Source organism: Variovorax atrisoli, assembly GCF_014195185.1.
Lineage (GTDB): Bacteria > Pseudomonadota > Gammaproteobacteria > Burkholderiales > Burkholderiaceae_C > Variovorax > Variovorax atrisoli.
On record NZ_JACIBG010000005.1, the window covers coordinates 1 to 221106 of the forward strand.

216 protein-coding genes and 1 tRNA gene (1 of these 217 only partly in view) are annotated in these 221106 nt (G+C 68.7%); 127 read left to right on the top strand and 90 right to left on the bottom strand.

The annotated features are described in order from the left end of the window. Window positions 1–237: 237 nt before the first annotated feature. Window positions 238–780 (bottom strand): hypothetical protein, encoded by a 543-nt coding sequence (locus tag FHY06_RS17770; RefSeq protein WP_184605923.1) that lies wholly within the window; start codon window positions 778–780, stop codon window positions 238–240. 121 nt (window positions 781–901) lie between these two features. Between FHY06_RS17770 and FHY06_RS17775 the strand changes: the two genes are divergently transcribed. Continuing rightward, on the top strand, window positions 902–1882 hold the full coding sequence (locus tag FHY06_RS17775) for a LysR family transcriptional regulator (RefSeq protein ID WP_019653465.1): 981 nt from the start codon (window positions 902–904) through the stop codon (window positions 1880–1882). A 21-nt stretch (window positions 1883–1903) separates the two neighbouring features. Here the strand turns inward: FHY06_RS17775 and FHY06_RS17780 are convergent, their stop codons facing one another. Continuing rightward, on the bottom strand, window positions 1904–2077 hold the full coding sequence (locus tag FHY06_RS17780; RefSeq protein WP_019653466.1) for a hypothetical protein: 174 nt from the start codon (window positions 2075–2077) through the stop codon (window positions 1904–1906). 125 nt (window positions 2078–2202) lie between these two features. Between FHY06_RS17780 and FHY06_RS17785 the strand changes: the two genes are divergently transcribed. Both FHY06_RS17785 and FHY06_RS17790 read left to right on the top strand, forming a co-directional pair. Beyond that, entirely contained in the window at window positions 2203–3030 is an 828-nt protein-coding gene (locus FHY06_RS17785; protein WP_184605924.1) for a metallophosphoesterase, read from the top strand. Between the two features lie 73 nt (window positions 3031–3103). Then, window positions 3104–4612, top strand: a complete 1509-nt coding sequence (locus tag FHY06_RS17790; RefSeq protein WP_260310503.1) for an amidase — start codon at window positions 3104–3106, stop codon at window positions 4610–4612. 36 nt (window positions 4613–4648) lie between these two features. Here the strand turns inward: FHY06_RS17790 and FHY06_RS17795 are convergent, their stop codons facing one another. Beyond that, the gene (locus FHY06_RS17795) at window positions 4649–5386 is read right to left on the bottom strand and encodes a GntR family transcriptional regulator (RefSeq protein ID WP_019653469.1); all 738 of its coding nucleotides are present in this window, start codon (window positions 5384–5386) and stop codon (window positions 4649–4651) included. 262 nt (window positions 5387–5648) lie between these two features. Between FHY06_RS17795 and FHY06_RS17800 the strand changes: the two genes are divergently transcribed. From FHY06_RS17800 to FHY06_RS17835, 8 genes are all read left to right on the top strand, one after another. Beyond that, window positions 5649–6986 (top strand): aromatic ring-hydroxylating dioxygenase subunit alpha, encoded by a 1338-nt coding sequence (locus FHY06_RS17800; protein ID WP_184605925.1) that lies wholly within the window; start codon window positions 5649–5651, stop codon window positions 6984–6986. 25 nt (window positions 6987–7011) lie between these two features. Continuing rightward, window positions 7012–8460 (top strand): glutamine synthetase family protein, encoded by a 1449-nt coding sequence (locus FHY06_RS17805; RefSeq protein ID WP_184605926.1) that lies wholly within the window; start codon window positions 7012–7014, stop codon window positions 8458–8460. Window positions 8461–8577: 117 nt separating this feature from the next. Beyond that, window positions 8578–8901 carry a 2Fe-2S iron-sulfur cluster-binding protein gene (locus FHY06_RS17810; RefSeq protein ID WP_019653472.1) on the top strand — a complete coding sequence of 108 codons (324 nt, stop codon included), beginning with the start codon at window positions 8578–8580 and terminating at the stop codon, window positions 8899–8901. Window positions 8902–8999: 98 nt separating this feature from the next. Continuing rightward, window positions 9000–10199, top strand: coding sequence for an ABC transporter substrate-binding protein (locus tag FHY06_RS17815; protein ID WP_184605927.1), 1200 nt, complete (start codon window positions 9000–9002; stop codon window positions 10197–10199). A gap of 58 nt (window positions 10200–10257) precedes the next feature. Then, window positions 10258–11118, top strand: a complete 861-nt coding sequence (locus tag FHY06_RS17820) for a branched-chain amino acid ABC transporter permease (RefSeq protein ID WP_126183464.1) — start codon at window positions 10258–10260, stop codon at window positions 11116–11118. Next, window positions 11115–12077 carry a branched-chain amino acid ABC transporter permease gene (locus tag FHY06_RS17825; protein WP_132801800.1) on the top strand — a complete coding sequence of 321 codons (963 nt, stop codon included), beginning with the start codon at window positions 11115–11117 and terminating at the stop codon, window positions 12075–12077. Before FHY06_RS17820 ends, FHY06_RS17825 begins: the two co-directional genes overlap by 4 nt. Then, window positions 12074–12856 (top strand): ABC transporter ATP-binding protein, encoded by a 783-nt coding sequence (locus tag FHY06_RS17830; protein ID WP_184605928.1) that lies wholly within the window; start codon window positions 12074–12076, stop codon window positions 12854–12856. Before FHY06_RS17825 ends, FHY06_RS17830 begins: the two co-directional genes overlap by 4 nt. Beyond that, entirely contained in the window at window positions 12849–13553 is a 705-nt protein-coding gene (locus FHY06_RS17835; RefSeq protein WP_184605929.1) for an ABC transporter ATP-binding protein, read from the top strand. Before FHY06_RS17830 ends, FHY06_RS17835 begins: the two co-directional genes overlap by 8 nt. Window positions 13554–13658: 105 nt before the next feature. Here FHY06_RS17835 and FHY06_RS17840 read toward each other — a convergent pair whose 3' ends face one another. From FHY06_RS17840 to FHY06_RS17855, 4 genes are all read right to left on the bottom strand, one after another. Continuing rightward, window positions 13659–14819: an ABC transporter substrate-binding protein gene (locus FHY06_RS17840; RefSeq protein ID WP_184605930.1), complete on the bottom strand. Its 1161-nt coding sequence runs from the start codon at window positions 14817–14819 to the stop codon at window positions 13659–13661. Window positions 14820–14915: 96 nt separating this feature from the next. Beyond that, entirely contained in the window at window positions 14916–16229 is a 1314-nt protein-coding gene (locus tag FHY06_RS17845) for a cytochrome-c peroxidase (protein ID WP_184606174.1), read from the bottom strand. A gap of 2 nt (window positions 16230–16231) precedes the next feature. Beyond that, entirely contained in the window at window positions 16232–17809 is a 1578-nt protein-coding gene (locus FHY06_RS17850; protein ID WP_019653480.1) for a metallophosphoesterase, read from the bottom strand. A gap of 122 nt (window positions 17810–17931) precedes the next feature. After that, on the bottom strand, window positions 17932–19509 hold the full coding sequence (locus FHY06_RS17855; RefSeq protein ID WP_126183469.1) for a phospholipase D family protein: 1578 nt from the start codon (window positions 19507–19509) through the stop codon (window positions 17932–17934). 72 nt (window positions 19510–19581) lie between these two features. On the opposite strand from FHY06_RS17855, the gene FHY06_RS17860 reads away from it, so the two are divergent. Next, complete coding sequence (locus FHY06_RS17860) at window positions 19582–20811, top strand: spore maturation protein (protein WP_184605931.1); 1230 nt, start codon at window positions 19582–19584, stop codon at window positions 20809–20811. On the opposite strand, the gene FHY06_RS17865 is transcribed toward FHY06_RS17860, so the two are convergent. Then, the gene (locus tag FHY06_RS17865) at window positions 20793–22802 is read right to left on the bottom strand and encodes an alkyl/aryl-sulfatase (protein WP_184605932.1); all 2010 of its coding nucleotides are present in this window, start codon (window positions 22800–22802) and stop codon (window positions 20793–20795) included. The genes FHY06_RS17860 and FHY06_RS17865 overlap by 19 nt on opposite strands. 73 nt (window positions 22803–22875) lie before the next feature. Here FHY06_RS17865 and FHY06_RS17870 point away from each other — a divergent pair, with 73 nt between their 5' ends. From FHY06_RS17870 to FHY06_RS17880, 3 genes are read left to right on the top strand one after another with little or no spacing between them, the layout of a single operon-like run. After that, window positions 22876–23805 carry a LysR family transcriptional regulator gene (locus FHY06_RS17870; RefSeq protein ID WP_184605933.1) on the top strand — a complete coding sequence of 310 codons (930 nt, stop codon included), beginning with the start codon at window positions 22876–22878 and terminating at the stop codon, window positions 23803–23805. Window positions 23806–23811: 6 nt separating this feature from the next. Next, on the top strand, window positions 23812–24357 hold the full coding sequence (locus FHY06_RS17875) for a flavin reductase family protein (protein ID WP_184605934.1): 546 nt from the start codon (window positions 23812–23814) through the stop codon (window positions 24355–24357). Further along, window positions 24354–24857, top strand: a complete 504-nt coding sequence (locus FHY06_RS17880) for a BON domain-containing protein (protein WP_132801775.1) — start codon at window positions 24354–24356, stop codon at window positions 24855–24857. The genes FHY06_RS17875 and FHY06_RS17880 overlap by 4 nt, the downstream gene beginning before the upstream one ends. Window positions 24858–24882: 25 nt before the next feature. On the opposite strand, the gene FHY06_RS17885 is transcribed toward FHY06_RS17880, so the two are convergent. Genes FHY06_RS17885 through FHY06_RS17900 form a run of 4 tightly spaced genes read right to left on the bottom strand, consistent with a single transcriptional unit; the run spans window position 24883 to window position 28565 of the window. Next, window positions 24883–25698, bottom strand: coding sequence for an ABC transporter permease (locus FHY06_RS17885; RefSeq protein WP_126183475.1), 816 nt, complete (start codon window positions 25696–25698; stop codon window positions 24883–24885). Window positions 25699–25708: 10 nt separating this feature from the next. Next, complete coding sequence (locus FHY06_RS17890) at window positions 25709–26476, bottom strand: ABC transporter ATP-binding protein (RefSeq protein ID WP_019653488.1); 768 nt, start codon at window positions 26474–26476, stop codon at window positions 25709–25711. Further along, on the bottom strand, window positions 26473–27444 hold the full coding sequence (locus FHY06_RS17895; RefSeq protein ID WP_184605935.1) for an ABC transporter substrate-binding protein: 972 nt from the start codon (window positions 27442–27444) through the stop codon (window positions 26473–26475). Before FHY06_RS17895 ends, FHY06_RS17890 begins: the two co-directional genes overlap by 4 nt. Then, window positions 27441–28565, bottom strand: a complete 1125-nt coding sequence (locus FHY06_RS17900; RefSeq protein ID WP_019653490.1) for an aryl-sulfate sulfotransferase — start codon at window positions 28563–28565, stop codon at window positions 27441–27443. Before FHY06_RS17900 ends, FHY06_RS17895 begins: the two co-directional genes overlap by 4 nt. A gap of 112 nt (window positions 28566–28677) precedes the next feature. Here FHY06_RS17900 and FHY06_RS17905 point away from each other — a divergent pair, with 112 nt between their 5' ends. From FHY06_RS17905 to FHY06_RS17915, 3 genes are all read left to right on the top strand, one after another. Further along, a complete protein-coding gene (locus tag FHY06_RS17905; RefSeq protein ID WP_126183476.1) occupies window positions 28678–29631 on the top strand; it encodes a LysR family transcriptional regulator in 954 nt (317 codons plus the stop codon). An 87-nt stretch (window positions 29632–29718) separates the two neighbouring features. Continuing rightward, entirely contained in the window at window positions 29719–30627 is a 909-nt protein-coding gene (locus FHY06_RS17910; RefSeq protein WP_132756000.1) for a DMT family transporter, read from the top strand. Then, window positions 30624–31574 (top strand): glutaminase, encoded by a 951-nt coding sequence (locus FHY06_RS17915; RefSeq protein ID WP_184605936.1) that lies wholly within the window; start codon window positions 30624–30626, stop codon window positions 31572–31574. Before FHY06_RS17910 ends, FHY06_RS17915 begins: the two co-directional genes overlap by 4 nt. Before the next feature lie 17 nt (window positions 31575–31591). Here the strand turns inward: FHY06_RS17915 and FHY06_RS17920 are convergent, their stop codons facing one another. Further along, window positions 31592–32575, bottom strand: coding sequence for an NAD-dependent epimerase/dehydratase family protein (locus FHY06_RS17920; protein WP_184605937.1), 984 nt, complete (start codon window positions 32573–32575; stop codon window positions 31592–31594). A 96-nt stretch (window positions 32576–32671) separates the two neighbouring features. Between FHY06_RS17920 and FHY06_RS17925 the strand changes: the two genes are divergently transcribed. From FHY06_RS17925 to FHY06_RS17985, 13 genes are all read left to right on the top strand, one after another. Continuing rightward, window positions 32672–33610, top strand: a complete 939-nt coding sequence (locus FHY06_RS17925) for a LysR family transcriptional regulator (protein ID WP_132756006.1) — start codon at window positions 32672–32674, stop codon at window positions 33608–33610. After that, complete coding sequence (locus tag FHY06_RS17930) at window positions 33607–34101, top strand: hypothetical protein (RefSeq protein ID WP_126183481.1); 495 nt, start codon at window positions 33607–33609, stop codon at window positions 34099–34101. Before FHY06_RS17925 ends, FHY06_RS17930 begins: the two co-directional genes overlap by 4 nt. A gap of 379 nt (window positions 34102–34480) precedes the next feature. Further along, window positions 34481–35674, top strand: a complete 1194-nt coding sequence (gene urtA / locus FHY06_RS17935) for an urea ABC transporter substrate-binding protein (RefSeq protein ID WP_145759395.1) — start codon at window positions 34481–34483, stop codon at window positions 35672–35674. A 5-nt stretch (window positions 35675–35679) separates the two neighbouring features. Next, window positions 35680–36582, top strand: a complete 903-nt coding sequence (gene urtB, locus FHY06_RS17940) for an urea ABC transporter permease subunit UrtB (protein WP_126183483.1) — start codon at window positions 35680–35682, stop codon at window positions 36580–36582. 2 nt (window positions 36583–36584) lie between these two features. After that, complete coding sequence (urtC, locus tag FHY06_RS17945) at window positions 36585–37640, top strand: urea ABC transporter permease subunit UrtC (protein ID WP_184605938.1); 1056 nt, start codon at window positions 36585–36587, stop codon at window positions 37638–37640. Between the two features lie 14 nt (window positions 37641–37654). Then, complete coding sequence (gene urtD, locus FHY06_RS17950) at window positions 37655–38437, top strand: urea ABC transporter ATP-binding protein UrtD (RefSeq protein WP_260310543.1); 783 nt, start codon at window positions 37655–37657, stop codon at window positions 38435–38437. 17 nt (window positions 38438–38454) lie between these two features. Further along, window positions 38455–39144, top strand: a complete 690-nt coding sequence (gene urtE / locus FHY06_RS17955) for an urea ABC transporter ATP-binding subunit UrtE (protein ID WP_184605940.1) — start codon at window positions 38455–38457, stop codon at window positions 39142–39144. Between the two features lie 78 nt (window positions 39145–39222). Then, a complete protein-coding gene (locus FHY06_RS17960; protein WP_126183487.1) occupies window positions 39223–40260 on the top strand; it encodes an aliphatic amidase in 1038 nt (345 codons plus the stop codon). An 11-nt stretch (window positions 40261–40271) separates the two neighbouring features. Then, window positions 40272–41282, top strand: coding sequence for an alpha/beta fold hydrolase (locus tag FHY06_RS17965; protein WP_184605941.1), 1011 nt, complete (start codon window positions 40272–40274; stop codon window positions 41280–41282). Then, entirely contained in the window at window positions 41279–42097 is an 819-nt protein-coding gene (locus FHY06_RS17970; protein ID WP_184605942.1) for a CbbQ/NirQ/NorQ/GpvN family protein, read from the top strand. The genes FHY06_RS17965 and FHY06_RS17970 overlap by 4 nt, the downstream gene beginning before the upstream one ends. After that, complete coding sequence (locus tag FHY06_RS17975) at window positions 42094–43734, top strand: nitric oxide reductase activation protein NorD (RefSeq protein ID WP_221404305.1); 1641 nt, start codon at window positions 42094–42096, stop codon at window positions 43732–43734. Before FHY06_RS17970 ends, FHY06_RS17975 begins: the two co-directional genes overlap by 4 nt. Window positions 43735–43794: 60 nt before the next feature. Further along, window positions 43795–44949 (top strand): transporter substrate-binding domain-containing protein, encoded by a 1155-nt coding sequence (locus FHY06_RS17980; protein ID WP_184605943.1) that lies wholly within the window; start codon window positions 43795–43797, stop codon window positions 44947–44949. 141 nt (window positions 44950–45090) lie between these two features. Beyond that, window positions 45091–45738 (top strand): ANTAR domain-containing response regulator, encoded by a 648-nt coding sequence (locus FHY06_RS17985; RefSeq protein WP_126183492.1) that lies wholly within the window; start codon window positions 45091–45093, stop codon window positions 45736–45738. 18 nt (window positions 45739–45756) lie between these two features. Here the strand turns inward: FHY06_RS17985 and FHY06_RS17990 are convergent, their stop codons facing one another. Next, window positions 45757–46650: a LysR family transcriptional regulator gene (locus FHY06_RS17990; protein WP_019653500.1), complete on the bottom strand. Its 894-nt coding sequence runs from the start codon at window positions 46648–46650 to the stop codon at window positions 45757–45759. A 106-nt stretch (window positions 46651–46756) separates the two neighbouring features. Here FHY06_RS17990 and FHY06_RS17995 point away from each other — a divergent pair, with 106 nt between their 5' ends. The 3 genes from FHY06_RS17995 to FHY06_RS18005 all read left to right on the top strand — a co-directional run bounded on the left by FHY06_RS17995 (window position 46757) and on the right by FHY06_RS18005 (window position 49063). Continuing rightward, on the top strand, window positions 46757–46951 hold the full coding sequence (locus tag FHY06_RS17995) for a YjiS-like domain-containing protein (protein ID WP_026346273.1): 195 nt from the start codon (window positions 46757–46759) through the stop codon (window positions 46949–46951). A gap of 62 nt (window positions 46952–47013) precedes the next feature. Continuing rightward, window positions 47014–48705 (top strand): hypothetical protein, encoded by a 1692-nt coding sequence (locus FHY06_RS18000; RefSeq protein ID WP_184605944.1) that lies wholly within the window; start codon window positions 47014–47016, stop codon window positions 48703–48705. Between the two features lie 25 nt (window positions 48706–48730). Then, on the top strand, window positions 48731–49063 hold the full coding sequence (locus tag FHY06_RS18005; protein WP_126183494.1) for a hypothetical protein: 333 nt from the start codon (window positions 48731–48733) through the stop codon (window positions 49061–49063). Between the two features lie 13 nt (window positions 49064–49076). On the opposite strand, the gene FHY06_RS18010 is transcribed toward FHY06_RS18005, so the two are convergent. Then, the gene (locus FHY06_RS18010) at window positions 49077–50117 is read right to left on the bottom strand and encodes a LacI family DNA-binding transcriptional regulator (protein WP_184605945.1); all 1041 of its coding nucleotides are present in this window, start codon (window positions 50115–50117) and stop codon (window positions 49077–49079) included. Between the two features lie 130 nt (window positions 50118–50247). Here FHY06_RS18010 and FHY06_RS18015 point away from each other — a divergent pair, with 130 nt between their 5' ends. The 7 genes from FHY06_RS18015 (at window position 50248) to FHY06_RS18045 (ending at window position 57038) form a co-directional block, all read left to right on the top strand. After that, window positions 50248–51114 carry a dioxygenase family protein gene (locus FHY06_RS18015; RefSeq protein WP_184605946.1) on the top strand — a complete coding sequence of 289 codons (867 nt, stop codon included), beginning with the start codon at window positions 50248–50250 and terminating at the stop codon, window positions 51112–51114. Window positions 51115–51250: 136 nt separating this feature from the next. Continuing rightward, window positions 51251–52015, top strand: a complete 765-nt coding sequence (locus tag FHY06_RS18020; protein ID WP_184605947.1) for an SDR family NAD(P)-dependent oxidoreductase — start codon at window positions 51251–51253, stop codon at window positions 52013–52015. Then, the gene (locus tag FHY06_RS18025) at window positions 52012–52902 is read left to right on the top strand and encodes a beta-keto acid cleavage family enzyme (protein ID WP_184605948.1); all 891 of its coding nucleotides are present in this window, start codon (window positions 52012–52014) and stop codon (window positions 52900–52902) included. Before FHY06_RS18020 ends, FHY06_RS18025 begins: the two co-directional genes overlap by 4 nt. A gap of 3 nt (window positions 52903–52905) precedes the next feature. Further along, a complete protein-coding gene (locus FHY06_RS18030) occupies window positions 52906–53913 on the top strand; it encodes a quinone oxidoreductase family protein (protein WP_260310505.1) in 1008 nt (335 codons plus the stop codon). A gap of 29 nt (window positions 53914–53942) precedes the next feature. After that, window positions 53943–54299: a cupin domain-containing protein gene (locus FHY06_RS18035; protein ID WP_019653509.1), complete on the top strand. Its 357-nt coding sequence runs from the start codon at window positions 53943–53945 to the stop codon at window positions 54297–54299. Between the two features lie 65 nt (window positions 54300–54364). Further along, the gene (locus FHY06_RS18040; RefSeq protein WP_019653510.1) at window positions 54365–55354 is read left to right on the top strand and encodes a tripartite tricarboxylate transporter substrate binding protein; all 990 of its coding nucleotides are present in this window, start codon (window positions 54365–54367) and stop codon (window positions 55352–55354) included. Window position 55355: 1 nt separating this feature from the next. After that, entirely contained in the window at window positions 55356–57038 is a 1683-nt protein-coding gene (locus FHY06_RS18045) for an amidohydrolase (protein ID WP_184605949.1), read from the top strand. A 13-nt stretch (window positions 57039–57051) separates the two neighbouring features. Here the strand turns inward: FHY06_RS18045 and FHY06_RS18050 are convergent, their stop codons facing one another. From FHY06_RS18050 to FHY06_RS18060, 3 genes are read right to left on the bottom strand one after another with little or no spacing between them, the layout of a single operon-like run. Then, window positions 57052–57675, bottom strand: a complete 624-nt coding sequence (locus FHY06_RS18050; protein ID WP_051127556.1) for a uracil-DNA glycosylase family protein — start codon at window positions 57673–57675, stop codon at window positions 57052–57054. Then, a complete protein-coding gene (locus FHY06_RS18055; RefSeq protein WP_184605950.1) occupies window positions 57647–58474 on the bottom strand; it encodes an isocitrate lyase/PEP mutase family protein in 828 nt (275 codons plus the stop codon). The genes FHY06_RS18050 and FHY06_RS18055 overlap by 29 nt, the downstream gene beginning before the upstream one ends. 56 nt (window positions 58475–58530) lie before the next feature. Beyond that, the gene (locus FHY06_RS18060) at window positions 58531–59448 is read right to left on the bottom strand and encodes a LysR substrate-binding domain-containing protein (protein ID WP_184605951.1); all 918 of its coding nucleotides are present in this window, start codon (window positions 59446–59448) and stop codon (window positions 58531–58533) included. 137 nt (window positions 59449–59585) lie between these two features. Between FHY06_RS18060 and FHY06_RS18065 the strand changes: the two genes are divergently transcribed. Both FHY06_RS18065 and FHY06_RS18070 read left to right on the top strand, forming a co-directional pair. Beyond that, on the top strand, window positions 59586–60458 hold the full coding sequence (locus tag FHY06_RS18065; RefSeq protein WP_184605952.1) for a fumarylacetoacetate hydrolase family protein: 873 nt from the start codon (window positions 59586–59588) through the stop codon (window positions 60456–60458). Between the two features lie 35 nt (window positions 60459–60493). Further along, window positions 60494–61108, top strand: a complete 615-nt coding sequence (locus tag FHY06_RS18070; RefSeq protein WP_184605953.1) for a VOC family protein — start codon at window positions 60494–60496, stop codon at window positions 61106–61108. Window positions 61109–61120: 12 nt separating this feature from the next. On the opposite strand, the gene FHY06_RS18075 is transcribed toward FHY06_RS18070, so the two are convergent. From FHY06_RS18075 to FHY06_RS18085, 3 genes are read right to left on the bottom strand one after another with little or no spacing between them, the layout of a single operon-like run. Continuing rightward, a complete protein-coding gene (locus FHY06_RS18075) occupies window positions 61121–62506 on the bottom strand; it encodes an L-serine ammonia-lyase (protein WP_184606177.1) in 1386 nt (461 codons plus the stop codon). Next, window positions 62503–63693, bottom strand: coding sequence for a M20 aminoacylase family protein (locus FHY06_RS18080; protein ID WP_184605954.1), 1191 nt, complete (start codon window positions 63691–63693; stop codon window positions 62503–62505). The genes FHY06_RS18075 and FHY06_RS18080 overlap by 4 nt, the downstream gene beginning before the upstream one ends. A 25-nt stretch (window positions 63694–63718) precedes the next feature. Further along, on the bottom strand, window positions 63719–65065 hold the full coding sequence (locus FHY06_RS18085) for a DUF3100 domain-containing protein (protein WP_184605955.1): 1347 nt from the start codon (window positions 65063–65065) through the stop codon (window positions 63719–63721). 131 nt (window positions 65066–65196) lie between these two features. Here FHY06_RS18085 and FHY06_RS18090 point away from each other — a divergent pair, with 131 nt between their 5' ends. Then, a complete protein-coding gene (locus FHY06_RS18090) occupies window positions 65197–66126 on the top strand; it encodes a LysR family transcriptional regulator (protein ID WP_019653520.1) in 930 nt (309 codons plus the stop codon). Between the two features lie 2 nt (window positions 66127–66128). Further along, window positions 66129–66644 (top strand): CopD family protein, encoded by a 516-nt coding sequence (locus tag FHY06_RS18095; RefSeq protein ID WP_260310506.1) that lies wholly within the window; start codon window positions 66129–66131, stop codon window positions 66642–66644. A 60-nt stretch (window positions 66645–66704) separates the two neighbouring features. Here the strand turns inward: FHY06_RS18095 and FHY06_RS18100 are convergent, their stop codons facing one another. The 4 genes from FHY06_RS18100 to FHY06_RS18115 form a co-directional block, all read right to left on the bottom strand. Further along, window positions 66705–67118 carry an organic hydroperoxide resistance protein gene (locus FHY06_RS18100; protein WP_184605956.1) on the bottom strand — a complete coding sequence of 138 codons (414 nt, stop codon included), beginning with the start codon at window positions 67116–67118 and terminating at the stop codon, window positions 66705–66707. A gap of 222 nt (window positions 67119–67340) precedes the next feature. After that, window positions 67341–67772 (bottom strand): VOC family protein, encoded by a 432-nt coding sequence (locus FHY06_RS18105; RefSeq protein WP_020722997.1) that lies wholly within the window; start codon window positions 67770–67772, stop codon window positions 67341–67343. A 28-nt stretch (window positions 67773–67800) separates the two neighbouring features. After that, complete coding sequence (locus FHY06_RS18110; protein ID WP_132756042.1) at window positions 67801–69036, bottom strand: CaiB/BaiF CoA transferase family protein; 1236 nt, start codon at window positions 69034–69036, stop codon at window positions 67801–67803. 5 nt (window positions 69037–69041) lie between these two features. Continuing rightward, window positions 69042–70241, bottom strand: coding sequence for an acyl-CoA dehydrogenase (locus tag FHY06_RS18115; protein ID WP_145759413.1), 1200 nt, complete (start codon window positions 70239–70241; stop codon window positions 69042–69044). A gap of 186 nt (window positions 70242–70427) precedes the next feature. Between FHY06_RS18115 and FHY06_RS18120 the strand changes: the two genes are divergently transcribed. Beyond that, the gene (locus FHY06_RS18120; RefSeq protein WP_145759414.1) at window positions 70428–71369 is read left to right on the top strand and encodes a LysR substrate-binding domain-containing protein; all 942 of its coding nucleotides are present in this window, start codon (window positions 70428–70430) and stop codon (window positions 71367–71369) included. Here FHY06_RS18120 and FHY06_RS18125 read toward each other — a convergent pair. Together FHY06_RS18125 and FHY06_RS18130 are read right to left on the bottom strand one after the other, a co-directional pair. Then, on the bottom strand, window positions 71293–72111 hold the full coding sequence (locus FHY06_RS18125) for a zeta toxin family protein (protein WP_019653528.1): 819 nt from the start codon (window positions 72109–72111) through the stop codon (window positions 71293–71295). The two genes, FHY06_RS18120 and FHY06_RS18125, sit on opposite strands and share 77 nt — an antisense overlap. Then, complete coding sequence (locus FHY06_RS18130; protein WP_019653529.1) at window positions 72108–72455, bottom strand: hypothetical protein; 348 nt, start codon at window positions 72453–72455, stop codon at window positions 72108–72110. Before FHY06_RS18130 ends, FHY06_RS18125 begins: the two co-directional genes overlap by 4 nt. A 129-nt stretch (window positions 72456–72584) precedes the next feature. On the opposite strand from FHY06_RS18130, the gene FHY06_RS18135 reads away from it, so the two are divergent. Continuing rightward, entirely contained in the window at window positions 72585–73301 is a 717-nt protein-coding gene (locus FHY06_RS18135; RefSeq protein ID WP_184605957.1) for a 2OG-Fe(II) oxygenase, read from the top strand. 228 nt (window positions 73302–73529) lie between these two features. Next, window positions 73530–75485 carry an adenylate/guanylate cyclase domain-containing protein gene (locus FHY06_RS18140; protein ID WP_019653531.1) on the top strand — a complete coding sequence of 652 codons (1956 nt, stop codon included), beginning with the start codon at window positions 73530–73532 and terminating at the stop codon, window positions 75483–75485. A gap of 5 nt (window positions 75486–75490) precedes the next feature. Here FHY06_RS18140 and FHY06_RS18145 read toward each other — a convergent pair whose 3' ends face one another. Next, on the bottom strand, window positions 75491–75934 hold the full coding sequence (locus tag FHY06_RS18145; protein WP_019653532.1) for a YbaY family lipoprotein: 444 nt from the start codon (window positions 75932–75934) through the stop codon (window positions 75491–75493). Between the two features lie 8 nt (window positions 75935–75942). Continuing rightward, a complete protein-coding gene (locus FHY06_RS18150; RefSeq protein WP_184605958.1) occupies window positions 75943–77937 on the bottom strand; it encodes an acetoacetate--CoA ligase in 1995 nt (664 codons plus the stop codon). A 101-nt stretch (window positions 77938–78038) separates the two neighbouring features. Here FHY06_RS18150 and FHY06_RS18155 point away from each other — a divergent pair, with 101 nt between their 5' ends. From FHY06_RS18155 to FHY06_RS18195, 9 genes are all read left to right on the top strand, one after another. Then, window positions 78039–78791 carry a TetR/AcrR family transcriptional regulator gene (locus FHY06_RS18155; protein ID WP_184605959.1) on the top strand — a complete coding sequence of 251 codons (753 nt, stop codon included), beginning with the start codon at window positions 78039–78041 and terminating at the stop codon, window positions 78789–78791. Beyond that, window positions 78788–79732: an ABC transporter substrate-binding protein gene (locus tag FHY06_RS18160; protein WP_019653535.1), complete on the top strand. Its 945-nt coding sequence runs from the start codon at window positions 78788–78790 to the stop codon at window positions 79730–79732. Before FHY06_RS18155 ends, FHY06_RS18160 begins: the two co-directional genes overlap by 4 nt. Beyond that, window positions 79729–80586, top strand: a complete 858-nt coding sequence (locus FHY06_RS18165; protein WP_311733707.1) for an ABC transporter ATP-binding protein — start codon at window positions 79729–79731, stop codon at window positions 80584–80586. Before FHY06_RS18160 ends, FHY06_RS18165 begins: the two co-directional genes overlap by 4 nt. Further along, window positions 80579–81349 (top strand): ABC transporter permease, encoded by a 771-nt coding sequence (locus FHY06_RS18170; protein ID WP_019653537.1) that lies wholly within the window; start codon window positions 80579–80581, stop codon window positions 81347–81349. Before FHY06_RS18165 ends, FHY06_RS18170 begins: the two co-directional genes overlap by 8 nt. Then, complete coding sequence (locus tag FHY06_RS18175; protein WP_019653538.1) at window positions 81346–82131, top strand: ABC transporter permease; 786 nt, start codon at window positions 81346–81348, stop codon at window positions 82129–82131. The genes FHY06_RS18170 and FHY06_RS18175 overlap by 4 nt, the downstream gene beginning before the upstream one ends. Before the next feature lie 153 nt (window positions 82132–82284). Further along, window positions 82285–83091 (top strand): cyclase family protein, encoded by an 807-nt coding sequence (locus tag FHY06_RS18180; protein ID WP_019653539.1) that lies wholly within the window; start codon window positions 82285–82287, stop codon window positions 83089–83091. Between the two features lie 10 nt (window positions 83092–83101). Then, entirely contained in the window at window positions 83102–84427 is a 1326-nt protein-coding gene (gene fahA / locus FHY06_RS18185) for a fumarylacetoacetase (RefSeq protein WP_184605960.1), read from the top strand. Between the two features lie 101 nt (window positions 84428–84528). After that, the gene (locus FHY06_RS18190) at window positions 84529–84672 is read left to right on the top strand and encodes a hypothetical protein (RefSeq protein WP_165940920.1); all 144 of its coding nucleotides are present in this window, start codon (window positions 84529–84531) and stop codon (window positions 84670–84672) included. Window positions 84673–84776: 104 nt separating this feature from the next. Then, window positions 84777–85817, top strand: coding sequence for an RNA ligase (ATP) (locus FHY06_RS18195; protein ID WP_019653542.1), 1041 nt, complete (start codon window positions 84777–84779; stop codon window positions 85815–85817). 52 nt (window positions 85818–85869) lie between these two features. On the opposite strand, the gene FHY06_RS18200 is transcribed toward FHY06_RS18195, so the two are convergent. The 3 genes from FHY06_RS18200 to FHY06_RS18210 form a co-directional block, all read right to left on the bottom strand. Beyond that, window positions 85870–85945 (bottom strand) — tRNA-Gly (locus FHY06_RS18200). A 105-nt stretch (window positions 85946–86050) separates the two neighbouring features. Next, window positions 86051–86956, bottom strand: a complete 906-nt coding sequence (locus tag FHY06_RS18205) for an NAD(P)/FAD-dependent oxidoreductase (RefSeq protein WP_019653543.1) — start codon at window positions 86954–86956, stop codon at window positions 86051–86053. After that, on the bottom strand, window positions 86946–87407 hold the full coding sequence (locus FHY06_RS18210) for an RrF2 family transcriptional regulator (protein WP_019653544.1): 462 nt from the start codon (window positions 87405–87407) through the stop codon (window positions 86946–86948). The genes FHY06_RS18205 and FHY06_RS18210 overlap by 11 nt, the downstream gene beginning before the upstream one ends. Before the next feature lie 104 nt (window positions 87408–87511). Between FHY06_RS18210 and FHY06_RS18215 the strand changes: the two genes are divergently transcribed. The 3 genes from FHY06_RS18215 (at window position 87512) to FHY06_RS18225 (ending at window position 90427) form a co-directional block, all read left to right on the top strand. Continuing rightward, window positions 87512–88657: an AraC family transcriptional regulator gene (locus FHY06_RS18215; protein ID WP_184605961.1), complete on the top strand. Its 1146-nt coding sequence runs from the start codon at window positions 87512–87514 to the stop codon at window positions 88655–88657. A gap of 93 nt (window positions 88658–88750) precedes the next feature. Beyond that, window positions 88751–89785 carry an alpha/beta hydrolase family protein gene (locus FHY06_RS18220; RefSeq protein WP_184605962.1) on the top strand — a complete coding sequence of 345 codons (1035 nt, stop codon included), beginning with the start codon at window positions 88751–88753 and terminating at the stop codon, window positions 89783–89785. A 186-nt stretch (window positions 89786–89971) separates the two neighbouring features. After that, window positions 89972–90427 carry an adhesin gene (locus tag FHY06_RS18225; protein ID WP_126183520.1) on the top strand — a complete coding sequence of 152 codons (456 nt, stop codon included), beginning with the start codon at window positions 89972–89974 and terminating at the stop codon, window positions 90425–90427. Between the two features lie 70 nt (window positions 90428–90497). On the opposite strand, the gene FHY06_RS18230 is transcribed toward FHY06_RS18225, so the two are convergent. The 5 genes from FHY06_RS18230 to FHY06_RS18250 all read right to left on the bottom strand — a co-directional run bounded on the left by FHY06_RS18230 (window position 90498) and on the right by FHY06_RS18250 (window position 96706). Beyond that, a complete protein-coding gene (locus tag FHY06_RS18230) occupies window positions 90498–90941 on the bottom strand; it encodes a MaoC family dehydratase (RefSeq protein WP_184605963.1) in 444 nt (147 codons plus the stop codon). Window positions 90942–90951: 10 nt separating this feature from the next. Continuing rightward, window positions 90952–92232, bottom strand: a complete 1281-nt coding sequence (gene boxA / locus FHY06_RS18235; RefSeq protein WP_184605964.1) for a benzoyl-CoA 2,3-epoxidase subunit BoxA — start codon at window positions 92230–92232, stop codon at window positions 90952–90954. A 129-nt stretch (window positions 92233–92361) separates the two neighbouring features. Continuing rightward, window positions 92362–93789, bottom strand: coding sequence for a benzoyl-CoA 2,3-epoxidase subunit BoxB (gene boxB / locus FHY06_RS18240; RefSeq protein ID WP_019653550.1), 1428 nt, complete (start codon window positions 93787–93789; stop codon window positions 92362–92364). A 133-nt stretch (window positions 93790–93922) separates the two neighbouring features. Beyond that, complete coding sequence (gene boxC, locus FHY06_RS18245) at window positions 93923–95599, bottom strand: 2,3-epoxybenzoyl-CoA dihydrolase (protein WP_019653551.1); 1677 nt, start codon at window positions 95597–95599, stop codon at window positions 93923–93925. A gap of 162 nt (window positions 95600–95761) precedes the next feature. Then, window positions 95762–96706, bottom strand: a complete 945-nt coding sequence (locus tag FHY06_RS18250) for a helix-turn-helix transcriptional regulator (protein ID WP_145759423.1) — start codon at window positions 96704–96706, stop codon at window positions 95762–95764. 163 nt (window positions 96707–96869) lie between these two features. On the opposite strand from FHY06_RS18250, the gene FHY06_RS18255 reads away from it, so the two are divergent. The 10 genes from FHY06_RS18255 to FHY06_RS18300 all read left to right on the top strand — a co-directional run bounded on the left by FHY06_RS18255 (window position 96870) and on the right by FHY06_RS18300 (window position 108387). Next, window positions 96870–97364, top strand: coding sequence for a 4-hydroxylaminobenzoate lyase (locus FHY06_RS18255; RefSeq protein WP_184605965.1), 495 nt, complete (start codon window positions 96870–96872; stop codon window positions 97362–97364). Continuing rightward, on the top strand, window positions 97361–98911 hold the full coding sequence (locus FHY06_RS18260; protein ID WP_184605966.1) for a 3,4-dehydroadipyl-CoA semialdehyde dehydrogenase: 1551 nt from the start codon (window positions 97361–97363) through the stop codon (window positions 98909–98911). The genes FHY06_RS18255 and FHY06_RS18260 overlap by 4 nt, the downstream gene beginning before the upstream one ends. Before the next feature lie 45 nt (window positions 98912–98956). Then, on the top strand, window positions 98957–100504 hold the full coding sequence (locus FHY06_RS18265; protein ID WP_019653555.1) for a benzoate-CoA ligase family protein: 1548 nt from the start codon (window positions 98957–98959) through the stop codon (window positions 100502–100504). Between the two features lie 154 nt (window positions 100505–100658). Then, window positions 100659–101462, top strand: coding sequence for an alpha/beta fold hydrolase (locus FHY06_RS18270; protein ID WP_184605967.1), 804 nt, complete (start codon window positions 100659–100661; stop codon window positions 101460–101462). After that, a complete protein-coding gene (locus FHY06_RS18275) occupies window positions 101459–102631 on the top strand; it encodes an ABC transporter substrate-binding protein (protein WP_126183530.1) in 1173 nt (390 codons plus the stop codon). The genes FHY06_RS18270 and FHY06_RS18275 overlap by 4 nt, the downstream gene beginning before the upstream one ends. A gap of 149 nt (window positions 102632–102780) precedes the next feature. Then, window positions 102781–103653, top strand: a complete 873-nt coding sequence (locus FHY06_RS18280; RefSeq protein ID WP_019653558.1) for a branched-chain amino acid ABC transporter permease — start codon at window positions 102781–102783, stop codon at window positions 103651–103653. Continuing rightward, window positions 103650–104609 (top strand): branched-chain amino acid ABC transporter permease, encoded by a 960-nt coding sequence (locus FHY06_RS18285; protein WP_020723002.1) that lies wholly within the window; start codon window positions 103650–103652, stop codon window positions 104607–104609. Before FHY06_RS18280 ends, FHY06_RS18285 begins: the two co-directional genes overlap by 4 nt. A 124-nt stretch (window positions 104610–104733) precedes the next feature. Then, window positions 104734–105480: an ABC transporter ATP-binding protein gene (locus tag FHY06_RS18290; protein ID WP_019653560.1), complete on the top strand. Its 747-nt coding sequence runs from the start codon at window positions 104734–104736 to the stop codon at window positions 105478–105480. 87 nt (window positions 105481–105567) lie between these two features. Continuing rightward, window positions 105568–106269: an ABC transporter ATP-binding protein gene (locus tag FHY06_RS18295; protein ID WP_184605968.1), complete on the top strand. Its 702-nt coding sequence runs from the start codon at window positions 105568–105570 to the stop codon at window positions 106267–106269. Window positions 106270–106434: 165 nt separating this feature from the next. Continuing rightward, entirely contained in the window at window positions 106435–108387 is a 1953-nt protein-coding gene (locus tag FHY06_RS18300) for a sigma-54-dependent Fis family transcriptional regulator (RefSeq protein WP_184605969.1), read from the top strand. A 118-nt stretch (window positions 108388–108505) separates the two neighbouring features. On the opposite strand, the gene FHY06_RS34845 is transcribed toward FHY06_RS18300, so the two are convergent. Then, a complete protein-coding gene (locus FHY06_RS34845; RefSeq protein WP_260310511.1) occupies window positions 108506–109894 on the bottom strand; it encodes a hypothetical protein in 1389 nt (462 codons plus the stop codon). Between the two features lie 370 nt (window positions 109895–110264). On the opposite strand from FHY06_RS34845, the gene FHY06_RS18310 reads away from it, so the two are divergent. Next, the gene (locus FHY06_RS18310; RefSeq protein WP_184605970.1) at window positions 110265–112067 is read left to right on the top strand and encodes an NAD(P)/FAD-dependent oxidoreductase; all 1803 of its coding nucleotides are present in this window, start codon (window positions 110265–110267) and stop codon (window positions 112065–112067) included. 5 nt (window positions 112068–112072) lie between these two features. Here FHY06_RS18310 and FHY06_RS18315 read toward each other — a convergent pair whose 3' ends face one another. Together FHY06_RS18315 and FHY06_RS18320 are read right to left on the bottom strand one after the other, a co-directional pair. Further along, complete coding sequence (locus FHY06_RS18315) at window positions 112073–112969, bottom strand: alpha/beta hydrolase fold domain-containing protein (RefSeq protein WP_184605971.1); 897 nt, start codon at window positions 112967–112969, stop codon at window positions 112073–112075. Window positions 112970–112994: 25 nt separating this feature from the next. After that, window positions 112995–113702: a Crp/Fnr family transcriptional regulator gene (locus tag FHY06_RS18320; RefSeq protein ID WP_019653567.1), complete on the bottom strand. Its 708-nt coding sequence runs from the start codon at window positions 113700–113702 to the stop codon at window positions 112995–112997. Between the two features lie 145 nt (window positions 113703–113847). Here FHY06_RS18320 and FHY06_RS18325 point away from each other — a divergent pair, with 145 nt between their 5' ends. The 4 genes from FHY06_RS18325 to FHY06_RS18340 all read left to right on the top strand — a co-directional run bounded on the left by FHY06_RS18325 (window position 113848) and on the right by FHY06_RS18340 (window position 119095). Then, on the top strand, window positions 113848–114768 hold the full coding sequence (locus FHY06_RS18325; protein WP_019653568.1) for a beta-keto acid cleavage family enzyme: 921 nt from the start codon (window positions 113848–113850) through the stop codon (window positions 114766–114768). Window positions 114769–114806: 38 nt separating this feature from the next. Continuing rightward, window positions 114807–116021 carry an ABC transporter substrate-binding protein gene (locus FHY06_RS18330; RefSeq protein WP_184605972.1) on the top strand — a complete coding sequence of 405 codons (1215 nt, stop codon included), beginning with the start codon at window positions 114807–114809 and terminating at the stop codon, window positions 116019–116021. Beyond that, window positions 116018–116965, top strand: coding sequence for a 3-hydroxyacyl-CoA dehydrogenase NAD-binding domain-containing protein (locus FHY06_RS18335; RefSeq protein WP_165924662.1), 948 nt, complete (start codon window positions 116018–116020; stop codon window positions 116963–116965). Before FHY06_RS18330 ends, FHY06_RS18335 begins: the two co-directional genes overlap by 4 nt. 318 nt (window positions 116966–117283) lie before the next feature. After that, window positions 117284–119095, top strand: a complete 1812-nt coding sequence (locus tag FHY06_RS18340; RefSeq protein WP_184605973.1) for a feruloyl-CoA synthase — start codon at window positions 117284–117286, stop codon at window positions 119093–119095. A 13-nt stretch (window positions 119096–119108) separates the two neighbouring features. Here the strand turns inward: FHY06_RS18340 and FHY06_RS18345 are convergent, their stop codons facing one another. Beyond that, window positions 119109–119915: a PaaX family transcriptional regulator gene (locus tag FHY06_RS18345; protein WP_165924639.1), complete on the bottom strand. Its 807-nt coding sequence runs from the start codon at window positions 119913–119915 to the stop codon at window positions 119109–119111. Between the two features lie 78 nt (window positions 119916–119993). On the opposite strand from FHY06_RS18345, the gene FHY06_RS18350 reads away from it, so the two are divergent. Further along, entirely contained in the window at window positions 119994–120779 is a 786-nt protein-coding gene (locus tag FHY06_RS18350) for a crotonase/enoyl-CoA hydratase family protein (protein WP_260310512.1), read from the top strand. Window positions 120780–120797: 18 nt separating this feature from the next. On the opposite strand, the gene FHY06_RS18355 is transcribed toward FHY06_RS18350, so the two are convergent. Beyond that, window positions 120798–122168 (bottom strand): hypothetical protein, encoded by a 1371-nt coding sequence (locus FHY06_RS18355; RefSeq protein ID WP_184605974.1) that lies wholly within the window; start codon window positions 122166–122168, stop codon window positions 120798–120800. Between the two features lie 97 nt (window positions 122169–122265). Here FHY06_RS18355 and FHY06_RS18360 point away from each other — a divergent pair, with 97 nt between their 5' ends. The 5 genes from FHY06_RS18360 (at window position 122266) to minE (ending at window position 126291) form a co-directional block, all read left to right on the top strand. After that, window positions 122266–122688, top strand: coding sequence for a hotdog fold thioesterase (locus FHY06_RS18360; RefSeq protein ID WP_019653575.1), 423 nt, complete (start codon window positions 122266–122268; stop codon window positions 122686–122688). A gap of 162 nt (window positions 122689–122850) precedes the next feature. Further along, window positions 122851–124134, top strand: coding sequence for a solute carrier family 23 protein (locus FHY06_RS18365; RefSeq protein WP_184605975.1), 1284 nt, complete (start codon window positions 122851–122853; stop codon window positions 124132–124134). Window positions 124135–124362: 228 nt separating this feature from the next. Then, window positions 124363–125121, top strand: coding sequence for a septum site-determining protein MinC (gene minC, locus FHY06_RS18370; RefSeq protein WP_019653577.1), 759 nt, complete (start codon window positions 124363–124365; stop codon window positions 125119–125121). Between the two features lie 72 nt (window positions 125122–125193). Beyond that, window positions 125194–126009, top strand: coding sequence for a septum site-determining protein MinD (gene minD, locus FHY06_RS18375; RefSeq protein WP_020723003.1), 816 nt, complete (start codon window positions 125194–125196; stop codon window positions 126007–126009). A gap of 3 nt (window positions 126010–126012) precedes the next feature. Then, window positions 126013–126291, top strand: a complete 279-nt coding sequence (minE, locus tag FHY06_RS18380; protein WP_019653579.1) for a cell division topological specificity factor MinE — start codon at window positions 126013–126015, stop codon at window positions 126289–126291. Here minE and FHY06_RS18385 read toward each other — a convergent pair. Further along, window positions 126248–127915, bottom strand: a complete 1668-nt coding sequence (locus tag FHY06_RS18385; RefSeq protein ID WP_145759433.1) for a rhodanese-like domain-containing protein — start codon at window positions 127913–127915, stop codon at window positions 126248–126250. The genes minE and FHY06_RS18385 overlap by 44 nt on opposite strands. Before the next feature lie 28 nt (window positions 127916–127943). After that, window positions 127944–128924 (bottom strand): Bug family tripartite tricarboxylate transporter substrate binding protein, encoded by a 981-nt coding sequence (locus FHY06_RS18390; RefSeq protein WP_145759434.1) that lies wholly within the window; start codon window positions 128922–128924, stop codon window positions 127944–127946. A gap of 183 nt (window positions 128925–129107) precedes the next feature. On the opposite strand from FHY06_RS18390, the gene FHY06_RS18395 reads away from it, so the two are divergent. Beyond that, window positions 129108–129974, top strand: a complete 867-nt coding sequence (locus FHY06_RS18395; protein WP_184605976.1) for a fatty acid desaturase — start codon at window positions 129108–129110, stop codon at window positions 129972–129974. Window positions 129975–129994: 20 nt separating this feature from the next. On the opposite strand, the gene FHY06_RS18400 is transcribed toward FHY06_RS18395, so the two are convergent. Together FHY06_RS18400 and FHY06_RS18405 are read right to left on the bottom strand one after the other, a co-directional pair. Further along, entirely contained in the window at window positions 129995–130909 is a 915-nt protein-coding gene (locus FHY06_RS18400) for an alpha/beta fold hydrolase (protein ID WP_184605977.1), read from the bottom strand. A 224-nt stretch (window positions 130910–131133) separates the two neighbouring features. Continuing rightward, window positions 131134–131736, bottom strand: a complete 603-nt coding sequence (locus FHY06_RS18405; protein ID WP_019653585.1) for a TetR/AcrR family transcriptional regulator — start codon at window positions 131734–131736, stop codon at window positions 131134–131136. A 180-nt stretch (window positions 131737–131916) separates the two neighbouring features. Here FHY06_RS18405 and FHY06_RS18410 point away from each other — a divergent pair, with 180 nt between their 5' ends. Together FHY06_RS18410 and FHY06_RS18415 are read left to right on the top strand one after the other, a co-directional pair. After that, window positions 131917–132861 carry a CysB family HTH-type transcriptional regulator gene (locus FHY06_RS18410; protein WP_019653586.1) on the top strand — a complete coding sequence of 315 codons (945 nt, stop codon included), beginning with the start codon at window positions 131917–131919 and terminating at the stop codon, window positions 132859–132861. Window positions 132862–132988: 127 nt separating this feature from the next. Beyond that, entirely contained in the window at window positions 132989–133258 is a 270-nt protein-coding gene (locus FHY06_RS18415; protein ID WP_132755713.1) for a hypothetical protein, read from the top strand. Between the two features lie 73 nt (window positions 133259–133331). On the opposite strand, the gene FHY06_RS18420 is transcribed toward FHY06_RS18415, so the two are convergent. Continuing rightward, window positions 133332–133757, bottom strand: a complete 426-nt coding sequence (locus FHY06_RS18420; protein WP_019653588.1) for an RcnB family protein — start codon at window positions 133755–133757, stop codon at window positions 133332–133334. A 123-nt stretch (window positions 133758–133880) separates the two neighbouring features. Further along, the gene (locus tag FHY06_RS18425; RefSeq protein WP_184605978.1) at window positions 133881–134477 is read right to left on the bottom strand and encodes a dihydrofolate reductase family protein; all 597 of its coding nucleotides are present in this window, start codon (window positions 134475–134477) and stop codon (window positions 133881–133883) included. A 142-nt stretch (window positions 134478–134619) separates the two neighbouring features. On the opposite strand from FHY06_RS18425, the gene FHY06_RS18430 reads away from it, so the two are divergent. Continuing rightward, a complete protein-coding gene (locus FHY06_RS18430) occupies window positions 134620–135042 on the top strand; it encodes a winged helix-turn-helix transcriptional regulator (RefSeq protein ID WP_184605979.1) in 423 nt (140 codons plus the stop codon). 58 nt (window positions 135043–135100) lie between these two features. Here the strand turns inward: FHY06_RS18430 and FHY06_RS18435 are convergent, their stop codons facing one another. The 6 genes from FHY06_RS18435 to FHY06_RS18460 form a co-directional block, all read right to left on the bottom strand. After that, a complete protein-coding gene (locus tag FHY06_RS18435; RefSeq protein WP_080647828.1) occupies window positions 135101–135982 on the bottom strand; it encodes a VOC family protein in 882 nt (293 codons plus the stop codon). Between the two features lie 28 nt (window positions 135983–136010). After that, window positions 136011–136874, bottom strand: coding sequence for an ABC transporter ATP-binding protein (locus FHY06_RS18440; protein WP_260310513.1), 864 nt, complete (start codon window positions 136872–136874; stop codon window positions 136011–136013). Beyond that, the gene (locus FHY06_RS18445) at window positions 136871–137734 is read right to left on the bottom strand and encodes an ABC transporter ATP-binding protein (protein WP_184605980.1); all 864 of its coding nucleotides are present in this window, start codon (window positions 137732–137734) and stop codon (window positions 136871–136873) included. The genes FHY06_RS18440 and FHY06_RS18445 overlap by 4 nt, the downstream gene beginning before the upstream one ends. Next, a complete protein-coding gene (locus FHY06_RS18450) occupies window positions 137718–138296 on the bottom strand; it encodes an OsmC family protein (protein WP_184605981.1) in 579 nt (192 codons plus the stop codon). Before FHY06_RS18450 ends, FHY06_RS18445 begins: the two co-directional genes overlap by 17 nt. A 157-nt stretch (window positions 138297–138453) precedes the next feature. After that, on the bottom strand, window positions 138454–140283 hold the full coding sequence (locus FHY06_RS18455) for an ABC transporter permease (protein WP_126183549.1): 1830 nt from the start codon (window positions 140281–140283) through the stop codon (window positions 138454–138456). A 151-nt stretch (window positions 140284–140434) separates the two neighbouring features. After that, on the bottom strand, window positions 140435–141619 hold the full coding sequence (locus tag FHY06_RS18460) for an ABC transporter substrate-binding protein (protein WP_019653596.1): 1185 nt from the start codon (window positions 141617–141619) through the stop codon (window positions 140435–140437). A 164-nt stretch (window positions 141620–141783) separates the two neighbouring features. Here FHY06_RS18460 and FHY06_RS18465 point away from each other — a divergent pair, with 164 nt between their 5' ends. Then, complete coding sequence (locus tag FHY06_RS18465; protein ID WP_184605982.1) at window positions 141784–142422, top strand: GDSL-type esterase/lipase family protein; 639 nt, start codon at window positions 141784–141786, stop codon at window positions 142420–142422. Here FHY06_RS18465 and FHY06_RS18470 read toward each other — a convergent pair. From FHY06_RS18470 to FHY06_RS18485, 4 genes are all read right to left on the bottom strand, one after another. Continuing rightward, window positions 142400–142927: a class IV adenylate cyclase gene (locus FHY06_RS18470; protein WP_184605983.1), complete on the bottom strand. Its 528-nt coding sequence runs from the start codon at window positions 142925–142927 to the stop codon at window positions 142400–142402. The two genes, FHY06_RS18465 and FHY06_RS18470, sit on opposite strands and share 23 nt — an antisense overlap. Window positions 142928–143140: 213 nt before the next feature. Beyond that, a complete protein-coding gene (locus FHY06_RS18475; RefSeq protein ID WP_221404307.1) occupies window positions 143141–143500 on the bottom strand; it encodes a hypothetical protein in 360 nt (119 codons plus the stop codon). Continuing rightward, window positions 143497–144096 (bottom strand): cob(I)yrinic acid a,c-diamide adenosyltransferase, encoded by a 600-nt coding sequence (locus FHY06_RS18480; RefSeq protein WP_184605984.1) that lies wholly within the window; start codon window positions 144094–144096, stop codon window positions 143497–143499. The genes FHY06_RS18475 and FHY06_RS18480 overlap by 4 nt, the downstream gene beginning before the upstream one ends. Window positions 144097–144114: 18 nt before the next feature. Further along, on the bottom strand, window positions 144115–144615 hold the full coding sequence (locus FHY06_RS18485; protein ID WP_126183553.1) for a DinB family protein: 501 nt from the start codon (window positions 144613–144615) through the stop codon (window positions 144115–144117). A 72-nt stretch (window positions 144616–144687) separates the two neighbouring features. On the opposite strand from FHY06_RS18485, the gene FHY06_RS18490 reads away from it, so the two are divergent. After that, window positions 144688–146112, top strand: coding sequence for an FAD-binding oxidoreductase (locus tag FHY06_RS18490; RefSeq protein ID WP_019653602.1), 1425 nt, complete (start codon window positions 144688–144690; stop codon window positions 146110–146112). 76 nt (window positions 146113–146188) lie between these two features. On the opposite strand, the gene FHY06_RS18495 is transcribed toward FHY06_RS18490, so the two are convergent. From FHY06_RS18495 to FHY06_RS18535, 9 genes are all read right to left on the bottom strand, one after another. Continuing rightward, the gene (locus tag FHY06_RS18495) at window positions 146189–147088 is read right to left on the bottom strand and encodes a CsgG/HfaB family protein (RefSeq protein ID WP_184605985.1); all 900 of its coding nucleotides are present in this window, start codon (window positions 147086–147088) and stop codon (window positions 146189–146191) included. A gap of 117 nt (window positions 147089–147205) precedes the next feature. Then, window positions 147206–148180, bottom strand: coding sequence for a ParB/RepB/Spo0J family partition protein (locus FHY06_RS18500; RefSeq protein ID WP_184605986.1), 975 nt, complete (start codon window positions 148178–148180; stop codon window positions 147206–147208). Next, window positions 148180–148725 (bottom strand): RBBP9/YdeN family alpha/beta hydrolase, encoded by a 546-nt coding sequence (locus FHY06_RS18505; RefSeq protein ID WP_184605987.1) that lies wholly within the window; start codon window positions 148723–148725, stop codon window positions 148180–148182. Before FHY06_RS18505 ends, FHY06_RS18500 begins: the two co-directional genes overlap by 1 nt. A 45-nt stretch (window positions 148726–148770) precedes the next feature. Then, window positions 148771–149691, bottom strand: coding sequence for a ParA family protein (locus FHY06_RS18510; protein ID WP_019653606.1), 921 nt, complete (start codon window positions 149689–149691; stop codon window positions 148771–148773). Window positions 149692–149713: 22 nt separating this feature from the next. After that, window positions 149714–150328 carry a LysE family transporter gene (locus tag FHY06_RS18515; protein ID WP_126183556.1) on the bottom strand — a complete coding sequence of 205 codons (615 nt, stop codon included), beginning with the start codon at window positions 150326–150328 and terminating at the stop codon, window positions 149714–149716. A gap of 137 nt (window positions 150329–150465) precedes the next feature. Then, window positions 150466–151107 (bottom strand): 16S rRNA (guanine(527)-N(7))-methyltransferase RsmG, encoded by a 642-nt coding sequence (rsmG, locus tag FHY06_RS18520; protein WP_184605988.1) that lies wholly within the window; start codon window positions 151105–151107, stop codon window positions 150466–150468. Next, on the bottom strand, window positions 151104–153059 hold the full coding sequence (gene mnmG, locus FHY06_RS18525; RefSeq protein ID WP_184605989.1) for a tRNA uridine-5-carboxymethylaminomethyl(34) synthesis enzyme MnmG: 1956 nt from the start codon (window positions 153057–153059) through the stop codon (window positions 151104–151106). The genes rsmG and mnmG overlap by 4 nt, the downstream gene beginning before the upstream one ends. A 172-nt stretch (window positions 153060–153231) precedes the next feature. Further along, window positions 153232–154119, bottom strand: coding sequence for a transglutaminase-like domain-containing protein (locus FHY06_RS18530; RefSeq protein WP_184605990.1), 888 nt, complete (start codon window positions 154117–154119; stop codon window positions 153232–153234). Beyond that, the gene (locus FHY06_RS18535) at window positions 154119–154304 is read right to left on the bottom strand and encodes a DUF1328 family protein (protein WP_019653611.1); all 186 of its coding nucleotides are present in this window, start codon (window positions 154302–154304) and stop codon (window positions 154119–154121) included. The genes FHY06_RS18530 and FHY06_RS18535 overlap by 1 nt, the downstream gene beginning before the upstream one ends. Before the next feature lie 185 nt (window positions 154305–154489). On the opposite strand from FHY06_RS18535, the gene gstA reads away from it, so the two are divergent. The 7 genes from gstA (at window position 154490) to gloA2 (ending at window position 161137) form a co-directional block, all read left to right on the top strand. After that, entirely contained in the window at window positions 154490–155098 is a 609-nt protein-coding gene (gene gstA, locus FHY06_RS18540; RefSeq protein ID WP_019653612.1) for a glutathione transferase GstA, read from the top strand. 166 nt (window positions 155099–155264) lie between these two features. Then, complete coding sequence (locus FHY06_RS18545; RefSeq protein WP_145759449.1) at window positions 155265–156047, top strand: enoyl-CoA hydratase/isomerase family protein; 783 nt, start codon at window positions 155265–155267, stop codon at window positions 156045–156047. Beyond that, complete coding sequence (locus FHY06_RS18550; RefSeq protein WP_184605991.1) at window positions 156044–157900, top strand: acyclic terpene utilization AtuA family protein; 1857 nt, start codon at window positions 156044–156046, stop codon at window positions 157898–157900. Before FHY06_RS18545 ends, FHY06_RS18550 begins: the two co-directional genes overlap by 4 nt. A 352-nt stretch (window positions 157901–158252) precedes the next feature. Continuing rightward, window positions 158253–159356 carry an alkene reductase gene (locus FHY06_RS18555; RefSeq protein WP_126183561.1) on the top strand — a complete coding sequence of 368 codons (1104 nt, stop codon included), beginning with the start codon at window positions 158253–158255 and terminating at the stop codon, window positions 159354–159356. Window positions 159357–159429: 73 nt separating this feature from the next. Next, entirely contained in the window at window positions 159430–159915 is a 486-nt protein-coding gene (locus FHY06_RS18560; protein WP_126183562.1) for a RidA family protein, read from the top strand. Next, window positions 159912–160379 carry a GNAT family N-acetyltransferase gene (locus FHY06_RS18565; protein WP_184605992.1) on the top strand — a complete coding sequence of 156 codons (468 nt, stop codon included), beginning with the start codon at window positions 159912–159914 and terminating at the stop codon, window positions 160377–160379. The genes FHY06_RS18560 and FHY06_RS18565 overlap by 4 nt, the downstream gene beginning before the upstream one ends. Beyond that, on the top strand, window positions 160376–161137 hold the full coding sequence (gene gloA2 / locus FHY06_RS18570; protein ID WP_260310514.1) for an SMU1112c/YaeR family gloxylase I-like metalloprotein: 762 nt from the start codon (window positions 160376–160378) through the stop codon (window positions 161135–161137). Before FHY06_RS18565 ends, gloA2 begins: the two co-directional genes overlap by 4 nt. 10 nt (window positions 161138–161147) lie before the next feature. Here gloA2 and FHY06_RS18575 read toward each other — a convergent pair whose 3' ends face one another. Next, complete coding sequence (locus FHY06_RS18575) at window positions 161148–162575, bottom strand: sensor histidine kinase (RefSeq protein ID WP_311733708.1); 1428 nt, start codon at window positions 162573–162575, stop codon at window positions 161148–161150. Then, window positions 162572–163261: a response regulator transcription factor gene (locus FHY06_RS18580; RefSeq protein WP_019653620.1), complete on the bottom strand. Its 690-nt coding sequence runs from the start codon at window positions 163259–163261 to the stop codon at window positions 162572–162574. The genes FHY06_RS18575 and FHY06_RS18580 overlap by 4 nt, the downstream gene beginning before the upstream one ends. Window positions 163262–163398: 137 nt before the next feature. Here FHY06_RS18580 and FHY06_RS18585 point away from each other — a divergent pair, with 137 nt between their 5' ends. The 5 genes from FHY06_RS18585 to FHY06_RS18605 are packed head-to-tail and all read left to right on the top strand — an operon-like array spanning window position 163399 to window position 167576. Continuing rightward, on the top strand, window positions 163399–164259 hold the full coding sequence (locus FHY06_RS18585; protein WP_126183564.1) for an alpha/beta hydrolase: 861 nt from the start codon (window positions 163399–163401) through the stop codon (window positions 164257–164259). A 34-nt stretch (window positions 164260–164293) separates the two neighbouring features. Continuing rightward, window positions 164294–164590: an acyl carrier protein gene (locus tag FHY06_RS18590; RefSeq protein ID WP_019653622.1), complete on the top strand. Its 297-nt coding sequence runs from the start codon at window positions 164294–164296 to the stop codon at window positions 164588–164590. After that, complete coding sequence (locus FHY06_RS18595) at window positions 164587–165870, top strand: beta-ketoacyl-[acyl-carrier-protein] synthase family protein (protein WP_184605993.1); 1284 nt, start codon at window positions 164587–164589, stop codon at window positions 165868–165870. The genes FHY06_RS18590 and FHY06_RS18595 overlap by 4 nt, the downstream gene beginning before the upstream one ends. A 33-nt stretch (window positions 165871–165903) precedes the next feature. Next, complete coding sequence (locus FHY06_RS18600; protein WP_184605994.1) at window positions 165904–167034, top strand: sterol desaturase family protein; 1131 nt, start codon at window positions 165904–165906, stop codon at window positions 167032–167034. A gap of 23 nt (window positions 167035–167057) precedes the next feature. After that, entirely contained in the window at window positions 167058–167576 is a 519-nt protein-coding gene (locus tag FHY06_RS18605; protein WP_240649977.1) for a GNAT family N-acetyltransferase, read from the top strand. 24 nt (window positions 167577–167600) lie between these two features. On the opposite strand, the gene FHY06_RS18610 is transcribed toward FHY06_RS18605, so the two are convergent. Further along, window positions 167601–169853 carry a heavy metal translocating P-type ATPase gene (locus FHY06_RS18610; protein WP_184605995.1) on the bottom strand — a complete coding sequence of 751 codons (2253 nt, stop codon included), beginning with the start codon at window positions 169851–169853 and terminating at the stop codon, window positions 167601–167603. 174 nt (window positions 169854–170027) lie between these two features. On the opposite strand from FHY06_RS18610, the gene FHY06_RS18615 reads away from it, so the two are divergent. Both FHY06_RS18615 and cueR read left to right on the top strand, forming a co-directional pair. Further along, window positions 170028–170222, top strand: a complete 195-nt coding sequence (locus FHY06_RS18615; protein WP_019653627.1) for a heavy-metal-associated domain-containing protein — start codon at window positions 170028–170030, stop codon at window positions 170220–170222. Continuing rightward, entirely contained in the window at window positions 170219–170620 is a 402-nt protein-coding gene (gene cueR / locus FHY06_RS18620; protein ID WP_019653628.1) for a Cu(I)-responsive transcriptional regulator, read from the top strand. Before FHY06_RS18615 ends, cueR begins: the two co-directional genes overlap by 4 nt. A gap of 300 nt (window positions 170621–170920) precedes the next feature. Here cueR and FHY06_RS18625 read toward each other — a convergent pair whose 3' ends face one another. Continuing rightward, window positions 170921–171880, bottom strand: a complete 960-nt coding sequence (locus FHY06_RS18625; protein WP_126183568.1) for a YcjF family protein — start codon at window positions 171878–171880, stop codon at window positions 170921–170923. A gap of 566 nt (window positions 171881–172446) precedes the next feature. Between FHY06_RS18625 and creB the strand changes: the two genes are divergently transcribed. Further along, window positions 172447–173238, top strand: a complete 792-nt coding sequence (gene creB, locus FHY06_RS18630; RefSeq protein WP_126183569.1) for a two-component system response regulator CreB — start codon at window positions 172447–172449, stop codon at window positions 173236–173238. A gap of 112 nt (window positions 173239–173350) precedes the next feature. After that, window positions 173351–174790: a two-component system sensor histidine kinase CreC gene (gene creC, locus FHY06_RS18635; RefSeq protein ID WP_019653631.1), complete on the top strand. Its 1440-nt coding sequence runs from the start codon at window positions 173351–173353 to the stop codon at window positions 174788–174790. Here the strand turns inward: creC and FHY06_RS34850 are convergent. From FHY06_RS34850 to creD, 6 genes are all read right to left on the bottom strand, one after another. Beyond that, window positions 174784–175089 (bottom strand): hypothetical protein, encoded by a 306-nt coding sequence (locus tag FHY06_RS34850; RefSeq protein WP_409327461.1) that lies wholly within the window; start codon window positions 175087–175089, stop codon window positions 174784–174786. The genes creC and FHY06_RS34850 overlap by 7 nt on opposite strands. Then, on the bottom strand, window positions 174971–175741 hold the full coding sequence (locus FHY06_RS18640; RefSeq protein WP_260310517.1) for a fatty acid desaturase family protein: 771 nt from the start codon (window positions 175739–175741) through the stop codon (window positions 174971–174973). The genes FHY06_RS34850 and FHY06_RS18640 overlap by 119 nt, the downstream gene beginning before the upstream one ends. Further along, window positions 175710–176315, bottom strand: coding sequence for a hypothetical protein (locus FHY06_RS18645; RefSeq protein WP_184605996.1), 606 nt, complete (start codon window positions 176313–176315; stop codon window positions 175710–175712). Before FHY06_RS18645 ends, FHY06_RS18640 begins: the two co-directional genes overlap by 32 nt. A gap of 97 nt (window positions 176316–176412) precedes the next feature. Beyond that, complete coding sequence (locus FHY06_RS18650; protein WP_184605997.1) at window positions 176413–178818, bottom strand: penicillin-binding protein 1A; 2406 nt, start codon at window positions 178816–178818, stop codon at window positions 176413–176415. A 17-nt stretch (window positions 178819–178835) separates the two neighbouring features. Then, on the bottom strand, window positions 178836–180128 hold the full coding sequence (locus FHY06_RS18655; protein WP_184605998.1) for a glycoside hydrolase family 3 N-terminal domain-containing protein: 1293 nt from the start codon (window positions 180126–180128) through the stop codon (window positions 178836–178838). Further along, on the bottom strand, window positions 180125–181624 hold the full coding sequence (creD, locus tag FHY06_RS18660) for a cell envelope integrity protein CreD (RefSeq protein ID WP_184605999.1): 1500 nt from the start codon (window positions 181622–181624) through the stop codon (window positions 180125–180127). Before creD ends, FHY06_RS18655 begins: the two co-directional genes overlap by 4 nt. A 205-nt stretch (window positions 181625–181829) precedes the next feature. Between creD and FHY06_RS18665 the strand changes: the two genes are divergently transcribed. From FHY06_RS18665 to FHY06_RS18700, 8 genes are all read left to right on the top strand, one after another. After that, the gene (locus FHY06_RS18665) at window positions 181830–183890 is read left to right on the top strand and encodes a VIT and vWA domain-containing protein (RefSeq protein ID WP_184606000.1); all 2061 of its coding nucleotides are present in this window, start codon (window positions 181830–181832) and stop codon (window positions 183888–183890) included. Window positions 183891–183912: 22 nt separating this feature from the next. Beyond that, a complete protein-coding gene (xrtQ, locus tag FHY06_RS18670) occupies window positions 183913–184842 on the top strand; it encodes an exosortase Q (protein WP_184606001.1) in 930 nt (309 codons plus the stop codon). Beyond that, window positions 184823–185395, top strand: coding sequence for an exosortase Q subunit 2 (locus FHY06_RS18675; RefSeq protein ID WP_184606002.1), 573 nt, complete (start codon window positions 184823–184825; stop codon window positions 185393–185395). Before xrtQ ends, FHY06_RS18675 begins: the two co-directional genes overlap by 20 nt. A gap of 11 nt (window positions 185396–185406) precedes the next feature. Then, window positions 185407–186675 carry a biosynthetic peptidoglycan transglycosylase gene (locus FHY06_RS18680; protein WP_184606003.1) on the top strand — a complete coding sequence of 423 codons (1269 nt, stop codon included), beginning with the start codon at window positions 185407–185409 and terminating at the stop codon, window positions 186673–186675. Then, window positions 186672–187442: a GNAT family N-acetyltransferase gene (locus FHY06_RS18685; RefSeq protein WP_184606004.1), complete on the top strand. Its 771-nt coding sequence runs from the start codon at window positions 186672–186674 to the stop codon at window positions 187440–187442. Before FHY06_RS18680 ends, FHY06_RS18685 begins: the two co-directional genes overlap by 4 nt. Before the next feature lie 75 nt (window positions 187443–187517). Next, on the top strand, window positions 187518–188414 hold the full coding sequence (locus FHY06_RS18690; protein ID WP_019653642.1) for a pirin family protein: 897 nt from the start codon (window positions 187518–187520) through the stop codon (window positions 188412–188414). 96 nt (window positions 188415–188510) lie between these two features. Next, window positions 188511–189584 (top strand): flavodoxin family protein, encoded by a 1074-nt coding sequence (locus FHY06_RS18695; RefSeq protein ID WP_126183579.1) that lies wholly within the window; start codon window positions 188511–188513, stop codon window positions 189582–189584. A gap of 165 nt (window positions 189585–189749) precedes the next feature. Further along, on the top strand, window positions 189750–190316 hold the full coding sequence (locus tag FHY06_RS18700) for a Spy/CpxP family protein refolding chaperone (protein WP_019653644.1): 567 nt from the start codon (window positions 189750–189752) through the stop codon (window positions 190314–190316). Window positions 190317–190417: 101 nt separating this feature from the next. On the opposite strand, the gene FHY06_RS18705 is transcribed toward FHY06_RS18700, so the two are convergent. After that, window positions 190418–190852: a hypothetical protein gene (locus FHY06_RS18705; protein ID WP_019653645.1), complete on the bottom strand. Its 435-nt coding sequence runs from the start codon at window positions 190850–190852 to the stop codon at window positions 190418–190420. Window positions 190853–191110: 258 nt separating this feature from the next. Here FHY06_RS18705 and FHY06_RS18710 point away from each other — a divergent pair, with 258 nt between their 5' ends. From FHY06_RS18710 to FHY06_RS18720, 3 genes are read left to right on the top strand one after another with little or no spacing between them, the layout of a single operon-like run. Next, window positions 191111–191941: an endonuclease/exonuclease/phosphatase family protein gene (locus tag FHY06_RS18710; RefSeq protein ID WP_019653646.1), complete on the top strand. Its 831-nt coding sequence runs from the start codon at window positions 191111–191113 to the stop codon at window positions 191939–191941. Between the two features lie 11 nt (window positions 191942–191952). Next, window positions 191953–193236 carry a cardiolipin synthase ClsB gene (clsB, locus tag FHY06_RS18715; protein ID WP_019653647.1) on the top strand — a complete coding sequence of 428 codons (1284 nt, stop codon included), beginning with the start codon at window positions 191953–191955 and terminating at the stop codon, window positions 193234–193236. Between the two features lie 23 nt (window positions 193237–193259). Then, the gene (locus FHY06_RS18720) at window positions 193260–194213 is read left to right on the top strand and encodes a lysylphosphatidylglycerol synthase domain-containing protein (RefSeq protein ID WP_145759469.1); all 954 of its coding nucleotides are present in this window, start codon (window positions 193260–193262) and stop codon (window positions 194211–194213) included. A gap of 6 nt (window positions 194214–194219) precedes the next feature. On the opposite strand, the gene FHY06_RS18725 is transcribed toward FHY06_RS18720, so the two are convergent. Further along, window positions 194220–194798, bottom strand: coding sequence for an acyloxyacyl hydrolase (locus FHY06_RS18725; protein ID WP_184606005.1), 579 nt, complete (start codon window positions 194796–194798; stop codon window positions 194220–194222). A 135-nt stretch (window positions 194799–194933) separates the two neighbouring features. On the opposite strand from FHY06_RS18725, the gene FHY06_RS18730 reads away from it, so the two are divergent. Further along, window positions 194934–195512 (top strand): polyhydroxyalkanoate granule-associated phasin, encoded by a 579-nt coding sequence (locus FHY06_RS18730; RefSeq protein ID WP_240649978.1) that lies wholly within the window; start codon window positions 194934–194936, stop codon window positions 195510–195512. A gap of 6 nt (window positions 195513–195518) precedes the next feature. Here FHY06_RS18730 and FHY06_RS18735 read toward each other — a convergent pair whose 3' ends face one another. The 3 genes from FHY06_RS18735 to FHY06_RS18745 form a co-directional block, all read right to left on the bottom strand. Continuing rightward, entirely contained in the window at window positions 195519–196769 is a 1251-nt protein-coding gene (locus FHY06_RS18735; RefSeq protein WP_184606006.1) for a metallophosphoesterase, read from the bottom strand. Window positions 196770–196903: 134 nt separating this feature from the next. Continuing rightward, the gene (locus tag FHY06_RS18740; RefSeq protein WP_184606007.1) at window positions 196904–197398 is read right to left on the bottom strand and encodes a peptidase associated/transthyretin-like domain-containing protein; all 495 of its coding nucleotides are present in this window, start codon (window positions 197396–197398) and stop codon (window positions 196904–196906) included. Between the two features lie 118 nt (window positions 197399–197516). Then, entirely contained in the window at window positions 197517–198038 is a 522-nt protein-coding gene (locus tag FHY06_RS18745; RefSeq protein ID WP_126183583.1) for a hypothetical protein, read from the bottom strand. Between the two features lie 304 nt (window positions 198039–198342). On the opposite strand from FHY06_RS18745, the gene FHY06_RS18750 reads away from it, so the two are divergent. Together FHY06_RS18750 and FHY06_RS18755 are read left to right on the top strand one after the other, a co-directional pair. After that, the gene (locus FHY06_RS18750) at window positions 198343–198648 is read left to right on the top strand and encodes a hypothetical protein (RefSeq protein WP_184606008.1); all 306 of its coding nucleotides are present in this window, start codon (window positions 198343–198345) and stop codon (window positions 198646–198648) included. Window positions 198649–198839: 191 nt separating this feature from the next. Beyond that, on the top strand, window positions 198840–199733 hold the full coding sequence (locus FHY06_RS18755) for a DMT family transporter (RefSeq protein WP_019653655.1): 894 nt from the start codon (window positions 198840–198842) through the stop codon (window positions 199731–199733). A gap of 4 nt (window positions 199734–199737) precedes the next feature. Here the strand turns inward: FHY06_RS18755 and FHY06_RS18760 are convergent, their stop codons facing one another. The 5 genes from FHY06_RS18760 to FHY06_RS18780 form a co-directional block, all read right to left on the bottom strand. Next, window positions 199738–200424 carry a GntR family transcriptional regulator gene (locus tag FHY06_RS18760; RefSeq protein ID WP_019653656.1) on the bottom strand — a complete coding sequence of 229 codons (687 nt, stop codon included), beginning with the start codon at window positions 200422–200424 and terminating at the stop codon, window positions 199738–199740. Window positions 200425–200496: 72 nt separating this feature from the next. Then, window positions 200497–201951 (bottom strand): dihydropyrimidinase, encoded by a 1455-nt coding sequence (gene hydA / locus FHY06_RS18765; protein ID WP_184606009.1) that lies wholly within the window; start codon window positions 201949–201951, stop codon window positions 200497–200499. A gap of 36 nt (window positions 201952–201987) precedes the next feature. Next, on the bottom strand, window positions 201988–202710 hold the full coding sequence (locus tag FHY06_RS18770; RefSeq protein ID WP_126183586.1) for an amino acid ABC transporter permease: 723 nt from the start codon (window positions 202708–202710) through the stop codon (window positions 201988–201990). Between the two features lie 52 nt (window positions 202711–202762). Beyond that, a complete protein-coding gene (locus tag FHY06_RS18775) occupies window positions 202763–203596 on the bottom strand; it encodes an ABC transporter substrate-binding protein (RefSeq protein WP_019653659.1) in 834 nt (277 codons plus the stop codon). Between the two features lie 76 nt (window positions 203597–203672). After that, on the bottom strand, window positions 203673–204569 hold the full coding sequence (locus tag FHY06_RS18780) for a dihydrodipicolinate synthase family protein (protein WP_019653660.1): 897 nt from the start codon (window positions 204567–204569) through the stop codon (window positions 203673–203675). Between the two features lie 108 nt (window positions 204570–204677). Here FHY06_RS18780 and FHY06_RS18785 point away from each other — a divergent pair, with 108 nt between their 5' ends. Genes FHY06_RS18785 through FHY06_RS18795 form a run of 3 tightly spaced genes read left to right on the top strand, consistent with a single transcriptional unit; the run spans window position 204678 to window position 209637 of the window. After that, window positions 204678–207626 carry an FAD-dependent oxidoreductase gene (locus FHY06_RS18785; protein ID WP_184606010.1) on the top strand — a complete coding sequence of 983 codons (2949 nt, stop codon included), beginning with the start codon at window positions 204678–204680 and terminating at the stop codon, window positions 207624–207626. Window positions 207627–207631: 5 nt separating this feature from the next. Next, window positions 207632–208879 (top strand): M20/M25/M40 family metallo-hydrolase, encoded by a 1248-nt coding sequence (locus tag FHY06_RS18790; protein WP_184606011.1) that lies wholly within the window; start codon window positions 207632–207634, stop codon window positions 208877–208879. Window positions 208880–208902: 23 nt separating this feature from the next. Further along, entirely contained in the window at window positions 208903–209637 is a 735-nt protein-coding gene (locus tag FHY06_RS18795) for an amino acid ABC transporter ATP-binding protein (protein WP_184606012.1), read from the top strand. A gap of 45 nt (window positions 209638–209682) precedes the next feature. Here FHY06_RS18795 and gyrB read toward each other — a convergent pair whose 3' ends face one another. The 3 genes from gyrB to dnaA all read right to left on the bottom strand — a co-directional run bounded on the left by gyrB (window position 209683) and on the right by dnaA (window position 215006). Continuing rightward, window positions 209683–212289 carry a DNA topoisomerase (ATP-hydrolyzing) subunit B gene (gyrB, locus tag FHY06_RS18800; protein WP_019653664.1) on the bottom strand — a complete coding sequence of 869 codons (2607 nt, stop codon included), beginning with the start codon at window positions 212287–212289 and terminating at the stop codon, window positions 209683–209685. Window positions 212290–212423: 134 nt separating this feature from the next. Continuing rightward, on the bottom strand, window positions 212424–213530 hold the full coding sequence (gene dnaN, locus FHY06_RS18805; protein ID WP_184606013.1) for a DNA polymerase III subunit beta: 1107 nt from the start codon (window positions 213528–213530) through the stop codon (window positions 212424–212426). Window positions 213531–213626: 96 nt separating this feature from the next. Next, window positions 213627–215006, bottom strand: coding sequence for a chromosomal replication initiator protein DnaA (gene dnaA / locus FHY06_RS18810; RefSeq protein WP_019653666.1), 1380 nt, complete (start codon window positions 215004–215006; stop codon window positions 213627–213629). Window positions 215007–215323: 317 nt separating this feature from the next. Between dnaA and rpmH the strand changes: the two genes are divergently transcribed. The 7 genes from rpmH to FHY06_RS18845 form a co-directional block, all read left to right on the top strand. Next, entirely contained in the window at window positions 215324–215458 is a 135-nt protein-coding gene (gene rpmH / locus FHY06_RS18815) for a 50S ribosomal protein L34 (protein WP_007834827.1), read from the top strand. A gap of 101 nt (window positions 215459–215559) precedes the next feature. Then, window positions 215560–215988, top strand: a complete 429-nt coding sequence (locus FHY06_RS18820) for a ribonuclease P protein component (protein ID WP_184606183.1) — start codon at window positions 215560–215562, stop codon at window positions 215986–215988. Further along, window positions 215985–216272 carry a membrane protein insertion efficiency factor YidD gene (gene yidD, locus FHY06_RS18825; RefSeq protein ID WP_019653669.1) on the top strand — a complete coding sequence of 96 codons (288 nt, stop codon included), beginning with the start codon at window positions 215985–215987 and terminating at the stop codon, window positions 216270–216272. Before FHY06_RS18820 ends, yidD begins: the two co-directional genes overlap by 4 nt. After that, window positions 216269–217966, top strand: coding sequence for a membrane protein insertase YidC (yidC, locus tag FHY06_RS18830; RefSeq protein ID WP_184606014.1), 1698 nt, complete (start codon window positions 216269–216271; stop codon window positions 217964–217966). The genes yidD and yidC overlap by 4 nt, the downstream gene beginning before the upstream one ends. Before the next feature lie 84 nt (window positions 217967–218050). Next, entirely contained in the window at window positions 218051–219457 is a 1407-nt protein-coding gene (gene mnmE / locus FHY06_RS18835; protein ID WP_132801604.1) for a tRNA uridine-5-carboxymethylaminomethyl(34) synthesis GTPase MnmE, read from the top strand. 101 nt (window positions 219458–219558) lie between these two features. Beyond that, on the top strand, window positions 219559–220020 hold the full coding sequence (locus FHY06_RS18840) for a Crp/Fnr family transcriptional regulator (RefSeq protein WP_019653672.1): 462 nt from the start codon (window positions 219559–219561) through the stop codon (window positions 220018–220020). 106 nt (window positions 220021–220126) lie between these two features. Beyond that, window positions 220127–221106 carry the 5' portion of a zinc ribbon domain-containing protein gene (locus FHY06_RS18845; RefSeq protein WP_184606015.1) on the top strand. The gene runs 4 nt beyond the window's last position, so only the first 980 of its 984 coding nucleotides appear in the window; the start codon lies at window positions 220127–220129; the stop codon falls past the right edge of the window.

The following is a 221106-nucleotide window of genomic DNA, read 5'->3' on the forward strand; positions in this document are numbered from 1 at the left end:
GAAGACTTTCTTCACCACATACAACCAGCATCCCAGGACACCAGCCGCTTCAACAACACAAGGCCGTCAGTAGCGAAGCCCTCGAGTATATGACAGATTTTCTCGGCCCGTCAACTTCCGCACGATTCTTTTTGATCAGCCCTCACGCCAGACCAAGACAAGCCTTAGAAGTAGGCCAAAAAAGGAAAGCCGCCCCTAGGGCGGCTTTCTTCATCCAGCGCTTCGCTTCTCTACTTATTAGTAGTAGCGCGAGCTGTTCATACGGCGCATCGCTTCGTACAGCGTGGGCATGCGCACTTCCTGCGAACGGACATTCATGCGGGCCAGCGCATCGATCTTTGCTGCCTCGGTTGCCGACACGGTGCCTTCCGACTGCTGGCGCCACATGGCGGCCTGCAGCTCCTGCATCACGCGCGGGTCGCTCTGCGCAGTGGCGAGGAAGCGGGCATCCGCATGCGCGGCGGCACGGCGTCGAGCAGCGGCGCGCCATGCCGAGGCAAGGCGGCCCTGGCGGATCGAGCCTGCGAACAGTGCGAACAAGGCAATGGCTGCAATGCAGAACACCGCCCAGGCAGCGAGCAGGCCGCCTTCGTTCCAGTTGGAAACGAGCGACTCGGTCACCACCAGCACCGCCGCCGCGATGGCGACGATCAGCAGTGCGATGAGCGGGCGGGCGCCGTTGGCACCGGCGCGGGCGGCCTGAATCTGGCCGAACAGGACTTCGGCGCGACGCACGCCGGGGTGGACAGTAGGTTGGTCAACGTGAACGAAGCTGGTCATGATGCATCCCTCCTGGGACATTGGTAATCAGTGGTGGCGAACAAGGCCGATGGGGTGATATTAGGGATTACCCCAGTGTTTATCCACTTTATCTTTCTGATGTTTATCATTCACACTGCTGATGGACGTCAACTTTCGCACGCTTGACCTCAACCTCCTCCGCGTCTTCGACGAGGTGATGGCAGAGCGCAACCTCACGCGCGCGGCCCGGAACCTGTCCATCACCCAGCCGGCGGTGAGCAACGCGCTCCGGCGCCTGCGGGAAGTGCTGGGGGACGAGCTGGTGCGCCGCTCCGGCGCAGGCGTCGAACCCACCCCTCGTGCGCTCGCCCTGTGGCCGACCGTGCGCGATGCCCTGCGCCAACTGCAGCACACGCTCGCGCCCGGGGAGTTCGACGCGGGCACGGCCGACACCACCTTCCTGCTGGCCATGGCGGACGCAACCGCGGCCGAGCTCATACCAGGCCTGGTGCAGATTGCGGAAAAGGAAGCCCCGGCCATTTCGCTGCGCGTGCTGCCGCTGACCACGCGCGACCCGCGCCGCATGCTCGAGCAGGAAGAAGTGGACATGGCCGTCGGCTACTTCCCGGCGGTGATCGCCAGCCTCGCCGCGCGCGGCCAGTCGGGCGTGGGAGTCCCGTTCGAGACACAGCGGCTCTACCTGGGCCAATATGTATGTGTGATGCGGCGCGGCCATCCGCTGGCGAAAGCGCCGCTGACGCTCGATGACTACTGCGCGGCGCGGCATCTGCTGGTGAGTTTTTCCGGCCGTCCCTACGGCTTCATCGACCAGACGCTGGGCGCGATGGGGCGTGAGCGGCGCATCGTGGTGACGGTGAACCAGTTCTTCACCGCGGGCCGGGTGGTGGCCAATTCCGATCTGCTGACCGTGCTGCCCCGTCACTTCGTGACCGTGACCGGCATCGACGACCAGCTTGTGCTGCGCGACCTGCCCTTCGACCAGCCGCCGGTGCACGTGGACGCCATCTGGCACCGGCGCGCCCAGCACGGGCACTCTCACGAGTGGCTGCGTAATGCGCTGCTGCGCTCTGCAGCCGCGGCTTTCGCCGGGTCGGTCCTCGGACAGAAGGTGCCCGACTGACCTTGCTCGTCAGTCAGTGGATCAGCGGACGACGCTGAGCCAGGCGCTGGCGGCGGCGCGCAGTTCCTGGGCATGACGGGCGCCACGGCCGGCGCGGATGTCGGCGCTTTCCATCAGGGCGGCGGCGTGGCTGGCCGGCGCATTGGCGCTTGAAGAACGGAAGAAACGGGCCACTTGGGCGAGAAGGCTGAACATGATGGTGCGCGGCTTGTGGCTGCGCTGGAGTGGTTGATGTTTCAAGAATAAGGGTTAACCCTATAAATTCAACCCAAACCTTATGCGTGTCATGCATGGGGCAATTCACCTAGACTGGCCCGACGATGAAGCTGCAACTGCTTTCCGACCTGCACCTGGAGTCCCACCCGCACTTCCGGGCCGAGCCGCTTCCCGGTGCCGACATGCTGGTCCTGGCGGGCGACATCGGCTCTTACCAGCAGGGCTCCCGCCTGATCGACCCCGATTTCGGCCTGGGCCGCTTCTCGCCCCGCAACGGATGGCCGGTGCCGGTGATCTACGTGCCGGGCAACCACGAATACGACAACGTCGACTTCGACGAGACCCACGAGCGCCTGCGCACGCTCTGCGACGAGCTCGATATCATCTGGCTGGAGCGCGAATCCCGCGTGATCGAAGGCGTCCGCTTCGTCGGCACCACGCTCTGGGCCGATTTCGACGCGCTCGCCGAGCCGACCGACAGCCTTGCCGAAGCACTCAAGAAGCGCGGCAAGGCGATGCGCGCGGCCGATTTCTATCTTGAAAAAGCGGCCACCATGCGTAACGGCGAACTCTTCCTCGCCGCGCAGCTGCGGGAGCAGGCGCTCGCCTGCCAGGACTGGCTCACGCAGGCGCTGGCCGAGCCTTTCGATGGCACCACGGTGGTCGTCACGCACTTCGCGCCCAGCCTGGAGAGCGGAGACCCGCGCTACGGCCTGACACCGGGCACCGCGGGTTTCTGCAACGCGCTCGACGCGCTGCTGCCCCGCGCGCAGCTCTGGCTGCACGGCCATCTGCACTGTCCGTCCGACTATGTGAAGAACGGCTGCCGCGTGGTCGCCAACCCGCTGGGCTACGCGCGCAACGGCGAGCAGGAAGGCTACAGGCCGCAACTGGTGATCGAGGTGCCCGACACCCGGCAACCGCAGCGGTAACGGCCGGCAACGCCTCCGCAGCCTCGGCTGTGTAGACTGGCCCGATTCCATCCGAACGATGGGGGAGCGCGCCATGACGCAGCAGCAGAAACAACAAGGACGTCGCCACTTCCTGCAGCAGGCCGCCGGCGCCGCCGCGACCACCGGCGTGCTCTCGTTCTGGCCGCAAGCCTTCGCCCAGAAAGCGCCTGAGGCGACCACCGGCCGAGCCCTGGGACAGCTCTCGATGGCGGAGATGTCGCGCCGCCTCGCCGCCGGAAGCCTCAGCAGCAGCCAGCTGGTGGAAGAAGCGCTGGCCGCCATCCAGAACCCCGCCGGCGAGGGCGCCCGCACCTTCATCCGCGTGCATGCCGATTCGGCCCGTGCCACCGCCGCGCGGCTCGACGCCGAGCGCAAGAGCGGCCGACCTGCCGCGTCGCCCATCGCGGGCATCCCGATCTCGCTGAAGGACCTGTTCGACGAAGCCGGCGTCACCACGCTGGGGGGCTCCACGGTGCTGGCCGGCCAGCCGCCGGCCGCGCGCGATGCCATCGTGGTCGAACGGCTGCGGCGTGCCGGCGCGATCATCATCGGGCGCTCCAACACGGTCGAGTTCGCCTACACCGGCCTGGGCATCAACCCGCACTACGGCACGCCGAAGAACGCCTACGACCGCGCGACGGGCCGCATCCCCGGAGGCTCGACTTCGGGCGGCGCGATCTCGCTGACCGACGGCATGGCGGCCGGCGCGATCGGCACCGACACCGGCGGATCGCTGCGCATCCCGGCGGCCCTCAACGGACTGGTGGGCTTCAAGCCGACGCAGCGGCGCGTTCCGCTCGACGGCGTGCTGCCGCTGTCGACCTCCTTCGACTCCGCCGGGCCCATAGCCTGGACGGTGGAAGACTGCGCCCTGCTCGATGCCGTGCTCGCCGCCGAGCTGCCGCGTCCGCTGCGGGTGCTGCCGATGCGCGGCCTGCGCTTCGCGGTGCCCGGGACCTTCTTCCTCGACGAGCTCTCGCCGCCGGTGGCCGCGGCCTTCGCGTCGGCACTGGCCAAGCTCTCTGCCGCGGGCGCGACGGTCACCGAGCTGCCGATGGCCGAGTTCGCGAAGGCGCCGAACATCAACCCGCGCGGCATGATCACCGCCGCCGAGGCCTTCACCTGGCACCGCGAGTTCATCAAGACCGGCGCCGCCAGGTACGACCCTCGCGTGCTGGCCCGGATCAGGACCGGCGAGACGATCACCGCGCCCGACTACCTGCAGCTCCAGGCGCTGCGCCGTCAGTTCATCCGCTCGATCAACACCGCGGCCGCAAGCTACGACGCGATGCTGATGCCCACCACGCCCGACATCGCGCCGCCCATCGCCGAGGTGCTGAAGGACGACGACACCTACTACCGGATCAACGGCCGCATGCTGCGCAACCCCTCGGTGGTGAACCTGTTCGACGGCTGTGCGCTCTCGGTGCCCTGCCATGACGCGGGCACCGCGCCGGTGGGGCTGATGGTGGCCGGCATCGGCAACACCGATCACCGGCTGCTGGCGGTCGGCGCGGCGGTGGAAGCGGTGGTGACGCCGCGGCGCGCTCTCAGCAGCTGAGCGCCGTACCGCCAGGCGGCCGCCGGCGCCCGGAATTCAGGCGCCGCCGCGGCCCTTCGCCACCAGCTTGATGCCCGGCATGAGCTCGGCCGCGAGTTCGGGCCGCTCCAGCGCGTAGTCGAGGTTCATGCGCGCGATCTCGACGTGCTCCTCGCCCAGCGCCTGCGCGCGCGAGCCCTGCCCGCGCTCGATGGCCTGCACCATCGCATGGTGGGTGCGGTGCGCCTGGCGCATCCACTGCTGGCCCTCTTCCATCGACGACTGCATCGGCAGCATCGCGCTCGGGGCGGCGAAGGGCTGGCCGCCGAGCATGTCCATCACCCGCTTGAGCGCGAGGTTGCCGCAGCCTTCGATGATCAGCTTGTGGAAGCGGTCGTTCATCTCGACGTAGGCGGCGTAATCGTCGAGCTCCATGCTGGGCTTGTTCACGGCGCGGTCGCCGTCTTCCAGGCAGTCCTTCAGGTCGCGCAGCAGCTGGCGCGAGGCGCCGTCCTCGGCCAGCAGGCGCGCGGCGAAGCCTTCGATCACGCCGCGCACGCGGATGGCGTCGGCCACCTCCTGCGAGGTGAAGCGGCGCATCTGGTAGCCGCCGCTGGGCGACTGCTCGATCAGCCCTTCGTGCTCCAGGCTGGCCAGCGCCAGCCGCACCGGGGTGCGCGAAGCCTCGAGCTTCTCGGCCAGCGGGATCTCGGCCAGCCGCTCTCCGGGCACGAATTCGCCCTTGAGGATCATGTCGCGCAGTTGCACGAGCACGCGGGATTGTTGGGAGTCCATGGACGAATTCTAGGAGACGGGCCCCGCATTGCACGCAGCGTATTTACTCTGGCTCGGTTGTTGCATACATTGCTTCACAAGCAGTGTCAAAAACCGACGATACCCTCAGCGTTTACCCTGATTTTGGCCTTTGAAAGCCCCAGATTGGGGCAATTCTGCAGATGAAAGTTTGACCGGGATCGAGGATCACCAAGACAATGCATACAGTTGCATGCAATGGCTGCAAGCCTCTTTCCACAGTCCCCACGATGGAGCCCGCACGATGATCAGCGCAGAGCAGAACGATTTCATCACCCGCGTCGGACCCGGCGCCCCCGCCGGCAAGCTGCTGCGCCGGTACTGGCAGCCGGTGGCCCTGGCCGACGAACTGGCGGGTCCGCGCCCGGTCAAGCCGGTGAAGCTCATGGGGCAGGACTTCGTCCTGTTCCGCGACGAGAACGGCCAGCTCGGCATGCTCGACCGCGACTGCCCGCACCGCGGCGCCGACCTCGCCTTCGGCCGGCTCGAGAACGGCGGCCTGCGCTGCGCCTTCCACGGCTGGCTGTTCGACGCCAAGGGCAACTGCCTCGAGACCCCGGCCGAGCCCGCCACCAGCAAGCTGTGCACCCGCATCAAGCAGTCGGCCTATCCGGTGGTCGAGAAGAGCGGCGTGGTCTTCGCCTACATCGGCGAGGGCGAGCCCCCGGCCTTCCCCGAGTTCGACTGCTTCGTCGCGCCCGACAGCCACACCTTCGCGTTCAAGGGCCTGTTCGAGTGCAACTGGCTGCAGGCGCTCGAGGTGGGCATCGACCCGGCACATGCCTCGTACCTGCACCGCTTCTTCGAGGACGAGGACACCTCCGAGAGCTACGGCAAGCAGTTCCGCGGCGCCTCGGCCGACTCCGACATGCCGATCACCAAGGTGCTGCGCGAGTACGACAGGCCCGACATCAGCGTCGAGCCCACCGACTACGGCTTCCGCCTGAAGGCGCTGCGCAAGCTGTCGGAAGACACCACCCATGTGCGCGTGACCAACCTCGTGTTCCCGCAGGCCTTCGTGATCCCGATGAGCTCCGAGATGACCATCTCGCAGTGGCACGTGCCGGTGGACGACACGCACTGCTACTGGTACGCCATCTTCACCAGCTTCACCGGCCCGGTCGACAAGCAGCAGATGCGCGAGCAGCGCCTGAAGCTCTACGAACTGCCCGACTACACCTCGCGCAAGAACAAGCGCAACAACTACGGCTACAGCGTCAAGGAACAGCTCACCGAGACCTACACCGGCATGGGCGACGACATCAACGTGCACGACCAGTGGGCGGTGGAGTCGCAGGGCCCGATTCAAGACCGCACGCGCGAGCACCTGGGCAGCACCGACAAGGGGATCATTGCCTACCGCCGCGTGCTGGTGAAGGCGATCGAGGCCACGCTCGCTGGCGAAGGCGCACCGATGGTCATCGACGCCGCGCAGGCCAGCGCCATGACCGGGCCGCCCTCCATCGACGGCATCGGCCGCAACGTCGCCGACGAGGCCGCCACCGAGGCCTACTGGCAGGACGCCGACCGCGCCCGGCGACTGAAGTCGGACTGGGCCTCCGCACGCCTGGCCGCCGCCTGAGCCCCGCTCACAGGACACAAGCGCCATGAGCAGCCACACATTCGTCGACCGCTTCGGCCTCTGGAGCGAAGACCAGCACGCGCAGGCCAGGGAACTGGTGCGCCGCATCGACGGCGGCGAGGTCGACCTCGTCCGCTTCGCCTGGCCGGACCAGCACGGCATCCTGCGCGGCAAGACGCTGGTCGCGGCCGAGGCGCGCTCGGCCCTCTGGGAGGGCGTCAACCTCACCTCGACCCTGCTGGCCAAGGACACGTCGCACAAGACCGTGTTCCCGGTATTCACCCAGGGCGGCGGCTTCGCGGTCGAGGGTCTGCAGGGCGGTGCCGACTTCACCATCGTGGCCGACCCCGCCACCTTCAAGGTCCTGCCGTGGTCGCCGCGCACCGGCTGGGTGATGTGCGACGCCTACATGGCCGACGGCAAGCCCTGCCCCTTCGCCACGCGGCAGATCCTGCAGCGCGCGGTGCGCCAGCTCGACGAGCTGGGGCTGGACTTCATCGCCGGCCTCGAGATGGAGTTCCATGTCTTCAAGCTCGACGACGCGCGCATGGGGCTGGCCGACTCGGGCCAGCCCGGCGAGCCGCCGCGCGTGTCGCTGCTCTCGCACGGCCACCAGTACCTCACCGAGCTGCGCTACGACCGCGTCGACGGGCTGATGGAGCTGCTGCGCTCGCAGCTCATGGCGCTGGGCCTTCCGCTGCGCTCGCTCGAGATCGAATTCGGCCCCAGCCAGTTCGAGCTGACCTTCGGTCCCACGGCCGGCGTCATGCCCGCCGACACCATGGTGCTGCTGCGCAGCGCCATCAAGCAGGTCTGCCAGCGAAACGGACTGCATGCCACCTTCATGTGCCGGCCGAAGATCCCGAACGTGATGTCCAGCGGCTGGCACCTGCACCAGTCGCTGCGCCGCAAAGGCGACGGGGTCAATGCCTTCATGCCGGAAGCCGCGGGCGGGCAGCCGCTGAGCGAGACCGGCATGCACTACCTCGGCGGCCTCAAGGCGCACGCCTGCGGCGCCGCGGCGCTGGCGAGCCCCACCATCAACGGCTACCGGCGCTACCGCCCCTTCTCGCTCGCGCCCGACCGCGCGATCTGGGCCAAGGACAACCGCGGCGCGATGCTGCGCGTGCTCGGCGGCCCGGGCCAGTCGGCCACCCGCATCGAGAACCGCGTGGGCGAGCCGACGGCCAACCCGTACCTGTATCTGGCGTCGCAGCTGTTCTCGGGCCTCGACGGCATCCGCAACCGGATCGACCCCGGCCCCTCCGCCGACGCGCCCTACGAGACGCCGGCCGAGCAGCTGCCCCGTTCACTGGGCGACGCCCTCGCCTGCCTGCGCCGCGACGAGATGCTCAACGCGCAGATGGGCAAGACCTTCGTCGACTACCTCTGCCACATCAAGGAAGCGGAGATCGCCCGCTTCAACCTCGAAGTCAGCGAGTGGGAACACCGCGAGTACTTCGACATGTTCTAAGCATGACGCACACCCCCAGGCTTGCCCACTCCGTGTGGCCTCCCATCCCCTTGCAGGGGGCAACACCGGCGGCCCGGCAAAGCAGGTTCCGCTGCGCCCCCCATTGAAGAAACCTCCATGCCCACGATCCACTACATCCTCAAGGACGGCACCACGCGCGAGGTCGACGCCAAGGTCGGCGCCAGCGTGATGGAGACCGCCATCCGCGGCAACGTGCGCGGCATCGATGCCGAGTGCGGCGGCTGCTGCTCCTGCGCCACCTGCCACGTCTACGTGGACGACGCCTTCATCGACCTGCTGCCGCCGCCCGACGACATGGAGAGCGCGCTGCTCGACGTCGTGGCGTCGGAGCGCCGGCCCGGTTCGCGGCTGAGCTGCCAGCTCAGCATCACCGCGGCCTTCGATGGCCTCACTGTGCGCGTGCCCGATACGCAGGTCTGACGCCTGGCTCGGGCATCATCGCGCGCTTCGCTTGCACCCGGTTACACGAAAGCAGCGCCCCGTCGGGCGCATCCACTCCACCTGAAAGGTCCTTTTCCATGACGATGACCAAGAGAACCCTCCTCTCGACCCTGCTTCTGGCCGGCCTCGGCCTCGCGGGCGCCACGGCGCATGCGGCCGACGAGCCGCTGCGCATCGGCCTCATCGCCACCTACTCGGGCCCGTATGCCGACTACGGCCGCCAGTTCGACGCCGGCATCGCGCTCTACCTGAAGGAGCACGGCGGCAAGGTGGGCGGCCGCACCGTCGAGATCATCAAGAAGGACACTGCCGGCCCCGCGCCCGACGCCGCCAAGCGCATCGCGCAGGAGCTCATCGTGCGCGACAAGGTGAACGTGCTCACCGGCCTGGACTTCAGCCCCAACGCCTACGCCGTGGGCGCCATCGCCACGCAGGCGAAGATCCCGACCATCGTGATGAACGCGGCCTCGTCGGCCATCACCACCAGCTCGCCCTACGTGGCGCGCCTGTCGTTCACCGTGCAGCAGGTCACCGACCCGATGGCGCGCTACATGCTCAAGGAAGGCATCAAGGACGCCTACACCGTGGTCGCCGACTACGCCTCGGGCGTCGACGCGGAAACCGCCTTCAAGAAGACCTTCACCGCCGGCGGCGGCAAGGTCTCGGGCGAGGTGCGCACGCCGATGAACAACCCCGACTTCTCGGCCTACGTGCAGCGCATCAAGGACGCCAAGCCCCAGGCCGTGTTCTTCTTCTTCCCCTCGGGCGTGATGCCGCCGGCCTTCCTGAAGGTCTGGAAGGAGCGCGGCATGGAGCAGGCCGGCATCAAGCTCTTCGCGACCGGCGAAGCCACCGACGACAGCTACCTCGACGCCACCGGCGACGTGGCGCTGGGCCTGGTCACCAGCCACCACTACTCCTTCGCGCACCCGTCGCCGAAGAACCAGAAGTTCGTGAAGGACTTCGCCGCCGACAACGGCACCAAGCTGCGCCCGAGCTACTTCGCCGTAACCGCCTACGACGCCATGGCCGCCATCGACCTCGCGCTGGCCAAGACCAAGGGCGACACCGCCGGCGACAAGTTCATGGACGCGCTCAAGGGACTGAGCTTCGAGAGCCCGCGCGGCCCGGTGGAGATCGACCCGGTCACGCGCGACATCGTGCAGACCGTCTACATCCGCAAGACCGAGCGCGTGAACGGCCAGCTGGTGAACGTGGAGTTCGACAAGTTCGAGCGCGTGAAGGACCCGGCGAAGGAAGGCGCGGCCGCCAAGTAGGCGCGCTGCAGACCGATCGTTCAGTCAATCAGCCAGCGAGTCAGCCAGCGGGAAATTCATGGGCATCGTGATCTTCGACGGAGTGGCCTACGGCATGCTCCTCTTCCTCATCGGCGTGGGCCTGTCCATCACGATGGGGCTCATGAATTTCGTCAACCTCGCGCACGGCAGCTTCGCGATGGTGGGCGGCTATGCCGCAAGCGTGCTGATGAGCCGGTTCGGCGTGGGCTTCGGCCTCTCGCTCGCCGCCGCCTTCGTGGCGGCGGCCGTGCTGGGCGCGGTGCTGGAGTTCGTGTTCTACCGGCGCCTGTACCGCGCGCATCCGCTGGATCAGGTGCTGCTGTCGATCGGCGTGGTGTTCGTGTCGATCGCGGCCTTCACCTACTTCTTCGGCCCGACGATGCAGCCCTTCGCGCTGCCGCCGGCGCTCGACGGGCAGGTGTCGCTGGCGGGCCTGGAAGTGGGCCGCTACCGGCTCTTCCTGATCGTCTGCGGCGTGCTCGTGCTGGCCGCGCTGCTGCTGGGCCTGGGCAAGACGCGCTACGGCGCGATGGTGCGCGCGGCGGTCGACAACCAGCGCGTGGCCGGCGGCACCGGCATCCACGTGCAGCGGCTCTTCTTCCTGACCTTCTCGCTGGGCTGCGGCCTCGCGGGCCTGGGCGGCGCGCTGAGCCTGGGGATGCTGGGGCTGGAGCCCTCGTTTCCGCTCAAGTACCTCGTCTACTTCCTGATGGTGGTCTGCGTCGGCGGCGCGGGCACCGTCACGGGGCCCTTCATCGCGGCGCTGCTGGTCGGCATCGTCGACGTGGCGGGCAAGTACTACCTGCCGGAGACCGGCGCATTCCTCATCTACGTCTTCATGATCGTCATGCTGCTGGTGCGGCCGAACGGCATCGTCGCGAAGAAGGGGCTCGCATGAAAGCCCTGAACCTTTCCCCCGCGCAGCTGCGCATCGCCGAAGCGGCCTTCTGGCTCGCGCTGGCGTCGAGTTTCTTCCTGCTGCCCGACAAGCTCACGCTGATGAGCCAGGTGCTGATCTTCGGCCTGTTCGCGGTGTCGCTCGACATGGCGCTGGGCTACGCGGGCATCCTCACCGTGGGCCATGCGGCCTTCTTCGGCGCCGGCGCCTATGCGGCCGGCCTGCTGGCCAGGTACGGCTGGAGCGAGCCCTTCAGCGGACTCGTGTTCGCGCTCGCTGTGTGCGGCGCGCTGGGCTATGCGCTGAGCTACCTGGTGGTGCGCGGCGCCGATCTCACGCGGCTGATGATCACCATCGGCGTGTGCGTGCTGCTCTACGAACTGGCCAACCGGCTCTCGGGCATCACCGGCGGCACCGACGGGCTGCAGGGCGTGGTCATCGCGCCGGTGCTCGGCTTCTTCGAATTCGACCTCTACGGCAAGACGGCGTTCGGCTACGCCTTCGGCGTGGTGCTCGCGATGTTCCTGCTGGTGCGGCTGGTGCTGCGCTCGCCCTTCGGGCTGGCGCTGCGCGGCATCCACGACAGCCGCAAGCGCATGACGGCCATCGGCTCGCCGGTGGAGGCGCGGCTGCGCATGGCCTACGCCTTCTCGGCGGCGGTGGCGGGCGTGGCGGGCGCGCTGCTGGCGCAGACCACGCAGTTCGTCGGCATCGAATCGATTGGCTTCAACCGCTCGGCCGAAGTGCTCATCATCCTGGTGCTCGGCGGCACGGGGCGGCTCTATGGCGGGATGATCGGCGCCATCGTCTACATGCTGGTGCACGACTGGTTCGCCGACATGAACCCGCAGTACTGGATGTTCTGGCTCGGCATCTTCCTGATCGCCGCCGTCATGCTGGGACGCGGCGGCATCATGGGCGCGCTCTCACGCCTCGTTCGCACGGGTAAGGCGCGATGACGAACACCACGCACACCCTGCGCACGCAGGACCTCGGCGTGCGCTTCGGCGCCTTCCAGGCCGTGGCCGAGGTGAACCTCTCGCTCGAACCCGGCGCGCGGCAGGCGCTGATCGGCCCCAACGGCGCCGGCAAAACCACGCTCATCAACCTGCTGACCGGCGTGCTCAGGCCCACCAGCGGCAGCATCCACATGGGCGCGGCGGACATCACGCGACTCTCCGGCGACAAACGTGCGCGAATGGGTCTGGCGCGCACCTTCCAGATCAACACGCTCTTTCCCAGCCTCACGCCGCTGTTGTCGGTGGTGCTGGCGATCAGCGAGCGCGAAGGGCTGGGCGCCACCTGGTGGCGGCCGCTGAAGGGCTGCACCGCGGTGTTCGACGAAGCCCATGCGCTGCTTCGCACGCTGAAGCTCGACGGTCTCGCCGACGTGCCCGTGGCCGAGCTGGCCTACGGCAAGCAGCGGCTGCTCGAGATCGCGCTCGCGCTGGCGGCGAAGCCCCGCATCCTGCTGCTCGACGAGCCGGCCGCCGGCGTGCCGGAGGACGACAGCGGCGAGCTGTTCGAGGCCATCGCGGCGCTGCCCGCGGACATCAGCGTTCTCTTCATAGAGCACGACATGAAGCTGGTCTTCCGCTTCGCTCGCCGCATCTCGGTGCTGGTGGGCGGACGCATCCTCACCGAGGGCACGCCTTCGGAAATCGGCGCCGACCCGCGCGTGCGCGAGGTCTACCTGGGCAGCTCGCACCTCCACCACCACCCACACCCACATGCCTGAAGCACTCGCCTTCGACAACGTCACCGCCGGCTATGGCAACGCCGTGGTGCTCGACCGGCTCGACTTCTCCCTGCAGAAGGGCGAGAGCCTCGCCATCCTCGGGCGCAACGGCGTGGGCAAGACCACGCTGCTCGAGACGCTGATGGGCAACACCCGCGTGATGCAGGGCGCGATCCGCTGGCAGGGCACGGACATCGTGCGCTGGCCCTCGCACCAGCGCGTGCGCGCGGGGCTGGGCTGGGTGCCGCAGGAACGCGAGGTGTTCCCCTCGCTCACCGTCGAGGAGAACCTCACCGTGATCTCGCGCCTGGGCGGCTGGAACCTCAAGCGCGTCTACGACTTCTTCCCGCGCCTGCGCGAGCGGCGCAGCAACTACGGCAACCAGCTCTCGGGCGGCGAGCAGCAGATGCTCGCCATCGGCCGCGCCCTCATGACCAACCCGAAGCTGCTGCTGCTCGACGAGCCCATGGAAGGCCTCGCGCCGATCATCGTGGAGGAACTGGCGGCGGCGATCCGCCGGCTGTGCGAATCGGAGGGGCTCGCGTCGATCGTGGTGGAGCAGCACCCGGTGCTGGCGCTGGAGATGACGCACAAGGCCATCGTGCTGGAGCGCGGCACGGTGGTGCATGCGGGGCCCAGCGCGGAACTGGCGGCCGACCAGGAGCTGCTGGAGGGCTTGCTGGGCGTCGGGGTTTGATTGCAGGCCCCCGCGGAACCGGCTTTGCCGGGCCGCAGGCGTCGCCCCCGGTAAGGAGGCTGGCGAAGCTATACGAAGCGCGCGAAGCCTGGGGCAGTACTTGGCCTAGCTCAGCATCTGTCCGCGGCTGCCGATGACGGCCACGTCCACGAACTGGCCGCCTTCGCGGTTGGTGCGTCCGTAGTTGATCTTCACGCCGCCGAGGTCGAAGTTCTCGATGCTGGCGAGGCCCGACATCACCGAGGCGCGCGTGAGCGTGCCACCCGCGCGGCGCATGCCTTCGGCGAGCACGGCCGCGTTCAGGTAGCCCTCCAGGCTGGTGAGCGAGAAATCCTTGACGCCGTTGGCCACCATGTCGGCCTGGTAGCGGCGCACGACCTCGAATCTGGTCGCGTACGGCGAGGGCACGACGATCACGAAGCCCAGGCCCTTGGCCAGGTCGCCCATGGCCGACAGCGCGCTGGCCGTGATGGACAGGCCGTAGGCCGAGCTGCTGTTGCCCGCCTCGCGCAGCGCCTTCAGGAACACCGGCGCCGTGCCGGCCAGCCCGACAACCACCACCTGCGGCTTGGCCTTGGCGATGGCTGCTGCGGCGGGGCCCACTTCCATGCTGGTGGTGTTGGGCGTGGTCGCGATGACCGCGGGCTCCAGCTTGGCCTTGGCCAGCGCGCTCTTGAAGGCCGCCAGCACCGACTGACCCAGCGGGTCTTCCGAATGCACGAGGCCGATGCGGCTCTGGCCCAGCACGGCGGCGGTGCTCACGAGCTTCTCGACCTCCTGGTCGTAGTTGGCGCGCACCCAGAAGGTGTTGGGCGCATTCTTCTTGCGCAGCGAGATCGTGCCGGTGATGGGCCCCACCACGGCCATGCCGGGCACCGCATCCATCACCTCGGCCGTCTGGCGCGTGCCCAGGGGGTGCACCAGCGCGAGCACCGAACTGTCCTTCTCGAAGGCCAGGGCGTTGGCCTTGGCCACGTCGGGCTTGAAGGTGTCGTCGGCCATCACGAGCTCGACCTTGGTGCCGTTGATGCCGCCGGCCTTGTTCAGCGCGTTGAAGAAGGCGCTGGAGCCCTGGTAGAGGCCCTGGCCGTTGGCCTTCTCGACGCTGCTGTTGTCGAAGGTCGTTCCCACGCGCACCGGCCGGTTCTGCGCGAGCGCCGGAAAGCCGAGGCCGGCGGCGGCAGTGGCGGCGGCCAGGCCGGTCAGCGCACGCCGACGGCTGGTGGAAAGCGGCGCAATCGACTCGCGCGGCATGGGAACGGTCATGGTCGAAGTCTCCGGAAGTGAATGCGTCTGTGACAAAAGTTCACACTCTTTCGAGGAATGTAACGCACCTTCCCGCCCGGAAGATGACCTTGGCGGCTACTTCTTGGCCGGCTTCGGCATGGCCGCCACATAAGGGGCATCGGTCAGCGTGCCGAGGAAGGCGCTGATCTCGTCGATCTCCTCCTCGGTCAGCGCGGGTGTTGTGCCGGGGCGACGGTTCATCGGGGTGGAGTTGACGTTGATGTTGCCCCGGTAGGCGGCGGGCACGTCGTCGAAGGTCGGCTTGCCGTGGTACCACTTGGCGGGATCGGTGGAACGCGTGGCGTAGAACGCGACCGCCTCGCGCAGGGTGGTGAACACGCCGTTGTGCATGAAGCTCTGGCGCACCGCCACGTTGCGCAGTCCCGGCGTGCGGAAGTAGCCGCACCACTGGTTCGGCTCCGGCCAGCGCAGCCGGGCCGCCGTGCGGCACAGGCCGTTGTCGAAGCGGCGCGCATCGCGGTTGGCCGGCAGCGCGAGGTTGCGCGGCACGGCGATGGCGTCGTAGCCGAAGTCGGTGAAGAGCGAGCGCTCCGGCCGGCTCGCCGTGTCCGACAGCGTGTGGCACGACATGCAGTTGCCCTTGTCGGGGTTCTTGAACAGCGCGAGGCCGCGCATCTCCTGCGGGCTCAGCGGCGCTCGCTTGCGCAGGTAGTCGTCGAAGCGGGAGCTGAAGGGCGCCATCTCGTCGCTCTGCAGGTATGCCTGCAGCGCCTGGCCGATGCCCTTCACCGCCTGTTCGGGGTCGCGCAGCACGCGCGGCCCGAAGGCCAGCGACATCGCGGGAGCCAGGTCGGTGCCGCGCAGCTTGCGCAGCAGGCTCTGCGGCGAGGCGTTGTTCATCTCGTCGGGGTCGAACAGCGGGCCGCGCGCCTGCTCGGCGAGCGTGTCGGCACGGCCGTCGGCGAAGAGGCCGCCGAAGGGCGAGGCGAAGGGCGCGTCGTCGTCCTGGTAGAAGTGCCGCCGCGGCACGTAGCGCACGTACAGCAGCGACGGCGCCGTGCGCGCGCTGAAACGGCCCGGCCGGCTGCCCTGCGGCGTGCGCGGGCCCGACAGCGAGGCCGCGTTGAGCGTCGAGGTGAAGGCGCGCAGCGGATCGTGGCAGCTCGCGCACGAGGTGCCCTGCGGCTGCGAGAGGCGCGTGTCGAAGAAGATGCGCCTGCCCAGCGCGGCGAGCGCCGGGTCGGGCCTGAACGTGGCCTCGGTGGGATCGATGCGCGCGGAGACCTTGGGCGTGGCGCCGATGCGTTCGACGACCACGCTCGGCGGGCCGCCCGGGTTGATCTCCACGGTAGTGGTCGCGGCAAGGGCGACGGCGGCAGCGCCCGCCCAGGCTACGCAGGCAGCCGCCATCGCCGGCCCGGCGCGCATCGTCACGGCGTCAGGAAGCCGGTCTTGTCGCAGGCCAGCGTGCGGCCGGTCTGCTGGCAGGTGGCGAGCAGCTTGCCCGCCACCGTGTAGGCCTTGAAAGTCCAGCCCACGGCGGGCGACGCCTTGCGCTCCATCAGCATGAAGCCGAAGCTGCTGTGGTGCGTGATGCGGTCGACCGTCACGTCGGGCGCGGGCGCCGTGCCGGCGGGCAGCGGATCGGGCAGCGCCACGTCGAGGTTGTCCCCGCCGTTGCCGGACACCACCGTAGCGGGATGGTCGGTGGCGAAGTTCAGCGCCTGGAAGTCGTGCACGTGGCCGTGCAGCGCGATGTGCACGCCGCTCGGGTAGTAGGCCTTGGGGTTGAGGTTGCCCATCACAGACTGCAGCGCGAGGTTGCCCGAGGCCGGGGTCTGGCCCGCGACCGGCGCGAAGGCCAGGATGGGATGGTGGTTGGTGAACATCGTGGTCGTGATGCCGGGCTTGGCGGCCAGCGTCGCGACGGTCTGGAACTGCTTCTGGTAGGCGATGAACTGCGGATCGTTGGTCGCCAGCGCCGCCTTGCCGGCCTTGGCCGAGTCGAACACGATGACCTGCGACCCCGTGCCCAGCTGCACCGCGTAGGGCTCGGAGTAGTTGCCGGTGCTGTCGTTGGCCGGGTCGTTGCACGAGCGCTTGTCGGCATACGGGCGCGGATCGAGGAAGCGCATCCAGCCCTGGCCGCCGCGTGCGCATTCCTCGTGGTTGCCGCGCACCACGATCCACGGTGCCTTGGCCAACAGCGGTGCAGCCGGCTTGAAGAAGTCGGCCTGCCAGGTGTCCCAGCCGTAGCCCCAGGGGCTGTCCTTGCAGCCGGCGATGTCGTCGGGGCAGACGTTCTCGCGGTAGTGGTAGTCGCCGATGTGCAGCACCAGGTCGGGGTTGAATCCGGCGCCGGTGGCTGCGATCGGCGCGAAGGGCCATACCGTGCTGTCGTTGCAGGGCTGGTAGGCCTTGTCGGCCTTCTTCAGGCGGCAGCCGGTGTCGGCGAGCACCAGCACGCGCTGCGGCTCGGCCTTGGGCAGTGGCAGGGTGCGGGTGCCGATGGCGGCCTGCTTCGCGTCGGCCGGCAGCGTGGTCTCGCAGGCCGACACGGGAAAGGCGGAGGGCTTGGAATCGGCCGGGTCGCTGGCGGTGGTGCGCAGCGCCATCGTGCCGGCGGCCACGCGCAGGGTCATGCGCGTCGTCTTGCCGTCCACCGTGATCTGCGGGCACACGGCATTGGCGTCGGCCGTGGTGGCCGAGGCCGGCGCGGTGTAGCTGGTGATGGCGCGCGCGATGGCGGCGTTGTTGTCGCCGATCTCCACCCACGTGGCCTGCAGGTTGGCGTCGGCCGAAGCGGCGTCGGACTGCGGGGCGGGCGCGGGAGCCGGCGCAGGCGCCGGAGCGGGTGCTGGGGCCGCCGGCGGCCCCAGGACGATCGACTGGCCGTTGTCGCCGCCGTTGCAGCCCTGCAGCAGGATGGCGGTGCAGGCCAGGCCGGCAAGCCAGCGCAGGTCGGGCATGGCGCGCGGCGCGGGGGCCGCGGTGGGGGTGGTGCGCATCGGGGAATCCCTCTGGTTGTTGTGTCGTGGGACGCCGCAATCTAGAGGGCCAGTGTGCAATCCGTATTACACGGCCACGGTGCGCCAGGGTGGCGCGGAGAGCGCAGGAGGCAAAAGAACGGCTACAGCAGCTCTTCGCCCACGATGGGCAGAAGCAGCCAGTTCTTGAAGCGCAGCCAGAGGAACTCGCCCGGTTCGTCCTCGTGGACGATGTCGCCGCCGGCGTCGTCGTACTCCAGCCACTGGACGCGCCGGCCGTCGGGGCCCAGGCGCAGGCGGTAGCCGAGGTTCACGCGCTCGCCGCTCATGAGCCGGTCGTAGTCCTTCACCAGTTCGGGGCTGTCGATGACCAGCCCGATCTCGGTGTTGACCGCGGCCGAGCGGTGGTCGAGGTTCATCGAGCCGATGAAGAAGCGCTCGTCGTCGACGATCGCCAGCTTGGCGTGCAGCCGGCTGATCGACTTGCCGAAGTCGCCGAAGCGCCCCGAGCGCCCGGTGAGCGTGGGCGCGATCTCGTAGATGGTGACGCCGATCTTCAGCATGTCGGCGCGGTAGCGCTCGTAGCCCGCATAGGCCAGCGGCTCGTCGGTGGCGCCCAGCGAGTTCGTCACCACCGTGATGCGGCCGCCGCGGTCGATGGCCTTCTTCATCATCGCCATGCCGCGCGCGCCCGGAATGAAGTACGGCGAGCCGATCTTCACCTCGCGCTCGGCCGAATTGATGACGCTGAGCGCGCCCTCCGTCACGCTGCCGGCGTAGGCGGCGTCGGCCTTGCGCGTGATCTTCTCGGGGTCGTCCACGAACAGCGTCGACGGCGCCCAGTAGCGCTCCACGTTGCCGGCGATGAGCTGCTGCCCCACGGGCGACTTGTCGAGCACGTCGCGCTGGTGCATGGCCACGTCGGGCACCGCGGTGCGCGCGATCTCGTCGAAGCGCTTCTGCGCCTGCTCCACGGGCATGCGCAGCGGCGCGATCTGTTCGATGGGGCGCACGTGCTCGCTGTTCCAGTAGCGGTCGAAGCCCTCGGACATCTGGCGCACCACCGGGCCGCTGGAGAGCACGTCCATGTCGATGAAGTTCGCCGCCGTGCTGCGCATGAAGTATTCGTTGGCGATGTTGCGCCCGCCCGAGACTGCGAAGCTGTTGTCGGCCACCAGCAGCTTGTTGTGCATGCGGTGGTTGATGCGGCCGAAGTCGCTCAGCGAGAACAGCAGCCGCGTCGCCAGCGAATCGGCGCGCGAGGGCAGCGGGTTGAACAGCCGCACCTCGATGTTCGGGAAGGCCGACAGCGTGCTGAACACCTCGTCCTCGCCGCCGGTGTAGAGGTCGTCCACCAGCAGCCGCACGCGCACGCCGCGCGCTGCGGCCTCGCGCAGCTCCTTGAGGAACAGCAGGCCGACGTCGTCCTTCTGGATCAGGTAGTACTGCACGTCGAGCGACTTCTCTGCGTGCCGCGCGAGCGAGATGCGCGCGTCGAACGCGAAGGCTGCCTCCGGCAGCAGCCTGAAGCCCGAGAGCGAGGTCGACCCGCCGGGCGTCCCCTTGGCGGCGAGCTGTCCGAGCTCGGTCTGCGCCACGTCGGTGAAGGCCGTGACCACCGGGCGCGGCTGCGGCGGCGGCAGGCTCGCGCAGCCCGCCAGCCAGAGGGCGGCGGCGCCCAGGGCGAAGGCGGCGAATCGGCGGACGGTGGAGGCGCGCATGGGCCGAACTGTAGCTCGCGGCGGCCCCCGATGGCGGGCCTATCATCGAAGCGAAACAAAAGGAAAAGAAGCGTGCTCAACGGCTTGTGGCTGGGTTTCTTCGGGGTGGCGACACTGGCGGCGCTGGGCCGGTGGCTCGTGGGCGGCGACCCGACGGTGTTCGCGGCGCTGGTCGAGGCGCTGTTCGCGATGGCGCGCCTGGCGGTCGAGGTGATGGTGCTGCTGTTCGGCACGCTGACGCTGTGGCTGGGCTTCCTGCGCATCGCCGAGGCGGCAGGGCTGGTCGGCTGGCTCGCGCGGCTGCTGGGGCCGCTGTTCCGGAGGCTCATGCCGGGCGTGCCGGCGGGGCACCCGGCGCTGGGGCTCATCACCATGAACTTCGCGGCCAACGCGCTCGGGCTGGACAACGCGGCCACGCCCATCGGCCTGAAGGCGATGCGCGAGCTGCAGCGGCTGAACCCCGACCCTGTGACGGCCACCAACGCGCAGATCCTCTTTCTCGTGCTCAATGCCTCGTCGCTGACGCTGCTGCCGGTCACCATCTTCATGTACCGGGCCCAGCAGGGCGCGGGCGACCCGACGCTGGTGTTTCTGCCGATCCTGCTGGCCACCAGCGCCTCCACGCTGGTCGGGCTGCTGTCGGTGGCGGTGGCGCAGCGGCTGCGGCTGTGGGACCCGGTGGTGCTGGCCTACCTGTTGCCGGGCGCGCTGCTGCTGGGCGGCTTCATGGCCCTGCTGGGCACGCTCTCGGCGGCGGCCATCGCCTCGCTGTCGTCGCTGCTGGGCAACCTCACGCTGTTCGGCGTGATCGTCGTGTTCCTGCTGGCGGGCGCCATCCGGCGCATCAAGGTATACGAATGCTTCATCGAGGGCGCGAAGGAAGGCTTCGACATCGCGAAGAACCTGCTGCCCTACCTGGTGGCGATGCTGTGCGCCATCGGCGTGCTGCGCGCCTCGGGCGCGCTCGACTTCGCGCTCGGCGGCCTGCGCTGGCTGGTGACGGCGGCGGGGCTCGACGCACGCTTCGTCGACGCCATGCCCACCGCGCTGGTCAAGCCCTTCTCGGGCAGCGCGGCGCGCGCGATGCTGATCGAGACCATGAAGAGCCACGGCGTCGACAGCTTCCCTGCCCTGGTGGCCGCCACCATCCAGGGCAGCACCGAGACCACCTTCTACGTGCTGGCGGTGTACTTCGGTGCGGTCGGCATCCAGCGCACGCGGCACGCGGTGTCGTGCGCGCTGATGGCCGAGCTGGCGGGCGTGGTGGCTGCCGTCGCGGTCTGCTACTGGTTCTTCGGCTGAGCCTTCGGCTCGACGATCGGGAACATCGGCTCGAAGGTATCGAGCATCGACATCAGCTCCGCCAGCTTCGCGCGGTCGCCGTCGATCTTCACCTTGCCCGCGAGCACCGCCGCCGGGAAGCTCGTTTCCTTCAGCGTGATCGCGTCGAGCGTGGCGCGGTTCAGCGTCACCGTGGCGTCGGCGTCGGGCTGGCGGCCGGCGATGTGCGTGAGCGCGGAGTTCTCCAGCGTCAGCACGAACTGCTCGTTGGAATCGGTGAAGTTCCAGTTGATGGCCATCTTCTTTCCCTCGGCCTTGGCGGCGTTCAGCCGCACGCCCAGGAAGTCGAAGAACAGGGCGTTGCTCACGGCCTTGAGCGAATCGGCATTGGCGCTGTTGCCGCCCGCGATCTTCGGCACGCCGTTGCGCAGCTCCATCGCGCCCACCAGGTAGGCGCTGCGCCAGGTACCGGCTTCCGACTGGTAGCCCATCTGCTCGAGCGCATCGGCGCCCAGCTCGCGGGCCGCGCGGTTGGTCGGGTCGGCGTACACGACCTGGCTCATCGCGCTGGCCACCCAGCGGAACTCGCCCTTGCCGAAGTCTTCACGGGCGCGCGCCAGCACCGCATCGGCGCCGCCCATGTACTCGACGGTCTTCTTCGCATAGGCCACCGGCGGCAGCGGGTTCAGGTTGGCGGGGTTGGCGTCGTACCAGCCCAGGTACTTCTGGTAGACGGCCCTGGCGTTGTGCCGCAGCGTGCCGTAGTAGCCGCGCGCGGACCACTCCTGCTCCAGGCTCGCTGGCATGCGCAGCGTCTCGGCGATGTCGGCAGCGGTGTAGCCCTGGTTGAGCAGGCGCAGCGACTGGTCGTTGATGAACTTGTACATGTCGCGCTGCTTCTTCAGCAGGTCGACGATCCGGTCCTGCCCGAAGGTCGGCCAGTGGTGCTGGGCGATCAGCACTTCGGCCTTGCCGCCGAAGGCCACGCGGGCCTCGTCGATGTACTTCGACCACAGGTTGCCGTCGCGCACCTCCGCGCCGCGGATGGTGTAGAGGTTGTGCATGTTGTGCGTCACGTCCTCCGCCATGTTGAGCACGCGGAACTGCGGCAGGTACATGAGCATTTCCGACGGCGCCTCGGAGCCCGGCACCAGCCTGAAGACGAACTGCACGCCGTCGATGGTGCGCTCCTCCGTCGGCTTGTCGATGGTGGAGGTGGGCGCGATCAGCGACATGGTGCCGCGCGCCAGCGCCTTGCCCAGGCCGGTGTCGACCTGCCCGCGCGGACCCGGCGGCAGCAGTGTGCCGAACTGGTACTGCGAGCGCCGGCTCATCGCGTTGCCCGCGAGGATGTTCTCGGCCACGGCCGTTTCCATGAAGCCCGAGGGCGCGAGCACCTGCACCTTGCCTGCCTTCACGTCGGCCTCGTCGACGACGCCCTTCACGCCGCCGAAGTGGTCGGCGTGGCCGTGCGTGTAGATCACCGTGCCCACGGGCTTGCGCGGGCGGTGCTGGTAGTAGAGCTCGAGCGCGGCGCGCGCGGTCTCGGCGGCCAGCAGCGGATCGATGACGATCAGCGAGCTGTCGCCTTCCACGATGGTCATGTTGGCGATGTCGAAGCCGCGCACCTGGTAGACGCGCTCGGTCACCTTGAACAGGCCGTGGATCGCGTTGAGCTGCGCCTGCCGCCACAGGCTGGGGTTGACGGTGTCGGCCGGCGCGTCCGCCTTGAGGAAGTCGTAGGGCTTCATGCTCCAGACGGGGCGCACGCCGGCGCCCGGCACCAGCGCGTCGGGCACGGTGCCGACGAAGCCGTGCATCGCGTCCTCGAAGTCCTGCCGGTTGGCGAACGGCAGCGTCTTCGCCATCTCGGCATTGGCCTTGAGCGTGGAGGGCTCGGGCGCCTTGGGCGCGGCCTGCGCGAAGGTGGCGGACGGTGCGGCCAGCGCGCATGCAAGGGCAATGAGCGCGGCGGAGAAGGACGAAGGAGAAGCTGGCAAGGAAGAAGTCATCCGGCGATTCTGCGAAGCGACCGAATCACTGGCAAATGCAAAATATGCGCGTTCTTTTTAACTCAAACGCAAAATGCAGCTACGCCAGCTCCAGCATCTCGTCGCCCTCGCCGACCAGGGCAGCTTCGGCCGCGCGGCCCAGGCGGTGCATCTTTCGCAGCCCGCCCTCTCGCGCAGCATCGAGAACCTGGAAGAGAACCTGCAGGCCCGCCTGGTCGACCGCGCCTACGGCAGCGTGCGCTTCACCCAGGCCGGCGAGCTGGTGCTGGCACGCGCGCGCGAGCTGCTGGCCGACGCGCAGCAGATCGCGCGCGACGTGCTGCAGCTCGAAGGGTTGGCCATCGGCAGCCTCGCGGTCGGCTTCGGCCCCTTTGCCGCCGGCACGCTGGGCCGCGCCGCGCTGTCGCTCATGACGCAGCGCCATCCACAGCTGCAGATGCGCATGGAGGTGGCCGACACCGCCACGCTGTGCGAGCGCCTGCACCGCCGCGAACTCGACCTGTTCGTGGCCGACACACGCGACCTGACGAAGCAGCAGCCCGGCCTGAAGCTCGCGCGGCTGCCCAACCTGCCGGTGTCCTTCTTCGTGCGGCCGAAGCACCCGCTGCTCAAGCTCAGGCCGCAGCCCGTGCGCCTCGAAAAGCTCATGGACCATCCCGTCGCCGGCCCGCGCCTGCCGGCCGAGGTGGCGCTGCAGTTCGACCGGCTCGCCCCGCGCGGCGACCGCGGCGTTTTCAACGTGACCTGCGACGACACCGGCACGCTGCGGCACCTGGCACTCACCGCCGGCGCGGTGATTCTCGCGCCGGTCGCGCCTGTCCACAGCCATCCGGGCCACGACACCGACACGCTGGTTCCCCTGCCGGTGGCGGGCCTGGAGCGCATGCAGACGCACTACAGCCTCGTCACGTTGGCGGCACGCACGCCCTCCCCGGCCGCAGCCGCCTATACCCGGCTGGTGACCGAGTTGATGAGCCCCGGCGGGCAGGCCGGCGGGCGCTGAGCCAAAATGGGCCTCCCGCATCCGGCCTTTGTTTCTTTTTCCGTGACCACTCCCCGCCGGGCCCAGCCGCCCTCCTTTTCGTCCGACGAGTTCCGTGAAGCCCTCGGCATGTTCGCCACCGGCGTCACCGTCGTGACCGCGCGCGCGGCGAACGGCACGCTGGTCGGCCTCACTGCCAACTCCTTCAATTCGGTCTCGCTGACCCCGCCGCTGGTGCTGTGGAGCCTGTCTCGCGCGGCCGGCTCGATGCCCGCGCTGAGCGCCGGCTCGCACTACACGGTGAACATCCTCGCGGCCAACCAGAAGGCGCTGGCCGAGCGCTTCGCCGCGAAGAACATCGACCGCTGGGCCGACGTGGCCTACACCGAAGGCCTGGGCGGCGCGCCGGTGCTCGTGGGCGCTGCAGCCAGCTTCGAGTGCTTCAACCGCAGCCGCTACGACGAAGGCGACCACGTGATCTTCGTGGGCGAGGTGGAGCGCTGCTCGCACGATGCAGGCGCCTCGCCGCTGCTCTTCCACGGCGGGCGCTTCTACACGGAGCATCCCTTGTGACGCTTCGCCCTGCGCTCCTGCTTGTCCTGCTGCTCGCCGCGCAGGCCGGTACGGCGCAGGAAGCGAACGGACCTGTCAAGCAGAACTGGTTCGACGACCCGTTCTTCCAGATCTCCTCGGGCCTGCCGGCCTGCGCCGTGCCCGAGGGCCCGTTCTATACGACCGAGGAGCGCCGCCTGCAGACCCACTCGCGGCTGGAGCGCGGCACCACCTGCTGGCTGGCCGGCAAGTGCGCCGACAGCAACGCCTACCGCTACGACAAGCCGCTCGCGCCCAAGGTGCGCGCCGCGCTGCTGGCCGTACCGGGGGTGAGGAAGGGCAGCGTCTGGGTGGTCATCCAGCGCCGCTGGGTGTACCTGCAGGGCTGCGTGCCGGACGCGGCGCTCGCCAGGAAGCTGGAACGCGCCGCGCGCGCGGTGCCCGACGTGGAGACGGTGGTGCCCGACCTGATGACGGGCACGCGGGGCAAGCCGCCCTATCCGGTGGCATCCGCCAGATAGAGACAGAGAAAGGCGGCGAGGCTGGCTAGCTCCCCAGCGCCGATTCGTGCCAGTGCCGCAGCAGCAGCCGGCCGATCGCGCTCACCACCAGGAAGAAGAGAAAGCCCAGCAGCGTCGCCGCGATCACCTCGGCGAACAGCAGCGCGGTGTACATGCGCCCCTGCGCGAACACGATCTGCACGCCGAGCCCGCCTTCGGCATTGCCCGAGCCGATGATGAATTCGCCCACGATGGCGCCGATCACCGACAGCCCCGCCGAGATGCGCAGCCCCGCGAAGATGTGCGGCAGCGCGCCCGGCAGCCGCAGCTTCCAGAACGACACCAGCCCGCCCGCGCGGTGCAGCGCGAACAGCTCCGCGAGATTGCGCGAGGTGGAGCGCAGGCCCAGCATCGTGTTGTTGATGATCGGGAAGAGCGACATGATGAAGCTCACGATCACCACCGACAGCTCGTTGTAGCCGAACCAGAGCACGATGAGCGGCGCGATCGCCACCACCGGCACGGTCTGCAGCAGCACCGCGTACGGATACAGGCTGCGCTCCAGCAGCCGCGACTGCGCCAGCACCGCAGCGCCCGCGATGCCGACGACGATGGCCAGCGCGTAGCCCAGCAGCGCCTCCTTCAGCGTGGAGAGCGTCGCACCTGCGAGCGTTGCGGCGTTCTCCACGGTGGCGGCCGCGACCTCCTGCGGCGATGGCAGCAGGTAGCCCTTGCCCTGGTAGACGGTGGCGCTCAGCAGCCACCAGAAGCCGATGGCGAGCAGCGCGACCACCAGCACGGGGGCGGCGTTGCGTGCGAAGGCCAGGGCAGGCGAGGAAGAAGATGAGGAAGAACGCGTCATCGTCGTTTCCTCAGGCGACCGCCTGCGCATGATGCTGCGCGCGCAGCACCGCCGTCACCTGTCCGGTGAGCGCCGCGAAGTCCGCGCTGGCGCGCAGCTCGGGCGCACGCGGGAATGCGAAGGGCACGTCGATCACGTCGAGGATGCGTCCCGGCCGCGGCGACATCACCACCACCCGGTTCGAGAGATACACCGCCTCGTGCACGTTGTGCGTCACCAGCACGCCGGTGAAGCCGGCCTGCCGCCAGAGTGACGAGAGCTCCTCCTGCAGCACGTCGCGCGTGAGTTCGTCGACGGCCGCCAGAGGCTCGTCGAGCAGCAGCAGCCCGGGGCGCAGCGCGAGTGCGCGTGCCAGCGACAGCCGCATGCGCATGCCGCCCGAGAGCTGGTGCGGATACGACTTCTCGAAGCCCGCGAGCCCCACCAGCTTCAGTGCCTCGGCCGCGCGCGGGCGGTAGCTTTGGGGCGGGTGGCCTTCGAGCTCCATCAGCAGCTGCGCGTTGCGCTCCACGTTGCGCCAAGGCAGCAGCGCGGCCTCCTGGAACACGAAGGCGGTCTCGATGCCGTCGGGCCGCGTGCAGCGCCCGGTACTCGGCGCGACCAGCCCCGCCATGATGCGCAGCAGGGTCGACTTGCCGCAGCCCGAGGGCCCGACGATGGAGACGAACTCTCCCGGGCGCAGCGCGAAGTCGACCGTGTCGAGCGCCAGCAGCCCGCCATCCTTGCGCGTGTCGAAGCGCTTCGACACGCCCTCCAGCCCGACGGCCGCGCCGCTCATGGGTTGCAGCCCGGCACCAGCGTGCGGTCGTAGCCCTGCTTCGCGTCGAAGCCAGCGGGCAGGAAGCCGACGCTGCGCAACTGGCCCGCGAGTTCGCTCCAGCGCGCATCCGTCATGCAGCCGATGCGGCCGAGGTCGTGCGAGATCAGCGTCTCGATCATTTCCTTGTTGGCCGCGTCGTAGACCTCGGGCGTCATCTGCTTGTTCATGCCGGTGATGAGGGGCTTGAGCCCCTGCGGGTTGCGCACGTAGTTGGCCCAGCCCTTCTGCACCGCGGCGATGGTGGCCTTCACCAGCGCGGGGTTCTTGCGGATCATGTCGTCGGTGGTGAAGAGCACGTCGTAGGGCCGGTAGCCCAGCGAGGCCAGCGTGATCTGCTGCACCTGCACGCCGGCCGCGGCCATGCGCGCGGGCAGGAAGAGCGAGTAGCCCTGCTGCACCATCTTCGGATCGTTGCGGAACAGGCCGAGGTCGCCGCTCACCGGGATCTCGCGCGTGCCCGCAAGCTTGTACTGCTTCTTCGTCCACTCCCAGTAGGCATTGCCGATGTTCACCGCGAAGGTGCGGCCCTGCAGGTCGGCGATGGACTTCACGGCCGGGTCGGCGTGGTAGACCAGCGTGTAGGGCACGTAGTCGAGGTGTGCGAACACCGCGCGCACCGGCGCGCCGCGCAGGCGGGCCAGCAGCACGTCGTCGGCGTTGCCGATGCCGAACTCGGCCTGGCCCGAGGCCACCTGCGGGATGGTCTGGATCTTCGGGCCGCCCTGCAGCACGCTGATCTCGATGCCGGCTTCGCGGCCGAGCTTGTCCTGCTGGGCCTGCCAGTAGCCGGCCTGGTCGGGCTGGGCGAACCAGTTGCTGAGGATGCGCACCGGCTTGGGCGCGTCGGCGGCCTGCGCCGCGAAGGGCAGCACCGCGGCCAGCGCGAGCAGGAGGCGGCGAAGCGAGAAGGAAGAAAACGTCGTCATGCGGAAACCTTGAGCCAGGGAAGTTGCGCCGCGGTGTAGCGGAAGGTCTGGAACACGCTGTTCTGGCGGCCGGGCACGTACTTGCGCGCGGCCTCGTCAGGGTATTCGGCGAACCAGGGGATCACGTACTCCCACACCACCTCGCCGGCCGGCGTGACCTCGAACAGGCGCCCCGTGGCCGACTCGGTGACGTGCGTGTTGCCGTTGGGCAGGCGCTGCGCGCTGCCCATGTAGGCGGTGTAGAAGGCGTTGACCAGCTCGTCCGCGTACTGCCACACGACCTCGTTGGAGGCCGGGTCGATTTCGAGAACGCGCGAGAACGCCACATGCTTGCCGGTGCGGAAGTTGCCGTTGTCGAAAGCAAGAATGTTGCCGTTGTCCAGCGCGACGGGCGCATGCTGGTGCGACAGCACCGACGGCGGGATGTGCAGCTTCACGCCGCCGGTGGCGCGGTCGATGCCGACGATGCCCGAGGTCGTGCGCAGGCTCATGAGCACCAGCCCCTCGGCCGTCACGTCGAGCCCGTTCACCAGCGGCCAGTGGGTGCGGCCGAAGCCGGGGTGGATGGGGAAGTCTTCCGGCGCAAGATGCTCCCAGGCCTTCCATTCCCACACGAGCCTGCCGTCGCGGTCGACTTCGCGGATCACGTCGCCGTACATGGTTTCGTCCGGGCCGTGGGCGGTGCCGCCGGGCACCCGCTCGGCGAAGCCGGCCGGCACGGGCGCGCAGCCGGCGTACAGCAGGTGGCCGTTGGCCAGCCAGCGGGCGTCGTGGTGATGGGTCGGGTCCTGGAAGCGCCAGACGATCTCGCCCTCGGGCGTGGCCTCGTAGAAATCGCCGCCGTGCCACAGCGACCAGGCCGGGTAGATCTCGGGCGAATCGGCGTGGTTGCCGTTGTAGCCGAGGTTGCCGTTGGGAAGGATCACGGCCGCGCGGCCCGGGCGCACCGGCATCTTCCACTGGTGGACGACACGGCCTTCGATGTCGACCAGGTAGACGTTGCCGTCGTCGGTCTGCGGCGCGATCAGGGTGTAGCCGCCGGCGCTCAGCGCCGGGTCGTGGGCGATCAGGCCGGTGCCGCGGCGGCGCTGGGTGATCTGGTCGACGGTGGTGGTGGTCACGGGAACGAACCTCGGAATATTGGATGACGGTGCGAATCTAGGCCGCATCGCCCGTCAGGAAAATCTGTTTGTTTCGTACGGCGCGTATAGAAAATCCATACACTCCGCCACCATGCGCGCCATCTCCCAGACCTTCCGCTGTTTCGACGAAGTGGCCCGCCGCGGCTCGGTGCGCAAGGCGGCAGAAGCGCTGCACCTCACGGCCGCCGCGGTCCACCAGCAGGTGCTCAACCTCGAGGAGCAGGTGGGCACGCCCCTTTTCGACCGGCTGCCGCGCGGCATGCAGCTGACCACGGCCGGCGAGATCATGGTGGCCGCCGTGCGGCGCGGGCAGCGCGACTTCGACAACGCGCTGGCGCAGGTGGAAGACCTGCGCTCGCTGCGGCGCGGCCACATCAACCTGGCGGTGCCGCATTCCTCGGCCGAGCAGCTGGTGCCCGAGGTCATCGAGACGGCCATGAAGAACTACCCCGGCGTGACCTACGGCGTGCGCTCGGGCAGCGGCGAGAACATCCTGAAGTGGGTGGCCAACGGCGAATCGGACATCGGCTTCTGCCTGCGCCGCAAGCCGCCGCCGGGCGTGGAGGAGATCCGCAGCTTTCCGCAGCACCTGGGGCTGGTCACGCCGCCGGGCCACCCGCTGGCGGCGCTGGGGAAGCTGCCGCGGCTGCGCGACTGCCTGGACCACCCGCTGATCCTCATGACGCCCGACACCGAGCTGCGCGCCATGGTCGACCAGATCGACCACCGCGAGCACCGCAAGGTGCGCCCGCTGGTGGAAACCAGCTCGGTCGCGATGGTGCGGCGCCTCGTGGCGGGAGGCACCGGCATCGGCTTCCTCATTCCCGAGAACGTGGCCGAGGACGTGGAGCGCGGCACGCTGGTGTGGACCGGCCTGGCCGACGCGGGCGCGCGCTCGTTCAGCTGCCTCTACCAGCGCTCGGGCCAGACGACCTCGGTGGCCATGGGCATGTTCCTGCAGTTCCTGGAGGCCGCGCTGCAGGCCATCGGCCAGCGCTTCGAGCGGCAGGCGCCGCTGCCCGCGCTGGATGCATTTGCCCAGTGAGCCCACGCGGGTTGCCCGGACACGATACGATCATCGGATGAATTCGGCGGCCAACCGCCGCCACCCCGTTTCGAGCGACCGCCCCGAATGATCCAGCGCAAGACCCATCTCGACGGCCTCGCCGTCGGCCTTCTCATCGCCTGCTGCGCCTTCTGGGGCCTGCAGCAGATCCTCATCAAGACCACCGTGACCGAGGTACCGCCGATGTGGCAGGCTTCCATCCGCATGGTCGGCGCGACGGCGCTCCTGTGGCTGTGGTGCGTGTGGCGGCGCGTGCCGCTCTTCGAGCGCGACGGCACGCTGTGGCCGGGGCTTCTGGCCGGGCTGCTGTTCTCTGGCGAATTCGCTGGCATCTACCTGGGGCTGCAGCACACCAGCGCCTCGCGGCTCACGGTGTTCCTCTACACGGCGCCCTTCTGGGTCTCGCTGCTGCTGCCGCGCTGGGTGCCGGCCGAGCGGCTGCGCGGCTTCCAGTGGCTGGGGCTCTTCATCGCCTTCTCGGGCGTGGTGCTGGCCTTCAGCGAGGGCTTCGCCCACATGAGTTCGTCGCAGCTCATCGGCGACGGCATGGCGCTGGCGGCCGGCATGCTCTGGGGCCTGACCACGCTCACGCTGCGCACCACGCGCCTGGCCACGGCCAGCGCGGAGAAGACGCTGTTCTATCAGGTCGCCGTCACGGCGGCGGCGTGCCCGGTGCTCTCGCTGGTGCTGGGCGAGCACTGGGGCTTCTCGTATTCCGCCTGGGCCTGGACCTCCATCGGGCTGCAGACGGTGGTGGGCGCCTTCGCGAGTTATCTCGCGTGGATGTGGCTGCTGCGGCACTACCCGGCCACGCAGATGTCGTCCTTCACCTTCCTCACGCCGCTGTTCGCGCTGGTGTTCGGCGTGGCGCTGCTGAAGGAGCCGCTCACGGCGCAGCTGATCGTGGCGCTGGTCGGCGTGGCGCTGGGCATCGTGCTGGTCAACCGGCGGCCTGCGGTACAACGCAGCGCATGAGCAGCAGCAACACCGCCACCTGGTTCCAGCCCGTCCTCGACGAGATCGTCGCCACCCTGCGCCCACAGCTCGGCCAGGGCGGCAAGGTCGCCAGCTACATTCCGGCGCTCGCGCGCGTCGATGCGCGGCAGTTCGGCATCGCGCTGCGCACCTGCGAGGGCGAGGAAGCCGGCGCGGGCGACTTCGAGACGCCCTTCTCCATCCAGAGCGTATCGAAGCTCTTCACGCTCACGCTCGCCATGCAGCGCATGGGCGACGCGCTGTGGGAGCGCATCGGCCGCGAGCCCTCGGGCAACCCGTTCAACTCGCTGGTGCAACTGGAGAACGAACAGGGCAAGCCGCGCAACCCATTCATCAATGCAGGCGCCATCGCGGTCGCCGACCGGCTGGTGAGCCAGGCCAGGGCCGCGGGCGGCAGCGCCAAGGCCGACATCCTCGCGCTCATGTCGAGCCTGTGCGGCGAACCCGTCGCCTTCGACGACGAGGTGGCGCAGTCGGAGGCCGATACCGGCTTTCGCAACATCGCGCTGGCCAACTTCATGAAGAGCTTCGGCAAGATCGACAACGACGTCGAGACCGTGCTGGACGCCTACTTCCACCAGTGCGCGCTGCGCATGAGCTGCCGCCAGCTCGCGCGCGCCGCCGCCTTCCTGTGCCGCGACGGGGCGCATCCCCTCGACGGAGAGCCCGAGGTCACGGGCGAGCGGCAGACGCGCCGCATCAATGCGCTGATGCTCACCTGCGGCACCTACGACGCGGCGGGCGACGTGGCCTTCTCCATCGGCCTGCCCTGCAAGAGCGGCGTGGGCGGCGGCATCGTCGCGGTGGTGCCCGACAGGCTCACGCTGTGCGTGTGGTCGCCCGCGCTCGACGCCACCGGCAATTCGCTGCTGGGAATGAAGGCGCTCGAACTCTTCGTGGCGCGCACGGGGCTCTCGGTCTTCTGAGCCGTTGCCCCAGGCGATCAGGCGGCCGCTGCCACCGGTGCTGCAGCCAGGCAGCCCATGCCGTCGAGCGCCGTTTCCACGGCTTCCTCCAGCGGCGTGTGCGGCTCGCGGCCGAGGAAGGCCACCAGCTTCGCGTTGTCCATCGCCACCGGTGTGCGCCACAGGTAGCGCATCTCGCGCATTTCCCGGAAGGTGACGACGAAGGGCGAAGCCAGCGTCAGCAGCCACCACGGGAAGGCCGACACGCCGACCCTGGCACCGGTACGACGCGTCACCACCTTGCGGATGGCATCGCTCATGCGCGTGCCGTCCGCGTCCCAGTGGCCGGCCATGTGGAAGCGGGCGAAGGGCTCCAGCCGGTCGCGCCGCGCGAGCAGCTCGACCATGGTGCGCGCCACGTCGGGCAGGTACGACCAGTGGTGGCCGACGCCGGCGCTGCCGGGATAGCTCACGGCCCGCACGGGCTGCCCCGCCTTCACCAGCCCCTGCGAGAACCAGTTGTTGCCCGCCTTCGGGCCGAAGAAGTCGCCGGCACGCACGATCAGCACGCGCGCGCCCTGGCGGCTGGCCTCTTCCAGGCGCCGCTCCATCTCGACGCGGATCGCGCCCTTGCGGGTGAGCGGGCGCTGCGGCGAGTCCTCGGCCAGCAGCGGGAAGGCGTCGGGACCGAAGTTGTAGACCGTGCCCGGCAGCACGATGGTCGCGCCTTCGGCCTTGGCGGCGGCGATGGTGTTGTCGAGCATCGGCAGCACCAGCTGCGACCAGTTGCGGTAGCCCGGCGGGTTGACCGCATGCACGATGACCGAACAGCCACGGGCGGCGCGGCCTACCGCCTGTTCGTCCATGGCATCGCCGGCCAGCCAGGTGATGCCTTCGCGCTTTCCTTCCTGCGCGTCGCGCTTCAGCGCGCGCACCTGCCAGCCTGCATCGCGCAGCTGGCGGGCCACTTCGCCGCCGATGCCGCCCGTTGCGCCGAGAACCAGGACCGTGTCGTTTGCCATGGAATGCTCCAGAAGTTGTTGCCGATGGAAGAATTCTGGAACCGCGCCGGCTCCATTGGAATTGCCGAACATGAGGTATCGGCCATACATTTATGTATGACTTCGAACATCGGCTGGGAGCTCTACCGCACTTTCCTGAGCGTGCTGCGCGAGGGCTCGCTCTCGGGCGCGGCACGCGCCCTCGGCATCACCCAGCCCACGGTCGGGCGCCACGTGGCGGCGCTCGAGGAGGCGCTGGGCACCGTGCTCTTCACGCGTTCGCAGACGGGGCTGCTGCCCACCGAGGTGGCGCTGGCGCTGCGCACGCATGCGGAGGCCATGGAAAGCACGGCCGCCTCGCTGGAGCGCGCCGCCAGCAGCCAGGGCGAAGGCGTGCGCGGCGTGGTGCGCGTGTCGGCGAGCGAGGTCGTCTGCGCGGAAGTGCTGCCGACCATCGTCGCGAGGCTGCGCGAGACGCACCCTGCGCTGAAGGTCGAGCTGGTGTCGACCAACCGCGTGCAGGACCTGCTGCGGCGCGAGGCCGACATCGCCGTGCGCATGGTGCGCCCCAGGCAGGAGCAGCTGGTGGCGCGCCGCATCGGCAACATCGAGCTGGGCTTCCACGCGCATCGCGACTATCTCGCGCGCCATGGCACGCCGCGCAAGCTCGAAGAGCTGGCCGCCCACTCGCTGATCGGGTACGACCAGCCCACGGCCTTCGTGCGCAACGCGGGCAAGTCGCTCAAGGGCTTCACGCGCGACACCTTCTCTGTGCGCACCGACAGCGACCTCACGCAACTGGCGCTGATACGCGCCGGTGCCGGCATCGGCATCTGCCAGGTGGCGCTGGCCAGCCGAGAACCCGGGCTGGTCCGCCTGATGCCGCGCGCCTTCTCGCTGCAGCTCGACACCTGGGTCACGATGCACGAGGACCTGCGCGGCAGCCCGCGCTGCCGCGTCGCCTTCGATGCGCTGGCCGAAGGCCTCGCGCGCCACATCGGAGGCCCCGCTGCCGAGGCGAAAATGCCCCGCGCCAGAACGACAGCAACCGAATGACCGAACCGACCACAGACTCCGACACCCTCCCCCTGCAGGAAGACCGCCTCTGGCGCGACGACCGCTGGACCGCCCGCATCATCAAGAACGAGGAAGACGACGGCTGGGCCGTAGAGATGACCCGCCACGGCGACCCCGAGCCCGCCCTCGTCGGCCCCTGGACCATGGGCCGCGACAAGAAGAATCCCAAGCCGCTCGACGGCCCCGCCTTCTCCACGCTGGTGAAGACCGCCGCGGAAGTGATCCGCCGCCACGAGCAGCAGTTGCACGCCACGCTCAACAAGAGCGTGACCGTCACCGCGCGCGACGACCGGCGCGTGCGCGTGGCGCTTGCCATCGTTCCCGACGAGGACAACCCCACGGCCACGCTCACGGCCTACGACGACGCCGACGACAGCGAGCTCGCCAGCGTGAGCGTGTCGCCCGCCTTCAGGCTCACCGCCACCAGCGCCGGCGCGTGGATCGAGTCCGGCTACGCGCGCCCGCGCTGAGCGCGAATAACACATGCGCCGCGTTTTCGCCAATTAGCGAAACAGCGTATGTTCGCGCCGGGGTGAATTGAGAAGAATCCGCCCCAACGAGCAATCGTTACCAGTCATACGACACCCGCTGCCAATGCTGCCAGCGAGGCGTCGGGCAATAAAGCCCGAATCGGTTTAACCACCGGTTCGGGCTTTTTTGCTTTCTCGGCCGCAAGAGTGCTTTTTCGAAACGGATGCGCTGCATCCGGTGGCGGAGCCTTGCCCGGAGAAAAGCGCACTGGAAACGCAGCGTTCGTTTGCAGGGCCGCGCCGCGGGAGGAGACACCCGATGCGCGGTTCCGAAGGTCGGATCTTCCTGATGACTCGCACAACCACAAAGGAATTTGACATGACGAAGCTTTTCAACCGCCGCCAGATCGTGAAGACCGGCGGCTCGATGATGGTGCTGGGTGCCGCCGGCAGCGCGGCCGGCCTCGCCTCGGCACAGGACGGCGGCCCCGTGAAGCTGGGGCTGCTGCATTCGCTCTCGGGCACCATCGCCATCGCGGAGGCTTCGCTGGTCGATGCCGAGAAGCTCGCCATCGAGGAGATCAACGCGGCCGGCGGCGTGATGGGCCGGAAGATCGAGGCCGTGGTGGAAGACGGCGCCAGCGAGAACCCGGTGTTCGCCGAGAAGGCCCGCAAGCTGCTGGAGCGCGACAAGGTCGCGGCCATCATCGGCTGCTACACCTCGGCCTCGCGCAAGGCGCTGCTGCCGGTGCTCAACCAGGCCAAGGGCCTGCTGTTCTACCCGACCTACTACGAAGGCCAGGAACAGGACAAGCGCGTGTTCTATCCATCGCAGGAGGCCACGCAGTCGGTGATCGCGGCGGTCGAGTGGATGGCGCGCGAGAAGGGCAAGAGCTTCTTCCTCGTGGGCTCCGACTACATCTACCCGCGCACCTGCAACAAGATCGCCAAGCCGGCCATCACCAAGGCCGGCGGCAAGGTGCTCGGCGAAGAGTACGCGCCGCTGGGCCATACCGAGTTCTCGTCGATCATCAACAAGATCAAGGCCGCCAAGCCCGACTGCATCTACAGCACCGTGGTGGGCGGCTCGAACGTGGCCTTCTACAAGCAGCTGCGCGCGGCGGGCCTCGACGGCGCGAAGCAGGTGCTGCTGTCCACCGTGGTGTCGGAGAACGAGATCGACGGCATCGGCAAGGACAACGCTGCGGGCTACTACGCCTGCATGGGCTACTTCCAGAGCATCAAGTCGCCGGCCAACGAGAAGTTCGTGAAGGCCTTCAAGGCCAGGTACGGCCAGGACCGCGTGATCGGCGACCCGATGGAGGTGGCCTACAACAGCGTGTACCTCTGGAAGCTGGCGGTGGAGAAGGCGAAGTCCTTCGACGTCGACAAGGTCACGGCGGCCGCGGCCGGCGTGGAGATCGAGGCGCCCGAAGGCACGGTGCGCATCCACGCCACCAACCACCACGTATGGAAGAAGGTGCGCGTGGGCCGGGCACGGCCCGACGGCCAATTCGACATCGTGTGGGAATCGCCCCAGCTCGTCGAGCCCAACCCCTTCCCGAAGGTCTGAACGCGATGAACTTCGACATCGCGGTGATGCAGGTGTTCAACGGCGTGAGCCTGTTCACCATCCTGCTGCTGATGGCGATCGGGCTGGCCATCGTGTTCGGCCTGATGGGCGTCATCAACATGGCGCACGGCGAGCTGATGGCCCTGGGCGCCTACATGACCTACCTGGCCGCGCGCTTCTTCGAGCACTTCGCGCCGGGCTTGATGGACCTGTACCTGTTCGCCGCGATTCCGTTCGCGTTCGCCGTGACCTTCGCGTTCGGCTACGTGCTGGAGCGCGGCTTCATCCGCTTCTTCTACGACCGGCCGCTGGACACCCTGCTCGCCACCTGGGGCCTGAGCCTGATGCTGCAGCAGGCCTACCGCTCGATCTTCGGCGCGCAGGAGGTGAGCGTGCCGCTGGCCTCGTGGCTCGCGGGAGCGTGGGAGCCGACGGCGGGAATCCAGCTGCCGCTGAACCGCATCTTCATCGTCGGGCTCACGGCGCTGGTGGCGACCGGCGTCTACCTGCTGTTGTACCGCACGCCGTGGGGACTCAAGGTGCGCGCGGTGACGCAGAACCGTGCGATTGCCGGCGCGGTGGGCATCGACACGCACCGCGTCGACGCCATGACCTTCGCGCTGGGCTCCGGCCTCGCGGGCATCGCGGGCGCGGTGTTCACCATGATCGGCTCCACCAACCCGGGCACGGGGCAGCTCTACATCGTCGATTCGTTCATCGTGGTGGTGTTCGGCGGCGTGCAGAGCCTGGTGGGCACCGCTCTCTCGGGCTTCTCGATCGCGCAGTCGCAGACCTGGCTCGAGTACCTGATGAGCGGCTCGATGGCCAAGGCGACGATCCTGCTGCTGGTGATCGTGGTGCTGTACTTCCGGCCCAACGGGCTGTTCGCGATCCGTTCGAGGAGCTGAGCATGCTGTCGAAGCTCTCTTCTCGACGCAGGCGCGACATCGGCTCGACGGCCGCCGTGCTGGTGCTCCTGGCCCTCGTGCTGCCGCTCGCGCTCGACGCCTTCCGCCTGAACCTCGTGGGCAAGTACCTGGCCTTCGCATTCGTCGCGATCGGCGTGGTGCTGACCTGGGGCTACGGCGGCGTGCTGAGCCTGGGCCAGGGCATGTTCTTCGGCCTGGGGGGCTACATGATGGCCATGTTCCTCAAGCTCGAAGCCTCCGCGCCCGAGCTGCCGGACTTCATGGTGTGGAGCAGCGTGGAGCAGCTGCCCACGTGGTGGCAGCCCTTCCACTCGCTGGGCTGGACGGTGGCCGGCATCCTCGTGGTTCCGGCGGTGCTGGCGTACGTGTTCTCGTACGCGATCTTCAAGCGGCGCGTGAGCGGCGTGTACTTCGCGATCGTCACGCTGTCGCTGGCGCTCACGCTCACCGTGGTGGTCATCGGCCAGCAGGGCGACACCGGCGGCGCCAACGGCATCACCGACTTCCGCACGCTGCTGGGCCTTGACATCGCGAGCGACGACGCGAAGCGCACGATCTACTTCGCCGAGGTGCTGGCCATCGCGCTCGTGATGGCGCTGTCGCTCGTCATCGTGCGCAGCCGCTTCGGCAAGATCCTCATCGCCATCCGCGACCGCGAGGACCGCGTGCGCTTCAGCGGCTACAACACCGCGCACATGAAAGCCTTCGTGTTCGCGGTGGCCGCGGTGCTGTCGTCCATCGGCGGGGCCTTCTACAGCCTGCAGGTCGGGCTGATCGCGCCGGGCGTGATCGGCGTCGTGGCATCGGTGGAGATGGTGATCTACGCGGCGGTCGGCGGACGGCTGTCGATTCCGGGCGCGGTGATCGGCGCGCTGCTGATCGGCTTTCTCAAGTCGTACCTGTCGGAAACCTTTCCCGAGGGCTGGCTGTACTTCCTGGGTGCCGTGTTCATCCTCGTGGTCTGGGCCATGCCCGACGGCCTTGCCGGCCTGGGCGGGAAACTGCTGCGCGGGCGCGCTGCGGAGGCTGCGCCATGAACGCGGCGATGACGATGCCCAGCGGCAGCCTGCCGCAGGCCGCTTCGGCGGCGCCGCCTTCCCGCGAGCAGATCCTGCGCGTGGAAGACCTCACCGTGTCCTTCGACGGCTTCAAGGCGGTGGACGGCCTGAGCCTCTCGGTCGAGCGCAACGAGCTGCGCGTGATCATCGGCCCGAATGGCGCGGGCAAGACCACGCTGCTCGACATGGTGTGCGGCAAGACCAGGCCCAGCTCCGGCCGCGTGCTGTTCAACGGCGCCGACCTCGCCCGCATGAACGAGCACGAGATCGTGCGCGTCGGCGTGGGCCGCAAGTTCCAGACGCCCTCGGTCTACGAAGACCTCACGGTGCTGGAGAACTTCGAGATCTCGCTGCCGCGCATGCACGGCCTGCTTCAGTCGCTGACCTTCCGCCGCACGGCGGCGCTGCGCGAGCGCATCGACGCGATGGCGGCCGAGGTGTTCCTGCTCGACCAGCTCGAGCGCCGCGCGGGCCAGCTCAGCCACGGCCAGAAGCAATGGCTGGAGATCGGGATGCTGCTGATGCAGGAGCCCGAGCTGCTTCTGCTCGACGAGCCCGTGGCCGGCATGAGTCCGCGCGAGCGCGAGCAGACCGGCGACCTGCTGCGACGCATCGCGTCAGGCAAGTCGCTGGTGGTGATCGAGCACGACATGGACTTCGTCAAGCGCATCGCGCACCGCGTGACGGTGCTGCACCAGGGTCGTCTCCTGAGCGAGGGAACGGCCGCCGAGGTGCAGGCGGACCCGCGCGTGATCGACGTCTACCTCGGCCACTGAACACGGGAGGAAAGCGAATGCTCGAAGTTTCCGGACTGAACGTGGCCTACGGCGAGTCGCAGGTGATCCGCGACGTGTCGCTGCATGTGGCGCCCGGCGAAGCGGTCGCCGTCATGGGCCGCAACGGCATGGGCAAGACCACCCTGCTGAAGTCGCTCATCGGCCTGCTGCCCGCGCGCGGCGGGCACATCCGCCTGGGCGGCGCCGACATCACCGCGCTGCCCAGCTACCGGCGCGTGGCGCAGGGCCTGGCCTTCGTTCCGCAGGGGCGCATGGTGTTCCCCTTCCTCACGGTGGAGCAGAACATCCTCTCGGGCGCCGCGAACTCGGGCCACCGCACGGTGCCCGACTACCTCTACCGGTTCTTCCCGGTGCTCAGGGACATGAGGCAGCGCAAGGCCGGCAACCTCTCGGGCGGCCAGCAGCAGATGCTGGCGATCGCCCGCGCACTGATCTCCGAGCCGAAGCTGCTGATCCTCGACGAGCCGACCGAGGGCATCCAGCCTTCGATCATCAAAGAGATCGCGCAGACGCTGAACGTGCTGCGCGCGGAGCGCGGCTTCGCCATCGTGGTGTCGGAGCAGGTGCTGAGCTTCGCGCTCGACCTGGCCGACCGCTTTCTCGTCATCGACCGCGGGCGCCTCGTGCACGACGAAGCGCGCGCGACGCTCGACCAGGACAAGGTCCGGTCGTTCCTGACCGTCTGAAGGTACGAATGAACCTGCTGCGCACCTTCACGGCCCCATCACTCCCATTCCCTTCAACTACCTTTCAGGAGCAGTCCCATGAGACACGGTGATATTTCGAGCAGCAACGATTGCGTGGGCGTCGCGGTCGTCAACTACAAGATGCCCCGCCTGCACACCAAGGCCGAGGTGCTGGACAACGCGCGCAAGATCGGCGAGATGCTGGTCGGCATGAAGAAGGGCCTGCCGGGCATGGACCTGGTGGTGTTCCCCGAGTACTCCACGCACGGGATCATGTACGACGCCAAGGAGATGTACGACACGGCCGCCACCGTGCCCGGCGAGGAGACGGCCATCTTCGCCGACGCCTGCCGCCGCGCCAACGTGTGGGGCGTGTTCTCGCTGACCGGCGAGCGCCACGAGGAGCACCCGAACAAGGCGCCCTACAACACGCTGATCCTCATGAACAACAAGGGCGAGATCGTCCAGAAGTACCGCAAGATCATGCCGTGGGTGCCCATCGAGGGCTGGTATCCGGGCGACTGCACCTACGTGAGCGAAGGCCCCAAGGGCATGAAGATCAGCCTGATCATCTGCGACGACGGCAACTACCCCGAGATCTGGCGCGACTGCGCGATGCGCGGCGCCGAGCTCATCATCCGCTGCCAGGGCTACATGTACCCCGCCAAGGAGCAGCAGATCATGGTGTCGAAGGCCATGGCATTCATGAACAACACCTACGTGGCGGTGGCCAACGCGGCGGGCTTCGACGGCGTCTACTCGTACTTCGGCCACTCGGCGCTCATCGGCTTCGACGGCCGCACGCTGGGCGAATGCGGCGAGGAGGAGATGGGCATCAACTACGCCGAACTCTCCATGGGCCTGATCCGCGACGCGCGCAAGAACGGCCAGTCGCAGAACCACCTTTTCAAGCTGGTGCACCGCGGCTACACCGGCACCATCAACTCGGGCGACGGCGACAAGGGTGTGGCGGCCTGCCCGTACAACTTCTACACGAAGTGGATCAACGACCCCGAGGGCACGCGCGAGATGGTGGAGTCGTTCACGCGAAGCACGGTCGGCACGCCCGAATGTCCGATCGAGGGCATTCCGAACGAGCCGGCAAAGCACCGCTGAGCCGCCGCCCCATGGACTACGAGATCTTCGAACTCGGCGACGTCGTGCTGCAGCGGGGCGCCACCCTGCGCGGCGCGAAGCTCGCCTACAAGACCTACGGCACGCTCAATGCCGACAAGAGCAACGTCATCGTCTACCCCACCTGGTATTCGGGGCAGCACTACGACAACGAGTGGCTCATCGGCCCGGGCATGGCGCTGGACCCGACGAAGTACTTCATCATCGTGCCCAACATGCTGGGCAACGGGCTGTCGTCCTCGCCGAGCAACACGCCGGAGCCCTACAACCTCTCGCGTTTTCCGAACGTCACGCTCTACGACAACGTGACACTGCAGCACCGGCTGGTGACCGAGAAGTTCGGCATCGAACACATCGCCCTGGTGGTGGGCTGGTCGATGGGCGCCCAGCAGACCAACCAGTGGGGCTGCCTGTATCCCGACATGGTCCGGCGCATCGCGCCCTTCTGCGGCTCGGCGAAGACGGCGCCGCACAACATCGTGTTCCTCGAGGGCGTGAAGGCGGCGCTCACGGCCGATGCCGCGTGGAACGGCGGCTGGTACACCACGCCGCCGTCGAAGGGCCTGCGCGCGGTGGGCCGCGTGTACGCCGGCTGGGGCCTGTCGCAGCCCTTCTACATGCAGCAGCTGTGGCGCGAGCTGGGCTTCAGTTCGCTCGAGGACTTCCTGGTCGGCTACTGGGAAGGCTTCTTCCTGAAGAAGGACGCGAACAACCTGCTGGCGATGCTGTGGTCGTGGCAGCACGGCGACATCAGCGACAACCCGGTGTTCAAGGGCGACTTCAAGAAAGCGCTCGGCGCGATCAAGGCGCGCGCCATCGTGATGCCGGCCGAGCGCGACCTGTACTTTCCGGTGGCCGACAACGAGTGGGAGGTGTCGCACATGCCGAAAGCCGAGTGCCGTCCGATCCCGGGCGTGTGGGGCCACTTCGCGGGCGGCGGCAGCAGCCCCGCCGACACCCGCTTCATCGACGACGCGCTGAAGGAACTGCTCGCCACGCCATGAACGCACCCGTGCACGATCCGCTCGCGGCCTACCGCATCGAATCCGAGCCCTTCTATCGGCCTGCGGGCAACGAGGTGGCGCTGTACCGGCAGGCCTATCGCCACCGCATGCCGCTGATCCTCAAGGGCCCGACCGGCTGCGGAAAGACGCGCTTCGTCGAGCACATGGCGTGGTCCCTCGGCAGGCCGCTGGTGACGCTCGCCTGCAACGAGGACATGACCGCGTCCGACCTCGTGGGGCGCTACCTGCTCGACGCCAACGGCACCGCCTGGCACGACGGGCCGCTGACGCTGGCGGTGCGGCACGGCGGCATCTGCTACCTCGACGAGGTGGTGGAGGCGCGGCAGGACACGACCGTGGTGATCCATCCGCTGACCGACGCGCGCCGCATCCTCCCGCTCGACAAGAAGGGCGAGCTGGTGCACGCGCATCCCGACTTCCAGCTGGTGGTGTCGTACAACCCGGGCTACCAGAGCAGCGCGAAGGACATGAAGCCCTCGACGCGCCAGCGCTTCGCGGCGCTGGAGTTCGACTACCCCGAAAGCACGCTCGAGGCGGAGATCGTCGCGCACGAGGCCGGGGTCAGCCTCGATCTCGCGGCCAGGCTGGTGGCCATCGCGCGCTGCTCGCGCGAGCTGAAGCATCGCGGACTGGACGAGGGTGTCTCGACGCGCATGCTGATCTACGCGGGCGTGCTGATCCGCGACGGCGTGACGCCGCGCGAGAGCTGCGAGATGACGATGACGCGCGCACTGACCGACGACCCCGACATGGCGAGCGCGCTGCAGGGCTTCGTCGAGGCGCAGTTCGGATGAACGAAGGGCACGGCGGCCTGGGTGCGCTGGCGCTGCTGGCGCGCGGCCTGGCCGGCATCGACGTGGAGGTGCAGACCCTGCCCGGCGCGCGCCCCGTGCTCGCAGGCCGCAGGCTGCTGCTGCCGGCAAGCGCCAGCGCGCCGGGCCTGCGCCGCGCCATGGTCGTCCATGCGGTCGCGCACCTGCGCCACTCGCAGCCCGCGCGTCCGGCACACGCGCTCAGGCCCATGGGCATCGCCATCGTCTCGGCCATCGAGGACGCGCGCGTCGAACGCCTGCTGTGCCGCGACTTCCCCGGCCTTCACGGCTGGTTCGCCGCGTCGCTGCCGCCGGTGCCCGATGCGCTCGACCTGGGCTTCGCCGCGCTCGTCTCGCGCATGGACCGGCTGCTGCTGCTGCCCGCCTCGCAGGACGACAACCACTGGGTGAACAAGGCGCGCCGCCTCTTCGAGGAGACCGCCGCCCGCGTCGGCCTGGAGGACTACGACGCCTTCCGCGCCATCGCCTCGATCCTCGCCAACGACCTGGGCCAGATGCGCGTGCGCTTCGAGCCCCAGGACTACGTCGTGCCCGCGCCCTGGCGCGACGACAACAGCTACCTGTGGGATTTCGCCGAGACGCAGACCGCGCCCGACGAAGCCATCGCGCTCCAGCAGTCGGGCGCCCGGCCGGCACCGCCGCCTCCCGATGCGCAGGACGAAGGCGGCGCCCTGCCGCCGGATGCCGCGGGCGACATCGAGCTCGGCCGCTACACGTACCCCGAATGGGACCGCAAGCTCGAACGCCTGCGCCCCGACTGGTGCACGGTGATCGAGAAGCTGCCGGCATGGCAGGGCCTGCTGCCCGCGCGTGAGCAGGCCGCGCCCGGCAACGAGCGTGTTGCGCCGCTCGCCCTGCCCCGCGCGCGCCACCTCGACCGCACGCACCGCCTGCGCCGGCAATGGGAAGGCGACGACATCGACCTGAACGCCGCCATCGAGGTGCTGGTCGACCGCCGCCTGAGGCTGCGGCCCGATGCGCGCCTGTTCATGCGGCCGGGCAAGGGCCCGCGCCCGTCGAGCGTTCTGGTGCTGCTGGACCTGTCGGCCTCCGCCAACGACCCGGGGCCGCATGCGGCTTCGCTGCTCGACATCGAGAAACAGGCCGCGCTGATGCTGGCCGCGTCGAACGCGCGCGGCATCGACCGGCTTGCGATCCACGGCTTCTCGTCGAACACGCGCGCCGAGGTGTACTACTACCGCCTGCTCGAGCCAGGCTTGCCGCTGGACGAGCCCGCGCGCACCATGATCGGCGCGCTGCGCGGGCGCTACTCGACCCGCATGGGCGCCGCGCTGCGCCACGCCACCTCGCTGATGCGCGCCGAGCCGCCGGGCCAGCGCGCGGTACTGCTGGTGACCGACGGCGCGCCCGCCGACATTGACGTGCACGATCCGCGCTACCTGATCGAGGATGCCCGACAGGCCGTCGCCGAGGCCCGCGAGGCCGGCGTGCGCGCCGCCTGCATCGCCGTGGACGGCGCGGCCGACGCCTACGTGCGGCGCATCTTCGGCTGGCGCGACTATTGCATCGCCGACGACGCGCGCAGCCTGCCCGCCCGGCTCGCACGCATGAGTGCACGGCTCGCCGCCGCCCGCTGATGCGCCGACCGACACGCCGCTCGAAGACTATGATGATTCGACACCCCAGGAGACTTCAGCGTGGCTGACAAGGACCCCATACGCGTCGGCATCCTCTACTCGGAAACCGGCGTCACATCGACCATCGGACTCTCGCAGCTGCAGGGCGCGCTGCTCGGCATCGAGGAGATCAACGCGGCCGGCGGCGTGGACGGCCGCGAGATCGTCGCCGTGCGCTACGACCCGCAATCCAACCCCGCGCGCTACGCACAGCTCGCCGAGAAGCTGATCGTGCAGGACCGGGTCAACGTGATCTTCGGCTGCTACATGTCGAGCAGCCGCAAGGCCGTGATCCCGGTCATCGAGAAGTGGAACAAGCTGCTCTTCTACCCGACGCTCTACGAGGGCTTCGAGTACTCGGGCAACGTGATCTACACCGGCGCCGCGCCCAACCAGAACAGCGTGCAGCTGGCCGAGTTCATGACCACGAACTTCGGCGCGCGGGTGTACCTGATCGGCTCCGACTACATCTACCCCTACGAGTCGAACCGCATCATGGGCGAGCTGGTGATGCAGCGCCCCGGCAGCGAGAAGCTGGGCGAGCGCTACGTGGCGCTGGACGCGAACGAACGCGACTACCGGGCCATCATGGACGACATCCGCGACAAGCGGCCCGACTTCATCTTCTCGACCGTGGTGGGCGACTCCACCGCGAGCCTGTACCGCGCCTACGCCGAGGCTGGCTTCGACCCGAAGACCATGCCCATCGCCAGCCTCACGACCTCGGAGGCCGAGATATCCCAGATGGGCCACGGCGTGGCGACCGGGCACTTCACGGCGGCGCCGTATTTCCAGTCGATCGACTCGGCCGCCAACCGGCGCTGCCTGGCGATGCTGCGCGCGCGCTTCGGCGACGGCTGCGTGCCCAACCTGTGCTGGGAGGCGTCCTACTTCCAGATGCACATCTTCGCCAACGCCTACCGGCAGGCGGGCAGCGATGGCATTGCGGAGATCCTTCCGCACATCCTGGGCAGCGAGTTCGACGCGCCGCAGGGTCTGGTGAAGATCGACCCGACCAACCACCACACCTGCCTGTACCCGCGCATCGGCCGGGTCGACGCGCACGGCCAGTTCACCATCGTGCGGCAGGCCACGCGGGCGGTGTACCCCGACCCCTATCTCGTCACCCACTCGCTGGGCGACTGGACGGCCAAGCTCGACACCCTGGAGGTCTAGCATGGGCTCTCGCGCTTCTGTTCTCATGCGCAGCTGTTCGGGGCACGATCACGCCGACGGGGGACATTCGCGGAGGGGAGTACCCGGTGGCCTGTGCACGCACCCCGGACAAAGGCACCCCAAACAAGAGAAGGCCTGAAAGTGGACGGCACAGCCCCCAAACGGCACACCCTGCGCGTCACGCCCCCGCAGCTGAAGGAGCTGCGGCTGCTGAAGATCGCGGTGATCCACCCCGACGACAGCGACGGCCGCCAGCTGACGCAGCAGCTGCAGCGCATCGGCTGCCAGGTGCAGGCCTTCTGGCCGCCGGTGCAGGTACTGCCCGAGGGCATCGACGTGGCCTTCATGGCGGTACAGCCCGACTTCATCAACATGCGCTTCGAGTGGACGAAGAGCGAGGACGCGCCGGCCATCATCGCGGTGGTGACCTACGAGAACCCGACGATCATCGAGGCCGTGCTGGAGATCGGCGCCAAGGCGGTGTTGCCGTCGCCGGTGCGCTCGTTCGGGCTGTTCTCGGCCCTGGTGGTGGCGCGCGAGGCGCACAAGGAGGCGCGCTCGCTGGCCAAGCGGCTGCGCAAGGTCGAGGCCAAGCTGCTGGGCCAGCGCCGCATCGCCGAGGCCAAGGCGATCCTGATGAAGACGCACGACGTGTCGGAAGGCCAGGCCTACGACCTGATCCGCGACCAGGCCATGAGCAAGCGCACGACCACGGAAGAGATCGCCACGGCCATCGTCAACGCCAACGAGATCCTCTCGCTGGGCATGCGCAAGCCCGACGGCGCCTGACCCGCGGCAGGCCGCCAGTCAGGCCTGGCTGAAGCTCTTGAGCACCTCGAGCACGCTCAGCGTGGCACCGTCGAGCAGCGCATGCTGGCGGTGCGCGATGCCCACGCGGCGCGTGAGCTTGGGGCTCACGGGCAGGATCTGCATGCGGTCGTTGCCGGGCACGAGGTCGGTCGACTGCTGCAGCGGCAGCAGCGCCGCGCCGTAGCCGGCTGACACCAGGCTGCGCATGGCGGCGTCGTAGTTGAGCTCGATGCGCGCACGCGGCGCGAAGCCGGCGGCGGCGAACCACTCCATCGTGAGGCGGTACATGTGCGTGGTCGCCTCGTTGAAGATCAGTGGCTGCGCCGCGAGCCACGCGGGCGTCACGCGCTTCGGCGCCTTCCAGCGGCGCGGCACGAAGGCCATCATCGGCTGCTCGCACCAGGGCGTGACGACGATGCCGCGCAGCGGCGGCTGCGGAATGGCGACCAGGCCGATGTCGAGCGTGCCCGCGGCCAGCCGCTCCATGGCCTCGAAGGAGCCGCGGATGCTCACCTCCACGTCGATGCCCGAGTGCTCCGCGCCCAGCGCCTCCAGCACCTGCGGCAGCAGGTCGACCAGCACGCCGGTGGAAGTGCCCAGCCGCACGCGGCCCACCCGCCCCTCGGCCTGCCGCTTGACCGCCTCCACCGCGTCGTCGGTGTCGCGCAGCAGCTTGCGCCCGCGCTCCACCAGCGCGGCGCCCGCCGCCGTCGGCGTGATGCGCCGGTTGCCCCGCAGCACCAGCGGTGCGCCCAGGCGCGCTTCGAGCTCGCTGATGTGCAGGCTCACCGTGGGCTGTGCGAGGTGCAGCGCCTTGGCGGCGGCCGAGAAGGTACCGAGGTCGACGATCGCGATGAGGGTGCGCAGTTGGTCGAGGTTGAGCTGTCGCATCGGGAAATGACTGCTATCAGGAAAACTGATTGAGAGTCTCAGGATTCTCAACTTCCACAATAGCATGCCCGGCGGGAAGATGGGCCCACCAACCAAGGAGCCCATCGTGACCGCGCCGAAGCCAACGTCCTTTCACCAACGCCTGATCCATGCCCTGCGCGGCTGGCGCCGCCGCGTGGTGAATCGCCGCCGCGCGCGCCTCGATTCGCGGCAGCTCGCCGGCATGAGCGAGCACGAGCTTCGCGACCTGGGCATCGGGCGCAGCGAGGTGCCGCGGCTGCTGGACGAGCACAGGTACTGAGGCCACGCGCCGCACGGCATCTTCTTCCGTGGCGCCCCTGTTTTGAGGTTCAAATCGGGGGCGTGCCCAAGTCAGCTCCACACGCCAACCAGGTCTTCATCGAACTCACCTCGCCGCAGTCGGTGAACGGCCGCCGCGCGGCCTTCCAGTCGCTGTGGCTGCTGGTGCGCATGCAGCATGCCCACGAGGCCGGAGCCGGCGTGGTTCGGCTGGCCGACCTGCGCGGCGAGGTGTCCGACGCCAGCACCCTGCGTATGGTGGTGAGCCGTGCATTCCGCGACTTCAAGGCCTGGGGCATCGATGCCGGCTGGGGCGAGGACACGCAGCGCGAGCCCCGCTTCCTGAACGCCGAGCGGCGCAGCCAGGGCCCCTTCTGGCTGCCTGCCGCGGAGGCGAAGCGCGTGCGCGTGCTGGTGGAAGGCCGCGGGGCCACCGCTGCCGAGATCGCCTCGTTCCTCGGACTGCGCTCCCGCAGCCATCGGCAGGCCGCCGGTTCGCCGCCGCCCGACGCGGTGCACCTGCAGGACGCCGCCTTCTGGAAGCAGCTCGTCGCCTCGCAGCAGGCGGCGCGGCAGGGGCGGCTGATGGCACCCGTGGCGGGCGAGAAGGCCGGCGAGAACGCGGGCGGCAGCGCGCTCGAATCGATCCGCCTGGCCGGCACACTCGCCGCCACCGACTTCCAGCGCGCGCTGGTCACGCTCAACGAGGCGATGCTGTGGCGCCGCCTCGGCGACAACGAGCAGGCGCGGCGCCGGCTGCAGGCGCTCAAGAAGCAGCGGCTCGCGCACCACGTGGCGGGCAACGACTACCTGGGTGCGATGGAGTGCATCGTCTCCGCGTGGTGCGCCTACACCGCGCGCGACCTGCCGCTGGCGCAGTCGCTGTTGAGCGGCATGGCCGAGGACGCGGTGCGCGCCCTGGTTCTGCGCCACCACCCCGACGTGCGATTCGAGTGGTGCAACCTGTGGGCGCTGGCCTGCCGCTCGCGTGCGCTGGCGCTCGCGGCCGACGACAAGCCCGCCGCCGCCGCGCTGGCGGAGGAGTCGCTGCAGCGCTTCGGCGAGGCGCTGGCGGCGGCGTTCGAGTCGCACTCCTTCGACGCGGCGCAGCACGTGGCGGCCAACATGGGCATGGCCGCGTGGCTCTTCGACCGCGTGGGCCTCGCCGACCTTCCCGCACTGGCGCACGACGGCAACACCGACACCACCCGCCGCGCGGTGCAGTGGATCGCCTTCAGCGAATGGCTCTGCGGCCACACCGACGGCCAGGGCCGCTCGGCATGGAACGCGATCTACCTGATGCGTATCGCGCGCGGCCACTGCCGGCCGGAGCGGCAGCCCACGCTCGCGCAGTTCCGCGCGCAGAAGCCGCTGGACCCGACCGCCATCTCGAAGCTCGCCGGCCCGCTGGCCGATGCCTTCGATTCCACCCACTGGCCCGCGCGCTGGGTGCAGGTGGCGCAGGCGCGGCTGGCCGACCACCAGGCCGGGCGCCGACGCTACCCGGGCCTGCAGCACTGCAGCCTGCTGTTCGAGCACGCCTGGTACGCGGCGCATGCGGGCGAGCTGAAGGCCGCCGAGCAATCGCTGGCGCTGCTGCGCGAGGCGCTGCCGCAGCTGGTGCCCAGCGACCGCGCCTACTTCACCGAGTCGTGGAACGACCAGCTGCCGGCCGAGCTGGTGCTGGAAGCAAAGCCGCCGCGCCGTCCCGCCGCCCGCAGGAAACCCACGCAGCGCGCGGCTGTGGCACGCTAGCCGGATACGTCGTTCTCATCCGAGCATGTCCGACAAGCCCAACGACCCCATCGACCTCGCCGCGCACCGCGAACGCCGCGCGCGGCTGCAGCAGCAGCGCCTGCGGGACGGGCGGCGCGACGCCGACCCGCCGCCGCCGGAGCCCGGTCCCGACGAGGTGCCCTGCGCACGGTGCGGGGAGCTCATCTACGGCAAGGTGCGGCAATGCCCGCACTGCGGCGTGCACTTTCTCGGCGGCGCCGCAGTCTTCGCGCCGAAGCCGAAGATGTCGCTGCGCACCAAGTGCATCGTCGTGCTGGTCACGCTGCTGCTGCTCTACATGGGCCTGAGCGACGACATCGCTCGCTGGTGGTGGTAGCGGCAGCGGGGGCTCAGCGCGTGCCTGCCGGCGCGGCGGTCGACTGGCGCACCACCAGCTCGGGGCGCAGCACCACGGTCGATGCCGACATCGAATGGCCGTCGATCTCCTCGAACAGCATCTCGGCCGCGCGCCAGCCCAGCTCGCGGTGCGGCAGGCGGATGGTGGTGAGCGGCGGGGCGACCATGTCGACCAGCGGCATGTCGTTGTGGCCGGTGACCGAGATGTCCTGCGGCACGCGCAGGCCTGCCTCGCGCAGCGCGTCGTAGGCGCCCAGCGCGACCAAGTCGTTGCAGCACACCACGGCCTGGGGCGCGGCGCCGGCCGCGAGCATCTGCTTCATCGCCTCGGCGCCGGCCTCGCGGCTGTAGCTCGCGCACTCCACCACGCGGAAAGGCTTCATGCGGTGGTCACGCAGCGCCTGCTCCACGCCCAGGCGCCGGCCCACGCCGGTGGGAATGGTCTGCGGGCCCGCGAGGTGCGCGATGCGCTTGTGGCCCAGGCCCACGAGGTGGTCGACCGCGAGCTTCATCGCGAGCCGGTCGTCGCTGACGACCGCCGGCAGGCGGCCGGTCTCGTCGGCGCGGTTGACCAGCACGGCCGTCATGCCGGCCCTGGTGACGAAGTCGACCAGCGGATCGTCGCGCGTGGCGGTGGCCATGACCACGCCGTCGACGCGCTGCGCCAGCATGCGCTCCAGCACCGGCCGCGCGAGTGAGTGGTCGACCACGTTGGTGACGAACACGAAGTAGCCGCGCGCGGCGGCGCTGGCCTCGATGCCCTGCAGGATCGGCGGGAACACCGCGTTGGTGATGTCGGGCACCAGCACGCCGATGGTGTGGGTGCGCCCCGTGCGCAGCGCCGAGGCCGCGCGGTTGGGCCGATAGCCCAGGCGCTGCGCCGCCTCCTCGACCACGCGCAGCACCTCCTCGCTGATCAGCGAGCGCTTCTCGGGGCTCAGCGCGCGCGAGACGGTGGACACGTGCACGCCGGCGGCGCGGGCGACGTCGCGGATGGTGACGGGCGAAGACGAGGCGGATGGGTTGGCGGCCATTAGTGCAAACGATTGTCGCAGGGGGCATCGGCTCAGGTCGGCTTTCTGCCATTTGAAGACCCCGGATCACCTCCATTTTACTTTTTGGCGATTTGGACTAATATCGTGCAAACGATTGCAAAGACTTGCCATGAACATCGCCACCTCCCCCCGCTCGGTGCTGGGCCATGTGCTCGACGCCATGAGACACACGCCCGACCCCAGGCTGCGCACCGTGATGGAAGCGGTCACCCGCCACCTGCACGCGCTGGTGCAGGAAGTGAAGCTGACGGAAGAGGAGTTCGAGCAGGCGCTCGAATTCATCGTCGCCATCGGCCAGGCCACCGGCGAGACCAAGAACGAGGTGGTGCTGGCAGCGGACATCCTGGGCGTGTCGACCGTGGTCGCGCTGCAGAACAACCAGGACCCGCAGGGCGAGTCGCCGGCCGCGCTGCTCGGCCCCTTCTGGCGCGCGAACGCGCCGGCCTGCGTCCAGGGCGAGAACATCGCCCGCTCGGGCACGCCGGGCACCCCGCTGGAGGTGACGGGCACGGTGCGCGACCGCGAGGGCCGGCCGGTGGAAGACGCCACGGTCGATGTGTGGCAAGCCTCGCCCGTCGGCCTTTACGAGAACCAGGACCCGTCGCAGGAGAACATGAACCTGCGCGGGCGCTTTGCTACCGATGCCGAGGGCCGCTTCCACTTCCGCAGCGTGCGCCCGGCCGGCTACCCGGTGCCGACCGACGGCCCCTGCGGCGTGCTGCTGCGCGCGCAGAAGCGCCACCCCAACCGGCCCGCGCACCTGCACTTCATGGTGAGCAAGCCGGGCCACAAGGTGCTGATCACGCAGGTGTTCGCCGACGACGACGAGAACCTCGAGAGCGACCCGACCTTCGGCGTGACGCGCCGGCTGATCGGCCGCTTCGCGCTCGCACCCGACGGAAAGAGCGCCTCGCTGCATCACGACTTCGAGCTCGAACCCGGCGAGATGAAGTTCCCCCGTCCACCGATACCTTGACCACCCCCAGGCTCCGCGCACTTCGTGTCGCTTCGCCAACCCCCTTCGAGGGGGCAACACCGGCGGCCCGGCAAAGCCGGTTCCGCGGTGTTCCGCGAAACGGCATCGCCCCCATCAACCCACTCTTCCCAAATCCATGAGCTTCGACCCAGTCTCCAGACTCGACGGCAAGGTTGCCGTCATCACCGGCGGCCTCGGCGCCATCGGCTATGCCACCGCCAGGCGCCTTGCCGCGCTGGGCGCCACCTGCGTGCTGCTGCACCGCAAGGGCGACGATGCCGCGGCCCGCGCGGCCGCCCTGCCCTCCGCCAATGGCCAGCGCCACGCGGCGATCCGCGCCGACATCGTCGACACGCCGAGCCTCGTCGCCGCCGCGGCCGAGGTGAAGGCCACGCTCGGACGCTGCGACATCCTCGTCAACAGCGCGGGCCACACGAAGCCGGTGCCGGCCGCCGACCTCGACGCGCTGACCGACGAGCTCATCGACGACATCGTGCGCTCCAACTTCCGCGGCGTGTTCGCCACCATCCGCGCCTTCGCGCCGCTGCTGAAGGCGAGCGGCGACGGCCTCGTGGCCAACATCTCGTCGATCGCGGGCTTCACGGGCGTGGGCAGCAACCTCGCCTACGTGGCGGCCAAGGCCGGGCTCGACGTGGTGGGCGATGCGCTGGCCAAGGCGCTGGCACCCGTCGTGCGCGTGGTGTCGGTCTCGCCGGGCGCGGTGGAATCGGGCTTCGTGCCGGGGCGCGGCGCGGAGTTCGCCAGCAAGATGGCAAGCACCACGCCGCTGGGCCGCATCGGCCAGCCCGAGGACGTGGCCGCCACGGTCGAGGCGCTGGCCACCACCATGCGCTTCGTGACCGGCACGCGCATCGTGGTCGACGGAGGGCGCCACCTGTGAGCACCACCAAGACACTCATCACCTGCGCCGTCACGGGCAACCTCGTGAAGCCGGAGCAGACGCCGCACCTGCCGATCACGCCGGTGCAGATCGCCGACGAATGCCTGGCCGCCGCCGAGGCCGGCGCGAGCCAGGTGCACATCCACGTGCGCAACCCGGAGACCGGCAAGCCGTCGATGGAAGTCGAGCTGTACCGCGAGGTGGTGGACCGCATCCGCCGCGGCAACCGCGAGCTGATCGTCAATCTCACGACCGGCCCCGGCGGGCGCTTCATTCCCAGCGAGGACGACCCGAAGGTCGCCGCGCCCGGTACCACGCTGCTGCCGCCCGAGAAGCGCGTGGAGCACATCGCGCTCATCAGGCCCGACGTGTGCTCGCTCGACCTGAACACCATGAACTCCGGGCCCGACGTGGTCATCAACACGCCGCGCAACGTGCGGCGCATGGCCAAGGTGATGCGCGAGGCGGGCGTGAAGCCCGAGCTGGAGATCTTCGACTCGGGCGACATCAACCTCGCGCTCGACCTCATCGCCGACGGCACGCTCGAGGGGCCCGCCATGTGGACCTTCGTGCTCGGCGTGAAGTACGGCTTCGCGCCCACGCCCGAGACGCTGCTCTACGCACGCAACATGCTGCCGCGCGGCGCCTTCTGGAGCGCCTTCGGCATCGGCCGCATGGAGTTCCCGATGGTCGCGCAGGCCTGGCTGCTGGGCGGCCACGTGCGCGTGGGGATGGAAGACAACATCTACCTGGAGAAGGGCGTGCTCGCCGAGAGCAACGCGCAGCTGGTGGCGAAGGCGCGCGACATCCTCGTGAGCCTGGGCGGTGAAGTCGCCAACCCGCGCGAGGCCCGCGCGATGCTGGGCCTGCCCGATGCGAGGAGCTGAACGATGAGCGCAGCAGCCATGCACACCGCCCACAGCCCGCGCGCACTGCGCGTGAACGGGAAAGCCGCCGACCTCGACGCATTGCGGCTCGAAGCGGCACCGCAGGCCGAGCCGGTGCCGCCGCCCGGCCATGCCGTGGTGCGCATCGCCGCCGCGGCGGTGAACCCCAGCGACGTGAAGGCCACGTTGGGCCTCATGCCGCAGGCCGTGTGGCCGCGCACCCCGGGCCGCGACTTCGCGGGCACCGTGGTGAGCGGGCCTTCTGAGTGGATCGGCCGCGAGGTCTATGGCTCCGGCGGCGACGTCGGCATCACGCGCGACGGCTCCCATGCGCGCTACCTGGTGCTGCCCGAGCAGGCGCTGCGCGCCAAGCCGCGCGGCATCTCGATGGACGAGGCCGGCGCGGTGGGCGTGCCCTTCGTCACCGCCTACGAAGGCTTCCGCCGCAGCGGCATGCCGCAGGCCGGCCAGACGGTGCTGGTGCTGGGCGCCAACGGCAAGGTCGGGCAGGCTGCGGTGCAGCTCGCCTCGCAGGCCGGCGCGCGCGTGATCGCGGTGCAGCGCCGCGCCGGGCCGTTCGAGGGCTTCGCGAGCGGCCCGGTGGACACGATCGACGCGCGCCACCATGCCGACGTGGGCGCGCGGGTGCGCGAACTCACCGACGGACGCGGCGCGAACATCGTCTACAACACCGTGGGCAGCGCCTACTTCGAGGCGGCCAACAAGGCGATGGCCAAGGGCGCGACGCAGATCTTCATCGCCACGCACGACCGCGCGGTGCCCTTCGACATCTTCGCGTTCTACCGCGGCATGCACACCTACGTGGGCATCGACTCGCTGGCGATGGACTGCGTCGCCAGCACCGCCCAGCTCGACGCGATGCGCGAGGGCTTCGAGCGCGGCACGCTCAAGCCCTTCCCGGTGGCGCGCCACTTCACGCTCGACGAGGCGCACGAGGCCTACCGGCTGGTGCTCTCGGGCAGCACCGACCGCGTCGTGCTGCGGCCCTGAAGGCCCCGAACACTTTCCGGAGCACACCCATGCACGTCACCCGCTTCGCCGAGGCGCCGCACTACGAGGCGCCCAACCATTTCGACATGCGCTGCCTGCGCCTGCAGGGCAAGGAAGCCGGCCCGTCCACGCAGATGTGGATGGGCATGAGCCAGATCCTGCCCGGCGGCCGCACCGGCCTGGACGGCTCGCCGATGGAAAAGCTCTACCTCGTGCTCGAAGGACAGCTGCACATGGTCGGCGAGATCGACGGCACCCGCCAGGAAGAAGTGCTGGGCCCCTACGACAGCTGCCGCTTCGCGCCCGGCGAGAAACGCCAGCTGGAGAACCGCGGCAACCGCCCCGTGCTGGTGGCGCTCGTGATGCCGAACGCGCCGCCGGCATAGCGCCCCTTCCCTCTCTTTCCCGGTCATTCATCGCTCAACCAAATAGATCAACGGAGACAAGACGCATGAAGAAGACTTTCAACTGGAGCCGGCGGCAGACGCTTGCCGCGGCGGCGGCCCTCGCGGCCTGCGCGCTCACCGGCGCCCACGCGCAGGGGCCGTGGCCCGGCACGCAGGCGGTGAGGCTGGTCGTGCCCTTCACCGCCGGCAGCGGCACCGACATCGTCGCGCGCCTGGTGGCCGAGAAGCTAGGGCCCGCGCTGGGCACCAGCGTGATCGTGGACAACAAGCCCGGTGCTGGCGGCACGCTGGGCGCAGCCATCGTGGCCAAGGCGCCGGCCGACGGCTACACGCTGCTGGTGCACTCCGCCGGCCACCTCGTGAACCCGTGGATCTACAAGGGCCTGTCGTACGACACCATCAAGGACTTCACAGGCATCACGCCGATGGCCAGCCTGCCGAACGTGCTGGTGACCGCGCCCTCGCACTTCGCCGACGTGAAGGACCTCGTCGCCAAGGCGAAGGCCAAGCCCGGCGGCTTCAACTACGGCTCCGCCGGCAACGGCTCGGCCACGCACATGAACGCCGAGGTGTTCCGCCTCGCGGCCGGCGTCGATGCGCAGCACGTGCCCTTCCGCGGCACGCCCGAGGCCATGACCGAGGTGATGGCCGGGCGCGTCGACTGGTTCTTCGCGCCCATGGTGTCGGCTCTGCCGCTGATCCAGACCGGCAGGCTGCAGGCGCTGGCCGTGGGCACCGGCAAGCGCTCGTCGGCGCTGCCCAGTGCGCCCACCACGGTGGAAGCCGGTGTGCCGGGCTCGGAGTACCTGTTCTGGGTCGGCCTGTTCGCGCCGGCGAAGACGCCTCAGCCGGTGGTCGACCGCCTGCAGGCCGAGGTCGCGAAGATCATGACGTCGCCCGAGCTGAAGGAGCGCCTGGAGAAGCTGGGCGCCGAACCGTTCACGATGCCTTCGGCGCAGTTCAACAAGTTCATCGTCGATGAGACGGCGAAGGCACAACAGGTCGTGAAGGCCGCCAGCATCAAGGTCGACTGACATGGCACCACGCACACTCCTGTCGGCGGCGGCCATCGCCGCCAGCCTGCTGCTGCCCGTCGCCGCGCAGGCGCAACCGGCCGACCTCGTCGTCACGAACGCGAAGATCGCCACGCTCGATACCGCCGGCACCATGGCGCAGGCGATCGCGGTGCGCGACGGCCGCATCGTGGCCGTCGGCAGCGCCGCGCAGATGGGCGCCTTCACGAGCCCCGCGACGCGCACCGTCGATGCGGGCGGCCGCACGGTCGTTCCGGGCCTGATCGACTCGCACATGCATGCGGTGCGCGCGGCGCTGAGCTACTCCACCGAGGTGAACTGGATCGGCGCCGGCACCATCGCCGAAGCGATGGCGCGCATCCGCACCGCGGCCGCCAATGCGCGCCCCGGCGGCTGGCTGATCGTGGCCGGCGGCTGGACCGAGCAGCAGTTCGCCGAGCGCCGCCGCCCCACGCTGGCCGAGCTGCAGGAAGCGGCGCCGAACAACCCGGTGTACGTGCAGCTCTTCTACGAAGCGGTGGTGATGACGCCCAAGGCGCTGGAGGCGCTGGGCGTCGCGCCCGGCACGCTGCCCGCCGGCATGAAGCCGACGCCCGACGGCGCGCCGGGGTGGATGAGCGGCGACATCGTCGGCATCTCCGCGCTCTTCGACAAGCTGCCCAAGCCCACCTACGACGACAACGTCGCCGGTACGCGCGCCTTCTTCACCGAGCTCAACCGCCTGGGCATCACCGGCCTGGTGGACCCGGGCGGCTTCAGCATCGCGCCTTCGCAGTACGCCGCGCTCTTCCAGCTGTGGCGCGAGAAGGCGCTGACGCTGCGCGTGGCCTACAGCGTGTTCGCGCAGAAGCCCGGCGCGGAGCTGCAGGAGTTCCGCGACCTCACGCAGATGCTGCCGATGGGCTTCGGCGACGACATGCTCAAGTTCAACGGCCTGGGCGAACGCGTGACGCTCGCGATGTACAACAACAACTTCCCCGACGAGGCCGCGAAGGCGAAGTTCTACGAGCTCGTGAAGTGGGCCGCCATGAAGAAGATGGGCGTCACCATCCACTGGCAGGAGAACGGCTCGGTCGACCATCTGCTGGGGCTGTACGAGAAGCTGAACGCCGAGGTGCCGATCAGGGACCTGCGCTGGTCCATCGCCCACCTCGACGACGCCTCGCCCGAGACGCTCGCGCGCATGAAGGCGCTGGGCATCGGCTGGACCATGCAGGACGCGATGTACTTCCAGGGCGACCGCGCGCTGGCCGTGCGCGGCGAGGCGGCGCGGCGCATGCCGCCCATCGGCACCGCGCTGCGCGCAGGCGTGAACATCGGCGCCGGCACCGACGCGCACCGCGTGGCCTCGTACAACCCCTTCGTCGCGCTGCAGTGGATGCTCGACGGCAAGACGGTGAGCGGCAAGGCCATGCGCGGCGCCGACGAGACGCCCACGCGCGAGCAGGCGCTGCGCCTGTACACGCAGGGCAGCGCGTGGTTCAGCTTCGACGAAGGCAGGCGCGGCACGCTCGAAGTGGGCAAGCTCGCCGACTTCGCCGTGCTCGACCAGGACTTCTTCAGCGTGCCGCTGGAACGCATCGGCAAGACCACGTCGCTGATGACGGTGGTGGGCGGGCGCGTGGTGTATGCGGCGCGGCCCTTCGCTGCTGCGGCAGGCGCCTCGGTGGCCACGGCGCCCTGAGCTCCGCCTTCGCTCAGGTCCCGAGCGCGTGCCGCACCCGCTCGCGCAGCACGGGCAGCACGTCGCTCTCGAACCACGGATGGTGCTTGAGCCAGCCCGTATTGCGCGGCGACGGATGCGGCAGCGGGACGAAGCGCGGCGCGTAGTCGGCGAAGGCCTGCACGGTCTCGGTGACGCCCGCGTGCGCCTTCCTGCCGAGGAAGTGGCGCTGCGCGTACTGGCCGATGAGCAGCGTCAGCTCGACCTGCTTCATCTGCGCGAACAGCTTCTCGTGCCACAGCTGCGCGCATTCCCTGCGTGGCGGCAGGTCGCCGCTCCTGCCGCGGCCGGGATAGCAGTAGCCCATCGGCACGATCGCCACGCGCGAGGCGTCGTAGAACACCTCGCGCCCGATGCCGAGCCAGCGGCGCAGCTGGTCGCCGCTGCGGTCGTTCCACGGCACGCCCGTCTGGTGCACCGTGAGGCTGGGCGCCTGCCCGACGATCAGCAGCCTGGCGCCCGCGCCGGCCTGCACCACGGGCCGCGGGCCCAGCGGCAGGTGCAGCGCGCACGCGCGGCAGGCACGCACCTCGGCGAGCAGCGCGTCCAGGGCATCGGCGCGAAAGATCTCAATCGGCAAAGGGCTTGAAGAAGGCATTGAGCTCTGCGCCCGCCGCGGCGTCGGCGAAACCGTCGAAGCGGCCCTCGGCCAGCGTGCGCGCGGCGCGGATGAAGCCGCCCCAGGCCGCCCGCGCCAGCCCGCCGCCCACGCTGACGCGGCGCACGCCGAGCCCGGCGATGTCCTTCATCGTGAGTTCGCTCGGCGCGCCCACCAGCAGGTTGACCGGCTTGCCTCCGGCGGCGGCCACCACGGCGGCGATCTGCTCGCGCGTCTTGATGCCCGGCGCGTAGAGGCAGTCGGCCCCTGCGTTCGCGTAGGCCTTGAGCCGTGCGATGGCATCGTCGAGGTCGGGGCGGCCGGCGAAGAAGTTCTCGGCGCGGCCGACCAGCAGCACGTCGGCGCCCGATGCGTCGATGGCCTTGCGCGCGGCACGCAGGCGCTCCACCGCCACGTCGAGCGGAAAGAGCGGATCGGCGGCGTTGCCCGTCGAATCCTCGATGGACAGGCCCGCCACGCCCATCTCGATGGCGAGGCTCACGCTCTCGGCCACGCCCTCCGCATCGGCGGCGAAGCCGTTCTCGAAGTCGGCGTTCACCGGCAGGTCGGTGGCTTCGACGAGCTCGCGCAGGTGCGCGAGGATGTGCTCGCGCGACATCGCGCCGTCGGCGCGTCCCTGCGACCAGGCGAAGCCCGAACTGGTGGTGGCCAGCGCCTTGAAACCCAGGCCTTCGAGAAAGCGCGCGCTGCCCGTGTCCCAGGGGTTCGGAATGACGAAGCAGCCTTGTTCATGGAGGGCACGGAAGTCGGCGCGTTTCTGGTCGATGGTGCGGGTCATGGCGTGGGTCGGCTTTCTTTCTGTTGTTGCGCGGGGGGTGGATGCAGGAAGGGCGGTCAGGATACGCCGGCCTTCGCATCCGCAGCACCCGGCGGGTTTTGCAGCAGGTGGTCGATGAAGGCGCGCACCGCCGGCAGCATGCCGCGGCGCGATGCGAAGGCTGCCTGGATCTCGCTGGCCGCGCAGGCCCATTCGCCGCACAGGCGCACCAGGCGGCCGTCGGCAAGGGCGTCGCGGCACATGATCTCGGGCAGCAGCGCGAGCCCCATGCCCTGCTCGGCCAGGTGCCTCAGCGCGAACATGTCGTCGGTCACGACGTGCGGCGTGAAGGCGAAATCGTGCGACTCGCTGCCGCGCTCCAGAGCCCAGCGGTAGCGCTCGTTGTCCGCGGGCAGCGACAGCACCGGCCATGCGGCCAGGTCGCCGAGCGAGCGCGGCATGCCCAGCCGCTCCACCAGCGCGGGGCTCGCAAGCAGCACGTCGACTGTGCTGCCCAGCGGGCGCGCGACCAGGCTCGAATCCTCGAAGGGCGGGCGGCGCACGCGCAGCACCACGTCGATGTTCTCCTGCAGCGGATCAACGCGGCGGTTGCTCACCTCCAGCTGCAGCCGCACACCCGGATAGGCGCGCATGAAAGACGGGATCAGCGGCGTGAGCCAGAACTGCGCGAGCGTGAACGGGCAGCTCACGCGCAACAGGCCCTGCGGCTGCGCGGTGGCCTGGCGCGCCACGTCGAAGGCCTCTTCGCCCGCCGCCACTGTCGCCTGGCAGCGCTCGTAGAACTGCCGGCCCACGCTGGTGAGCAGCAGCCGCCGCGAACTGCGCTGCAGCAGGCGCACGCCGATGCGCTCCTCCAGCTGCGAGACGCGCCGGCTCAGGCGCGACTTCGGGATGCCGAGGTGCCGGCTCGCGGCGCTGAAGCCCTGCTGCTCCACCACGTGGGCGAAGAGGGCGAGGTCGTTGAAGTCTTCCATGTTGTCTCGTCGGGTCTTTCTCGTTCTTCTGGCGGAACGATCCGTTCTTTTCAGGCCGATTGCTCGGTGTTCGTTCCATCAGCATCATCGATCGCTCTCCGCCGGTCAACCGCCAACTTCACACCCGCACGCACGCCATGAAACTTGCCAGCTTCCACCATCGCGACAGGCTTCGCTTCGGCGTGGTCCGAAGCGACGATGCAGTCGCGGACCTGAGCGGGCAGCCCGGCGCGCCAGCGGGGCTGCTCGAACTGATCGCGCGTGGTGACGAGGGCATGGCCTGGCTGCAGGCGGTGCTGGCCGATGCGCCGCGCCTGGCCTTGTCGGACGTGCGGCTGGCGGCGCCGATTCCCGCGCCGCGCAAGTTCCTCGGGCTCGGTGGCAACTACGCCTCGCACCTCGAGGAAGCCGCGAAGCTCGGCCTGGTGCGGCCGCCGGGGCAGGTGTGGTTCAACAAGCAGGTGTCGTGCGTGGCCGGCCCTTTCGATGCGGTGCACAAGCCCCGCGTGTCCGACCAGTTCGACTACGAGGGCGAGCTGGGCCTGGTGATCGGCCGGCGCTGCCGCCACGTCCGCGCGGAGGACGCGATGGCGATGGTGGCCGGCTACGTGGTGGTCAACGACATGAGCGTGCGCGACTGGCAGATGCGCGCGCCGACGCACACGCTGGGCAAGTCCTTCGACACGCACGGCCCCTTCGGGCCCTGGCTGGTGACGCGCGACGAGATCGCCGATCCGCATGCGCTGCGGCTGCGCACCTGGGTCAACGGCGAGCTGCGGCAGGACGGCAACACGGCGCAGATGATCCACCGCATCGAGGCGATGCTGGTGGAACTGAGCACCGCCTTCACGCTGGAGCCCGGCGACGTGCTGAGCACCGGCAGCCCCGCCGGCGTCGGCGGCCTGATGGACCCGCCGCGCTACCTGATGCCGGGCGACGTGGTGCGGGTGGAGATCGAGGGCATCGGCCACATCGAGAACCGCGTGGTGGCCGAGCCCGGCGCCACCTGAGCGCACCGCCCTTCGAAGAAGAAAAGGAGACAGCCATGAACGACGAACCCGCCCTGCCCGCACGCCGCCCCCTGCCCGACTTCGCGCACACCGCACTGCGCCCGGTCAAGCTCGCGCACGTCGTGCTGCGCGTGGGCGATCTCGCCCGCTCGCGCGGCTGGTACATCGAAGTGCTGCAGGCACGCGTGGCCTTCGAGAACGACATGCTGTGCTTCCTGAGCTACGACGACGAGCACCACCGCATCGGCCTGGTCGCGCCGCCCGGGCTGAAGCACGAGGCCGACGCGAGCACGGGGCTGGAGCACATCGCCTTCACCTACGGTTCGCTCGGCGAGCTGCTGGCCAACCACCGGCGGCTGGCGGCGCGCGGCATCCGGCCCTACTGGTGCATCAACCACGGGCCGACGATCTCGATGTACTACCGCGACCCAGACGGCCACCGGCTGGAGCTGCAGCACGACGTGTTCGAGACGGCCGCGGAGGTCGACGCCTTCTTCGCCGGCGGCGCCTATGCCGAGAACTTCATGGGCGTGGTGTTCGACCCCAACGCGCTGGCCGCACGCTACGAGGCCGGCGAGCCGCTGGCTTCGCTCACCGCGCGGCCCCGGCTGCCGCAGGGCAAGGGGCCGTGGGACATGTTCGTGCCCTGAATTACAGGGCGCTCAGCACTCCACCACGTTCACCGCGAGGCCGCCGAGCGAGGTCTCCTTGTAGGTCGCCTTCATGTCCTCGCCGGTCTGCTTCATGGTGCGGATCACCGCGTCGAGCGACACGTAGTGGCTGCCGTCGCCGCGCAGCGCCATGCGCGCCGCGTTGATGGCCTTCACCGCGCCCATCGCGTTGCGCTCCACGCAGGGAATCTGCACCATGCCGCCGACCGGGTCGCAGGTGAGTCCGAGGTTGTGCTCCATGCCGATCTCGGCCGCGTTCTCGACCTGCGCCGGCGTGGCGCCGAGCACCGCTGCCAGCGCACCGGCCGCCATCGAGCAGGCCACGCCCACCTCGCCCTGGCAGCCGACCTCGGCGCCCGAGATCGAGGCATTGGTCTTGTAGAGCATGCCGATGGCCGCGGCGGTGAGCAGGAAGTCGACGATGCCCTCGTCGTTCGCCTGCGGCACGAAGCGCTGGTAGTAGTGCATCACGGCGGGCACCACGCCGGCCGCGCCGTTGGTGGGCGCGGTGACCACGCGGCCGCCGGCGGCGTTCTCCTCGTTCACCGCCATCGCGAAGGCGTTGACCCAGTCCATCGCCGCGAGCGGATCGGCGGCTCCGGCCTGCGCGAGCAGTTCGCGGTGCAGCTCCGGCGCGCGGCGGCGCATGCGCAGCGGGCCGGGCAGCGATTGCGCGGCCAGCGGGTTGTCGATGCCGAAGCCGCGCTGCACGCACTGCTGCATCACCTGCCAGACGCGCAGCAGCCCCGCGCGCACTTCGGCTTCGGGACGCCACGTGCATTCGTTGCGCATGACGAGCGCGGCCACGGAGAGGCCGTTCTCGCGGCACTGCGCCATCAGCTCGTCCCCGGTGGCGAAGGGATGCGGCACGGCGGCCGCCGCAGCCACAGTCTGCGCCACGGCCTGCCCGCCCTCGACCACGAAACCGCCGCCGACCGAGAAGTACGTGCCCTCGGCCAGCGTGGCGCCATCGGCCGCGAAGGCGGTGAAGCGCATCGCGTTGGGATGTTCGGGCAGCGACTCCTCGCCCTTGAAGGCGATGTCTCTCACGCGGTCGAAGTCGATGGACGTGGAGCCCAGCAGCTCGAGACGACCGGTGCGGCGCAGCGCCTCCAGCCGGGGCTGCACGGTCTCGGGCCGCACGGTGTCGGGCGCGTCGCCGAAGAGGCCGAGGATCACCCCCTGGTCGGTCGCGTGCCCGTGGCCGGTGGCGCCGAGCGAGCCGAACAGGTCGACCTGCAGCCGCGCCACCTGCGCGAGCAGGCCGCGCCGCTCGAGCGACTGCGCGAACATCAGCGCCGCGCGCATCGGCCCCACGGTGTGCGAGCTGGAGGGGCCGATGCCGATCTTGAAGATGTCGAAGGCGGAGAGCATCAGCGCATCATGCCCTCATCTGCCGATGCGGGAAGCTGCTGCCTGACCAGTGCCACCCAGTAGGCGGCGCCCAGCGGCAGGATGTTGTCGTTGAAGTCGTAGTACGGGTTGTGCACGTTCGGATCGTTCGGGCCCTCGCCCGCGCCGATGCCGATGTAGGCGCCGGGGCGCTTCTGCAGCATGAAGGCGAAGTCTTCCGAGCCCATGGCGGGCGGGATGTCGGTGTGCACCTGGGCAAGCTCCACCAGGCTGGCAGCCGCGGCGATGGCGGCGTCGGTCTCGGCGGGCGTGTTGACCACGCCGGGGTAGCCGCGGCGGTAGTCGAGCGCCACCTTCGCACCGTGCGTGGCGGCCACGCCGTCGCAGATCTGCTGCATGGCGGCCTGGGTCTTGTCCTGGATCTCCGGATCGAGCGTGCGCACGGTGCCGCGCAGCACCACGGTCTCGGGGATCACGTTCCAAGTGTCGCCGCCATGGATCTGCGTGACGCTCACCACGGCCGAGTCGGTCGCGCCGGTGCGGCGGCTCACGATGGTCTGCAATGCGTTGACGAGCTGCGCCGAGACCACCACCGAGTCGATGCCGGTCTCGGGCATGGCGCCGTGGCTGCCCTTGCCGGTGACGACGATCTCGAAGGTGTCGAGAAACGCCGTCATCGTGCCCTTGCGGATCGCGAACTGGCCGCGCGGCAGGCCGGGGAAGTTGTGCATGCCGTAGACGGCATCGGCCGGGAACTGCTCGAACAGGCCCTCGTCCACCATCACGCGGCCGCCGCCTTCGTTCTCCTCGGCGGGCTGGAACACGAAGTGCACCGTGCCCTTGAAGGGCTTGTGGCGCGAGAGATGCTCGGCCGCGCCCAGCAGCATCGCGGTGTGGCCGTCGTGGCCGCAGGCGTGCATCTTGCCGGCGCACTTGGAGGCGTGCGGCTGCGTGCCGAGCTCCTGCATGTTGAGCGCGTCGAGGTCGGCGCGCAGCGCGATGCTCGGGCCCTCGCCGTTCTTCAGCGTGCCGACCACGCCGGTGCCGGCCAGGCCGCGGTGCACGGGCAGGCCCATCAGCATCAGCGCGTTGGCGACGACGTTGGCGGTGCGGTGCTCCTCGAAGGCGGTCTCGGGATTGGCGTGGATGTCGCGGCGCCAGGCCAGCATGCGGGCACGGGTGTCTTCGGCGATTTCGGGGTCGCGGTACATGGTGTTGATCTCTCGTGGGACGGGGTCAATGGAAGAATTCGGCAATCACGGTGGCGCCGAGGAAGGTGCCGGCCGTGGCGGTGAGCGACACCACCACGATGCGCCAGCCCAGCTGGCGGAACACCGGCATGTCCTTCGCAACCGAGAAGCCGGCCAGCGCGAGCACCGGCGTGGTGAAGGCCAGGAAGTTGAGCTTGGCGGTGATCGCGATCAGCGCGTCGGAGAACGGGAACAGCCCCGGGATGCCGGCCACCGTGGCCACCACCGACAGCACCAGCACCATCGGCAGGCGCGGCACCAGGCGCTTGATGCCCTCGACGATCAGCGCGATCAACGCGACAGCCGCCAGGCCTTCGAGCGACACCAGCACCGGCACCTTGTAGGTCAGCGAGTTGCCGATGAGCACGCCGCCGCTGACCACCGCCCAGGCGATGAGCGTGTCGCGCAGCGGCAGCGCCCCGCCGTGGCCGACGCTGACCTGCGACACGGCGCCCGTGCCGGCGTCCTGCGCGCCGCGCTTCGAGAAGCGGCCCAGAACCGGCTCCAGCTTGCCGTAGAGCCACGAGCACAGCGGCAGCGACAGGAACAGCGTGAAATAGAAGCCCACCACCGTCGTCAGCAGGTTCGACGCGGCGGCGATGGCGGTGAGCTGCGGCAGCATCTCGGCCGGCTGCTGCGCCGCGATGGCGCCCAGCGCCGCCGCCATCAGGCTGCCGGAGCCCACGCCGGCGCCCATGGCCAGCGAGCGCGGATCGAAGATGTGCAGGCTGGCGACGAAGCCCGCCAGCACCGCGATGAAGAGCGCGCCCAGCACGGTGCCGGTGATGTATTCGGCCAGCACGCCGCGGCCCTCGGGCGAGGCCATGCCGTACTTCTCGCCGATGATCACGAGGTTGCCCTCGCGGCCCACAGAGAAGGTGGCGCCCACCGCCTCGCGCTTGATGCCCAGCAGCAGCGCCAGCGGCAGGCCCAGCGCCAGGGTGCCGAGCGCATGGCCGAACTCCTGGAACAGCAGCGCCCAGCCGGCCTCCTTCACCTGCGGCAGCGCGGCGCCGACCGTGAGGCCCAGCTTCACCACGAACAGCAGCAGGCCCGCGTTCAGCAGGCCGCCCGCGAAGGACTGCTCGGCCGTCGCCACCCGCACCACGCCCGGCACGCGGCGATGCGCGATGCCCCACGCGGCCGCGATCAGCAGCGCCCACAGCATCGGCAGCAGCGCCACCTTGCCCGGGCCGACGCTGAACTGCACCGGGCCGATGAGCTCGGCCGCCGCCACGACGGCCAGGGTGACGAGCGCGAGCCGGAGTTTTCCGGAAGCCGACGACGAAGCGCCGGGAGCGAGCGAAGTGGGGGTGGAAGCAGCGGATGTCATCGGTTGGGGCATCGTGTGGCGCAGCGGCGGCTGCGGGCTGCCGGGAAGTTTCGGATCGCCTGCCTCTTGCATCAATGGCCGCGAATCGGGATATTCGTTGCATTGAATGCAACACTCAGGAGACGAAGGCCATGGACGACAGGCTCGACACGCGCCGCGTGCGCTACTTCATGCAGGTGCTGGAGAGCGGCTCCGTGCGCGGCGCCGCCGAGGTGCTCGACATGGACCCCTCGGCCGTGAGCCGCGCCATCGGCATCCTCGAACAGGAGTGCGGCCTGCCGCTGCTGGAGCGCCACGGTCGCGGCGTGGTGCCCACGGACGCGGGCCAGATGCTGGCCGGCTACGTGCGCCGCCAGAACAGCCAGAAGCAGCACCTGATGGCGCAGCTCGACAGCATCCGCAAGATCGAGCGCGGCCACATCGACATCGTGGCCGGCGAGGGCTACGTGGACTGGCTCATGCGCCACAGCCTGCGCGACTTCATGACCTCGCACCCGAAGATCACCATCGACCTCGACGTGGCCAGCACCGACGAGATCGTGCAGCGGGTGGTGGAGGAGCGCGCCCACGTCGGCCTGCTGTTCCAGCCGCCCAAGGACGATCGGCTGACCTCGCACCAGTCGCACCCGCAGCCGATCCAGGCCATGGTGCTGCGCTCGCACCCGCTGGCGCAGCTCGACCGGCCGCTGACGCTCGCCGACCTGCAGCCCCACCCGGGCGCCACGCTGCACCGCAACTTCGGCGTGCGCCAGCACATCGAGGCCGCCGAGATCAGCGAGGGCGTGCGCCTGCCCTCGCTGCTGACCACCACCTCGTTCAGCGCGCTGGGGCATTTCGTCTCGGCGGGCCTGGGCTATGCGCTGGGCACGCGCATCTCGCTCACGCCGAACGCGAGCAACCCCGATCTGGTGGAACTGCCGATGAAGAACCCGCTGCTGTCGCAGGGCCGCTCGCACATCGTGTCGCGCCACGGACGCATGCTCTCGCCCGCCGCGTCGGAGCTGCTGCGGCAGGTGGTGGCGGACATGCGGCGCTTCGCGGAGACCAAGCCTTCCGAATGACGATGAAGGGCTTCGTTTGCGCGCCGGGGCCCTTCGGTGTTCTGATCGGGCCCAACATGCTCTACGTCACCGCCCTCTTCGTCCACCTGCTGTGCGCCGCCTTCTGGGTCGGCGGCATGGCGACCATGCACTTCGCCGTGCGCCCCTCGGCCGTCGCCACGCTCGAACAGCCGCCGCAGCGCCTGCGCATGATGGCCGCGACGCTCAGGCGCTTCTTCGTCGGCGTGGATGCTTCCGTCACGCTGCTCTTCGCGACCGGCGTGGCGATGATCCTTGCCGGCGGCGGCTTCCGCGGCCTGCACTGGCGCATCGAGGCCATGATGAGCATCGCGATCGTGATGGCCGCCATCTACACCTACATCCGCGCCTCGGTGTTCAGGGCGATGCGCCGCGCGGTGGATGAAAGCGCCTGGCCGGTGGCTGCCGCGCGGCTGAACACGGTGCGCAAGCTGGTGACGGTGAACCTTGCGCTGGGCGTCGTGGTCTTCGGCGTGGCGACCATCGGGCGCGCGGGCTGAACGGGCCCGGGGCTGTCGAGCAGCCGCGAGCCCGCGTCGTCGATACGGCCGGCGGCCCGCTCAGACCAGGTTGAGCTCCACGTCGATGTTGCCGCGCGTGAGCTTCGAGTAGGGGCAGGTCTGGTGCGCGGTGTCGACCACGGCGCGCGCGGTCTCGCGGTCCAGGCCGGGCAGGCTCACGTTCAGGCGTGCCTGCAGGAAGTACTGGCTCTCTTCGAGCACGAGGTCGACCTCGGCATCCACCGACAGGTCGGCCGGCAGCTTGACCTTCAGCGTGCCCGCGGCCTTGCCCATCGCGCCGATGAAGCACGCCGACCAGCCCGCTGCGAACAGCTGCTCGGGGTTGGTGCCGGTGCCGTTGCCGCCGGGGGGCGAGAGCTGGATGTCCAGGTGGCCGTCGCTGCTGCGCGATGCGCCGAGGCGGCCGCCGGTGGTGTGGGTCTTGCCGGTGTAGAGGACTTGCTTGTCGGTCATGGTGGTTCCTTGGATGGAAGGTGATTCGGAATGAGGCCCGGTTGTCGAAGGCCCCGTCGCTTCGTGCGATGTGCGTCGGAAGCGATGCAGGAATTACATCGACGGGCTGTATCCACGATGTGTCGAACCACCTGCCGATTTGCATGCCCGTGTGTCCGCAGCGCCATGCAGACACAGTGGCGTACAAATCTCCGGACGGAGGGAATCAGGAAGAAGGAAGGCTCAGGCCGCCGGGCCCTTGAGCTCGACGGTGTTGCCGTCGGGGTCGGCGACGTAGATCGAGGGCCCGTTGCCCTCCGCGCCGAAGTTGTTCTGCACCTCGCCGTTCACCGCGACGCCATGCTCGGCCATCAGCGTGCGGATGACGGCTTCGTCGAAGGGCTCGATGCGCAGGCAGACGTGATCGACGTTGCGGCCTTCCGCACCGGCGAGCGCCCCGCCCTGCCGGCCCAGCGGGCCGTCGTGCGTGACGAGGTCGATCAGGCTGGTGCCCGCGCGCAGGTGCACGAGCCCCAGGTCGTCGCGGCGCTTCTCGACGGCGCAGCCCAGCACGCCGCGATAGAAGGCGATGGAACGCTCGGCATCCTTCACGCGCAGCACGACGTGGTCGATGCGCAGTACCGAGAAAGCGGGCATGGGCATCGGGCTGACCATGGCCTCTTCCTTCTTTTCTCTTTCGTCTTCAGACCACGCCGGCCGACCGCAAGGCCTCGAAGCGGGCCGTGTCGATGCCCATCTCCGCCAGCACCTCCTGCGTGTGCTGGCCCAGCGCCGGCGGTGCATGGCGCAGCACGGGCGGCGTGGCCGAGAGGCGCAGCGGGCTCGCCACGCCGGTGATGCTGGCGATGCCGTCGCCCGCATCGCGCGGCAGCGTGACCGCGAGGCCCCGCGCCTTGACCTGCGCGTCGTCGAAGGCCTGCGCGATGTCGTTGATCGGGCCGCAGGGCACGGCCTTGTCCTCGAGCAGCGTGACCCACGCGGCGGTGGTGCGGGTGCGCGTGAGCTCTTCCATCATCGGGATCAGCACGCCGCGGTGCTTCACGCGCAGCGTGTTGGTGGCGAAGCGCGCGTCGGTCGCCCACTCGGGGTGGCCGCCGGCCTCGCAGAAGCGCGCGAACTGGCCGTTGTTGCCGATGGCCAGCAGCATCGCGCCGTCTTGCGTCGGGAAGTCCTGATAGGGCGCCAGGCTCGGGTGCGTGTTGCCCTGGCGCCCGGGCGCCTTGCCGGTGTTGAGGAAGGCGCTCGCCTGGTTGGCGAGGATGGCCATGCCCACGTCGAGCAGCGCCATGTCGATGTGCTGGCCCTCGCCGGTGCGCTCGCGCACCTGCAGCGCGGCCAGGATGGCGGTGCTGGCGTAGACGCCGGTGAACAGGTCGGTCAGCGCCACGCCCACGCGCAGCGGGCCGCCGCCGGGCACGTCGTCAGGGCGGCCGGTGATGCTCATCATGCCGGTCATGGCCTGGATCATCAGGTCGTAGCCCGCGCGCTCGGCGTACGGGCCGTCGTGGCCGAAGCCGGTCACGCTGCAGTAGATGAGGCGCGGGTTGGCCGCGCGCAGGCTTTCATGGTCGAGGCCGTACTGCCTGAGGCCGCCGGTCTTGAAGTTCTCCACCACGATGTCGGCCTGCGCCGCCATCTGCTTCAGAAGCGCCTGCCCGTCGGGCGTGGCCATGTCGACCGTGACCGAGCGCTTGTTGCGGTTGCAGGCGGTGAAGTAGCTGGCCTGGTCGGTGTCGTTGCCGTTCGCGTCCTTGACGAAGGGCGGGCCCCAGGTGCGCGTGTCGTCCCCGACGCCGGGGCGCTCGATCTTGACGACGTCGGCGCCCAGGTCCGCAAGGATCTGCGTGCACCACGGGCCCGCGAGCACGCGGGACAGATCGAGGACCTTGATGCCGTCGAGTGCTGCGGGCTTGGTCATGCGGCTCAGTTGGCGAAAGCTGCGATGCCGGTGATGGCACGGCCCAGGATGAGCGCGTGGATGTCGTGCGTGCCTTCGTAGGTATTGACCACTTCGAGGTTCACCAGGTGGCGGGCCACGCCGAACTCGTCGCTGATGCCGTTGCCGCCCATCATGTCGCGCGCCATGCGGGCGATGTCGAGCGCCTTGCCGCAGTTGTTGCGCTTCATGATCGAGGTGATCTCGACCGCGGCGATGCCTTCGTCCTTCATGCGGCCCAGGCGCAGGCTGCCCTGCAGGCCCAGCGTGATCTCGGTCTGCATGTCGGCCAGCTTCTTCTGGATGAGCTGGTTGGCGGCCAGCGGGCGGCCGAACTGCTTGCGGTCCAGCGTGTACTGGCGGGCGCGGTGCCAGCAGTCTTCGGCGGCGCCGAGCGCGCCCCACGAGATGCCGTAGCGGGCGCTGTTGAGGCAGGTGAAGGGACCCTTCAGGCCCTGCACTTCGGGGAAGGCGTTCTCCTCGGGGCAGAACACGCCGTCCATCACGATCTCGCCGGTGATGCTGGCGCGCAGGCCGACCTTGCCGTGGATGGCGGGGGCGCTCAGGCCCTTCATGCCCTTCTCGAGCACGAAGCCGCGGATCGGGCCGACGGCGCCGCTCTCGCTGACTTCCTTGGCCCACACCACGAACACGTCGGCGATGGGCGAGTTGCTGATCCACATCTTGGAGCCGGTGAGCGAGTAGCCGCCGGGAACCTTCTTGGCGCGCGTGGCCATGCTGCCGGGGTCGGAGCCGTGGTCGGGCTCGGTCAGGCCGAAGCAGCCGATCCATTCGCCGGTGGCGAGCTTGGGCAGGAACTTCTGCTTCTGCGCCTCGGAGCCGAATTCGAAGATCGGCACCATCACCAGCGAGCTCTGCACGCTGGCCATCGAGCGGTAGCCCGAGTCGACGCGCTCGACTTCGCGGGCGATCAGGCCGTAGGCCACGTAGTTGAGGCCGGGGCCGCCGTACTGCTCGGGGATGGTCGGGCCCAGCAGGCCGAGGGCGCCCATCTCGCGGAAGATGGCCGGATCGGTCTCGCCGGTGCGGAAGCCTTCGAGCACGCGGGGAGCCAGGCGCTCCTGGCAGTAGGCATTGGCCGCGTCGCGGATCATGCGTTCTTCATCGGTCAGCTGCTGGTCGAGAAGAAGGGGGTCGTCCCAGTGGAATTGCGCTTTGGCGGCCATGTGGCTGTCTCCGGAAAAGGGGGAGGAAAAGGAAAAGAGGGGAATCAGGCGATGCTAGCCACGCACCGGCCATGACGCAAACGAGGATTCCGCACCCAGATATGCGTTCGTAGAATGTCTTGCAAGATGTTCGGGCGACTCCTCCATTGACGAGCCGTCGAGTCCATACATACAGCCGAGGCATACATGCGCCGCAAGATCCCTCCCCTGCAGACCCTGGTGTGCTTCGACGCCGCCGCGCGCCACGAGAGCTACACGCGCGCCGCGCAGGAACTCGCCCTCACACAGAGCGCGGTGTCGCGCCAGATCGGCACGCTCGAAGGCTTCCTGGGCGTGGCGCTCTTTCGCCGCACGCGGCACGGCGTGGCGCTCACGGCCAGCGGCGCGGCCTATGCGCGGCAGATCAGCAAGCGGCTCGAAGCGATGGAGCGCGACACGCTCGACGCCATGGCGCACCAGGGCGAAGGCGGCTCGCTCTCGCTGGCGGCCGTGCCCACCTTCGCCACCCGCTGGCTGATGCCGCGCCTGAAAGGCTTCGCGGCGCTGCAGCCCGACGTGGTGGTGCACATCGAGACGCGCACCCGCCCCTTTCTCTTCGCCGACGCGGAGTTCGACGCCGCGCTCTATGCCGGCACGCCCGCGCAGGTCGAGAACTGGGCCGGCACGCGCGCGCTGCTGCTGATGCACGAGGACGTGGTGCCGGTGTGCAGCCCCGCGCTGCTGCCGCGCGGCAAGGCCGTGACGCCTGCCGCCATCGCCAAGATGCCGCTGCTGCAGCAGAGCACGCGCCCCGACGGCTGGCGCCAGTGGTTCGATGCGCAGCGCGTGGACGCACCCAACGCGCGCGGAGGCCCGCGCTACGAGCTCTTCTCCATCCTGGCCGCGGCAGCCTCGCACGGGCTCGGCGTGGCGCTGATGCCGACGATGCTGGTGGCCGACGAACTCGCGCGCGGCGAGCTGGTGGTGGCCTGCGCGCGGCCGCTCTCGGGCGAGCGCAACTACTACCTCGTGACGCCCGAGCGTGCCGACCAGCGGCCGCTCTTGAAGTTCTTCAGCGACTGGCTGCTGGAGCAGGCGCGGCAGCCGGGGGCGACGCCTTCTTCGGCTGCGAGACGCGCTGCGGCCTGAACGGCCCTGCGACCTTCTCCAGCCATGGGTCGCAGACGGCACGCAGTTCCGGATCGACGTCGAACTGCGGATCGCGCGCGTCGAACAGCACCGACTTCTTCGCCTGCGCGCGCACCAGCGAGAAGGCGTCCTTCTGCGATCGGCTGTTGTCGAACATCAGCGTCATGTTGGCGATCTGCGCAGCGTGGCCGACTGCCGCCTGCGTGCGGGGAAAACGCTCGATGAGCTTCCTGCGGTCCACGTCGTGACCGCCCTGCTGCTTGCGCGTGCTCACGCGGAAGACCGACATGTCCACCGACACCAGCCCCACGAAGAGCAGCACGACGAAGTAGCCCGCCTCCTGCATCGCGCGGATGTCGTCGGCCTTCGACTCGTGGCCGCCGCCGGGCAGCGGCTTCCAGTGCGAGAACACGGTCTCGAAGGCGAAGGGCATGCGCTGGTCCATCACCAGGCTCTTGAAGGCGCGCACGCCCTTCTGCGAGAGGATCTGCCAGCGCTCGTCGTCGTCGCGCAGGCGCTGGGCCCACGGCGGGATGTGTCCGGTGGAAGGGTCGGCGTCGGGCAGGATGGACATCATCATCCGGTCGGCGTTGACCAGCGGCAGGCGCAGCGAGGGCGCCAGGCGCGAATACCAGAGCGTCGATTTGCCGGAGCCGTTGTGGCCGGCCAGCACGAAGGCCACCGGACGCGGGCCCTGGGTCTGCTCCAGCAGCTTCTCGAGCTTCGGCGGCCGGCTGCTCACGCCTTGCTCGCGCGGAACCTGCCGTCGACCATGCGGCCGATCACCTTGGTGCCGTCGGCCGCCTCGCGCACGATCTTGCTCGGGTCGGGCGGATAGGCCGAGTACGCATACACCTTGGCCGCGTTGGGCCCGCGGAAGACCACCGACCTGTCGATGCCCGGCTTGCCCAGCGCACGGGCCGCCTTCTTCATGAGCACGGTGGTGTTGTCCTCGGGCCGCACCTGCGGACGCGGTGTCTTGCCGACCTTGACCAGCGCCATGCCGCGCCCGAGCACGGCCACCGGTCGGCCCTGCACCAGTTGCTCCGGAGAGCTGTCGCGCGCAGCGGTTTTTTGTCTTGCCATGGGGGGATGATCGCTCAAAACCGGCGCCTGCCGGCGCCCTGCCCTGCAAAGCCCGCGATGCCAGCCGGTGCGAAAAGCCGCGTCCGGAAACGGCGAGCCGTGATGCGCGGAAGCGGCAACACTGCAGGCATGACAGCAACTCCCGCCTCCCTGGTCGAACAGCTCGACTGGCCCCGCATCGAAGCCGACATCGCCGCGCGCGGCTGCGCCGCCACCGGCACCGCGCTCTTCACCCCGACCGAATGCGCGGCACTCGTGGCCATGTACGACCGGCCCCGCCATTTCCGCAGCCGCGTGGTGATGCAGCGCCACGGCTTCGGCCAGGGCGAGTACCAGTACTTCGCCTATCCGCTGCCGCCGAAGCTGGCAGCCTGGCGCAGCGCGCTTTACGAGCGCCTCGCACCGCTGGCCAACGCCTGGGCGGCGGCGATGGGCCAGCCTGCCGACTATCCGGCGCAGCACGATGCCTACCTCGCGCGCTGCCATGCGGCAGGCCAGGAGCGCCCCACCCCGCTGCTGCTGCGCTACGGCGAAGGCGACTACAACTGCCTGCACCAGGACCTGTACGGCGACCTGCAGTTCCCGCTGCAGCTCACGGTGCTGCTGAGCGAGCCGGGGCGCGACTTCGCCGGCGGCGAGTTCGTGCTGACCGAGCAGCGCCCGCGCATGCAGTCGCGCGCGGAGGTGGTGTCGCTCACGCAGGGCGAGGCGGTGATCTTCGCGGTCAACCAGAGGCCCATGGCCGGCACGCGCGGCAGCTATCGCGTGACGATGCGCCACGGTGTGAGCCGCGTGCGGTCGGGACGCCGGCACACGCTGGGCATCATCTTCCACGACGCGCGCTGACGCGCCCTCCTCCTGCAGCTTTCCCGGCAGTTCTCCTGCACCGGTCTATACAGGGCCGTGCCATCCTGGGACTGGGCAGTCCCGCGCGGCAGGCCGAAGTGGAGCGAAAATCACGGCCGTTTCCGCGCAGCCACGGACTCCGGCACCACGATCGGGGCCATGGGCCTGGCGGAAGCCGGCCCGCAGCCTCGGTGCTGCGGGTGCGTCGAGTGGTCGCCAGGGAGCTGTATGAACAAGAACTCGTCCGGGAATCCGGAAGCGACGGGAAAGCCGTCGATCGAATCCGCCAGGGGCGCGTCGCCGCCCGCGGCCGCGCTCGTCACACCCGCGGGGCGCTCGCGGCGCTTCAGGGTCGACGTGGGCACCATCGTGAGCGCAGTGGCGCTGGCGCAGTCGCTGCTGCTGGTGTCGCTGGGCTACTGGGGCTCGCAGAGGCTGGTCTCGCGCATCGGCGTGTCGGCGCACAAGTCCAACCACGACCGTACCGAAGACAAGGTGCTGGCCTTCCTGCACAAGGCGGAGTCGGTCATCAACGCGGTGGGCACCGCCCCCAGCCTGCAGCCGGCGGGCGAGCAATCGGAACGAACGGCGGAGCTGCTCTGGACGCTGCTGCAGCAGTCGCCCGAGCTCGACAGCATCTACGTGAGCAACGAGAAGGGCCGGATGCTGATGGCCCTGCGCTACCCGGTGCCGGCCATGCGCCACATCGAGCTCGGCGACGGCTTCACCACCGAGACCTGGCAATACAAGCTGCCGCTGGACGCCGAGGCCGACGCCCAGCAGCGCTACGCCACGCAGCACATCGCCTCCCGGCGCACCGACTACAACCCGACGCAGCGCGGCTGGTTCCTGCAAGCACGCAAGGCGGGCGGGCCGGTCTGGACGCAGCCCTACGTGTTCGCCGCGGCGCAGGAGCTCGGCGTGACCTACGCGCTGCCGAGCCAGCGCCGTTATCCGGACAACAGCCCGCAGGCGCTGGTGGTCGCGGGCGACGTGTCGCTCGGGCGGCTCTCGGAGTTCGTGCGCCAGTTCAGCAGCGACGGCTACGGCGACAGCGCACTGCTGAGCGCCGACTTCAACGTGCTCGCGCGCAGCGACCTGCCCGGCGTGCTGCACAAGCTGGAGCCGCCCAGCGGCGTGCTCGGCGCACTGCATGCGCACATGGTGACGGCCGGCACCGCGGGCGGCGGCAACGACACCGCGTTCTCCTTCACCTACGAAGGCCGCCGCTACCTCGTGCAGACATCGCGCATTCCGAGCACCGGCTGGCAGCTCGTGAGCTGGGTGCCCGAGGACATGCTGCTCGGCGACCTGCATCGCGCGGTGCTGTGGAGCCTGGGGCTGGCGGTGGCCTTTCTCGCGGTCGCGCTGTTCATGTCGCTGAAGCTCTCGAAGCTGGTGACCGCGCCGGTGGAGAACCTCTCGCACATCGCACGGCGAATCGGCCTGCTGGAGCTCGACAACCTGCCGCGCGAGCCGAGCCGCGTGCTCGAGATCCAGCACCTCGACCAGGCACTCGACGACTCGGCGCGCAGCCTCAAGGCCTTCAGCAAGTTCGTGCCGGTGGACATCATCAACCAGTTGATCGACGAAGGCCACGCGCTCGGTCCTTCAGGTTCGCCGCGGCGCGTGACGGTGATGTTCACCGACGTGGAGGGCTTCACCTCGATCTCGGAATCGCTGGACGCCGACGTGCTGGTGGGCATGCTTACCGAATACTTCAACCTCGCGACCGGCGTGTTCGCGCGGCACGGCGGCGTGGTCGACAAGTTCATCGGCGACGGCATCATGGTGCTGTGGGGCGCCCCTTCGGACCTGAAGGACGCGGAATACAAGGCCTGCCTGGCCGCGCTCGAACTGCACGTGGAGATGGACGAGCTCAACCGCAGGTGGGCCGAACGCGGCCTGCCCGAGTTCCGCACCCGCATGGGCATCCACACGGGCACGGTGATCGCCGGGGTGCTGGGCTCGAACGACCGGCTCTCATACACCGCGTTCGGCGATGCGATCAACGTGGCGAGCCGCATCGAGGGCATCAACAAGCAGCTGGGCACGCTGGCGCTGATGTCCGAGACCACCTACGCCGGCCTCGAAGGCCGGCTGCATACGCGGCGCATCGAGGAGCAGATCGAGCTGCGCGGCCGGCAGACGCGCATGGTGCTCTACGAGCTGGTGATGTCCTGAGGCGCCTAGCGCGGCGCCTGGGCGATGCGCACCAGCACGAGGTCGGCGCTGGTGGCGCCGCCCTGCGTGAGCACCGGGTACTGCGTGTCGTTGATGAAGAGGAGCTGCTCGCCGCGCGTGATGCGCGCCGACACCGCATAGCGCATGCGCGGATCGATGCGCGCGGCGTCCACCTTCAGCTCGTAGGCGAAGGGCACCTGTTTGCCATTCGCCTTGATGCGCTGCTCGGCGAGCACCTTCGAAGGCGCATCCATGAGCGATACGTCGAGCAGCTGCACCACGATGTCGGCTGCAGGGTCGAGCGCGATGCGTTCGCGGTAGGTGACCGTGCCGGTCACGCGCAGCTGCGCGGTGCCGCCGGCTGCCGGCGACGAGGGCACTGCGCAGGCGCTCAGCAGCGAGGCGCCCGCGATGGCGGAGAACATGAGGAGGCTGGTGCGTCTTTTCATCCGACGCATTATGCGGAGGCACGCTGCGCGGCGAAGGCCACGTACCAATCGAGACTCCCGGGGTTCGCCATTGCTTCACGGTTGACAACCTTTTCGATCGGCTGGCCCAGCAGCAGCTTCTTGATCGGCAGCTCCTGCTTCTTGCCCGAGAGCGTGCGCGGTATCTCGGCCACCTGGAAGATATCGTTGGGCACGAAGCGCGGCGACAGCGATGTCTTGATGGCGCTGTCGATCTTCGCGCGCATGGCATCGTCGAGCGCCACGCCGGGGCGCAGCACCACGAACAGCGGCATGTAGCTGTCGCGGCCCAGGTATTCGAGGTCGACCACCATCGAGTCGAGCACCTCGGGCAGGCCCTCGACGGCGCTGTAGATCTCGCTGGTGCCCATGCGCAGGCCCTGGCGGTTGATGGTGGCGTCGCTGCGGCCGTAGATGATGCAGCCGCCGTCCTCGCCGATCCTGATCCAGTCGCCGTGGCGCCAGACCCCGGGGTAGGTGTCGAAGTAGCTCGACACGTAGCGCGCGTTGCCCTCGTCACCCCAGAAATACAGCGGCATCGACGGAATGGCCTTGGTGCAGACCAACTCGCCGACCTCGCCGATCACAGGCTGCCCCTGCTCGTTCCAGGCCTCGACCGAATGGCCAAGCTCGCGGCACTGCATTTGTCCGGGCACCTCGGGCAGGTCGCGGTTGCCGCCGACGAAGGCGCCGCAGAAATCGGTGCCGCCGGAGATGTTGCACCACCACACCTCCTTCGAGCCCGCATCGAGGATCTGCCTCGAGCCCCAGCGCTGCACTTCCTCGGGCAGCGGCGAGCCGGTGCTGCCCAGGGCACGCACGCGCGAGAGATCGCCGCACTCCTTCGCGACGAGCCCGGCCTTCATGCAGTTGGTGAAATAGGCCGCGCCCGCGCCGAAGAAGGTGACCTTGTGGCGCGCCACGAAGCGCCACAGCACGCCCCAGTCGGGCTTCTCCTTGCTGCCCGCCGGATTGCCGTCGTAGATGCAGATGGTGGCGCCGAAGGCCATGCCCGACAGCTGCGAGTTCCACATGACCCAGCCGGTGGAGCTGAACCAGTGGTAGCGCTCGCCGAAGTTGTTGGCGCCGTAGCTCGCCCCCACGTCGTTGTGCAGCCCGCAGGCGTGCATCGTGAGGATGATGCCGCCCTGCCCGTGCACGATGGGCTTGGGCAGGCCGGTGGTACCGCTCGAATAGACGATCCAGATCGGGTGGTCGAACGGCAGCCACTCGGGCTCGAAGGCGGCGACCTCGGCGTCGTCGCGCGCGATGGCCTGCGTCCATTCGACATCGTGCAGCACAGCATCGGCTGCATAGGGCGACTTCACGAGCAGCAGCTTCTGCACGCTGGGCAGCTGGCCGCGCAGCTCCCGAAGCACCGCGCTGCGGTCCAGCGGCTTGCCGCCGTAGTGCACGCCGTCGACGGCGATCAGCACCTTCGGCTCGATCTGCCTGAAGCGGTCGGCCACGGCGGCCGTGCCCATGTCGGGCGCACACACGCTCCAGATCGCGCCGATGCTGGAGCATGCGAGAAAGGCCACCATGGTCTCGGGCACGTTGGGCATGTAGGCCGCGACGCGGTCGCCGCGCTTCACGCCCAGCGACTTCAGCGTGAGCGCCACCGAAGCCACCTGCCGGCGCATCTCGGGCCAGGACATCTCGCGCACCTGTCCCAGTTCGTTGTCGCTCACGATGGCGGGCATGCCTGCCGCATGGGCCGCATCGACGTGGCGCAGCACCTCGCGTGCGTAGTTGACCTGTGCGCCGGGGAACCAGCGTGCACCGGGCATGCGCGATTCGGCGAGCACCGCGGTGTGCGGCGTGGGCGATTCGATGCGGGCGTAGTCCCAGATGCTCTGCCAGAAGGCGTCGAGCTCGGTGACGGACCAGCGCCAGAGGGCGTCGTAGCTGTCGAATGCGAGGCCGCGCGTCTCGCGCAGCCAGTCCTGGTAGAGGCGGATCTGGGGGATGTTGGGAGCGGGCATTGCACGAGCGTAGCGCCGCGAACGACCGTGCTCAATGAGGGTTGACCTCAGGGTTTGTACGCGTGTTCAATGTTTTTGTACAAGCGTTCAATACGCCCCCGATGAGCACCCGCACACCCACCGCAAAGCGCCAGGTCTCGCGCGCACCGGCACAGGCCGCCGCCGCAGTCGCCATCGAGACTGCACGGCCCGACCGCAAGCAGGCGATCCTGCTGGCGGCCGAGAAGCTCTTTTCGCAGCACGGCTACCACGTGGTGACGATCCGCCAGATCGCCGAGGAGGCCGGCGTGCCGCTGGCGCTGGTGGGCTACTACTACGGCCAGAAGCACGAACTCTTCCACGCGATCTTCGAGCACTGGGGACACTCCATCGAGGCCCGGCTGGCGGGCCTGGCCGAGGTGGACATCGACCCCGACGACGCGCGCACGCTGCCGCGCATCATCGACGCCTTCACCGCGCCCGTGCTGGCGCTGCGCGCGAGCGCCGAGGGCGAGTACTACGCGCTGCTGGTGGCGCGCGAGCTCTACCACGCCACCGAGGAAGCCGACCGCGTGCTGCGCGCCTACTTCGACCCGCTGGCCGAGGCCTACATCGACGCGCTGCACCTCGCGATGCCGCACGCCACGCGCAGCCAGGCCGCCTGGGGCTACCAGTTCGCGCTGGGTTCGCTGCTGCACCACCTGAACGACAGCCGCATCGAACGGCTCTCGCGCGGCGAGAACACGCGCGCCGACCCGGCGGTGGCCCCGATGCTGGTGAACTTCATCGTCGGCGGACTGCGTGCGGCGCTGCCGCGTCCGAAGGCCGCCAAGCCGTCGCAGAGGAAAACCATACCCAGGAGACAGAAGACATGATGAAACGACGCACCCTGCTGTCGGCGCTCGCCGCGGCGTCGGCTGCCGCAGCGCTGCCTTCGCGCGCACAGTCCACCACGAAGATCGTGTTCGGCTACACGGCCGTGACCGACTTCGCATCGGTGTTCGTGGCCGCCGAGGAGGGCTACTTCAAGAAGCGAAGCCTCGACGTGGAGCTGAAGTTCATTCCGCTGAACTCGACCATCCCGGCGGCGCTGCAGTCCGATTCGCTGCAGATCGGCGGGCCCACGCCCTCGGTGTTCCTGCAGGCGGTGGACGGCGGCCTCGACCTGGTGCTCGTGGCCGGCGGCGGCCTCACCTCGAAGACCATCACCGGCTTCGGCCTGGTGGCGCGCGCGGGCTCGGGCATCAAGAGCGCGCAGGACTGCGTGGGCAAGAAGATCGGCGTGCCCGGCCTGGGCGCCTTCCTGCACGTGACCTTCCGCGCATGGCTGAAGGACAGCGGCGTGGATTACCGCAAGGTCAACTTCGTCGAAGCCGCGTTCCCGCAGCATGCCGACCTGCTGCGCGGCGGTTCGGTCGACGCGGTGGTGTCGGCCGATCCGTTCATGAGCCGCATCACGGAGAGTGGCGCCGGCTACGTGGCCTCGTATTACTCGACCTTCCTGCCCGAGAACAACCAGACGATCGTGCACGCTGCCAAGCGCGAGTGGGTGGCGAAGAACCCGGCGGCGGCGCGCGCCTTCCGCGAGGCGCTGGTGGAAGCCGCCGCGTTCATGCAGCAGCCGAAGAACGACGCCAAGGTGCGCGCATCCATCGGCAAGTACATCAAGCTGCCGCCCGACGTGCTCGCCAAGGTGCAGGTCTCGCCGCCCGGCCCCGTGGTGACCGACAAGCAGCTTTCCTACTGGACCGGGCTGATGAAGGAGCAGGAGATGCTCAAGACGAACATCGACGTCGCGAAGCTGGTGGCGAAGTGATCGCAACGCCTGCCCCGCTCACCGCGCGCGCTGCGTTGCAGCCGGGCGCCTTCCACGCGCCGGCCGGCACCGCGGCGCAGGCCGTGCCCTTCCTGCGCTTCGACGGCGTGACCATCCGCCTCGGCGGGCGCGAGATCCTTTCGCCGACATCCTTCGACGTGGCGCGCGGCGAGTTCGTCTGCATCGTCGGCCCCAGCGGCTGCGGCAAGACCACGCTGCTGCGCGCGGCCAGCGGACTGGTCACGGCCAGCGCGGGCGAGGTGCGGCGCAACGGCGTGAAGATGACTGAGCCCTCGCGCGAAGTGGCCTTCGTGTTCCAGGACTACGGCCGCGCCCTGCTGCCCTGGCGCACGGTGGAAGGCAACGTGAGCCTTGCGCTGGAAGCGGCCGGCGTGCCTGCCGCGCAGCGCGCACCGCGCATCGCCGACGTGCTCGGCAAGGTCGGTCTCGCGAAGCACGCGCACAAGTTCCCGGTGCAGCTGTCGGGCGGCATGCAGCAGCGCGCGCAGATCGCCCGCTGCCTCGCGCAGAGGCCCGAACTGATGATGATGGACGAGCCCTTCGGCGCGCTCGACGCGCTCACGCGCCAGAGCCTGCAGGACGAGCTCGCGCGGCTGGTGCGCGAGGACGGGCTCACCGTGCTCTTCGTCACGCACGACCTGGAGGAAGCCATCTACCTCGGCGACCGCGTGATCGCGCTGCAGGCCAACCCGGGGCCGGGCCGGCCCAGCCTCGCGCGGATGATCGACGTGAAGATTCCGCGCCCGCGCGACCAGCTCTCGACCAAGGAGCATCCGGAATACCTGCACCTGCGCCGCGAGCTCTTCGCTTTCATCGAGCAGGGCCATGACTGAGAGCCGCCTCTTGCGCTGGCTGCGGCCGTGGGTGTTTCCCGTGGTGCTCGTCGGCGCCTTCGAGTGGTATGCGCGGCGCGCGGCGGCTCTCGGCAGCGACGCGCTCGCGCCGCCCACCGCCGCGGCGAAGGCTTTCGCCGGCGCCGCCATGGACGGCTCGCTCTGGACGGCCACCGGCTTCACGCTCGGCACCGCCGCGCTCGGCCTGCTGCTGGGCGCAATGCTCGGCATCGCGCTGGGCGTGGTGCTCGGGCTCTCGCGCCGCGCGGCGCAGCTCGGCTCGGTCTCCATCGAAGTGCTTCGGCCCGTGCCTTCGGTCGCGCTGATTCCGCTGGCAATGCTGGGCTTCGGATTCGGCGTGCGCATGGAGCTGGCCATCGTCGCGTTCGCCACCTTCTGGCCGCTGCTGGTGCTGGTGCAGGCGGCGGTGCAGCAGGTGGAGCCGCGCCTGCTCGAGGTCAGCCGCGTGCTGGGGCTTTCGGCGCGCGAGCGTGCCTTCAAGATCGTGCTGCCGGCCATCGTGCCGCGCCTGTTCGTCGCGCTGCGCCTGGGCGTGGCGGTCGCGCTGGTGGTGGCGGTGACGGTGGAGATCGCGGCCAACCCCAACGGCATGGGCTACGCGATGATGATCGCGCAGCAGAGCTTCGACCCGGCGCTGATGCTGGCCTGGCTGGGCTGGATCGGCATCGTGGGCTTCGTGGTCAACGCCAGCATGCTGATGCTGCAGCGCGCGGTGTCGCGGCGCATGGGGGTGCTGTCATGAGCGACAGCCGCATCGGCCTCTACAGGGTCGGCTCGCTGGGCGTGCTGCTCGTGCTCGTCGCGCTGTGGTGGATCGCGAGCAACGCCGGCTGGGTGAGCCGCGTGTTCCTGCCGACCCCGCAGGCCACCTTCGCGAGCCTGCTCGAAGGGCTGAATCTCTCGGGAAGCGGCAATGGCAGCGGCGAGCTGCTCGGCTTCACGCGGGCCACGGTGGGCCGGATGATCGAAGGCTGGCTGCTGGCTTCGCTCTTCGGCGTGCTGCTCGGCGCGGCCATCGGCGTGTCGCCGTCGGTGCGCGCATGGGTGCAGCCCACGCTCGAGTTCATCCGCCCCCTGCCCGCCTCCGCGCTGCTGCCGCTGGCCATCTCCATCTTCGGGCTGAACCCGGGCATGGTGCTTTTCGTGGTCGCCTTCGGTGCGATGTGGCCGGTGCTGCTGGCCACGGTGCACGGCTTCGCAGCGGTGGAGCCACGCCTTTCGGAAGTGGCGCGCTGCCTGCAGATGTCGCGCGCGGCGTACATCTGGAAGATGGGCCTGCCCAACGCGATGCCAGACATCCTCGCGGGCATGCGGCTCGCGCTGACCATCGCGCTGATCGTCGCGGTGGTGGGCGAAATGATCGCCTCGCAAAGCGGCCTGGGCCAGGCCATCCTGCTGGCCGCGCGCGCCTTCCGTGCGAGCGACCTGTTCGCCGGCATCGTGCTGCTGGGGCTGATCGGCTTCGCCAGCAATGCGCTGCTGGCCTTTGCAGAACGGCGGTTGCTGCGGTGGCAGCGGCCTTAGGAGCGGGAACTCCGAGCTTCCGGACGCGGAGGGCGCGAAAGGAAGACCGGGATTCCCTTTGAATTTTTCTTTTGGATTTTTTGCGCTCTTCGCGAAGCCTTCGCGCCCCCTGCGTCCTGCCCCGGCATTCACACACCCACAAAAGGAGCCCCCATGCCACGCAAATTCGTCGACCTCTCGATCTTTCTCGAAAACGACGTGCTTTCGGACCCGCCCGCCTTCGCGCCGAAGATCCAGTACTTCACGCACGAGCAGACCTACGAGCAGATCGAGCCCTTCTTTCCCGGCCTGAAGAAGGAAGACCTGCCCGACGGCGAGGGCTGGGCGGTGGAACTGGTGCAGCTGTCGACGCACAACGGCACCCACCTCGACGCGCCCTATCACTTCCACTCGACCATGGACAAGGCGCTGGGCGAGAAGAAGCCCGCCATCGCCATCCACGACGTGCCGCTCGAGTGGTGCTTCCAGCCCGGGGTGAAGCTCGACTTCCGCCACTTCGCCGATGGCTACGTGGTGACCGCCGCGGACGTCGAGGCCGAACTCAAGCGCATCGGCCACACGCTGAGCCCGCTGGAGATCGTGGTGGTCAACACCCGCGCCGGCTCCCGCTACGGCAACCCCGACTACGTATCGGCCGGCGCGGGCATGGGCTACGAGGCGACGATGTACCTGCTGGAGCGCGGCGTGCGCCTCACGGGCACCGACGCATGGAGCTGGGACGCACCCTTCGTGCACACCGCGAAGAAGTACGGCGAGACGCATGACGCCTCGCTGATCTGGGAAGGCCACAAGGCCGGCCGCGACATCGGCTACTGCCACATCGAGAAGCTGCACAACCTGGAGTCCCTGCCGCCCACGGGCTTCTACATCAGCTGCTTCCCGCACAAGATCCGCGGCGCGTCGGCCGGCTGGACGCGCGCGGTCGCGATCTTCGACGACGCGCTGATGGCCTCGGCGTGAGGGCGGCTTCATGAGCATCGCACTCAACCACACGCACGACACTCACGCGCGCAGCTGGGTCGAATCGGCCAATGCGCCGGACAGCAACTTCCCGATCCAGAACCTGCCCCATGCGGTGTTCCGCCGCGCCGGGAGCGCCGAGGCATTCCGCGGCGGTGTCGCGATCGGCGACCGGGTTCTGGACCTGGCCGCGCTGGTCACGAAGCAGCAGCTCGACGGCCTCGCGCTCGACGCCGCGAACGCAGCCGCGCTGCCGGCGCTCAACGACCTCTTCGCACTCGGCCACGGCGCATGGCAGGCGCTGCGCCACGCGCTCTTCGACCTGCTGAAGAACGACTCGCCCGTCGCGGCGGTGCAGGCCGTGCGCGAATGCCTCGTGCCGCAGGCCGACGTCGAGTACACCGTGCCCGCACGCATCGGCGACTACACCGACTTCTACACCTCGATCGACCACGCGCTGAACATCAGCCGCCTGATGAATCCCGATGGCGACGTGACGCCCAACTTCCGCTGGATTCCGATCGCGTACCACGGGCGCGTGTCGACCATCGGCGTGAGCGGCCAGCGCTTCCACCGCCCGATGGGACAGGCCATGACCCCGGGCGCGAAGGCGCCCACCTACCAGGCCTGCGCGCGGCTCGACTACGAGCTGGAGCTCGGCGTGTGGATCGGCAAGGGCAACGCGCAGGGCGATGCGATCCCGCTCGAACGCGCGGAGGAACACATCTTCGGCATCTGCCTGCTCAACGACTGGTCGGCGCGCGACATCCAGTTCTGGGAGATGGCGCCGCTCGGGCCTTTCCTCGCAAAGAACTTCGCCACCACCATCTCGCCGTGGATCGTGACCATGGAAGCGCTCGCACCCTACCGGCAGGCATGGACACGCCCATCGGACGAGCCCCAGCCGCTGGCCTACCTGGAGCATGCGGCCAACCGCGACAGCGGCGCGATCGACATCCGGCTGGAGGTGTGGCTCGAAAGCGAGAAGGCCCGCAAGGAAAAGACCGGACCGTCACGGCTTTCATCGACCAGCTTCAGGCACCAGTACTGGACCGTCGCGCAGATGGTGACGCACCACACCATGGGCGGGTGCAGCCTGAACCCCGGCGACCTGTTCGGCAGCGGCACGATCTCCGGCCCAGGCGAGGGCGAGGCCGGCGCGATCATCGAGCTGACGCGCGCTGGTCAAAGCCCGGTGACCCTGGCCAACGGCGAGCAGCGCGGCTTCCTGGAAGACGGCGACGCGGTGCTGCTGCGCGGCTGGTGCGAGAAGCCGGGCCATGCGCGCATCGGATTCGGGGAGAGTCGGGGGACGGTGCTGGCGGCAAGGGGTTGACGTTCCAGTAAACACTATTTACAGTCCGACTCCTTTTGCGGATGAGCCGCAAAGATTCTCGACAACACGACGAGCACTCCACTCTCACACCGAGTCATTTCGTGAACACCACGCCGGTCATTGCCAAGAACGTCTGCGACAACGCGAGTCCGACATCGGTGCGCGCGTTCGAACACGGCATGGCCCATGAGATGGGCCAGCCGCAAACGCCCAACGAGGCTTCACCGGGCGAAGCCGGCGCATAGCGCGCACCTCTTCAGCACTCTTTTCAAGGAGGCCCGGACACCGAATGGTTCCGGGCCTCTTTTCTTTTTGCGTCACCATCATCAACCACAGGGAGAAAACAACCATGCGCAAACTGGTCACCGTCCGCACTGTCGATGCGATCCGCCCCATCCCGGGAGCGGATGCCATCGAATGCGCCATCGTCGAAGGCTGGACCGTCGTGATCAAGAAGGGCGAGTTCGCCGTCGGCGACCGCTGCGTCTTCTTCGAGATCGATTCATTCCTGCCGCTTGACGATCCGCGCTTTACCTTCCTGGAGAAGGCCGCGATCACCTGGAACGAACAGCGCGGCGTGCGGCTTCGCACGATGAAGCTGCGCGGCCAGATTTCGCAGGGGCTGATCCTGCCACTGTTGCAGTTCTCGGAAATCGACGCGCTCGCGCTGGCTGATCCGGCGCTGCGCCAGCGTGACTGGGCGCAGCTGCTCGGCATCGACAAGTGGGAGCCGGTGGTTCCGGCCTGCCTGTCGGGCGAGGTGGAGGGTGCATTCCCTTCGTTCATTGCCAAGACCGACCAGGAGCGCATCCAGAACCTCCCGGAGGTTCTGGCGGGGAACGACGGACACGCGTTCGAAGTCACGGTCAAACTCGACGGATCGAGCATGACCGCCTTCCACAACGCGGGAGCCGTCGGCGTCTGCGGGCGCAACTGGCAGCTGCGTGAAAGCCCGGGCAACAGCCTTTGGCGCGTGGCCCGGGAAGATCGCCTGCTGGAAGCTCTCGCGGCACTGGGCCGCAACGTGGCGCTCCAGGGGGAAATCATCGGCGAAGGCATCCAGGGCAACCCGGAGAAGCTGCGCGGCCAGCAATTCCACGTCTTCGATGTGTTCGACATCGATCGCGGCGGCTATTGCGGAATGGAGGAGCGCGGCGCCGTCGTCGACTCGCTGCGCGCGCTGGGAGCCACCGTGCGCACCGTGCCTTTGCTCGAAGTGACCGCGCTCGACCGCTTCGGCGGATCGATCGCCGAGGTGCTGGCGTATGCCGAGGGGCCGTCGCTGAATCGGGAGACTTCTCGCGAAGGACTCGTGTTCAAGCGGCTGGACGGCAGGCTGTCGTTCAAGGCAATCTCGAACAGCTACCTGCTGAAGCACTCGGACCGCTGAGTTGGAGCACAAATGAAAAAGGCCACCGATGAGGTGGCCTTTTTCTGCGATTTGGAGCGGGAAAAGAGTCTCGAACTCTCGACCTCAACCTTGGCAAGGTTGCGCTCTACCAACTGAGCTATTCCCGCGTTAGCCTCAGATTATAGGGTGGAATCGGGCGGATTTTTCCGAATCCCTGAAAAAAGTTCATTTTTCTTCCTGGCGAGGGCGCGGAGAGCCGGGGCAAGAGGTCATCAGGCGTCGAACACCATCGAGCGGTGCATCGACACGCCGGCCATCAGCCCGTCCGCGGACGCCAGCGTGGCGTTGGAGAACATCATCGCGAGATCGCCCGCGCCATAGACGCCGGGCACGGTCGTCATCTTCATCGCATCGACGCGCAGAACCTTGCCCAGCGGGCCGTCGTCGAAGGCGCAGCCCAGCCGTTCGGCCAGAGGGCTGGCGGGACGTGTGCGCGGCGTCACGTAGAGCGCGTCGATGGGCACCAGCCTGCCGTCGTCGATGCGCACCCCGGCGAGGTCGGCCGCATCGCCTTCCAGGCCGGCGACGCGGCCGGGCTCGATGGCGACGCCGCGCGCCTGCAGCCTCGCGCGCGCCTCGGCATCCGGCCCTTCGCCGCCGTTGAGGAAGAGCGTGGTCGGGCCCCATTCGGCGATCAGGAGCGCATGGTCCTGCGGCTGCACGCCGTGGTGATAGAGCACGCCCAGCCGGCGCCCGCCGAACTCGTAGCCGTGGCAATAAGGACAGTGCAGCACGCTCGCACCCCAGCGTTCGCCCAGGCCCGGAATCTCCGGCAGGCCGTCCTGCACGCCGTGGGACAGCAGCAGCCTGTCGGCCGAACGGTGCTCGCCGCTGCTCAGCGACACAGTGAAACCACCTGCCTCGTCAGCGCCCGCATCGACGACCGCGGCCTCGACGAATTCGACTGTCGGGTACGCGAGCAGCTTCTCGCGCGCGTCCCCGATCATCTTCAACGGCGGCACGCCGTCCTGTCCGAAGAAGCCGTGCGACGCGGCGGCGAAGCGGTTGCGCGGCGCTCCGGTGTCGACGACGCAGACCTTGCGTCTCGCCCGGGCAAGCTGCATGGCAGCGGAAAGGCCGGCAAAGCTGCCGCCCACGATCAGAGCGTCATGGCGCATGTTCGATGTCCTTCGATGTGAAGCCGCCGCCTGTCATGCGGCGATGAAAGTCCCTGGAGAGATCGGCCAGCGTGATGCTGTTGAAGCGCCTGAGCAGCAGCGCCTCAGCCTCGTCGCACACGCCGTCGAGCGCCGCGTTCACCGCCTGCTCGACGATGCAGCCGGGGCTCTCGGTGCGGTTGCCCAAGGCCAGCAGCGCGGGCGCGCCCACCGCGTTGTGGATGTCGCCCAGCGTCACTGCCGACAAGGTGCAAGACAGCACCCAGCCGCCGCCATGCCCCTTGGCCGAACTCACGAACCCCGCCTGCCGGAGGCCGGCCATGAGTCGGCGCACGACCACCGGATTGGTCTGCATCGCCACCGCGAGCGACTCGGAGGTGACGGGCGCCTTCATCTCGGCCATGTGCAGCAGCACGTGGAGGACGGCGGAAAGCTTGCTGTCGCGTTTCATGCAACATTATGAGTTGCATGTGTTCGACATGGCACGGTGCAGGGTCTTGTGCAATCGCTCGCCCATCGGCGGCCGCGGAGCCGGGGTGAGAATCGGGCCCGACCATGACACCCGCCCCGACCACCCTGCTCGACGCCGCGCTGCGCGGCATGCTGCTTGCCCTGTTGCTCGTGCTCGTGCTGGTCCTCGGCCGCGACCGTCCTCGCCTGCCGGCGGCGCGGGCGGGTCTGCTGCTCGCCCTCGGCCTGTGCATCCAGGTGATCGGCTCCACGCCGCTGTTCGAAGCGACGGTGCCTCGGGCGTGGCAATCGCCCTTCGTCGCGATCTCGGTCGGCAACGCGGTGCTGTTCTGGGTGTTCGTGCGAGCACTCTTCGACGACGACTTCGCGCTGCGGCCGCTTCACATCGCTTCATGGCTGGCAGTGGCGGTACTGGCGGCGTTCAACTGCGCGATGGTCGCGGGCAGCGCCTCGGTGGTCGCGCCGATCACCGTGGGTATCCAGCGCGCCGTGCCGCTGGTGTTCGCGGTGCTTGCGGCGATGGCCGCGGCTTCGCAGTGGCGGGCCGATCTGGTGGAAGGCCGGCGCCGGCTGCGCGTGTTCATCGTGGTGACAGGCGTCGGCTACAGCATCGGGATGCTGGTGGTGCGGCTGGCCTCCCCGCGCGGACAGCTGTCGGGCCCTTCCGCCACGGCCGACGCAGCGATGCTGCTGCTGATCGTGGCGGTGGTGACATGGCAGATGGTGCGGCTGGCAAGGTCGGAGTTCTTCCCGGCGGCACAGGCACCGGCCGTGATTCCGCCGGTGATGCCGGGCGCGCCGGCCCAGTCCGCCGAAGAGTCCGCCGATCCCCGACCCGCCGAGCCGGGGCCCGCTACCGAGCCAGCCTCCGACCCCGCCGAAGACCGCCTCGCCGCATCCCTGCAGCACGCCATGGCGGTCGAGCACGCCTACCGCAGCGAAGACCTCAGCATCGCCACCCTCGCCGCCCGACTTTCGGTGCCCGAGTACCGCCTGCGGCGCCTCATCAACCAGCGGCTGGGCCACCGCAATTTCAACGCCTTCGTCAACGGCTTCCGGCTGGCCGAGGCCACGGCGGCGCTGGCCGATTCCTCCAAACGCGAGTTGCCGGTGCTGACTATTGCACTGACTGCGGGCTTCCAGTCGATCGGTCCCTTCAACCGCGCCTTCAAGGCCGCCACGGGCCTGACTCCCACCGAGTTCCGCAGGAAGAAGCTGGCCGAATCCTGAAATCTCTGGCCGAAAACCGGCGCTTGCGGCTTTCGGCAAGACCGGGCGGCAGCACCCCGGCATCGTGCGGGCTCCAAAGGCAAGGAACCAACGATGCGACGCTCTTCTTCTTTCTTCTTCCTGTTTCTCGCGTTTTTCTGCAGCTGGGCACAGGCCTCGATGGGTCTGGCGGAGCTTCCCGCCGCCCCCGGGGACGGCCCGGTCACGGTGTTCTACCCATCGTCCGATGCTGCCCAGCCGACCCGCCGCGCCCGGTTCACGCTCGAAGTGGCGGCTGAGGGCACACCAGTGCCCGGCAACGGCCGGCTGGTGGTCATCTCGCACGGCTCGGGCGGCGCGCCGTGGGTGCACGCCGACATCGCGCGCAGCCTGGTCGAGGCTGGCTTCGTCGTCGCCATGCCGGAACACAAGGCCGACAACTACAAGGACGACAGCGATCCCGGGCCCGACAGCTGGACCATGCGGCCGGCCGAGGTGTCGCGTGCCATCGACGCGGTGGTTCGCGACCCGCGCTTCGCGCCGCTGCTGCGGCTGGACAAGGTCGGCATGTACGGCATGTCGGCGGGCGGGCACACCGCACTGAGCCTCGCGGGCGGGCGCTGGTCTCCGGCCGCGTTCGCCCGGCACTGCGAGGCAAACCTGGTGGACGACTTCCAGTCCTGCGTCGGCCTCGTCACGCGGCTGACCGGCAGCCCGCTGGACGACATCAAGAAATGGGCAGCGCTTTTCGTGATCCGCCGCCGCTTCGGCGACGACGCCGTGGCGCGCGAGCACACCGACCCGCGCATCGCGGCCATCGTGGCAGGTGTGCCCTCGTCGGCCGATTTCGACATGGGCTCGCTGGCCGATCCGCGCGTGCCGCTGGGCCTCATCACCGCCCGGCAAGACCGCTGGCTGATTCCGCGCTTCCACAGCGACCGCGTGCTCGCGGCCTGTCTGCCACGCTGTGAGCTGATCGCCGAAATGCCTACCGGCGGCCACGGTGCTCTGCTGTCGCCGCCCCCGCCAGGGCTGTCAGGCCTCATCGGCGACATGCTCGATGACCCGCCGGGCTTTGACCGCCCGAATGTGTTGCAAGACGTGAACAAGAAGACAACGGCCTTCTTCCGCACTCATCTTCTGCCTTGATGGACGGAACGTTGGCCTGGCGCCCTAACGCACGACCCCCCATTTCCGCCGACGGCCGGTTCCCACGCGCGCAGGCGAACCTCGCGCACATGGCGACAGATCCCGGCGCGGCGATGGTTGCACCCGGATCGATCGAACCCGGTCGGTCCGTGAAACGTGACCATGCAACGAAAGGAACAGTCACCCATGAAGCAACAGCATCAACACAAGCGCATCGTCCTCGGCACCCTGCTCGCAGGCCTGCTGGCCGTCGGCGGCGTCGCCCAGGCGCAAGGCGTCGGGGTCGGCGTCGGGGTCAATGCCGACGTGAATGCCTCGGGCTCCACCGCAGGCACACGCGGCGGTGCGGGTGCGGCAACCGGCGCCAATGCCGGGGCCAGCGCGAACACGAATGCCGGCGGCGCGGCGAGCGGCGCCACAGGTGCCGTCGGAAATACGGTCGGCGGCGTGCTGGGCGGCGCCACCGGTGCCGTCGGCGGAGCGACGAATGCCGTGGGCGGCGTGACCAACACGGTGGGCGGCACGCTCCAGGGCGCGACCGGTGCGGTCGGATCGGCCGGCGGCGCGGTGAAGGCGCCTGCCGTGGGCGCCAAGGCCCAGGGCCGGGCACAGGGCTCGGGCGCGGTCGACATCAAGAAGTAACCGCGACTTCAGCCCGATGAGAAAGGCCCGCGGTGCCGGAGCGCCGCGGGCCTTTTTCACGTCGCCTCGATCAGCAGGCAGGCTGGAGCTTGAACAGGCTCGTGACCTCGGCGTCGAGCACCATCAGTTCGCGCTGGTTGAAGAGCCGCCAGCGCCAGCGCAGGATGCCGAGCGTCGGCCGCTTCTCGGAGCGGCGCACCTCGATCACGTCGGCCACCAGCCGCAATGCGTCGCCGGGGCGTACCGGGTTGGGCCAGCGCACATGCTCCAGGCCCGGCGACGCGAAGGATTCCGAACCGGCGAGCGCAGCCTCCACCACCAGCTTCATGGCGATGGAGCAGGTATGCCACCCGCTCGCGATGAGCCCGCCGAAGGGGCTTTCCGCGGCGGCTTGCGCATCGACATGGAACCACTGCGGATCGTAGGCCTGCGCGAACTGCAGGAGTTCGGCCTCGGAGAGCACATAGGGCCCGGCCTCGATGACCTGGCCCGCGTGGAAGTCGGCGAACTCCATTCGCCGCGGCTCAGTAGGTCTCGAGGTGCAGGCGGCCTTCGCGCTTCAGCGCGGCGCCCACCGTGTCCCAGTCGAGCCCGGCGTCCTTCGCCACGTCGCGCAGTGCGAGCACCACGCCTTCTTCCATGCTCTTGAGGCCGCACACGTAGAAGTGGGTGGCGCCGTCCTTCAGCAGCGCGGCCAGGTCGGCGGCGCGCTCGCGCATCAGGTCCTGCACGTAGCGCTTGGGTTGCCCGGGCGTGCGCGAGAACGCGAGGTTGATGTCGATGAAGTCCTTGGGCAGCGACTGCAGCGGACCGAAGTACGGCAGCTCCTGCTGCGTGCGCGCGCCGAAGAACAGCAGCAGCTTGCCGCCCTCGAACTTGCCGCTCTTGCGCAGCCGGCGCCGCCACTCGGTCATGGCGCGCATGGGCGCGCTGCCGGTACCGGTGCAGATCATCACGATGTGCGACTTGGGATGGTTCGGCATCAGGAACGAGGAGCCGAAGGGCCCCACCACCTGCACCGTGTCGCCCACCTTCAGGTCGCACACGTAGTTCGAGCACACGCCGCGCACGGGCGTGCCGTCGTGGTCTTCGGTGACGCGCTTCACGGTGAGCGAGACGTTGTTGTAGCCGGGCCGCTCGCCGTTGCGCGGGCTGGCCACCGAGTACTGGCGTGCATGGTGGCGCTTGCCCGTGGCGTCGGTGCCTGGCGGCACGATGCCGATCGACTGGCCCTCGAGCACCGGGAAAGGCACCACGCCGAAGTCGAGCACGATGTGGTGCGTCTCGCTGTCGAAGCCGGCCTCGGTGCAGTTGAAGTTGCCCACCACGGTGGCGGTGGTCGGCGTCTTCGGCGGAAAGAGGTTGGTGTAGGCATGCGCGGCCGACCAGGGCGGCACGGTGGCGCCGTACTGCGCGGAATTGAAGGCCGGCTCTATCGTTTCGACCGCGGCCTGGGCCTGCGCCTGCGTCTGGGCGGGCACGGCAGCTTCGGCACCCGCCGCGACGCCGGCCGCTTCGAGCTCCTCCGGCGAGAGCTCTGCGGGCAGCGATTCCCACGTGAACTGCTCCTCGATGGAATACGCGCGTACCAGCGGCATGGTGCGCCAGTTGTCGATCGAGCCCGTGGGGCACGGCGAGATGCAGGCCATGCAGCCGTTGCAGACGTCGGCACGCACGACGTAGTTGTTGTCGTCGTGCGTGATCGCGTTGACGGGGCAGGTGGCCTCGCAGGTGTTGCAGCGGATGCAGATCTCGGGGTCGATCAGGTGCTGCTTGATGACTCCGGCTTCGACGGCCATGTCCATGTTGTTCTCCTAGAGCCCTCCCCCTCCGGGGGAGAGTTGGGTGGGGGCACGCGGCGCTTGTCGTGGTCGCGCTGCTTGCCCCCATCCCCGCCTTCCCCCACAGGAGGAAGGAGCGATACCAGATACCAATCAGCCGAAGCGGACGTACTCGAAATCCACCGGCTGGCGGTTGATGCCCATCACCGGCGGCGAGATCCAGCCGGCGAACTTGCCCGGTTCCACCACGCGGCCCATCAACGATGCCACGAAAGCGAAGTCTTCGGCACTGGGCAACCACTCGTCGCGCTTGGCGGCCCATTCCATGTCGTTCACCACGCGGCCTTCCGGCGACATCTTGATGCCGGCGAGCGCGCCGATCTGGCGGTTGAACGCCTTGTGCGGCACCACCAGGCGCGTCGGGATGCCAGCCTTCTCCAGCACCTTGTTCCAGCGGCCCACGCCGGCCACCGAGTCCTTGATGAAGTCGTCGCGCAGCACTTCGTTGAGCGCGTTGAGCATCGGCACGTCCTTCTCGACGAGCTGGCCGTTCTGCACCTCGAGCACCTTGTAGGTCTGGCCCTTGAGCACGTGGTCGTCGGTGCGCTTGCCCTCTTCGTAGCGGCCCTTCAGGCCCGAACTGTAGAAGGTGGCGGCGTTGCTCGACTGGTCGGCGCCGAACAGGTCGATGGTCACGCTGTAGTGGAAGTTCAGGTAGCGCTGGATGGTCCCCAGGTCGATGGCGCCGGCGGCACGCACCTTCTGCGGGTCGTCGGTCTTGAGCTCGTTCATGACCTGCGCGGTGCGCGCGATGACGCGCGACACGCCGCTCTCGCCCACGAACATGTGATGCGCTTCCTCGGTCAGCATGAACTTCGTGGTGCGCGCCAGCGGGTCGAAGGCGCTCTCGGCCAGCGCCGACAGCTGGAACTTGCCGTCGCGGTCGGTGAAGTACGTGAACATGAAGAACGCGAGCCAGTCGGGCGTGCGCTCGTTGAAGGCGCCCAGGATGCGCGGGTTGTTCTCGTCGCCCGAGGTGCGCTGCAGCAGGGCCTCGGCCTCTTCGCGGCCGTCGCGGCCGAAGTGCTTGTGCAGCAGGTAGACCATGGCCCACAAGTGGCGGCCCTCTTCCACGTTGATCTGGAACAGGTTGCGCAGGTCGTACATGCTGGGCGCGGTCAGGCCCAGGTGGCGCTGCTGCTCCACCGACGCGGGCTCGGTGTCGCCCTGCGTGACGATGATGCGGCGCAGGTTGGCGCGGTGCTCGCCGGGCACATCCTGCCACGCCTTCTCGCCCTTGTGGTCGCCGAAGTGGATCTCGCGGTTGGAGTCGCCGGGGTTCAGGAAGATGCCCCAGCGGTAGTCGCGCATCTTCACGTGGCCGAACTGGGCCCAGCCCTGCGGATCGACGCTCACGGCCGTGCGCAGGTAGACCTCGTGGTTGGTGGAGCCCTCGGGGCCCACGTCGTCCCACCAGTTGATGAAGTTCGGCTGCCAGCCTTCGAGCGCGCGCTGCAGCGTGCGGTCTTCGCCGAGGTTGACGTTGTTGGGGATCTTCTCGCTGTAGTTGATCGTGCTCATGGCGAAACCTTTATCGAGTGGTTGCTGGAGAGATGTCTGTTCAAGAAACGCTGCGGAACCGGCTTTGCCGGGCCGCTAGCGTTGCCCCCTGGAAGGGTTGGCGAAGCGACACGGAGTGCGCGAAGCCTGGGGGTCATACCCGATTCAGGTCGAAGCCGGCCTTCTGCCCGGTGCCGTAGACCTTCAGCGCACCCTTCTCGCCGACGGCGTTGGGGCGGTTGAAGATCCAGTTCTGCCAGGCCGAGAGGCGGCCGAAGATACGGGTGACCATGTTCTCCTTGCTCGCGAAGCGCAGGTTGGCTTCAAGGCCGGTGAGCGAGTCGGGCGACATCGCGGCGCGTTCCTCGATGGCGATGCGGATCTCGTCGTCCCAGTCGATGTCGTCGGGGGCGGCGGTCACAAGGCCCAGCTTCAGGGCCTCGTCGGCGTCGAGCGGCTTGCCCGCGGCGGCACGCGCTGCTTCCAGCGGCGCGGCTTCCTCATAGAAGCGGCGCTGCAGGCGGCTCTGGTCGTTCACCATCGGGAAGAAGCCGAAGTTGAATTCGTCGAGCGTGAGCTTCGGCGCGCGTTCGGCATCGTCGGGCAGCGCGAGCATGTAGGCGCGGTCGGCCGCGAAGGCCAGCTCGGCCAGCGTGCCGGCGAAGCACGAACCGGCTTCGATCAGCGCGAACAGGCTGCGCGAGGAAACATCCAGGCGGCCCAGCGTGCGGCGCAGCGCGCCGATGGTCTCGCGCACCAGCCAGTGGTCCTTGTTGGCGAGCATCACCGCGTCCGACGCGAGCACGGCGGCGGCATCGCCTTCCGTCTTGAGCAGCCAGGTGCCGATGTCGAGCTCGTTGGTGCGCAGGTTCAGGATGGCGTCGTCGAGCTCACGGCACATCGCGAGCGGCCACCACGCGGCGCCGGCCGCCTCGATGGCGGCGATGTCCGAGGGCTGCGCGCCGGTGGGCGCCTTCACGGTGATGGTGGCGGTGCGCTTGCTGCGATCGATCTGCACATTGACGTTCGCGTACGAGATGCCGTCGGCGCTGTCGGTGCGCTCGATGCGCGTGAGCGCCACGCCCTTGGCATTCGCGGGGCGGTCGCTGCCGGCGGCCAGCTGCGAGGCGCGTTCCTGCACGGCGGCGGCGAACTGCGCAGGCTTGGCGACCGCGTCGACCAGGCGCCACTCGACCGCGCGCTGGCCGCGCACGCCTTCGACGCTGGTGCAGAAGATGTCGGCGAGGTCATGGCGCACGTGGCGCTTGTCGGTCACGCGGGTCAGGCCGCCGGTGCCGGGCAGCACGCCCAGGAGCGGCACTTCGGGCAGCGACACGGCGGAAGAGCGGTCGTCCACCAGCAGGATCTCGTCGCAGGCCAGCGCCAGCTCGTAGCCGCCGCCCGCGCAGGCGCCGTTGACGGCCGCGAGGAACTTCAGGCCCGAGTGCTTCGAGGAGTCTTCGATGCCGTTGCGCGTCTCGTTGGTGAACTTGCAGAAGTTCACCTTCCATGCGTGGCTGGAGACGCCGAGCATGAAGATGTTGGCGCCCGAGCAGAAGATGCGGTCCTTGCCGCTGGTGACGATCACGCTGCGCACCTCGGGGTGCTCGAAGCGCACGCGGTTGAGCGCGTCGTTGAGTTCCACGTCCACGCCCAGGTCGTAGCTGTTGAGCTTGAGCTTGTAGCCGGGGCGGATGCCGCCGTCTTCCGCGATGTCGAGCACGAGGCGCGCGATGGCGCCGTCGAAGCTCAGCGACCAGTGGCGGTACTGGCTCGGATCGGTGCGGTAGTCGACGCGCTGGGGCGCCTGGGGCGTGGTGGTGTCGGTCATGCGGAAGTCTCCTGTGGGGGCAGCTGTGGGGCAGTATTCGGAAACCGGGAACAGGAAAAATAATGCACTTTCTTGTTCCGATGACATGCATCATGCTGCATGCGCACAGGCAAGTCAATGCCTGCTGCACTTTTTTTCAGATTTTGGAAGCCCCGAGGGCGACTAGACCAGTCCCATGGACTGACGCACGGCCGCGCGCAGGGCCTGGAAGCTCTGCGGCAGCGTCTTGCCGCTGGTGTCCACCGACAGGTCGGCCTTCGAATAGAAGGCGGCGCGGCCATTGAGGATGCGGCGCAGGTCCTCCATCGCTTCCTTGCTGGCGGCCATCGGGCGGGTGTCGCCCTGCGCGGCCACGCGGCCCATGTGCTCCTCGGGCGCGGCCTGGAGCCACACGGTGGTGCAGTGCGCGAGCAGCTCGTTGAAGGTGGCCGGGTCGGAGACGATGCCACCGGGCGTGGCGATCACCACCTCGCTGTAGATCTGCACCGCCTCTTCCAGCGCCCGGCGCTCGTAGCGGCGGTAGGCGTTGGTGCCGTACAGGTCATGGATCTCGCGCACGCTGCAGCCGGCGAGCTTCTCGATCTCGCGGCTGAGCTCGATGAAGGGAATCTCCAGGTCTTCCGCCAGCATCTGGCCCAGCGTGGACTTGCCCGCCCCGCGCAGGCCCACGAGCGCGATGCGGCGGTGCCGCGCCGGATCGACCGAGGCGGTGCCCAGCAGCTCGCCGATCGCCACGCGCACGCGGCGCAGGTCGGCCTCGCTGCGGTTCTCGAGCAGCTCGCGGATCAGCAGCCACTCGGGCGAACTGGTCGTGACGTCGCCCACCAGTTCGGCCAGCGAGCAGTGCAGCGCGCCGGCCACCTGCTGCAGCACCAGGATCGACGCGTTGCCGATGCCGTATTCGAGATTGGCCAAGTGGCGCTCAGACACGTCGGCCGCGATGGCCACCGCCTTGCGGGTGAGGCCGCGCTGCGCGCGCAGGTTGCGCACGCGGTCGCCCAGCGCCGACAGCAGCGGATTCTTCGCCTCCCCGGCGACGGCCTGGCCCGGCGCGCTGTCGCCGCCTTCAGCCGCGGCGGCCAGCGCCGCGTCTACGTGCTCGTTCATGCAATTCCTCGTTCTTCGCCGGGATTGTGCTCGCTCAGGGTAAACACCATAGATGCACTATATTGCTTGACACCCTTTGTCTCGCTGCTTATCGTTCGGCCACACGCAAGATACTGCACGCGCAGTGATCCTGCAAGGTAGTTCCAAAGTTCGAGGCCCCACGATGTCCGACACCAGCAGCACTCCCGCCATCGGCAAGGAAGCATTCCACCAGCTGATCGCCGGCCTGACCGCCCAGATCGCCGGCAAGCCGCTCGACGGCGAGCTCGACCGGTGGCTCAACGCCCACCACGGCGCCGGCAGCGCCAGCTTCGAGCAGCTGCGCCAGGCCTGCATCGGCGGCGTCGCCGAAGGCTGGCTCTGCGAGCGCGAGGGCGGCGGCATCAGGTACGGCCGAGTCTTCAAGGCCGAAGACGCCCTGCACCGCTTCTCGGTCGACGTGGTCGACATGCAGGACATCGCCGGTCCTCACCACACGCATCCCAACGGCGAGATCGACCTGATCATGCCGCTCGACGACCACCCGGCCACCTTCGACGGACGGCCCGCGGGCTGGTGCGTCTACGGGCCCGGCACCGCGCACCGCCCGACCGTGGCCAGCGGCCGCGCGCTCGTCCTTTATCTACTGCCCGAGGGGCAGATCAAGTTCACCCAATGACGGAGCTTCTTTCCAACTACGTCGCCGGCCGCTGGCAAAGCGGATCGGGCGCCGGCACGCCGCTGTTCGACCCGGTGCTGGGCACCAAGCTCGCGCGCGTCGATGCCACCGGCCTCGACCTGCCCGCCGCATTCGCCTTTGCACGCGAGCAGGGCGGCAATGCGTTGCGCGCCCTCACCTACCGCCAGCGGGCCGCATTGCTCGCGGCCATCGTGAAGGTGCTGCAGGCCAACCGCGAGGCCTACTACGAGATCGCCACCGCCAACTCGGGCACGGTGAAGAACGACTCGGCCGTGGACATCGACGGCGCGATCTTCACGCTGGGCCAGTACGCGAAGTGGGGCGATGCGCTCGGCGACGTGCGCGCGCTGCGCGACGGCGATGCGGTCAAGCTCGGCAAGGAGCCGGTGTTCCAGTCGCAGCACCTGCAGGTGCCGACGCAGGGTGTGGCGCTCTTCATCAACGCCTTCAACTTCCCCTCGTGGGGCCTGTGGGAGAAGGCCGCGCCCGCGCTGCTGTCGGGCGTGCCGGTGATCGTGAAGCCGGCCACCGCCACCGCCTGGCTCACGCAGCGCATGGTGAAGGACGTGGTCGATGCGGGCGTGCTGCCAGCCGGCGCGCTTTCCATCGTCTGCGGCAGCTCGGCCGGTTTGATGGATGCGCTGCAGCCCTTCGACGTGGCTTCCTTCACCGGCTCGGCCGAGACCGCCGCGGTGATCCGCTCGCACCCGGCGGTGGCGCAGCGCTCGGTGCGCGTGAACATCGAGGCCGACAGCCTCAACAGCGCCCTGCTGCTGCCCGGGGCCGCTGCCGGCAGCGACGCCTTCAACCTGCTCGTGCGCGAAGTGGTGCGCGAGATGACGGTGAAGTCGGGCCAGAAGTGCACAGCCATCCGCCGCATCCTGGTGCCGGCGGAGTCGTACGACGCAGTGGCCGAGGCCATCGGCGCAAAGCTCGCGGGCACCACGGTCGGCAATCCGCGCAACGAGAGCGTGCGGATGGGCTCGCTCGTGAGCCGCGCCCAGCTGGACGCGGTGCGCGAAGGCCTCGACACACTGGCCACGCAGACCACCGTGCTGCACGACGGCCGCAACAAGCCTCTGGTCGACGCCGACCCGGCCGTCGCCGCCTGCATCGGCCCCGTGCTGCTGGGCGCACGCGATGCCGACGCGGCGCAGCTGGTGCACGACGTGGAAGTGTTCGGACCCGTCGCCACGCTGCTGCCCTACCGCGACCTCGCGCACGGCATCGCGCTCGCGCATCGCGGCCAGGGCTCGCTCGTCACCTCCATCTATGGCAGCGACGATGCGGCGCTGGCGCAGGCCGCGCTGGCCGTCGCGCCGAGCCACGGCCGCGTGCACGTCATCACGCCCGAGGTGGCGCAGGCCCACACCGGCCACGGCAACGTGATGCCGATCTCGCTGCACGGCGGCCCCGGCCGCGCAGGCGGCGGCGCCGAGCTGGGCGGGCTGCGTGCGCTCGATTTCTACCACCGCCGCGCGGCGGTACAGGCAAGCCCCGGCGTCCTCGCCGCACTCGGCCTCTAGAAGAAGAAAAAAACAAGAACACGCAAGGCTGAAGGAGACAAGACCATGACCCTGCCCCCACGATTCAACTTCGCCGGACACCTGTTCGAGCTCAACCGCGAACGCGCCGCGCGCACCGCCTACATCGACGACCGCGGCACCATGAGCTACGGCCAGCTCGAGGAGCGTTCGCGCCGCCTGGCCGCCGCGCTGCGGGCCGCCGGCATCCGGCGCGAGGAGCGGGTGCTGCTGCTGATGCTCGACGGCAACGACTGGCCCGTGAGTTTCCTCGGCAGCCTATATGCCGGCGTGGTGCCGGTGGCAGTGAACACGCTGCTCACGCCCGACGACTACGCCTACATGCTCGACCACAGCCGCGCTCAGGCGGTGCTGGTCTCGGGCGCGCTGCTGCCGACGCTGCAGGAGGCGATGTCGCGCGGCGGGCACGAGGTGCGCGCTCTCTTCGTCTCGCAACCCACCGGCGCCCTGCCCGAAGGCGCGCAGGAATTCGACGCCGCGCTCGCCGCCGTCGAACCGCTGGCATCGCCCGTGACCACCGCATCGGACGACCCGGGCTTCTGGCTGTATTCCTCCGGCTCCACCGGCAAGCCCAAGGGCACGGTCCACACGCACGCCAACCTGTGGTGGACGGCCGAGCTCTATGGCAAGCCGGTGCTCGGCCTCACCGAAGACGACGTCTGCTTCTCCGCCGCCAAGATGTACTTCGCGTACGGGCTGGGCAATGCGCTGACCTTCCCGCTCTCGGTGGGCGCCACCGTGGTGCTGATGGCCGAGCGCCCCACGCCCGATGCCACCTTCCGCCGCTGGACGGAGCACAGACCGACCGTGTTCTTCGGCGCGCCAACGGGCTTTGCCGGCATGCTCGCGTCGCCGAAGCTGCCCGCGCGCGAAGCGGTGGCGCTGCGCATGTGTTCATCGGCCGGCGAGGCGCTGCCCGGCGAGATCGCGCAACGCTTCAAGACGCACTTCGGCTGCGAGATCATCGACGGCATCGGCTCGACTGAGATGCTGCACATCTTCATCTCCAACCGCCCCGGCGACGTGCGCTACGGCACCACCGGCCGGCCGGTGGAAGGCTACGAGGTCGAGCTGCGCGGCGAGGACGGCCGCCCCGTGCCCGACGGCGAGGTGGGCGACCTCTACATCCGCGGCCCCAGCTCGGCGCTGATGTACTGGGCCAACCGCGAGAAGTCGCGCGAGACCTTCCAGGGCGGCTGGACCAAGAGCGGCGACAAGTACACCCGCGACGCCGACGGTTACTACACCTACGCCGGGCGCAGCGACGACATGCTCAAGGTCAGCGGCATCTACGTCTCGCCCTTCGAGGTCGAGGCCACGCTGATGCAGCACCCGGCCGTGCTCGAGGCGGCTGTGATCGGCAAGGAAGACGCCGACGGCCTGACCAAGACCAAGGCCTTCGTCGTGCTGAAGGACGGCGGCGCGGCCACCGAGGACGAGCTCAAGGCCTTCGTCAAGGAGCGGCTGGCACCCTACAAGTACCCGCGCTTCCTGGAGTTCGTGGCCGAGCTGCCGAAGACGGCGACCGGGAAGATCCAGCGGTTCAGGTTGCGTGAGAAGGAAAGGCAATCGTGATGCGCGCGCCGTCTCCGTCTTTCCCCCTCCCCCGCTGGGGGAGGGCCGGGGTGAGGCCATCGGCCTCCACGCAGACACGGCCCCTGCGAGCGCCGCTTGCCCCCATCCCGGCCTTCCCCCAGAGGGGGAAGGAGCAACAGCCGGCAGCGACCTCATGAGCACGGAGTTCGCAGACATCATCTGGCGCAACCGCGAGGTGCGCATCGAATGCCAGTGGATCGCCCCCGAGCGCACCGACGCCCCGCTCGTCGTCTTCCTGCACGAAGGCCTGGGCTCCGTCGCGATGTGGAAGGACTTCCCCGCGCGGCTGTGCGAAGCCGCCGGCGTGAGCGGCCTCGTGTTCTCGCGCCCCGGCTACGGCCGTTCGACGCCGCGCGCGAACGACGAGATCTGGGACGTCGACTTCATGCACCGCCAGGCGCACGAGGTGCTGCCCGCGCTCTTCGCCGCGCTCGGCCTCGGCGACCGCAAGCCCTGGCTCTTCGGCCACAGCGACGGCGGTTCGATCTCGCTGCTGTACGCCTCGCGCTTTCCGGACAAGGTGGCGGGCCTCGTGGTGCTGGCGCCGCACATCTTCGTGGAGGACGTGACGGTGGCGAACATCGAGAACGCGCGCACCGCCTACCTCGACACCGACCTGCCGCAGAAGCTGGGCCGCTACCACGACAGCGCCGACTCGGCCTTCTGGGGCTGGAACCGCATCTGGCTGCATCCGCCATTTCGCGACTGGAATATCGAGCGCGAACTCGACACCATCCGCTGCCCCGTGCTCGCCGTGCAGGGCATCGACGACGAGTACGGCACCCTCGCGCAGATCCGCGGCATCGCCGCGCGCGTCGGTGGTTGCGAGCTGCTCGAAATCCCTGAATGCGGGCATTCCCCGCATCGCGATCAGCCGGATCGTGTCATCGTCGCGGCCACTTCCTTCATCACCAAAAACAGGAGACAGACACCATGACAATCCGCACCGCCCGCCTGGCCCTCACGGCCATCGCCTTCGCCGCGCTCGCGTCGGCTGCAGGCGCCCAAGGCACAGGCAAGCTCAAGGTCGGCCTGATGCTGCCCTACAGCGGCACCTACACCGCACTGGGCGTGGCCATCGAGAACGGCTTCAAGCTCTACGTCGACGAGCAGGGCGGCAAGCTCGCCGGCCGCGAGATCGAGTACTTCAAGGTCGACGACGAATCCGATCCGGCCAAGGCCACCGACAACGTCAACAAGCTCATCAAGCGCGACAACGTCGACGTGATCGTCGGCACGGTGCATTCGGGCGTAGCGATGGCCATGGCCAAGGCCGCCAAGGAAAGCGGCACCGTGCTGATCGTGCCCAACGCCGGCGCCGACGCCGTCACCGGCCCGATGTGCGCGCCCAACATCTTCCGCAGCTCGTTCAGCAACTGGCAGCCGGCCTACGCCATGGGCGAGGTGGCGGCCAAGCAGCAGGGCAAGAAGAAGGCGATGACCATCACCTGGAAGTACGCGGCGGGCGACGAGTCGGTCAACGGCTTCAAGGAAGGCTTCGAGAAGAACGGCGGCAAGGTCGAGAAGCAGCTCACCCTGCCCTTCCCCAACGTGGAGTTCCAGGCGCTGCTGACCGAGATCGCGGCGGCCAAGCCCGATGCGGTGTACGCCTTCTTCGCCGGCGGCGGCGCGGTGAAGTTCGTCAAGGACTACCAGGCCGCGGGCCTGAACAAGACCATTCCGCTGTACGGCCCCGGCTTCCTGACCGACGGCACGCTCGACGCGCAGGGCGAATCGGCCCAGGGCATGCTCACCACGCTGCACTACGCCGACGGCCTGAACACCGCACGCGACAACGCCTTCCGCGTGGCGTACGCCAAGTCGTTCAAGCTGCAGCCCGACGTGTACGCGGTGCAGGGCTACGACGCGGCGCAGATGCTGGGCGTGGGCCTGAACGCGACCAAGGGCGACATCTCGAAGAAGGCCGAATTCGCGGCCGCCGTCGAGAAGGCGAAGATCGACAGCCCGCGCGGCACCTTCACCGTGAGCAAGGCCCACAACCCGGTGCAGGACATCTATCTGCGCAAGGTGGAGGGCAAGGAGAACAAGCTGGTGAGCACCGCGATCAAGGGCCTGGCCGACCCCGCTCGCGGCTGCAGGATGTAGATAGGTACACCCCCAGGCTTCGCTCACTTCGTGTGCTGCGCCAACCCCCTTGCAGGGGGCGACACCTGCGGCCCGGCGAAGCCGGTTCCGCGGTGTCCCGCGCAGTGCACTCCCATTGAACAACGATCCCGCCCAGAGAGAACCTCCTCGTGGATTTCGGAACCTTCCTGGTCCAGTGCCTGAACTCGGTTCAGTACGGACTGCTTCTCTTCCTCGTGGCCTCGGGGCTGACGCTGATCTTCGGGATCATGGGCGTCATCAACCTTGCCCACGGGAGCTTCTACATGATCGGCGCGTACATGGCGTTCTCGCTCGCGCCGCTGTTCGGCGACCAGTTCTTGCTGATGCTGGTGGCCGGCGTGGTGCTGGCGGCCGTGTTCGGCTACCTGCTCGAATGGGCCTTCTTCAGCTACCTCTACCAGCGCGACCACCTGCAGCAGGTGCTGATGACCTACGGGCTGATCCTGGTGTTCGAGGAGCTGCGCTCCATCCTGGTGGGCAACGACGTGCACGGCGTGAAGGTGCCCGCGTGGCTCGACGGCAGCTTCGCGCTGGGCAGCGTGATGAGCTATCCGTGGTACCGCCTCTTCGCATCGGCCGCCTGCATCGTGCTGGCCGTGGGCCTGTACTGGGTGGTGAACCGCACGCGACTGGGCATGATGATCCGCGCCGGCGCGAGCAACCGCGACATGGTGCGCGGGCTGGGCATCGACGTGAAGCGGCTCTACCGCATCGTGTTCGCCGCCGGCGTGGCGCTCGCGGCGCTGGCCGGCATGATCGCCGCGCCGATGTCTTCCGTGTATCCCAACATGGGCGCGAGCGTGCTCATCATCTGCTTCGTGCTGGTGGTGATCGGCGGCATCGGCTCGATCACCGGTGCGCTGGTGGCCTCGCTGCTGGTGGGCTTCGTCGACACCTTCGGCAAGGTGTTCTTCGCCGACCTCGCCGGCATCGGCATCTACCTGCTGATGGCCATCGTGCTGATCTGGAAGCCCGAGGGGCTGATGGGGAGGCGGCCATGACAGCCATGAAGCGCGGCGCATTCCTGCTGCCCGTGGCCTGCGCGGTCGCCATCGGCGTCGCCGGCCCGTTCATGGGCAACTACGCATCGGACTTCATCGTGAAGGTGATGATCCTCTCGATCTTCGCGCTGAGCCTGGAGTTGCTGGTGGGCATGACCGGCCTCGTGAGCCTGGGCCACGCGGCGTTCTACGGCATCGGCGCATACGTCACCGTGCTGGCCTCGGGCAACGAGGGCGGCAACTTCGCGCTGCTGCTGCCGCTGTCCATGGGCGCGGCCGCGCTCTACGCGCTCTTCGTCGGCGCGTTGAGCCTGCGCACGCGCGGCGTCTACTTCATCATGGTGACGCTGGCCTTCGCGCAGATGGCCTTCTTCGTCTTCCACGACACCAAGGTCGGCGGCGGCAGCGACGGCATCTACATGTACGTGCGGCCCGCCATCGGCGCGCTCGACATGGAGAACCGCACGGTGCTGTTCTACGTGGTGCTGGCGTCGCTGGTGTTCACCTACGCGCTGCTGGCGCTCATCCGGCGCTCGCGCTTCGGCGCGGCGCTCGCGGGCATCCGCGTGAACGAGCAGCGCATGCGCGCCGCCGGCTTCGCGGTGTACGGCTACAAGCTCGCGGCCTTCGTGCTGGCCGGCGCATTGGCCGGGCTCGCGGGCTTCCTGCTGGCCTCGCGCGACGGCGTGGTCAATCCGGAGCTGATGGCCTGGCACAACTCGGGCGAGGTGCTGCTGATGGTGATCCTGGGCGGCCTGGGACACCTGCGCGGCGCGGTGATTGGCGCGGTGGCGTTCACGCTGCTCAAGGAGATCTTCTCCACGCACGCGGTGATGGGCCCGCTGGCCGACCACTGGCAGCTGACGCTGGGGCTCACGATCATCGTGTTCGTGGCGCTGCTGCCCAAGGGTCTGATCGGTCTCGTCCAACGCCTGTCGCCGAAGGGGGCTGCATGACTTGCACGCCGACTTCCTCCCTCCCCCGCTGGGGGAGGGCCGGGGTGGGGGCACGCGGAGCCTCCATCGAGCGCCCTGCCTGCCCCCATCCCCACCTTCCCCCAAAGTGGGAAGGAGCAAGACCATGACCGCACTGCTCTCCGTCGACAAGCTCACCCGTCGCTTCGGCGGCCTCACCGCAGTCAACGCCGTCACGCTCGACCTGCACGTGGGCGAGGTGCACGCCGTGATCGGCACCAACGGCGCCGGCAAGTCGACGCTGATCAACATGCTCTCGGGCGAGATCGAGGCGAGCGAAGGCCGCATCGCGCTCGACGGCGTGGACATCACCGGCCGCGCGCAATGGAAGCGCGCGCGCGACGGCGTGGGCCGCAGCTACCAGCGCACGACCATCTTCCCGGAGTTCAGCGTGCATGAGAACTGCCGGCTGGCCGCACAGGCCGCGACGCCCAGGCCCTGGGCCTTCTGGCAGTCGTCGCGCGGCTGCGCCACCAGCAGCGCATCGGCTGACGCGGCGCTCGAAGCCGCCGGCCTCGCGCACGAGGCACAGCGCATCGCCGGCACCATGAGCCACGGCGCGCAGCGCCAGCTCGAGGTGGCGATGTGCCTGGCCACCAATCCGCGCGTGCTGCTGCTGGACGAGCCCCTCGCCGGCATGGGTGCCGAGGAAACCGACCGCATGCTCACGCTGCTCGCGCGGCTGAAGGCAACGCACGCGATCCTGCTGGTGGAGCACGACATGGACGCGGTCTTCCGCATCGCCGATCGCATCACGGTGATGGTGAACGGCACCGTCATCGCGACCGGCAACCCGGCGGAGATCCGCGAGAACCCCGAAGTCCGCACCGCCTACCTCGGAGAAGACCACTGATGCCCCCACGCTCATCACTTCGTGTATTCGCTGCCCTCCGAGGGGGCGCCGGCCTCCCTTGGGGCGGACCGGCGGGAGGCCACTGACATGCTCATCGTCCGAGACCTCAACACCTACTACGGCAACAGCCACATCCTGCGCGGCGTGCATGCGGGCGTTCCGGCGGCCACCTCGGTCGGCCTGCTCGGGCGCAACGGCATGGGCAAGACCACGCTGATCCGCACCATGATGGGCTACGTGCGCCCCGCGTCGGGCGAAGTGCAGGTCGACGGCCGCACCGTCACCGGCCTGCCGCCCGAGAAGATGGCGCGCCTGGGCATCGGCTACGTGCCCGAAGGGCGCGGCATCTTCCCGAACCTGTCGGTGCGCGAGAACCTCGTGATGAGCGAGCGAGCCGGCATCGACGGCCGCCGCGAATGGACCTTCGACCGCGTCATGGCGACCTTCCCGCGCCTGTCGGAGCGGCTGTCGCACGGCGGCCAGCAGCTGTCGGGCGGCGAGCAGCAGATGCTCTCGATCGGCCGCGCGCTCATGACCAACCCGCGCCTGCTGATCCTCGACGAGGCCACCGAAGGCCTCGCACCGCTGATCGTGGCCGAGATCTGGCGCGTGATCGGCGAGATCCGCGCGACGGGCATCGCCACGCTGATCGTCGACCGCGACTACCGCAAGGTGCTCGCGAACACCGATCTCGCGGTAGTGATGGAGAAGGGCCAGATCGTGCGGCACGGTGCCTCGGCGGACCTGCTCGCCGAGCCCCATGCGCTGGAGGAGTTGCTGGGCGTCTGAGCGACCCAAAGGCAGGCGCGTACCGCCGCTGTGAGCGGGAGTAACACGTCCGTTCCACCGGGTTTCACCTCTGTCCTGCGACAGCGCGACAGCCGAATGATGGACGGCTGCACGGCCCCGGCCTGGCCGTGCGCACCCCATTCCCCTCCACTCGCGAGGCTGCGCATGACGTCCCTGCAATCGCGCCACATCGACAACGTCTACTCCATCGCCACCGGTACCGCGCTGGTGGCCGATCCGGCGCAGAGCCTGGTCCACAAGTCGTGGGCGCGCTGCGTGCGCGACCATGGGCTCGATCCGTCGAAGCCGACGCCGGCGCGCATCCTGCCGGCGCAGGAGGTGCGCGCGCACCAGCAGCAGCTGGAGCACTTCCTGCGCGCCGCGCGCGCGGGCATGGAAGACATCTACCGCCGCGTGGCCGACCTGGGCTACATGGTGCTGCTGACGGACGCCGAAGGCATCACCGTCGACTACATCGGCAACCCCGCGTGGGACGACCAGCTGCGCAAGGCCGGCCTCTACCTGGGCGCGGACTGGAACGAGGCGCATGCGGGCACCTGCGGCGTGGGCACCTGCCTGGTGGAGCGCCAGCCGATGACCTGCCACCAGACCGAGCACTTCGACGCCACGCACATCGCGCTGACCTGCACCACCGCGCCGCTGTTCGACCACAGCGGCAAGCTCACGGCGATCCTCGACGTGTCGGCGCTGCGCTCGCCGGAGGCCAGGGAGAGCCAGCATCTCGTGCGGCACCTGGTGGCCATCTACGCACGGATGATCGAGGACGCCGACTTCCTGCGCAGCTTCCGCGGCCACTGGATCCTGCGGCTGGGCAGCGCCTTCGGCCTCGTCGATGTGGCGGGCGAGGTGATGCTGGCCTTCGACGAGGGCGGCACCGTGGTGGGCGCGAACGGCGGCGCGCGGCAGGCCTTTGCCGGACGCGCGCTGGGCAGCGCGATATCTGAATGGCTGCACATGCCGATGGATGCCATCTGGCGCATCGGCAACGGCGGCGCATCGGCCATGCCCTTCGCGCACACGGTGCTGCTGCCGGGCGGCGGCGAGTACCACGCGTCGCTGCTGGCGCCGCGGGTGCGCAGGCCGGCGGCGACGGCCGCAGCGGCTGTCGCGCCGGCATCGCCGTCGGCACGTCCGGGCGATCGGCTGCCGCCGCTGGAACGCATCGCGGGCGACGATCCGCAGATGCAGAAGCTCCTCGCGCAGGCACGCCGGCTGGTGGACCGCGGCATCCACGTGCTGGTCGAGGGCGAGACCGGCAGCGGCAAAGAGGTACTGGCCCGCGCGCTGCACGGCGCGAGCAGCCGCGCGGCGATGCCCTTCGTGGCGGTGAACTGCGCGGCCATCCCCGATTCGCTCATCGAGAGCGAGCTGTTCGGCTACACGCCCGGCAGCTTCACCGGCGGCCGCGCCAAGGGCATGAAGGGCCTGATCGCGCAGGCCGACCGGGGCACGCTGTTCCTCGACGAGATCGGCGACATGCCGATGGCGCTGCAGACGCGGCTGCTGCGCGTGCTGTCCGAAGGCGAGGTGCTGCCGCTGGGCGCAGAGTCGCCGCAGCGGGTCGACATTGCGGTGGTGGCAGCCACGCACCGGCACCTGCCCGGGCTGGTGGCCTCGGGGCGTTTTCGCGAGGACCTCTACTACCGCCTGTGCGGCGCGGTGCTGAAGCTGCCGCCGCTGCGCGAGCGCGGCGACATGCGCTACCTGATCGAGGGCATGTTCAACGAGGAGGCCGCGGCGATGTCTTCGCCGGCGCGGCTGTCGGAAGAGGCGATGCGGAGACTGCTGGCGCATGACTGGCCGGGGAATCTGCGAGAGCTGCGCAATGTGTTGCGGCTGGCGTTGGCGCTGTGCAGCGGGGCGAGCGTGAGCGCGCAGGATCTGCAGCTGCAGCCTCGCGCGGAAATCGCGGCCAACGACAAGATGCGCATCGAAGAGGCCGGCGAAGATGCCGCCGCCGAGGCCGACCGCCTGCTCGACATGCTGAAGCGCCACCGCTGGCATGTCGCGCGCGCGGCCGACGAACTCGGCGTGAGCCGCGCGACCGCCTATCGGCACATGAAGCGGCTGGGCATCGTGGCGCCGCGCCGCGGGTAGCGGACGGAAGTCTCGATCCGCAACGATACGAAGCTTGACGCAACGCCTCACATGCGTCGAAGCACCGAGGCGAGAAGCCCGTACGCCCGCGACAGCGTACGGGTCTTCAATCGACCGATCAGTTTTCTCTATAGACGAAACCCATATGCAAGAAGCCAGCCTTCGGCGAAGGACTGCGCCCGCCGATCAGCAACTCGAGTCGCTTCGAGCGCATGGCGAAGTAGAGATCCGCGCCGGACTGTGCTGCTCGCATGCCAAGTGGAGACGAAGAACCAAGGCTGCTCAGCGTGAGAGTGGAGATCGGGTTGGCTAGCTGATAGCCCGCTGGGGAAACGATCACCATATCCAAGGTACCGCTCGTGGACCATGCTTGGCTGCTGAAAGCATTGAAGTCGGCAGCCGCGGGCACGCCGATGGCAAGAACCTGGTTGCCATTGGCAGGCGACGTGCCCGCGCTGAGGTAGATCTTGTCGCCTTCTACATTGGCGATTGCAAATTTTCCAAGCAATGTTCCGTCAGTCGGGTCTTTCAGTCGCCACATGCCCGCCTCCGTGTCTGCTTCGACCTTGCTGGTGACCAGCTTGGCTGTGGGGCAAAGCTCGATCCGATAAATGATCTGGTCGACGCACTGCTTCATCACAGTTCCGCCGCCTGAAATCTGGATCTGGGCAATGGCCGATTCGCCGCCGGAGGCCGAGACTTCGATGCGAGCCCGGTCGTAGGTGCCGTCCAATTTGCTTTGTGTCAGGACCAGCGCCCGCGTCGCGAAAAAGGCGGATTCGGCATATGACACCGGCGCCGAGAACGGTTTTGCGAAGGGAAAGCCGCCAACGATGCTGTCGCCCGATATCCATAAAGAGGACGCATTGGTGACGGTCATTCGACTGCTCTGAATCTGCCAGTTGGCGTCGGGCGGCGTCGTGAGTGGCGTCATCGTTCCCGACGTCGTGTCGCCCGCTGCGTCAGTCAGGCTATAGGTTGCATTGTCGAGATCGAGGCTGAGTTTCTGGCGTGAGCCGTTGCCCGCGAAGACCATGTATTCACCGTTGCCATACGTGCCAGTCTTGACAGTGAAGTTCAGTTCCTTCGAGCGGTTCTCCGACGCATTGGCCACGAGCTTGTAGCTGCCGGCCGCCGACTTGCTCGAATTGGCAAAGCGTGAAGCCCATTGCGTCGTGGTGGTGTCGACATCGGTACGGGTCGTGCCGGTGCTTTGAGAACTGCCGAGCCATGCCGCGCTGTCGCTCGCCTTGACCACCACCAACTGCCCCGGCACGACGACGTAGTTGCCCGAACCGTCCGGGCTGGCCGCGCTGCCGCCGATCTCGACGGTGAGCTTCAACTCCGGCGCGGCCGGAGTTTGCGGTGCAGGTGCCGGCGCTGGCGCCGGCGCAACCGCGATCGGCAGCAGCGGAACGCCGCCTCCTCCTCCGCCCCCACCACCGCCGCAACCGGCAAGACCAACCACCATGGCCGCGGTGAACGCGGTGCCAATGCTTCTCCTCATCTCTCTGTCCCTCTGGATTTGTATTGATCGATGCACTCCGGCGACGCCGGGGCACTTCGAATGTAGCGACAACCTTTGTTTACGAAGATAAAAGGCCTACGGAAAGTCGGATCGACGCCACATTTGTTCGGCCAGGTTCAAGTCACCCTGCTCAAAATTAGTTCCAAAGTCTTCTTTGCCTGAATGACGCGTCTCGACGTGTCGCAGGACAGTCGCACTGCGACCGAGACGGGATGCACGCACTGAGACAAAACCCCGCGCAAGTCATTGATCCATCGTCGCCCCGCGCGCGGCACGAAAGCTGCGCAACGCATGCCGCGCCGCCCCCAAAGGCGCCGCGCATCCATCAACGACGCAACGGAGACACGCAATGACAGACCCCACCACCGCCCCCACCCGGGCCGCGGCCCAATGGCTCGCCGACTTCGCCGCCGCGCTTGCACGCAACGACATCGACGCGGCCGTCTCGCTGTTCGAGGCCGACAGCTTCTGGCGCGACCTCGTCGCCTTCACCTGGAACATCCGCACGCAGGAAGGCCCCGATGCCATCCGCGCGATGCTGCAGGCGCGGCTGGCCGACGTGCAGCCCACGGCCTTCGCGGTGGAAGGCGAGGCGACCGAGGCCGACGGCGTGGTCGACGCGTGGTTCACCTTCGAGACGCGCGTGGCGCGCGGCCGGGGCCATCTGCGGCTGCGCAACGGCAAGGCCTGGACGCTGCTCACCACCATGACCGAGCTGAAGGGCTTCGAGGAGAAGACGGGCGAGAACCGCATCAAGGGCGCGGAGCACGGCGTGCACAAGGGCCGCAAGACCTGGCTGGAGAGGCGCCGCGATGAGGAGTCCACGCTGGGCTACACCGAGCAGCCCGAGGTGGTGATCATCGGCGGCGGCCAGGGCGGCATCGCGCTGGGTGCGCGGCTGCGGCGGCTGGGCGTGCCGGCGATCATCGTGGAGCGCAATGCGAAGGCCGGGGACTCCTGGCGCAGGCGCTACAAGTCGCTGTGCCTGCACGACCCGGTCTGGTACGACCACCTGCCCTACATGCCCTTCCCCGACGACTGGCCGGTGTTCGCGCCCAAGGACAAGATCGGCGACTGGCTGGAGATGTACACGAAGATCATGGAGCTCAACTACTGGAGCTCCACCACCGCGAAGAAGGCGCGCTTCGACGAGGCCTCGCAGCGCTGGGAGGTGACGGTGGAGCGCGAGGGCAAGCCGGTGGTGCTGCGGCCGAGGCAGCTGGTGTTCGCGCTGGGCGTGTCGGGCTATCCGAACGTGCCGAAGATCGCGGGCGCGGAGAACTTCAAGGGCGAGCAGCACCACTCCAGCCAGCACCCCGGGCCGGAGGCCTATGCCGGCAAGAAGTGCGTGGTGCTGGGCTCCAACAACTCGGCGCACGACATCTGCGCCGCCCTGTGGGAGCACGGCGCCGACGTGACGATGATCCAGCGCTCGTCAACGCACATCGCGCCCTCGCAGTCGCTGATGGAACTGGCGCTGGGCGGGCTCTACTCCGAGCAGGCGGTGAAGAACGGCATCGACCACCACAAGGCCGACCTGATCTTCGCGTCGGTGCCCTACAAGATCATGCACACCTTCCACATCCCGGTGTACGAGGAGATGAAGAAGCGCGACGCCGACCTGTACGCGCGGCTGGAGAAGGCGGGCTTCATGCTCGACTTCGGCGCCGACGGCTCGGGCCTCTTCATGAAGTACCTGCGGCGCGGCTCGGGCTACTACATCGACGTGGGCGCCTCCGAGCTGGTGGCCAACGGCAGCATCCACCTGAAGAGCGGCGTGAACATCGAGCGGGTGAACGAGCGCTCGGTCACGCTGACCGACGGCACCGAGCTGCCCGCCGACCTGCTGGTCTATGCCACCGGCTACGGCTCGATGAACGGCTGGCTCGCCGACCTGATCTCGCCGGAGATCGCCGACAAGGTCGGCAAGTGCTGGGGGCTGGGCTCCGAGACACCGAAGGACCCGGGGCCCTGGGAAGGCGAGCTGCGCAACATGTGGAAGCCGACGCAGGTCGACAACCTCTGGTTCCACGGCGGCAACCTGCACCAGTCGCGGCACTACTCGCAGTTTCTCGCGCTGCAGCTGAAGGCGCGCATGGAAGGCATCGACACGCCGGTGTACGAGCGGGCGCCGTCGCACCACGTGCGCTGACCGGGTCAGTCCCGGCCCCGCACGATCCCCGCGATAGCGGCGCGCGCCGCCATCGCCTGCCTCACCGGCAGCAGCGGCCAGACATGGACCATGCCGGGAGCCTCGTGCATCTCGACATGCACGCCCTGCGCCGCGGCCCGATCGCGCAGCGCCCGGCAATCCGCCAGCAGCAGGTCGCGCGTTCCGATGAACACGGTGAGCCTGCCCAGCCCCTGCAGCGGACCGTGCACGGGGCTCAGGTGCGGCAGGCCCGGATCTTCGCCGCCGGCCCACCACCGCCCCGCTTCCTCCAGTCCGGGGCGGGCCAGCCACGGATCGTCGGCTTCGAGTGCCGGAATCGCGGGGTTCGACACCGTGAGGTCGAGCCAGGGCGAAATCAGCACGATGTCGCGCGGCTGCGGCAGGCCCAGCGCGGCAAAGCCTTGGGCCAGCGCGAGCGCGAGGCCGCCGCCCGCCGAATCGCCCATCAGCACCAGCTGCCGGGGGTCATGCGCGGCAGCCAGCCCACGGTAGATCTCGTTCACCATCGCGTAGGCAAGCCGGTAGGTGTGCTCGGGCGCGAGCGGAAAGATCGGCACGTGCGCGACACAGCCCGTGGTCTCGGCGAATTCCGCCAGCAGGCGCCAGTGGAACGGCGAGATCTCGGCCACGTGCGCACCGCCGTGCAGGTAAAGGAGCTGCACCGGTCCCGCGCCGGCAAGCGGCGCGAGGGTGTAGCAATAATGGCCGCCCACCTGGCGCCTGCCGATCGCGCAGCGCTTGCGCACCGACGCCGGCGGCTCGGCGCTCGCGGTCTTGCGGTCGCGCTCCACGGCCGCGCGCAGCCCTTCGATGCTCTCGAAGCGGCGACGGCGGCCCAGGAGCTTCAGCAGCAGGAGAAACAGGGGCCAAGGCATGGTCATGAAAGCTCCTCCTGCATTTCGCTCCTTACTCGATGAACCGCCGCAGCCCTTCGAGGTCGATCACGGTGATTCCCCCGTACTCGATCCGAAGAAAGCCCGCTTCCTTCAGCCGGTTCAGCGCCGCATTGCAGCGCTGGCGCGAGACGCCCGAGAGGTTCGCGATCTCTTCCTGCGAGGTCTGCAGGTGCGGCTCGCTGCCCGGGTGCAGCCACGGGTGGAACAGCCCCGCGAGCGCGCGGGCGACCTGGCTGTCGGCGTCGAGCAGGCGATGCGCCGCGTAGTTGCCCATGAACCAGTGCAGCCGCTCGTTGATCTGCTGCAGCAGGAAGTGGTCGAAGCCGCGCTGCGTGCGGTGCAGCCATTCGAAGGTTTCCAGCGGCAGCGCCGCCACCCGGCTGGGCCGCAGCGCGATGATGTCGGCCGAGCGCGGCAGCGCGCGCAGCAGCGTGCCTTCGCCGAACCAGCTGCCGACCGAAAGGCCGCCGAAGGTCACGGAGCGACCGTCGCTCGACGTGATCGACCACTTGAGCAGGCCCTCGAGCGTGCCGTACCAGTGCAGAGGCGTGTCGCCGCGCCGGCACAGCGCGGCACCGGGCGCCACCTCGACCTCGCGCATCTCGTCGAGCACGCGTTCGCCCGCGCTCACGTCGAGCAGGGGGAACCAGGCCGAGCTCTGCAGCAGCTGGGCAATCGTGAGCGAGGCCGCCTTGGGGGCCGGCTTGTTCGTGGGCATGGGACGGAAGGCAGATGGCGCTGGGGCGACTTTAGCCGGTGGCGCAGCGTAAACCCTGAGCCCGAATGTCGTCGCGATGACTGAGTGGGGACGCTGCTCAAAAAAATAATTGCGCGCCCATGACAGACACCAGGAGCCCCCGAGCATGTCGAAGCGCAAAGTGATCGTGACCATCGCCCCCACCGGCGGCATGGCGCACAAGTCGCAGAACCCCCACCTCCCCACCCAGCCCGCAGAGATCGCGGCCGACGTGCTGCGCTGCTGGAACGCCGGCGCCAGCGTGGTCGCCATCCACGCACGCCGGCCCGACGACGGCGCCACCTGCGACGCCGAGGTGTACCGCGACATCAACAGCCGCATCCGCGCGGGCGGCAGCGACATCGTCATCAACAACTCCACCGGCGGCGGCGTGCACGGCGACATGGTGAAGCCGCTGGCCGGCGACCGCTGGGAGATCGCGTGGGAGGAGCGCATCAAGGGCATGGACGCCGGCGCCGAGATGTGCACGCTCGACGCGACCACGCTCAACCTGAGCTTCGAGGGCAAGCAGATCCTGATGGACACGCCCATCACGCGCGGGCGCGAGCTGGCCGCCGGCATGAAGGCGCGCGGCATCAAGCCCGAGTGGGAGGTGTTCAGCCCCACGCACATCCTGCAGGACACGACCACGCTGATCGGCGAGGGCCACGACGACGAGCCCTACTTCATCAACCTGGTGATGAATGTGCACCGCAACTTCCAGAACGCGATGCCGTATTCGCCGCGCTTCCTGCAGATGATGGTCGACACGCTGCCCAGGGGCAGCATCTTCTGCGTGAGCGGCATCGGCCCCTCGCAGCTGGAGGCCAACGTGGCGGCGCTGCTGCTGGGCGGCCATGCGCGCGTGGGCCTGGAAGACAACCTCTACTTCCGCCACGGCGAGCTGGCCACCAACGTGCAGCTCACCGAGCGCATCGTGCGCGTGATCCGCGAGCTCGACATGGAAGTGGCCACGCCCGCCGAGGCGCGGCAGATGATGGGCCTGCCGCGGGTGGGCACGCCGAGGCCCGAGTTCGCACTGGGCTGAAGGCGGGCGACAAACAGAAGAGAGACGGAGACGGATACATGAGCAAGCTTTCCCGCAGCGCCCTCGCAGCGGCGCTCGGTGCGGCCTTCACGGCGACGGGCGCCTCGGCGCAGGTGTCGGACGACGTGATCCGCATCGGCTTCATCAGCGACATGTCGGGCATCTACCGCGACTACGACGGCCCGGCCGGCGCGGAGGCGATCCGCATGGCCATCGCCGACATGGGCGGCGCCATCGACGGCAGGAAGATCGAGCTGGTCACGGCCGATCACCAGAACAAGCCCAACATCGCCGCTGCCAAGGCACGCGAGTGGTTCGACGTGCAGAAGGTCGACATGCTGATCGGCGGCGTCAACTCGGGTGCGGCCATCGCCATGGCGGGCGTGGCGGCCGACAAGAAGAAGCCCTACTTCGTGGTGGGCTCGGGCGCCTCGGGCCTCACCAACGAATACTGCTCGCCCTACACGGTGCACTACGCCTACGATACGGTGGCCATGGCGCGCGGCACCGCGAGCGCGGTGGCCAAGGCCGGCGGCAAGAGCTGGTACTTCGTGACGGCCGACTACGCCTTCGGCGCGGCGCTGCAGGCAGACGCCACGAAGACGGTGCAGGCTGCCGGCGGCACGGTGGCGGGCTCGGTGAAGCACCCGCTGGGCGCGAGCGATTTCTCGTCGTTCATGCTGCAGGCGCAGGGCTCGAAGGCCCAGGTGCTGGCGCTGGCCAACGCGGGCGGCGACACGGTCAACGCGATCAAGTCGGCGGCGGAGTTCGGCATCGGCAGGAACATGAAGCTGGCCGGCATGATCATCACCATCAACGACGTTCACGCGCTGGGCCTGAAGGCGTCGCAGGGCATGTACCTCACCGACAGCTGGTACTGGAACCAGAGCCCCGAGTCGCGCGAATGGGCACGCCGCTTCTTCGACAGGCACAAGCGCATGCCCTCCTCCTTCCATGCCGGCGACTACTCGGCCGCGCTGCAGTACCTGCAGGCGGTGAAGGCCGCAGGCAGCGACGACGCCGACAAGGTGATGGCCCAGCTGCGCAAGACGAAGTTCAACGACATGTTCGTCAAGGGCGGCTGGCTGCGCGAAGACGGGCTGATGGTGCACGACATGCAACTGATGCAGGTGAAGACGCCGGCCGAGTCGAAGGAGCCCTGGGACTACTACAAGGTGGTCGAGCCGATCCGCGGCGAGGCCGCATGGACGACGAAGGCTGAGAGCCGCTGCGCGCGGTGGAAATCGACATGAGCACATCCACGGACATCCAGCGCGTGGCGGTGGTCGGCACCGGCGTGATCGGCGCGAGCTGGGTCGCGCACTTCCTCGCGCACGGTCTCGACGTGAACGCGACCGACCCCTCGCCCGGTGCGGAAGAACGGCTGCGCGAAGCCGTGGCGCGGCACTGGCCCACGCTGGAGCGCTTCGGCCTCGCAGCGGGTGCCTCCATCGAGCGCCTGCGCTTCCACGACAGCCTGGAAGACGCCGTCTCGGTGGCCGACTTCGTCCAGGAGAACGGCCCCGAGCGCATGGACTTCAAGATCGACCTGTTCCGCCGCATGGACGCGGCCGCGCCGCCGGAGACGATCCTCGCATCGAGCTCCTCCGGCCTCGCGATCAGCGGTGTGCAATCGGGCTGCGCGCATCCGCAGCGCGTGGTGCTGGGGCATCCGTTCAACCCGCCGCACCTGATCCCGCTGGTGGAGGTGATCGGCGGCGAGCAGACCTCGGCCGAGGCCATCGAGCGCACCATGGCCTTCTATGCGGCCATCGGCAAGCGGCCGATCCACGTGAAGCGCGAGGTGAAGGGCCACATCGCGAACCGGCTGCAGGCGGCGCTGTGGCGCGAGGCCTTCCACCTCGTCGACCAGGGCGTGGCCAGCGTGGCCGACATCGACACAGCCATCGCGCACGGGCCCGGCCTCCGCTGGGCGGTGATGGGGCCGTTCATGAATCTGCACCTGTCGGGTGGCGCGGGCGGCATCGAGCATGTGCTGGCGCACCTGGGCGGGCCGATCGAGGACTGGTGGAAAGACCTGGGGGCGCCGTCGATGACGGCGGAGCTGAAGCAGAAGGTGAAGGAAGGTGTGGACGAGGAGCTGGGGCAACGCCGCACGGCGGACCTTGAAGTTGTGCGCGACACCCTGCTGTTAAACCTGATCCGCTCGAAGGCTGATAGCGGCAAGCTTGAATAGGTCGAGGCCTTGCTTGGCTCTTGTCGTGCAGTGAGCGGTTTGTTCGGGGCTCGCTCACGCCGACGGGGTACCTTGCTCCGCGAATGTCCCCCGGGCTTCGCCCTCCTCCTTTATTTCGCTGCGCAAGGCACCCCATCGTCGTGATCGTTGTACAGAGCAGTCGTTGATCGGCCAGCACGAGAACCGCGCTCGTTGTGCACAGGGCACCGGGTGCTCCCCGCAGCGAAATAAAGGAGGAGGCCGCAGGCCGGGGGACATTCGCGGAGGGGAGTACCCGGTGGCCTGTGCACTTCCCAAGAACAAACCCGGAAAACACAAATGACCGACTTCCTCCACGACGAAACCCTGATCGCCCCACCCCGCACGGTGCGCATCGACTTCGACGACGGCTCCTTCGCACTGCGTTCGCCGATGACGTTGAAGCCGTATGCGCGCTGCATCGGCGAATGGATCGAACGCTGGGCGAGCGAAACGCCCGATGCTCTGGCGTTCGCGGAGCGCGACGAGAACGGCGATGGCTGGCGAAGGCTCGACTACCGTGCGCTGCGCCAGGCTGTGGGCTCTGTGGCGCAGGCACTGCTCGACCTGGACCTGCCGCCCGACCAGCCGGTGGTGATCCTCTCGGACAACGCCATAGACCACGCGGTGCTGATGCTCGCGGCCATGCACGTCGGTCGCACCGCGTGCTCGCTCTCCAGCGCCTACTCGCGCATGGCGAAGGACCCGTCGCGGCTGCACGGCATGCTGCAGGCGCTGAAGCCCGCGCTGATCTATGCGTCCGACGCCCGGGTCTACGGCGGCTCGCTCGCAGACTGCGGCGTCGAGGCGGTCACGGTGTTCAGCCGCAACGCCGATGCGCATCCGGGCGCGCTGGCCTTCGACAGCCTGCTCGCGGCGAAGGAGACGCCCGCCGTCATGCAGGCCTTCGCCAACGTGCTGCCCGACACGCACGCCAAGTACCTGCTGACCTCCGGCTCCACCGGCAAGCCCAAGGTCGTCATCAACACGCACCGCATGCTGTGCGCCAACCAGCAGATGATGGCGCAGACCTGGCGCTTCCTTTCGCAGGAGAAGCCGGTGCTGGTCGACTGGCTGCCCTGGAGCCACACCTTCGGCGCCAACCACAACCTGCACATGGTGCTGTGCCATGGCGGCGCCCTCTACATCGACGAGGGCCGGCCCGCGCCCGGGCTGATCGAGAAGACGGTGCGCAACCTGCGCGAGGTGAAGCCCACGCTGCTGTTCAACGTGCCGCGCGGCTTCGACATGCTGCTGCCGTTCCTGGAGGCCGACGATGCGCTGGCGGCCGAGGTGTTCTCGCGGCTGCGCCTCGCCTTCTATGCGGCGGCGGCGCTCGCGCCCTCCACCTGGCAGAGGCTCGAGGCGGTGGCCCGGCGCGTGCGCCCCGAACGGCCTCTGTGGCTGACCACCTCGTGGGGCGCGACAGAGACATCGCCCGCCATCACCTCCGCGCACTGGAAGCTCGACGGCGCCGGCTGCATCGGCGCACCGCTGCCGGGCCTGGAGCTGAAGTTCGTGCCCAACGGCGAGAAGCTGGAGATGCGCGTCAAGGGCGTGTCCGTGTTTCCCGGCTACCGCGACGCACCGCGCGAAACGGCGCAGGCCTTCGACGAAGAAGGCTACTACCGCATCGGCGACGCCGGCTTCCTGACCGAGCCTTCGCAGCCCGCGCAGGGCGTGATCTTCAACGGGCGCGTGGCGGAAGACTTCAAGCTCTCCACCGGCACCTGGGTGTCGGTGGGCACGCTGCGCGTGAAGCTGGTGTCGATGCTCGCGCCACACGTGCAGGACATCGTGCTCACCGGCCACGACCGCGACGAGATCGGCATGCTGGTCTTCGCGAGCCCCCAGGGCGCCGCGCTTGCACCGCAGGCACTGGGCGAGCGCATCGCCGCCGTGATGCGATCGCTGCGCGACGAGGGCGCGGGCTCTTCGCAGTGCCCCGCCTGCGCGCTGGTGCTGTCGGAGCCGCCGAGCCTCGACGCCGGCGAGATCACCGACAAGGGCTACATCAACCAGCGCGCCGTGCTCGCGCGGCGCGCGGCAGAGGTCGAGCGGCTGCACGCGCGCTCGCCGGGCGACGTAGAGGTGGTGCGGCCGAAAAACTGAAGCCCGCGCGCAGCTACGGCTGCGCCAGCCACTTGCGCCACAGCACCAGCGCCTTGTCCTGGTAGCGCCGGGTGGCGGCGAGCAGCGCGGCGCGCGGCTTGGGCGACATGAGCTCGGCCGGCAGCAGCGGGTCGCGGATGAGGTGGCCGATCACGGCGCGGCCCAGCAGCAGCGACTCGCGCGTCGCGGTCTCCAGCTTCTGGGTGGCGAGCCGCTTTCCGCTGCGCTCCACGCCGGCCTGCAGGCGACGGTAGTCGGCCTCCATGGCGCGCACGTTCCAGAGCTTGCGCGCCGCTGCCTGCGCCGCGCCGTCGAGGTCGGCGATGCGGAACACCAGCGCGTCGGAAGACAGGCCGAGCGCCGCCAGCTGCTTGCGCTCGGCCGCGAGACCGCCCGAGAGGTTGTCGGGCCGCACGTGCAGGCCCGGGTGCAGCGCGGCGAACCCTCGCAGCGACAGCGCGAGCGCATGGTGGCGCCACGCGGTCTTGTCGGCACGCGGCACGCCGGCGTCGTGCACCGCGAGCCAGTCGCCCTTCCATGCCACGGTCTGCGCCTGCCGGCTGTGCCAGGCGTCGACGGTGCGAGACAGCGCCGCGCCCTTGCGGTCGAGCATGTAGCTGCCGCGCTCGCCGCGCGCGATCTTGCCCTCGGCCGTGAGCCGGGTCAGGCCCACGCGCAGCGTCGATTCGCCGATGCCCATGAGTGCGCCCGCGCGGCACAGCGCCTGGGCGCTCAGCGTGCCGCCGTCGGCCACCAGCAGGTCGAGGATCAGGTCGGGCGCGCTGGGTACGGCGACCGGCACATTACATACTTTGTCCATGTTTGCGGGCGAGAGAAATATTTCCTACGATCATCGTGGGCGATCGAACATGTAATTTTGCCCCGGAAGGATGCGCGCATGGCCATGCAGTACGTGAGCTACGACACAGATGGCGCCGTCTGCACCATCACCCTGAACCGGCCCGACAAGCGCAATGCGGTCGACGGCCTGGTGGCGGCCGAACTTCGGGAGGCCTTCGGCCGCTTCGAGGCCGAAGATGCGTTGCGCGTCGCGGTGCTGACCGGCGCCGGCGGCCACTTCTGCGCGGGCGCCGACCTCTCCGCCGTGGGCGACCCGGCCCGCCGCAACGAGCTCGACCCCGAGGGCGGCGGCAGTGGTCCGATGGGGCCGACGCGCATGGCGCTGTCGAAGCCGCTGATCGCGGCGGTGAACGGCTTCGCGGTGGCCGGCGGCCTCGAGCTCGCGCTGCTGGCCGACCTGCGCGTGGCCGACGAGGACGCCGTCTTCGGCGTGTTCTGCCGCCGCTGGGGCGTGCCGCTGATCGACGGCGGCACGGTGCGGCTGCCGCGCATAGTGGGCATGGGGCGCGCGCTCGACATGATCCTCACGGGCCGCGCGGTGGGCGCGTCCGAGGCGCTGGCGATGGGCCTGGTCAACCGCGTGACGCCGCCTGGCGGCGCACTGGCCGCCGCACAGCAATTGGCACGCGAACTCGCTGCCTTCCCGCAGCGATGCATGCTGGCCGATCGCCGCTCCGCCTACGCGCAGTGGGACATGCCGCTGGCCGAGGCCCTGCGCCGCGAGGGCTCGCTGGGCGTGCCGGTGGTCTTCGCCGAGGGCCAGGCCGGCGCGGCGCGCTTTGCCGGCGGCGCGGGGCGCCACGGCGAGTTCGGCAGGCCCTGAAGAGGAGTGCCGCCTTCGTCAATGCCGCGGCGCGACCTGCTTCGGTCCGGCGGCGGGCTCAGTCGGCTTCATGGGCTTTGTGGGTTTCGCTTTCGGCTTGTCGGTACCGAACAGCTTTTCCACCTGCTGGCCCACGCGCGCGCCGATGGCCGTGCCGACACCCGGCAGCACCGCGCTGCCGATGGCCGCGCCGGTGAGCGCAGCGCCGGTCAGCGAGAGCTCGGGGTCGCTCATGGTGCCGCCCAGCTTCAGCGGCACGCCGACCACGCCGTCGACGAGGTCGACCGCGATCTCGCCGTCGAGCCTGCGGTTGAACACGTTGAGGTTGCCGCTGGCCGTGAGCACGCCCGAGCGGGCCTTGAGGTTGCTGTACTGCATGACCACGCCGTCCTCGGTGCCCTGGGTATCGAGGGTGCCGGTGAGCTCGTCCAGCCTGGTGGTGCCGCCGCGGCTGATGCCGGCGGTGGTGACGGCCTTGGCCACGTCCAGCTTCGTGAGCGTGGCGGGCTGCACCGAGAAGGTGGTGCGGGTGTGCAGGCTGCGGACCAGCGCGCCCAGTTCCTCGGCGCTTGCGGCCTCCGCCGAGAGCGTGGTCGTGCCCGAGAACCTGCCGGCCACCGAGGTGCGACGGCCGAAGGCCTGCACCAGGCTCTCGATGTCGATCTGGCGCGGCTCCAGGTCGGCCGAGAGCTGCAGCTTGCCGTCGGGCAGCGTCTCCAGGCGGGAGACGCCGTTCCAGGTGCCGCCGCCCACGTCGATGCGGGTGCGCCAGCGGTCCTGCCCGGCCTGGCGGTCCAGCCGCAGGCGCACGGGCGAAGGGGTGCCGGCGCGCTCGATGCGGGCCTGGCGCGGGCGCCAGCCGGGGTCGAAGCGGATGTCGCCGTCGTAGGCCAGCGCGATGTCACGCCGGTCGATCCAGCTCACGTCGCGCCAGCGCACCTGTTCCACGGGAACGGGCGCGAGCGTCCACGGCGCCGGCAGCGCGATGACGCCCGCCCCGCCCTCCTGCGGCCTGGGCCCCTTGCCCCTGAACGCCCGTACCGAGGCGCGCGGAAGCACCAGGCCGTCGACCTCGATCTCGTCCACGGCGATCACGCGCCGCAGCAAGGGCGCGAGCTGCAGCTGCGCGCTGACGCGGCGCAGGGTGATGGGCTTGGGCTGGTCGGTGGCGATGTCGGTCAGCACCAGCATGGGCACCGGGAACAGTTCCCAGTGGGCGCCGCCCACCTTCAGGGCCACGCCGAAGCGCTTCTCGAAGGTGTCGGCGATCCTCGCGGCCACCTCGTCGTCGGTGGGCAGGCGCGTGCTCACCACCCACACCAGCGCACCCGCGCCCAGCAGCAATGCGGCAGTGATGCCGAGGAGCCAGCGGCGCAGGGGGAGCTTCATCGGCGCAAGGTAGCACGCAAAGGCGACTCGGTTTGTCAGCCGCCATCGCTATAGTTTTGGCCACTGTTACAGGCCGGAAGAAAGAAAGAGGCATCGAATGCGTATCTGGAAGAAGGAGGTCTCCGTCGAGACCCTGACGAGCAACCACGTGGGCACCGTCGTGTCGGCGCTGGGCATCGAGTTCCTGGAGGTGGGCGACGACTTCATCCGCGCCCGCTGCCCGGTGGACGAGCGCACCCGCCAGCCCTACGGCATCCTGCACGGCGGCGTGTCGGTGGTGCTGGCCGAGACGCTGGGTTCCTGCGGCGCCCACTACTCCGCCCCCGAAGGCGACCGCGCCGTGGGCCTGGACATCAACGCCAACCACATCCGCTCCGTCACCAGCGGCTGGGTCATCGGCACCGCGCGGCCGGTGCACCGGGGCCGCACCACGCAGGTCTGGCAGATCGATCTGACCAACGAGGCTGGCGAGCTGACCTGCGTGTCGCGCATCACGATGGCGGTGCTGCAGCCGCGCTGAGCGCGGCGGCTCTGCCGCCCTCGCACCCTTTCCTTCTTTCTCCGGCACAGGGTGCGTGCCGGTGTTCAGTGCGGTTTTCATCGCCCACAATCACGCCCCGGGAAAAGCCGGAGCGTTCCGGGCCCCCGCGCACAACACACCCCAACAAGAGGAGATAGAAGAATGTTCAACTGGACTGAACGGCCCGCGTCCGCGCTGGCCAACGGCGCGGTCATCGCGCCCGACGAACGGCTGCCCTGGCTGCAGACCGGCGCCATGGGCGTACAGCACGTCATCGCGATGTTCGGCGCCACGGTGCTGGCGCCGATCCTGATGGGCTTCAACCCCAACATCGCGATCCTGATGAGCGGCATCGGCACGCTGATCTTCTATTTCGTCACCGGCGGCAAGGTGCCCAGCTACCTGGGCTCGAGTTTCGCCTTCATCGGCGTGGTGATCGCGGCCAGCGGCTATGCGGGCAAGGGCCCCAACGCCAACATCGCGGTGGCGCTGGGCGGCATCGTGGCCTGCGGGGTGGTCTACATCCTTATCGGGGCCATCGTGCAGGCGGTCGGCACGGGCTGGATCGAGCGCTTCATGCCGCCGGTGGTCACCGGCGCGGTGGTGGCGGTGATCGGGCTCAACCTGGCGAGCGTGCCGGTCAAGAACATGGCGGCCGGCAACTTCGACGCCTGGATGCAGGCCGTGACCTTCCTCTGCGTGGGCCTGGTGGCGGTGTTCACGCGCGGCATGCTGCAGCGCCTGCTGATCCTGGTGGGTCTGATCCTGGCCACGCTGGTCTACGCGGCGCTGACCAACGGGCTGGGCATGGGCAAGCCGGTGGACTTGAGCGGCATCGCCAACGCGGCCTGGTTCGGCCTGCCGACCTTCACCACGCCGGTGTTCACGGCCAACGCGATGCTGCTGATCGCACCGGTGGCGATCATCCTGGTGGCGGAGAACCTCGGCCACCTGAAGGCGGTGACGGCCATGACCGGCCGCAACCTCGACCCGTACATGGGCCGCGCCTTCATCGGCGACGGCATCGCCACGGTGGTGAGCGGCGCCGCGGGCGGCACGGGCGTGACCACCTACGCCGAGAACATCGGCGTGATGGCGGCCACGCGCATCTATTCCACCGCCGTGTTCGTGGTGGCTGCCGTCATCGCGCTGGTGCTGGGCTTCAGCCCGAAGTTCGGCGCGCTGATCCAGGCCATTCCGCTGCCGGTGATGGGCGGCGTGAGCATCGTGGTGTTCGGCCTGATCGCCATTGCCGGCGCCAAGATCTGGGTCGACAACAAGGTCGACTTCTCGCAGAACAGGAACCTGATCGTCGCGGCCATCACGCTGATCGTCGGCACGGGCGACTTCACGCTGAAGTTCGGCGACTTCGCCCTCGGCGGCATCGGCTGCGCGACCTTCGGGGCCATCATTCTCTACGCGCTGCTGGGCCGCTCGAAGAACTGAGCCGAAGGCGAACCTCCCAGGGATACCGTGGAACCGGCTTTGCCGGGCCACCGGTATCGCCCCCTGCGAGGGGGTTGGCGAAGCGGTGCGAAGTACCGCCAAGCCTGGGGGTTGGCTTGGTAACCTCATGAAAGAAGTGTTCTCCGGAGGGCCTGAAGCCGGGGGCCTTCACCGGCCTTTGGCCCGCGCCCGTTAGACTCCAACGCTTTTCGCACCGACGTTTTCCCAATGGCCGATGTCTCCGCCGCACGCACCAAGGCGGTTTTCGAATTCAAGAGCGCCACGCTGCCGCTGATCGCAGTGATCCTCAAGACGTCCGACCTGGACGTGCTGGCCGAGGCACTCGACGCCCAGCTTGCGGATTCGCCCGACTTCTTCGAGCAGGAGCCGGTGGTGATCGACCTCTCGCTGCTGCAGGAGGCGCAGGACGACGGCGACATCGACTTCGCCGCCCTGCGCGGCCTGCTGGCGCGCCACCAGACGCAGCCCATCGCGGTGCGCGGCGGCAACGACGCCCAGCACGCCGCCGCGCGCGCGGCCGGCCTCTCGGTGGCGGCCATGCCAGCGGCCCCGGCGCCCCGCGCCCCGGCCCCGCCGGCCGAGCCCCCCGCCTCCGAAGCCCCGCAGATCGTGCGCGAGGTGCCGGTGCCGGCCAACGGCACGCTGCTGATCGACAAGCCGCTGCGTTCTGGCCAGCAGGTGTACGCACGCGGCGGCGACGTGGTGGTGACGGCCGTGGTGAGCTTCGGCGCCGAGGTCATCGCCGACGGCAACGTGCACGTGTACGCACCGCTGCGCGGCAAGGCGATCGCCGGGGCGCGCGGCAACACCGAGGCGCGGATCTTCTCGACCTGCATGGAAGCGCAGCTGGTGGCCGTGGCCGGCATCTACCGGACCAACGAGGTGCCGCTGCCCGACACGGTGCTGGGCAAGCCGGCCCAGGTGCGCCTGGACGGCAAGAAAATCTCGATCGATCCCATTCCCTGACCGGACGAACCCGATCACGGAATGCGGCGACCCTGACAAGCAACAACTGAATCGAAACAAGAAGGAATGGCCATGGCCAAAATTGTGGTGGTGACTTCGGGCAAGGGCGGCGTCGGCAAGACGACGACGAGCGCCAGCTTCGCGTCGGGCCTCGCGCTCGCGGGCAAGAAGACGGCTGTGATCGACTTCGACGTGGGCCTGCGCAACCTCGACCTGATCATGGGCTGCGAACGCCGCGTGGTGTACGACCTGATCAACGTCATCCAGGGCGAGGCCAACCTGAGCCAGGCGCTCATCAAGGACAAGCAGTGCGACAACCTGTTCGTGCTGGCCGCCTCGCAGACGCGCGACAAGGAAGCGCTCACGCAGGAAGGCGTCGAGAAGGTGCTGGCCGACCTCGCCGCGATGGACTTCGAATACATCGTCTGCGACTCGCCCGCGGGCATCGAGACCGGCGCGATGATGGCCATGCACTTCGCCGACGAGGCGCTGGTGGTGACCAACCCCGAGGTCTCCTCGGTGCGCGACTCCGACCGCATCCTGGGCATGCTCAGCAGCAAGACCAAGCGCGCCAAGGAAGGCGGCGAGCCGATCAAGGAGCACCTGCTGATCACCCGCTACAACCCGAACCGGGTGGCGGGCGGCCAGATGCTGTCGCTGGAGGACATCCAGGACATCCTGCGCATCAAGCTGATCGGCGTGATCCCCGAGTCGGAGAGCGTGCTGCACGCCTCCAACCAGGGCGTGCCGGCGATCCACGACAAGGAGACCGACGTGGCGCAGGCCTACACCGACGTGGTGGCCCGCTTCCTCGGCGAGGAACGGCCGATGCGCTTCGTCGAGGCGGAGAAGCCGGGCTTCTTCAAGCGAATCTTCGGGAGCAAGTAGCCCATGTCCTTCCTCTCGTTCCTGCTGGGCGAAAAGAAGAAGACTGCCAGCGTCGCGAAAGAGCGGCTGCAGATCATCCTCGCCCACGAGCGCTCGAGCCTCAGCGGCAAGAAGCGGCCCGACTACCTGCCCGAACTCCAGCGCGAGCTGGTGGCGGTGATTTCCAAGTACGTGTCGATCAACGCGGACGACATCAAGGTCAACCTGGAGACCCAGGACAACCTCGAAGTGCTCGACATCAAGATCGAGTTGCCCGACCCGGCTCCGACGCCGGCGCGCTGAGCGCGAAGAACCTGAAGCGCACGGACGGGTCCTGCAGGACCCGTTGCGACAGTGCGCGCTCCCAAGCGAGGTAGTCGGCCCAGGCCGCATCGCGGCGCGGACCGAAGACGCGCATCACCGAGCCCCAGTCGTCGTCGAAGGGGGTAAGCAGCTGGGCCGGCGCGTGAGCCGCGGTCAGCGGCCTGCCCGAAGCCCTCCAGCCCTGCGTTCCGCCCCGGAGCCAGCTGAACTCCGCACCCGAATCCGGCCACCGCCTCCGCGCATCGCGCGCCACGCGGGCGGCCGCCGTGCCGTCGGGCGAGGTGAAGACCAGCTTGCCGCCGGCCACGGCGTGCGGAGCCAGCGGCGCGAGCGAGGCCGGCAGCATGTAGAGCGCGCCCTGCAGGTGGCCGCGCTCGTAGTCGAGGCTGGGGCCCACGTCGATCACGGTGACGGCGCCGTCGCTGTGCAATTGCGCGAGAGTTTCGGCATCCAGCGGCGGCGGTGCGCCGTCGATGGCGGCCGAGGGGTCCGGCGGGGCCTGCTGCGGGGTGAACTCGCCGTCGTACACGTAGACCTCGGCCTGGCCCAGCTGCGTGAGCCAGAAGGCGGTGATGGCCGCACGCAGGCGATGGGCCGGATCGTCGACCAGCACGATGCGTGCGCCTCGCGTGCCCACGAGGTTCTCGAAGTGCATCAGGAGCTGGCCGCCCGGCACCTGGCGCAGGCCGGTGCCCGCGAAGGCCGGATCGGGTTCGGGCCGCACGTCGAAGAGGTAGAGGGTGCGCCCGCGATCGTCGCGCCAGGCGGCGAGCCGGGTCGCGTCGGCCACGGGCAGCGCGAAGCGCGCGAGCAGCTCGTCGGCGAGGCCGCGCAGCACCTGCGGGGATTCGGGCGGCAGCTCGTCGTCGGGCGCCGCGTTCTGCACGGTGGGCGCGCCGTGCAGGCCCCAGTCCATGACGCCGTCCTCGACGAACACCGCTTCGCTCGCGCGGCCCAGCAGCCGCAGCGTGGTCGCGCCGACGATGCCGCGCGTGCGGCTGAAGCAGTTGATGGCCCACAGGTGGTCCGGTCCGCCGGCCTCGGGCGGCTCGAAGCGGCGCAGCGCCAGCTCGGTGCCCGGATGGTTGCGTGCGCCGGGCAGCGAGAGGAATTCGAACTCCGCGCAGGGCCGCGCATCGACCAGCGTGGTCGGGCGGCCCTCACGCAGGCGGGCGCGCAGCGCCTCCACGGGCAGGCCCGGCGTGCCGTAGTGCAGCCGTGCGCGGTCGCCGAAGGCCTTCACCAGCGTGCCGTAGCCATCGATGGCGGGCAGGCCCTCGCTCACCCAGCGCAGCAAGCCGCCGTCGAGCGTTCGCACATCGCCGTAGCCCAGGCGCGCGAGCACGGCCGATGCCGCCTGCGCGGCGCCGCCGGGCGCGTCATCGTCGTCGTAGAGCACCACCGGCGTGGAACGGCGCGGCACCAGCGCGCCGACCTGCAGCTCGAGCCCGCTGATGGGCGCGTTGCGCGCGAGGTTCAGGTGTCGCTGCACGAACCAGCGCGTCTCGCGCACGTCGAGCAGGGCCAGCTCGGCCGCGGGCTCCGCCAGCAGCAGGGCCCACAGTTCGGCCGGCGCGACGGTGTTCTTCGGGGGCGTGCTCATGCGCGCATTCTCCGGGGCCCGTCGCTCATCAATTGGGCTGGATGCCGGCCTGCTTCACCACCGCGGTCCACTTGACGGTCTCCGACTGGATGAAGCGCGCGAAGTCTTCGGGCGAGCTGCCCACGGTGAAGGCGCCGATGTCGTCGTAGCGCTTCCTGAACTCGGCCGTCTGCACGATGTCGCGCAGCTCGCGCGACAGGCGCTGCACCAGCGGCGCGGGCGTGCCGCTGCGCACCACCACGCCGTACCACGAGGTGACCTCGAAATCGGGCAGGCCGGCTTCTGCAGTGGTGGGCACATCGGGCAGCCAGGGTGCGCGCGTGCGGTAGGCCACGGCCAGCGGCTTGAGCGTGCCGGCCTTCACGAAGGGGATGGCGGTGACCACCTCGTTGAAGATGAACTGCGTCTGCCCCGCAAGCAGGTCGTTGAGGGCCGGGGCGCTGCCCTGGTAGGGAATGGCGGTGAAGTCGGCGCCGGTCTGCGTCTTCAGCAGCTCGCCCGCGAGGTGGGAGTACGCGCCCACGCTGATGCCGTAGTTGACCTTGCCGGGGTTCTTCTTCGAATAGTCGATCAGCTCGCGCGGGCTGGCCACCGGCAGCTTCGGATTCACCAGCAGCACCTGCGGCGTCTGCACGAGCAGCGACACGGGCGTGAAGTCGCGCGAGAGGTCGTAGCTCAGTTGCCTGAACAGCGCGGGCTGCACCGTGAGGTTGGACGCCGGCGCGAGCAGCAGCGTGTAGCCGTCGGCCGGCTGCCGCGCGACGTACTCGAAGCCGATGTTGCCTGCGGCGCCGCTGCGGTTCTCGACCGCCACCGCCTGCCTGAGCCGCTGCTGGAGCTGCTCGGCGACCTCTCGGGCGATCTTGTCGGCGATGCCGCCGGCCGGATAGGGCACGACGAGGCGGATGGTCCTGGCCGGATAGTCGTCCAGCGTGGCGGCCTGGATCTGCACGTCGACGGACAGCGCGGCGAGCAGCGCCAGCGCGATGCGGGTGAGGAGTTTCTTCATGGGGCGAAGCGAAAGGGCCGGCACGCGGCTGCCGTAAAGGCGCACCCTGCGGGCGCGCAGCAAAGCCGTGGAGCGTAGCCCTCGCCCCGCGCCTGCCGAACTAAGTTTCGCGCCGATGCTTATGCGAAAAGCGCGCATGCAAGCGTCCGCTTGCTACCTAGCATCGCAGTCCGGTCCATCGCCATGACATCGACTGCCCTGCCCCTCCACCGCAATGCACCTGCGCGCCGCCACTGGTGGTGGCACTACGAGGTGCCCACGCTTCTGCTGGCCGCCCTGCTCTACGCCGCATGGGGTGCGCTGGTGTGGTGGCACGCGCTGCTTCCCGGCTGGGCGCTGTTCATCGTGGGCGGCTTTCTCGCTCAGCTGCATTTCTCGCTGCAGCACGAGAGCATCCATGCGATGCGCCACCTGCCGAAGTGGCTGCGCCACGCGGTGGTGTGGCCGCCGCTGAACCTCTGGCTGCCGTACCCCTTCTACAACCGCGGCCACAGCTCGCACCACGTCAATTTCCATCTCACGCATCCGGAGCGCGACAACGAGAGCGCCTACCACTCCGCGCCGGCATGGCAGAGCTATGGGCTCGTGTGGCGATGGATCTACATGGCCAACCAGACGATCGCGTTCCGCGTGGTGCTGGGGCCGTTCCTGCGGCTGTGGAAGCTGGTGCGCTTCGAGGCCGGGCGCGTGCTCGCGGGCGACTTCTCGCGGCTGCCGACGTGGTTCTGGCACGCGTTGAGCGTGGCGCCGGTGCTGTACTACGTGGTCGAGGTCTGCGGCATGGGCTTCGGCGAGTACCTTCTGTACTTCGTCTATCCCGGAATGATGCTGGGCTCACTGCGCACCTTCACCGAGCACCGCTGGGCCGACACGCCGCACGAGCGCGTGGCCATCGTGGAATCGAACCTCGTGTTCGGGCTGCTGTACCTCTTCAACAACCTGCACCACGTGCATCACCGTGCGCCGACCATGCCGTGGTACGAGATCCCGGTGTACTTCCGCAGGCACCTGTTCAAGCCGGTGTTCACCCCGGTCCATCCCAACTGGTAGAGACTTGATCGCGGACGGCGTCAGTCCGCCGTCACGAAGCGCGCCACCTGCTCCAGCACCTCGGCTTCCTTGAGGATGCGGCGATGCCCCCAGCCCTGCGTGGCGACGAGGCGTGCTCCGGCGATCGCGTCGCGGTAGGCCTCCGCGTCTGCGAAGCGGTTCACGCGGTCGTCGCGGTCATGCACGATCAGCGTCGGCTGCGCGATGCGCGGCCCCACCGCCGCCGGCTCGAGCTGCTGCATCAGCACGCCTTCGCGCGATTCGAACAGCCGCTGCATCGCCAGCCGCGTGGCTTCGCTGAGGCCGAAGGTGTGCGCGAAATAGCGCGTGTAGTCGCGCGGCGAAGCCGGCGGCGCGAGCAGCACGATGCGTTCGGCCGGCAGACCGCGCGCAGCGGCCAGCGCAAGCCCGTTGGCACCCAGCGAGTGTGCGACAGCGGCGCGCAGCGCATGGCCGTCCGCCGCGAGCCGCGCCGCAACATACGCGATGGCGCGTGCGAACTGCGGCGAGTTGCTCATCACCCCGGCGCTGCGGCCATGCGCCGGCAGTTCGAGCAGCACCGGCCGCAGACCCGCGGCCGCCACCGCCTGCGCGAGCGGTAGCATCTGGCCCGCATGCCCGCCCCAGCCGTGCACCAGCAGCACCACAGGCGCCGATTCGGCACCCGAGTCCTGCGCGGCGAGGTGGTAGATGCCCACGCCCGCGTCCTCGAAGGCCCAGCTCTCGCGCCCCCACTCGGCACCGGGGCCCTGGCCGCGATAGAGCCACTTGGGCGGCAGCGGCGTGCCGAAGACGCGGTAGGCGGCTCGCACCGCCAGCGCGGGCCACAGGCGCTGCGAGGCTGTGAGCCCGAAGCGCAGTGCGCGCATGGTGCGGCTGGGACGGTAGTAGTTCGACTGCGCGGCGTGGCCGGCGGAGGAAGAAGTGCTGGTCATGGACAGGTGTTCCTTGCGGGTGTTCAGTACCAGACCCAGTCGTTGTTGCTCGCGGGCAGGCTGCGCAGGGTGTCGCGGAGGCCCCTGAGGCCGAGGACGGCCGCGTACGCGGCGAGGAAGAGAGCGATGATCAGCATGGTGCTTCTCCTTTTTATCGCACGACTGTGCGAAATCTTGGCAAATCGATGCGCGGGAAATCCGCCTGCTTCGTGAAGGGGGCTCGCTCAGGCGAGGTAGCTGGACAGGAGCCGCTGCCAGGTCTGCGTGGCGCGGTCGGCGGCCTGCGGGTCGCGCAGGAAGCGCGCGTCGTGCAGCTGGGTCATGGTCAGGCCGTTGATCTCGCTCACGAGCTGGGCCGGGTCGGTGTCGGCCCTGAGCTCGCCGGTCTCGATGGCCTGCAGCACGGTGCGGCGCAGCGCGGCGCGCCAGCGGGTGATCTCGCCCAGCAGCATCTCGCGCAGCTCGCCTTCGCGGTCGTCGAACTCGAAGGCACCGGCGGTGTAGAGGCAGCCGGTGTGCATCTCGACGTCGCGCATGCGGGCGATCCACCGCGCCACGATCTCGTTGAGCCGGGCCAGACCCTTGGGCTTCTGCATGGCGGGCACGAACACGTCGGCCAGGAAGCCGCGGCCGTACTCCTCGATGACGGCCTTCTGCAGCGCCTCGCGCGAGCCCACGCGCGAGAACACGCCGCTCTTGGACAGGCCCAGCCTGCTGGCCACGGCCTGCAGCGTGATGGCCTCCAGGCCTTCGGCCAGCGCGAGGTTCATCGCCGCGCCGACGATGGCGGCGCGGGTGAGTTCGCTTTTCTGGGTCTTGGCGTCCATGCGGCGAACTTTAGCACGTTCGTGCGAAATTGCAAGCGACGGGGTCACGGACTCCGCAGGAGCGGCTCAAAGATGTTTTGCTCATGTGAAACCAACAAACGCATCGTTCCCCGAATAAGCGCTTCTGCCGAGAATCGCCGGTCGGCCCCATCCGGGGCTTCGATGACTCCTCCGCGCCAGATGAACTTCCAACAACTGCGCTCGGTACGCGAGGCCGTTCGTTGCGGCTTCAACCTGACCGAGGTCGCCCATACGCTTCACACCTCCCAGCCCGGCGTGAGCCGGCAGATCCGCGAGCTCGAGGAAGAGCTCGGCATCGAACTCTTCGTGCGTGCCGGCAAGCGCCTCACGGGGCTCACCGAGCCCGGCGGGCACGTGCTGCCGATCATCGAGCGCATGCTGATGGAAAGCAGCAACCTCAAGCACGCGGGCCAGGAGTTCGTCGCGCAGCAAAGCGGCCTGCTCTCGGTGGCGGCCACGCACTCGCAGGCGCGCTACGCGATGCCCGTGGCGGTGCAGGAATTCCGGGCGCAGTTCCCGAACGTGAAGCTGCACCTGCACCAGGGCTCGCCCAAGCAGATCGCGCAGATGCTGCTCGACGGCGAGGCCGACGTGGGCATCGCGACCGAGGCGCTGGGCGACTATCCGCAGCTGGTGGCCCTGCCCTGCTACCGCTGGACGCACTCGGTGATCGTGCCGCCGGAGCACCCGCTGCTCGACGCGCCGCTCACGCTGGAGGCGCTCGCGCGCTACCCGCTGATCACCTACGACACGGGCTTCACCGGCCGCTCGCGCATCGACGAGGCCTTCGAGCAGCGCGGGGTGCAGCCCAACATCGTGCTCGCCGCGATGGATGCCGACGTGATCAAGACCTACGTGCAGCTGGGCCTGGGCATCGGCATCGTGGCCGGCGTGGCCTACGAGGCCGAGCGCGACACGCAGCTGCGTGCGATCGACGCGGGGCGGCTGTTCGGCATCAACCTCACCAAGCTGGCCGTGCGCAGGGGCACCTACCTGCGCAAATACGTCTATGCCTTCATCGAATCCTTCGCCCCCACGCTGACGCGCGCTGTCGTCGAAGGGGCTCTGGGAGACCAGGAAAAGGCCTCCCACTACGAAATCTAGGCTTTGTCCAGAAGCTGCAAGGGGGTGTGTACCGGGGACGACAGAGTGGTTAAAAAAGAAGTCTGAAGCTTCACACAGGCGGCGTACATTCGGGTTAATTCCTTGGCTTCCTGGAAATGGATCAGCAATGGCATCGTCGACCTCGCAGCAGCAGCAGCAACAGCAAACAAGGGCCTCCCAGAGGGCGGCCGATGCAGCGGAGCGGCGAGAACGCCTGAGACGGAGCCTCCCCGCCACGGTGGAGCTGCTGCAGAACCGGCAGGCCGATCGCATCGACGATGCCGACATCGACGCCTACGTGAGCCTCAACTGGCTCGAGTGGCACGGCGGCGGCCTGCGCCTGACCATCACGGGCCGCAACGTCTGCGCCCAGTCGATACCCACTGCCCTGGCCTGAGGGTCATCGTTGCCCCGAATGAAAAAGCCGCCGCAGTGTCCTGCGGCGGCTTGGTGGCGCTTGCCGGTTGCCTTTACTGGCCGGCGATGATGTTCGCGATCACGCCCGTGGCGATGGCCGCGAGCACGAAGTCGCCGCCCACGCCCACCCACTGATAGCCGCGGGGCGGCTGCTGCAGCCTGTAGGCGCGCCAGTCCTGCACCACATAGTTGCGGCCGCGGTATTCCGGCGGCACGCGGCCGCCGCGACGCCAGTCGGCATGCGGCTGCGGGAAGCCGCGGCGGTCGAACTGGCGGCCATCGCGGAAGTCCTGGTTGCCGCGGTAGTGGTCGCCGTGCGGGCCGCGGCGATCGAAATTGCGGTCGCGCTGCTCGTAGCGGCCGTCGCCGGGGCGGCCATGGTTGTCGAAGCGGCGGTCCTGCGCAAAGGCGCTTCCCGCGGCCATGCACATCGCGAGTGCCGCGGCTCCCACGGCCATGATCTTCGAGTTGGTTTTCATCGGAACTCCTTCATGCGTTGATGACGAGTTCATTGTGTGCCGCGCATGTGTCCGCTTCGGACCGTTCAGGTCGCGGTCAGGTGAAATCAGGTAAGCGCTGGTATCAGCGCGGCGCCTTGTCCTTCATGCCGCCGGGGCATAGCGGTTGACCACCATGCCGCTCTCGTAGGCCGTCGAGCCCAGCAGCCTCAGCCTGTGGCCCTTGTGCGTGTCGTGGAACACAGAGCGCCCCGCGCCCACGGCCGTGGGGTTCACGAAGAACTGGAACTCGTCGACCAGGCCGGCCGCCACCAGCGCCGACGCGAAGCCCACGCCACCGATGGTGATGATGTCCTTGCCCGTCTCGCGCTTCAGCGCGTTCACCTCGTCCGTCATGCCGCCCCGCGCGATGACGGTGCGCTCCCATCGCGAAGACTCGAGCTTGTCGGTGAGCACGACCTTGCGCGCGTCGACGATCTTCTGCGCGAAGGCGTAGTGCGGATTCGCGGGAAATCTCTTGGCGGCACGTCCCCAGTGGTCGAGGTAGCCCTCCTGTGCGACGAGCCGGCTCAGCAGGATGGTGTCGATGCCTTCGAAGACGGCATTGAAGTCGCGCTTCAGCTTGTCGTCCCAGCCCCAGCGATCGCCCCAGCCCCATAGCTGCCAGTCGAGGTTGCCATCGGCCGGCGACACGTAGCCGTCGACCGACATCTGCATTTGGAGAATGAGCTTTCTGGTCATGCGCACTCCTTTGGTTTCGTTGCCGGCAAGCTGGCGCTGCTCTCGGCGAGATACGAAATACTGCTTGCCAAATGCAAGCGGTTGCAGTGTTGATCAACCGATATCAAAATGCAAGCAGTTTTTGAAAGAGATCGGAAGAACCATGGCCTCCAGCGAAAAGTCGGCGTGCCCTATCAACCTCGCGCTCGAAGTCTTCGGCGACCGGTGGAGCCTGCTGATCGTTCGCGACATGATGTTCGCGGACAAGCGCCACTTCCGCGAGTTCCTGCAGTCGGAGGAAGGCATCTCCTCCAACATCCTCGCGGAGCGGCTGAACAAGCTGGTCGAGTACGGCGTGCTCTCGAAGGCCGATGACCCCAGCCACAAGCAGAAGGCCGTCTACAGCCTCACGCCGACGGGCATCGACCTGCTGCCGGTGGTCACGCAGATCGGCATCTGGGGCCGCAAGTACCGGCCTGTGACCAAGGAGAGCGCAGCGCCTTCGGTGGCCCTCGAAAAAGGCGGCGCCGCCCTGCAGAAGAAGATGCGGGCCGAGTTGCGCAAGGCCCATCTCGCCTCGCACTAGAAAGCGAGACGCGGCGGCCGAGGGGCCGGCATGCGGCCCTGGCTGGCGGAGCGAGGACTCAGCCGCCGACCGTGTTGTGGGCCTGGTGCACGCGCGAGCCGCTGCCGTTCCTCGGATCGCGGTCCACCGGCGGCAGGTCGAGCTCGATCAATGCCCCGTGCGCCTTTGCCAGGTCGAAGCTGCCGGTGGACTGCGGCCTGTCGGTGTGCAGCACGAGCGCATAGGGGCCTTCGCCGCGCGCCGCGAGGCGCTGGCCGAGCCTTCCGCCACCGTTCTCTCTGGGCGAGGAGAGCACGAGCACGCTGCGTCCCAGTGCGATGACGGCCATGCGCACGTTGCTGCCGGGCACCGCCACGGGCTCGCCGACGTGGGTGTCGGCATCGTCGGCGATGCTGCTGCCGAGCAGGGCGCGGTAGCGCGCCAGCGTCGCGTCGAGGTCGGCGACAGCCACCGCCAGGCTCGCGACGCCCAGCACGCCGTTGGCATGCACGCGCACGTCGCCTTCGGGCACGCGCAAGGCGCGCGGCGTGAGGTCGCCGCACAGGAAGGGCAGGTCTGCAGAAAGCGGGCGTGCCGTCTGCCAGCGCAGGCGTTCGCCATCCGGCCGCACGCGGCCACCGTCGAGCGGGCCTTCGAGCACGAGCCCCCGCGCCTTCGCGTCGTCCACGGTGGCGGCGGTGTCGCGCGGCAGCAATGCGAAGTCGACGATGCCCTCTCCATGCTTGTGCAGCAGCTGCCACCAGCGCTCGCCGGGCGAGGGCTCGCGCCATGCGATCAGTTCGAGGTAGCTGCCGTCGGCGAACACCACCAGCGCGTTGTGCGTGGCGCGGCCCGGATGGTCGCCGCCGCGCAGCACATGGAATCCGAGCGCGCCGTAGTCGGCGATGGTGCGTTCGAGGTCGTGGACCGCGATGACGATGTGGTCGAGCCTGAGTGCCATGAATGCGTTCTCCGTGAATGTTCCGAGTTCAGGATGCAGTGCGCGCCGCGCCATCGCCGCCAAGATAGGCGTCGCGGATGCGCGCATCGGCCAGCAGCTCGCGCGCCGGGCCCGACAGCACGATGCGCCCCGTCTGCAGCACGTAGCCGTGGTGCGCGATCTGCAGCGCGAGGCTCGCGTTCTGCTCGACCATGAACACCGACACGCCCTGCGCGTTGATGCGCGCGATGAGCTCCAGTACCTTGTCGACGTAAAGCGGCGACAGGCCCATGGTCGGCTCGTCCATGCAGATGAGCTGCGGCCGGCCCATGAGCGCGCGCGCCATCGCCACCATCTGCTGCTCGCCGCCCGAGAGCGTGCCGGCCTGGAACTCGATGCGCTCGGCCACGCGCGGAAACAGCTCCAGCATGCGCTCGAGGTCTTCGGCCACGGCCTTGCGGTCGCTGCGCGCATAGGCGCCCATCAGCAGGTTCTCGCGCACCGTCATCGCGGGAAACAGGCGGCGCGCCTCGGGCACCGAGCCGATGCCCCTGCGCACGATCTGCGGCGTGCTCAGCCCGAGCGTCGATTCGCCGTTGAAGAGCACCTCGCCCGAACGCGGCTTGAGCAGCCCGAGCACGATCTTCATCGTGGTCGACTTGCCGCTGGCGTTGCCGCCGAGCAGGCTGACGATCTGGCCCCTGCGCACCTCGATGTCGAGATCGAAGTGCGCCTGCACGGGACCGTAGAAGCTGTTGATCTTGCGCAGCTGCAGCAGCGGCTGCTGCTGCTGTTGTGGCTGCCGTTCATCGGAGGCAGGCGCAGTGCTGCGCTCGGGCAGCCCCCCCTCTTCCCTGTCCTCTCCCCAGAGGGGCGCGGGAGCGAGGCCGGTGCGGGCGACGGTGGCGATCATGCGGGCACCGCCTCTTTCTCTTCGCGCGGCACATCCGCCGAACCCACCTGGCGATGGCCGAGATACGCCTCGATCACCGCCGGGTCGTGGCGCACCTCGCCGGGCAGCCCTTCGGCGATCTTGCGGCCGTCGTCGAGCACGGCCACGCGGTCCGACAGCTGCATCACCAGGTCGAGCTTGTGCTCGATCAGCAGGATCGCCTGGCCGCGCGCCTTCAGGCCGCGAATGATCTCCAGCATCTCGGCCGTCTCGCTCTCGTTCATGCCGGCAGTGGGCTCGTCCAGCAGCAGCAGGCGCGGCTTCAGCGCGAGCGCGCGGGCGATCTCCACGCGGCGGCGGTTGGCGTACGAGAGGCTGTAGGCCGGGTGGTCGATGCGCGGCGCGAGGCGCTGGCCGAAGAGCGCGATGATCTCTCGGGCCTCCTCGCGCAGCGCCTCTTCCTCGCGGCGCACCGCGCCGGGCTGCACCAGCGCGAGCGCCAGCTCGGCGATGGCGCCCAGCCCGGGCACGCCGCCCAGGCGGGGTTTCACGGCGCGCAGCCGTGTGTGGGCGCCGACCAGCACGTTGTCGAGCACCGAGAGATTGGCGAACACGCGCCCATGCTGGAAGGTGCGCGCAAGCCCGCGCTGCGCTAACTGCTGCGCAGGCAGACCGGTGATGTCGCTCCCGTCGAACAGCACCTGCCCTTCGTCGGGCCGGTCGAGGCCGGTGACGAGGTTGAACAGCGTGGTCTTGCCCGCACCGTTCGGCCCGATCACGCTCAGCAGCTCGCCCTCGCCCACATGCAGGTCGACCGCGTTGACGGCCGTGAGCCCGCCGAAGCGGCGCACGAGGCCGCGTATCTCAAGCAGAGACGGCATCGTCCTCTTTCCGCGACGCGTTGGCAGCCTCGGCCTTCGAGTCGACCAGCTTCACCTCCGCGCGGATGGTCTGCGGATTGCGCAGCAGGTTGAGGATGGGGCAGTTGCGCTCCACCGCCTCGAACAGCGCGTCGATCTCCTCGCGGCTCGCGGGCGAGTCGATGTGCACCGTGTAGCCGATCTCGTGCGGCCAGATGGGCGTCTTCTCATGCCCCGGCTTGCCGCCGCGCGGATCGATGATGCCCGTGACCTCCACCTCGAGGCTCTCTAGCGGAACCTGCCGCTCGGCCGCCTGGATCAGGAAGATGTGCGTGACGCAGGTGCCCAGCACGCCCAGCTGCAGCTCGGGGGAACTGGGCCCGAGGTCGTAGCCCGCGAAATCCGGCGGGCTGTCGCTGATGACCTGGTGCTCGCGGATGCGCAGCCTGCGCACGCCGCTGCGGCCTTCGGCGCGCACGTTGGCCTTCAGCTGCACGGGCTTCGCAGCGCCCGCTTCGACGGCGGCGTTGCGCGCCAGCACCGCGGCGCGCTTCTCGGCGAGGTATTCGTTGAGGTGGCTCATGGTCTTCTATCTCTCGGTGATGGATGCACAACGGACATCGGGTTCGGGATCGATCCTTCGGGGGACACCGCGGAGCAGGCTCGGCCGAGCCGCAGGTGTCGCCCCCGGACGGGGGTTGGCGAAGCGACAAGGAGTGCGCGAAGCCTGGGGGTGAAACTCATACCGTGCCCAACAACCCCTGCGGCCGGAACCGGATCAACAGCAGCAGCGCCACCCCGTAGATCAGCATCCGGTACTCCGCCGTCACGCGGAACAGCTCCGGCAGGCTCACGAGTGCGACGGCGCCCAGCAGCGCGCCGCTGATGTTCCCGAGCCCGCCGAGGATCACCATCGTCAGCGCGAGGATCGAGATCTGCGAGCCGAAGGTCTCATGGTTGATGTACGAGTACATGTGCGCGGTGAAGGCGCCGCTCACGCCGGCCGCGAAGCCGCCGAAGCCGAAGGCCAGCGCCTTGTAGCGGTCGGGGCTCACGCCGTAGGCGCGCGCGGCCACCTCGTCCTCGCGCACCGCGCGGAAGGTGCGGCCCAGGTGCGAGCGCAGAAGGCGCCACTGCAGCAGCGATAGCAGCACCATCGCGCCGAACGAAGCCCAGTAGAGCGCCTCGTTCGAGGACGCGTCGCGCCCGAACAGCGACAGCGGCGGAATGCCCGACACGCCGATGGGCCCGTGCGTGAGGCTTTCCCAGTTGAGGATGGTGAGCGCCACGATCTCGCCGATGCCCAGCGTGGCGATCGACACGTAGTGGCCGCGCAGCCTGAAGGCCGGGAAGATCAGCGCGGTGCCGATCAGCGACGTGAGAAGCCCCGCGAGCACGATGCCCGTGCCCACCGGCAGGCGAAGATCGAGCACCAGCAGCGACGACGCATAGGCCCCGATGGCCAGCAGCCCCGCGTGGCCCAGCGAGATCTGCCCGATGGTGCCCGCCACCAGCGTGAGGCTCAGCGCGAGCGCGCCGTAGAGCCATGCGTTGGTGAGCGTCTGCAGCAGGTAAGGCGAGGGGTCGAACAGAGGCAGCGCCACCGCCGCTGCGAACAGCGCGAGCAGCAGGCTGCGCGGCACGTGCCACGGCTTGCTCGGCGCGATGAAGGTGCCAGTGAGCGGCTCGGGCGGCAATGCGCGCTTGCGCCCGAACAGCCCGTTGGGCTTCCACAGCAGGATCACGAGCAGCAGCGCGAAGGCGAAGAGGTTGCGGTACGGCGTGCCGAGGATCGCCACGCCATAGCTCTCGATCAGCCCCAGCAGCAGGCTGCCGGCGATGGCGCCCGGCACGTTGCCCACGCCGCCGACCACGGTGGCCACTACTCCCTTGAGCGTGGCCTGGAAGCTCATCGCGGGACTGATGTTGTTGTAGTACATGCCCACCAGCAGGCCCGAGAGACCGCCCAGTGCGGCGGCGATGGCGAACACGGTCTGGTTCACGCGATCGACGTCCACGCCCATCTGCTGCGCGGCATCGCGGTCCTGTGCGGTGGCGCGCACGGCCCAGCCCAGCTTCGTGAAACGCAGGAAGCCGAAGAGCACGGCCGCGCTCGCGAGGCCGATGCCGGCGATGAGGATGTCGAGCGCGCCGATGGTGCCGGTGCCGATCTGCAGCCGCCAGTCGGGCAGCTGCGTGGGCAGCGAGCGCGGGTCGGGGCTGAACACCAGCTGCACCAGGATGTCGAGCACGAAGCTGATGCCGATGGTGGCCAGCAGCGGCGCGATGCGCGCGGAGCCCTGCAGCGGCCGCAGGCCCACGCGCTCGATCAGCATGCCCAGCGCACCCGAGCCGATCACCACCAGCGCGATGGTCACGGGCAGAGGCGTGTGCAGCCAGGTGATCGACGCCCAGCCGATGTACGCGCCCACCGTGTACACCGATCCATGCGCGAAGTTGATGAGATGCGAGACGCCGAAGATCAGCGCGAGCCCCACCGCCAGCAGCGCATAGATGTTGCCGATGATCAGGCCGTTGACGGTGTAGTCGAAGAAGGAAGTGAAGCTCATGGCATGCCGGCTTTGCTCCCTCTCCCGCGTGCGGGAGAGGGTTGGGCTGAGGGTGCAGCGGCCGATGCGAGGGACTGCTGATTTGCGAAGGCCCCTGCCCTCACCCTGGACCTCTCCCGCAGGCGGGAGAGGGAACAACGCGGAAGACGGCTCACTTGGAAGCGGCCACCGCCGCCTTCTCGTCCAGCTGCGCCCACTTGCCGTCCTTGACGACGAGGTTGACGCTCTTCACGCCGATGATCCGCCGCGTCTGCGGATCGAAGCTGGCCTTGCCGAAGATCACGCTGGGCACGTCCTTGATCTTGTAGAACGCATCGCGCACCGCCTTGCGGTCGGCGCTGGGGCCGGCCTGGCGCAACGCGGCGGCTGCGTACACCACCGCGTCGTAGGCGTAGGCGTTGAAGGCGTCGGGCTCCTTGCCGTACTTCGCGCGGAAGCTCTTCACGAAGTCCTGCACCTCGGCGCGCGGCTCGTCGGGATAGAAGGCGGTGTTGGTGTAGATGCCGTTCACCGCCGCGCCCCCGAGCTCGATGAACTTCGGCGAATACACCGAGCCCACCGCGGCGATGGGCTGCTTCAGCCCCACGCTGCGCACCTGGCCTGCGATGAGCGCGCCGTCGGGGTAGTAGGAGATGAGCACCAGCCCGTCGGGGTTGGCATCGCGCACGCGCACCAGGGTCGAGCGGAAGTCCTTCTCGTCGGGCTGGTAGCCCTCGGCGATGGCGACCTGCGCGCCGCGCTCCTGGGCGGCCTTCACGAGCACGTCCTTGCTGGTGCGGCCCCAGTCGGTGTTGAGATACAGCACGGCGAGGCGCTTGAAGCCCAGCGTCTTCACCGCGAGCTCGGCCAGCAGGGGCTGCGCGTCGGCCTGGCTGATGGAAGGGCTCCAGATGTAGTCGCCGCCCTTGGTGAAGTCGGGGTGCGAGTTGGTGAAGCCCAGCTGCACGAGGCCCGCACGCTGGTAGATCGGCGATGCGGCCATCGAGGCCGGGCTGGAGAAGTCGCCGAGCTCGATGAGCACGCGCTTGTCGTTCACCAGCTTCTGCGCGATGGCCACCGACTGGCGCGGGTCGCTCTGGCTGTCCTCGAAGTTGTAGGCCAGCGGACGGCCGTGGATGCCGCCCTGCGCGTTGATGTGCTCCAGCGCGAGGTCGAAGCCGGCCTTCCACTGCGCGCCGTACTGCGCGTTCTGCCCGGTGACGGGCCCGCTCACGCCGAACCACACCGGCTCGCCGGTGGCAGGCGCTGCCAGCGCGGCGAAAGGCGCAGCCAGCAGGGCCACGGAGAGTGCGGCCACATGACGCAGGAAACGGTGGCGGTTCAAGAGCAGCGGCATGGTGTCGTTCCGGTCCGGTGATGGAGTGAGAGGTGCAGGGAGCCAGTCATTCTTCGCCCGCGCTCCACGCCGTGGAACGAACAAAAACGGAGAGGCTTATGCGCTTTCCGAGCAAAGGGACAAGCCCTCGCCGGCCATCGCGCTGCGATTAAGCTGCGCGCCACATGAAGCGACGACACCTCCTCCATCTGCTGGCGGGCCTGCCTGCCGCGGGCCTCTTGGCAGCCTGCGGCAGGCGCAAGCCATCGGCCGCGGCACTGAAGCCCGGTGCGCACGTGCTGGCCCTGGGCGACAGCCTCACCTTCGGCTACGGCGCGCCGCCCGAGGCCTCATGGCCCATGAAGCTGGGCGAGCTCACGGGCTGGCAGGTGGAGAACGCAGGCGTCAACGGCGACACCTCCGCAGGCGCGCTGCAGCGCCTGCCCGGGCTGCTGAGCGGCGCGAGCTACGACGCGATCCTGATCGGCATCGGCGGCAACGACATGCTGCGCAGCGTGTCGGCCGCGTCCACGCGCGACAACCTCGTGGAACTCGTCACCCAGGCGCGCGCGCACACGCCCTACGTGGCCGTGCTGGCGACACCCGCGCCCGACGCGATGCGCGCAGCGGTGGGCTCGCTCAGCGATGCGCCGTTCTACGAGGAGGTGGCGAAGTCGCAGCAGGCGCTGCTTGTCGCGAACGTGTACTCGAGCGTGCTCTCCGACTCGTCGCTGCGGTCCGACCGCATCCATGCGAACGCGCGGGGCTACGAGAAGGTCGCGCAGCTCCTGGCGGAGCAGTTCAGGTCCGCCGGCTGGCGTTGAGCAGGTCGACGTAGGCGCCCTGCACCAGCTGGTCGGCACCCACGCCGAGCCGCGCCATGAGCGCATGCGCCTCGGCGATGCCGGCTTCGGCCGGCTCGCCCTCCGCCAGCACCACTTCGAGCTCGAGGAACTCGCCGAGCCCTTCCACGCGATCGAGGTGGATGCGCGTGCGGCCCGCGAGGAACAGCCGGCGCTGCTTGCGCACGCGGCCCGCCTGCCCCCACGCGAGCGTGAGCGATTCGCGCAGCACGTCGGGCGTGGCGCAGGGCGTGATCAGGTAGAACGATTCCTTCGGGCCGGTGCTGTCCGCGCGGCGGTAGAAGATCAGCTCCGCGCGGTCGGGTGCGAAGGTTCGCAGCTTGAGGCGATCCGAGCTGTCGGTGCAGCGGAAGAAGGTGTCGTCCTGCGCGATCTCGACAGGGCCCTTGTCGGCCAGTGTCGCGGCGATGGCTGCGACACGTTCGATGCTGTCGATGCGGGCCTTGATCTCTACATTTCGTGCCATGTGATCCTTGGAGAGATGTTCCGGGATGCGTGCGAATGACATCGGGTACTCCCCTCCGCGAATGTCCCCCGCCTTCGGCTACTCCTTTATTTCGCTGCGGGGAGTACCCGGTGCCATTCGCACACAAGCGCTCTGCTTATGCCGGCCGCACGAGCGCTGCGTACATCGATCACACCGTCGGCGTGATCGCGCCCCGAACAGCGGCGTTCGATATCAGGGCGCGCTGCCTTGCGGGCCCACGGACGGCGGTGCAGCACGTCCGCTCGATCCCGGCGAGAGCTTGCGCCCGAAGGCTTCGCCCACCCTGCGCACGGGCCGGCTGGCCTTTTCCGACACGTTGTTGACGCCGCGTCGCGTGGCAGAGTCGGCGCGGTCGATGCTGCGGCCAGCGGCATTGGTGCCGCGCTGCACGCTGCCCACCACCTTGCCACCGCGCGAGGGCGACTTGAGCGTGTGTGCGCGCTGCGCCTTCGGCGGGTTGTCGGCGCTCTGGGCCTGCGCGAGACCAGGCAGGCACAGCATGGCGAACATCGCCACAGCAAGCGACGCGTGGAGAGGGACGGAAAGTTTCATGGAGCCTCCTTGGTGTCTGTTTCTTCCGCTGCCACAGCGGCAGCGCGGGCCATGCGCTCGCTCTTCCAGTAGACGTCATCGCCGCCGTCCACGCGGTTGAGCACGCGCGCGAGCACGAAGAGCAGGTCGCTGAGCCGGTTGAGGTATTGCCGCAGCGCGTCGTTGAGCTGCTCGGCGGCGCCCAGCGCCACCACGGCGCGCTCGGCCCTGCGCGCAACGGTGCGGCACACATGCGCGAGCGAGGCCGCGCGCGTGCCTGCGGGCAGGATGAATTCGGCCAGGCGCGGCAGCGCGGCGTTGTGCTCGGCCAGTGCGTTGTCCAGCTGCAGCAGGGCCTCGGGCTTCAGCAGCGTGAAGCCCGGCATCGACAGCTCTCCACCGAGGTTGAAGAGCTGGTGCTGCACGTCGACCAGCAGCTCGCGGACGAGCTCCGGCATGGGCTCGCACAGCAACACGCCGATGTGCGAATTGAGTTCGTCCACGTCGCCCATCGCGTGCACGCGCAGGTTGTCCTTCGACACGCGCGTGTTGTCGCCGAGGCCGGTGGTGCCGTCGTCGCCGGTGCGGGTGGCGATCTGGGAAAGTCGGTTGCCCATGGGCGCTCCTGCTTCTACTTATTGCGCGACGGTCGATGCGTCGATCTTGCCCGCCAGCCATTGCAGCCCGGCGAGGTGCTGCTGGTCGTGGCTGCAGAGGTAGTGGATGAGACTGCGCATCGTGAGCGGGCCGTAGCCCTCGAACACGGCGGTGCGCGCGAGCTGCGCATCGTTCAGGCCGGAGATGATCTCCATCGTCTGCGCGCGCGCCATGCGGAAATCGGCCAGCACCTGGGCCGCATCGGCCGCGCCGTAGTTGCGCTCGATGGCCAGCGGTTCGCTGTCGATGGAGGCGAGCGTCGGGTGGGCTTCGGTCAGCGTGCGGCGCAAGCGCACGTGGTAGCCCTCGATCTCGATGTCGCGCACGTGGCAGAGCTGCTCGATGGCGGTGAAGGCCTCGCTGGGCACGCCTTCCCACGACGGCGGCGCCCAGTGCCTGAAGGCGAAGGGAATGGCCGCGTAGTGGGCCTCCAGCTGCGAGGGAAAGGCCGCAAGGGCGTTGAGTGTGGTGGGGTTCATGTTTTTCCGAAGCGCATTATGGTGCTCGCTCCGTAGAATGGCCGATCCCCCTCACCCGCCAGGAGACGCCCGATGAATGCCCCGACCCAAACCTCGCACCTGCTGCCGGAGCTTCATCTGCGCGAAGTGCCCGAGAGCCTGATCGAGGCGCTGAAGGCGCGCTTCGGCGCCAACTGCTCCACGGCGATGGCGGTGCGCACGCAGCACGGCCGCGACGAGTCTTCCTTTGACGCGCCGCCGCCCTCCGCGGTGGTGTTCGCCGAGAGCACGCAGGATGTTGCAGACGCGGTGAAGCTCGCGAGCGAGCACAGCGTGCCGGTCATCCCCTTCGGCGTGGGCTCCTCGCTCGAAGGCCACCTGCTGGCGGTGCAGGGCGGCATCAGCATCGACGTGTCGCGCATGAACAAGGTGCTGTCCGTCAATGCCGACGACCTGACGGTGACGGTGCAGCCCGGCGTCACGCGCAAGCAGCTCAACGAAGAGATCAAGAGCACGGGTCTGTTCTTCCCCATCGACCCGGGCGCCGACGCCTCCATCGGCGGCATGACGGCCACGCGCGCGAGCGGCACGAACGCGGTGCGCTACGGGACGATGCGCGAGAACGTGCTGGCGCTCGAGGTGGTGACGGCGGCGGGCGACATCATCCGCACCGGCACGCGCGCGAAGAAGTCGTCGGCCGGCTACGACCTCACGCGCCTCATGGTGGGCAGCGAGGGCACGCTGGGCGTGGTCACCGAGATCACGCTGCGCATCTACCCGCTGCCCGAGGCGGTGTCCGCCGCGATCTGTTCCTTCCCGAGCATCGAGGCCGCGGTGCGCACCACCATCGAGACCATCCAGCTCGGCGTGCCGATCGCACGCGTGGAGCTGATCGACGTGAACACGGTGCGCATGGTGAACGCCTACGCCAAGCTGAACCTGCGCGAGGAACCGATGCTGCTGATGGAGTTCCACGGCTCGCCGGCCGGCGTGAAGGAGCAGGCCGAGACGGTGCAGGAAATCGCGAGCGGCCACGGCGGCAATGCCTTCGAGTGGGCCAGCACGCCGGAAGAACGCACGCGCCTGTGGACGGCGCGGCACAACAGCTACTTCGCGGCGGTGCAGTCGCGTCCCGGCTGCCGCGTGATCTCCACCGACACCTGCGTGCCTATCTCGCGCCTGGCCGACTGCCTGCTCGACTCGGTGGCCGAGGCCGATGCCAGCGGCATCCCCTACTTCCTCGTCGGCCACGTGGGCGACGGCAACTTCCACTTCGGCTACCTGCTCGACCCGAACCTCCCCGAGGAGCGCGTGAAGGCCGAGGAGCTGAACCATGCGCTGGTGAGCCGCGCACTGGCGCTCGAAGGCACCTGCACCGGCGAGCACGGCGTGGGGCTGCACAAGATGGAGTTCCTGGTGAACGAGGCAGGCGCGGGCGCGATCGACATGATGCGCACGATCAAGCGGGCGCTCGATCCGAAGAACATCATGAATCCGGGGAAGATCTTCAGCCTCTGATCCGAAGGCGTCCAACGAACAAAAGCCCGGCGGCTCGCGAGAGCCCCGGGCTTTTTGCCGTGCGGTGACCGGCAGATCAGTTGGTGCGGCGGCGCGTCGGGGGAGCCTTCTCCGCCGGCACGTAGGTCTGCGATGGTGCGGCGCCGCCATCCACGCCCAGCCGGCCGCCGCCGCCGAGGCCCTGGCCGCGCACGGTCTGCGCCTTGTAGTTGCGCAGCGAGCGGACCATCTGGTTGAAGGCGTCCATGAAGGCCGCGGCAATGACCTTGCCCTGCGCCGTGTTGGTGTAGCCGCCGAGGCCGCCGCCCGCGCTGCGGCCGGCCAGCGCACCGAAGGCGCCGAAGTCGGTCTTGGAGGCGCTGCCTTCGGAGGCCGCGACCTGCACGCCCGAGCGGTTGTCGATCAGCGTCAGCAGCGCGCTGGCTTCCTTGGTCTGCATGTTGCCGCCGATGGCTGCGAGCGCACGGCCACGGCCGCCGCCCACCAGCCCGCCGAGCGCGCCGCCGATGCCGCCGGCATCGCTGTTGCTGAACACGATCTCGGGCGACAGGCCGTAATCGGAGGCGACCATCTGGCCGCGGCCGAAGTTGCTGCCGCCGCGCATCTCGCCCGACTGCTGCAGCGCGCGTTCGCGCGTCATCGCGTTCATGCCGGCGGCGCCGCGCTCGACCACGATGAAGCAGTTCGATTGCTGCACCAGCAGGCGCAGCAGGTTGGCGGTGGGAGGCAGGCGGTATTCGCCGGTGAGGATGGTGTACCAGCCCGCGCTCTGGTTCTCGATCAGCGAGACGGTGCCGAGCGGCGACTCGCAGCGTTCGAGCTGGCTGCTGGCGTTGTCGGTGGCACTGCCTGCGGCACTGCCGGTGGCCATGGTCTTGGCCGACTGGCTGCCCATCTGCATGTCGGTCGCGGCGCAACCGGTGAGAAGAATTGCGCCAGCGGCGATGGCCGCCAGCGGGAACCTGGTGAGTTGCATGGTGGACTACTCCCTCTGTTGTTCAGAGAACTGGGGTTGGAAAAACCAGCGGTCGAGGATACGCGCAAAGGATTGCAGGAATCAATCAAACGAATGCCGGAGCCCCGATTCGCAACACTAGGCCGTTCGGCGGATGCGTTCGATCAATCCGTTGAGCGCCTCGATGGAGCCGAAGTGGATCGCAAGTTCGCCGCTTTCCTCGACACGGCCGCCGCGCTTGATGCGCTTCTTGATGCGGACCTCGACCTCGGCGGTGAGCAGGTCGGCCAGTTCTTCTTCCACGCGCAGCAGGTCGCGCGACTTCTCGCCGTCGTTGCTGCGGCGCGAAGGCGTGAGCGTGAACTCGGCCGCGAGCTTCTTCACCAGCGACTCGGCCTCGCGCACCGACATCTTCTTGGCCGCGATCTGGTTGGCGGCCGTGATCTGCGTGCCGCGGTCCAGCGACAGCAGCGCACGGGCGTGGCCCATGTCGATGTCTCCGGCCATGAGCATCTGCTGCGCGGGCTCGGCCAGGTTCAGCAGGCGCAGCAGGTTGCTGGCCGCGCTGCGCGAGCGGCCCACGGCCTGGGCCGCCTGCTCGTGAGTGAGCCCAAACTCGGTCACCAGGCGTTGCAGGCCCTGGGCCTCTTCGAGCGGGTTGAGGTCCTCGCGCTGGATGTTCTCGATGAGCGACATCGCGGCGGCCGCCTCGTTCGGCACGTCGCGCACCAGCACCGGCACGCTGTCGAGGCCGGCGAGCTTCGCGGCACGGAAGCGCCGTTCGCCCGCGATGATTTCGTACTCGGCGTTCTTGGCCGCGGCCGATTCGGGATCGAGCCGCCGCACCAGGATCGGCTGCATGATGCCCTGCACCTTGATGCTCTCGGCCAGCTCGTAGAGCGCACCCTCGTCCATGCGCGTGCGCGGCTGGTAGACGCCGGCGACCATCTGGTCGAGCATCAGCGTGCTCGGGTTGCGCTGGGCGCCGCCCTCCTCCGAGCCGGCCGCGCCGCCATGGCCGCCGCTGTTGCCGCTGTCGGCGGAAGGAGCAGCCGCCGGTCCCAGCAGCGCCTCGAGGCCGCGGCCCAGTCCCTTGGGTTTCTTGGTCGCCATCAGTTCTTTTCTTTCGAGATTTCGTTCAGGAGTTTCCGGCCCTCGGGCCAGTCGCCCAGGCCCGATTCGGCATTCAGGTGGCCGCGCGCGCCCGCGTCGACGAAGCGCGCACCCCAGTCGGCGGCGAGCTGTCGCGAGCGCGAGGCTTCGCAGTACGGGTCGTCATTGGCTGCGATCAGCACCGCCTTGAACGGCAGGGGCTTGCGCACGATGGGCGCCCAGCCCGGGATGAGCTGGCGCAGGCTGTCGCTCTCGACGTCGCCCGGCGCCACCAGCAGCGCGCCGCGGACCTTGTGCGTGTTGCGCGAATGCGCGGCCCAGGCGGCGACCAGGATGCAGCCGAGGCTGTGCGCCGCAAAGACCACCTGGCCGGGCGAGGCCAGTACTTCTTCCTCGAGCCGCGCGGACCAGTCGCCGCGCAGCGGACGCATCCACTCATGCTGCTCGACGCGATGGTCGCCATGGAGAGATTCCCAGCGTGTCTGCCAATGGCCGGGACCGCTGTTCTGCCAGCCGGGCAGCAGCAGGATGCGTGGCTCTGTCATTTGCTACGAATTTAATAGCAGCTCACTCGCGGGTCGCAAGAAGCCTCAGGCGTTGTTCTCACTGGTCGAGTCGGCGGCCGGCGAAGCGGCGGGTGCCAACACGTCCTCGGGGATGGGCAGGTCGGGCGTGATGCGCGAGACCGGCGCGATGGGCGGGGCAACCGCACCGGAGGCGAAGGCGCTCGCAGGCGGCATCTTCTCGACCAGCTCCTGCGCGAAGGCGATGAAGGCCTGACTGCCGCGGGCGGCCGGATCGAACACGACGCCCGGCAGCCCGTAGCTCGGCGCCTCGGCCAGGCGCACGTTGCGCGGGATCACGGTATCGAACACCTTGTCGCCGAAGTGGGACTTGAGCTGCTCGCTCACCTGCTGCTGCAGCGTGATGCGCGGATCGAACATCACGCGCAGCAGGCCGATGATCTGCAGGTTCTTGTTGAGGTTGGCGTGAACCTGCTTGATGGTGTTGACCAGGTCGGTCAGGCCTTCGAGCGCGAAGTACTCACACTGCATGGGCACGATCACGCCGTGGGCGGCGCACAGGCCGTTCAGCGTCAGCAGGCTCAGGCTGGGCGGGCAGTCGATCAGGATGAAGTCGTACTCGGCACCGACGGCCGCGAGCGCAGTGCGTAGGCGCTTCTCGCGGCGGTCGAGCGCGACCATCTCGACTTCGGCGCCCGCCAGTTCGCGGTTGGCACCCAGCACGTCGTAGCCGCAGCCGCCCTCCACCAGCTTGTCGGCCTTGACCCGGGCCTCGGCCACCGAGGCCGATTCGAGCAGCACGTCGTACACCGTCAGCTCCAGCTCGCGCTTGTCGATGCCCGAGCCCATGGTGGCGTTGCCCTGAGGGTCGAGGTCGATCATCAGCACGCGCTGGCCGACCTTCGCCAGGCCGGCGGCGAGATTGACGGTGGTGGTGGTCTTGCCGACGCCGCCCTTCTGGTTTGCGATGCAGAAAATCTTGGCCATGTGAGTACCGGGGAGCGATCGATCAGCGCGAAATTGCAAGCTTGACGCCGAAGGCGACCAGGAAGGTGCCTGCGAGCTTTTCGAGCGTGGTGGAAATACGGGGATTCGCGCGGATGCGCTCGGCCAGGAAATGCGTGAGCAGCGTCGAGGTCAGGCCGTACAGGAAGGTCAGTGCGGCGATGGTCACGGCCATTGCGCCGAAGGTGATCAGGCCCTGATGCCGGGCCGGGTCCACGAACAGCGGGAAGAAGGCCATGTAGAAAACGATCGCCTTCGGGTTCAGCAGCGTGATGGTGAAGGCCTGGCGCATGAAGTGGCTGGGCTTGATATTGAGGATGGGCGCCGAGCCCGGCTTCGCCATCAGCATCTTGATGCCCATCCAGCCGAGGTAGGCGGCGCCCAGCCACTGCACGGCCTTGAACGCCGCCGGGTAGGCCGCCATGACGGCCGACACGCCGGCCACCGCTGCCCAGAGAAGGAACTGGTCGCCGACGATCACCCCCGCCGTCGCGGCGAGGCCCCCACGGATGCCGCCCTTGCTGGTCGAGGTGATCAGCGCCAGATTGCCCGGACCGGGAATCAGGAGAAAGAGGACGATGGCGGCGACGAATGCGCCGTAGTCAGCAATGCCGAACATGGGGTTGCCTCGAAAAAGCGAGCCGGGGAAGAGACCAGAGGGAGGCATCGAGTCTAAGCGAGCACACCGCCGCGAAGATCGTTCGGACACCGGCTTTTACCGGTGTCGCGCCCTCTTTTTGTGAATCAGGTGCCGATCTAAGCGGCGATCTTGCGAGCCCAGACGATGCAGCGCTCCGCATCCAGGCCGGGAACCGTCAGTTGTTCCACGTGAAACACAGACACGCCCTTGGGCACGGCCGCCAGTTCGTCGGTCGGCACCTTGCCCTTCATCGCGAGCCACACACCGCCCGGAGCAAGCAGGTTCATCGAGCCGCTGAAGAAATCCGGCAGGGATGCAAAGGCGCGCGAGCTGATGACTTCGTAACTTCCCGCCAGCGATTCGACTCGAGCGTGCAGCCCGCGAAGATTCGGCAGCTCCAGTTCGGCTGCAACCTGTTGAACGAATGCCGCCTTCTTGGCAACCGCATCAAGGCAGCTCACTTCCAGATCAGGCCGCATGATCGCGATCACCACGCCGGGCAGTCCACCGCCGGACCCGACGTCCAGCAGCTTGCCCTTCCCTGCCCACTCGCGCTGCAGCGGTGCAACAGCCGCCAGGCTGTCGAGCAGGTGGTGCGTGAGCACGCTGGCGGGATCACGCAGCGCCGTGAGGTTGTAGACCTTGTTCCACTTGAGCATCAGCGTGCCGTAGGCCAGCAGCTGTTCCCCCTGGGCATCGGACAGCGCCACGCCCATGGTGGCTGCGCCAGCGCGCAGCGTATCAATCGGCGCCGTCATTCGGCGGCGGCTTCCGTGGCGGCAGCTTCGGTAGCCCCCGGGGCGAATGCCTTGTGACCGCCCTTGCGCAGATGGATCATCAGCAAGGAAATGGCTGCCGGCGTCACGCCCGAGATGCGCGAGGCCAGTCCCAGCGTCTCGGGACGGTGCTTGTTCAGCTTCTGCCGGACCTCGAAGCTCAGTGCCTTGACCTGGCTGTAGTCGAAATCGGCAGGCAGCTTCAGGTTCTCGAAATGCGCCGCCCGCTCCACTTCGTCGTGCTGGCGCTCGATGTAGCCGGAGTACTTGGCCGAGATCTCGATCTGCTCGATCTCGGTTTCGCTCAGCGGAGCCTGGGCGCTGTACTTGCCGCCATCGAGCGTCATCAGCGTCTCGTAGCTCACATCGGGCCGGCGCAGTAGATCAGCCAAGTTGTATTCGTGGTCGATGGCCTTGCCCAGTACCCGCTCCGATTCCGATGCCGGCAGATTGCGCGGGTTCACCCAGATCGACTTGAGCCGCTCTGTTTCACGTGAAACAGCATCGCGCTTGCGGCTGAAGGCATCCCAGCGTTCGTCGTCCACCAGGCCCAGCTTTCGCCCGATCTCGGTAAGGCGCATGTCGGCGTTGTCCTCGCGCAGCTGCAACCGGAACTCGGCGCGGCTGGTGAACATGCGGTACGGCTCGGTCACACCCTTGGTGATCAGGTCATCGACCAGCACGCCCAGGTAGGCCTCGTCACGGCGCGGCAGCCAGGCATCTTCCCCGCGACATTGCAGTGCGGCGTTGATGCCGGCGAACAGCCCCTGGGCGGCCGCCTCTTCGTACCCGGTCGTGCCGTTGATCTGCCCGGCGAAGAACAGGCCCTTGATCGAGCGCGTCTCGAAGCTGCTCTTGAGTTCGCGCGGATCGAAGTAGTCGTATTCGATGGCGTAGCCGGGGCGCAGGATGTGCGCGTTCTCCAGGCCCGGCATCGAGCGCACCAACTGGTACTGGACGTCGAAGGGCAGGCTGGTCGAGATCCCGTTCGGGTAGTACTCGTTGGTCGTCAGGCCTTCGGGTTCCAGGAAGATCTGGTGGCTTTCCTTGTCGGCGAAGCGGTTGATCTTGTCTTCCACGCTCGGGCAGTAGCGCGGGCCCACGCCGTCGATCTTGCCGGTGAACATCGGGCTGCGGTCGAAGCCCGAGCGGATGATCTCGTGCGTACGCGCGTTGGTGTGCGTGATCCAGCAGGGCATCTGCTGAGGGTGCATGTCGGCGCGACCCATGAAGCTGAACACCGGCATCGGCCCTGCCCCGCCGGGCATGCCGTCGCCCGGCTGCTCGGTGCACTTCGAGAAATCGATGCTGCGACCGTCGAGCCGCGGCGGCGTACCGGTCTTGAGCCGGCCCTGCGGCAGCTTCAGTTCCTTGAGCCGCGCAGACAGGCTGACCGCCGGCGGATCACCCGCGCGCCCGGCCTGGTAGTTGTCGAGTCCGACGTGGATGCGGCCATCGAGGAAAGTGCCCGCCGTCAGAACCACGGTCCGCGCACTAAAAGCGATGCCCACCTGCGTGACGGCGCCGACCACGCGATCGCCCTCCACCATCAGGTCGTCGACCGCCTGCTGGAACAGGCTCAGGTTCGGCTGGTTCTCCAGGCGGCGGCGGATGGCGGCCTTGTACAGGACGCGGTCCGCCTGGGCGCGGGTCGCGCGCACGGCCGGGCCCTTGCTCGAGTTGAGGATGCGGAACTGGATGCCGGCCTCGTCGGTCGCGATGGCCATCGCACCGCCGAGCGCGTCGACCTCCTTCACCAGGTGGCCCTTGCCGATGCCGCCGATCGACGGATTGCAGCTCATCTGCCCCAGCGTCTCGATGTTGTGGGAGAGCAGCAGCGTCTTGGCGCCCATGCGCGCGGCGGCGAGCGCAGCCTCGGTGCCGGCATGGCCACCGCCGACGACGATCACGTCGAATTCTTCGGGGTACAGCATTTGGAGTGGGAGCGCACAACTGACGCGTGCGCGGCGCAAAAGGGGCACCGATTTTAATCGGCCGCACCCTCTTGCGTCCCCTGTGTGGATAAGCTTGGAGAGCGACGCCTAAGGGCTGCCTCCATGACTGCCGCTGAATAGTTTGCTATTATTTTTATAGCAAACAAGCCAGTCAGGCCGCCGCTTCGTCCACCTGCCCCAGGGGCACGGGCTTTTCGATGCCCATCACCTCGCCGGTGGGCGAAGGCGGCATCGAGGGCTGCAGGCTCTCGTCCTGCAGTTCGCGCACGACGAGCTTCTTCCCCGTCATGCGCACGTCGCCGAAGATCGTGCAGAAGGCCACGTCCTTCGCATCGCGTCCGGTGCCCACGCGCACCAGCCGGTCGACCGGCGCCATGCGGGTCGGATCGAACAGCACCCACCGACCGCCGAGCCACGCCTCGAACACGGCATGGAAATCCTGCGGCGGCTCGTCGAACCACACGTAGCCGACCACCAGCCGCGCCGGAATGTTCAGCGCGCGGCAGAAGGTGATGCCCAGGTGCGCGAAGTCGCGGCATACGCCCGCGCGTTCCACGAACACCTCGCGTGCGGTCGTCGTCGAATCGCTGCTGCCCGGCTCGTAGGTGATGCTGTCATGAATCCAGTCGACGATCGCCTGCACCCTGCCGATGCCGGGCGGCAGATCGCCGAAGAGCTGCTGGGCACAGCGCGACATCAGGTCCGACTCGCAATAGCGCGTCGGCATCATGTAGTGCAGCACCTCGTCTGGCACCTCGGTCACCGGCATCTCGGCCAGGTCGGTCGGCACCACCACGTGGGCGCGCCGCACGCTGGCCTTGTAGACGATCTTCAGCAGCCCCGGTTTCGCATCGAAACGGACGAAGCGGTTGCCGCTTCCCTCGTCGCAGAAAAGCCGCAAAGGCGTCGGCGGCTCCACGACCAGTTCCTCCCCGATCACGCTCTGCATGCCCGAACGCGCTGCCTCGATGTTCAGCAGCATGTGCGCAGGGGCGGCAACTTCGTAGTCGAGCTGCGCCTCGATGTGCGAGAGGTGCATCAGTCGATCGCTTTTTTAACCGCGCCCACGCCCAGCACGGCCAGCACCACGAACAGCAGAGCCAGCACCAGGAACAGGCCGAACAGCAGCTTGGCGATGCCGGCTGCACCCGCGGCGATACCGCCGAAGCCGAGCAGCGCGGCCACGAGCGAGATGACTGCAAAAATGATGGCGTACTTCAACATTCGTTTCTCCTTGCAGCAGGCCCTGCCTGCCGTGGAACGGAGCTTAGGAAACGCCGTCTTCAGGCCCGATAGTCGCCCTGCGCGTGAGGCCGTAGGACAAAAACGCGACGCCCCCAAACCCGCTAGCATCCGCTGCGGTTTACCCAAAAAATCCAACCAACCTCGACATTCACTGGAGTTCTCGAATGAAGCTGTACTACTCGCCCGGCGCCTGCTCGCTCTCCCCCCACATCGCGCTGCATGAAGCGGGCATCGCCGCCGAACCCGTGCTGGCCAGCACCAAGAGCCACAAGCTCCAGGACGGCACCGACTACTACGGCATCAACCCGCTGGGCTACGTCCCGATGCTCGAACTCGACGACGGCACCCGCCTGCGCGAAGGCCCCGCCATCCTCCAGTACATCGCCGACCTCGCTCCCACCAAGAACCTGGCGCCGGCCGCCGGCACCATGCAGCGCTACCGCCTGCAGGAATGGCTGACCTTCATCGGCACCGAAGTGCACAAGGGCTTCAGCCCGCTGTTCAACCCGAACATGCCCGAGGAAGCCAAGGCCATCTTCAAGGACAAGCTCAAGTCGCGCTTCCAGTGGCTCGACGGTGAACTCGCCAGCAAGGAATACCTGATGGGCGAACACTTCAGCGTGGCCGACGGCTACCTGTTCACCGTGACCAACTGGACCAAGCCGACCGGCGTGGACATCTCCGGCTTCCCCAACCTGCAGGCCTGGCATGCCCGCGTCGGCGCCCGCCCCGCCGTGCAGGAAGCGATGAAGGCCGAAGGTCTTCTGAAGTAAGCCGAAGCACGCAAAAGCGTGCAGAAGCCACAAGCGGATCGGATCTTCTTCAGGGAAAACCCGAACCGCTTCAGCCACAAGCCGCACGATGCGGCTTTTTTTTCGGGCCACGCTACGGGCAGGAGAGAAACAAATCTCCGGACACCGAAGCACAAGGACCCGCGCCATGCCCGAAACACCCCCGTCCACCGAACTGCGCGAAGAGATGCGCGGGCCCGTCATGTGGCTCACCATCGACCGCGAGGAGCGCCGCAACGCCATCAGCCCTGCCGTGCTCGCGGGCCTGGGCGACGCGATCGCGCGTGCCAACAGCGACAACGCGGTGCGCGCCGTGGTCATCACCGGCGCCGGCACGCGCGCCTTCTGCGCGGGCGCCGACCTGCACAGCGGCTCCTCGTTCAAGTTCGACTACGCAGCGCCCTACCAGGGCTTCGCCAACCTCTTCCGCCAGGCCCGGCAATCGACCGTGCCGCTGATCGCGCGCGTCAACGGCGCCTGCATGGCCGGCGGCATGGGGCTCATGGCGATGTGCGACATGGCCGTGGCCGGCAGCCAGGCGGTGTTCGGGCTGCCCGAGGTGAAGGTCGGCCTCTTTCCCGCGCAGGTGCTCAGCGTGCTCGGCGGCCTGCTCCCGCGCCGCGTGCTGGCCGAGATGTGCATCACCGGCGAGCCCATCGACGCGGCGCAGGCGCTTGAACTGAATCTCGTCAACCGCGTGAGCGACGACGTCGACGAGAGCGTCGACTGGCTGCTCGGGCGCATGCTCGACAAGTCGCCCGCCGCCATCCGTCGCGGCCTCTACACCATGAAGAAGATCGAGGCCATGGCCTTCGAGGAATCGATGGCCTTCACCGAAAGCCAGATCGGCCTGTTCGCGCTCACCGAGGACGCGGCCGAAGGACAGCTCGCCTTCCGCGAGAAGCGCAAGCCGCAATGGAGCGGACGATGAGCGCCAGGAACGACGAACGCATCGTTCGCATCGGCGGCGCCTCCGGCTTCTGGGGCGACAGCAGCGTGGGCGCGCCGCAGCTGGTGGCCAGCGGCCGGATCGACTACCTCGTGTTCGACTACCTCGCAGAGCTCACCATGTCGATCCTCGCGGGCGCGCGGCTCAAGAAGCCCGAGCTCGGCTACGCCACCGACTTCGTGTCGGTGGCTATGAAGGCGGTGCTGAAAGACGTCGTGGAACAGGGCATCCGCGTCGTCAGCAACGCCGGCGGCGTCAACCCGCAAGGCTGCGCCGATGCGCTCGCGGCGCTCGCGGCCGATCAGGGCATCGCACTGAAGATCGCCGTGGTGAGCGGCGACGACGTGTCCCCGCTGCTGCCCGAGCTGCGCAAGTCGCAATCGCCCGTGCGCGAACTGCAAAGCGGTGCCGCGCTGCCCGAGCGCGTGCTCACCGCCAACGCCTACCTCGGCGCGCAGCCCATCCGGGCCGCACTCGACGCGGGCGCGCAGGTCGTCATCACCGGACGCTGTGTCGACTCCGCCGTCACGCTCGGCGTGCTCATGCATGAATTCGAGTGGCAGCCGAACGACCTCGACCTGCTCGCCGCGGGCAGCCTCGCGGGCCACATCATCGAATGCGGCTGCCAGGCCACCGGCGGCCTGCACACCGACTGGGACACCGTGCCCGACTGGCCGAACATCGGCTACCCCATCGTCGAATGCAGCGCCGACGGCAGCTTCGTCGTCACCAAGCCCGCAGGCACCGGCGGCAAGGTCACGCCCGCCGTGGTGGCCGAACAGATGCTCTACGAGATCGGCGACCCCGCCGCTTACCTGCTGCCCGACGTGGTGGCCGACTTCACGCAGGTGCGCATCGAGCAGGCCGGCGAGCACCGCGTGCGCGTGCACGGCGCGCGCGGCCATGCGCCCACCGCGAGCTACAAGGTCAGCGCCACCCATGTCGAGGGCTTCAAGACGGCGGCGCAGCTCACCATCGTGGGCTTCGACGCGGTGGCCAAGGCGAAGCGAACGGGCGAGGCCATCCTCGCGCGCACCAGTGCGCTCTTCTCGCAATACGGCTTCGGCCCCTACAGCGGCACGCAGCTCGAAGTGCTGGGCGCGGAGTCCTGCTACGGCCCGCATGCGCGCGCATCGCAGACGCGCGAAGCGGTACTGCGGCTCGCGGTGACGCACCCGCGCAAGGAGGCACTGGAGCTGTTCGCACGCGAGGTCGCTCCTGCAGGCACCTCCTGGGCCCCGGGCACCACCGGCGCGGGGGGCGGGCGCGCGTCCGTGTCGCCTTCGATCCGGCAATACGCCTTCCTGCTCGACAAGTCGCTGGTCGAGGCATCGGTGACCATCGATGGAGAGCGCATCGCCATTCCTCGCAGCGAACCATCGACGGCGGCAGGAGCGTCCGGGGCCGTCCCTTCGCCTGCCAGAGCCGCCCGGACGGAGATCGCCTCGGCATCCTCGCACTCGACTTCGCCTTCGTCTTCTTCCGGGGCAGACCGCATCGAAGTGCCCCTGCTGCGCCTGGCCTGGGCCCGCAGCGGCGACAAGGGCGACACCTCGAACATCGGCGTCATCGCGCGCCACCCTGCCCTGCTGCCGCTGCTGCGCGAACAGCTCACCGAAGCGCGCGTGGCCGATTGGCTCGCCCACCTGGTCAAGGGCCGCGTCACGCGCTACGAGGTGCCCGGCATCGACGCCTTCAACTTCGTCTGCGAGCAGGCGCTGGGCGGCGGCGGCATGGCCTCGCTGCGCAACGATCCGCTGGGCAAGGGCATGGGGCAGATCCTGCTGGCCATGCCGGTGCACGTGAGCCCCGCGCTGCTGGTGCTGCTCGGCTAGGGCCTGTTCACACTATTTCCGGGGTCGCGAAGGGCAGCCAGGGCGAGCCAGTCAAGGCGCGGGACGACGCGTGTGCGCATGCACACGCTAGGAGCGCAACGCCGAGTGGCCCGCCCTGGCTGCCCTTCCCGCAGGGTTGGTGCTCCAAGGGGCCGTCTGCGGCGTTGCCCGCGCTTGCAAGGCGAAAGCCTTGCTGCGCACGGGCGCCTTGCATCCAGCCCCTTGGAGCACCAACGCGACCCCGGAAATAGTGTGAACAGGCCCTAGCACCAATCCGTCAACCGTGCGACAGCAGGGTTGAGGCTGCGCGCTTAGCCTTGCGCCCCGTATCAACTCTGCTTTCGATCGCACGATGTCCACTCTTTTCGATCCCGTACAGGCCGGCGACCTGAAGCTCGCCAACCGCATCGTCATGGCGCCGCTCACGCGCAACCGCTCGCCGAACGCCATTCCGCCCGACATCGCCGCCACCTACTACGCCCAGCGCGCCAGCGCCGGCCTGCTCATCACCGAAGCCACCGCCATCAGCCACCAGGGCCAGGGCTACTCCGACGTGCCCGGCCTCTACGGCACCGAGCAGCTCGACAGCTGGAAGCGCGTGACCGAAGCCGTGCACGCCAAGGGCGGCAAAATCGTGGTGCAGCTGTGGCACGTGGGCCGCGTCTCGCACAACGAACTGCAACCCGATGGCGGAAAGCCCGTCGCCCCCTCGGCCATCACCGCCAAGACGAAGACCGTGCTCATCAAGGACGGCGTGCCCACCTTCGTCGACACCTCCGAGCCGCGCGCGCTCGATGCCGGCGAACTGCCGGGCATCGTCCATTCCTACGCCGTCGCCGCCCGCAGCGCGGTGGAGACGGCCGGCTTCGACGGCGTGGAGATCCACGGCGCCAACGGCTACCTGCTCGACCAGTTCCTGAAGGACGGCAGCAACAAGCGCACCGACGACTACGGCGGCAGCATCGAGAACCGCGCCCGCCTGCTGCTCGAAGTCACGCGTGCCGTGGTCGACGCCGTGGGCGGCGGCAAGACCGGCATCCGCCTGTCGCCCGTCACGCCCGCCAACGACGCCTACGACAGCGACCCGCAGCCCCTCTTCACCTACGTGGTGAAGCAGCTCGCGACGCTCAATCTGGCCTACATCCACATCATCGAAGGCGCCACCGGCGGCCCGCGTGAGATCGAGGACCGCCCCTTCGACTACGAAGCCCTCAAGGCCGCATACCGCGAGGCCGGCGGCAAGGCCGCTTGGATGGTCAACAACGGCTACGACCGTCCGCTCGCCGAAGAGGCACTGAAGGAAGGCGACGACCTCGTGGCCTTCGGCAAGCCCTTCATCTCCAACCCCGACCTCGTGCGCCGCCTGCGCGAGAACGCACCGCTGAACCCGCTCGACAAGGCCACGATGTACGGCGGCGGCGCGAAAGGCTACACGGACTATCCGACGCTGGCCTGAGCCCGAAGCCGCAGCGAGGGCCATGGCAAGATGGCGGACGCTTCGTGTCCGCCATCCCAAGGAGAGAAATGCCATGGCCCGCATCGAGCAACGACTGGCCGCGCTCGGCCTCGTTCTTCCGCCCGCAGTGACGCCGCCTCCCGGCGTCGTGCTGCCCTTCCAGTTCGTGCGCGTCGTCGGCAGGCGCGCACTCATCTCGGGCCACGGCCCGCTCAACGCCGACGGCACCATCGCCGCGCCGCTGGGCAAGCTGGGCCGCGAGCTGAGCGTGGAACAGGGCTACACCGCCGCGCGTCTCACCGCGCTTGCGATGCTCGGCAGCCTGCAGCGCGCGCTTGGCGACCTCGACCGCATCACCGCGTGGACGCGGGTGTTCGGCATGGTCGCGAGCGCTCCGGGCTTCGACAGGCAGCCGGCCGTCATCAACGGCTTCTCCGATCTCATCCTCGAAATCTTCGGGCCCGACGTCGGCGCGCATTCGCGCAGCGCGGTGGGCATGGCGGAGCTGCCTTTCAACATCCCCGTGGAGATCGAAGGCGAGGTGGAGTTCGACGCATGAGCGCCGTGCCATGGACCTTGCGGCGCGCGGACATCACCGATGCCCCGGCCATCGGCGAATGCGCTGTGGAAGCCTTTCGCCACTACATTCCGCGCCTCGGCCTCACGCCTATTCCGATGACGAAGGACTACGGCGCGGCGATCGCCAACGCGCAGGTCTGGGTCGCGCAGCAGCAGGAGCGAATCGTCGCCGCGCTGGTGCTCGACGTCACCGACGAAGGCTTCCTGATCGACGTGATCGCGGTGCGCCCCGCGCAGCAGGGCACCGGCGTGGGCCGCGCATTGCTCGAGCTCGCGGAGCACGAAGCGCTGCGGCAGGGCCACGACTCGGTCTACCTCTTCACCAACGAGAAGATGACCGAGAACCGCGCACTGTACGAACGCATCGGCTACGTCGAGTACAAGCGACTCGCCTTCGCCGAGCGCACGCGCGTCTTTCTTCGCAAGCAACTGAGAAAGCGATGACCACGATGCAGCTCGAACGCATCCATCACGTCGCCGTCATCTGTTCAAACTACGCGATATCGAAGCGCTTCTACACCGAGGTGCTCGGGCTGCGAGTGATCGCGGAAAACTACCGCGCAGCCCGCGATTCCTACAAGCTCGACCTCGCCCTGCCCGACGGCTCGCAGATCGAACTCTTCTCCTTCCCCGACGCACCCGCGCGGCCGACCCGCCCCGAAGCGCAGGGCCTGCGGCACCTGTCCTTCGAAGTGCACGACGTGCAGGCCGCCGCCGCCGAACTCGCGGCGCAGGGCATCGCCGTGGAGCCCTTGCGCATCGACGAATACACGGGCCGGCGCTTCACCTTCTTCGCCGACCCCGACGGCCTGCCGCTCGAACTCTACGAAGCCGCACCAGGCAAGGACCTCGAGGCGCTGCTGCTGGAGCTAGAGAGCGCGCTGCTCCTGCGCGAGGTGCGTGCGAGCGCCGCCCGGCTTGAGGAACTGCTCGACGACGACTTCCACGAGCTCGGCGTCTCGGGCACGGTGTGGACGCGTGCCGCCATCGTGGAGGCGCTGCGCGACGAGGCGTTTTCCGAACGCACGATCTCGGACTTCCGCGTGAAGCGCATGGCACCCGACGTGGCGCTGGTCACCTACCGTGCGCATCGCGAAGCCATTCCCGATCGTCCTGCTGCGGACTCGCTTCGCAGCTCGCTGTGGAAACTGCGCGCCGGCCGCTGGCGCATGGCCTTCCACCAGGGCACGCCGCTGGCCTGAGCGCCGCAGTTCAGGCCACTTCGCCGAACGCCACGCTGACACGCAGCCCCGTGGGCTCGGCGGCTTCGAGCCGCAGCTCCGCGCCCAGCAGTTCGGCGTAGCGCGAGACGATCGACAGGCCAAGCCCGGAGCCCTGGCCCAGCTTCTCTCCCGCCGGGCCTTGCGCCCACCGCTGCATCAGGTCGCGCTGTGCTTCCAGCGGAATGCCCGGGCCGTCGTCGATCACGCTCAGCGTATGGCCAGCGAGTTCGACCGTGATGGTGCGCCCGCCGTAGCGCAGCGCGTTGTCGATCAGGTTGTCGAGGATGCCTTCGACCAGCGCCTCGTTGGCGTTCACGATCACGCCGTCGTCGAGGCCGCGCGCGCCCAGGTCGACACCGCGCGCATCGGCACGCGCCAGGTGCCGCAGCACCGTCTGCTCGGCCAGCACGTCGAGGCGCACCGGCACGCGCTTGAGCTCTGTGCGCGCCTCCTCGGCCAGTGCGAGCGCCAGCAGCTGGTCGATGAGGTGGCTGGCGCGCGCCTGGCGCTCCGACACCCGCTCGAGCTGCTCGCGCCATACCTTGGTGTCGTGCTGGGCCAGGCCGTATTCGGCCAGCGCGCGAATGCCCGCAAGCGGCGTGCGAAGCTCATGCGCCACGTTGCCCACGAACTCGCGCTGCGCCTGCACGCTGTTGCCCAGCCGCTCGAACAGCGAATTGACCGCATTGCCCAGGCGCTGGATCTCGCGCGAGGTCTGCACCACCGGCACCGGGGAAAGATCGCGCACGTCGCGCCGGTCGAGCGCGCGCTGCAGGTCGCCCAGTGGCCGCAGGTCGCTGCGGATGCCATGCCAGAGCCATACCGCGAGCAGGATCAGCAGCACGATCTGCGGCGCGAGCGCATAGCCCAGCAGCTGCCGCACCAGCGCGGTTCGGCTCAGCGTGGTCTGCGCAATGATCACGCGGTAGGGCATGCTGATGTCGGGCTCGGCGTCGTGCTCGAGCACCACCGCACGCAGCGTGCTGCCTTCGTAGTTCACGTCGGAGAAGCGGTAGCGCGAGCCGTCCACCGGCTGCGGCGCCTGCAGGCCCGCCTGGCCCGAGATCAGCGAGCCGTCGAGCCGCTGCACCGCGAAGTACACCTTGTCGACCTGGTCGAAGAGCACGGTGGCCACCTCGCGCGGAGAGAGCATCAGCTCGATGCCGCGCTCGCCGGCCTGCACGTTGGCCGACAGCGCATAGGCGTCGTCGAGCATGCCGCGGTCGAAGGCCTGTTCGGAGAAGTAGTTGGCGATGACCAGCGCGATGACCGCGCCGACCATCCACGTGAGCGCCAGCGGCACCAGCACGTTACGCAGCACGCGCTGCGTGAGCGACGGCGCGCGCACCGCAGCCGTCTGCGATTCGGCGATGGTCTGTTGCTGCTGCCCGTTCACGCGCGGACCGGCGTCGATCACACCTCGGCTTCGAGCAGGTAGCCGATGCCGCGCAGCGTGCGGATGCTCGCGCCCGTGCCCTGCAGCTTCTTGCGCAGGCGGGAGATGAAGGCCTCCAGCGCGTTGTCGCCGAGCGATTCGTCGAAGCTCGAGAGCTTGTCGGACAGCGCACGCTTGCTCACCGTGCGCCCCGGCGGGCTCATGAGCTCCCACAGCACCTCGAACTCGCGCGCGGGCAGGTCGAGCGGGCCGTTCGCAGTGGAGAAGCGGCGCGCCTTGCGGTCGAGCTTGAGCTGGCCCAGCAGCACGATGTCTTCCGTGCCCTTGGCGCGGCGCACCAGCGCGCGCAGGCGGGCTTCGACCTCGGCCAGGTCGAAGGGCTTGCCGAGGTAGTCGTCGGCACCTGCGTCGAGGCCGGCGATGCGTTCCTCGGTTCGCCCGCGCGCCGTGAGCACGAGCACCGGTGTGCGGTCGCCGCGCGCACGCGCCTGCCGCAGCGCCGTGAGGCCGCTTGCAAGGCCGCTGGTAGGGCTCGCTGTGGCGGGCAGGTTGAGATCGAGCAGCACTGCGTCGAAGGGCTGCACGCGCCACAGGTGATCGGCGTCTTCGACGTTGGTGGAAACGTCGACGCGATGGCCTGCATCGGCAAGGCTGCGCACCATCACATCGCGCAGAACGGTGTCGTCTTCGACAAGCAGAATTCGCATGGTCTCTGAATGGTTGGGGGTAATCTGCCTTGCGAACGACGGGTCAGCGGCCGGTCAGTCGCTCCAAGCGATAAACGCAGCATGAGCATACGACAGCACGATGAATCACGGGCCATTTTCATGGCCCGAACCACACGATGAGTGCGCGCGAACCCTCCGATCTGCTGAGCCTGGTTCCTCCCGAGGTGCAAGGCACCGCGGTGGTCCTGCTGCATGGTTTATGCAGCACGCCTGACGAGTTGCTGACCGTACAGTCGGCGCTGCGCAGCCGGGGCTATCCGGTCTATCCGCTTTCGATCGAGGGCTACTCGTTCGACCCCAGCGCACCGCTGCAGCACGCGGCGCCCTACGAACGCTGGCTCGACACGATCCAGGCGCAGGTGAAGTCGCTGCGCGAGCGCCACGACCGCGTGATGCTCATCGGCATCTCGGCCGGCTCCTCGCTGGCCCTGGGCGCGGCCATCCGCTGCGGCAGTGACGTCGACGCGCTGGTGCTCATGTCGACCACGCTGCGGTTCGACGGCTGGGCCATTCCGCGCACGCAGTTCCTGCTGCCGCTGGCCTTCTACACGCCGCTGGGCCGGCTCTGGCAATACCGCGAGCGCCCGCCCTACGGCGTCAAGAACGAACGCGTGCGCGCCTGGATCGAGCGCGAGTTGCGCCACCGCAAGATCTCGCGCGCTGGCAGCTCGGTCATCGGGGTGGGCCACCTGCGCGAGCACGACCGGCTCATCCGTCACGTGCGCCGCAACCTCGAGCGCGTGCAGTGCCACAACGTGCTCGCGCTGCATGCCCAGCAGGACGAGGTGGCCAGCGTGGCCAACCTGGGCATCCTCGCGCGCGGCCTTCGCTGCCGCGCATTCCGTGCCGTCGTGGTGGCCAACAGCTACCACATGATCACGATCGACAACGATCGTCAACAGGTCGTGAGCGAAACAGTGTCATTCGTCGAAGCGGTGGCGCATGGCACGATGCCCGAGCATCCGCTGTACGCCTGACAACCCCGATCACGCCCGAAAGGAAAGCATCTCCATGTCTTCTTCCGATCTCTTCTCGCCCACCTTCAACACCATCGCCGCGATCCTGCGTGACGACTTCCGCGTCGACCCCGCGGCCGTCTCGCCGGCCACCGCGCTGACCGACCTCGGCCTCGACTCGCTCGCGCTGATGGAGTTCGTCTTCGCGGTCGAGGACGCCTTCCACCTGCGCATTCCCGAGGAGCGCCTCGATCCGCGCGAAGCCGGCATCACGCTGCAGCGCCTGTGCGAAGTGATCGACGCGGAGAGCGCGGGCGACGTCGCTGCGCAGCCCGCCGAAGCAACGGCATGAGCAGCGGCGCAGCGCATTCCGTGCTCGCGGCCTCGGCCGCGCGCGCCGCATCGGCCCCCGTGCGCGTGAGCGGCATCGGCTTCGTCACGCCCATCGGCCGCACCGTGGAGGCCTTCGACGAAGCGCTCTTCGCGGGCCGCTCTGCCGTGCGCGCGCAGACGCTGGAGATCAAGGGCATGGACCCGATGTCGCTGGCCGTCGCGGCCTGCGACTTCGACTCGAACGGCATTCGCAGCACCTCTCGCCTGCCGCTGGACCGCGGCACCGCGATGGCGCTCACCGCCGCGCAGGACGCCGCTGCCGAAGCGAAGCTCGACCTCGAATCCATCGACCGCGACCGCCTCGGCATCTTCTGGGGCTGCGGCCTGGCGGGAGCCGGCAGCTTCGACAACACCACCAGCGCGCTCTACGGCGAGCAGCGCCGCATGCGCCCGACCACAGTGCTCACCGTGATGCCCAACGCCGCCGTGGCGGAGCTCGCGCTGCACTTCGGCGCGCGCGGCTCGGCCATCGCCTACGCCTGTGCCTGCGCCTCCTCGGCGGTGGCCATCGGCGAGGCGATGCGCGCCATCCGCGGCGGCTGGATCGACGTCGCCATCGTCGGCGGCCACGACGCCATGCTCACGCCCGGCGTGATGGCCAGCTGGCACGCCATGCGCGTGATGGCGCCGCCGCCGGCCGATGCGCCGTCGACCGCCTGCCGCCCCTTCTCGGGCGACCGCGCGGGCTTCGCCATCGGCGAGGGCGCGGCCGCGCTGGTGCTCGAATCGGAAGCGCACGCCGCTGCGCGCGGCGCGGAAGCCGCGCCCTTCGTGCTCGCGGGCTACGCCACCAACTGCGACGGCACGCACATCACCAACCCCGACACCGCAGGCCAGGTGCGCGTGATGCGCGCCGCGCTGCGCGACGCGGGCATCGAGGCTTCCGAGATCGGCCACATCAACGCACACGGCACGGCCACCTCGGCCGGCGATGCAGCCGAGGCCGCATCGATCCGCGAGGTGTTCGGCAACACCGTGCCGGTGAGCGCCACCAAGGCCATCCACGGCCACGTGCTCGGCGGCGGCGGTGCGATCGAGCTCGTCGCGGCGCTGCGCGCGCTGGCGCGCGAGACGCTGCCGCCCATCGCCAACCTGCAGACGCCCGATGCGGCGTTCGATCTCGACTTCGTGCAGGGCGAGGCCCGTGAAGCCAAGGGCATGCGCTATGCGCTGTCGAATTCCTTCGCCTTTGGCGGCACCAACGCAGTCATCGTGGCCGGCCGCGCGTCCGATCGCTGAAGATTCGCTGAACGCTTCCTGAAAAATCGCGCGGTGCATCGGCTGGTCGTTTTCGTGGTGCCGGTGTTCGCGCTGCTCATGGCGTGCGAGTTCGCCTGGGGCTGGCTGAAGCGGCGCAACACCTACCGCTTCGGCGACACAATCGGCAGCCTGAGCCAGGGCCTGCTGAGCCAGGCGCTCGCGGTGTGCACGCAGCTGTTCCAGATCGGCCTGTACGCCATGGCCTATCCGATGGTCGCGATCTGGACGCGGCCCGCCTTCTGGGACAGCGCCATGGGCTGGATCGCCGCGGTGCTGCTGTTCGACTTCTTCGACTACTGGCTGCATCGCGCTGGGCACAGGTCGGCCGTGTTCTGGGCCGCGCACTCGGTGCACCACCAGAGCCAGCACTTCAACTTCTCCACCGCGCTGCGGCAGGAAAGCACGGTCGCATTCCTAGGCTGGGCCTTCTACCTGCCGATGGCCGTCATCGGCGTGCCGCCGGAGCAGTTCGGCCTCGCGGGGCTGATCGTGCTGGTCTACCAGTTCTGGATCCACACCGAGCACATCGGCAAGCTGGGCTGGTTCGACCGCGTGTTCTCCTCGCCCTCGAACCATCGCGTGCATCACGCGGTGAACGACCGCTACATCGACCGCAACTACGGCGGCATGCTGGTGGTGTGGGACCGCATGTTCGGCACCTTCGCCGAAGAGACCGAACGCTGCGTCTACGGCACGCGCAAGGCGCTCGCGAGCTTCGACCCGATGCGCGCGATCCTCGGTCCCTACGTGCCGCTGCTGCGCGATGCCTGGCACACGAAACGCTGGCGGGACAAGATCGCCGTGTGGTTCAAGCCGCCGGGCTGGCGGCCGGCCGACGTGGCGGCGCGCTTCCCTGAAGCCGCGTTCTCGTTGGAAGAAGCGATGCACATCCACGCTCCCGCGCTCACGCGAGCGCAGGTCGCCTCGGCCGCCCTCCACTTCGCATGCTGGGTCGGCGTGACGCTGGCCTTTCTCTGGCGCGCGGACGATCTCGCATTCCACACCGGGCTGACGCTTCTCGCGCTCTCGGTCGGCGGCTTCTGGTCCATCGGCGCGGTGCTCGATTCGCGGCTTCGCCTGCGATGGGCCTGGTGCGCGCAGGCGATGCTTCTGGCGGTCTCGGCGGTGCTGCTCGCCAGCTGAACGGTATCGCGGCGCCGCTCGCTATGCTCGGCGCCTTCATCGTTGCGGGGCACCCCATCATGCGCAGGCCGGCCACTCCCGAAGACATCGACACCGTCTTCGCCCTCTACATGCACGAGAAGGTCGTGCCCTACCTGGGCTACGACCCGATGCCGCTGGAAGACTTCAGGCCGATCTACAGGCAGCTGCTCGACGGCGGCGACTTCTTCATCTACGAACGCGACGGTCGCATCGCCGGCTTCTACCGCGCATCGCGCTACACGGGCCGCGTGCGGCACGTGGCCGGACTCGGCACGCTCGCGGTCGACCCCGCGCTGCATGGCCAGGGCATCGCGATGGCGATGGTCACGGACGCGATCGAGCGGCTCAAGTCGGAGGGCGTCAAGCGCATCGAGCTCATCGTGGAGAGCGACAACGCACCTGCGCTGCGCTTCTACGAAAAGCTCGGCTTCGAACGCGAGGGCACGCTGCGCAGGTTCTACAAGCGCGCCTCGGATGCACAGGCCATCGACGACCACATCATGGCGCTGCTGTTCGACTGAGCGTGAGCGCCGGACGCGACAAGCTCAGGGCTTCCAGCGCCGCAGCAGCAGCGCATTGGCCATCACGCTGACGCTCGACAGCGCCATCGCCGCACCGGCCACCACCGGGCTCAGCAGCCCGAAGGCGGCGAGCGGAATGCCGGCCACGTTGTAGGCGAAGGCCCAGAACAGGTTCTGGCGGATCTTCGCCACCGTGCGGCCCGAGAGTTCGAAGGCCTGCGCCACCAGCGCGAGATCGCCGCGCATCAGCGTGATGCCCGCGGCTTCCATCGCCACGTCGGTACCGCCGCCCGAAGGCGCCATCGCGATACCGACATCGGCCGCCGCGAGCGCGGGCGCGTCGTTGGCACCGTCGCCGACCATCGCGACCACGTGTCCGTTGCTTCGAAGAGCGCTGACCTGCGCGGCCTTGTCGGCCGGCAGCACGTCGGCGCGGACGTCTTCCGCCGCGATGCCCAGCCTTGCCGCCATCGCCTGCGCCGCACGCAGGTTGTCGCCGGAAATCATCGCCACGCGCAGCCCGCGCGCACGCAGCGTGCGAATGGCTTCGGCCGCCTGCGGCTTGGGTTCGTCGGCGAATGCAAGCAGGGCCTGCACATGCGCGGCGCCGGCTTCGTCGAAGCGCAGCAGTGCGGAGACGGTCGCGCCCTGGGACTGCAGGCGCTCGACTTCCGCGCCGTCGGGCATCGCGTCGAGCTCGCGGCACCAGCGCAGGCTGGCGATGGCCCATTGGACGCCCTCGACCTCGCCGCGCACGCCGCGTCCCGGCGATGCCTGCATCGCGCCCAGCGCGGGCACCTGCAGGTTGCGCTGCGCTGCTGCTGAAAGCACGGCCTTCGCCAACGGATGCTCGCTGCCGCCTTGCAGGCTCGCGGCGGTGGCCAGCAGCCTGTCTTGCGAGGCCGCAGCGCCGGCCACGGGAACCAGCGCGGTAAGCACGGGGCGGCCGATGGTCAGCGTGCCGGTCTTGTCGAAAGCGACAGTGTCGACGCGGTGCGCGATCTCGAGCGCGCGCGCATCCTTGATGAGCACGCCATGCCGCGCCGCTACGCCAGTCCCCGCCATCACCGCAACCGGCGTCGCGAGGCCCAGCGCACACGGGCAGGCGATGACGAGCACAGCCACCGCATGGATCAGCGCGGTCTCGATGCCCGCGCCCGACACCATCCAGCCCGCGAACGTGGCCAGCGCGATCAGCAGCACCACCGGCACGAACACAGCGGCGACCTTGTCCACCAGCCGCTGGATCGGCGCCTTCGCGGCCTGCGCGTCTTCCACCAGGCGGATGATGCGCGCCAGCACGCTTTCGGCGCCGACCGCGCGCACCTCGACGACCATACGGCCGTCGCCGTTCACCGCGCCGCCGGTCAGCCCATCGCCCGGGCCCTTGGCCACCGGCAGCGGTTCGCCTGTGAGCATCGATTCGTCGACTTCGGAATGCCCCTCGACCACCTTCGCATCGGCAGGTACGCGCTCGCCGGGCCGTACCGCGAGGCGGTCGCCCACCATCACCTCGGCCAGCGGCACATCGCTTTCCTTGCCGCGGGCGTCGAGCAGATGCGCCACCTCGGGCCGCAGTTGCTGCAGCGCGCGGATCGCCGACGTGGCCTGGCGCTTGGCGCGCGCCTCCAGCCACTTGCCCAGCAGCACCAGCGTGATCACCACCGCCGAGGCCTCGAAGTACAGGTGCGGCACCATGCCGTGGCCGGCATGCTCGCCGCCGACGGCGCGCCACCAGAGCCACAGCGAGAGCCCGAAGGCAGCGCTGGTGCCGAGCGCCACCAGCAGGTCCATGTTGCCGGTGCGCGCCTTCAGCGCATGCCAGCCCGCGCGGTAGAACCGCGCACCCAGCCAGAACTGCACTGGCGCGGCAAGCAGCAACTGGAGCCACGGCGGCAGCATCCAGTCGAGCCCGAAGAGATCGCCCAGCATCGGCGCCATCAGCGGAATCGACAGCGCGAGTCCGATCGCCACGGGCGCGAAGCCGGCCCAGGGGGAAAGCGTCGCCTCGTCGGCAGCACTGTCCACGGTACGGGGCTCATAACCGGCGGCACGCACTGCGCGGCGCAGTCGGGCGTCCATGCCCTCGATGCCCTCCCCGCCGCCAGTCACCACGCGGGCGGATTCGGTCGCCAGATTCACGCTCACGTCCTGCACGCCGGGCACGTTCTTCAGCGCACGCTCGACGCGCATCACGCACGAGGCGCAGGTCATGCCGCCGACGGACAGGTCGAGCGTGGCGGTGGGGATCTGCGGGAGATGCTGAACTTTTTCCATGGCCCGAGGCTAAGGCCTCACACCATGTCAAGGTCAAGGGTGCAGTTCCAGAACCCATTCCCTGGACATTGACATCGTGGGAAGGTTCAAACTTCGGGTCATGCGGTCGCCTGATCGGTCGGATGGCCGCTTTCCTTCGTCATCATCATCAATCACCCTCAAAGGAGCAACACGATGAGCCAGAAATTCCAGGTCACGGGCATGAGCTGCGGCCACTGCGTGAACGCAGTGCAGAACGCGGTACAGACGGTGGATCCCGAGGCGCAGGTCACGGTCGATCTGGAAACGGGCCATGTCGACGTGCTGAGCGAACAGCCGCGCAAGGACATCGTGGCCGCCATCGAGAACGCGGGGTACGCGGTTCAATGACGACGGGCCCGGTCAGCATCGGCGAAGCGGCGCAGCGTTCGGGCGTGTCGGCCCGCATGGTCCGCCACTACGAGAGCCTGGGCCTGCTGCCGGCGGTGGCGCGCACCGAGAGCGGCTACCGCCAGTACGGAGAGGCCGACATCCACACGCTGCGCTTCATCAAGCGCTCGCGCGACCTGGGCTTCTCGATGGAAGAGATCGCCGAGCTGGTCGGCCTGTGGAACAACCGGCGCCGGGCCAGCTCGAGCGTGAAGCGCATCGCCGAGAAGCACCTGGGCGAACTGGAGCAGCGCATCGCCGACATGCAGTCCATGCGCAGCACGCTGGCGCACCTGGTGCACTGCTGCCACGGCGACTCGCGGCCCGAATGCCCGATCCTGGACGACTTGGCGAACTAGGGCCTGCTCACACTGTTTCCGGGGTCGCGAAGGGCAGCCAGGGCGGGCCAATCAAGGCGCGCGACGACGCGTGCGCATGCGCACACGCTAGGAGTGCAACGCCGAGTGGCGCGAGCTGGCTGCCCTTCCCGCAGGGTTCGTGCCCCAAGGGGCACCAACGCGACCCCGGAAACAGTGTGAGCAGGCCCTCAGTACTCCCCCAGGCCTCGCGCACTTCGTGTCGCTTCGCCTACCCCCCCGCCGGGGGCAACACCTGCGGCCCGGCGAAGCCGGTTCCGCGGTGTTCCTGGAATAAGTACTTCAAGCGCCGCGCACCAGTGAAAGCACCTTGCCCGCATCCAGCGTGCGGGCCTTCTCCTGGATGGCGGGCAGGTACTGCGTCTGCAGGTTCTGGCCTTCCTTCACCACGCCCGAGAAGGCGTCCTTCAGCGTCTGCGCCGAGAGCGTGCGGCCGCCGGCGTAGTAGCGCTTGGCCACGTGGCCCAGGGCGTAGGTCGATGCGAAGCTCATGCCCGAACTCACGGCCTGGTTGCCCAGCCCGCGCAGCAGTCCGCCGCCGACCTTGCCTAGCAGGCCGCCGAGCAGCTTGCGTCCGGCCTGCTCCAGGTACTGCGAGGTCAGGCCCACGCCGACCGTCGCCAGGAAATCCTTGATGTGGCCGCTGTCGAGCTCGTATCCATACGACTTGCCGATGCGGTAGACCAGCTTCATCTGCAGCGGAATGATCGCCATCGTCGAGAGCGTCTCGGGCAGCAGCTCGAGCGCTCCGTTGAGGATGGAGGCGTTGAGGATCGACTTGTCCAGTTCCGCCGTGTCGGGGTTCTTCGGTGCAACGGGCACCGATGCCGGCACCGACGCCGCGGCTGCCGCTGCGGTGGCCGCCACGGGCACGGCGGCGATCTCCTCGGCCTTCTGCGAGAAAGCGGCCGCCGAGGCGTCCAGGCCCAGCGAGGTGCGCACGTCCGCCAGGAACATTCGCTCCGCCTCCGACTGCGTGCCGTCCGCATCGCAGACGCACACCGCCATCTCGTAGGCGAGCTGCCTCGCTTCCGTGCTCCTGAGTTCGCCCGCCACCGAGGCCAGCGACACCCGCTTCATCAGCACATCCTGGTAGAGCGTCGGCAGGTTCAACCCGTCGGCCTGCGACAGCCCTTCCGCGATGCGCTTGATCTCGGCGCGCTCGCGCTCGTGCTTCTCGCCGTCGACGAAGGCGGCCAGCAGGCTCAGGGTAACGATCGACTTTGTTTCAGAAGGTGACATGTTCGATATTTCCTCGATTTCGACGATTCGGTGGGGTCGCGGCCGCGGCCCGAAGGTTCCTTCGGCCTTTCTCCCCACAAAACTTGGGCAACTCTGTGGATAACGTCGGCACTTCTGTGTAGGGGCCTTGCAACCCATTGATTTCATTGAGGAATCCTTGGTTTGCCCAAATTTTCAGCAATGAATTTCTCCGGACGAAAACCGCCTTTCGCAGATTTCGGAAGGGCCGTCAAAGGACAAGTCTGGGGACATTTCTGGAACAAGGCCTGGTTTATCCACAGGCCCGAAGGGTTACCCAATGTTGTCCATGTGGCGGGTACAAACCGGAAGCGCGGCTGCGCACAGTGACGGCGGTATGACAAGTGCTTGTCGCATAACGAAAAAACCGGCATGTCCACAGCAGGGTGCGACCCTTATCTACTACTACTAATTTGAATAAGAAGAACAAGAGATAGGGGACAGGAAAAGCTGCGCCCGAAAAAAAAGCCGCGAAAGGCCGCGCCGGTCGCACATGCAGGGGCCGGAACCGGTCCTCCCGGCGCTCCTCCCCTCGCTAACATTCGCGGATGAGCTTCAAACCCCGGATCCTGATCGCCGAAGACGAGTCGGGCATCGCCGACACGCTGCAATACGTCCTGAAGAGCGACGGATTCGTCCCCGTGTGGTGCGCCACCGCCGAGGAAGCCATCGCCCAGTTCGCGCAGGAGCCACCCGCCTTGGCCATCCTGGACATCGGACTGCCCGATCTCAACGGTTTCGAGCTCTTCAAGCGCTTGCAGGCGCTGAATCAGTCCATGGGGGGCCCCGAGGTACCCATGGTGTTCCTGACGGCCCGCAGCGACGAGATAGACCGCGTGGTCGGCCTCGAACTGGGCGCCGACGACTACATCGCCAAGCCCTTTTCCCCCAGAGAGCTGGTCGCCCGTGTGCGGACCATCCTGCGCCGGAGTGCCAGAAACGGCTCAGGAGCCTCCCAGGGCGCCGCAGCCCCGAACCACGTGGGGGGGCAGCAAAATCAGGCAAACGGCGCTCCTGCGGCCTCCCAGACCCCCGCATCGCCCTTCGCGCTGGACACCGAGCGCATGCAGATCCGCTACTACGGCAGGCTGCTCGAACTCTCGCGCTACGAATACGGCCTGCTGCGGCTGCTCGTGCAGCGCCCGGGCCGCGTCTTCACGCGCGACGAACTGCTCGAGCTCGTCTGGGACGACGCCAGCGACAGCTTCGACCGCACCGTCGACGCGCACATCAAGACCCTGCGCGCCAAGCTCAAGGCGATCGCGCCGGACGTGGAGCCGATCCGCACGCTGCGCGGCACCGGCTATGCGCTGAACGAAGAACTGCCATCAAGGGCATGACGCCGGCCCTGGCCCGCCTTTTCGCGGAATCCCGCGGAACCGGCTTTGCCGGGCCGCAGGTATCACCCCCAATGAGGGGGTCGGCGGCCCAAGCCTGTGGGAGAGCCAGGCCTTGACGCGGCGCACCCGGATATTCATCGGCATCCTGCTGATCTACACGGCAGGCATCGCCTTCCTTCTCTATCGCGTCGTCTCCGACATCGACCCTCGCTACCGCGAATCGGCCGAGGAATCGCTGGTCGAAACTTCGCAGCTGGTGGCCAGCCTGGTCGAGCAGGACGTGATCGCCGGTGCCATCAACACCGCGCGGCTCGAGCCCCTGTTCCGCACGCTCTATGCGCGCGAGTTCTCGGCGCAGATCTACAACCTGCACAAGAGCCGCGTCGAACTGCGCGTGTACGTCACCGACCGCAACGGCCGCGTGATGTTCGATTCGCTAGGCAGGCACCTCGGCGCCGACTATTCGAAATGGAGCGACGTGAGCCGCACGCTGGCCGGGGTGTACGGCGCACGTACCACGCGCGACGTCGACGGCGACCCGCGCACCTCGGTCATGTACGTGGGCGCGCCGATCCGCTGGAACAACGAGATCGTCGGCATGGTCAGCGTCGGCAAGCCGGTGCAGAGCTTCGGCCAGTTCGTGGAAGACGCGCGCGGGCGCACCATCTGGGTCGGCGTGGGTTCGGCGCTGGCGCTGCTGCTGCTCACCTTGATCGTCTCGGTCTGGCTGGTGCGGCCCTTCGGCCTGATCCGCGACTACTGGACCTGGGTGCGCGCCCAGCGCACCCTGAGCCTCTCGCGCATGGCGCGCCGCGCGGTCGACGGCGTGCGCACCGGCTTCAGCGAGATGCGCGATGCGCTCACCGGGCGCAACTACGTCGCCGACTACGTGCAGACCTTCACGCACGAGGTGAAGAGCCCGCTCTCGGCCATCCGCGGCGCGGCCGAGCTGCTGCAGGAGCCGTCGATGCCGCACCCCGAGCGCGAACGCTTCCTGAAGAACATCGAGCGGGAGACACAGCGCATCCAGGAAATCGTCGACCGCATGATGGAGCTCACCGCGCTGGAAACCCGGCGTGCGCTCGACCGCACCGAAGCCGTGTCGCTGGCCGCGCTGATCGAAGACATCGCCGCGAGCGCGCAGCCCGCGGCTGCGAAGCGCAACATCAGGCTGCTCGTGAACATCCGCAACGAAGCCCGCACCGAAGGCGACCCGTTCCTGCTGCGTCGCGCCATCAGCAACCTGCTCGACAACGCCATCGATTTCTCGCCGCCGGACAGCGAGGTGCTGCTCACCCTGGAAACCACTTCCAAGCTCGCCCGCGTGAGCGTGCGCGACCACGGCCCCGGCATTCCGGACTACGCGCAGGAAAAGGTCTTCCAGAAGTTCTATTCGCTCGCGAGGCCGCACAGCCAGAAGAAGAGCACGGGCCTGGGCCTGGCGTTCGTCAAGGAGATCGCGGCCCTGCACCACGGCCGCATCGACCTGGGCAATGCGTCGCGCGGCGGAGCAGTGGCAACGCTGACGCTGCCGCTGTCATCGCATCACTGAGCCACCGATCGGATTTCGACGAGCTCGGGGCGCGGCGGCAGCGACTCCGGCTGACGCAGTTCCCAGGCGAGCCCACAGCGTTCGAACAGCCGGAGCATCCACCAGCCCGGGTCCCATTCGCCGGGCGCAAGTCCCAGCCGGGCCGAGCCCGGATAGGCATGGTGGTTGTTGTGCCAGCTTTCACCCATGGTCAGCAGCGAGGTCCATGGAATGTTGCGTCCCTGCACGGCGGCGCCGCGCACTTCGTAGTTCATCTCGCCGTGGTTGTGGGCGAACCAGCCGATCAGCCAATGGCCCAGCACACCGGCGGTGACGCGCGCGCACACCCCAAAAGACGAAAGCCCATCCGCCCCAGAGATGGAAGAGCACGGCGATGGGCAGTTGCTGCAGCATCCAGGTTCTTTCCAGCCAGTACAGGAACCGGTCATTGGCGACAAACGGCTCGATCCGGATGCCGGGCGGATGCGCGAGATGGAGGTCGCAGTGAAGCTGCCACCATGCATCTGTCCAGAAACCGCGGCCGTGTCTCAGGTAGTCGTGACAGACTGGCAGACGTTGCGCATAGTCGCGCAACTCATGTTGGCGAAGGATGCTCAGCGGACCGGCCAGGCCGACGAGGACGCCGCAATAGATCAAGGCGCAGCGCAGCCATCGCGGACATTGGAAGCTGTGGTGAATCAGCTGGCGATGGCTTCCGAGCGAATGGCCGAACAGCAGCACGAACGCGGTGCTGGCGACGAAAAGCGCGAATGCATCCCACCGGAAACAGAAAAAGCCGCCCACCGCCGCGGAGGCTGCCATGCCGGAGAACCAGAGCGACTTGACTGGCGAATACAGAACCTCGCCTTCGCAGGCGAAATCGGCCTGCCCTGCGTGAACCCGATGGTGATCGAGACCCGTGGGCAGCATCGCGAAAGGCTCAGCGCCCGACCAGCGCGCGATAGGCTTCACGCGTCTGCGGGCTCGCCGCGCCCAGCGCCTGCAGATACTGCGTCTGGTGCTGGCCGATCATGCGGGCCGAGGCCACCGTCTTCGAGCGGCAATACCAGTGGCAGGTGTGCTGCAGCAGGAACAGCTCGGCCGACATCATGTAGGCCTTCGACTTCGGTGTACGGCCTTCTTCGTTGCGCATCACGCCGGCGATGCCGCGTGCATGGATGAGCAACGCCTGGCGCATGTCGAAGGTCGCCGACGGAAAGAACTGGGTGAAGAGGGGAACGGCCACCGGCAGCTTGCTCACGCGGGTGACGGGTTCTGGCATGCGCGAGAACTCGGCTGCGAAGCCGTCGATCTGGCCGGAGAGTTTTTCCTCGGTGCTGTCCAGGATCTGCCAGATCTGGCGGCGGCGCTCGGCGTCGTCCTCGCCGAGGCAGCGCATGTAGCCGGAGGTGAGGCTTTCCATCAGCTTCTCGATCTGATAGCGGCCGAGGTGGCTGGCCAGCAGGGCGATGCGCAGGCGTTGTTCCCTGGACTTGAGGATGTAGAAGCCGGCGGCGACGAGTGCCACCAGGGTGAGGATTTCCATGGATGCGGGAGAAGGAGAAAAAGGAAAAGGCGGGAGGCGGTACCGAGTGTAGGCACCGCGAACCCGCCTTCGCTTCCGGCTCCCCGAAGAAGCCCGGCTACCGGAAGAAATCGAGGATCCGGTTGCGTTCCTCCGGCGGGGGCGGCGCACCGACGGGAGCGCCGGTGAGCTGCTCGACCGGCGGCGGCGGCGTGTCGCTGCTCTCCAGGCCCAGGCTCGCCACGTTGTGGCCCGGCGTGAAGTCGTCGAAGTACCACTCGCCGTCGATGCTCACCACGCCCTCGGGCTGGGCCGGATGCGTCACCGGCACGCCCTGCAGCGCGGTCTGCATGTAGCCGGTCCAGATCGGCAGGCTCAGGCTGCCGCCGGTCTCGCCACGCACGCCGAGCTGGCGCGGCGTGTCGTAGCCGACCCACGCGATGCCCACCATGGTCGGCTGGAAGCCTGCGAACCAGGTGTCAAAGGAATCGTTGGTGGTGCCGGTCTTGCCGAAGAGGTCGTCGCGCTTGAGCGCCTGGTAGGCCTTGAAACCGGTGCCGTTGCGCACCACGCTCTGCAGCAGCGAATCCATGATGAAGGCGTTGCGCTGCGGGATCGCGCGGCGCGTCTCGTCGAGCACCGGCGGCTCGGTTTCCATGATGACCTTGTCGCGCAGGTCGGTGACGCGCGTGACCAGGTACGGATTGACGCGGTAGCCGCCGTTGGCGAACACCGAGTAGCCCACCGCCATCTGCATTGGCGTGACCGAGCCGGCGCCCAGGCCCATCGGCAGGTTGGCGGGATGCTTGTCCTTGTCGAAGCCGAACTTCGTGATCCAGTCCTGCGCATAGGGCGCGCCGATCGACTGCAGCACGCGCAGCGTAACCAGGTTCTTCGACTTCATCAGCGCGGTGCGCAGCGGCATCGGGCCCTCGTAGGTGCCCTCGAAGTTCTTCGGCTCCCAGGGCTGGCCGCCGTTGGCGCTCGCGTCGAAGTACAGCGGCGCGTCGTTCACCACGGTGGCGGGCGTGAAGCCCTTCTCGAGCGCGGCCGAGTAGATGAAGGGCTTGAAGCTCGAACCCGGCTGGCGCCAGGCCTGCGTCACGTGGTTGAACTTGTTCTTGCCGTAGTCGAAGCCGCCCACCAGCGCCTTGATGGCGCCGCTGCGCGGGTCCATGCCGATGAAGGCGCCCTCCACCTCGGGCAGCTGGGTGATCTCCCAGGTGTTCTTCGGCGTCCTCGCCACGCGGATGACCGCGCCGCGGCGGATCTTGATGTTGGGCGGCGCCTTTGCGGCAAGGCCCGACTGCGCGGGCTTGAGGCCCTCGCCGGTGACCTGGATGGTTTCACCGTTCGCGCGCACCGCGCTGATTTCCTTCGCGCTCGCTTCGAGCACCACGGCCGCGATCACGTCGCCGTTGTCGGGATGCTCGGCCAGTGCGTCGTCCACCGCTTCGTCGATCTCCTTCTGCTCGGTCGGCAGGTCGACGAACTTCTCGGGGCCGCGGTAGGGCTGGCGGCGTTCGTAGTCCATGATGCCCTTGCGCAGCGACCTGTAGGCAGCCGCCTGGTCGGCCGCCACGATCGAGGTGTAGACCTTCATGCCGCTGGTGTAGATGCTGTCGCCGTACTGCGCGTACATCATCTGGCGCACCGTCTCGGCCACGTATTCGGCATGCAGGCGGTTGGGGTCGGCCGCGTCGCGCAGGTGCAGTTCCTCCTTCTTCGCGGCGTCCGCCTGCTCGGCGGTGATGAACCCCGTTTCCTGCATGCGGTCGATCACGTACAGCTGGCGCGCGCGCGCGCGGCGCGGGTTGGCCACCGGGTTGTTCGCGCCCGGTGCCTTCGGCAGGCCCGCGAGCATCGCGGCCTCGGCGATGGTGATGTTCTGCAGCGGCTTGCCGAAGTAGGTCTCGGCCGCGGCGGCGAAACCGTAGGCGCGGTTTCCGAGGTAGATCTGGTTCAGGTAGATCTCGAGGATCTGGTCCTTCGTGAGCTGCTGCTCGAGCCGCATCGCCAGCAGGATCTCGTAGGTCTTGCGGCTCATGGTCCGCTCGGAGCTCAGGTACACGTTGCGCGCCACCTGCATCGTGATGGTCGACGCGCCCTGCTTGCGTCCGCCCTTCAGGCTGGCCACGGCGGCACGCACGAAGCCCTTGTAGTCGACGCCGCCGTGGTCGTAGAAGCGGGCGTCCTCCACGGCCAGCACCGCGTCCTTCATCACCTTGGGGATGTTGGCGAAGGGCGTGAGGTTGCGGCGCTCTTCACCGAACTCGCCGATCAGCTGGCCTTCCGTCGAATACACGCGCAGCGGCAGCTTGGGGCGGTAGTCGGAAAGCTCCGAGACGTCGGGCAGTTTCGGATAGATGGTCACCACCGCGACGATGGCCGCGACCAGCACCACCAGCGCGCCGGAGCCGACACCGATGGCGCCCCAGCCGGCGATGCGCTTCCAGTCGAAGCGGGAGCCGGGCGGCGCCGCGCCGTCGTCGCCGGGGGCCTTGGAGTTTGAGCGTTTGAACATGGGAAATGCCTGTTTGGCTAGCGAAAGGATTGGAGCCGCCGCACGCTGCCGCGTTCCGGCGTCCGGAGCTCGAGCGTGCCTTGCCGCGCAGCACGCTGCGCGCAATGCATGGCATCGAAGTACTTGTCGTGGTCGAAGGCGATAAGCAGAAGATCCACCCCGGCGTCGAGCGCACGGACGGTGGCGTCGCAGAGACCGCGGTTGTAGGCCGCGCCCATCGTGAGATCGTCCGTGACGAGCAGGCCCTGGTAGCCCCACTCGCCGCGGATCACCCATTGCACGATTTTGCGCGAGAAAGAGACCGGATAAGCGGCGTCAAGTTCCGCGAGGATGACATGGCCGAGCATGATGGCCGCATCCGAATGTTTCGATACGTCTTGAAACGGCTTCCAGTCGCGGGCCGAGAGCCGGGCGACCGGCGTGCGCAGTTCGGCGGCGAAATGGTGGGTGTCCTCGGCCACGTCCGCCAGGCCGGGAAAGTGCTTGAGCGTGCCTCGCACCCCAGCCGATTCGAGGCCCAGCTCGTAAGCGAGCGCCACCTGCGCAGTGACCGCCGGGTCGGCCGAGATGGCGCGTTCGTCGATGCGGGTATGGAAGTCCCACCGGCCTGGCGCGCGGCCGGTGCGCAGGTCGACCACGGGGCTGAAGTTGAGCGTGATGCCCAGCGCGGCGAGCGCCCTGCCCTGCTGCGAGCCGTAGGCGTGGGCGCGCCTGGCGAGTTCATCGTCGGGCAGGTCGGCTTCGAGCAGCGAGGCGAGCGAGGGCTGGTGCTCGACCAGCGGCGACAGGCGGGAGACGGCGCCGCCTTCCTGGTCGGTGGCGACGATCAGCGGCGCAAGACCGGCCGAACTGCGCAAGGCCTGCAGGCCCGCGATCTCGTCGCGCAGCGCCTCGGCTGTTCGGCCCTGGACGTTGCGGCTGGTGACGAAGATGCCGCCGATCAATCCCTTGCGGGCCAGGTCGCGCAGTTCCCTGGCGTCGTCGTAGCCGACGATGAAATGCGCGCCCACGGCCTGCGCGAGCGGGCCTTCCATGGCGTTCACCTCGGCGCGGTGCTGGCGCGACATCGCTTCCTGGCAGATCGCCGTGAGCAGCGCTGCAAACGCCAGTCCCAGTGCCACGGGCCGCAGCGTGCCTCGTGCAAAACGCCACGCGATCGCGATGCCCCCGAGCAGCAACGCCGACAGCAGCGGCAGTTCCCACGCGCGCATGAAGCGCAGGTGCGGATCCTTCAGGTGCCAGGCCCAGAACCACAGCACGGCCAGCGCCAGCCAGCCCGATGCACCCGCGACGATCCGCAGCAGCTTCATGCGGCGGTCTGCGTTTCGGGTACCGCCATGGGTGCCACGGGCGTCGCCTCGCCGCGGCGCGAGAGCGCATACCAGTCGACCTTGCGCGTCACCAGCATCAGCGTGGCCAGCATGCCGAAGATCAGCAGCGCACCCAGCAGCAGCGCGTTGCTCTCCGAAGCCAGCAGGCCATAGAGTGCGCCGTACAGCAGCGCCACGAACGCGCCGAACGACATGCCGCGCCGCCAGCCGCCGAGCACGGCGCTGAAGTACACCGCCAGCAGCGCGACGCTTGCCGAAGCCGCGCCGGCATAGGCCCACCGGAAGGCGAACTTCTCGGAAAGCGCCAGCAGCAGGAGGAAGAAGAGCGCGATCGACAAGCCCACCAGCCCGTACTGGATCGGATGCAGGCGCAGCTTGCGGAACAGCTCGAACATGAAGGCCGCCATCAGCACCAGGCCGATGAAGAGCACGCCGTACTTGCCGGCGCGCGTGCTCATCGAATAGACGTTGATGGGCTGGGCGAGCGACACGTCGAAGGTCTGCAAAGGGCCCAGGTTGCGGCGCGGCGCGACGGCTGGGGCAGCCGAAGCTGCCACGTCGGCACTGCTGGCCACGTCCACTGCGCCGCCGCGGCCCGAAAGGCCTGCGCGCACCTGTTCGCGTGCCGAGGTCACGAGCGAGGACACGCGCCAGCGGGCGTCGAAGCCCTGTGCCGTCACGCTGCGTTCTGTCGCAAGGAAGCGGCCGCCGAAGCTGGGATGCGCCCAGGGCGAGCTCAGGTGCGCGGTGGTTTCCTCGGCGATGGGCGCGATGGCGAGCGTGTCCTGCCCCACCAGGCCCAGTTTCATCTCGAAGGGGATCGGCGTGCCGGCCTGCCAGGCCGCGAGCGCCGCGCCGGTGACCGGTGCATGGATGCCGTTGGCGAACCAGGCGTCGTCGTCCAGGCCCGGCACACGCTGCTTGAAGCGCAGGGCCTCGCCGCCCATGGTCATGCCCGGCGAGCCATCGAGGCCGCGCAGGTCGCTCACGTTGAAGGCGATCAGCGGAGCATTGAACTCGATCTTCGAGTCGGCCTCGCTGTGCGACACGGCCTTGGGATCGAAGGCCGCGAAGCCGCCGGTGAGCGTGGCGTCGAGCGTGTAGAAGGGAATCTTGAAGATGCCGCGATAGCGTTCCTGCGGTGCCATCGTGCCCTCGATGTGCAGCTTGTCGGGGAACACCACGTGGGCCATCTCCTTGCTGCGCGGCTCCTGGCCGATCACCTTGCCCTGCGCGTTGCGCAGCGGCTCCATCCAGCGTTCCACGTACGGCACCAGCAGCAGCGGCCCCACCATGGTCTGGCGCCCCGCGTAGGTGGCGGCGAGCTCGCTGGCCGCCTCTCGCTGGCTCTCGCCGCGTGCGCGGTTGATCGAATCGATCTCCCCCAGCGGAATGCAAAGGAGCAGCAGCAGGAAGAGCAGGCCGGCGACCTTGGCCAGCATGGAACTCATCACGACCCTGAGCAGCTGAAGCATGTTTTTCTCTCCTCGTCTGTAGCGATGGCCGCGATGCTCGCCGCGCGAGCCGAAGGCCGTGTGAAGGGCGCGGGCCGTCTCGCTTCACACAGACTTCACACAGCGGATGCGGGTGGCCGTCGACTTCAAGAGGCCTTCCAACTGGCTTCTCGCGCGGTGGAGAAAGTTGCGGCCGTGCAAGTTCGCACGGACAAGGACCCCCGCCATGGATGCCCAAACCACCCCACGTCCCGGCCGCTGGCTCTGGCTCGCCACCGTGAGCCTGGCGACCGCGGGCTTCATCGCCATGGGCGTGCGCCCGGTGCACGCGCAGGAAGCGCCCGCCGGCCCGCGCCAGAAGACCGAGAGCCCCTATTTCTTCGTGAAGAGCGACGATCCCTCGGTCGACCGCCTGCCGCTGAAGGGCACGGAAGTCTCGGTGAAGATCTCGGGCGTGATCGCCGACGTGACGGTCACGCAGACCTACCGCAACGAAGGCCAGCGCGCCATCGAGGCGAAGTACGTTTTCCCCGGCTCGACCAAGGCCGCGGTGAGCGGCCTCAACGTGCGGCTGGCCGACCGGCTCATCACCGCGCAGATCCGCGAAAAGCAGCAGGCGCAGATCGAGTACGACAAGGCCAAGAAGGAGGGCAAGACCGCCGCGCTGCTGGAGCAGCAGCTGCCCAACGTGTTCCAGATGAACGTCGCCAACATCCTGCCGGGCGACGATGTGAAGGTGGAGCTTCGCTACACCGAACTTCTGGTGCCGCAGTCGGGCAACTACCAGTTCGTGTTCCCGACCGTGGTCGGCCCGCGCTACAACTCTCCGCAGTCCGAGAACGCTCAGGCCAGGTGGGTCGCGCAGCCCACGCTGGCCGCCGGCGCTGCCGCCGCAACAAGCTTCAGGCTCAAGGCCACCATCGACACGCCGATGGGCATCAAGGAGATCCGCTCGGCCACGCACGCCATCGACGTGAAGAAGAGCGACGAGGACCAGCACGCCGACGTCGTGCTCGCAGCCGACGGCCGCCCCGCCGACAACCGCGACTTCGTGCTCGACTACCGCCTTGCGGGCGAGAAGATCGAATCGGGCCTGATGCTCTACAAGGGCCAGGGCAACAACGCGGAGAACTTCTTCCTCGCCATGGTCGAGCCGCCCAAGGCCGTGGCCGCCAGCGCGATCTCGCCGCGCGACTACATCTTCGTGGTCGACATCTCGGGCTCGATGCACGGCTTTCCGCTCGATACCGCGAAGACGGTGCTGGAGCGCCTGATCGGCGGGCTGCGCCCGAGCGACACCTTCAACGTGCTGCTGTTCTCGGGCAGCAACAAGATGCTCTCGCCCAAGTCGGTGCCGGCCACGCGCGCCAACATCGAGCAGGCGCTGGCCACCATCAAGAACTACAGCGGCAGCGGCAGTACCGAGCTCATCCCGGCGCTCAAGCGCGTATATGCAGAGCCGAAGGAAGAGAACGTGTCGCGCACCGTGGTGGTGGTGACCGACGGCTACGTGACGGTGGAGCGCGAGGCCTTCGAGCTGGTGCGCAACAACCTGTCGAAGGCCAACGTGTTCGCCTTCGGCATCGGTTCCTCGGTCAACCGCAGCCTGATGGAAGGCATCGCACGCGCCGGCATGGGCGAGCCTTTCATCATCACCGACCCGATCCAGGCCCCCGAGCAGGCCGCGCGCTTTCGCCGCATGGTGGAGTCGCCGGTGCTCACGAACGTGAAGGCCACCTTCGGCGGCCTCGATGTGTACGACGTGGAACCGCAGGCGCTGCCCGACGTGCTGGGCGAAAGACCGGTGATCGTGTTCGGCAAGTGGCGCGGCGAGGCCAGGGGCCGCGTGATCATCGAAGGCCAGGGCGCGAGCGGCCCCTATCGCCAGGAAGTGCGCATCGACGGCAGCACCCGCCAGGACACGGCCGCGCTGCGCACGCTGTGGGCGCGCCACCGCATCCAGAGCCTGAGCGACCAGGAGACGCTGGAAGGCGGCACGGCCCTGAAGGACCGAATCACCGAGCTCGGCCTGAAGTACAGCCTGCTCACGCAATACACGAGCTTCATCGCCGTCGACAAGGTGGTGCGCAACGTCGCGCCGCAGGACAGCGTGGGCGTGGACCAGCCGCTGCCCCTGCCGCAAGGCGTGAGCGAGCTGGCGCTCGGCGCGGAGGTGCCGAGTACGCCCGAGCCCGAGTCGCTGGGCGCCATCGCCGTCGTGCTGTCGATGCTCGCCATGCTGCGCCGCCGCGCGCGCCGCAACGACGCGCGCCGCTTCACCGCCTGACCCGTCCGTAAGAAAGAAAAGAATGTCACTGGCAATGCTTGCCCACCGCCATCCGCGCATCGTGGACTGGGGCATCCACATCGACCGCACGCCGGCCGCCGGCTGGATCGGCCTGCAGTTCGTCGCGCTGATGCCCACCTGGGTGTGGATGACCCAGCGCATGCGCGACGGCTCCGACGATCCACTGGGCCTGCTGGCGCTGGTCGCGCTCGCGGCGCTGGCCTGGAGCCGCCGGCGCGAGCTGCGCGCATCGCCGCGCCTGGGCTGGCTCGCGCTGGCCGGTGCGGGCACGGTGCTCGCGACGCTGATGCGCACGGGGCTCGGCTTCGTGCCCGCGCTGCCGCCACTCGCGGCCGGATTGGTCGCGGTGCTGGCGCTGGCCTGCGGGCTGCTGGCCTTCCTGCCGCGCAAGGTGGCGGCGCTGCCGGTGGCCGGCCTCGCGGTGCTCGCGCTGCCGCTGCTCTCGTCGCTGCAGTTCTATGCCGGCTATCCGCTGCGCGTGGTGACGGCCGAGGTCAGCCGCTGGCTGCTGTCGCCCGGCTTCGAGGTGGCGCGCGAAGGCGCCGCCCTGGCGGTCGACGGCCGGCTGGTCATCGTCGATGCGCCCTGCTCCGGCGTGCAGATGGTGTGGCTGGGCTATTTCACGGCCTGCGCGGTCGCGCTGTGGGCTTCGCGCAGCGGCCGCGACTTCATGGCGCGGCTGCCGATGGTCGGCCTGCTGGTGCTTGCCGGGAACATCGTGCGCAACAGCGTGCTGATCGCCTTCGAGGGCGCCGGCCATCCGCTCGTGCCATGGGCGCACAACGCGCTGGGCCTGGTGCTGCTGGCCGCGGTGTGCGGCGCCATCGCCCGGCTGATGGTGCCGGCCCGCCCCGCGCCCGAAGCTGCCGAACTGCCCATTCCGGGCCTGATCACCACCCAGGGAGCCCGCCATGTCGACACCGTTCTTTGAACGCTGGTTCGCGAACCATTTCATCAACCGCATCGGCCACAAGACGGCTTTCGCGCTGGCGATGCTGATGTGCATGCTGTGGTCGGCCATGGCCGCCCTGCGCACCCCGGCCGAACCGATGGCGCCTGCCGTCGCCTCGCACGAGTGGCCGAGCGAGTGGGACGGCGCCGCGCTGCGCCCGCTGGCGCTGAGCGACGTGGAGCAGCGTTTTGCCGACCGCTTCCCCGGCGCCATCGGCCGCATGACCGACGGCACCCGGACGCTGGTGATGCGCGAGGTCAGCCAGCCCACGCGCATGCTGCACCCGGCCGCGGACTGCTACCGCGCGCTGGGCTACCGCATCGAGCAGGCGCGGCTGGAGCGCGACGCCCAGGAGCGCATGTGGCGCTGTTTTGTTGCGCAACGGCACGGAGCGCAAAAAATCAGCGTCTGCGAGCGCATCGTCGACGCCCAAGGCACGGCTTTCACAGACACTTCAAGCTGGTACTGGGCAGCCGCCAGCGGCCAATCGCATGGGCCGTGGCAAGCTGTCACCGTAGCGAGACCGATCTGAGAAACCTGCCTGTGAAGAAGACCCTGCGATTTGTGCTCTATGGCCTGCTGGCCCTGGTCATTACGGCCTGTGTGGCTATCTTTTTGATAGTTAAGCTGGCGCTCGCGCCGGCTGCCGGCGAATGGAGCACGACGGTGAAGGCGGGGCCGCTGAATTTCGAGATCGGCGTGCCGACGGCGGTGCGCGTGGCCACCTCGACATGGTTCGCGCCTTACCTCGACGGCCGTTCGTTCGACACCCGCTTCGGCATCGTGCGCTTCGCCTGGAAGCCGGCCGGCGAGATGCTGGAAATGCAGTGCGCGCCGTGCAGCGCCGACGTGCCGGCGCTGGGCACCCAGCCGATCCGCGTCGAACGCCTGGTCGCCACCGTCAGGCGCGACGGCAACACGCTCGCCGGCACCTTCGAGGCCACGCCGCAGAGCAACGACACGAGTCAGCTGCATGGCAACTGGGACGGCAGGCTCATGCCCAGGAACATCCACCTCAACGCCAGCGTGCAGGACGCGCCCATCGCCCGCTGGTACGCCGTGCTTGTGCCCGCGCTGCCCGAGCTCCAGCGCGCCCGCATCGGCGGCACGCTCGCGCTGCGCGGCCAGCTGGTGCTGCCCGAGGCCACCTTCGCGGTGCAGCCCACCATCAGCCAGTTCACCGTGGAAGGGCTGGGCACCGAGGCCATGCTGGGCGCGCGCACCAGCTGCGGCCCGTCGGCGAAGCTGGCCAACGACAGCTGGCTGGCGCGCGCCGTCATCGCCGCCGAAGACCAGCGTTTCTTCACCCACGGCGGCTACGACCTGACCGAGATCCTCGCTTCCATCGACAACAACCAGAAGCCTGGCCAGACGCGGCGCGGCGGCAGCACGCTGACGCAGCAGCTCGCCAAGCTGCTGGTGACGGGCAGCGACCGCACCGCCGAGCGCAAGCTGCGCGAGCTGCTCTACGCAGTCGAGATGGAGCAGACGCTGGGCAAGGCCCGCATCCTGCAGCTGTACCTGGACAACGCGCCATGGGGCGGCAACATCTGCGGCGCCGAGGCGGCGGCGAAGCGCTACTTCAAGCGCAGCGCGCGCACGCTCGAGCCGGCGCAGGCCGTGTGGCTCGCTGCCATGCTGCACAAGCCGCAGGCCGTGCTCGAGCAATGGCGGCGCGACGGCCAGGTCGACCCCGAGCGCATCAAGTGGATCGCCGAAGGCATCCGCGGGATCAGCCGCAACCAGCGCGAAGCCCTGCTCAAGAGCGTGGCCGCGGCGAAGTTCACGGCGCCGGAGGCCGTCACGCAATGAGCACGCTCCAACTGTCCGCGGCCGAGATCGAAGCCATCGAGCGGGCCACCATCGCGGCGGTTTCGCCCGACGTGACGGAAGAAATCGACGGCTGGCTCCTGCCCTTCGCGAGTGGCACCGTCAAGCGCGCGAAGTCGGCCGTACCGCTGCACCGCGATGCGGTCGAGGCCGCGACGCTCGACCGCATCGAGGACCGCTACGACAGCCACCAGGCGGCGCCCGCGCTGCGGCTGGCCGACGCACCGTGTTTCGACAGCCTGCGTGCCGAGCTGGAACGCAGGCACTACGTCGCCGACAGTCCCACCTGCGTGCAGATCGCCTCGGTCCAGCGCATGCGGCAGGTGGCGGGGCCGGGCGCGGCATTGGCCGACGTCGACGGCACCCCAGACGGCGCGTGGTCGGCGCAGTTCCTCGGCGAGGGCTTCGACCCGGTGGACGGCGCCCATCGCGTGCGCATGCTCTCGCGCGCCAAGGGCACCCTCTACGCCAGCGTGCGCGAGAACGGGCGGACGCTGGCCGCCGGCGCCATGGCCTTCGGCCACGGCTGGGCCAGCGTGCACGGCATGCGCACCGACCAGGCACAGCGCGGCCGCGGCCTGGCGGGCCGCGTGCTGGCCGGGCTGGCGCAGGCCGCCTCGGAGCGCGGCTTCGAGCGGGTGTTCCTGCAGGTCGATGCGGGCAACCAGGCGGCGCGCTCCCTGTATCGGCGCGCCGGTTTCGAGACGCACTGGAAATACAGCTACTGGCAGCGCCAGCAGTGGCCCTGACGCGACAGCCCGTACGCGCTGCCGGCTGACAGCGCACGGGTGGCGCGGCGGGGGAGTTAGTGCCACCATGGGCGCATGACGAACGCCAACCACCACGCCAACCACCCCACCGATCCCGTCGCCACGCCGCGCGGCATCGACCACATCGTGGCCGGTGTCTCCACCAGCGATGGTGACGGCGTGAAGCTCACCCGCGTGCTGCAGCAGCCGCTGCAGAAGCGGCTCGACCCGTACCTCATGCTCGATGCCTTCGGCAGCGACAACCCGGGCGACTACATCGGCGGCTTCCCGAGCCATCCGCACCGCGGCTTCGAGACCGTCACCTACATGATCGCGGGGCGCATGCGGCACCGCGACAGTGCCGGCCACGAAGGGCTGCTCGAGAACGGCGGCGTGCAGTGGATGACCGCAGGCCGCGGCCTCGTGCACAGCGAACTTCCCGAGCAGGAGGAAGGCTTGATGGAAGGCTTCCAGCTCTGGCTCAACCTGCCGGCAAAGGACAAGATGCGCGAGCCCTGGTATCGCGACATCCAGAGCGAGGAGATTCCCGAATTCACCACCTCCGGCGGCGTGCGCGTGCGCGTGATCGCTGGCGCGAGCCACGGCATCGAAGGCGCCGTGCGGCGCGCCCACACCGAGCCGCTCTACCTCGACATCGAGCTGCAGCCGGGCGCCGAATTCGCGCAGCCGCTGCCGCACGACCACAACGCGCTGGTGTACGTGTTCCGCGAATCGCTGTGGATCGCCGGCAGCGAGATTCCCACGCGGCGCATGGCCATCCTCGCCAACGAGCCCCACAGCGACGGCGTGGTGCTGCGCGCCGGCGCGACCAACCACAGCCCGGCGCGCGCCCTGCTCATCGCCGGCAAGCCGCTCAACGAACCCATCGCGCAATACGGGCCCTTCGTGATGAACACGCCCGAGCAGGTCAGGCAGGCAGTGCACGACTTCCAGAGCGGAAAGCTCGGCTGAACGCTCGTTGCGGGCAAGGCATGTAGTCGCCCGCCTACCGGAAATCGGCATCGCGCACACGCACCGGCTGCGCGCCGCGCAGCCTAGATTGCGCGCATGCCCCCCACGATCCGGAAAGGACAGGCGCCCGAGACGCTGCAGCGCGCCGAGTTCCACGAACGCTTCATGCAGCCTTTTCAAGACCCGGCCTTCCGCGCCGAGGCCGACTCGCTGCGGCGCATCGAGCTCATCGCATGGCAGGCCTACGAGGAGGGCCGCAAGGCGCCCGTCACCCGCAAGGCCGGGCCGGGCTATGCCGATCCCGGGTACGAACTCTCTGTCGACTGGCTGGAGGCCAAGGCGCGCCTCGACGCCGCGCAGGCAGCGTGGAGCCAGCCGCAGACCCCCTCGCGCGTGCTGCTGGTGAACGGCTCGCCGCGCAACGACGGCACCTGCCCCGGCGAAGTCTCCAAGACCTGGCGACTCGCGCAGATCGCGCGCGAGGTGCTGGAGGGCAGCGGCATCGAGACCGACCTGCTCGACCTGAGCCTGCTCACCTCCGAATACGGCCGGCAGATCCATCCCTGCAAGGGCTGCGTCTCCACCGCCATGCCGTTGTGCCACTGGCCCTGCAGCTGCTACCCCAACCATTCGCTGCGCCAGACCGGCGACTGGATGAACGAGATCTACGAGCGCTGGGTGTCCGCACACGGGGTGATCCTGCTGACGCCCACGCACTGGTACCAGGCCACGAGCCCGCTGAAGCTGATGATCGACCGGCTGGTCTGCGCCGACGGTGGGAATCCCGATCCCACAAGTACGCACGGCAAGAAACCCGAGGAGGCCAAGGCGCTGGAGCTGGAAGGCTGGGGCTATCCCAAGCACCTCGACGGCCGTGTCTACGGCGTGGTGGTGCACGGCGACGTGGCCGGCGTGGAGGGCCTGCGCCGCAACCTCTGCGACTGGCTCGACTGGATGGGCCTGATCGACGCCGGCACGCAGGCCCGATTGGACCGCTACATCGGCTACTACGAGCCGTACGCCACCAGCCACGACACGCTGGATGCCGACGCCGACGTGCAGGAGGAGGTGCGCCAGGTGGCCCGCGCCGTCGCCAGGGGTGTCGCCGAGCTGCGTGCGGGAAGGCTTCAGCCGCCGGACCGCGGGCTGAAGCGGCCGCGGCCCAAGTGATGCAGAGTCCGCACGCCGCAGGCAGCCTGCGCAGGGCCCGACGGCCTGTTCATCATTCTTTACGCAAGCTCACGCCGGGCTAACGGATGCGATACAGAGGGCTTCCACACTTCGTCTCACCTGCTGCCCATCGGTGGCAGGCTTCTTCGAAAGGAAGCACTTCTCATGATTTCTCTTCGCCAACGCATCGTCTGGGCCAGCCTGCTGGGTTCGGCCGCCCTCGCCTCCTCGGGCGCCTTCGCTCAAGCGCCGGCAGCCGCTCCGTCCGCAGCCGCGCCCACCGCAGCGGTGGCCCAGGCCGACAACGCCGCCGCGCCCAAGGCGCAGCACAAGCGCATGGATCCGGCCCAGCGCATGGAGCGCATGAAGGAACACCGCGCCAAGCGCCTCGCAGCGCTGAAGGAAAAGCTCAAGCTCACCTCGGCGCAGGAAGGCGCATGGAGCACCTACACGAGCGCGACGCAGCCGCCGGCCGGTCCGCGTCCGCACATGGACCGCGCCGAGTTCGCCAAGCTGACCACGCCCGAACGCCTGGAACGCATGCAGGCCCGCCAGGCCGAGCGCAGCGCGATGTTCGCCAAGCGCGCCGAAGCCACGAAGACCTTCTACGCCGCGCTGACGCCCGAGCAGCAGAAGACCTTCGACACCGAGACCGCGCACTTCGGCCATCGCGGCCACCGCGGCCATGACGGCGGCAACCACGGTGCACCTGCGGCCCCCGCCAAGAGCTGATCGAGCGCCGCCCGGCGGCATCCAAAGAAAAAGCCCGCAACGCGAAAGCGCTGCGGGCTTTTTCATCGGCCATCAGGCAATCGCGCCCTGGCCCGTCGTGACTACTTCGGCGTGCCGGTCTTGTCGGTCGGGTTCGTCACCACGTCCGGGCGTTCGCCCTTCTCGCCGAAGCGCGGCGTCACCTTGCGGCCGGTCTGGCTGACCTCCGCGCGGGACATCTCGCCGGTCGGCTGCGGCATGGCGTTGGGCTGGTGGTTGACGGTGGTCGTCACCTCGCCCTTGGGCACCGGGTTGTTGGCGTTGTTGCGGTTGTGGGCGCGCGCCTCTGCCTTCACGGAATCGCGCGACATCGGCGCCGAGTTGTCGGGGCGCTGCGGCGGGTTGGCGACGCCGGCCGGCGTCATGGTGCTGGCCTCGCCGCCCACCGACGGGTCGGGCTGGGCTGGAATGGAAGTCGTCTGCGCCATGGCGAAGCCTGCGGTGGCGAGCAACGCGGCCAGGACGGTGGCGCGGAGGGAAGCTGCTTGATGTCTCATGGGTAATCTCCTTGTGGCTGAATCCATTTATTCTTTCCGCATGAAGGAGCAACGGGGCCTTTACTCCTGCTCCTTGCTTTCTTTGCGGACCGTGAAGTCACCGTAGGAGCCTCGAAATTCCGCCCGTGTGGGGGTGCGGCAGGCATGCCTGTAGGAGCCGGCCGCCCGGGTACGAAGGCGGCGGCAGGATGGCGGCGGGAAGAAGTTGGCGCGTTCCTACAGTCGGCCAGGGCTGGGCCACGTACAACCTGTACGACGATGTCTTCCTCGCCCATCATTCCCGACGCCACCGCGCCCGACGCCGAGACAGCCCAGCCTGCAGGGGCTGCGGCGCAGGTCGCGCCGACCTCGCTGAAGGTGATGACGGTGAACACCCACAAGGGGTTCACCGCGCTCAACCGCAAGTTCATCCTGCCGGAGCTGCGCGACGCCGTGCGCACCGTGGGCGCCGACGTGGTGTTCCTGCAGGAGGTGCTGGGCACCCATTCGCGCCATTCGCGCCGCGTGAGCAACTGGCCCGAGGCGCCGCACTACGAATTCCTGGCCGACACCATCTGGCCGCAGTTCGCCTACGGCCGCAACGCGGTGTATCCCAAGGGGCATCACGGCAACGCGGTGCTGTCGAAATTCCCGATCGTGCATTTCCGCAACCACGACGTGTCGGTGAGCGGGCCCGAGAAGCGCGGCCTGCTGCACTGCGTGCTGCGCCTGCCCGGCCGGGTGGTCGACGTGCACGTGATCTGCACTCACCTCGGCCTGGCCGAGGCGCACCGGCAGCAGCAGCTGGAGCTGCTGTGCCACATCGTGCGCGACGAGGTGCCCTCCGACGCACCGCTGATCGTGGCGGGCGACTTCAACGACTGGCGCGGTCGCGCGCACGACATCCTCGAAAGGGGCGCCTCGCTGCGCGAGGTCTTCGTGCACGCCACCGGCCGAGCGGCGCGGACCTTTCCTGCGCGGTTCCCGGTGTTGTCGCTCGACCGCATCTACGTGCGCAATGCAGGCGCGCACGCGCCCGTGGTGCTGCCGCGCCGTCCGTGGTCGCACCTGTCGGACCACGCGCCGCTGGTGGCGGAGATCGATCTGTGAACGGGCCCGACATGAACAACGGCAACGGCGCAAGCAACCACTGGATCCCGGGCAACAGCATCGAGCTGCTGGAAAACGGCGAGGAGTTCTTCCCGCGCGTGTTCGAGGTCATCCGCCAAGCACGGCGGGAGGTGATCGTCGAGACCTTCATCCTGTTCGAGGACAAGGTCGGCCTGCAGCTGCACGCCGCCATGCGCGAGGCGGCGCTGCGCGGGGTGAAGGTCGACCTGATGATCGACGGCTTCGGCTCGCCCGATCTCTCGCGCGAGTTCATCGAGGGGCTGACCTCGGCCGGCGTGAAGGTGCGCGTGTTCGATCCGGGCCGCCGCTTCATGGGACAGCGGCTCAACGTGTTCAGGCGCATGCACCGCAAGATCGTGGTGGTCGACGGCGAGCGCGCCTTCGTCGGCGGCATCAACTATTCGGCCGACCACATGCTCGACTACGGCCCCATGGCCAAGCAGGACTACGCAGTGGAGCTGCAGGGCCCGATCGTGGGCGAGATCCACCAGTTCGTGCTGCGCGCCATCGCGCTGGGCGGCAAGGGCGCGGGCTGGTTCCGCCGCAGGCTGCGCCAGGCGCCGGGTGTCGCGCACATGCCGCATGCAGGCACTGCCGACGCCATGTTCGTCACGCGCGACAACCGGCGCCACACCAACGACATCGAGCGGCAGTACCGCGCGGCCATCCGCGCCGCGCGCGAGCGCATCGTGATCGCCAATGCGTATTTCTTTCCGGGCTACCGGCTCATCAAGGAACTGCGGCGCGCGGCGCGGCGCGGCGTGGACGTGCGGCTCATCCTGCAGGGCGAGCCCGACATGCCGATCGTGAAGACCGCCGCCAGCATGCTCTACCACCACCTGCTTCACGCGGGCGTGCGCATCTACGAGTACTGCGACCGCCCGCTGCACGGCAAGGTCGCGCTCATGGACGGCAAATGGAGCACCGTGGGTTCGAGCAACCTCGATCCGCTGAGCCTCTCGCTCAACCTGGAGGCCAACGTGGTCGTGCGCGACGAGGCCTTCAACAGCGTGCTGGCCGAGCGCCTCGACAAGCTGATGCAGTGCAGCTGCAAGCAGGTGGAGGCCGCAGACCTCGCCAGCGAATGGAGCGGCTGGCGGCTGGTGCGCAGCTTCTTCGTCTTCCACATCCTGCGCTGGTATCCGGCCCTGCTGGGCCGCCTGCCGCGCCACGTGCCGCGCCTGACGCCGGCGGAGGCCACCGACCTGGCGAGCCGGCGCGACACCGGCCTCAGCAATCCGACCGGCGGCGCCACGCAGACGGAAGCGGCCTGAGCCGAAGCAGGAGCCGCCCCCTCATGAGCACCATGGCCCTCTCGCGCCAAAGCTGGTGGCCCTGGGCGCGCCGCGTGGCGGTGTGGGGCTTCTTCGCACTGATCGCGTGGCTGATCGTGCGGCAGGCACTCGTCGTCGAGTGGGAGGACGTGTTCGACGCGATCCGCGCGCTGCCCGCCGCATCGCTGCTCGCGGCCGGCGCACTGGCGGCCGGCAGCTTCGCCCTCTACAGCACCTACGACCTGCTGGGCCGGCACCTCACGCGGCACAAGCTGGGCACGCCCACGGTGATGGGCGTGACCTTCATCAGCTACGCCTTCAACCTCAACCTCGGCTCGCTGGTGGGCGGCGTGGCCTTCCGCTATCGGCTGTACTCGCGGCTGGGGCTTTCCAACGACACGATCACGCGCGTGCTCGGCTTCAGCATGCTGACCAACTGGCTGGGCTACCTCGTGGTGGCCGGCGCGGCCTTCTGCCTCTGGCCGATGGCGCTGCCGCCCGAGTGGAAGATCGGCAGCGAGGGGCTGCGCATCCTCGGTGCGGCGCTGCTGGCGGTCGCGCTGGCCTACGTGGCGGTGTGCATCTTCGCGCGCGGGCGTGTGCTGCGGGTGCGCGGCCATGGCCTCAAGGTGCCGGGGCTTGCGATGGCGGCGCTGCAGCTGGCGATGTCGTGCGCCAACTGGTCGCTGATCGGGGGCGTGATCTGGTTCCTGCTGCAGGGACAGGTGGCGTACGTGCAGGTGCTCGCGGTGCTGCTGGTGGCGGCGGTGGCCGGCGTCGTCACTCACGTGCCGGCGGGCCTCGGCGTGCTGGAGGCCGTGTTCGTCGCGCTGCTGTCGCACGAGGTGCCGCAGGCGCAGCTGCTCGGCGCGCTGCTGGCGTACAGGGGCCTCTACTACCTGCTGCCCCTGGCGGTGGCCGCGCTGGCCTACCTGCTCACCGAGGCGCGGGCCCGGCGGCTGCGCGGCAGGCGCTAGGCGTACCTAGAAGTGATACGTGTAGCGCAGCCGCACGAAGTTCTCGCCCGGGTTGGGCTTCTTGATGCCGGCGTTGGAGAAGTGCTGCAGCCGCAGCGCAAGTTCGTGCGCGCCGTGCTCGCCGAAGCTGCGTCCGATGCCGATCGCCTCGGTGAACTGGAAGGCGGTGCTGAAGCTGCGGTCGGGCGTGCGGTAGACGTGGTCCATCACCGTGGCACCGACGCCGCCTTCGGCGAACCAGGGCGAGCTGCCGTGGTCGAAACGGTAGCGCCAGGTGTAGATCGCGCCGATCTGCGCGTAGTCGTGCGGACCGTCGGCCAGCGCCGGCGCATGCCAGTTGCTCAGGAACAGATCCCAGTAGGTGGTGAGCGCACCCTCCTGCACCGGCTGCCGCGGCGACCACGGAATGGTCATGCCTACCGTTGCCGAATTGGTGCTGCCCCTTTCACCGTGCGCCGCACGGCCGCCTTCGACGTAGAAGCCGCGCTCCTTGTCTTCGAAGGCATGGGCACTGGGCCCCGCCAGACCGAGAAGACCCGCGACCAGAGCGGTTGCGGCGGCAGGCAGGCGGATGTGGAATCTCATGATGTGGCTGGCGAGTGCACCGGATGGAATCGAGCGGCCATCTTCAATCTCCGCTGCTGTTCGCACGCGAGCGGCACGTAATTTCCACATCGGAAAGTAGGACTCGATCAACAAAAATGCAGAACCGCTGTTCTTGTGCACCAACCGCTTGCGCCGGCTCGCGCCTATAGTGGCCTCGACTTCCTCTACGGCCCTTTCCACAACATGTCGTCTTCTTCTTCAAGTCCAGTCGCTCGCCTTCAGGCACCGCTCACGCAGCAGTGGCTCGACCTGGCGCTCAAGACCCACGAGCTGCTGCTGTCCTCCGGCCTCGTGATCGGCATGCGCACCGGACGCATGGCCCGTGCGGGGCTCGCCCCCAGCGCGGACGATCTCGCCGAGTTCCAGCTCATGGGGCAGGAGAAGCTCGAGGCCGCGAGCGAGTCGGGCATCGCAATGGCGCGGCAGTGGCACAGCAGCCATTTCTCGCTGGCCAACCGGGTGCTGCAGCAGTGGCTGCAGAGCACGACGGCCTTCTTCTCGCTCGCAGGCAGCGTCACGCCGGCGCAGGCCGCCGCGCACGGCGACGCCTTCGTGCAATCGGCGGCCGACACGGTCGATGCGGCGAGCGAGCTGCCCGCGATCGCGGCGGATATCGCAAGGCAGGGCCTCACGCCGATCCACGCCGCCGCCACTTCCAACGCGCGGCGGCTGTCGGGGCTCGAAGAGTCCTGAGCCTCTTCAGGCCTTCGCCGGCACCAGCGTCAGCAGCGTGATCTCGGAAGGCGCGCCGAAGCGCTTGGGCGGGCCCCAGTAGCCGGTGCCCCGGCTCACGTAGACCCACATGTCGTGCAGCCGGTGCAGGCCGGCCGTGAAGGGCTGCTGCATCGGCACGAACAGGTTCCACGGAAAGAACTGGCCGCCGTGCGTATGGCCCGACAGCTGCAGCTGGTAGCCGGCCGCGGCCGCCAGCGGCGCGCTGCGCGGCTGGTGCGCAAGCAGCACGCGCGTGTGCACCAGCGGCGGCGCGTCGTGCAGCGCCAGGTGCGGGTCGCTGGCATGTGCCGCGTCGAAATGGCCGGCGGTGAAGTCGGTCACGCCCGCGAGCACCAGCGCGCTTTCGAAGAGCTCTTCGTCGGTCTGCGCGCCGCGCACGTTGCGCGTCTGCAGCACCACGTGCTCGTTGAGCAGCACCTTCAGGCCCAGGCGGCGCAGTTCGTCGATCCAGGCATGCGCGCCCGCGTAGTACTCGTGGTTGCCGGTGACCACGAAGGTGCCGTGCCGTGCGCGCAGCCCGGCCAGCGGGGCGATGTGCTCGCGCAGCTCGGGCACGCTGCCGTCGACCAGGTCGCCGGTGATCGCGATGGCGTCCGCGCCCAGGCGGTTCACCGCGTCGACGATGCGCTGGATGTAGCTGTTGCGAATCGTCGGCCCCACGTGGATGTCGCTGAGCTGCGCGATGGTGAAGCCCTCGAGCGCCTGCGGCAGGCCGCGGATCGGCACCTCCACCCGCTTCACGCCGGCCGTGCGGCGCGCGTTCAGGAAGCCGACCACCGACGTGGCGGTGGCCACCACGAGCACTGCGAGTGCGCTCCAGGGCAGCAGCGCATTCCACGGCACCTGCAGGCCGCCCGCCGCGCCCGCGAGCCAGGCCAGCAGCAGTCCGGCGTCGCGCACCAGCGTCAGCACGAACATCGAGGAGAACCAGCCCATGCTGATCATGCCGGTCCACTTGAGCAGGTCGCTGTTGCCGGCACCCTCGCGGCGGCCGCGGCGCGAGACGAAAGGCAGGGGAATCGTCACCGCCGACACCACCAGCGCGGCGAGCGCCAGCGGCCAGGCGGGAGTGAGCACGGCCAGCGCCGGCAGCAGGCGCAGCGCGATATAGACGTGCAACAGCGCGGTGAGCGCGCTCAGGGGACGGATCGGCATCGGGGCAATGGGGTCGGGCACTGCCCGGGACAGGCCATCTGCAAGGCGCATGCCGCGCATTCAAGACACCGCGAGGCGCCCTGGGTCGCTATTTTTTCTATAGCTGTCGATGCCCGGATAGCAAGCCTTGCGGCCGGCGAATCCATGATTGTGCGCCAGATCCGGGGCCGCGTCCGGCGCCCCGGAGCCTCGTGCTACTGCACCGCGCGCGTGCCGGCCGAGGCCATGTCGGTGCCGGCCGGCCAGACGAAGGTCGCCTTGGCCGTCGCACCCTCCGGCACGCGAAGCTGCTGCTTCAGCACCTGGCCGCCCAGCCGGGCCTCGACTTCATAGCTGCCCGGCTCGAGCCGCGCCACCATGAAGGGGCCGCCCGAGACCACGTTGTCGAGCAGCGCCTGGCCGCTGCTGTCGCGCACCGTCACGTGCACGTTGGAGGCGAAGTCGGCGCCCTTGCTGTCCTTGACCGCGAATTCGAAGGTGGCGGGCCAGCGCGGAGAAACCGTCTCCATCAGCCTGGCCTCGTCGCTGCCGATGCCGCCGCTCATGTACTCGACGCCGTGCGACATGTAGATCGGCGGATTCATCGCGGCCTGCGCGGGCGAGAGCGCGCCGAACAGGACGGCGCCGCAGAACATCGCGGCCGCCAGCGGCCGCAGCGCGCGCAGCGAGGATGGGAAACGGGAGTTCATGCTCAGGTCCTTTCTTTCCTTGGTCGTCATGGCAACAGGCCACGAAGCCACTGTGCGGCGCACGGCTTAGGAAAGTCTGACCTGGGGGCCTGCCCCCGCCCGCCTTGGCGGGCCGGGCTCAGCGGATGCTGGCGGAGGACTGCGCGAGCGTCTGCGCCTGCGGCGGCGTCACCGAGGCCATGTCGAAGTTCGATGGCCACGCGAAGGAGGCGCGCGCCGGCACGCCCGCGATCACGACCATCGTCTGCGTCAGCGTGAGGCCTCCGAGCGTCACGTTCACGTCGTAGGCGCCCGGATTCAGGCGCGCGAGCATGTAGGGGCTCTGCGATTCCACGCTCATCACCGGCTGGCCGGTGTATTTCTGGCGGATCTCCACCGAGGCCTTGGCCGGAAAGCCCGGCTGCAGCGCGCCCTTGCCGTCGCTGATGCCCAGCTCGATGGTGGCGGCCCAGCGCGGCGAGACCATTTCCATGAACGCGGCCTCGTCCCTGGCGGCGCCGCCGCACATGTACTCGATGCCCTGCGCCATCTGGATGGGCGGGTTGGTGAACGCATGGGCCGTGCTCACGGCCCCGAGGAATGCTGCTGTGCCGCCCAATACCAGCGCGGCCAGCGGCCGGCGGAGACGCTTAGGGTTCATTGCTGTGTGGTCCTCGATCTTGCGTGACGTGAAATCCGTCGGGGATTTTGCTTAGCAAGAGTCGGGCTAGATATAGCGTTTACGAGGAACGATCTACGGATCGGAACTGAATGCTATTGTTTTCATAGCTGATGACGGCCATGTGACGTGGCTGTGGCCCGATTCGCGGGGCCACGATCAGGAAAACCCTGATCGGCACCTTTGCGGCGCGTTCGCCGATGCGGGCATGGCGAACGCCTACAACGGTGCATGGCGCCCCGGGCTAAGAACGACGGCTGGAAACTGCAACGAAGGAGCTTCAGCCATGTCTTTGGAATCCACGATCAACGAATTCAGGCGCGTCGACGCGCAGCGCGAGGACTACCCCGGCGAGCATCTGGTGGTGCTGGGCGTGGGCGTCCTGCTGCTGCTGGCGGCCGGGCGCAGCCGCTCGCTCGCGGCGCGGCTGGCTGCCGGCGCGGCCGGCGGCGCGCTGATCGGGCGCGCAGCGAGCGGCACCGGCGGGATCGCCAGGCTGACGCGGCAGATGCAGCGCGTGCTGGAGAGGCAGTTCAACCTCGGCTGCGCCCGCACCGGCAACCGTGAGGGCAACGGCACCGGCGCCACGTGATCTGACGTGATGTGACGGATCTCGCCTCCCGATGGCGGCTGCCATGCGCAGCCCCATCGACAAGCGCGGGCGTGTTCCGCATCCACGAGCCGCGTCGCCGCACGGCAGCAGGGGATGTTCGCGGGGCCCTATGCTCGGCGGTCTAGAACAACAATCCCCGTCCCGGCCGCTGCCGCGCGACGATCCCATCCATGCAACCGACCGGAACCCTGCGCGGCATCGTGGCGATGCTGCTGGCCTGCGCCTTCTTCGCCTGCATGGACGCCATGCTCAAGACCCTGGCCGGCCATTACCCGCCGCTGCAGGTGACGGCGCTGCGCGGCCTGACCGCCCTGCCCCTGGTGTGCCTGTATATCGCCTGGCGGCGCGAAGCGGGCGGCGTCTTCAACCGCCGGCTGCGCTGGCGCCTGCACCTGCTGCGCGCCACGCTCAACATGGCGATGCTCGTGCTTTTCGTGTACGGCCTGAGGACGCTGGGCCTGGCCGAGGCCTACACGCTCACCTTCATCGCGCCGCTGCTGATGGTGCTCATCGCTGTGCCGTTGCTGGGCGAATCGATCCTGCCGCGGCACTGGGTGGCCATCGGGCTGGGCTTCGCAGGCGTGGTGATCGCGCTGCGGCCCGAGCAGGACGCCTTTCTCTCGCCCGGCGCGCTGGCGATCCTGGTGGCGGCTGTCTGCTATGCGCTGTCGAACATGCTGGGCCGGCTCATCAGCCGCACCGAGCCGAGCGCCGCGCTGGTCTTCTGGACCACCGCCGGCATGGCCCTGGGCGGCAGCCTGCTGGCGGCGCCGCAATGGGTGCCCATCCAGCCGCAGCACGCCTGGGTGCTCGCGGGCCTGGCCCTGAGCGGCTTCCTGGGCCAGCTCGCCATCGCGGAGGCTTTCCGCCACGGGCAGGCCGCAGCCATCGCGCCGTTCGAGTACAGCGCCCTGGCCTGGGGGCTCTTGATCGACTGGCTGTTCTGGAACGCCGCGCCCGATGCCTGGACGCTGGGCGGCGGTGCGCTGATCATCGCCAGCGGGCTTTGGCTGGCGCGAAGCGAGGCGCCGAGGTCGAAGAAGCCGCAGGAGCGCGCGGCCTGAGCCGTCACTCGATCAGCGCGCGCTTCACGTCTTCCTGCAGGCTGCGCAGGTGGTCGCGCATGGCGGAGCGTGCGCGCTCGGCGTCGCGCTCGCGCAGCGCGCGGACGATCTCTCCGTGCTCGTCGTGGTTCTCCGAATGCCTGTGCAGCGGGCTGTGCAGACGGAAGAGCCGCGCGTTGACGCGAAGCTCCTCCACCAGCCGCGGGAACACGACATTGCCGCTGGCCGTGGCGATCAGCAGGTGGAAGCGGTCGTCGAAGTGCCAGTGCTCGGTCTCGCTGTGCTCGCCGCCGCCCAGCGTGGCGATGTCGGCCTCCAGCGCGTCGATCTCCGCATCGGTGATCTTGCCCACTGCCAGTGCGATCGCCTCGCACTCGATGACTTCGCGCGCGCGCATGCAGTCGAAGTACTCCTTGGTGCCGAGCGCGCGCACGGCATAGGAGCGCGCGTCGCGCCGCACCAGCAGGCCCTCGCCCGCCAGCCGCACCAGCGCCTCGCGCATGGGCGTGCGGGAGATGCGCAGGTCTTCCGCCAGCCGTGCCTCCTGCAGCGGGCTGCCGGCCGAGATCTGCCGATCGAGGATCAGCGTGCGCAGCCGGTCGTAGGCCTGTTCGGCCAGGCTGGCGGAGCGCACCTCAAGGGGGGCGATCGTGATGGTGGCGGGCTGCGTGGGGCTGGGAAGGCTGGGCATGCGAGAACGGGCGAAAGCCACGAGGGCGGGTGAGCTTAGCAGGGCCGGCCGGGCGGCCTCAGCGCCATTCTTTCAGAGCCATTTGTCCAGCGGATTGCCGTCGTTGGGCGCGCGCGGCCGCAGACAAGGCAGGAACTGGCCGGAACCGGGCTCGGCCTGGAACACGCCGTCCTGCCACACGATGCGCCCGCGCGAGACGGTCATGCCGGGCCAGGCGCGCAGCCGCATGCCTTCGTAGGGCGTGTAGTCGGCATCGTGGTGGAGCATGTCGTTGGACAGCAGCTTCTCCTGCCCTTCGGGGAACATGTCCCACACCAAGAAGTCGGCGTCGCTGCCCACGGCGATGGTGCCCTTGCGCGGGTACAGGCCGTACAGGCGCGCCGGGTTGGTGGCGGTGAGCTCGACGAAGCGGTGGATGTCGATGCGCCCCTTGAGCACGCCTTCGCTCATGAGCAGCGGCAGGCGGGTCTCCACGCCGGGAATGCCGTTGGGGATGCGGTCGAAGGAAGCGTTGTCGCCGGCCACGCGCTTGCCGTCGCTGCCGTTCATGTTGAAGGGGGCGTGATCGGACGAGACGATGGTGAAGAGTCCGCTGGACAGGCCGTTCCAGATGAACTGCTGGTTCGCCTTGTCGCGCGGCGGCGGGCTGCAGATGCAGCGCGCGCCGTGCATCGGGTCGTCGGGGTCGATGCCCAGGTCCTCGGCGCTCAGGAACAGGTACTGCGGGCAGGTCTCGGCGTGGATCGGCAGCCCGCGCCCGCGCGCCCAGTGGATCTGCTCGACGGCCTCGCGGCCCGAGACGTGCACGATCAGGATCGGCGTGTCGACCAGTTCCGCCAGCGCGATGGCGCGGTGCGTGGCCTCGCGCTCCACCGCCATCGGCCGCGAGCTGGAGTGGTAGCGCGGCGCGGTGAGGCCCGCGTCGAGCAGCTGCTCGGTGAGCCAGGCGATGCAGTCGCTGTTCTCGGCGTGGATCATCGTCATCGCACCGTGGCGGCGCGCGGTGGCGAGCACCTCGATGATCTGGCGGTCGTCCAGCTTCAGGTCGTCGTAGGTCATGTAGATCTTGAAGGAGGTGTAGCCCTTCTCGATCAAGGCGGGCAGCTCGCGCTGCGTCACGTCGCGCGTGGCGTCGGCCACGATGAGGTGGAAGGCGTAGTCGATCACCGCCTTGCCCTCGGCGCGGCGGTGGTAGTCGTCCACGGCCTCCTGCACGCTGCGGCCCTTCTGCTGCGCGGCGAAGGGCAGCACTGTGGTGGTGCCGCCGCATGCGGCCGAGCGCGTGCCGGAGAGGAAGTCGTCGGCGAAGCGCGAGCCGTCGCTGGTGGGCTGGTCGAAGTGGCAGTGGCCGTCGACGCCGCCGGGCGTGACCAGCCGGCCTCGCGCGTCGATCTCGCGCGCGGCGCTCGCGTCGAGCCCCTGCGCGATGGCGCAGATGCGCCCGTCGCGCACGCCGATGTCGGCGGTGTAGCGGTCGCCGGCGGTGGCGATGTCCGCGTTGCGCAGGATCAGGTCGTAGGTGCTCATGGGCTTTCGTTCCTTCCGCTTTCTTTCAGGTTCTTCCTAGCGTTGCTCGAGCGCGGGTTCCGCAGGCACCACCGGCGCCGCGGAGGCATTGCCGTAGGCGCGGCCGTAGTGGCGCTCGATGCGTCGCTGGATGAAGTCCCAGGCGGTGGTCATGAGCAGGTAGTAGATGGCCGCGACGATGAAGAGCTCCAGCACCATGAACTTCTCCTGGATCAGCACCTGCGTGCGGCGCAGCAGCTCCTCCATCGAGATCACCGAGGTGATGGAGGTGGTCTTGAGCAGTCCGTTGATGCTGTTGCCCAGCGTGGGCACGATCAGGCGCATGGCCTGCGGCAGCACGATGTAGCGCATGGTCTGCGCGCTGCTGAAGCCCACGGCGCGCGCGGCGTTGGTCTGCCCCGCGGGAATCGACTGGATGCCGCCGCGCACGATCTCGGCGAGGTAGGCCGCCTCGTTGAGGATGAGGCCCAGCAGCGCCGACTCGATCACCGAGAGCTTCAGCCCCAGCTGGGGCAGCCCCGTGAAGATGATGATGAGCTGCACCAGGAGCGGCGTGCCGCGGAACACCCAGATGTAGAAGTGCGCCGGCGCCGCCAGCCACCGGTGGCTGGACAGCCGTGCCAGTGCCAGCGCGCAGCCCACCACCAGCCCGCCCGCGATCGCCGCGAGCGTGAGCCACAGCGTGGTCACCGCGCCGCTGAGGATGTACGGATTGAACAGGTAGTCGAAGAAGCCCGACCAGCTCCAGCCTTGTCCCATGGAAGTTTCCTTGGCTTGCTTGCTCTATGGCGATGCGGACGGCGGCGCGCCCTCAGCTCGCCGGGCCCTTGACCGTCACGGCGCCGTCGGCGGCCTTGACGCCGTACTGGTCGAACAGCTTCTGGAAGCTGCCGTCGGCCTTCATGTCGTTCATGACCTTGGCCATCGCGGCGGCCAGCTCCTTGTTGCGCGCGGCCAGCGCGACCGGCGTGGGGAACAGGCCGTTGAGCACGCGCTCGAAGTCGCCGCGCTTCTGGTATTCGGCGCCGGTCGAGTCGATGGACAGCGCCACCTCGACCTGGCCCGCGCGCAGCGCCTGGAAGGCCATCGCGAAGTTCTCGAAGGTGCGGATGGTCATGCCCTTCATGCCCTTGTCGGTGAGCTGCTTGTCGAGCTCGCGCGCCTTGCGCTCCTCGAAGCCGCCGATCTCCACGCCGATGCTCTTGCCCGAGAGGTCGTCGGGCTTGGCGATCTTCAGCGGGTTGCCCTTGGCGGCGCTGATGCTGATGGCCTGGTCTTCGTAGACGAGCATCTGCATCAGCTTGGCGCGCTCCTCGGTGAAGAAGATGCCGGTGTTGATGACGTCCCAGCGGCCTGCCTGCAGGCCGGGGATCATGGCCGAGAACTCGATGCGCACGTATTCGGGCGTGAGGCACAGGCGCTTGGCGATCTGCTCGCCCAGCTCCACGCGCATGCCCTTGAGCGCGCCGGTCTGGTCGACGAACTGCATCGGCGGCAGCGTCGGGTTGACCGACATGGTCAGCGTGCCCTTCTTGACGAGCGCCGAATCGGGCACGGGCGACTTGCAGGCCTGCTGCGCGTTCGCGGCGCCAGCGAAGGAGATGAGGAGTGCCGTTGCCGACGCGAGAGCGGGAAGCAGTTTCATGGTGTGGTCCTTGAGGAAGGGATCGAGGCGACGAGGTGGGAAGTCAGGGAGAGATGGAAACGAGTTGCCGGCTGCCTCAGGCGCGGATCGAGTCCAGCAGTTCGAGGCGCGCGAGCTCGCGGCGCAGATCGGCGGCATCGGCATCGGGCAGCGGCAGGCGCGGGGCGCGGGGCTTGCCGACCGGCAGGCCCATCATCGACAGGCCGTCCTTGGAGGCCGCGACGTAGCGGTGGCCGCCGACCCAGCGCACGATCGGCAGCATCTTCTTGTAGAGCGCGAGCGCGGCGGGCATGTCGCGCTCGTCGGCCACCAGCTCGAACAGGCGCGCCGACATCTTCGGGATGAGGTTGGAGCACACGGCCACCCAGCCCTGCGCGCCGAGCCAGAACGACTCGTAGCCCAGGATGCCGGCGAACACCGTCATGCGGTCGCCGCACAGCTCGATGATGTCGCGCACGCGGGTGACCTCGAGCGTCGACTCCTTGATGTACTTGCAGTTGTCGATGCGCGAGAGGCGCGCCACCAGCTCGGGCTTGAGGTCGACGTTGGCGGTGGCCGGGTTGTTGTAGACCATGATCGGAATGCCGATCGCCTCGCCCACCTTGCGGTAGTGCTCGAACAGCTCGTCGTCGGTGGGCGTGCTGTAGAAGGGCGGAATGATCATGACGCCGTCGGCGCCCATGCTCTCGGCCTCGCGGCTCAGCCGCACGCATTCGTCGGTCCACTCCGCGCCGGTGCCGATCAGCACCGGCACGCGTTTTGCAGCGGTGCTCACGCAGGTTTCGATCACCAGCTGGCGTTCGTCGGGCGTCAGCGAGAGGAACTCACCGGTGCTTCCCAGGGGGATCAGCCCGTGGATGCCTTCCTCGATTTGCCAATCGACCAGCTTCTTCAGCGCAGGCACGTCCACGTGCTTGCCGTCGGCGGTCATGGGGGTGATGAGCACCGTATAGGTGCCGCGGAACGCTGTCATGGGCAGTCCTTGGAAAGAATTCGGGCAGTTCGGTATATGTATACGTTGAGTATACGTATACAATTCGGCGCGTCAATCGTAAGTTGACGTTCTTCCTTCGCACTGCCCATGAGCGCCAGACTGACCCACCCTTCCATCACCCCGGCCGGGCGCCCCGTGCGCTTCTGGTACGACGGGCAGCCCGTCGAGGGCCTGGAGGGCGAGACCATCGCCGCGGCGCTGGCGGCCGGCGGCATCAAGGCGATGCGCCATACCCGCGGCGGCGAGCGCCGGGGTCTCTATTGCGGCATGGGCGCGTGCTTCGACTGCCTCGTCACCGTCGACGGCCAGGCCAGCCAGCGCGCCTGCCTCACGAAAGTGGCGGACGGCCAGCAGGTGCGTTCGACCCAGCCCGCAGGCACGCCCGACGACCCGCTGCAGCCGCTCACTCCCCAGGCCGGCGCCGAACCCGATCGCCGGCAGGTCGACGTGCTCGTCATCGGCGCGGGCCCGGCCGGCCTTTCGGCCGCGCTCGCCGCGCGCCGGGCGGGTGCCGACGTGCTCGTGCTCGACGAGCGTCCGCAGTCCGGCGGCCAGTTCTACAAGCCGCTCGCGCCCTCGCATGCGGCGCCCTCCCCCGCGGACCGCCAGTTCGCGCAGGGCCTCGCGCTGGAAAGCGAAGTCCGCGCCGCCGGCGTCGCCATCGCCCAGGGCGCGCAGGTCTGGGCGGCCTTCTCTGCACACGAAGTCGCCGCACTCATCGACGGGCGAGCCTGCGTGATCGGCTGCCGGCAGCTCGTGATCGCACCCGGCGCGTACGAGCGGCCGGTGCCCTTTCCCGGCTGGACCCTCCCCGGCGTGATGACCACCGGCGCCGGCCAGACGCTCGCACGCGCCTACCGCGTAGCGCCCGGACGCCGCGTGGTGATCGCCGGCAACGGGCCGCTGAACCTGCAGCTCGCCGCGGAGCTTCTCGCGGGCGGCGCCGATGTCGTCGCCGTGCTGGAGTCGGCCCCGCGCCCTTCGCCGCGGCAATGGCGCCACTTGCTGAGCGCGGCGCGCACCGCTCCCGACCTGCTGCTCGACGGCTGGCGTTACCTGCGCAAGCTGCGCGCCCACAAGGTGCCCGTGCTGTGGGAACACGCCGTCGTTTCCGCGGAAGGCCCGACCGGATTGAGCGCGGTGCAGGTCGCCCGGATCGACGCCCAGGGCCACGCCGTGCCCTCCACGCTGCGCCGCCTCGAAGCCGACACCCTCTGCCTCGGCTACGGCTTCATCCCCTCCACCGAACTCGCGCGCATGCTGGGCTGCGAGCACCGCCTCGCGCCCCGCCATCTCGGCTACCTGGCAACCGTCACGCAGGAAGACGGCGCCACCAGCCTGCCCGGCGTGTATGTCGTGGGCGATGGCGCCGATCTGGGCGGCTCCCGCGTCGCGCTCGCGCGCGGCACGCTGGCGGGTGCCGCAGTCGCGCGCAACCTCGGCCTGAAGGCCCCCGAGCCGGACGAGGCCGTTGAAAAGCTGCATCGCGCCGAATGCTTCCAGCAGGCGCTGTGGTCGATCTACGCGCCGCCGCCCGTCACCCTCACGGCGGTGCCCGACGAAACCCTGCTGTGCCGCTGCGAGGAAATCACCTTCGGCTCGGTGCGCGAGCAGATCCGCGCCGGCAGCGACACGCTGGCCGCGCTCAAGCGCAACACCCGTCTGGGCATGGGCCGTTGCCAGGCGCGCTACTGCGGTGTCACCGCCGGCCGGCTGCTGGCCGAGATGACCGGCAGGCCGCCGCAGGTCGAGCAGTACTTCGCACCGCGTCCGCCCGCCAAGCCGGTGCCGGCCGGCGCGCTCGGCTTCGAGAAACCCGAGTGGGGCGGCCACAAGCCCGCCATCACGCCCAATCTCGCGCGTCCGGTGGAGCAGCCACCCTTCGAGGGCACGCTGCGCACCGACGTGCTCGTGATCGGCGCCGGCGTGCTCGGCTCCTGCCTCGGCTACTACCTGTCGAAGGCCGGCCAGGACGTGACGGTGGTCGACCGCGACGACATCAACCTGCAGGCCTCGGGCGCCAATGCCGGCAGCCTGCACGTGCAGCTGCTGTCCTTCGACTTCGGCGCCAAGGCGCAGGAAGGCGGCGGGCCGGCCGCGGCCACGCTGCCGCTCGGGCCGATGTCGGTGCACCTGTGGCAGGAGATCGAGGCCGACTGCGGCGAAGACCTCGAGATCAAGATCACCGGCGGCCTCATGGTGGCCGACAGCGAGGCCGGCATGCGTTTTCTAGAAGCCAAGGCCGCGCTGGAGCGCAGCCACGGCATCGACGCGCAGGTGATCGACGGCGCCGAACTGCGCCGCCTCTCGCCTGCCCTGTCCGACGAGCTGCTGGGCGCGGAACTCTGCCCCATGGAAGGCAAGATCAACCCGCTGCGCGCCACCTACGCCGTCGCCCGGCGCGCGCAGCAGCATGGCGCGCGCATGCTGCGCGGCTGCGACGTGCAGTCCATCGAGGCGCTGCCGGGCGAAGGCGCCGGCTTCATGGTGCGCACCTCTCGCGGCGCCATCCACGCGGGGCGCGTCGTGAACGCGAGCGGCGCCTGGTCGAGCGCCGTCGGCCGCATGCTGGGCGTGAACATCCCCGTCAAGGGCGCACCGCTGCAGATGATCGTGACCGAGCCCGCGCCGCCGCTGGTCAACCACCTGGTCGCGCATGCCGACCGGCACCTGAGCCTGAAGCAGGCGGCCAGCGGCGGCCTGATCATCGGCGGCGGCTGGACCGCCGCCTTCAACGAAGGCATGCGCCTCAACCGCGCCGAGCGCGAGAGCATCGAAGGCAACCTCTGGGTGGCGGGTCATGTGCTGCCGGCCGTGCGCGGGCTGCACATGGTGCGCTGCTGGGCCGGCATGAACGTGAACATCGACGGCGCGCCCATCCTCGGCGAAGTGCCCGGCCGCCCCGGCTTCTACAACGCCGTGACCTCCAACGGCTACACGCTTGCCCCCGTCACCGCGCGGCTGGTCACCGACCTCATCGTGCGCGGCCGAGCCGACATCGACATCAGCCCCTTCCTCATCGACCGCTTCCTCTGACCGCCATGACCGAAAACGCCTCCCCGCGCGACACGCTGCGCGACTACATCGACGCGCACTTCGACGAGCAGGTCCGCGCGCTCACCGAACTCGTGCGCTGCCCCTCGGACAACCCGCCGGGCGACTGCGCCCCGCACGCCGAACTCACCGCCCGGCTGCTCGAAGCCATGGGCTTCACTGTCGAGCGCCACGAAGTGCCTGCCGAATTCGCGGCCGCGCACGGCATGCGCAGCGTGACCAACCTGATCGTGCGCGAACGATTCGGCGACGGCCCGGTGGTGGCGCTCAATGCGCACGGCGACGTGGTGCCGCCCGGCGCGGGCTGGAGCGTCGACCCCTACGGCGGCGAGGTACGCGACGGCTGGCTCTACGGGCGCGGCGCCGCCGTGTCGAAGTCGGACTTCACCACCTACGCCTTCGCGATGCGCGCGCTCAAGCACCTTGCGGCCTCGGGCACGCCCCTGGCCGGCAGCGTCGAGCTGCACCTGACCTACGACGAGGAAACCGGCGGCATGACGGGCCCCGACTGGATCCTCTCCAAGGGCCTGAGCAAGCCCGACTTCGTGCTCTCCGCCGCGTTCTCGCACCACGTCGTGGTGGCGCACAACGGCTGCCTGCATCTCGAGGTCGTCGTGCGCGGCACCTCGGCGCATGCCGCACGGCCCGACACCGGCCACGACGCGATCGAGGCCGCGGCCACCCTGCTGCCCGCGCTCTACCGCTACCGCGACAGCCTCGCCGACCGCCCGTCGCTCACGCCGGGCATCACCCACCCCACGATGGTCGTGGGCCTGATCGACGGCGGCATCAACACCAACGTGGTGTCCGACGTGCTGACCCTGCGCATCGACAGGCGCATCGTTCCCGAGGAATCGCCCGAGGCCGTCGAGGCCGAACTGCGCGAGGTGATCGAGTCGGCCTGCCGTCCGCTGCCCGGCATCTCGGTCGAGATCCGCCAGATACTGCTGGCCCGTCCCTTCGCACCCGCGCCCGGCGCAGACGAGTTCGCGGCGCTCGTGTGCCGCGAGGCCAGCGAAGTCATGGGCAAGCCGGTCACACCGATCGGCGTGCCGCTGTACACCGACGCGCGCCTCTACAGCGAGGCCGGCATTCCCACCGTCATGTACGGCGCCGGCCCCGAGTCGCTGCTCGAAGCCAACGGCCACCGCGCCGACGAGCGCGTGCCGCTGGACGAGTTGCGCAAGGCCACGCGCGTGGTCGCCAACACGCTGCACCGGCTGCTGTCGCGCTGAACCTCATCTCACCGGGACACGACATGATCGAAATCAGCCACGTCGACAAGAGCTACGGCACCTTCCAGGTGCTGACAGACTGCACCACCCAGGTCCGCAAGGGCGAGGTCGTGGTGGTCTGCGGGCCCTCGGGCTCGGGCAAGTCCACCCTCATCAAGTGCGTCAACGCGCTCGAGCCCTTCCAGCGCGGCCGCATCACCGTCGACGGCGTGTCGGTGGGCGAGCCGAAGACCGATCTCAACAAGCTGCGCGCCCGCGTGGGCATGGTGTTCCAGCACTTCGAGCTGTTTCCGCACCTCTCGATCGAGGACAACCTGTCGATCGCGCAGGTCAAGGTGCTCAAGCGCCCGGCTTCGGAGGCACGCGCCGCGTCGATGGCTCTGCTGCAGCGCGTGGGCATGCGCGCCCACGCGCACAAGTTTCCGAGCCAGCTCTCCGGAGGCCAGCAGCAGCGCGTGGCCATCGCCCGCGCGTTGGCGATGAACCCGGTCGCCATGCTGTTCGACGAGCCCACCTCCGCGCTCGACCCCGAGATGGTCAACGAGGTGCTCGACGTGATGGTCGAACTCGCCCGCGAAGGCATGACCATGATGTGCGTCACCCACGAGATGGGCTTCGCCCGCAAGGTCGCGAACCGCGTGATCTTCATGGACCGCGGCCGCATCGTCGAAGACTGCGCGAAGGAGGAGTTCTTCGGCAACCCCGCGGGGCGGTCGGATCGGGCGCGGCAGTTTCTTTCGAAGATCCTGCAGCACTGAGGCTGGGCGCTCCGGTGGAGCGCGGCCCCAGGGCAGGGAGAAGAATCACACGTCGATATTCGCCGCCCGCAGCGCGTTCTGCTCGATGAACTCCCGGCGGGGCTCAACTTCGTCGCCCATCAGCATCGTGAACACGCGGTCGGCCTCGATCGCGTCGTCGATCTGCACCTTCAGGAGGCGGCGCACGTTCGGGTCCATGGTGGTTTCCCACAGCTGCTCGGGGTTCATCTCGCCCAGGCCTTTGTAGCGCTGGCGCGAGGTGGCGCGTTCGGCTTCGCCGATGAGCCACTTCATGGCCTGGCGGAAGTCGTCGACCTTTTCTTCCTTGGTGCGGTCGCCCTCGCCGCGCTTGACCACCGCGCCTTCGGGGCTCAGCAGGCCGCGGAAGGTGTTGGCGGCCTCGGCGAGCGCGGCGTAGTCGGCGCCGTGCACGAAGTCCTGGGTGAGCACGCTGCTCTTGATGTTGCCGTGGTGGCGGCGGCTGATGCGCAGCAGCGGCTTGTCGGTGCGGGCGTCGAACTCGCTGCTCACCTCGGCCGGCACGCCGGTCGTGTTGAGCTCGCGCAGCTTGGCCTGCAGCGCGACGGCCGAGGCCTCGGCGGCGGGCGTGGTGTCGAGGTCGAGTGCCACGCCGTCGGCGATGGCGCGCAGCGCTTCGGCGTCCATGAAGTTGCGCAGGCGCGCGATGACGGCTTCGGCCACCTGGTGCTTGCGCGCCAGTTCGGCCAGGGTGTCGCCGCTGAGCGTGGTCGAGCTGGCGCCGCCGGTCTCGATGCGCGCGTCCTTCAGCGCCACCTTCAGCAGGAAGGCGTCGAGCGCGGGGCCGTCCTTCAGGTACTGCTCTTCCTTGCCGACCTTGACCTTGTACAGCGGCGGCTGCGCGATGTAGATGTGGCCGCGCTCGACCAGCTCCGGCATCTGCCGGTAGAAGAAGGTCAGCAGCAGGGTGCGGATGTGGGCGCCGTCGACGTCGGCGTCGGTCATGATGATGATGCGGTGGTAGCGCAGCTTGGCGACGTTGAAGTCGTCGGCGCCGCCGCCCGGCGTGCTCGCGCCGGCGCGGCCGATGCCGGTGCCCAGGGCGGTGATCATCGTCAGGATTTCGTTGCTGGTCAGCAGCTTCTCGTAGCGTGCCTTCTCGACGTTCAGGATCTTGCCGCGCAGCGGCAGGATGGCCTGGAACTTCCGGTCGCGGCCCTGCTTGGCGGAGCCGCCGGCGGAGTCGCCCTCCACCAGGTAGACCTCGCACAGCGCCGGATCCTTCTCCTGGCAGTCGGCCAGCTTGCCTGGCAGGCCCATGCCGTCGAGCACGCCCTTGCGGCGCGTCATTTCGCGGGCCTTGCGTGCGGCTTCGCGGGCCTTGGCGGCCTCGATGATCTTGCCGCAGATGATCTTGGCGTCGTTCGGGCGTTCCTGCAGGTAGTCGGTCAGCAGGCGGCCGACGATGTCTTCCACAGGCGCGCGCACTTCGCTGGACACCAGCTTGTCCTTGGTCTGGCTGGAGAACTTGGGCTCGGGCACCTTCACGCTCAGCACGCAGCAAAGGCCTTCACGCATGTCGTCACCAGTGACTTCGACCTTGGCCTTCTTGGCCAGCTCGTTCTCCTCGATGTACTTGTTGATGACGCGCGTCATCGCCGCGCGAAGACCCGTGAGGTGGGTGCCGCCGTCGCGCTGCGGGATGTTGTTGGTGAAGCACAGCACCTGCTCGTTGTAGCCGCTGTTCCACTGCATCGCCACTTCGACGCCGATGTGCGTGCCGGGAATGCCGCCGTAGGTGTCGGCCGGGCGCTCGCCCTCGGCGTAGAACGAGTTCGGGTGCAGGACGGTCTTGCCCTTGTTGATGAACTCGACGAAGCCGCGCACGCCGCCGGCGCCGGAGAAGTCGTCTTCCTTGCCGGTGCGCTCGTCCTTCAGGCGGATGCGCACGCCGTTGTTCAGGAAGCTCAGTTCGCGCAGGCGCTTGCTGAGGATCTCGTAGTGGAAGTCCGAGTTCTCCTTGAAGATCTCGGTGTCGGGCAGGAAGTGCACCTCGGTGCCGCGCTTGTCGGTGTCGCCGATGATCTTCATGGGCGAGACCTCGACGCCGTTCACCGTCTCCAGCAGGCGGTTCTGCACGAAGCCGCGGCTGAATTCGAGTTCGTGGATCTTGCCCTCGCGGCGCACCACCAGGCGCAGCATGGTGCTCAGCGCGTTCACGCAGCTCACGCCCACGCCGTGCAGGCCGCCCGAGACCTTGTAGCTGTTCTGGTTGAACTTGCCGCCCGCGTGCAGCTCCGTGAGCGCGATCTCGGCGGCCGAGCGCTTGGGCTCGTGCTTGTCGTCCATCTTCACGCCGGTGGGAATGCCGCGGCCGTTGTCGGTGACGGAGATCGAGTTGTCGGTGTGGATGGTCACGACGATGTCGTCGCAGTGGCCGGCCAGCGCTTCGTCGATGGAGTTGTCGACCACCTCGAAGACGAGGTGGTGCAGCCCAGTGCCGTCGGAGGTGTCGCCGATGTACATGCCGGGGCGCTTGCGCACGGCCTCAAGCCCTTCGAGGATCGTGATCGAGCCTTCGCCATAGCTGGTGTCGGCGGCCACGGTTTCGATCTCGGGGATGTAGACGGGCTCGGTGTGCGGCACGTCGGGCTTGTTTTCTTCAGCACTCATTCGGATATTCCTCTGTCTCTCACGCGTTTCGCGTGATTTTTCGGGCTCTCAAAAGCTCAATTCGCCGCCTCTTGAAAGCGCAAACCCGCGGAGGGCCGCGGGTCGTGTGCGCAAGGCGCTGTGGTCTGTGTCTTTTAGATCCGCATCGGCATCACGACGTACTTGAAGGATGCGTTCTCGGGGATGGTCAGCAGCGCCGAACTGTTGGAGTCGGCAAGGTCGATCTTGACCATGTCCTGGTCCATGTTCGACAGCGCGTCGATCAGGTAGGTCACGTTGAAGCCGATCTCGATCGTGTCGCCGCCGTAGTCGATGTCGAGCTCGTCCTGGGCCTCTTCCTGCTCGGCGTTGTTCGACGCGATGCGCAGCGTGCCCGGCTCGATGTTCAGGCGAACGCCCTTGAACTTCTCGCTGGTCAGGATGGCGGTGCGCTGAAGGCTGGCCAGCAAAGGCGCGCGGCCCAGCGTGACGGTGTTCTTGTGGTTCTTCGGGATGACGCGGTTGTAGTCGGGGAACTTGCCCTCGACCAGCTTGGTGACGAACTCCATGCCGCCGAAGCTGAACTTGGCCTGGTTGTTCGCGAACTGCATCTCGATGGCGCCTTCGGCGTCGGACAGCAGGCGCTGCATCTCGAGCACGGTCTTGCGCGGCAGGATCACTTCCTGGCGCGGCACTTCGACGTCGAGCGTGGCGGAAGAGAAGGCAAGGCGGTGGCCGTCGGTGGCGACCAGGCTCAGCTGCTTGCCCTCGGCCACGAACAGGATGCCGTTGAGGTAGTAGCGGATGTCGTGCACGGCCATCGCGAACGAGACCTGCGAGAGCAGGTCCTTCAGCGTCTTCTGCGGCACGCTGAAGACGGGACCGAAGTTGGCGGCCTCCTGCACCAGCGGGAAGTCCTCGGCGGGCAGCGACTGCAGCGTGAAGCGGCTCTTGCCGCCCTTGAGCACCAGCTTGCTCGCGCTCGACTCGAGGCTCACGGTCTGGTCGGCCGGCATGGTGCGCAGGATGTCGATCAGCTTGCGCGCGCCGATGGTGGTGGTGAAGTTGCCGTCGTCGCCGCCCAGCTCGGCGGTGGTGCGGATCTGGATCTCGAGGTCGCTGGTGGTCAGCTGCAGCTGGCCGCCGGTCTTGCGGATCAGCACGTTCGCCAGGATCGGCAAGGTGTGACGCCGCTCCACGATGCCCGCCACCGACTGCAGCGCGGCGACGACCTTGTCCTGGGTTGCCTTCAAAACGATCATGTCTTCTTCCTCTTCCTATCTCTTTGAATCAGCTTGCAGGGCGCCATTCTCCGCTGTCGCGGGGAGCTTCCTGGACGACATTCGATTTCTTTCCGGTCAGCCCTTGAGGGTCTGCTCGAGCACGTGAAGCTGCTGGTTGAGCTCGGTGAGCTGCTGGCGCTCGCCCGAGATCTTGCGCACCGCGTGCAGCACCGTCGTGTGATCGCGCCCGCCGAACAGCTCGCCGATTTCCGGCAGGCTCTTCTGCGTGAGCTCCTTGGCCAGGTACATCGCGATCTGCCGCGGCCGCGCGATGCTGGCCGGGCGTTTCTTGCTGTACATGTCGGCGACCTTGATCTTGTAATAGTCGGCCACCGTCTTCTGGATATTCTCGACGGAGATCTGCCGGTTCTGGATCGACAGCAGGTCGCGCAGCGCCTCGCGCGCCAGGGCGATCGAGATCTCCTTCTGGTTGAAGCGCGAGTAGGCGAGGATCTTGCGCAGCGCGCCTTCGAGCTCGCGCACGTTGGAGCGCACGTTCTTGGCGACGAAGAAGGCCACTTCTTCCGGCATCTCGGCCGATTCGGCGCGTGCCTTGTTGATCAGGATGGCCACGCGCATCTCCAGCTCGGGCGGCTCGATGGCGACGGTGAGACCGGAGTCGAAACGCGAGACCAGGCGCTCGTGGATGTCGGCCAGGCCCTTCGGATAGGTGTCGCTGGTCATCACGATGTGCGACTTCTTGGCCAGCAGGGCCTCGAACGCATTGAAGAATTCTTCCTGCGTCCGGTCCTTGTTGGCGAAGAACTGCACATCGTCGATCAGCAGCAGGTCGAGCGAGTGGTAGCGCTCCTTGAACTCATCGAAGGTCTTGCGCTGATAGGCTTTGACCACATCCGAGACGAACTGCTCGGCGTGGATGTAGAGAACTTTGGAGTCCGGCTTGTCGGCCAGCAGCCGGTTGCCCACAGCATGCATCAGGTGGGTCTTGCCCAGGCCGACGCCGCCGTAGATGAAAAGAGGGTTGTACAGATGGCCCGGCATGCCGGCCACGTGCATTGCCGCGGCGCGCGCCATGCGGTTGGCCGTGCCCTCGACCAGGGTGTCGAAGGTGAGGCCGGAATTCAGGCGGTTCTTGAAGCCGGCGGCGGCCGGCTCCTCGCCCGGGCCGGCCACGTCGCGCGGCACGTCCGTTTCGGTCATGACGGCCACGGGCGCAGAACGCACGGGCACTTCACGAGGAGCAAGCGCTAACTCGATGGCGACCGGCTGGCCGTACATCTTCTCCGCCATGGCGGCGATCTTGCCGGCGTACTGGGCGCGGATCCAGTCGAGCTTGAACCGGTTGGCGACGAACACGGTCATGCGCGACAGGTCGTCGGCGACCTGTGCGGTCAGGGGCTTGATCCAGGTGTTGAACTGCTGCTCGGACAGCTCCTGCGCGAGCTGGTCGACGCAGGCCTGCCAGAGGCTTTCGCCGATGCCGTCAGTCGACATGGGCGTAGGGAAAAGTGAAGGGACCCTCGGGCATTTTTTGGTATAGGTATTGTGGATATTCTCTGCTGGAAGGCGCCTGACATTCTAACTTGTCAAAACCTTATCCACACGCCGCCGAGTGTGTCGAAAGGCCCGCAAATCTGCTCGAAGATTGTTCAGGGCCCCAATGTTTGCGATAATTGCGGGTTTCCCTGAAAACCTCTTTGCGTCTTTCGGGGGTCATCCGAAACACGCTCGCCCGGCGCCCCGCAGGTACTTCAGGCTTTCGCACGCGAAAGCGCGAAGGGCCAGCGCGAACAGGGAAAAAGGAAATCACCATGAAACGCACCTACCAAGCATCCAAAGTCCGCCGCGCCCGTACCCACGGCTTCCTGGTCCGCATGAAGACCCGCGGCGGCCGTGCCGTCATCAACGCACGCCGCGCCAAGGGCCGCAAGCGCCTGGCCGTCTGACGGCAGCCCACCTGCCGTTGCCAGCAGCCGGTTCGTCAGCGCCAACTCCAACAGCCAGCGTGGCTGGCCCGAACAGGCGCGACGCCAGCGGCCCGGCTCTCATGCAGCGGCTCAAGACCCGCGCGCAATTCCAGGCCGTCCTCGCAGGTGCCACCGTGGCGCGCACTGCTCATTTCGCATTGCATCGCTGTGCGCTCGATCTCGCATCGAGCGCACAGCCTTTGTTCGCGTCCGACGACGTCTGGCTGGGGGCCATGGTGCCCAAGCGCTGGGCGCGCCGCGCTGTCACGCGCAACGCCATCAAGCGCCAGATCTATTCCGTGAGCGCCGAGTCGGGCGCCAGCCTGCCGCGTGCGGCGCACGTGGTGCGCCTGCGCGCGGGCTTCGACCGCAAGGAGTTCGTGAGCGCCTCCTCGGACAAGCTCAAGGCCGCCGTGCGCGCCGAGCTCCGGCAATTGCTCGCACGGGCCGTGCGCACTCCCGCGGCGCAGGCTCCGGCCCCTTCTGCGGCACCCTCCTCCTCGCCATGAAACGCGTGCTGATCGGCATCGTGAAGGCCTACCGCCTGCTGCTGAGCCCCTGGCTCGGCCAGTCGTGCCGCTTCACGCCGACCTGCTCCGTGTATTCGATCGAGGCGCTGGAAGTGCATGGCGCGCTCAAGGGCAGCTATCTCACCCTGCACCGTATCGCGCGATGCCAGCCCTGGTGCCAGGGCGGCCACGATCCGGTCCCGCCGAAATCGCAGCGTCGCACTGAGCGGTCAGGATCGCTGTTTTCGTCTCTTCTCTCTTCCGACAAGAAGTCTTCGTCATGAACGATATCCGCCGCACGATACTGTGGGTGATTTTTGGTTTCTCGCTGGTGCTGCTGTGGGACCAATGGCAGGTCTTCAACGGCAACAAGCCGACCTTCCTGCCGTCGACCAAGCCGGCCGCCACGGCCGCCGCCCCCGCCAACGCCACCCCCGCGGCCAACAACGGCGTGCCGACCGCATCCGCCGCTGCCGGCGGCAGCGCGGGCGCAGTGCCCACGCAGCCGGCCGCAGCCACGCCGCGCGAGCAGGTCAAGGTGACCACCGACCTGTTCAAGGCCACGATCGACAGCGAAGGCGCCACCGTCAACTACCTCGAGCTGCTGAAGTACGACGAGGCCGACCGCACCAAGCACGTGGTGCTGTTCGAAAATGGCTCGCCCGCCACCCGCTACGTCGCGCAGACCGGCCTGCTGAACCAGGTCGACACCGGTGAGCGCTACCCCAATCACCTGACGCAGATGACGCCCAAGCCCGGCCCGCGCGAGATGGCCGACGGCCAGAACACGCTGGAAGTGAGCTTCGAGAGCGCCCCCGTCGGCGGCCTGAAGTACGTCAAGACCTATGTGTTCCACCGCGGCGACTACGCCATCGGCGTGCGCCACGAAGTGGTCAACACCACCGACCAGCCGCGCGACGCGCAGCTCTACATGCAGCTGCTGCGCCACGGCACCGTGGCCGCCGGCACCATGTTCGGCACCAACACCTTCACCGGCCCGGCCGCGTACACCAACGAGAAGAAGTTCCACAAGCTCGACTTCAAGGACATCGCCAAGGGCAAGGTCGAGCCGCCGCCGCCGGCCAACGACGGCTGGATCGCCATGGTGCAGCACTACTTCGTGTCGGCCTGGCTGCTGCGCGGCGACCCCGCCAGCGAACAGCTGCGCCGCGAGTTCCGCGTGAAGGACCTGGGCGACAACCAGTTCTCCATCGCCATGGTGGCCACGCTGCCGAAGATCGCCCCCGGCGCCACGCAGGTCGTGAACAGCACGCTGTTCGCCGGCCCCGAGGAAGAGAAGAAGCTCGAAGCCATCGCCCCCGGCCTGGACCTGGTGAAGGACTACGGCATCTTCGCGATCATCTCCAAGCCGCTGTACTGGCTGCTGAACCAGCTGCACGGCCTGATCGGCAATTGGGGCTGGTCGATCGTCGCGCTGGTGGTGCTGCTGAAGGCGGCCTTCTACTGGCTCAACGCCAAGGCCTACGCCAGCATGGCCAAGATGAAGGCCATCAACCCCAAGATCATGGAAATGCGCGAGCGGCTGAAAGACAAGCCGCAGGAGATGCAGCAGGAGATGATGCGGATCTACAAGACCGAGAAGGTCAACCCGATGGGTGGCTGCTTCCCGATCCTGATCCAGATCCCGGTGTTCATCGCGCTCTACTGGGTGCTGCTGTCGTCGGTCGAGATGCGCCATGCGCCCTGGATCGGCTGGATCACCGACCTGTCGGCACCCGACCCCTGGTACATCCTGCCGATCGTGATGACGGCCACGTCGCTCTTCCAGACCTGGCTCAACCCGACGCCGCCCGATCCGATGCAGGCCAAGCTGATGTGGATCATGCCGCTCGCGTTCAGCGTGATGTTCATCTTCTTCCCGGCCGGCCTGGTGCTGTACTGGATCACGAACAACGTGCTGTCGATCGCGCAGCAGTGGTTCATCAACAAGCGGCTGGGCGTGCTCGGCACCAAGTGACGGCGGCAGTAGCCGCACGGCACTCCAGCCATCCTTCGAAGGGCCGCGTCAGCGGCCCTTTTTGCTGAAAGAATCCGCACCACCATGCTCGCCCGCACCTCCGATCCCATCGTCGCCATCGCCACCGCCTCGGGGCGCGGCGCGGTCGGCATCGTGCGCGTGTCGGGCGCGAGGCTGGCGCCGCTGGTCGACGCGATCTGCGGCCGCGCGCTCAAGCCGCGCGAGGCCACCTACCTGCCGTTCCGCGACGCCGAGGGCGAGCCCGTCGACCACGGCCTAGCCATCCACTTTCCCTCACCGCACTCCTTCACGGGCGAAGACGTGCTCGAACTGCAGGCCCACGGCGGATCGGTGGTGCTGCAGCTGTTGCTGGCGCGCTGCCTGGAGGCGGCGGCCGAGCCCGACCCGGTCACCGGCCGCCCCCGCCTGCCCGGGCTGCGTGTGGCGGAGCCCGGCGAATTCAGCCAGCGCGCCTTCCTCAACGGCAAGATCGACCTGGCGCAGGCCGAGGCCATCGCCGACCTGATCGACGCCAGCACCGAGGCGGCCGCGCGCAGCGCCGGGCGATCGCTGTCGGGCGCCTTCTCGCGCGAGATCCATACGCTGCGCGACGCGCTGATCCACCTGCGCATGCTGGTGGAGGCCACGCTCGACTTTCCCGAGGAGGAAATCGACTTCCTGCAGAAGGCCGACGCGGCCGGGCAGCTGGCGAAGCTGCAGTCGCAGCTGGCCGCCGTGCAGCAGCGTGCGCGCCAGGGCGCCCTGCTGCGCGAGGGCATCAAGGTCGTGATCGCGGGACAGCCCAATGCGGGCAAGAGCTCGCTGCTCAATGCGCTGGCCGGGGCGGAGCTGGCCATCGTGAGCGCGGTGGCGGGCACGACGCGCGACGTCGTCTCGCAGACCATCCAGATCCACGGCGTGCCGCTGCACGTGGCCGACACCGCCGGCCTGCGCGAGAGCAGCGACGAGGTCGAGCAGATCGGCGTGGCGCGCGCCTGGGGGCAGATCGAGAGCGCCGATGCGGTGCTGTTCCTGCACGACCTGACGCGCGCGGACCAGCCCGACTACGCCGCCGCCGACGCGGAGATCCTGGCCGGCCTTCAGCGCAAGCTGCCCGCGAGCGTGCCGGTGCTCGACGTCTGGAACAAGCAGGACGCAGCGCCCGCCGCCCGGCCGGCGCAGGGCATCGCCCTCTCCGCCAAGACCGGCCTGGGCATCGAGGCCCTGCGCGAGCAGCTGCTGGCCATGGCGGGATGGCAGGCCGTGCCCGAGGGCGTGTACCTCGCGCGTGCGCGCCACGTGCAGGCGCTGGCGCGGGTCGAGACGCACCTGGCGCTGGCCGCCGACCACCTCGCGGCGCAGGCGCAACTGCTCGACCTGCTGGCCGAGGAGTTGCGCCTGGCGCAGAACGCCCTGAACGAGATCACCGGCGAGTTCGGCGCGGACGACCTGCTGGGCGTCATCTTTTCGCGCTTCTGCATTGGCAAATAGCCACAGACGGCAGCGGCTGGCCCCCAAAAACGTAAACAGTTGTAGCGAAATAACATGGCCATGGCGGATACTTCAGCCCACATGCGGGGGCCGAGAAACACATGTCCATCCAGAACCTGAGCCGCGCCATCGCGGAGAACATCAACACCGACGCGTTCGCGTTGACGTTCAGCGTCCAGCAATGGGAAACGCTGGCGGGTTACCTGCAGCCGATCGACACCGGCGTCGGCGACGTGCTGATCGAACAGGGCACGCCCGACCGCTCGGTGTTCTTCGTCGAGAGTGGCGCCATCAGCGTGCACCGCGTCAGCAGCAAGGAACAGATGAAGCTGGCCGTGCTCACCGCGGGGTCGGTGGTCGGCGAAGGCTCGTTCTTCTCGCGGCAACCGCATTCGGCCAACGTGGTGGTCACCGGCGCGGGCCGAGTCTGGCGGCTCACGGCGATCCGCTTCGGCGAACTGGGCAACCGCCAGCCCAACATGGCGCTGGAGATCGCGATGGCGCTGGGCGGCGTGATCGCCAAGCGCATGGCGCACCGTTCCAAGCGCGTCGCGGTGACCTGAGCGGGAAGCTTCCTCTCCCGCCTGCCGCCGGATCGATCCTGCGGATGCGGGCCAGCCACCGCCGTCCAAGACCCCTGAAAAACAAGAAGTAGTCAGCAAGCAATCCATGGCCTCGATCTGTCCGGTCTGCAGCACGGAGAACCGTGACGGCGCGAATTTCTGCAGGAGCTGCGGCATCAAGCTGTCCGCCGCGGGAGACCGGATCCCTCCGCCGCCGACCCCCGAACGCGAATGGGCCACCACCGCACCCGCCCAGCTCCGCGCCCCGACCATTCCTGCGCCGCTCCAGGAGATCCCGCCGGCCCCGACGCCGGCCCGCCCGTCGTTCTTCAGCAGGTCGCCGGCCTCCGCGCCGCGGCATGACGACGACGAGCAGACCGTCCTCATGCTGCACGACGACGGCTCGCCGCGCGTGCCGGCACCGCCCGCGGCGCCGCAGGGGCTGGAATCGAGCTGGGCGCTGTCGCGCGAGAGATCGAAGAAGCCCCGCGTCAGGATCCGCAAGCCCGCTGCGATCGACCGGGCACCGCGCTGGCGGGCGATCCTGCTGTGGGTCGGCCTGCTGCTGGTGGCGGTGGCGATGATCGTGGCGGGCTGGTCCGGCTACGGAACGCGCAAGACAGCGCCGGCCGCCGAGGAAACCGCGCCGCAGGCCGCCGTGGCGCCAGCGCCCGTCGCCGCACCGCCCGCGGCCGAGCCGCCACAGCCGGCACCCGTGGAGCCCCTCGCAGCGGATGCGCAGGCTGCCGATCAGACGGCACCGGCGGCTCCCGCGGAGGCCGCGCCGACGGCATCTACGCCGCCGAAGCCCCCCGCCGCCAAGCAGGCGCGCAAGCAACCGGCCGCTGCTGCCGTGCCCCAGCCCGCCGCCGAGGCGCCGCCTCCCGTCGCAGCCCCTGCCCCGCCGCCCGCACCGGCGGCGCCGGCCGAGCCCGCAGCCATGTGCGGCGACCGCAATTTCATCGCCAGGGCCCAGTGCATGGCGGCGCAGTGCCTGAAGCCCGAGTTCAAGGCCCACGCGCAGTGCGAGGCGGTGCGCCGCCAGCAGCGCATCGAGGAAGAGAAGCGCAACCCGACGCTCATCAA

Bases quoted from the DNA above. Each gene is read 5' to 3' on its own strand.
- FHY06_RS17820 (WP_126183464.1), top strand. From the start codon at position 10,258: ATGGGCATCGTGATCTTCGACGGAGTGGCCTACGGCATGCTCCTCTTC.
- FHY06_RS18790 (WP_184606011.1), top strand. From the start codon at position 207,632: ATGACCGAAAACGCCTCCCCGCGCGACACGCTGCGCGACTACATCGAC.
- FHY06_RS18300 (WP_184605969.1), top strand. From the start codon at position 106,435: ATGACGTCCCTGCAATCGCGCCACATCGACAACGTCTACTCCATCGCC.
- FHY06_RS18535 (WP_019653611.1), bottom strand. From the start codon at position 154,304: ATGTTGAAGTACGCCATCATTTTTGCAGTCATCTCGCTCGTGGCCGCG.
- FHY06_RS18120 (WP_145759414.1), top strand. From the start codon at position 70,428: ATGCGCCGCAAGATCCCTCCCCTGCAGACCCTGGTGTGCTTCGACGCC.
- rpmH (WP_007834827.1), top strand. From the start codon at position 215,324: ATGAAACGCACCTACCAAGCATCCAAAGTCCGCCGCGCCCGTACCCAC.
- FHY06_RS18170 (WP_019653537.1), top strand. From the start codon at position 80,579: ATGACTGAGAGCCGCCTCTTGCGCTGGCTGCGGCCGTGGGTGTTTCCC.
- FHY06_RS18700 (WP_019653644.1), top strand. From the start codon at position 189,750: ATGATTTCTCTTCGCCAACGCATCGTCTGGGCCAGCCTGCTGGGTTCG.
- FHY06_RS18440 (WP_260310513.1), bottom strand. From the start codon at position 136,874: ATGATCGCCACCGTCGCCCGCACCGGCCTCGCTCCCGCGCCCCTCTGG.
- FHY06_RS18215 (WP_184605961.1), top strand. From the start codon at position 87,512: ATGACACCCGCCCCGACCACCCTGCTCGACGCCGCGCTGCGCGGCATG.
- FHY06_RS18585 (WP_126183564.1), top strand. From the start codon at position 163,399: ATGAGTGCGCGCGAACCCTCCGATCTGCTGAGCCTGGTTCCTCCCGAG.
- FHY06_RS18795 (WP_184606012.1), top strand. From the start codon at position 208,903: ATGATCGAAATCAGCCACGTCGACAAGAGCTACGGCACCTTCCAGGTG.
- FHY06_RS17930 (WP_126183481.1), top strand. From the start codon at position 33,607: ATGACCGAACCGACCACAGACTCCGACACCCTCCCCCTGCAGGAAGAC.
- FHY06_RS18550 (WP_184605991.1), top strand. From the start codon at position 156,044: ATGAGCGCCAGGAACGACGAACGCATCGTTCGCATCGGCGGCGCCTCC.
- FHY06_RS18625 (WP_126183568.1), bottom strand. From the start codon at position 171,880: ATGTCACCTTCTGAAACAAAGTCGATCGTTACCCTGAGCCTGCTGGCC.
- creB (WP_126183569.1), top strand. From the start codon at position 172,447: ATGAGCTTCAAACCCCGGATCCTGATCGCCGAAGACGAGTCGGGCATC.
- FHY06_RS18315 (WP_184605971.1), bottom strand. From the start codon at position 112,969: ATGACCATGCCTTGGCCCCTGTTTCTCCTGCTGCTGAAGCTCCTGGGC.
- FHY06_RS18760 (WP_019653656.1), bottom strand. From the start codon at position 200,424: ATGCCCAGCCTTCCCAGCCCCACGCAGCCCGCCACCATCACGATCGCC.
- FHY06_RS17915 (WP_184605936.1), top strand. From the start codon at position 30,624: ATGAGCAGCAGCAACACCGCCACCTGGTTCCAGCCCGTCCTCGACGAG.
- FHY06_RS18500 (WP_184605986.1), bottom strand. From the start codon at position 148,180: ATGGCGACCAAGAAACCCAAGGGACTGGGCCGCGGCCTCGAGGCGCTG.
- FHY06_RS18780 (WP_019653660.1), bottom strand. From the start codon at position 204,569: ATGACAGCGTTCCGCGGCACCTATACGGTGCTCATCACCCCCATGACC.
- FHY06_RS18770 (WP_126183586.1), bottom strand. From the start codon at position 202,710: ATGGGACAAGGCTGGAGCTGGTCGGGCTTCTTCGACTACCTGTTCAAT.
- FHY06_RS18275 (WP_126183530.1), top strand. From the start codon at position 101,459: ATGACAATCCGCACCGCCCGCCTGGCCCTCACGGCCATCGCCTTCGCC.
- FHY06_RS17775 (WP_019653465.1), top strand. From the start codon at position 902: ATGGACGTCAACTTTCGCACGCTTGACCTCAACCTCCTCCGCGTCTTC.
- FHY06_RS17790 (WP_260310503.1), top strand. From the start codon at position 3,104: ATGACGCAGCAGCAGAAACAACAAGGACGTCGCCACTTCCTGCAGCAG.
- FHY06_RS18365 (WP_184605975.1), top strand. From the start codon at position 122,851: ATGTTCAACTGGACTGAACGGCCCGCGTCCGCGCTGGCCAACGGCGCG.
- FHY06_RS18655 (WP_184605998.1), bottom strand. From the start codon at position 180,128: ATGAAGCTGCTGCGGATCGTCGCGGGTGCATCGGGCTGGCTGGCGCTG.
- FHY06_RS18590 (WP_019653622.1), top strand. From the start codon at position 164,294: ATGTCTTCTTCCGATCTCTTCTCGCCCACCTTCAACACCATCGCCGCG.
- FHY06_RS18090 (WP_019653520.1), top strand. From the start codon at position 65,197: ATGGACGACAGGCTCGACACGCGCCGCGTGCGCTACTTCATGCAGGTG.
- FHY06_RS18400 (WP_184605977.1), bottom strand. From the start codon at position 130,909: ATGACCAGCACTTCTTCCTCCGCCGGCCACGCCGCGCAGTCGAACTAC.
- FHY06_RS18320 (WP_019653567.1), bottom strand. From the start codon at position 113,702: ATGCCCACGAACAAGCCGGCCCCCAAGGCGGCCTCGCTCACGATTGCC.
- FHY06_RS17795 (WP_019653469.1), bottom strand. From the start codon at position 5,386: ATGGACTCCCAACAATCCCGCGTGCTCGTGCAACTGCGCGACATGATC.
- FHY06_RS17910 (WP_132756000.1), top strand. From the start codon at position 29,719: ATGATCCAGCGCAAGACCCATCTCGACGGCCTCGCCGTCGGCCTTCTC.
- FHY06_RS18070 (WP_184605953.1), top strand. From the start codon at position 60,494: ATGAACGACGAACCCGCCCTGCCCGCACGCCGCCCCCTGCCCGACTTC.
- FHY06_RS18205 (WP_019653543.1), bottom strand. From the start codon at position 86,956: ATGCGCCATGACGCTCTGATCGTGGGCGGCAGCTTTGCCGGCCTTTCC.
- rsmG (WP_184605988.1), bottom strand. From the start codon at position 151,107: ATGACGGCGCCGATTGATACGCTGCGCGCTGGCGCAGCCACCATGGGC.
- FHY06_RS18480 (WP_184605984.1), bottom strand. From the start codon at position 144,096: ATGGGCAACCGACTTTCCCAGATCGCCACCCGCACCGGCGACGACGGC.
- FHY06_RS18110 (WP_132756042.1), bottom strand. From the start codon at position 69,036: ATGACCAAGCCCGCAGCACTCGACGGCATCAAGGTCCTCGATCTGTCC.
- FHY06_RS18220 (WP_184605962.1), top strand. From the start codon at position 88,751: ATGCGACGCTCTTCTTCTTTCTTCTTCCTGTTTCTCGCGTTTTTCTGC.
- cueR (WP_019653628.1), top strand. From the start codon at position 170,219: ATGACGACGGGCCCGGTCAGCATCGGCGAAGCGGCGCAGCGTTCGGGC.
- boxC (WP_019653551.1), bottom strand. From the start codon at position 95,599: ATGACCGACACCACCACGCCCCAGGCGCCCCAGCGCGTCGACTACCGC.
- FHY06_RS17920 (WP_184605937.1), bottom strand. From the start codon at position 32,575: ATGGCAAACGACACGGTCCTGGTTCTCGGCGCAACGGGCGGCATCGGC.
- FHY06_RS18360 (WP_019653575.1), top strand. From the start codon at position 122,266: ATGCGTATCTGGAAGAAGGAGGTCTCCGTCGAGACCCTGACGAGCAAC.
- FHY06_RS18690 (WP_019653642.1), top strand. From the start codon at position 187,518: ATGACGAACGCCAACCACCACGCCAACCACCCCACCGATCCCGTCGCC.
- FHY06_RS17825 (WP_132801800.1), top strand. From the start codon at position 11,115: ATGAAAGCCCTGAACCTTTCCCCCGCGCAGCTGCGCATCGCCGAAGCG.
- FHY06_RS18080 (WP_184605954.1), bottom strand. From the start codon at position 63,693: ATGTACCGCGACCCCGAAATCGCCGAAGACACCCGTGCCCGCATGCTG.
- urtE (WP_184605940.1), top strand. From the start codon at position 38,455: ATGCTCGAAGTTTCCGGACTGAACGTGGCCTACGGCGAGTCGCAGGTG.
- minE (WP_019653579.1), top strand. From the start codon at position 126,013: ATGTCCTTCCTCTCGTTCCTGCTGGGCGAAAAGAAGAAGACTGCCAGC.
- FHY06_RS18035 (WP_019653509.1), top strand. From the start codon at position 53,943: ATGCACGTCACCCGCTTCGCCGAGGCGCCGCACTACGAGGCGCCCAAC.
- FHY06_RS18560 (WP_126183562.1), top strand. From the start codon at position 159,430: ATGGCCCGCATCGAGCAACGACTGGCCGCGCTCGGCCTCGTTCTTCCG.
- FHY06_RS18420 (WP_019653588.1), bottom strand. From the start codon at position 133,757: ATGAAAACCAACTCGAAGATCATGGCCGTGGGAGCCGCGGCACTCGCG.
- urtD (WP_260310543.1), top strand. From the start codon at position 37,655: ATGCCCAGCGGCAGCCTGCCGCAGGCCGCTTCGGCGGCGCCGCCTTCC.
- FHY06_RS18330 (WP_184605972.1), top strand. From the start codon at position 114,807: ATGAGCAAGCTTTCCCGCAGCGCCCTCGCAGCGGCGCTCGGTGCGGCC.
- FHY06_RS18530 (WP_184605990.1), bottom strand. From the start codon at position 154,119: ATGCACCTCTCGCACATCGAGGCGCAGCTCGACTACGAAGTTGCCGCC.
- FHY06_RS17890 (WP_019653488.1), bottom strand. From the start codon at position 26,476: ATGAGCGGCGCGGCCGTCGGGCTGGAGGGCGTGTCGAAGCGCTTCGAC.
- clsB (WP_019653647.1), top strand. From the start codon at position 191,953: ATGAACAACGGCAACGGCGCAAGCAACCACTGGATCCCGGGCAACAGC.
- yidD (WP_019653669.1), top strand. From the start codon at position 215,985: ATGAAACGCGTGCTGATCGGCATCGTGAAGGCCTACCGCCTGCTGCTG.
- FHY06_RS18255 (WP_184605965.1), top strand. From the start codon at position 96,870: ATGTCCGACACCAGCAGCACTCCCGCCATCGGCAAGGAAGCATTCCAC.
- FHY06_RS18155 (WP_184605959.1), top strand. From the start codon at position 78,039: ATGAGCACCCGCACACCCACCGCAAAGCGCCAGGTCTCGCGCGCACCG.
- urtA (WP_145759395.1), top strand. From the start codon at position 34,481: ATGACGAAGCTTTTCAACCGCCGCCAGATCGTGAAGACCGGCGGCTCG.
- FHY06_RS18605 (WP_240649977.1), top strand. From the start codon at position 167,058: ATGCTCGGCGCCTTCATCGTTGCGGGGCACCCCATCATGCGCAGGCCG.
- FHY06_RS18390 (WP_145759434.1), bottom strand. From the start codon at position 128,924: ATGAAGAAACTCCTCACCCGCATCGCGCTGGCGCTGCTCGCCGCGCTG.
- FHY06_RS18345 (WP_165924639.1), bottom strand. From the start codon at position 119,915: ATGGACAAAGTATGTAATGTGCCGGTCGCCGTACCCAGCGCGCCCGAC.
- FHY06_RS17975 (WP_221404305.1), top strand. From the start codon at position 42,094: ATGAACGAAGGGCACGGCGGCCTGGGTGCGCTGGCGCTGCTGGCGCGC.
- FHY06_RS18485 (WP_126183553.1), bottom strand. From the start codon at position 144,615: ATGAACCCCACCACACTCAACGCCCTTGCGGCCTTTCCCTCGCAGCTG.
- FHY06_RS18135 (WP_184605957.1), top strand. From the start codon at position 72,585: ATGACAGCAACTCCCGCCTCCCTGGTCGAACAGCTCGACTGGCCCCGC.
- FHY06_RS18725 (WP_184606005.1), bottom strand. From the start codon at position 194,798: ATGAGATTCCACATCCGCCTGCCTGCCGCCGCAACCGCTCTGGTCGCG.
- FHY06_RS18260 (WP_184605966.1), top strand. From the start codon at position 97,361: ATGACGGAGCTTCTTTCCAACTACGTCGCCGGCCGCTGGCAAAGCGGA.
- FHY06_RS17830 (WP_184605928.1), top strand. From the start codon at position 12,074: ATGACGAACACCACGCACACCCTGCGCACGCAGGACCTCGGCGTGCGC.
- FHY06_RS18555 (WP_126183561.1), top strand. From the start codon at position 158,253: ATGTCCACTCTTTTCGATCCCGTACAGGCCGGCGACCTGAAGCTCGCC.
- FHY06_RS18750 (WP_184606008.1), top strand. From the start codon at position 198,343: ATGTCTTTGGAATCCACGATCAACGAATTCAGGCGCGTCGACGCGCAG.
- FHY06_RS18710 (WP_019653646.1), top strand. From the start codon at position 191,111: ATGTCTTCCTCGCCCATCATTCCCGACGCCACCGCGCCCGACGCCGAG.
- FHY06_RS18580 (WP_019653620.1), bottom strand. From the start codon at position 163,261: ATGCGAATTCTGCTTGTCGAAGACGACACCGTTCTGCGCGATGTGATG.
- FHY06_RS18040 (WP_019653510.1), top strand. From the start codon at position 54,365: ATGAAGAAGACTTTCAACTGGAGCCGGCGGCAGACGCTTGCCGCGGCG.
- FHY06_RS18740 (WP_184606007.1), bottom strand. From the start codon at position 197,398: ATGAACTCCCGTTTCCCATCCTCGCTGCGCGCGCTGCGGCCGCTGGCG.
- FHY06_RS18650 (WP_184605997.1), bottom strand. From the start codon at position 178,818: ATGTTCAAACGCTCAAACTCCAAGGCCCCCGGCGACGACGGCGCGGCG.
- FHY06_RS18615 (WP_019653627.1), top strand. From the start codon at position 170,028: ATGAGCCAGAAATTCCAGGTCACGGGCATGAGCTGCGGCCACTGCGTG.
- FHY06_RS18645 (WP_184605996.1), bottom strand. From the start codon at position 176,315: ATGGAAATCCTCACCCTGGTGGCACTCGTCGCCGCCGGCTTCTACATC.
- urtB (WP_126183483.1), top strand. From the start codon at position 35,680: ATGAACTTCGACATCGCGGTGATGCAGGTGTTCAACGGCGTGAGCCTG.
- FHY06_RS18005 (WP_126183494.1), top strand. From the start codon at position 48,731: ATGTCCGACAAGCCCAACGACCCCATCGACCTCGCCGCGCACCGCGAA.
- dnaN (WP_184606013.1), bottom strand. From the start codon at position 213,530: ATGATCGTTTTGAAGGCAACCCAGGACAAGGTCGTCGCCGCGCTGCAG.
- FHY06_RS18230 (WP_184605963.1), bottom strand. From the start codon at position 90,941: ATGGAGTTCGCCGACTTCCACGCGGGCCAGGTCATCGAGGCCGGGCCC.
- FHY06_RS18340 (WP_184605973.1), top strand. From the start codon at position 117,284: ATGACCGACTTCCTCCACGACGAAACCCTGATCGCCCCACCCCGCACG.
- FHY06_RS18175 (WP_019653538.1), top strand. From the start codon at position 81,346: ATGAGCGACAGCCGCATCGGCCTCTACAGGGTCGGCTCGCTGGGCGTG.
- FHY06_RS18225 (WP_126183520.1), top strand. From the start codon at position 89,972: ATGAAGCAACAGCATCAACACAAGCGCATCGTCCTCGGCACCCTGCTC.
- FHY06_RS18335 (WP_165924662.1), top strand. From the start codon at position 116,018: ATGAGCACATCCACGGACATCCAGCGCGTGGCGGTGGTCGGCACCGGC.
- FHY06_RS18685 (WP_184606004.1), top strand. From the start codon at position 186,672: ATGAGCACGCTCCAACTGTCCGCGGCCGAGATCGAAGCCATCGAGCGG.
- mnmG (WP_184605989.1), bottom strand. From the start codon at position 153,059: ATGCTGTACCCCGAAGAATTCGACGTGATCGTCGTCGGCGGTGGCCAT.
- fahA (WP_184605960.1), top strand. From the start codon at position 83,102: ATGAGCATCGCACTCAACCACACGCACGACACTCACGCGCGCAGCTGG.
- FHY06_RS17810 (WP_019653472.1), top strand. From the start codon at position 8,578: ATGCCCACGATCCACTACATCCTCAAGGACGGCACCACGCGCGAGGTC.
- FHY06_RS17835 (WP_184605929.1), top strand. From the start codon at position 12,849: ATGCCTGAAGCACTCGCCTTCGACAACGTCACCGCCGGCTATGGCAAC.
- FHY06_RS18495 (WP_184605985.1), bottom strand. From the start codon at position 147,088: ATGCAACTCACCAGGTTCCCGCTGGCGGCCATCGCCGCTGGCGCAATT.
- FHY06_RS18270 (WP_184605967.1), top strand. From the start codon at position 100,659: ATGAGCACGGAGTTCGCAGACATCATCTGGCGCAACCGCGAGGTGCGC.
- FHY06_RS17845 (WP_184606174.1), bottom strand. From the start codon at position 16,229: ATGCGCGCCGGGCCGGCGATGGCGGCTGCCTGCGTAGCCTGGGCGGGC.
- FHY06_RS18160 (WP_019653535.1), top strand. From the start codon at position 78,788: ATGATGAAACGACGCACCCTGCTGTCGGCGCTCGCCGCGGCGTCGGCT.
- FHY06_RS17815 (WP_184605927.1), top strand. From the start codon at position 9,000: ATGACGATGACCAAGAGAACCCTCCTCTCGACCCTGCTTCTGGCCGGC.
- FHY06_RS18295 (WP_184605968.1), top strand. From the start codon at position 105,568: ATGCTCATCGTCCGAGACCTCAACACCTACTACGGCAACAGCCACATC.
- FHY06_RS18180 (WP_019653539.1), top strand. From the start codon at position 82,285: ATGCCACGCAAATTCGTCGACCTCTCGATCTTTCTCGAAAACGACGTG.
- FHY06_RS18450 (WP_184605981.1), bottom strand. From the start codon at position 138,296: ATGAGCCACCTCAACGAATACCTCGCCGAGAAGCGCGCCGCGGTGCTG.
- FHY06_RS17925 (WP_132756006.1), top strand. From the start codon at position 32,672: ATGACTTCGAACATCGGCTGGGAGCTCTACCGCACTTTCCTGAGCGTG.
- FHY06_RS18755 (WP_019653655.1), top strand. From the start codon at position 198,840: ATGCAACCGACCGGAACCCTGCGCGGCATCGTGGCGATGCTGCTGGCC.
- FHY06_RS18015 (WP_184605946.1), top strand. From the start codon at position 50,248: ATGAACATCGCCACCTCCCCCCGCTCGGTGCTGGGCCATGTGCTCGAC.
- FHY06_RS17870 (WP_184605933.1), top strand. From the start codon at position 22,876: ATGCAGCTACGCCAGCTCCAGCATCTCGTCGCCCTCGCCGACCAGGGC.
- FHY06_RS17990 (WP_019653500.1), bottom strand. From the start codon at position 46,650: ATGCGACAGCTCAACCTCGACCAACTGCGCACCCTCATCGCGATCGTC.
- FHY06_RS18595 (WP_184605993.1), top strand. From the start codon at position 164,587: ATGAGCAGCGGCGCAGCGCATTCCGTGCTCGCGGCCTCGGCCGCGCGC.
- FHY06_RS18415 (WP_132755713.1), top strand. From the start codon at position 132,989: ATGGCATCGTCGACCTCGCAGCAGCAGCAGCAACAGCAAACAAGGGCC.
- hydA (WP_184606009.1), bottom strand. From the start codon at position 201,951: ATGAGCACCTACGACCTGATCCTGCGCAACGCGGACATCGCCACCGCC.
- FHY06_RS17805 (WP_184605926.1), top strand. From the start codon at position 7,012: ATGAGCAGCCACACATTCGTCGACCGCTTCGGCCTCTGGAGCGAAGAC.
- urtC (WP_184605938.1), top strand. From the start codon at position 36,585: ATGCTGTCGAAGCTCTCTTCTCGACGCAGGCGCGACATCGGCTCGACG.
- FHY06_RS17960 (WP_126183487.1), top strand. From the start codon at position 39,223: ATGAGACACGGTGATATTTCGAGCAGCAACGATTGCGTGGGCGTCGCG.
- FHY06_RS18050 (WP_051127556.1), bottom strand. From the start codon at position 57,675: ATGCCTTCTTCAAGCCCTTTGCCGATTGAGATCTTTCGCGCCGATGCC.
- FHY06_RS18095 (WP_260310506.1), top strand. From the start codon at position 66,129: ATGAAGGGCTTCGTTTGCGCGCCGGGGCCCTTCGGTGTTCTGATCGGG.
- FHY06_RS18085 (WP_184605955.1), bottom strand. From the start codon at position 65,065: ATGACATCCGCTGCTTCCACCCCCACTTCGCTCGCTCCCGGCGCTTCG.
- FHY06_RS18150 (WP_184605958.1), bottom strand. From the start codon at position 77,937: ATGCCCGCTCCCAACATCCCCCAGATCCGCCTCTACCAGGACTGGCTG.
- FHY06_RS17905 (WP_126183476.1), top strand. From the start codon at position 28,678: ATGCGCGCCATCTCCCAGACCTTCCGCTGTTTCGACGAAGTGGCCCGC.
- FHY06_RS18840 (WP_019653672.1), top strand. From the start codon at position 219,559: ATGTCCATCCAGAACCTGAGCCGCGCCATCGCGGAGAACATCAACACC.
- FHY06_RS18470 (WP_184605983.1), bottom strand. From the start codon at position 142,927: ATGGCACGAAATGTAGAGATCAAGGCCCGCATCGACAGCATCGAACGT.
- FHY06_RS18030 (WP_260310505.1), top strand. From the start codon at position 52,906: ATGAGCGCAGCAGCCATGCACACCGCCCACAGCCCGCGCGCACTGCGC.
- FHY06_RS17850 (WP_019653480.1), bottom strand. From the start codon at position 17,809: ATGCGCACCACCCCCACCGCGGCCCCCGCGCCGCGCGCCATGCCCGAC.
- FHY06_RS18410 (WP_019653586.1), top strand. From the start codon at position 131,917: ATGAACTTCCAACAACTGCGCTCGGTACGCGAGGCCGTTCGTTGCGGC.
- minD (WP_020723003.1), top strand. From the start codon at position 125,194: ATGGCCAAAATTGTGGTGGTGACTTCGGGCAAGGGCGGCGTCGGCAAG.
- FHY06_RS18130 (WP_019653529.1), bottom strand. From the start codon at position 72,455: ATGGCAAGACAAAAAACCGCTGCGCGCGACAGCTCTCCGGAGCAACTG.
- FHY06_RS18140 (WP_019653531.1), top strand. From the start codon at position 73,530: ATGAACAAGAACTCGTCCGGGAATCCGGAAGCGACGGGAAAGCCGTCG.
- FHY06_RS18475 (WP_221404307.1), bottom strand. From the start codon at position 143,500: ATGAAACTTTCCGTCCCTCTCCACGCGTCGCTTGCTGTGGCGATGTTC.
- FHY06_RS18675 (WP_184606002.1), top strand. From the start codon at position 184,823: ATGTCGACACCGTTCTTTGAACGCTGGTTCGCGAACCATTTCATCAAC.
- FHY06_RS18785 (WP_184606010.1), top strand. From the start codon at position 204,678: ATGAGCGCCAGACTGACCCACCCTTCCATCACCCCGGCCGGGCGCCCC.
- FHY06_RS18100 (WP_184605956.1), bottom strand. From the start codon at position 67,118: ATGACCGACAAGCAAGTCCTCTACACCGGCAAGACCCACACCACCGGC.
- FHY06_RS18510 (WP_019653606.1), bottom strand. From the start codon at position 149,691: ATGGCCAAGATTTTCTGCATCGCAAACCAGAAGGGCGGCGTCGGCAAG.
- FHY06_RS17865 (WP_184605932.1), bottom strand. From the start codon at position 22,802: ATGACTTCTTCCTTGCCAGCTTCTCCTTCGTCCTTCTCCGCCGCGCTC.
- FHY06_RS18265 (WP_019653555.1), top strand. From the start codon at position 98,957: ATGACCCTGCCCCCACGATTCAACTTCGCCGGACACCTGTTCGAGCTC.
- FHY06_RS18610 (WP_184605995.1), bottom strand. From the start codon at position 169,853: ATGGAAAAAGTTCAGCATCTCCCGCAGATCCCCACCGCCACGCTCGAC.
- FHY06_RS18045 (WP_184605949.1), top strand. From the start codon at position 55,356: ATGGCACCACGCACACTCCTGTCGGCGGCGGCCATCGCCGCCAGCCTG.
- FHY06_RS17885 (WP_126183475.1), bottom strand. From the start codon at position 25,698: ATGACGCGTTCTTCCTCATCTTCTTCCTCGCCTGCCCTGGCCTTCGCA.
- FHY06_RS18350 (WP_260310512.1), top strand. From the start codon at position 119,994: ATGGCCATGCAGTACGTGAGCTACGACACAGATGGCGCCGTCTGCACC.
- FHY06_RS18820 (WP_184606183.1), top strand. From the start codon at position 215,560: ATGCAGCGGCTCAAGACCCGCGCGCAATTCCAGGCCGTCCTCGCAGGT.
- FHY06_RS18060 (WP_184605951.1), bottom strand. From the start codon at position 59,448: ATGGAAGACTTCAACGACCTCGCCCTCTTCGCCCACGTGGTGGAGCAG.
- FHY06_RS18010 (WP_184605945.1), bottom strand. From the start codon at position 50,117: ATGGCCGCCAACCCATCCGCCTCGTCTTCGCCCGTCACCATCCGCGAC.
- FHY06_RS18735 (WP_184606006.1), bottom strand. From the start codon at position 196,769: ATGCGCGGCATGCGCCTTGCAGATGGCCTGTCCCGGGCAGTGCCCGAC.
- FHY06_RS18695 (WP_126183579.1), top strand. From the start codon at position 188,511: ATGCCCCCCACGATCCGGAAAGGACAGGCGCCCGAGACGCTGCAGCGC.
- FHY06_RS18465 (WP_184605982.1), top strand. From the start codon at position 141,784: ATGAAGCGACGACACCTCCTCCATCTGCTGGCGGGCCTGCCTGCCGCG.
- FHY06_RS18325 (WP_019653568.1), top strand. From the start codon at position 113,848: ATGTCGAAGCGCAAAGTGATCGTGACCATCGCCCCCACCGGCGGCATG.
- xrtQ (WP_184606001.1), top strand. From the start codon at position 183,913: ATGTCACTGGCAATGCTTGCCCACCGCCATCCGCGCATCGTGGACTGG.
- FHY06_RS18105 (WP_020722997.1), bottom strand. From the start codon at position 67,772: ATGGTCAGCCCGATGCCCATGCCCGCTTTCTCGGTACTGCGCATCGAC.
- FHY06_RS17875 (WP_184605934.1), top strand. From the start codon at position 23,812: ATGGGCCTCCCGCATCCGGCCTTTGTTTCTTTTTCCGTGACCACTCCC.
- gloA2 (WP_260310514.1), top strand. From the start codon at position 160,376: ATGACCACGATGCAGCTCGAACGCATCCATCACGTCGCCGTCATCTGT.
- FHY06_RS18665 (WP_184606000.1), top strand. From the start codon at position 181,830: ATGGATGCCCAAACCACCCCACGTCCCGGCCGCTGGCTCTGGCTCGCC.
- FHY06_RS18355 (WP_184605974.1), bottom strand. From the start codon at position 122,168: ATGAAGCTCCCCCTGCGCCGCTGGCTCCTCGGCATCACTGCCGCATTG.
- FHY06_RS18250 (WP_145759423.1), bottom strand. From the start codon at position 96,706: ATGAACGAGCACGTAGACGCGGCGCTGGCCGCCGCGGCTGAAGGCGGC.
- boxB (WP_019653550.1), bottom strand. From the start codon at position 93,789: ATGAGCACGATCAACTACAGCGAGAAGATCCCCAACAACGTCAACCTC.
- FHY06_RS17840 (WP_184605930.1), bottom strand. From the start codon at position 14,819: ATGACCGTTCCCATGCCGCGCGAGTCGATTGCGCCGCTTTCCACCAGC.
- FHY06_RS18115 (WP_145759413.1), bottom strand. From the start codon at position 70,241: ATGGCCGCCAAAGCGCAATTCCACTGGGACGACCCCCTTCTTCTCGAC.
- FHY06_RS34845 (WP_260310511.1), bottom strand. From the start codon at position 109,894: ATGAGGAGAAGCATTGGCACCGCGTTCACCGCGGCCATGGTGGTTGGT.
- FHY06_RS18455 (WP_126183549.1), bottom strand. From the start codon at position 140,283: ATGAGCTTCACTTCCTTCTTCGACTACACCGTCAACGGCCTGATCATC.
- FHY06_RS18020 (WP_184605947.1), top strand. From the start codon at position 51,251: ATGAGCTTCGACCCAGTCTCCAGACTCGACGGCAAGGTTGCCGTCATC.
- FHY06_RS18720 (WP_145759469.1), top strand. From the start codon at position 193,260: ATGAGCACCATGGCCCTCTCGCGCCAAAGCTGGTGGCCCTGGGCGCGC.
- FHY06_RS18775 (WP_019653659.1), bottom strand. From the start codon at position 203,596: ATGAAACTGCTTCCCGCTCTCGCGTCGGCAACGGCACTCCTCATCTCC.
- FHY06_RS18405 (WP_019653585.1), bottom strand. From the start codon at position 131,736: ATGGACGCCAAGACCCAGAAAAGCGAACTCACCCGCGCCGCCATCGTC.
- FHY06_RS18505 (WP_184605987.1), bottom strand. From the start codon at position 148,725: ATGACAGAGCCACGCATCCTGCTGCTGCCCGGCTGGCAGAACAGCGGT.
- FHY06_RS18745 (WP_126183583.1), bottom strand. From the start codon at position 198,038: ATGAACCCTAAGCGTCTCCGCCGGCCGCTGGCCGCGCTGGTATTGGGC.
- FHY06_RS17800 (WP_184605925.1), top strand. From the start codon at position 5,649: ATGATCAGCGCAGAGCAGAACGATTTCATCACCCGCGTCGGACCCGGC.
- FHY06_RS18545 (WP_145759449.1), top strand. From the start codon at position 155,265: ATGCCCGAAACACCCCCGTCCACCGAACTGCGCGAAGAGATGCGCGGG.
- FHY06_RS18310 (WP_184605970.1), top strand. From the start codon at position 110,265: ATGACAGACCCCACCACCGCCCCCACCCGGGCCGCGGCCCAATGGCTC.
- FHY06_RS18430 (WP_184605979.1), top strand. From the start codon at position 134,620: ATGGCCTCCAGCGAAAAGTCGGCGTGCCCTATCAACCTCGCGCTCGAA.
- FHY06_RS17965 (WP_184605941.1), top strand. From the start codon at position 40,272: ATGGACTACGAGATCTTCGAACTCGGCGACGTCGTGCTGCAGCGGGGC.
- yidC (WP_184606014.1), top strand. From the start codon at position 216,269: ATGAACGATATCCGCCGCACGATACTGTGGGTGATTTTTGGTTTCTCG.
- FHY06_RS18145 (WP_019653532.1), bottom strand. From the start codon at position 75,934: ATGAAAAGACGCACCAGCCTCCTCATGTTCTCCGCCATCGCGGGCGCC.
- FHY06_RS18285 (WP_020723002.1), top strand. From the start codon at position 103,650: ATGACAGCCATGAAGCGCGGCGCATTCCTGCTGCCCGTGGCCTGCGCG.
- FHY06_RS18515 (WP_126183556.1), bottom strand. From the start codon at position 150,328: ATGTTCGGCATTGCTGACTACGGCGCATTCGTCGCCGCCATCGTCCTC.
- FHY06_RS18565 (WP_184605992.1), top strand. From the start codon at position 159,912: ATGAGCGCCGTGCCATGGACCTTGCGGCGCGCGGACATCACCGATGCC.
- FHY06_RS18460 (WP_019653596.1), bottom strand. From the start codon at position 141,619: ATGCCGCTGCTCTTGAACCGCCACCGTTTCCTGCGTCATGTGGCCGCA.
- dnaA (WP_019653666.1), bottom strand. From the start codon at position 215,006: ATGTCGACTGACGGCATCGGCGAAAGCCTCTGGCAGGCCTGCGTCGAC.
- FHY06_RS17770 (WP_184605923.1), bottom strand. From the start codon at position 780: ATGACCAGCTTCGTTCACGTTGACCAACCTACTGTCCACCCCGGCGTG.
- FHY06_RS18425 (WP_184605978.1), bottom strand. From the start codon at position 134,477: ATGACCAGAAAGCTCATTCTCCAAATGCAGATGTCGGTCGACGGCTAC.
- FHY06_RS18210 (WP_019653544.1), bottom strand. From the start codon at position 87,407: ATGAAACGCGACAGCAAGCTTTCCGCCGTCCTCCACGTGCTGCTGCAC.
- FHY06_RS18055 (WP_184605950.1), bottom strand. From the start codon at position 58,474: ATGACCCGCACCATCGACCAGAAACGCGCCGACTTCCGTGCCCTCCAT.
- FHY06_RS17855 (WP_126183469.1), bottom strand. From the start codon at position 19,509: ATGCGCGCCTCCACCGTCCGCCGATTCGCCGCCTTCGCCCTGGGCGCC.
- FHY06_RS17895 (WP_184605935.1), bottom strand. From the start codon at position 27,444: ATGACGACGTTTTCTTCCTTCTCGCTTCGCCGCCTCCTGCTCGCGCTG.
- boxA (WP_184605964.1), bottom strand. From the start codon at position 92,232: ATGGACATGGCCGTCGAAGCCGGAGTCATCAAGCAGCACCTGATCGAC.
- FHY06_RS17780 (WP_019653466.1), bottom strand. From the start codon at position 2,077: ATGTTCAGCCTTCTCGCCCAAGTGGCCCGTTTCTTCCGTTCTTCAAGC.
- FHY06_RS18065 (WP_184605952.1), top strand. From the start codon at position 59,586: ATGAAACTTGCCAGCTTCCACCATCGCGACAGGCTTCGCTTCGGCGTG.
- FHY06_RS18395 (WP_184605976.1), top strand. From the start codon at position 129,108: ATGACATCGACTGCCCTGCCCCTCCACCGCAATGCACCTGCGCGCCGC.
- FHY06_RS17970 (WP_184605942.1), top strand. From the start codon at position 41,279: ATGAACGCACCCGTGCACGATCCGCTCGCGGCCTACCGCATCGAATCC.
- gstA (WP_019653612.1), top strand. From the start codon at position 154,490: ATGAAGCTGTACTACTCGCCCGGCGCCTGCTCGCTCTCCCCCCACATC.
- FHY06_RS18705 (WP_019653645.1), bottom strand. From the start codon at position 190,852: ATGAGACATCAAGCAGCTTCCCTCCGCGCCACCGTCCTGGCCGCGTTG.
- FHY06_RS18490 (WP_019653602.1), top strand. From the start codon at position 144,688: ATGAATGCCCCGACCCAAACCTCGCACCTGCTGCCGGAGCTTCATCTG.
- FHY06_RS18445 (WP_184605980.1), bottom strand. From the start codon at position 137,734: ATGCCGTCTCTGCTTGAGATACGCGGCCTCGTGCGCCGCTTCGGCGGG.
- FHY06_RS17785 (WP_184605924.1), top strand. From the start codon at position 2,203: ATGAAGCTGCAACTGCTTTCCGACCTGCACCTGGAGTCCCACCCGCAC.
- minC (WP_019653577.1), top strand. From the start codon at position 124,363: ATGGCCGATGTCTCCGCCGCACGCACCAAGGCGGTTTTCGAATTCAAG.
- gyrB (WP_019653664.1), bottom strand. From the start codon at position 212,289: ATGAGTGCTGAAGAAAACAAGCCCGACGTGCCGCACACCGAGCCCGTC.
- FHY06_RS18435 (WP_080647828.1), bottom strand. From the start codon at position 135,982: ATGGCACTCAGGCTCGACCACATCGTCATCGCGGTCCACGACCTCGAA.
- creD (WP_184605999.1), bottom strand. From the start codon at position 181,624: ATGCTTCAGCTGCTCAGGGTCGTGATGAGTTCCATGCTGGCCAAGGTC.
- FHY06_RS18195 (WP_019653542.1), top strand. From the start codon at position 84,777: ATGCGCAAACTGGTCACCGTCCGCACTGTCGATGCGATCCGCCCCATC.
- FHY06_RS18290 (WP_019653560.1), top strand. From the start codon at position 104,734: ATGACCGCACTGCTCTCCGTCGACAAGCTCACCCGTCGCTTCGGCGGC.
- mnmE (WP_132801604.1), top strand. From the start codon at position 218,051: ATGCTCGCCCGCACCTCCGATCCCATCGTCGCCATCGCCACCGCCTCG.
- FHY06_RS18385 (WP_145759433.1), bottom strand. From the start codon at position 127,915: ATGAGCACGCCCCCGAAGAACACCGTCGCGCCGGCCGAACTGTGGGCC.